This window comes from Vibrio astriarenae (assembly GCF_010587385.1).
Classification (GTDB): Bacteria; Pseudomonadota; Gammaproteobacteria; order Enterobacterales; family Vibrionaceae; genus Vibrio; species Vibrio astriarenae.
The window spans coordinates 57,672-288,357 of the sequence record NZ_CP047475.1 but is presented as its reverse complement, the minus strand read 5'-3'; the positions used below and the strand labels follow the sequence as shown (position 1 = coordinate 288,357).

Annotated in this window: 185 protein-coding genes, 14 tRNA genes, 18 rRNA genes, 4 pseudogenes and 2 riboswitches (2 of these 223 only partly in view); of the genes and pseudogenes, 96 read left to right on the top strand and 125 right to left on the bottom strand. The window is 47.2% G+C overall.

From position 1 onward, the window contains the following. Positions 1 to 222: the end of a protein-disulfide reductase DsbD gene (locus GT360_RS01390; RefSeq protein WP_164647174.1), read on the top strand. It extends 1,584 nt beyond the left edge of the window; 222 of the gene's 1,806 nt are visible here — the last part of the coding sequence; the start codon falls outside the window, past its left edge; the stop codon is at positions 220 to 222. Between the two features lie 154 nt (positions 223 to 376). Further along, on the top strand, positions 377 to 1,006 hold the full coding sequence (locus GT360_RS01385; RefSeq protein WP_164647173.1) for a response regulator transcription factor: 630 nt from the start codon (positions 377 to 379) through the stop codon (positions 1,004 to 1,006). Between the two features lie 83 nt (positions 1,007 to 1,089). Here GT360_RS01385 and GT360_RS01380 read toward each other — a convergent pair whose 3' ends face one another. Further along, positions 1,090 to 2,829 (bottom strand): potassium/proton antiporter, encoded by a 1,740-nt coding sequence (locus tag GT360_RS01380; RefSeq protein ID WP_204274539.1) that lies wholly within the window; start codon positions 2,827 to 2,829, stop codon positions 1,090 to 1,092. Between the two features lie 330 nt (positions 2,830 to 3,159). On the opposite strand from GT360_RS01380, the gene GT360_RS01375 reads away from it, so the two are divergent. From GT360_RS01375 to GT360_RS01365, 3 genes are all read left to right on the top strand, one after another. Beyond that, positions 3,160 to 3,423 (top strand): DUF4212 domain-containing protein, encoded by a 264-nt coding sequence (locus GT360_RS01375; RefSeq protein WP_164647171.1) that lies wholly within the window; start codon positions 3,160 to 3,162, stop codon positions 3,421 to 3,423. 12 nt (positions 3,424 to 3,435) lie between these two features. Further along, positions 3,436 to 5,163 carry a sodium:solute symporter family protein gene (locus GT360_RS01370; RefSeq protein WP_164647170.1) on the top strand — a complete coding sequence of 576 codons (1,728 nt, stop codon included), beginning with the start codon at positions 3,436 to 3,438 and terminating at the stop codon, positions 5,161 to 5,163. A 101-nt stretch (positions 5,164 to 5,264) separates the two neighbouring features. After that, positions 5,265 to 5,756 (top strand): hypothetical protein, encoded by a 492-nt coding sequence (locus GT360_RS01365; protein ID WP_164647169.1) that lies wholly within the window; start codon positions 5,265 to 5,267, stop codon positions 5,754 to 5,756. A 1-nt stretch (position 5,757) separates the two neighbouring features. Here GT360_RS01365 and GT360_RS01360 read toward each other — a convergent pair whose 3' ends face one another. Both GT360_RS01360 and GT360_RS01355 read right to left on the bottom strand, forming a co-directional pair. Continuing rightward, positions 5,758 to 9,198, bottom strand: coding sequence for a PAS domain-containing hybrid sensor histidine kinase/response regulator (locus tag GT360_RS01360; protein ID WP_164647168.1), 3,441 nt, complete (start codon positions 9,196 to 9,198; stop codon positions 5,758 to 5,760). A 113-nt stretch (positions 9,199 to 9,311) separates the two neighbouring features. Then, a complete protein-coding gene (locus tag GT360_RS01355; RefSeq protein WP_164649538.1) occupies positions 9,312 to 10,505 on the bottom strand; it encodes a 3-phenylpropionate MFS transporter in 1,194 nt (397 codons plus the stop codon). Between the two features lie 183 nt (positions 10,506 to 10,688). Here GT360_RS01355 and GT360_RS01350 point away from each other — a divergent pair, with 183 nt between their 5' ends. From GT360_RS01350 to acs, 3 genes are all read left to right on the top strand, one after another. Beyond that, the gene (locus GT360_RS01350) at positions 10,689 to 12,515 is read left to right on the top strand and encodes a DUF294 nucleotidyltransferase-like domain-containing protein (RefSeq protein ID WP_164647167.1); all 1,827 of its coding nucleotides are present in this window, start codon (positions 10,689 to 10,691) and stop codon (positions 12,513 to 12,515) included. Positions 12,516 to 12,519: 4 nt separating this feature from the next. Further along, complete coding sequence (locus tag GT360_RS01345) at positions 12,520 to 13,155, top strand: 3'-5' exonuclease (protein ID WP_164647166.1); 636 nt, start codon at positions 12,520 to 12,522, stop codon at positions 13,153 to 13,155. A gap of 195 nt (positions 13,156 to 13,350) precedes the next feature. Further along, complete coding sequence (gene acs / locus GT360_RS01340; RefSeq protein ID WP_164647165.1) at positions 13,351 to 15,300, top strand: acetate--CoA ligase; 1,950 nt, start codon at positions 13,351 to 13,353, stop codon at positions 15,298 to 15,300. 59 nt (positions 15,301 to 15,359) lie between these two features. Here the strand turns inward: acs and oxyR are convergent, their stop codons facing one another. Further along, entirely contained in the window at positions 15,360 to 16,247 is an 888-nt protein-coding gene (oxyR, locus tag GT360_RS01335) for a DNA-binding transcriptional regulator OxyR (RefSeq protein WP_164647164.1), read from the bottom strand. A gap of 147 nt (positions 16,248 to 16,394) precedes the next feature. Between oxyR and GT360_RS01330 the strand changes: the two genes are divergently transcribed. Together GT360_RS01330 and GT360_RS01325 are read left to right on the top strand one after the other, a co-directional pair. Continuing rightward, positions 16,395 to 17,144: a glutathione peroxidase gene (locus tag GT360_RS01330; protein WP_164647163.1), complete on the top strand. Its 750-nt coding sequence runs from the start codon at positions 16,395 to 16,397 to the stop codon at positions 17,142 to 17,144. Positions 17,145 to 17,464: 320 nt separating this feature from the next. Continuing rightward, positions 17,465 to 17,728, top strand: a pseudogene (locus GT360_RS01325) (DUF3624 domain-containing protein). A 157-nt stretch (positions 17,729 to 17,885) separates the two neighbouring features. Here GT360_RS01325 and argH read toward each other — a convergent pair. The 4 genes from argH to argC form a co-directional block, all read right to left on the bottom strand. Beyond that, positions 17,886 to 19,760, bottom strand: coding sequence for an argininosuccinate lyase (gene argH, locus GT360_RS01320; RefSeq protein WP_164647162.1), 1,875 nt, complete (start codon positions 19,758 to 19,760; stop codon positions 17,886 to 17,888). A gap of 280 nt (positions 19,761 to 20,040) precedes the next feature. Further along, entirely contained in the window at positions 20,041 to 21,261 is a 1,221-nt protein-coding gene (locus GT360_RS01315; RefSeq protein WP_164649537.1) for an argininosuccinate synthase, read from the bottom strand. 105 nt (positions 21,262 to 21,366) lie between these two features. Continuing rightward, complete coding sequence (argB, locus tag GT360_RS01310; RefSeq protein WP_164647161.1) at positions 21,367 to 22,146, bottom strand: acetylglutamate kinase; 780 nt, start codon at positions 22,144 to 22,146, stop codon at positions 21,367 to 21,369. A gap of 12 nt (positions 22,147 to 22,158) precedes the next feature. Next, entirely contained in the window at positions 22,159 to 23,169 is a 1,011-nt protein-coding gene (gene argC / locus GT360_RS01305) for an N-acetyl-gamma-glutamyl-phosphate reductase (RefSeq protein WP_164647160.1), read from the bottom strand. 152 nt (positions 23,170 to 23,321) lie between these two features. On the opposite strand from argC, the gene argE reads away from it, so the two are divergent. The 3 genes from argE (at position 23,322) to GT360_RS01290 (ending at position 28,201) form a co-directional block, all read left to right on the top strand. Then, positions 23,322 to 24,458 (top strand): acetylornithine deacetylase, encoded by a 1,137-nt coding sequence (gene argE / locus GT360_RS01300; RefSeq protein ID WP_164647159.1) that lies wholly within the window; start codon positions 23,322 to 23,324, stop codon positions 24,456 to 24,458. A gap of 207 nt (positions 24,459 to 24,665) precedes the next feature. Beyond that, the gene (ppc, locus tag GT360_RS01295; RefSeq protein ID WP_164647158.1) at positions 24,666 to 27,299 is read left to right on the top strand and encodes a phosphoenolpyruvate carboxylase; all 2,634 of its coding nucleotides are present in this window, start codon (positions 24,666 to 24,668) and stop codon (positions 27,297 to 27,299) included. Between the two features lie 365 nt (positions 27,300 to 27,664). Further along, a complete protein-coding gene (locus GT360_RS01290; protein ID WP_164647157.1) occupies positions 27,665 to 28,201 on the top strand; it encodes a PadR family transcriptional regulator in 537 nt (178 codons plus the stop codon). Positions 28,202 to 28,259: 58 nt separating this feature from the next. Here GT360_RS01290 and cysE read toward each other — a convergent pair whose 3' ends face one another. The 6 genes from cysE to murB all read right to left on the bottom strand — a co-directional run bounded on the left by cysE (position 28,260) and on the right by murB (position 33,563). Continuing rightward, positions 28,260 to 29,081, bottom strand: a complete 822-nt coding sequence (cysE, locus tag GT360_RS01285) for a serine O-acetyltransferase (RefSeq protein WP_164647156.1) — start codon at positions 29,079 to 29,081, stop codon at positions 28,260 to 28,262. A 30-nt stretch (positions 29,082 to 29,111) separates the two neighbouring features. Beyond that, complete coding sequence (gene gpsA, locus GT360_RS01280; RefSeq protein ID WP_164647155.1) at positions 29,112 to 30,146, bottom strand: NAD(P)H-dependent glycerol-3-phosphate dehydrogenase; 1,035 nt, start codon at positions 30,144 to 30,146, stop codon at positions 29,112 to 29,114. A gap of 183 nt (positions 30,147 to 30,329) precedes the next feature. Continuing rightward, on the bottom strand, positions 30,330 to 30,803 hold the full coding sequence (gene secB / locus GT360_RS01275; RefSeq protein ID WP_164647154.1) for a protein-export chaperone SecB: 474 nt from the start codon (positions 30,801 to 30,803) through the stop codon (positions 30,330 to 30,332). Between the two features lie 169 nt (positions 30,804 to 30,972). Beyond that, positions 30,973 to 31,407, bottom strand: a complete 435-nt coding sequence (locus GT360_RS01270) for a rhodanese-like domain-containing protein (RefSeq protein WP_164647153.1) — start codon at positions 31,405 to 31,407, stop codon at positions 30,973 to 30,975. A gap of 123 nt (positions 31,408 to 31,530) precedes the next feature. Continuing rightward, entirely contained in the window at positions 31,531 to 32,526 is a 996-nt protein-coding gene (gene birA, locus GT360_RS01265) for a bifunctional biotin--[acetyl-CoA-carboxylase] ligase/biotin operon repressor BirA (RefSeq protein ID WP_164647152.1), read from the bottom strand. Continuing rightward, on the bottom strand, positions 32,523 to 33,563 hold the full coding sequence (gene murB / locus GT360_RS01260) for a UDP-N-acetylmuramate dehydrogenase (RefSeq protein WP_164647151.1): 1,041 nt from the start codon (positions 33,561 to 33,563) through the stop codon (positions 32,523 to 32,525). The genes birA and murB overlap by 4 nt, the downstream gene beginning before the upstream one ends. A gap of 80 nt (positions 33,564 to 33,643) precedes the next feature. On the opposite strand from murB, the gene GT360_RS01255 reads away from it, so the two are divergent. The 9 genes from GT360_RS01255 to purD all read left to right on the top strand — a co-directional run bounded on the left by GT360_RS01255 (position 33,644) and on the right by purD (position 42,657). After that, entirely contained in the window at positions 33,644 to 34,078 is a 435-nt protein-coding gene (locus GT360_RS01255) for a GNAT family N-acetyltransferase (RefSeq protein WP_164647150.1), read from the top strand. Between the two features lie 308 nt (positions 34,079 to 34,386). Beyond that, positions 34,387 to 34,842 (top strand): type II 3-dehydroquinate dehydratase, encoded by a 456-nt coding sequence (gene aroQ / locus GT360_RS01250; RefSeq protein WP_164647149.1) that lies wholly within the window; start codon positions 34,387 to 34,389, stop codon positions 34,840 to 34,842. 55 nt (positions 34,843 to 34,897) lie between these two features. Then, on the top strand, positions 34,898 to 35,359 hold the full coding sequence (gene accB / locus GT360_RS01245) for an acetyl-CoA carboxylase biotin carboxyl carrier protein (RefSeq protein ID WP_164647148.1): 462 nt from the start codon (positions 34,898 to 34,900) through the stop codon (positions 35,357 to 35,359). A gap of 14 nt (positions 35,360 to 35,373) precedes the next feature. Further along, positions 35,374 to 36,714, top strand: coding sequence for an acetyl-CoA carboxylase biotin carboxylase subunit (gene accC / locus GT360_RS01240; protein WP_164647147.1), 1,341 nt, complete (start codon positions 35,374 to 35,376; stop codon positions 36,712 to 36,714). A 167-nt stretch (positions 36,715 to 36,881) separates the two neighbouring features. Beyond that, positions 36,882 to 37,769, top strand: a complete 888-nt coding sequence (gene prmA / locus GT360_RS01235; RefSeq protein WP_164647146.1) for a 50S ribosomal protein L11 methyltransferase — start codon at positions 36,882 to 36,884, stop codon at positions 37,767 to 37,769. A 139-nt stretch (positions 37,770 to 37,908) separates the two neighbouring features. Beyond that, positions 37,909 to 38,877: a tRNA dihydrouridine synthase DusB gene (gene dusB, locus GT360_RS01230; protein WP_164647145.1), complete on the top strand. Its 969-nt coding sequence runs from the start codon at positions 37,909 to 37,911 to the stop codon at positions 38,875 to 38,877. Positions 38,878 to 38,900: 23 nt separating this feature from the next. Next, a complete protein-coding gene (gene fis, locus GT360_RS01225) occupies positions 38,901 to 39,197 on the top strand; it encodes a DNA-binding transcriptional regulator Fis (RefSeq protein WP_000462885.1) in 297 nt (98 codons plus the stop codon). A gap of 481 nt (positions 39,198 to 39,678) precedes the next feature. Next, on the top strand, positions 39,679 to 41,271 hold the full coding sequence (purH, locus tag GT360_RS01220; protein WP_164647144.1) for a bifunctional phosphoribosylaminoimidazolecarboxamide formyltransferase/IMP cyclohydrolase: 1,593 nt from the start codon (positions 39,679 to 39,681) through the stop codon (positions 41,269 to 41,271). 99 nt (positions 41,272 to 41,370) lie between these two features. Further along, positions 41,371 to 42,657 carry a phosphoribosylamine--glycine ligase gene (gene purD / locus GT360_RS01215; RefSeq protein ID WP_164647143.1) on the top strand — a complete coding sequence of 429 codons (1,287 nt, stop codon included), beginning with the start codon at positions 41,371 to 41,373 and terminating at the stop codon, positions 42,655 to 42,657. A 67-nt stretch (positions 42,658 to 42,724) separates the two neighbouring features. On the opposite strand, the gene GT360_RS01210 is transcribed toward purD, so the two are convergent. Further along, positions 42,725 to 43,420, bottom strand: a complete 696-nt coding sequence (locus GT360_RS01210; protein WP_164647142.1) for a DUF1481 domain-containing protein — start codon at positions 43,418 to 43,420, stop codon at positions 42,725 to 42,727. A 77-nt stretch (positions 43,421 to 43,497) separates the two neighbouring features. Then, entirely contained in the window at positions 43,498 to 43,770 is a 273-nt protein-coding gene (hupA, locus tag GT360_RS01205; protein ID WP_117236022.1) for a nucleoid-associated protein HU-alpha, read from the bottom strand. 279 nt (positions 43,771 to 44,049) lie between these two features. Between hupA and GT360_RS01200 the strand changes: the two genes are divergently transcribed. Further along, the gene (locus GT360_RS01200; RefSeq protein ID WP_164647141.1) at positions 44,050 to 45,099 is read left to right on the top strand and encodes a CNNM domain-containing protein; all 1,050 of its coding nucleotides are present in this window, start codon (positions 44,050 to 44,052) and stop codon (positions 45,097 to 45,099) included. A gap of 77 nt (positions 45,100 to 45,176) precedes the next feature. On the opposite strand, the gene GT360_RS01195 is transcribed toward GT360_RS01200, so the two are convergent. Beyond that, the gene (locus tag GT360_RS01195) at positions 45,177 to 45,767 is read right to left on the bottom strand and encodes a YjaG family protein (RefSeq protein ID WP_164647140.1); all 591 of its coding nucleotides are present in this window, start codon (positions 45,765 to 45,767) and stop codon (positions 45,177 to 45,179) included. Positions 45,768 to 45,936: 169 nt separating this feature from the next. On the opposite strand from GT360_RS01195, the gene GT360_RS01190 reads away from it, so the two are divergent. The 11 genes from GT360_RS01190 to GT360_RS01140 all read left to right on the top strand — a co-directional run bounded on the left by GT360_RS01190 (position 45,937) and on the right by GT360_RS01140 (position 60,658). Further along, complete coding sequence (locus GT360_RS01190; RefSeq protein WP_239502571.1) at positions 45,937 to 46,872, top strand: D-2-hydroxyacid dehydrogenase; 936 nt, start codon at positions 45,937 to 45,939, stop codon at positions 46,870 to 46,872. Next, positions 46,872 to 47,456, top strand: coding sequence for a uracil-DNA glycosylase family protein (locus GT360_RS01185; protein ID WP_164647139.1), 585 nt, complete (start codon positions 46,872 to 46,874; stop codon positions 47,454 to 47,456). The genes GT360_RS01190 and GT360_RS01185 overlap by 1 nt, the downstream gene beginning before the upstream one ends. A gap of 420 nt (positions 47,457 to 47,876) precedes the next feature. Then, complete coding sequence (locus GT360_RS01180) at positions 47,877 to 49,169, top strand: carbohydrate porin (protein ID WP_164647138.1); 1,293 nt, start codon at positions 47,877 to 47,879, stop codon at positions 49,167 to 49,169. 160 nt (positions 49,170 to 49,329) lie between these two features. Further along, positions 49,330 to 51,354: a methyl-accepting chemotaxis protein gene (locus GT360_RS01175; RefSeq protein ID WP_164647137.1), complete on the top strand. Its 2,025-nt coding sequence runs from the start codon at positions 49,330 to 49,332 to the stop codon at positions 51,352 to 51,354. 191 nt (positions 51,355 to 51,545) lie between these two features. After that, positions 51,546 to 52,553: a LacI family DNA-binding transcriptional regulator gene (locus tag GT360_RS01170; protein WP_164647136.1), complete on the top strand. Its 1,008-nt coding sequence runs from the start codon at positions 51,546 to 51,548 to the stop codon at positions 52,551 to 52,553. Positions 52,554 to 52,569: 16 nt separating this feature from the next. Continuing rightward, positions 52,570 to 53,814, top strand: coding sequence for an extracellular solute-binding protein (locus tag GT360_RS01165; RefSeq protein WP_164647135.1), 1,245 nt, complete (start codon positions 52,570 to 52,572; stop codon positions 53,812 to 53,814). A gap of 61 nt (positions 53,815 to 53,875) precedes the next feature. Further along, positions 53,876 to 54,868 carry a carbohydrate ABC transporter permease gene (locus GT360_RS01160; RefSeq protein WP_164647134.1) on the top strand — a complete coding sequence of 331 codons (993 nt, stop codon included), beginning with the start codon at positions 53,876 to 53,878 and terminating at the stop codon, positions 54,866 to 54,868. Between the two features lies 1 nt (position 54,869). Then, positions 54,870 to 55,736, top strand: coding sequence for a carbohydrate ABC transporter permease (locus GT360_RS01155; protein WP_164647133.1), 867 nt, complete (start codon positions 54,870 to 54,872; stop codon positions 55,734 to 55,736). Between the two features lie 9 nt (positions 55,737 to 55,745). Then, positions 55,746 to 57,101 carry a GH1 family beta-glucosidase gene (locus GT360_RS01150; RefSeq protein WP_164647132.1) on the top strand — a complete coding sequence of 452 codons (1,356 nt, stop codon included), beginning with the start codon at positions 55,746 to 55,748 and terminating at the stop codon, positions 57,099 to 57,101. Next, positions 57,094 to 58,188, top strand: coding sequence for an ABC transporter ATP-binding protein (locus GT360_RS01145; RefSeq protein WP_164647131.1), 1,095 nt, complete (start codon positions 57,094 to 57,096; stop codon positions 58,186 to 58,188). The genes GT360_RS01150 and GT360_RS01145 overlap by 8 nt, the downstream gene beginning before the upstream one ends. 58 nt (positions 58,189 to 58,246) lie before the next feature. After that, positions 58,247 to 60,658 (top strand): glycoside hydrolase family 94 protein, encoded by a 2,412-nt coding sequence (locus tag GT360_RS01140; RefSeq protein ID WP_164647130.1) that lies wholly within the window; start codon positions 58,247 to 58,249, stop codon positions 60,656 to 60,658. Between the two features lie 39 nt (positions 60,659 to 60,697). Here GT360_RS01140 and GT360_RS01135 read toward each other — a convergent pair whose 3' ends face one another. Further along, positions 60,698 to 61,645, bottom strand: coding sequence for an aldose 1-epimerase (locus tag GT360_RS01135; protein WP_164647129.1), 948 nt, complete (start codon positions 61,643 to 61,645; stop codon positions 60,698 to 60,700). A gap of 65 nt (positions 61,646 to 61,710) precedes the next feature. Here GT360_RS01135 and GT360_RS01130 point away from each other — a divergent pair, with 65 nt between their 5' ends. Continuing rightward, on the top strand, positions 61,711 to 64,785 hold the full coding sequence (locus GT360_RS01130) for a GH116 family glycosyl hydrolase (RefSeq protein WP_164647128.1): 3,075 nt from the start codon (positions 61,711 to 61,713) through the stop codon (positions 64,783 to 64,785). A gap of 153 nt (positions 64,786 to 64,938) precedes the next feature. Continuing rightward, positions 64,939 to 65,991, top strand: a complete 1,053-nt coding sequence (locus tag GT360_RS01125) for a LacI family DNA-binding transcriptional regulator (protein ID WP_164647127.1) — start codon at positions 64,939 to 64,941, stop codon at positions 65,989 to 65,991. 86 nt (positions 65,992 to 66,077) lie between these two features. Here GT360_RS01125 and GT360_RS01120 read toward each other — a convergent pair whose 3' ends face one another. After that, on the bottom strand, positions 66,078 to 67,445 hold the full coding sequence (locus tag GT360_RS01120) for an NCS2 family permease (protein ID WP_164647126.1): 1,368 nt from the start codon (positions 67,443 to 67,445) through the stop codon (positions 66,078 to 66,080). 56 nt (positions 67,446 to 67,501) lie between these two features. Beyond that, positions 67,502 to 67,601, bottom strand: a riboswitch (purine riboswitch). 310 nt (positions 67,602 to 67,911) lie between these two features. Here GT360_RS01120 and gmk point away from each other — a divergent pair. The 4 genes from gmk to trmH all read left to right on the top strand — a co-directional run bounded on the left by gmk (position 67,912) and on the right by trmH (position 71,825). Next, positions 67,912 to 68,535, top strand: a complete 624-nt coding sequence (gene gmk, locus GT360_RS01115) for a guanylate kinase (protein ID WP_164647125.1) — start codon at positions 67,912 to 67,914, stop codon at positions 68,533 to 68,535. A gap of 85 nt (positions 68,536 to 68,620) precedes the next feature. After that, on the top strand, positions 68,621 to 68,893 hold the full coding sequence (rpoZ, locus tag GT360_RS01110; protein ID WP_164647124.1) for a DNA-directed RNA polymerase subunit omega: 273 nt from the start codon (positions 68,621 to 68,623) through the stop codon (positions 68,891 to 68,893). 53 nt (positions 68,894 to 68,946) lie between these two features. Beyond that, on the top strand, positions 68,947 to 71,067 hold the full coding sequence (gene spoT, locus GT360_RS01105; RefSeq protein ID WP_164647123.1) for a bifunctional GTP diphosphokinase/guanosine-3',5'-bis pyrophosphate 3'-pyrophosphohydrolase: 2,121 nt from the start codon (positions 68,947 to 68,949) through the stop codon (positions 71,065 to 71,067). 68 nt (positions 71,068 to 71,135) lie between these two features. Next, the gene (gene trmH / locus GT360_RS01100) at positions 71,136 to 71,825 is read left to right on the top strand and encodes a tRNA (guanosine(18)-2'-O)-methyltransferase TrmH (RefSeq protein ID WP_164647122.1); all 690 of its coding nucleotides are present in this window, start codon (positions 71,136 to 71,138) and stop codon (positions 71,823 to 71,825) included. A 4-nt stretch (positions 71,826 to 71,829) separates the two neighbouring features. Here trmH and radC read toward each other — a convergent pair whose 3' ends face one another. Beyond that, positions 71,830 to 72,474 (bottom strand): RadC family protein, encoded by a 645-nt coding sequence (gene radC / locus GT360_RS01095; protein ID WP_164649535.1) that lies wholly within the window; start codon positions 72,472 to 72,474, stop codon positions 71,830 to 71,832. A 253-nt stretch (positions 72,475 to 72,727) separates the two neighbouring features. Here radC and coaBC point away from each other — a divergent pair, with 253 nt between their 5' ends. The 3 genes from coaBC to lpxL are packed head-to-tail and all read left to right on the top strand — an operon-like array spanning position 72,728 to position 75,504. Beyond that, positions 72,728 to 73,927, top strand: a complete 1,200-nt coding sequence (coaBC, locus tag GT360_RS01090; protein ID WP_164647121.1) for a bifunctional phosphopantothenoylcysteine decarboxylase/phosphopantothenate--cysteine ligase CoaBC — start codon at positions 72,728 to 72,730, stop codon at positions 73,925 to 73,927. A 31-nt stretch (positions 73,928 to 73,958) separates the two neighbouring features. Then, the gene (slmA, locus tag GT360_RS01085; RefSeq protein ID WP_164647120.1) at positions 73,959 to 74,549 is read left to right on the top strand and encodes a nucleoid occlusion factor SlmA; all 591 of its coding nucleotides are present in this window, start codon (positions 73,959 to 73,961) and stop codon (positions 74,547 to 74,549) included. A 4-nt stretch (positions 74,550 to 74,553) separates the two neighbouring features. Next, positions 74,554 to 75,504 carry an LpxL/LpxP family Kdo(2)-lipid IV(A) lauroyl/palmitoleoyl acyltransferase gene (gene lpxL / locus GT360_RS01080; RefSeq protein ID WP_164647119.1) on the top strand — a complete coding sequence of 317 codons (951 nt, stop codon included), beginning with the start codon at positions 74,554 to 74,556 and terminating at the stop codon, positions 75,502 to 75,504. A 56-nt stretch (positions 75,505 to 75,560) separates the two neighbouring features. Here lpxL and pyrE read toward each other — a convergent pair whose 3' ends face one another. Next, the gene (pyrE, locus tag GT360_RS01075; RefSeq protein WP_164647118.1) at positions 75,561 to 76,202 is read right to left on the bottom strand and encodes an orotate phosphoribosyltransferase; all 642 of its coding nucleotides are present in this window, start codon (positions 76,200 to 76,202) and stop codon (positions 75,561 to 75,563) included. 122 nt (positions 76,203 to 76,324) lie between these two features. Continuing rightward, positions 76,325 to 77,041: a ribonuclease PH gene (gene rph, locus GT360_RS01070; protein WP_164647117.1), complete on the bottom strand. Its 717-nt coding sequence runs from the start codon at positions 77,039 to 77,041 to the stop codon at positions 76,325 to 76,327. A gap of 180 nt (positions 77,042 to 77,221) precedes the next feature. Here rph and GT360_RS01065 point away from each other — a divergent pair, with 180 nt between their 5' ends. Next, positions 77,222 to 78,088: a YicC/YloC family endoribonuclease gene (locus GT360_RS01065; protein ID WP_164647116.1), complete on the top strand. Its 867-nt coding sequence runs from the start codon at positions 77,222 to 77,224 to the stop codon at positions 78,086 to 78,088. A gap of 54 nt (positions 78,089 to 78,142) precedes the next feature. Here the strand turns inward: GT360_RS01065 and GT360_RS01060 are convergent, their stop codons facing one another. From GT360_RS01060 to GT360_RS00970, 19 genes are all read right to left on the bottom strand, one after another. Next, the gene (locus GT360_RS01060; RefSeq protein WP_164647115.1) at positions 78,143 to 78,337 is read right to left on the bottom strand and encodes a hypothetical protein; all 195 of its coding nucleotides are present in this window, start codon (positions 78,335 to 78,337) and stop codon (positions 78,143 to 78,145) included. A 264-nt stretch (positions 78,338 to 78,601) separates the two neighbouring features. After that, positions 78,602 to 78,678: transfer RNA gene (locus GT360_RS01055), tRNA-Asp, on the bottom strand. 56 nt (positions 78,679 to 78,734) lie between these two features. Beyond that, positions 78,735 to 78,851, bottom strand: a 5S ribosomal RNA gene (gene rrf / locus GT360_RS01050). Positions 78,852 to 78,941: 90 nt separating this feature from the next. Further along, a 23S ribosomal RNA gene (locus GT360_RS01045) occupies positions 78,942 to 81,829 on the bottom strand. A 359-nt stretch (positions 81,830 to 82,188) separates the two neighbouring features. Further along, positions 82,189 to 82,264, bottom strand: a tRNA-Val gene (locus GT360_RS01040). Positions 82,265 to 82,297: 33 nt separating this feature from the next. Further along, positions 82,298 to 82,373: transfer RNA gene (locus GT360_RS01035), tRNA-Lys, on the bottom strand. A gap of 2 nt (positions 82,374 to 82,375) precedes the next feature. Further along, positions 82,376 to 82,451 (bottom strand) — tRNA-Glu (locus GT360_RS01030). A gap of 91 nt (positions 82,452 to 82,542) precedes the next feature. Beyond that, positions 82,543 to 84,094 (bottom strand): 16S ribosomal RNA (locus GT360_RS01025). A gap of 362 nt (positions 84,095 to 84,456) precedes the next feature. After that, positions 84,457 to 84,573, bottom strand: a 5S ribosomal RNA gene (rrf, locus tag GT360_RS01020). A gap of 90 nt (positions 84,574 to 84,663) precedes the next feature. Then, positions 84,664 to 87,550 (bottom strand): 23S ribosomal RNA (locus GT360_RS01015). 359 nt (positions 87,551 to 87,909) lie between these two features. Beyond that, a tRNA-Val gene (locus tag GT360_RS01010) sits at positions 87,910 to 87,985 on the bottom strand. 33 nt (positions 87,986 to 88,018) lie between these two features. After that, a tRNA-Lys gene (locus GT360_RS01005) sits at positions 88,019 to 88,094 on the bottom strand. 2 nt (positions 88,095 to 88,096) lie between these two features. Beyond that, positions 88,097 to 88,172 (bottom strand) — tRNA-Glu (locus tag GT360_RS01000). Between the two features lie 91 nt (positions 88,173 to 88,263). Further along, positions 88,264 to 89,815: ribosomal RNA gene (locus tag GT360_RS00995) — 16S ribosomal RNA — on the bottom strand. A gap of 361 nt (positions 89,816 to 90,176) precedes the next feature. Continuing rightward, positions 90,177 to 90,293, bottom strand: a 5S ribosomal RNA gene (rrf, locus tag GT360_RS00990). 90 nt (positions 90,294 to 90,383) lie between these two features. Beyond that, positions 90,384 to 93,270: ribosomal RNA gene (locus GT360_RS00985) — 23S ribosomal RNA — on the bottom strand. A 301-nt stretch (positions 93,271 to 93,571) separates the two neighbouring features. After that, positions 93,572 to 93,647: transfer RNA gene (locus GT360_RS00980), tRNA-Ala, on the bottom strand. A 40-nt stretch (positions 93,648 to 93,687) separates the two neighbouring features. After that, positions 93,688 to 93,764, bottom strand: a tRNA-Ile gene (locus GT360_RS00975). A gap of 65 nt (positions 93,765 to 93,829) precedes the next feature. Next, positions 93,830 to 95,381 (bottom strand): 16S ribosomal RNA (locus tag GT360_RS00970). Together the 16S, 23S and 5S rRNA genes with 9 tRNA genes alongside form the textbook arrangement of a ribosomal RNA operon. A 599-nt stretch (positions 95,382 to 95,980) precedes the next feature. On the opposite strand from GT360_RS00970, the gene GT360_RS00965 reads away from it, so the two are divergent. Further along, positions 95,981 to 96,433, top strand: a complete 453-nt coding sequence (locus tag GT360_RS00965; RefSeq protein WP_164647114.1) for an RNA recognition motif domain-containing protein — start codon at positions 95,981 to 95,983, stop codon at positions 96,431 to 96,433. On the opposite strand, the gene murI is transcribed toward GT360_RS00965, so the two are convergent. Genes murI through btuB form a run of 3 tightly spaced genes read right to left on the bottom strand, consistent with a single transcriptional unit; the run spans position 96,405 to position 99,796 of the window. Beyond that, positions 96,405 to 97,202, bottom strand: coding sequence for a glutamate racemase (murI, locus tag GT360_RS00960; RefSeq protein WP_164647113.1), 798 nt, complete (start codon positions 97,200 to 97,202; stop codon positions 96,405 to 96,407). The two genes, GT360_RS00965 and murI, sit on opposite strands and share 29 nt — an antisense overlap. A gap of 50 nt (positions 97,203 to 97,252) precedes the next feature. Then, positions 97,253 to 97,912, bottom strand: coding sequence for a Dph6-related ATP pyrophosphatase (locus tag GT360_RS00955; RefSeq protein ID WP_164647112.1), 660 nt, complete (start codon positions 97,910 to 97,912; stop codon positions 97,253 to 97,255). A 42-nt stretch (positions 97,913 to 97,954) separates the two neighbouring features. Further along, positions 97,955 to 99,796: a TonB-dependent vitamin B12 receptor gene (btuB, locus tag GT360_RS00950; protein WP_164647111.1), complete on the bottom strand. Its 1,842-nt coding sequence runs from the start codon at positions 99,794 to 99,796 to the stop codon at positions 97,955 to 97,957. A gap of 35 nt (positions 99,797 to 99,831) precedes the next feature. Then, positions 99,832 to 100,032, bottom strand: a riboswitch (cobalamin riboswitch). A 182-nt stretch (positions 100,033 to 100,214) separates the two neighbouring features. Between btuB and trmA the strand changes: the two genes are divergently transcribed. After that, positions 100,215 to 101,321 (top strand): tRNA (uridine(54)-C5)-methyltransferase TrmA, encoded by a 1,107-nt coding sequence (trmA, locus tag GT360_RS00945; protein ID WP_164647110.1) that lies wholly within the window; start codon positions 100,215 to 100,217, stop codon positions 101,319 to 101,321. 63 nt (positions 101,322 to 101,384) lie between these two features. Here trmA and GT360_RS00940 read toward each other — a convergent pair whose 3' ends face one another. Together GT360_RS00940 and fabR are read right to left on the bottom strand one after the other, a co-directional pair. Further along, positions 101,385 to 101,774 (bottom strand): YijD family membrane protein, encoded by a 390-nt coding sequence (locus GT360_RS00940; RefSeq protein WP_164647109.1) that lies wholly within the window; start codon positions 101,772 to 101,774, stop codon positions 101,385 to 101,387. Then, positions 101,774 to 102,415, bottom strand: coding sequence for an HTH-type transcriptional repressor FabR (fabR, locus tag GT360_RS00935; RefSeq protein WP_164647108.1), 642 nt, complete (start codon positions 102,413 to 102,415; stop codon positions 101,774 to 101,776). The genes GT360_RS00940 and fabR overlap by 1 nt, the downstream gene beginning before the upstream one ends. Before the next feature lie 184 nt (positions 102,416 to 102,599). Between fabR and sthA the strand changes: the two genes are divergently transcribed. Continuing rightward, positions 102,600 to 104,000: a Si-specific NAD(P)(+) transhydrogenase gene (sthA, locus tag GT360_RS00930; protein WP_164647107.1), complete on the top strand. Its 1,401-nt coding sequence runs from the start codon at positions 102,600 to 102,602 to the stop codon at positions 103,998 to 104,000. A gap of 54 nt (positions 104,001 to 104,054) precedes the next feature. Here sthA and dinF read toward each other — a convergent pair whose 3' ends face one another. Then, a complete protein-coding gene (gene dinF / locus GT360_RS00925; RefSeq protein WP_239502570.1) occupies positions 104,055 to 105,398 on the bottom strand; it encodes an MATE family efflux transporter DinF in 1,344 nt (447 codons plus the stop codon). 75 nt (positions 105,399 to 105,473) lie between these two features. Beyond that, positions 105,474 to 106,091 carry a transcriptional repressor LexA gene (gene lexA, locus GT360_RS00920; RefSeq protein WP_164647106.1) on the bottom strand — a complete coding sequence of 206 codons (618 nt, stop codon included), beginning with the start codon at positions 106,089 to 106,091 and terminating at the stop codon, positions 105,474 to 105,476. Positions 106,092 to 106,484: 393 nt separating this feature from the next. On the opposite strand from lexA, the gene plsB reads away from it, so the two are divergent. After that, positions 106,485 to 108,914 carry a glycerol-3-phosphate 1-O-acyltransferase PlsB gene (gene plsB, locus GT360_RS00915; protein ID WP_164647105.1) on the top strand — a complete coding sequence of 810 codons (2,430 nt, stop codon included), beginning with the start codon at positions 106,485 to 106,487 and terminating at the stop codon, positions 108,912 to 108,914. A gap of 71 nt (positions 108,915 to 108,985) precedes the next feature. On the opposite strand, the gene ubiA is transcribed toward plsB, so the two are convergent. Together ubiA and GT360_RS00905 are read right to left on the bottom strand one after the other, a co-directional pair. Continuing rightward, positions 108,986 to 109,840 (bottom strand): 4-hydroxybenzoate octaprenyltransferase, encoded by an 855-nt coding sequence (gene ubiA, locus GT360_RS00910; protein WP_164647104.1) that lies wholly within the window; start codon positions 109,838 to 109,840, stop codon positions 108,986 to 108,988. After that, positions 109,840 to 110,379 (bottom strand): chorismate lyase, encoded by a 540-nt coding sequence (locus GT360_RS00905; RefSeq protein ID WP_164647103.1) that lies wholly within the window; start codon positions 110,377 to 110,379, stop codon positions 109,840 to 109,842. Before GT360_RS00905 ends, ubiA begins: the two co-directional genes overlap by 1 nt. A 175-nt stretch (positions 110,380 to 110,554) precedes the next feature. Between GT360_RS00905 and GT360_RS00900 the strand changes: the two genes are divergently transcribed. Then, a complete protein-coding gene (locus tag GT360_RS00900; RefSeq protein WP_164647102.1) occupies positions 110,555 to 110,962 on the top strand; it encodes a flagellar basal body-associated protein FliL in 408 nt (135 codons plus the stop codon). 25 nt (positions 110,963 to 110,987) lie between these two features. Here GT360_RS00900 and glpG read toward each other — a convergent pair whose 3' ends face one another. The 6 genes from glpG to ftsY all read right to left on the bottom strand — a co-directional run bounded on the left by glpG (position 110,988) and on the right by ftsY (position 116,579). After that, positions 110,988 to 111,824, bottom strand: a complete 837-nt coding sequence (gene glpG / locus GT360_RS00895; protein ID WP_164647101.1) for a rhomboid family intramembrane serine protease GlpG — start codon at positions 111,822 to 111,824, stop codon at positions 110,988 to 110,990. Position 111,825: 1 nt separating this feature from the next. Then, positions 111,826 to 112,149: a thiosulfate sulfurtransferase GlpE gene (gene glpE, locus GT360_RS00890; protein WP_164647100.1), complete on the bottom strand. Its 324-nt coding sequence runs from the start codon at positions 112,147 to 112,149 to the stop codon at positions 111,826 to 111,828. A 524-nt stretch (positions 112,150 to 112,673) separates the two neighbouring features. Next, entirely contained in the window at positions 112,674 to 113,531 is an 858-nt protein-coding gene (gene rpoH, locus GT360_RS00885; RefSeq protein ID WP_164647099.1) for an RNA polymerase sigma factor RpoH, read from the bottom strand. A 150-nt stretch (positions 113,532 to 113,681) separates the two neighbouring features. Beyond that, positions 113,682 to 114,650 (bottom strand): permease-like cell division protein FtsX, encoded by a 969-nt coding sequence (gene ftsX, locus GT360_RS00880; protein WP_239502608.1) that lies wholly within the window; start codon positions 114,648 to 114,650, stop codon positions 113,682 to 113,684. A 1-nt stretch (position 114,651) separates the two neighbouring features. Then, on the bottom strand, positions 114,652 to 115,326 hold the full coding sequence (gene ftsE, locus GT360_RS00875) for a cell division ATP-binding protein FtsE (RefSeq protein ID WP_164647097.1): 675 nt from the start codon (positions 115,324 to 115,326) through the stop codon (positions 114,652 to 114,654). Positions 115,327 to 115,361: 35 nt separating this feature from the next. Next, entirely contained in the window at positions 115,362 to 116,579 is a 1,218-nt protein-coding gene (gene ftsY, locus GT360_RS00870) for a signal recognition particle-docking protein FtsY (protein WP_164647096.1), read from the bottom strand. A 293-nt stretch (positions 116,580 to 116,872) separates the two neighbouring features. On the opposite strand from ftsY, the gene rsmD reads away from it, so the two are divergent. Both rsmD and GT360_RS00860 read left to right on the top strand, forming a co-directional pair. Continuing rightward, complete coding sequence (gene rsmD, locus GT360_RS00865) at positions 116,873 to 117,472, top strand: 16S rRNA (guanine(966)-N(2))-methyltransferase RsmD (RefSeq protein ID WP_164647095.1); 600 nt, start codon at positions 116,873 to 116,875, stop codon at positions 117,470 to 117,472. 1 nt (position 117,473) lies between these two features. Further along, positions 117,474 to 117,761, top strand: coding sequence for a DUF1145 domain-containing protein (locus tag GT360_RS00860; RefSeq protein ID WP_164647094.1), 288 nt, complete (start codon positions 117,474 to 117,476; stop codon positions 117,759 to 117,761). Positions 117,762 to 117,797: 36 nt separating this feature from the next. Here GT360_RS00860 and GT360_RS00855 read toward each other — a convergent pair whose 3' ends face one another. The 5 genes and pseudogenes from GT360_RS00855 to GT360_RS00835 all read right to left on the bottom strand — a co-directional run bounded on the left by GT360_RS00855 (position 117,798) and on the right by GT360_RS00835 (position 121,150). Next, positions 117,798 to 118,382 (bottom strand): YhgN family NAAT transporter, encoded by a 585-nt coding sequence (locus GT360_RS00855; RefSeq protein ID WP_164647093.1) that lies wholly within the window; start codon positions 118,380 to 118,382, stop codon positions 117,798 to 117,800. A 19-nt stretch (positions 118,383 to 118,401) separates the two neighbouring features. After that, positions 118,402 to 118,641 (bottom strand): YecH family metal-binding protein, encoded by a 240-nt coding sequence (locus GT360_RS00850; protein ID WP_164647092.1) that lies wholly within the window; start codon positions 118,639 to 118,641, stop codon positions 118,402 to 118,404. 66 nt (positions 118,642 to 118,707) lie between these two features. Next, complete coding sequence (locus tag GT360_RS00845) at positions 118,708 to 119,328, bottom strand: lysoplasmalogenase family protein (protein ID WP_164647091.1); 621 nt, start codon at positions 119,326 to 119,328, stop codon at positions 118,708 to 118,710. A gap of 844 nt (positions 119,329 to 120,172) precedes the next feature. Beyond that, positions 120,173 to 120,611, bottom strand: a pseudogene (gene tnpA, locus GT360_RS00840) (IS200/IS605 family transposase). Positions 120,612 to 120,784: 173 nt separating this feature from the next. After that, entirely contained in the window at positions 120,785 to 121,150 is a 366-nt protein-coding gene (locus GT360_RS00835; RefSeq protein ID WP_164647090.1) for a DUF4145 domain-containing protein, read from the bottom strand. Positions 121,151 to 121,377: 227 nt separating this feature from the next. Between GT360_RS00835 and GT360_RS00830 the strand changes: the two genes are divergently transcribed. Next, a complete protein-coding gene (locus GT360_RS00830) occupies positions 121,378 to 121,713 on the top strand; it encodes a DUF2500 domain-containing protein (protein ID WP_164647089.1) in 336 nt (111 codons plus the stop codon). On the opposite strand, the gene GT360_RS00825 is transcribed toward GT360_RS00830, so the two are convergent. The 6 genes from GT360_RS00825 to GT360_RS00800 form a co-directional block, all read right to left on the bottom strand. Continuing rightward, complete coding sequence (locus tag GT360_RS00825) at positions 121,710 to 122,723, bottom strand: acyltransferase (protein ID WP_164647088.1); 1,014 nt, start codon at positions 122,721 to 122,723, stop codon at positions 121,710 to 121,712. The genes GT360_RS00830 and GT360_RS00825 overlap by 4 nt on opposite strands. Positions 122,724 to 122,831: 108 nt before the next feature. Next, positions 122,832 to 124,052: an organoarsenical effux MFS transporter ArsJ gene (gene arsJ, locus GT360_RS00820; RefSeq protein WP_164647087.1), complete on the bottom strand. Its 1,221-nt coding sequence runs from the start codon at positions 124,050 to 124,052 to the stop codon at positions 122,832 to 122,834. A gap of 68 nt (positions 124,053 to 124,120) precedes the next feature. Further along, positions 124,121 to 124,609: a cyclin-dependent kinase inhibitor 3 family protein gene (locus tag GT360_RS00815; RefSeq protein ID WP_164647086.1), complete on the bottom strand. Its 489-nt coding sequence runs from the start codon at positions 124,607 to 124,609 to the stop codon at positions 124,121 to 124,123. 22 nt (positions 124,610 to 124,631) lie between these two features. Beyond that, positions 124,632 to 125,633, bottom strand: coding sequence for an ArsJ-associated glyceraldehyde-3-phosphate dehydrogenase (locus GT360_RS00810; protein ID WP_164647085.1), 1,002 nt, complete (start codon positions 125,631 to 125,633; stop codon positions 124,632 to 124,634). A 27-nt stretch (positions 125,634 to 125,660) separates the two neighbouring features. After that, a complete protein-coding gene (locus tag GT360_RS00805) occupies positions 125,661 to 125,999 on the bottom strand; it encodes a metalloregulator ArsR/SmtB family transcription factor (RefSeq protein ID WP_164647084.1) in 339 nt (112 codons plus the stop codon). A gap of 126 nt (positions 126,000 to 126,125) precedes the next feature. Beyond that, on the bottom strand, positions 126,126 to 127,352 hold the full coding sequence (locus GT360_RS00800) for an EAL and HDOD domain-containing protein (protein WP_164647083.1): 1,227 nt from the start codon (positions 127,350 to 127,352) through the stop codon (positions 126,126 to 126,128). A gap of 277 nt (positions 127,353 to 127,629) precedes the next feature. Here GT360_RS00800 and GT360_RS00795 point away from each other — a divergent pair, with 277 nt between their 5' ends. Then, a complete protein-coding gene (locus GT360_RS00795; RefSeq protein ID WP_164647082.1) occupies positions 127,630 to 128,619 on the top strand; it encodes an alpha/beta fold hydrolase in 990 nt (329 codons plus the stop codon). Positions 128,620 to 128,771: 152 nt separating this feature from the next. Beyond that, positions 128,772 to 129,593, top strand: coding sequence for a Cof-type HAD-IIB family hydrolase (locus GT360_RS00790; RefSeq protein ID WP_164647081.1), 822 nt, complete (start codon positions 128,772 to 128,774; stop codon positions 129,591 to 129,593). Positions 129,594 to 129,673: 80 nt separating this feature from the next. On the opposite strand, the gene GT360_RS00785 is transcribed toward GT360_RS00790, so the two are convergent. Then, positions 129,674 to 130,138: an EVE domain-containing protein gene (locus GT360_RS00785; RefSeq protein ID WP_164647080.1), complete on the bottom strand. Its 465-nt coding sequence runs from the start codon at positions 130,136 to 130,138 to the stop codon at positions 129,674 to 129,676. A gap of 38 nt (positions 130,139 to 130,176) precedes the next feature. On the opposite strand from GT360_RS00785, the gene GT360_RS00780 reads away from it, so the two are divergent. Both GT360_RS00780 and GT360_RS00775 read left to right on the top strand, forming a co-directional pair. Continuing rightward, positions 130,177 to 131,733 carry a COG3650 family protein gene (locus GT360_RS00780; RefSeq protein WP_164647079.1) on the top strand — a complete coding sequence of 519 codons (1,557 nt, stop codon included), beginning with the start codon at positions 130,177 to 130,179 and terminating at the stop codon, positions 131,731 to 131,733. After that, positions 131,733 to 132,320, top strand: a complete 588-nt coding sequence (locus GT360_RS00775; protein WP_164647078.1) for a tRNA-uridine aminocarboxypropyltransferase — start codon at positions 131,733 to 131,735, stop codon at positions 132,318 to 132,320. The genes GT360_RS00780 and GT360_RS00775 overlap by 1 nt, the downstream gene beginning before the upstream one ends. On the opposite strand, the gene yigB is transcribed toward GT360_RS00775, so the two are convergent. The 6 genes from yigB to lptM all read right to left on the bottom strand — a co-directional run bounded on the left by yigB (position 132,317) and on the right by lptM (position 137,003). Then, positions 132,317 to 133,030, bottom strand: coding sequence for a 5-amino-6-(5-phospho-D-ribitylamino)uracil phosphatase YigB (gene yigB / locus GT360_RS00770; RefSeq protein WP_164647077.1), 714 nt, complete (start codon positions 133,028 to 133,030; stop codon positions 132,317 to 132,319). The two genes, GT360_RS00775 and yigB, sit on opposite strands and share 4 nt — an antisense overlap. After that, positions 133,027 to 133,959 (bottom strand): tyrosine recombinase XerC, encoded by a 933-nt coding sequence (gene xerC, locus GT360_RS00765; RefSeq protein WP_164647076.1) that lies wholly within the window; start codon positions 133,957 to 133,959, stop codon positions 133,027 to 133,029. The genes yigB and xerC overlap by 4 nt, the downstream gene beginning before the upstream one ends. Continuing rightward, a complete protein-coding gene (locus GT360_RS00760) occupies positions 133,931 to 134,638 on the bottom strand; it encodes a DUF484 family protein (protein WP_164647075.1) in 708 nt (235 codons plus the stop codon). The genes xerC and GT360_RS00760 overlap by 29 nt, the downstream gene beginning before the upstream one ends. Before the next feature lie 50 nt (positions 134,639 to 134,688). Then, on the bottom strand, positions 134,689 to 135,519 hold the full coding sequence (gene dapF, locus GT360_RS00755; RefSeq protein WP_164647074.1) for a diaminopimelate epimerase: 831 nt from the start codon (positions 135,517 to 135,519) through the stop codon (positions 134,689 to 134,691). A 10-nt stretch (positions 135,520 to 135,529) separates the two neighbouring features. Next, complete coding sequence (gene lysA / locus GT360_RS00750) at positions 135,530 to 136,783, bottom strand: diaminopimelate decarboxylase (protein WP_164647073.1); 1,254 nt, start codon at positions 136,781 to 136,783, stop codon at positions 135,530 to 135,532. Between the two features lie 97 nt (positions 136,784 to 136,880). Continuing rightward, positions 136,881 to 137,003, bottom strand: a complete 123-nt coding sequence (gene lptM / locus GT360_RS00745) for an LPS translocon maturation chaperone LptM (protein ID WP_164647072.1) — start codon at positions 137,001 to 137,003, stop codon at positions 136,881 to 136,883. Between the two features lie 74 nt (positions 137,004 to 137,077). Between lptM and cyaY the strand changes: the two genes are divergently transcribed. Beyond that, a complete protein-coding gene (gene cyaY, locus GT360_RS00740) occupies positions 137,078 to 137,392 on the top strand; it encodes an iron donor protein CyaY (RefSeq protein WP_164647071.1) in 315 nt (104 codons plus the stop codon). A gap of 63 nt (positions 137,393 to 137,455) precedes the next feature. Here cyaY and GT360_RS00735 read toward each other — a convergent pair whose 3' ends face one another. Continuing rightward, complete coding sequence (locus tag GT360_RS00735) at positions 137,456 to 139,993, bottom strand: class I adenylate cyclase (protein WP_164647070.1); 2,538 nt, start codon at positions 139,991 to 139,993, stop codon at positions 137,456 to 137,458. A gap of 332 nt (positions 139,994 to 140,325) precedes the next feature. Between GT360_RS00735 and hemC the strand changes: the two genes are divergently transcribed. The 4 genes from hemC to GT360_RS00715 are packed head-to-tail and all read left to right on the top strand — an operon-like array spanning position 140,326 to position 144,396. Next, complete coding sequence (hemC, locus tag GT360_RS00730) at positions 140,326 to 141,261, top strand: hydroxymethylbilane synthase (RefSeq protein WP_164647069.1); 936 nt, start codon at positions 140,326 to 140,328, stop codon at positions 141,259 to 141,261. A 2-nt stretch (positions 141,262 to 141,263) separates the two neighbouring features. Next, on the top strand, positions 141,264 to 142,004 hold the full coding sequence (locus tag GT360_RS00725; protein ID WP_164647068.1) for a uroporphyrinogen-III synthase: 741 nt from the start codon (positions 141,264 to 141,266) through the stop codon (positions 142,002 to 142,004). After that, positions 142,001 to 143,221: a uroporphyrinogen-III C-methyltransferase gene (locus GT360_RS00720; protein ID WP_164647067.1), complete on the top strand. Its 1,221-nt coding sequence runs from the start codon at positions 142,001 to 142,003 to the stop codon at positions 143,219 to 143,221. The genes GT360_RS00725 and GT360_RS00720 overlap by 4 nt, the downstream gene beginning before the upstream one ends. Then, positions 143,221 to 144,396, top strand: coding sequence for a heme biosynthesis protein HemY (locus tag GT360_RS00715; RefSeq protein ID WP_164647066.1), 1,176 nt, complete (start codon positions 143,221 to 143,223; stop codon positions 144,394 to 144,396). Before GT360_RS00720 ends, GT360_RS00715 begins: the two co-directional genes overlap by 1 nt. A gap of 163 nt (positions 144,397 to 144,559) precedes the next feature. On the opposite strand, the gene GT360_RS21970 is transcribed toward GT360_RS00715, so the two are convergent. The 17 genes and pseudogenes from GT360_RS21970 to trxA all read right to left on the bottom strand — a co-directional run bounded on the left by GT360_RS21970 (position 144,560) and on the right by trxA (position 161,864). Beyond that, positions 144,560 to 144,685 (bottom strand): hypothetical protein, encoded by a 126-nt coding sequence (locus tag GT360_RS21970; protein WP_275426971.1) that lies wholly within the window; start codon positions 144,683 to 144,685, stop codon positions 144,560 to 144,562. 117 nt (positions 144,686 to 144,802) lie between these two features. Beyond that, positions 144,803 to 144,879 (bottom strand) — tRNA-Asp (locus GT360_RS00710). 56 nt (positions 144,880 to 144,935) lie between these two features. Next, a 5S ribosomal RNA gene (rrf, locus tag GT360_RS00705) occupies positions 144,936 to 145,052 on the bottom strand. A gap of 90 nt (positions 145,053 to 145,142) precedes the next feature. Next, positions 145,143 to 148,029, bottom strand: a 23S ribosomal RNA gene (locus GT360_RS00700). A 301-nt stretch (positions 148,030 to 148,330) separates the two neighbouring features. Next, a tRNA-Ala gene (locus tag GT360_RS00695) sits at positions 148,331 to 148,406 on the bottom strand. A 40-nt stretch (positions 148,407 to 148,446) separates the two neighbouring features. After that, a tRNA-Ile gene (locus GT360_RS00690) sits at positions 148,447 to 148,523 on the bottom strand. Positions 148,524 to 148,588: 65 nt separating this feature from the next. Further along, positions 148,589 to 150,140 (bottom strand): 16S ribosomal RNA (locus GT360_RS00685). 361 nt (positions 150,141 to 150,501) lie between these two features. Continuing rightward, positions 150,502 to 150,618: ribosomal RNA gene (gene rrf, locus GT360_RS00680) — 5S ribosomal RNA — on the bottom strand. Between the two features lie 89 nt (positions 150,619 to 150,707). Beyond that, positions 150,708 to 153,594: ribosomal RNA gene (locus GT360_RS00675) — 23S ribosomal RNA — on the bottom strand. A 354-nt stretch (positions 153,595 to 153,948) separates the two neighbouring features. Then, positions 153,949 to 155,500 (bottom strand): 16S ribosomal RNA (locus GT360_RS00670). Between the two features lie 542 nt (positions 155,501 to 156,042). Then, positions 156,043 to 156,756 carry an NAD(P)H-flavin reductase gene (fre, locus tag GT360_RS00665; protein ID WP_164647065.1) on the bottom strand — a complete coding sequence of 238 codons (714 nt, stop codon included), beginning with the start codon at positions 156,754 to 156,756 and terminating at the stop codon, positions 156,043 to 156,045. Between the two features lie 28 nt (positions 156,757 to 156,784). After that, positions 156,785 to 157,054, bottom strand: a complete 270-nt coding sequence (locus GT360_RS00660) for a 2Fe-2S iron-sulfur cluster-binding protein (RefSeq protein WP_164647064.1) — start codon at positions 157,052 to 157,054, stop codon at positions 156,785 to 156,787. Beyond that, positions 157,051 to 157,440 (bottom strand): UbiD family decarboxylase, encoded by a 390-nt coding sequence (locus tag GT360_RS22035; RefSeq protein ID WP_420825439.1) that lies wholly within the window; start codon positions 157,438 to 157,440, stop codon positions 157,051 to 157,053. The genes GT360_RS00660 and GT360_RS22035 overlap by 4 nt, the downstream gene beginning before the upstream one ends. Positions 157,441 to 157,518: 78 nt before the next feature. Then, positions 157,519 to 158,895: pseudogene (ubiD, locus tag GT360_RS00655) on the bottom strand (4-hydroxy-3-polyprenylbenzoate decarboxylase); the annotation flags it as partial. A 71-nt stretch (positions 158,896 to 158,966) separates the two neighbouring features. Next, positions 158,967 to 159,959, bottom strand: a complete 993-nt coding sequence (locus GT360_RS00650) for a hypothetical protein (RefSeq protein ID WP_164647062.1) — start codon at positions 159,957 to 159,959, stop codon at positions 158,967 to 158,969. 112 nt (positions 159,960 to 160,071) lie between these two features. Next, positions 160,072 to 161,334 (bottom strand): transcription termination factor Rho, encoded by a 1,263-nt coding sequence (gene rho, locus GT360_RS00645; RefSeq protein WP_164647061.1) that lies wholly within the window; start codon positions 161,332 to 161,334, stop codon positions 160,072 to 160,074. 203 nt (positions 161,335 to 161,537) lie between these two features. After that, positions 161,538 to 161,864: a thioredoxin TrxA gene (gene trxA, locus GT360_RS00640; RefSeq protein WP_164647060.1), complete on the bottom strand. Its 327-nt coding sequence runs from the start codon at positions 161,862 to 161,864 to the stop codon at positions 161,538 to 161,540. Positions 161,865 to 161,974: 110 nt separating this feature from the next. Here trxA and rhlB point away from each other — a divergent pair, with 110 nt between their 5' ends. Beyond that, positions 161,975 to 163,288, top strand: coding sequence for an ATP-dependent RNA helicase RhlB (gene rhlB / locus GT360_RS00635; protein WP_164647059.1), 1,314 nt, complete (start codon positions 161,975 to 161,977; stop codon positions 163,286 to 163,288). A 1-nt stretch (position 163,289) separates the two neighbouring features. Next, on the top strand, positions 163,290 to 164,786 hold the full coding sequence (gene gppA, locus GT360_RS00630) for a guanosine-5'-triphosphate,3'-diphosphate diphosphatase (RefSeq protein WP_164647058.1): 1,497 nt from the start codon (positions 163,290 to 163,292) through the stop codon (positions 164,784 to 164,786). A gap of 89 nt (positions 164,787 to 164,875) precedes the next feature. Here the strand turns inward: gppA and GT360_RS00625 are convergent, their stop codons facing one another. The 3 genes from GT360_RS00625 to recQ form a co-directional block, all read right to left on the bottom strand. Next, complete coding sequence (locus GT360_RS00625; RefSeq protein ID WP_164647057.1) at positions 164,876 to 165,550, bottom strand: 7-cyano-7-deazaguanine/7-aminomethyl-7-deazaguanine transporter; 675 nt, start codon at positions 165,548 to 165,550, stop codon at positions 164,876 to 164,878. A gap of 188 nt (positions 165,551 to 165,738) precedes the next feature. After that, a complete protein-coding gene (locus GT360_RS00620; RefSeq protein ID WP_164647056.1) occupies positions 165,739 to 166,053 on the bottom strand; it encodes a DUF3630 family protein in 315 nt (104 codons plus the stop codon). Further along, positions 166,046 to 167,881: an ATP-dependent DNA helicase RecQ gene (gene recQ, locus GT360_RS00615; protein WP_164647055.1), complete on the bottom strand. Its 1,836-nt coding sequence runs from the start codon at positions 167,879 to 167,881 to the stop codon at positions 166,046 to 166,048. Before recQ ends, GT360_RS00620 begins: the two co-directional genes overlap by 8 nt. A gap of 142 nt (positions 167,882 to 168,023) precedes the next feature. Between recQ and rarD the strand changes: the two genes are divergently transcribed. Together rarD and GT360_RS00605 are read left to right on the top strand one after the other, a co-directional pair. Beyond that, entirely contained in the window at positions 168,024 to 168,923 is a 900-nt protein-coding gene (gene rarD / locus GT360_RS00610; protein ID WP_164647054.1) for an EamA family transporter RarD, read from the top strand. Beyond that, positions 168,923 to 169,579: a LysE family translocator gene (locus GT360_RS00605; RefSeq protein ID WP_164647053.1), complete on the top strand. Its 657-nt coding sequence runs from the start codon at positions 168,923 to 168,925 to the stop codon at positions 169,577 to 169,579. Before rarD ends, GT360_RS00605 begins: the two co-directional genes overlap by 1 nt. Before the next feature lie 741 nt (positions 169,580 to 170,320). Here the strand turns inward: GT360_RS00605 and uvrD are convergent. After that, a complete protein-coding gene (gene uvrD, locus GT360_RS00600; RefSeq protein WP_204274555.1) occupies positions 170,321 to 172,495 on the bottom strand; it encodes a DNA helicase II in 2,175 nt (724 codons plus the stop codon). Between the two features lie 264 nt (positions 172,496 to 172,759). Here uvrD and GT360_RS00595 point away from each other — a divergent pair, with 264 nt between their 5' ends. The 4 genes from GT360_RS00595 to GT360_RS00580 all read left to right on the top strand — a co-directional run bounded on the left by GT360_RS00595 (position 172,760) and on the right by GT360_RS00580 (position 175,226). After that, entirely contained in the window at positions 172,760 to 173,020 is a 261-nt protein-coding gene (locus GT360_RS00595) for a BufA1 family periplasmic bufferin-type metallophore (RefSeq protein WP_164647051.1), read from the top strand. A gap of 84 nt (positions 173,021 to 173,104) precedes the next feature. Further along, entirely contained in the window at positions 173,105 to 173,986 is an 882-nt protein-coding gene (gene bufB / locus GT360_RS00590) for an MNIO family bufferin maturase (RefSeq protein WP_164647050.1), read from the top strand. 1 nt (position 173,987) lies between these two features. After that, on the top strand, positions 173,988 to 174,743 hold the full coding sequence (locus tag GT360_RS00585) for an HvfC/BufC N-terminal domain-containing protein (protein WP_164647049.1): 756 nt from the start codon (positions 173,988 to 173,990) through the stop codon (positions 174,741 to 174,743). Positions 174,744 to 174,767: 24 nt separating this feature from the next. Beyond that, complete coding sequence (locus GT360_RS00580; protein WP_164647048.1) at positions 174,768 to 175,226, top strand: DoxX family protein; 459 nt, start codon at positions 174,768 to 174,770, stop codon at positions 175,224 to 175,226. A 77-nt stretch (positions 175,227 to 175,303) separates the two neighbouring features. On the opposite strand, the gene prlC is transcribed toward GT360_RS00580, so the two are convergent. Beyond that, positions 175,304 to 177,346: an oligopeptidase A gene (prlC, locus tag GT360_RS00575; protein WP_164647047.1), complete on the bottom strand. Its 2,043-nt coding sequence runs from the start codon at positions 177,344 to 177,346 to the stop codon at positions 175,304 to 175,306. 192 nt (positions 177,347 to 177,538) lie between these two features. Here prlC and GT360_RS00570 point away from each other — a divergent pair, with 192 nt between their 5' ends. The 3 genes from GT360_RS00570 (at position 177,539) to GT360_RS00560 (ending at position 180,925) form a co-directional block, all read left to right on the top strand. Then, positions 177,539 to 178,378 (top strand): 23S rRNA (adenine(2030)-N(6))-methyltransferase RlmJ, encoded by an 840-nt coding sequence (locus GT360_RS00570; RefSeq protein WP_164647046.1) that lies wholly within the window; start codon positions 177,539 to 177,541, stop codon positions 178,376 to 178,378. Positions 178,379 to 178,659: 281 nt separating this feature from the next. Next, on the top strand, positions 178,660 to 180,015 hold the full coding sequence (gene gorA, locus GT360_RS00565; protein WP_164647045.1) for a glutathione-disulfide reductase: 1,356 nt from the start codon (positions 178,660 to 178,662) through the stop codon (positions 180,013 to 180,015). A 214-nt stretch (positions 180,016 to 180,229) separates the two neighbouring features. After that, entirely contained in the window at positions 180,230 to 180,925 is a 696-nt protein-coding gene (locus GT360_RS00560) for a VC0807 family protein (RefSeq protein WP_164647044.1), read from the top strand. Positions 180,926 to 181,009: 84 nt separating this feature from the next. On the opposite strand, the gene GT360_RS00555 is transcribed toward GT360_RS00560, so the two are convergent. Together GT360_RS00555 and GT360_RS00550 are read right to left on the bottom strand one after the other, a co-directional pair. Continuing rightward, positions 181,010 to 181,621: a bifunctional 4-hydroxy-2-oxoglutarate aldolase/2-dehydro-3-deoxy-phosphogluconate aldolase gene (locus GT360_RS00555; RefSeq protein ID WP_164647043.1), complete on the bottom strand. Its 612-nt coding sequence runs from the start codon at positions 181,619 to 181,621 to the stop codon at positions 181,010 to 181,012. 9 nt (positions 181,622 to 181,630) lie between these two features. Continuing rightward, positions 181,631 to 183,007 (bottom strand): GntP family permease, encoded by a 1,377-nt coding sequence (locus GT360_RS00550; RefSeq protein WP_164647042.1) that lies wholly within the window; start codon positions 183,005 to 183,007, stop codon positions 181,631 to 181,633. Between the two features lie 152 nt (positions 183,008 to 183,159). Here GT360_RS00550 and GT360_RS00545 point away from each other — a divergent pair, with 152 nt between their 5' ends. Further along, the gene (locus tag GT360_RS00545) at positions 183,160 to 183,678 is read left to right on the top strand and encodes a gluconokinase (protein WP_164647041.1); all 519 of its coding nucleotides are present in this window, start codon (positions 183,160 to 183,162) and stop codon (positions 183,676 to 183,678) included. Then, positions 183,678 to 185,474, top strand: coding sequence for a phosphogluconate dehydratase (gene edd / locus GT360_RS00540; protein ID WP_164647040.1), 1,797 nt, complete (start codon positions 183,678 to 183,680; stop codon positions 185,472 to 185,474). The genes GT360_RS00545 and edd overlap by 1 nt, the downstream gene beginning before the upstream one ends. Positions 185,475 to 185,538: 64 nt before the next feature. On the opposite strand, the gene GT360_RS00535 is transcribed toward edd, so the two are convergent. Together GT360_RS00535 and metJ are read right to left on the bottom strand one after the other, a co-directional pair. Next, a complete protein-coding gene (locus GT360_RS00535) occupies positions 185,539 to 186,546 on the bottom strand; it encodes a substrate-binding domain-containing protein (RefSeq protein ID WP_164647039.1) in 1,008 nt (335 codons plus the stop codon). 85 nt (positions 186,547 to 186,631) lie between these two features. Then, positions 186,632 to 186,952 (bottom strand): met regulon transcriptional regulator MetJ, encoded by a 321-nt coding sequence (gene metJ, locus GT360_RS00530; RefSeq protein WP_164647038.1) that lies wholly within the window; start codon positions 186,950 to 186,952, stop codon positions 186,632 to 186,634. A 210-nt stretch (positions 186,953 to 187,162) separates the two neighbouring features. On the opposite strand from metJ, the gene GT360_RS00525 reads away from it, so the two are divergent. From GT360_RS00525 to metF, 3 genes are all read left to right on the top strand, one after another. Then, positions 187,163 to 188,329 (top strand): O-succinylhomoserine (thiol)-lyase, encoded by a 1,167-nt coding sequence (locus tag GT360_RS00525; protein ID WP_164647037.1) that lies wholly within the window; start codon positions 187,163 to 187,165, stop codon positions 188,327 to 188,329. A gap of 1 nt (position 188,330) precedes the next feature. Next, positions 188,331 to 190,745, top strand: coding sequence for a bifunctional aspartate kinase/homoserine dehydrogenase II (locus GT360_RS00520; protein ID WP_164647036.1), 2,415 nt, complete (start codon positions 188,331 to 188,333; stop codon positions 190,743 to 190,745). Positions 190,746 to 190,938: 193 nt separating this feature from the next. Beyond that, a complete protein-coding gene (gene metF, locus GT360_RS00515) occupies positions 190,939 to 191,832 on the top strand; it encodes a methylenetetrahydrofolate reductase (protein ID WP_164647035.1) in 894 nt (297 codons plus the stop codon). A gap of 60 nt (positions 191,833 to 191,892) precedes the next feature. Here the strand turns inward: metF and zapB are convergent, their stop codons facing one another. Continuing rightward, a complete protein-coding gene (gene zapB / locus GT360_RS00510) occupies positions 191,893 to 192,135 on the bottom strand; it encodes a cell division protein ZapB (protein WP_164647034.1) in 243 nt (80 codons plus the stop codon). A gap of 254 nt (positions 192,136 to 192,389) precedes the next feature. Between zapB and glpX the strand changes: the two genes are divergently transcribed. Next, the gene (gene glpX, locus GT360_RS00505; protein WP_164647033.1) at positions 192,390 to 193,397 is read left to right on the top strand and encodes a class II fructose-bisphosphatase; all 1,008 of its coding nucleotides are present in this window, start codon (positions 192,390 to 192,392) and stop codon (positions 193,395 to 193,397) included. A gap of 135 nt (positions 193,398 to 193,532) precedes the next feature. After that, positions 193,533 to 194,291: a BUD32 family EKC/KEOPS complex subunit gene (locus GT360_RS00500; RefSeq protein WP_164647032.1), complete on the top strand. Its 759-nt coding sequence runs from the start codon at positions 193,533 to 193,535 to the stop codon at positions 194,289 to 194,291. 96 nt (positions 194,292 to 194,387) lie between these two features. Here GT360_RS00500 and groL read toward each other — a convergent pair whose 3' ends face one another. Both groL and GT360_RS00490 read right to left on the bottom strand, forming a co-directional pair. After that, a complete protein-coding gene (groL, locus tag GT360_RS00495; protein WP_164647031.1) occupies positions 194,388 to 196,034 on the bottom strand; it encodes a chaperonin GroEL in 1,647 nt (548 codons plus the stop codon). A 73-nt stretch (positions 196,035 to 196,107) separates the two neighbouring features. Continuing rightward, positions 196,108 to 196,398 carry a co-chaperone GroES gene (locus GT360_RS00490; protein WP_164647030.1) on the bottom strand — a complete coding sequence of 97 codons (291 nt, stop codon included), beginning with the start codon at positions 196,396 to 196,398 and terminating at the stop codon, positions 196,108 to 196,110. A 266-nt stretch (positions 196,399 to 196,664) separates the two neighbouring features. Here GT360_RS00490 and GT360_RS00485 point away from each other — a divergent pair, with 266 nt between their 5' ends. Then, positions 196,665 to 197,006: a DUF3135 domain-containing protein gene (locus GT360_RS00485; protein ID WP_164647029.1), complete on the top strand. Its 342-nt coding sequence runs from the start codon at positions 196,665 to 196,667 to the stop codon at positions 197,004 to 197,006. Between the two features lie 70 nt (positions 197,007 to 197,076). Here the strand turns inward: GT360_RS00485 and GT360_RS00480 are convergent. The 5 genes from GT360_RS00480 to GT360_RS00460 form a co-directional block, all read right to left on the bottom strand. Next, a tRNA-Ser gene (locus tag GT360_RS00480) sits at positions 197,077 to 197,167 on the bottom strand. Positions 197,168 to 197,224: 57 nt separating this feature from the next. After that, a 5S ribosomal RNA gene (gene rrf / locus GT360_RS00475) occupies positions 197,225 to 197,341 on the bottom strand. A 90-nt stretch (positions 197,342 to 197,431) separates the two neighbouring features. Then, positions 197,432 to 200,319: ribosomal RNA gene (locus tag GT360_RS00470) — 23S ribosomal RNA — on the bottom strand. A gap of 305 nt (positions 200,320 to 200,624) precedes the next feature. Further along, a tRNA-Glu gene (locus GT360_RS00465) sits at positions 200,625 to 200,700 on the bottom strand. 93 nt (positions 200,701 to 200,793) lie between these two features. After that, positions 200,794 to 202,345, bottom strand: a 16S ribosomal RNA gene (locus tag GT360_RS00460). A gap of 538 nt (positions 202,346 to 202,883) precedes the next feature. On the opposite strand from GT360_RS00460, the gene GT360_RS00455 reads away from it, so the two are divergent. Continuing rightward, entirely contained in the window at positions 202,884 to 203,429 is a 546-nt protein-coding gene (locus tag GT360_RS00455) for a gamma carbonic anhydrase family protein (protein WP_164647028.1), read from the top strand. A gap of 67 nt (positions 203,430 to 203,496) precedes the next feature. Here the strand turns inward: GT360_RS00455 and GT360_RS00450 are convergent, their stop codons facing one another. The 4 genes from GT360_RS00450 to tsaC are packed head-to-tail and all read right to left on the bottom strand — an operon-like array spanning position 203,497 to position 206,130. Next, entirely contained in the window at positions 203,497 to 203,757 is a 261-nt protein-coding gene (locus GT360_RS00450; protein ID WP_164647027.1) for a DUF1488 family protein, read from the bottom strand. Next, entirely contained in the window at positions 203,757 to 204,590 is an 834-nt protein-coding gene (gene aroE / locus GT360_RS00445) for a shikimate dehydrogenase (protein ID WP_164647026.1), read from the bottom strand. Before aroE ends, GT360_RS00450 begins: the two co-directional genes overlap by 1 nt. 14 nt (positions 204,591 to 204,604) lie before the next feature. Next, entirely contained in the window at positions 204,605 to 205,525 is a 921-nt protein-coding gene (gene hemF, locus GT360_RS00440) for an oxygen-dependent coproporphyrinogen oxidase (protein WP_239502569.1), read from the bottom strand. Between the two features lie 47 nt (positions 205,526 to 205,572). Further along, positions 205,573 to 206,130 carry an L-threonylcarbamoyladenylate synthase type 1 TsaC gene (gene tsaC / locus GT360_RS00435; protein ID WP_164647024.1) on the bottom strand — a complete coding sequence of 186 codons (558 nt, stop codon included), beginning with the start codon at positions 206,128 to 206,130 and terminating at the stop codon, positions 205,573 to 205,575. A gap of 182 nt (positions 206,131 to 206,312) precedes the next feature. On the opposite strand from tsaC, the gene purE reads away from it, so the two are divergent. Together purE and GT360_RS00425 are read left to right on the top strand one after the other, a co-directional pair. Beyond that, positions 206,313 to 206,798: a 5-(carboxyamino)imidazole ribonucleotide mutase gene (gene purE, locus GT360_RS00430; RefSeq protein ID WP_164647023.1), complete on the top strand. Its 486-nt coding sequence runs from the start codon at positions 206,313 to 206,315 to the stop codon at positions 206,796 to 206,798. A 3-nt stretch (positions 206,799 to 206,801) separates the two neighbouring features. Then, positions 206,802 to 207,929 carry a 5-(carboxyamino)imidazole ribonucleotide synthase gene (locus tag GT360_RS00425; protein ID WP_164647022.1) on the top strand — a complete coding sequence of 376 codons (1,128 nt, stop codon included), beginning with the start codon at positions 206,802 to 206,804 and terminating at the stop codon, positions 207,927 to 207,929. Between the two features lie 64 nt (positions 207,930 to 207,993). Here the strand turns inward: GT360_RS00425 and GT360_RS00420 are convergent, their stop codons facing one another. The 4 genes from GT360_RS00420 to GT360_RS00405 are packed head-to-tail and all read right to left on the bottom strand — an operon-like array spanning position 207,994 to position 211,225. Next, positions 207,994 to 208,569: a DNA topoisomerase family protein gene (locus GT360_RS00420; RefSeq protein WP_164647021.1), complete on the bottom strand. Its 576-nt coding sequence runs from the start codon at positions 208,567 to 208,569 to the stop codon at positions 207,994 to 207,996. A 9-nt stretch (positions 208,570 to 208,578) separates the two neighbouring features. Then, positions 208,579 to 209,055 (bottom strand): DUF494 family protein, encoded by a 477-nt coding sequence (locus GT360_RS00415; RefSeq protein ID WP_164647020.1) that lies wholly within the window; start codon positions 209,053 to 209,055, stop codon positions 208,579 to 208,581. Next, entirely contained in the window at positions 209,052 to 210,179 is a 1,128-nt protein-coding gene (gene dprA / locus GT360_RS00410; RefSeq protein ID WP_164647019.1) for a DNA-processing protein DprA, read from the bottom strand. Before dprA ends, GT360_RS00415 begins: the two co-directional genes overlap by 4 nt. After that, positions 210,179 to 211,225: a LysM peptidoglycan-binding domain-containing protein gene (locus GT360_RS00405; protein WP_164647018.1), complete on the bottom strand. Its 1,047-nt coding sequence runs from the start codon at positions 211,223 to 211,225 to the stop codon at positions 210,179 to 210,181. Before GT360_RS00405 ends, dprA begins: the two co-directional genes overlap by 1 nt. 128 nt (positions 211,226 to 211,353) lie before the next feature. Here GT360_RS00405 and def point away from each other — a divergent pair, with 128 nt between their 5' ends. From def to GT360_RS00375, 6 genes are all read left to right on the top strand, one after another. After that, entirely contained in the window at positions 211,354 to 211,875 is a 522-nt protein-coding gene (gene def, locus GT360_RS00400; protein ID WP_164647017.1) for a peptide deformylase, read from the top strand. Positions 211,876 to 211,894: 19 nt separating this feature from the next. Further along, a complete protein-coding gene (gene fmt / locus GT360_RS00395; protein WP_164647016.1) occupies positions 211,895 to 212,842 on the top strand; it encodes a methionyl-tRNA formyltransferase in 948 nt (315 codons plus the stop codon). An 80-nt stretch (positions 212,843 to 212,922) separates the two neighbouring features. Then, complete coding sequence (rsmB, locus tag GT360_RS00390; protein WP_164647015.1) at positions 212,923 to 214,203, top strand: 16S rRNA (cytosine(967)-C(5))-methyltransferase RsmB; 1,281 nt, start codon at positions 212,923 to 212,925, stop codon at positions 214,201 to 214,203. Between the two features lie 60 nt (positions 214,204 to 214,263). Then, the gene (gene trkA, locus GT360_RS00385) at positions 214,264 to 215,640 is read left to right on the top strand and encodes a Trk system potassium transporter TrkA (protein WP_164647014.1); all 1,377 of its coding nucleotides are present in this window, start codon (positions 214,264 to 214,266) and stop codon (positions 215,638 to 215,640) included. A 13-nt stretch (positions 215,641 to 215,653) separates the two neighbouring features. Continuing rightward, the gene (locus GT360_RS00380) at positions 215,654 to 217,099 is read left to right on the top strand and encodes a TrkH family potassium uptake protein (protein ID WP_164647013.1); all 1,446 of its coding nucleotides are present in this window, start codon (positions 215,654 to 215,656) and stop codon (positions 217,097 to 217,099) included. 47 nt (positions 217,100 to 217,146) lie between these two features. After that, complete coding sequence (locus GT360_RS00375) at positions 217,147 to 217,716, top strand: DUF3157 family protein (protein ID WP_164647012.1); 570 nt, start codon at positions 217,147 to 217,149, stop codon at positions 217,714 to 217,716. Between the two features lie 2 nt (positions 217,717 to 217,718). On the opposite strand, the gene trhA is transcribed toward GT360_RS00375, so the two are convergent. Both trhA and GT360_RS00365 read right to left on the bottom strand, forming a co-directional pair. Next, a complete protein-coding gene (gene trhA, locus GT360_RS00370; RefSeq protein ID WP_164647011.1) occupies positions 217,719 to 218,366 on the bottom strand; it encodes a PAQR family membrane homeostasis protein TrhA in 648 nt (215 codons plus the stop codon). Positions 218,367 to 218,444: 78 nt separating this feature from the next. After that, positions 218,445 to 219,242, bottom strand: coding sequence for a sporulation protein (locus GT360_RS00365; protein WP_164647010.1), 798 nt, complete (start codon positions 219,240 to 219,242; stop codon positions 218,445 to 218,447). A gap of 310 nt (positions 219,243 to 219,552) precedes the next feature. Between GT360_RS00365 and GT360_RS21795 the strand changes: the two genes are divergently transcribed. From GT360_RS21795 to GT360_RS00345, 5 genes are all read left to right on the top strand, one after another. Then, entirely contained in the window at positions 219,553 to 219,720 is a 168-nt protein-coding gene (locus GT360_RS21795; RefSeq protein WP_204274538.1) for a hypothetical protein, read from the top strand. Positions 219,721 to 219,855: 135 nt separating this feature from the next. Then, on the top strand, positions 219,856 to 220,122 hold the full coding sequence (locus GT360_RS00360; protein WP_164647009.1) for a YihD family protein: 267 nt from the start codon (positions 219,856 to 219,858) through the stop codon (positions 220,120 to 220,122). A gap of 199 nt (positions 220,123 to 220,321) precedes the next feature. Next, positions 220,322 to 221,740: a cytochrome c oxidase accessory protein CcoG gene (gene ccoG, locus GT360_RS00355; protein WP_164647008.1), complete on the top strand. Its 1,419-nt coding sequence runs from the start codon at positions 220,322 to 220,324 to the stop codon at positions 221,738 to 221,740. A gap of 45 nt (positions 221,741 to 221,785) precedes the next feature. Continuing rightward, the gene (locus GT360_RS00350; protein ID WP_164647007.1) at positions 221,786 to 222,772 is read left to right on the top strand and encodes a serine/threonine protein kinase; all 987 of its coding nucleotides are present in this window, start codon (positions 221,786 to 221,788) and stop codon (positions 222,770 to 222,772) included. Between the two features lie 17 nt (positions 222,773 to 222,789). Further along, on the top strand, positions 222,790 to 223,389 hold the full coding sequence (locus GT360_RS00345; RefSeq protein WP_164647006.1) for a thiol:disulfide interchange protein DsbA/DsbL: 600 nt from the start codon (positions 222,790 to 222,792) through the stop codon (positions 223,387 to 223,389). 50 nt (positions 223,390 to 223,439) lie between these two features. On the opposite strand, the gene GT360_RS00340 is transcribed toward GT360_RS00345, so the two are convergent. After that, complete coding sequence (locus GT360_RS00340) at positions 223,440 to 224,333, bottom strand: acyltransferase (protein ID WP_164647005.1); 894 nt, start codon at positions 224,331 to 224,333, stop codon at positions 223,440 to 223,442. A 104-nt stretch (positions 224,334 to 224,437) separates the two neighbouring features. After that, positions 224,438 to 225,328 (bottom strand): annotated as a pseudogene (locus tag GT360_RS00335) (YifB family Mg chelatase-like AAA ATPase); the annotation flags it as partial. Positions 225,329 to 225,416: 88 nt separating this feature from the next. On the opposite strand from GT360_RS00335, the gene GT360_RS00330 reads away from it, so the two are divergent. Together GT360_RS00330 and GT360_RS00325 are read left to right on the top strand one after the other, a co-directional pair. Continuing rightward, a complete protein-coding gene (locus GT360_RS00330) occupies positions 225,417 to 226,994 on the top strand; it encodes a recombinase family protein (protein ID WP_164647004.1) in 1,578 nt (525 codons plus the stop codon). 695 nt (positions 226,995 to 227,689) lie between these two features. After that, positions 227,690 to 228,106 (top strand): hypothetical protein, encoded by a 417-nt coding sequence (locus tag GT360_RS00325; protein ID WP_164647003.1) that lies wholly within the window; start codon positions 227,690 to 227,692, stop codon positions 228,104 to 228,106. Between the two features lie 74 nt (positions 228,107 to 228,180). On the opposite strand, the gene GT360_RS00320 is transcribed toward GT360_RS00325, so the two are convergent. From GT360_RS00320 to GT360_RS00305, 4 genes are all read right to left on the bottom strand, one after another. Next, positions 228,181 to 228,450 (bottom strand): hypothetical protein, encoded by a 270-nt coding sequence (locus GT360_RS00320; RefSeq protein ID WP_164647002.1) that lies wholly within the window; start codon positions 228,448 to 228,450, stop codon positions 228,181 to 228,183. Between the two features lie 46 nt (positions 228,451 to 228,496). Continuing rightward, positions 228,497 to 228,838, bottom strand: a complete 342-nt coding sequence (locus GT360_RS00315) for a hypothetical protein (protein WP_164647001.1) — start codon at positions 228,836 to 228,838, stop codon at positions 228,497 to 228,499. A 15-nt stretch (positions 228,839 to 228,853) separates the two neighbouring features. Then, entirely contained in the window at positions 228,854 to 230,260 is a 1,407-nt protein-coding gene (locus tag GT360_RS00310; protein ID WP_164647000.1) for a DUF5906 domain-containing protein, read from the bottom strand. Positions 230,261 to 230,382: 122 nt separating this feature from the next. Next, positions 230,383 to 230,686 carry the 3' portion of a hypothetical protein gene (locus GT360_RS00305; RefSeq protein ID WP_164646999.1) on the bottom strand. 23 nt of this gene lie beyond the right edge of the window, so the window shows 304 of its 327 coding nt (coding positions 24-327); the start codon falls outside the window, past its right edge; the stop codon is at positions 230,383 to 230,385.

Here is a 230,686-nt window from a genome sequence, read left to right as displayed (position 1 = left end):
CAAGAGCTTGGCCAATATATCCTGCTTCAAGCAGATGTCACTCGCAATCGAGCTCAAGACATTGCCTTGCTGCAACACCTGCAAGTGTTAGGCTTACCAACGATTGATTTTTGGAATAGCAACGGGGAAAGAGTCTCCAATGCAAGAGTCACTGGTTTTATGGCAGCAGAGCCTTTCCTGAGTCATTTGCAACGTGTTTCTCAAACGGGACAGACTCCATAACCGTTACCTGAACAGATTCCTGGACAGTTTCCTGGACAGATTCCTGAACAATAAAATTCGATAGAGCTCTGACTTTCAGTGGACAAGGATTGTCCGCTGCGCATTTCACGTCAATAATCTAAGTAGTTTCAATTGGTAAGCTAAGTGGAGTGTCATGGATTCGACGTACACCATCATCATAGCCGATGATCACCCCCTGTTTCGCAATGCCCTTTTCCAATCTATTCATATGGCGATTGGTGGTACGACTCTGCTTGAAGCAGACTCACTCAGCGCCCTACTTGCACTGCTAGAAAAAGAGCCTGAGCCCGATTTACTGCTACTCGATCTGAAAATGCCCGGAGCGAATGGCATGTCCGGTCTCATTCAGCTTCGAGCAGAATATCCAGAGCTGCCGATTGTGGTTGTCTCTGCTAGCGAAGAGCCTGCAGTCGTTACCCAAGTGAAAAGTCATGGCGCTTATGGGTTTATACCTAAGTCGAGTGATATGAAGACACTTGTCGCGGCCCTCAACCAAGTACTTGAGGGTGAACCCTACTTTCCGCAAGAGCTCATCTCTGATGACGCAGCATGCAATGATCTTGCAGAGCGCATTGCCACCCTAACACCACAGCAATATAAAGTGCTCGGAATGCTATCAGATGGCTTGCTGAACAAGCAGATAGCCTATGAACTCAACGTTTCTGAAGCGACAATTAAAGCCCATATGACTGCGATATTTCGCAAGCTCAACGTAAAAAATCGAACTCAAGCCGTCATATTACTGCAAGAGATGCAAAGCTAACCTCTCTCGCTATCCCCAAAACATAAAAAGCGCAGGTTCACTATGTCACCTGCGCTATTTTAAAGCTTATTTATCTAACTGCTCTAAACGGGCTCTGGTTCTGATTCCGGCAAGCCTAAGCCGAGTTTGGCCACTTGATGGTCGTCGTGCACTTCCGCCACTACCCAATGTAACCCTTGCCAGTCAAAGCTGTCACCAAGCACCGGATAAGCACTGAGTTCACTCTCTACTAACTCTTTGAGTGTCAATTGCCCTTCAAGCTCTGAGACCTCGATACCGTAGTAGCCAGTCACATCCCTGACTAGGCAATCGACGTCGAGGAAGAAATCACCGAAGAAACGCGGGGCGGACTCCTCCTCTGGCGCTTCAGTAAATAGTGCACTTAATGCATCGAGATCTTTATCTTGCCCCAACACACACAGAGTATCGTTCGCTTCAAGTACCGTACTGCCCGATGGGTGCAGTAGCTTTTCATCGCGAAACACCGCCGTAATGCGCGTTCCATCAGGCATCGCTAAACGCTTGAGAGGTTCGCCGACACACCATTTTTCTGGCTTGATTCGGTAAACAAACATCTCCCACTCACTCGCACGAAAAATCTCAATGCCAGTGCGAGAGATCGGTGTCGGCTTCGGAGGCAGAGTCACCTCGGCCATACGAGCGGCTTTCATCAAACTGCCTCCTTGCACTAGCAGAGAAACCATCACGACAAAGAAGGCAATATTGAAGTAAAGCTGAGCATTCTCAAGACCTGCCATCATTGGGAATACAGCCAAGATGATCGGTACTGCGCCGCGCAAACCAACCCACGAGATAAACTTACGCTCTTTGCTCGTAAAGCTCTTAAACGGTAGTAAACCGATATACACCGCAAGTGGCCTTGCAAATAAAATCATGCCAAAGGCTAACACTAACGCCGGCAGCATAATCTCAAGAAGCGTTGATGGCGTCACCAGCAGACCTAACACCAAGAACATGGCAATTTGACTCATCCATGTCATGCCATCAAGTACATTTAAAATGGAATGACGGAAGCTGGTTGGACGATTACCGATGAGCAGACCTATGAGATAGATTGACAAAATACCGCTGCCGCCAAGCTTGTTCGAAAGAGCAAACAGGGCAACGCCACCACCAATCACCAGCACTGAATATAAGCCCTCATGCAGCTCGACTCGATTGATAAGAGACCACAATAGCCAACCGCCACCAAGACCGATCAAAGCGCCCACACCAAACTGCATCACAAAGCTGGTGAGAAGGAATGATATGCCCATATCCGCTTCAGGGTTCGCGAGCATCGCTATCAAGGTAACGGTTAAAAATACCGCCATAGGATCATTGGTACCTGATTCAATTTCAAGCGTTGACCCTACACGTTCATTCAAGCTTTGCCCTTTAAGCATGGAAAAAACCGCCGCTGCGTCGGTGGAGCCTACAATCGCTCCAACCAATATTCCCTGCAGCAATGTAAGATCAAACAGCCATGCTGCCATTAAACCCGTGAGGGTTGATGTCAGTGCAACACCAATTGTCGCCAAGGACAGTGAGGGCCAAAATGCGACTCTAAAGCTCGAAACCTTGGTGCGCATTCCACCATCTAGCAAGATAATCGCCAGTGCAAGGTTGCTCACAAGATAGGTTAATGAGTGATCACTAAACGCGATCTGCCCAGGGCCATCTTCCCCTGCAAGCATTCCGACAATTAAGAAAATAAGCAGGATGGGGATCCCTAGCTTTGAAGATGCGCGACTCAGCAACACGCTGAGAACAATGAGAATCGCCCCGGTTAAAAAAAGGCTATCGATCATATTAGCGTCCAAAAAAACCTCCTGCTCGTTACATCAATCACGCCAAAATTATAACAAAATGCTTTTAATAACTCTTTGCTATATCAGAGGATGACACATCCCTTAACATTTCTTGTCGTTTGCCTGAAAACACTGTCAAAACCTAGCGTTAATCGCATTAGACTTTTGGCTAATTTAACACTCTAACGACCGCTTATGATGACCTATTTAGTACGAAAAATGGCGGTAATTCAATAAAAAACCCTATTTTTTGCCGACTAAAGTTGAACAGAGAACCGGAAATTACCTTGCTATGTTAGTTCTTGAAACATTTTTTTAACAACACATCGTAAGGAGACGGCAATGGCATTTGAAAGTCAGGAACGCGCCAAGGCCTACTGGGATAAGAACGTTAAGTTGATGATCAGTCTAATGGTGGTCTGGTTCGTCGTTTCGTTTGGGTGCGGCATTTTATTTGTTGATGCCCTTAACCAATTCCAGATCGGAGGCTATAAGCTTGGCTTCTGGTTCGCACAGCAAGGTTCTATCTACACCTTCCTTGTCATTATTTTCTATTATGCGTGGAAGATGCGTCAGCTCGACCGCGAATTTAACGTAGACGAGTAAGGAGCAGATCAAATGGACTTGAAAACAATTACCTATATCGTCGTAGGTGCAACCTTCCTCCTCTATATTGGCATCGCTATTTGGGCTCGTGCGGGGTCCACTAAAGAGTTTTACGTAGCGGGCGGCGGGGTAAATCCCATTGCCAATGGTATGGCAACCGCTGCAGACTGGATGTCAGCAGCTTCATTTATCTCAATGGCTGGCTTAATCGCCTTTATGGGGTACGGCGGCTCGGTATTCCTTATGGGGTGGACCGGGGGCTACGTTCTTCTTGCTCTACTTTTAGCCCCTTACCTACGTAAGTTTGGTAAGTTCACCGTGCCAGAGTTTGTTGGCGAACGCTTCTACTCAAACGCAGCTCGCATTGTGGCGGTAGTGTGTCTTATCATCGCCTCCGTTACCTATGTTATCGGTCAAATGAAAGGCGTTGGTGTGGCATTTGGTCGCTTCTTGGAGGTTGATTACGCAACGGGTCTTGCCATCGGTATGTGTATTGTCTTTATCTATGCCGTTATGGGTGGGATGAAAGGCATCACCTACACGCAGATTGCGCAATATTGTGTCCTCATTCTTGCTTACACTATCCCCGCAATATTTATCTCGCTGCAACTGACTGGCCACCCTCTGCCACAAATTGGACTTGGCAGCACGATGGCTGGGACCGATGTCTACCTCCTTGATAGGCTCGACCAAGTGGTGACGGAGCTCGGATTCACCGAATACACCACTGCCGTGCGGGGCGATACGCTCAACATGTTTGTGTACACCATGTCACTCATGATTGGTACTGCAGGTCTACCTCATGTCATCATCCGCTTCTTTACCGTACCAAAAGTGCGTGATGCACGTACTTCAGCAGGCTGGGCATTAGTATTCATCGCTATCTTGTACACCACGGCACCAGCAGTAGCAGCAATGGCTCGTCTAAACCTAATGGATACGGTTAACCCAGCACCGGGTCAGCACCTTGTCTATGACGAACGTCCAGATTGGTTCAAAAACTGGGAAACTACGGGCCTTCTTGGCTTTGATGATAAGAACGGTGACGGACAAATCCAATACACCTCTGATGCAGCAACTAACGAGCTTAAAGTTGACCGCGACATCATGGTGCTTGCTAATCCAGAGATTGCAAAACTGCCAAACTGGGTCATTGCGTTAGTCGCCGCTGGAGGTTTGGCTGCCGCCCTGTCAACGGCAGCGGGTCTACTGTTAGCGATATCTTCCGCGATATCACATGACTTAATAAAAGGGGTCATCAACCCCAATATCTCGGAGAAGAAAGAGCTACTTGCGAGTCGAATATCCATGGCTGTCGCAATCGGGGTAGCAGGTTATCTTGGCCTCAACCCGCCAGGCTTTGCCGCTGGTACCGTGGCCCTCGCCTTTGGGCTGGCCGCTTCATCAATATTCCCTGCGTTGATGATGGGTATCTTCAGTAAGAGCATCAACAAAGAGGGGGCGATTGCAGGCATGATCGCGGGTATTAGCGTGACGCTGTTCTACGTGTTCCAACACAAAGGGATTCTTTTCATCTCTGATTGGACTTACTTAGAGAGCTGGGGTAGCAACTGGTTCTTAGGAATTGAGCCAAATGCCTTCGGTGCGATTGGCGCGCTATTCAACTTCATCGTGGCCTTCGCGGTATCGAAAGTCACAGCAGAAACACCGCAAGAAGTCAAAGACTTGGTTGAGCACGTTCGCGTACCTGCAGGTGCTGGCGAAGCGACGGGTCACTAATAATCGCGCATCTAGTGCACAAAAGCCCCTTCGGGGGCTTTTCTTATCCCGTCATTTCGCTAACGTACTAAATATCATAGTGTTGCAGCAAGGAAGCCAGCATGTTCAAGAATAAACACTTCATCGTCGCCCTAATCGTAGCGCCAATTTTGGCCATCATCGCCTACTTTGGGATTGATATTGCCCTCAGTGAAAAGCCTCAAGCAGCAAAAAAAGGCGAAACCTATAAGCTGGTGAGTAAGTCTAACTGCCGCTACACCAGTGGACTGTGTGATATGGAAAATGGAGACTTTAAGATCCAGTTTCGCTCTGATGCTCTGACCACTGAGCAACTTGCGCTTAGCCTAAAGGCAGTCATTCCTCTCCAAGGCATTAAGGTCTCGTTGGTGGATCACGAGCAAGACCAGGGCTCACCGATAGCAATGACCGCTACTGACTCCAGTGCCCAACAGTGGCAGGTTGAACTGCCAGCTCCCCAATCACAAGAGAGCTGGTTACGTGTCGCTGTTCAAGCCAATGACAGCGTCTACTATGGCGATACACAAACCGTGTTTGTTGTTTATGAAACATTGCTTGATCAAGAAGATGAGTAACTTACTCTCTTGGTTTTGCTGTATTTAACACCGCGCGTAACTTGAGTGGTTTCACTGGTTTTGCAATAAACCCAAAGCCACTTGCCTTGATAGTCTGCATCATCTCATCAGTGCGGTCGGCACTGATGATCACTCCTTTGAAGCTGTCGCCGAGACGCAATCGGCACTGCTGTAATACTTCTAGGCCAGTTCGTCCATGATCTAAGCGATAGTCAGAAAGAATAACGTCGGGCTGCCAATGATCATCTATACCTTGCAAACTTTCTACAAGATCGCTGGCGAGTTTGACATCACAGCCCCAACGACTCAGTAAGTTGTCCATACCAACCAGAATATCCGGTTCATTGTCGACACAAAGCACCTTTAAGTGACTCATATCCGATGGAGATTGAGCAACCTGAACCTTGGGGATCTCAAGTTTGGGAACGGCTTGGTTGAGCGTAATTGAAAACACACTGCCCCTTTCCGGCCAGGAACGCATGGAAATTTGATGCCCTAACACATGGGCGATGCCTTTCGATATAGCAAGTCCCAAACCAAGACCTTGATCAGAGCGCACTTGATTACCACGATTAAACTCTTCAAAGATCTCTTGTTGCTTATCTTCATCAATCCCCTGCCCATTATCCCAAACCTCGATGCGTAGAGTGTGAGCCACACGCCTTACTCCCAGAACCACCTTACCTTTGGGGTTGTAGCGAAACGCATTGGTCAAAAAGTTTTGAATTACGCGGCGCAATAACTTAGGGTCGGATTTCGCCCACAATGAGCTCGGTATCATCACAAAATCGATCTGCTGCTCTTTGCTCAAAGCACTAAACTCTGCATTAAGATTATTTAGTACATCAGCGATGGCAAAACTGCGTACATGCACATCCAACTTGCCTGACTCTAGACGCGATATATCTAACAAGTCACCAATGAGCTCTTCTGCCGCACCAAGCGCGCTCTCTATATGCCCGGAGAGTCGCTGCGTTTCACTATCATTGGCCACCTCAGTTAATGAAGACGCAAACAGGCGCGCAGCATTTAGGGGCTGCATCAAGTCATGGCTCACTGCAGCGAGAAATCGACTCTTCGATTTTGACTCCATATCAGAGCGCTGTGTTGCGGTAACCAACTGCTTATTGAGCAGTTCAAGCTCGTGTGTGCGCTCTTGGACTCGCTCTTCCAGCCTCTCATTGGCATCTTTTAACGCCTGCTCAGCCTCACGGAACACCGTGATGTCAGTGAAGCTCATGACAAAGCCACCTCCGGGCATTGGATTACCTTGCACCTCAATCACACGACCATCAGGACGAATACGCGATGAGGTATGTCGTGTACCTTGCTCTAAGTGAAAAATCCGCCGCCTGACATGATCTTCAGGATCGCCAGGGCCACACAGCCCTTGCTGCGCATTGTGGCGAATCACATCAGCAATCGGTCTACCCACCTGAATTAAGCCCGTAGGAAAGACAAATAACTCTAAATAACGCTGATTCCACGCCACCAGTCGCAACTGCTTATCAACCACCGCAATTCCCTGCCCAATGTGCTCAATCGCTCCTTGTAGCAACCCTCGACTGAAGTCATACAGCTCAGAAGCCTCATCCACGATGGTGGCAACCTCCTCTAACTGCATATTGCGTCCTTGCAGCGCAGAGGTCAGAACCAACTTAGCGGAAGACGCACCAAACACTCCCGCCAACAACCTTTCGGTATGGCGAATCAGGCTAGAAGGTGCTTGCTGGTTGGGAAGCAATCGCTCTCGGTTGTGCTCATAAAAAGTCTCAAAGCCCTTTTTAACACGCCTGCGTCCAACGAAACGTGAAGCCACCATCTCCAACTCAGCCACGGTGACTCGGCTTTGATACAGACTCATGTTTTCATTTTCAGGTAGAGGCGTACCCACAAATGCCGCCGATTGAAGTCGCTCACTCAAAGAAGAACGTGTCACTAGAGAGATAACGATATAGCAGGTGGTGTTTGCGACTAGGCTCATTAACATTCCCCAGTCCGAAACCTGAATGCCTATTTGTGCAAAATAGTCCGGTGGCGTAATCACCCATAACAACAGGTTCGTTTCAGCGCTGCCTGCAAGAAGCCCTGTCTGGCTCATCAGTGTGACCAGCCATAAACCGAAGCCGACAGCTAGGCCGGTGTACACCCCTTTCTTGTTGCCTTCTCGCCAGTACATACCGCCAATTAGAGCAGGGGCAAATTGGGTTATCGCTGCAAAGGAGAGAAAGCCAATCGCTGAAAGAGATTGAATGCTATCTAAGGCTTGATAAAAGCCCCAAGCGCCGAGCAACAAGATCAAGATAAGAGCGCGACGAATAATAAGAAGCAACCCAGAAAAGTGGCGGAACGTTCTCTGGGTTAATCGCATACGACGCAGGATCAGCGGCATCACCAAGTCATTCGAGACCATGATCGCCAGCGCAATGGTAGAAACAATCACCATCCCACTCGCAGCGGAAGTTCCCCCCAGAAAAGCGAGTAAAGCGATAAAATCGGCACCTGCTGCCATCGGTACACTGATGACATAACTATCCGGTGGGCTTGCAGGGAGTAAGCTCTGTCCAACCCAAGCAATCGGCAGTACAAACAACCCCATAGCGATCAAATAAAGGGGAAACAGCCAACGCGCGGTGTGCAAGTCTTGAGCTCGTTCATTCTCCACCACTGTGGTGTGAAACTGGCGCGGCAAACACAGAATTGCCATCATGGTGAGACCGGTGTGAATGATTAACGTTGGTACATTTGGGGCTTGATAGGTGTGAATGGCCGTAGAAACTAACTCAATGTCACTACTACTCATCGCGAGATACACAATGAATAATCCCACCACCAAGAAAGCGAACAATTTAACGATAGATTCGAATGCGATTGCCAGCATCATACCGCGATGGTGCTCGGTATTATCAATATGTCGTGTGCCGAACAGCATGGTGAATATCGCCAGCATACCAACAACAAACCAAGAGACATGACCTTCTCCATAGCCCAGTTGCTCGGTCAATTGAGGGGCAACAACATCCAACCCCATGGTGATACCACGCAGTTGCAGTGCGATATAAGGCAAGATACCCGCCACCGATATTAAGGTGACAGCAACGGCAATTCCTTGAGATTTGCCATAGCGAGCAGCGATAAAATCCGCTATCGACGTGATGTGCTCTCGCTTGGCGACTAGAATCAATCGAGCTAACATCCGCCAACCAAAAACGAACACCAATATAGGAGCAAGATAGATAGGAAGGAACGACCAGGGGTTACTGCTGGCTTGACCGACCGTGCCGTAAAATGACCAAGAGGTGCAGTAAACCGCTATTGAGAGGCTGTATATCCATGGTCGCCAGCGCGCCACTTTGTGGGTTTGTCGGTCTCCATACCAAGCAATTAAGAACAAAATGCCCAAGTAGGTCAAAGAGACCGGAATCACGATCCATCCTTGCATTCGCTTTCCTTTATTAAGCCCTTCTAAACGAAAAAGCCTTCTCGTAGTGTCGTTTCGCAAACCGACAGAGAAGGCTTTTACTTTAACAAGGGTTAATTTTTAAACGCAATTACTCAGCACTCGTTCTGTGCATTGTGCTCCGCTTTCGTCTCAATTTCTTGCTGTTTCTTGCGCTTGGGTTCGACATGAATAAACAGTGCGAGCAGTCCCATTGAGGCCATGACCCAGAAAATATTACTTCCCCAATGCTCATAACCCCAGCCACTCAATGCAGTCATTAGGGCGATAAATGCACCCAGAGGGATCGCATTATACAGCGCTTGCAGTGCCACCATCTTATTCGTTGGTGAGTTCTGAATATATTGAATCGCAGCAATATGGGCCATGGCAAAGGTCACACCATGGAGCATCTGCACCACAAGCAGCACAGGCACTGCTGTGGTTGACGCAGTAAGCCCCCAGCGAAGCATGACACCGCAAGCTGCGACTACAAATAGTGTGCGTAAAGACCAACCTGCAAATAGACGTTTACTAAAGGCAAAAATGGCGACTTCAGCCACTACACCCAAGCTCCAAAGGTAACCAATAATGTCCTCTGAATGCCCTGCCTCTTTCCAGTGAATAGCACTAAAGCTGTAGTAAGCGGCATGACTTCCTTGAATCAGTGCAATCAGCACCAAGAACTTCACGACTGGCCACTCTCTCAATAGTGCTGAGATTTTAGGGCGAGTCGCGTCTTCTTCTTCGATAGTCACTGGCATTGGATTAGGGTTGCGCATAGATAGCAGTAGCGCAACAAATACACCCGCTAAAGCGGTATAGATAATCATATCAGTGCCGTACAGCGAGACCAGATAACCCACCACTGTTGAACCAGCAATAAAAGCGACTGAGCCCCACAAACGTGTGCGTCCATAATCTAATAGCTTTAAGCGCGAGTAGTAGTTCGCCATCGCATCAGACAATGGAATGACAGGGCCACACATCAGGTTAAATAGGATCGTAGCCAGGGCCATCAACCAAAAACTGCCTCCAGCAAGAAAGTGGAAGCCAATAAAGAGCAGTGCGAATAGGCTTAACCAGCGTAGTACAGGTAACAGGTGCTCTACTTTATGCACCCGTGGTGTGATCACTAGGTTCGCAACACAGCGAGTAGCCAGCCCCAAACCGACCAACATACCAATATCAGTAGCCGATACGCCTTGGTCTTCAAACCAGAGCGCCCAGAATGGCAAATACACACCATAGGCGAAAAAGAAGCCGAGAAAATACTGGGAGATCCAGCCATAAGGGGAAGGGTTTAACATCATGGGTTCCTACTGCTACATGATTAAGCGCACACATTATGCGGCTCAGTGCGCAATATAAAAAGGGAATAAAACAATAATTCTATTTCCCTATTAGACCAAAGTCGTCTGGAGAGGTGGCGAAAAATTGTCACACTTAAGTAGTACGCTCACAGTAGGTCAGTGCTCAAACCGGAGGGCTCTATGCCAGACAAGTTCAATATGCAGTCGCCACCATTCAATCGCTTGAATGAAAAGCAGCAGAACCAACTGCGTAGCTCCCTTGATGTGGCCTATTTTCGTGCGCGTGACAACCTGATTAAAGTGGGTCAGCCAGGTCAGTATCTTCATATTCTCATTAAAGGTGCGGTTGAAGAGCGCAGTGCGGATGGTAAAGAGGTCTTTGCCCATTATGCCCATGATGATCTTTTCGATGTACGGGCGCTGATTGAGGGACAGTCAAGACATCAATACGTCGCACTGGAAGACACTCTGTGTTATCAGCTGCCTAAAGAGGTATTCCTTGAGCTGTACAACAGCAATGGACAGTTCGCGGCCTACTTCGACAACAACCTTTCCACTCGTCAGGCACTCATCGAGGCCGCTCAACAGCAGCAAAATCTGGCCGAGTTTATTCTCACTAAAGTTGACAATGCTATCTTTCACCCACCAATGATCCTAAAGCCTGATCAGCCACTTAATGAGGTCACTTTAGAATTAAAAAACAGTGCTTTAGATTCCGCTCTCGTTGGTTTAAACAAAGATGACCCAAGACTAGCAGCACATCCTCACGCTCATCCATATGCCATTGTCACTCGAACTAACATGCTGCACGCCGTGATGCTAGAGGGGCACGCTTTAACGACCCCCGTCGGTGAGATCGCGACCTTTCCTGTCTTTCATGTTGATGTTGGAGACTTTCTGTTTAACGCCATGATCACCATGACACGCCACCGCATGAAACGATTAATGGTGTGTGATGGTCAAGAGGCCGTTGGCATGTTGGATATGACGCAAATACTCAGTGCCTTCTCTACTCACTCTCATGTTCTTAGTTTGAGTATTGCTCGTGCAAGTTGCATAGAAGAACTCGCGATTGCTTCTAACAGGCAGAGACAACTGGTAGACAGCCTTATCACTAACGGCATCCGTACACGCTTCATTATGGAGCTCATCTCAGCCGTGAATGAACAGATTATCGAAAAAGCCTTTGAGCTTGTTGTTCCCCCGGCGCTTCACAAACACTGTTGCCTGATCGTCTTAGGATCGGAGGGACGCGGCGAGCAGATACTAAAAACGGACCAAGACAACGCCCTGATCCTCAGTGATGATTTGGAGTGGCCGCAGTGTGCCAGCATCATGGACAACCTAACGCATACCCTGCAGCAGCTTGGCTACCCACTGTGCACCGGAAATGTGATGGTCAATAACCCTCAATGGGTTAAGTCACAGTCCCAATGGAAATCCACTATCAGTGACTGGACGCAGCGTGCGACCCCAGAGCGAGTGATGGATTTAGCGATCGTCGCGGATGCACACGCCGTTGCTGGAAACAAAGATCTACTCGAACCTATCGAACAACACCTGCAACAGAGCCTGCTCAATAAAATGTTATTGCTGCAAACCTTTGTCCGCCCCGCCCTCCAGTTCTCGCTGCCATTGACCCTATTTGGTAACGTCAAAGCGGATAAGGAAGGGGTAGACATCAAGCGTGGAGGCATTTTTCCCATCGTTCATGGCATACGCGCACTCGCTTTGGAGTACGGAATCTCGGAAAAAAACACCTTTGCACGAATTGAGGCATTAAAAGCACGCAATACACTGGAGCCGGAAACCGCAGACAACCTGAGTGAAGCTTTCAAACTCTTTATTAAACTGAGATTGAGCCAACAAATCACTCATCAGCACGCCCATAATAAAATCAACCTTAGCGAGATAGATAGAACCGAGCGTGACCTTCTGCGCCACAGTCTGCACGTGGTCAAAAAATTTAAACAGTACCTCGGGCATCACTATCTAATAAGGGATTAAAGTCATGCTTTTACCATGGTTTCAGCGTCAGTATTGGTATCACAAGCTCAAGGGCTCCCCCTATCAAGAGCTGTTTTCTACACCGACCACAGGAGAGTATGTCTCTCTTGATTGCGAGACCACCAGTTTGGATCCACAACGTGCTGAGCTGGTCACCATTGCGGCGACAAAAATCATCGACAACCGGATTATTACGAGTCAGCCTTTCGAGATGAGACTGCGAGCTCCACAATCTCTCGACGAAGGCTCGGTAAAAATTCATCACATCCGTCACAATGATCTGTTAGACGGCGTCACAGAGCTTCAAGCACTCAGAGCATTGCTGGCGTTCATTGGTAACCGTCCTATCGTTGGGTATCACATCCGCTACGACAAAACGATTTTAGATCTCGCCTGTCGCAGGCACCTCGGCTTTCCTCTACCCAACAAGGTTATTGAAGTCAGCCAGATCTATCACGACAAGCTTGAGCGTCACTTACCCAATGCCTATTTCGACCTCAGTCTGGATGCCATCTGTCGACACCTAGATATCCCTATTCAGAATAAGCATGATGCTCTACAAGATGCGATTGCAGCTGCACTGGTTTTTGTGCGCCTCACCTATGGGGACCTTCCTCGACTGTCATTTACTTATCACTAGCGTTTAAAACAATTAGCGTTTAAAGCACGAGTATTTATAGCGTTAGTCTTTGGCACGTTGCTCGCCCTCTCATCCTAAAGTCTAATTGTCGAATTTCCTTTCCTGACTGACAGTTATAACAAGCTATCGAACCAAGACTGCAAATGGAAACCAGACACAGCAACGCTGTGAACCTTAGGTGCAAGGAGAGAAACAATGAGTGAAGCCCATATTTATCCGGTAAAACAAAATATCAAAGCGACAACCCATGCGGATAATGAGACCTACCTATCGATGTATCAACAATCAATCTCAGACCCTGAAGGATTCTGGAGTGAACACGGTAAGATCGTCGACTGGATCAAACCCTTTACCCAAGTTAAAAGTACCTCGTTTGATACCGGCCATGTCGACATCCGCTGGTTTGAAGACGGCACACTCAATGTTTCAGCCAACTGTATTGATCGCCATCTTGCACAGCGTGGAGATGACGTAGCCATCATCTGGGAGGGCGACGATCCAAATGATGATAAAACCCTGACCTTTAAAGAGCTTCATCGCGAAGTCTGCCGTTTCTCAAATGCACTCAAAGAGCAAGGCGTACGCAAGGGTGATGTCGTTTGCCTATACATGCCAATGGTGCCAGAGGCCGCCATCGCGATGCTGGCTTGTACCCGTATTGGTGCCGTTCACACCGTTGTTTTTGGTGGATTTTCTCCTGAGGCTCTCGCGGGACGCATTATCGACTCGGACGCAAAAGCGGTGATCACCGCTGACGAAGGGGTGCGTGGTGGACGTGCCGTTCCTCTCAAGAAGAACGTCGATGAGGCGTTGACTAACCCTGAAGTCAAAACCATTAGCAAAGTTGTCGTCTTTAAGCGAACTGGCGGTGCAATCGACTGGCATGAGCATCGCGATGTTTGGTGGCATGAAGCGGTAGCGAATGTCTCAGATAATTGTCCTGCTGAAGAGATGAAAGCCGAAGACCCCTTGTTCATTCTCTACACTTCCGGCTCTACCGGTAAGCCCAAAGGGGTTATGCATACCACGGGAGGTTATTTGGTTTACGCGACCATGACCTTCAAGTATGTCTTCGATTACCAACCTGGAGAGACCTTCTGGTGTACTGCCGATGTCGGCTGGATTACTGGTCACAGCTATCTCATTTATGGCCCACTTGCTAACGGTGCGAAAACCATCCTATTTGAAGGGGTGCCAAACTACCCAACCACCAGCCGTATGAGTGAGGTCGTGGATAAGCATCAGGTGAATATTCTCTACACCGCACCAACCGCGATACGCGCTTTGATGGCCAAAGGTAATGAAGCCGTTGAAGGCACCTCTCGTGACAGTTTACGTATCATGGGCTCAGTCGGTGAACCGATTAACCCTGAAGCTTGGGAGTGGTACTACAAAACAATTGGTAATGAGAAATCACCCATCGTCGATACTTGGTGGCAAACAGAGACGGGTGGCATCTTGATTACGCCACTGCCTGGTGCAACCGAATTAAAACCGGGGTCAGCCACTCGACCATTCTTTGGCGTACAACCAGCACTAGTCGATAACATGGGGAACATCGTAGAGGGGGCTACCGAGGGCAACTTGGTGATCCTCGACTCTTGGCCTGGTCAAATGCGTACCGTTTATGGCGATCATGAGCGCTTCGAGCAAACCTACTTCTCGACATTCAAAGGCATGTACTTTACTGGTGATGGCGCTCGCCGTGATGAGGATGGCTACTACTGGATAACAGGTCGTGTTGATGATGTTCTCAACGTCTCTGGTCACCGCATGGGTACCGCTGAAATTGAATCGGCATTGGTTGCGCATGAAAAGATTGCAGAAGCTGCCATCGTCGGTATCCCACACGACATTAAAGGCCAAGCCATCTATGCCTACATCACCCTTAACGATGGCGAGTATCCAAGTGCCGAGTTACACAAAGAGGTGAAAGACTGGGTACGCAAAGAGATAGGGCCAATCGCAACTCCGGATGTATTGCATTGGACAGATGCACTGCCGAAAACTCGCTCGGGCAAAATCATGCGCCGCATCTTGCGCAAGATCGCCACAGGCGATACCGGTAACCTGGGCGATACTTCAACGCTAGCGGATCCAAGCGTGGTCGATAAGCTCATTGCAGAAAAAGCCGAGCTGGCATAACTGACATCATCATGCGCGTCAGTGAGATTGTTTAACCTTAACCGCCACACCTGTGGCGGTTATTTATTCAGGGTTTCCTGAATGGATTTCGCAAGTTGCTCAAATCGACCTCGCAACGGAGAACCTGGACGATACGCAAGCACAATTCGACGTGATGGCTGTGGATCCGTCGCTTTAACGTAGCACACACCATCTTTCTCTTTCTCTTTTGGCACTGAAAGCTCCGGTAGCAGTGTAATACCCGCGCCCGCCGCCACCATGTTGCGCAATGTTTCAAGGCTGGTTGCTTTAAAGCGGTCGTCATCCTTTGCCCCTGCGGCAAAACAGAAACCTAGCGCCTGATCCCGTAGACAGTGGCCGTCACCTAACATCAAGACCGTCTTGCCATTCAAATGTTCCATCTCGATGCTGTCTTGCTGTGACCACTCGTGATCACAAGGTACCGCTAGCGTCATCGGTTCATCATAAAGCACAATTTCTTTGAATTGCTCGGTTTCAGCCACTGCTGCCAGCACCAAACAATCCAGTTTGCCATCTTGTAGTTGACTCACCAATTGATGGGTTTGAGCCTCATGCAGGAAGAGCTCAAGCTCAGGAAATTGCTCTTTCAGCGACGGAATGATTTTTGGTAGGACATAGGGGCCTACAGTAGGGATAAAGCCGATGTGCATTGGCCCAATCATCTCACCATTTTGACCACTTGCCATTTCACGGAACAGCTTGATTTCAGACAAAATTCGCTTGGCCTGCTCTACGAGCTGCAAGCCGGCATCAGTAAACAAGACCTTGCGACTGTTACGCTCCAATAGCGCGGTACCAAGTTCGTCTTCTAACTTACGAATTTGACCACTTAGGGTTGGCTGACTGACAAAGCATGCCTCAGCCGCTTTGCGAAAGTGCTTATGTTCAGCAAGAGAGACCAAATACTCAAAATCGCGAATATTCATTAGTTTGCCTTTTAATAGAATTTACCTATTAAAACGATAACACCAAACGATTATCCCTATCAAAACATTTTGGCAATAATGAATCCATCAAAACAGAGAGCAACGCAACGCACTCAATATTCTTTCTTTTTTATTTAGGACTCGACAATGTTTAATGAACAACAAGTACTAGCAGCCAAAGTAGGTCAACCTGTACCACAAGTCACTTTCCCAACTCGCCAAGGCGATCAATGGGTAAATGTAACGACTGACGACCTATTCAAAGATAAAACCGTTATCGTATTTAGCTTACCAGGTGCGTTTACACCGACCTGCTCTTCTAGCCACCTACCACGCTACAACGAGTTATACCCAGTATTTAAGGATCATGGTGTCGATGAAATCCTGTGTGTTTCTGTTAACGACACGTTTGTGATGAACGCTTGGAAACAGGATCAGGAAGCAGACAACATCACCTTCATTCCAGACGGTAATGGTGAGTTCACAGATGGCATGGGAATGCTGGTCGATAAAGATGATTTGGGTTTTGGTAAGCGTTCATGGCGCTACAGCATGCTAGTGAAAAACGGCATCGTGGAGCAGATGTTTATCGAACCTAACGAGCCAGGCGACCCGTTCAAAGTCTCTGACGCTGATACTATGCTAGGCCATGTTGCACCAACTCATAAAGTTCAAGAGTCCATTACCGTATTCAGCAAGCCTGGTTGCCCATTCTGTGTGAAAGCCAAGCAAGCATTGATTGACCAAGGCCTTCAGTATGAAGAAATTGTTCTAGGTAAAGATGCAACCACAGTAAGCCTGCGTGCGATTACTGGTCGCTCAACCGTACCGCAAGTCTTCATCGGTGGTAAGCACATCGGTGGCAGTGAAGAGCTTGACGCTTACTTCGCTCAGTAATTGCCGCTTTCTCAATAATAACCATCACTTCGTAATAACTAGGCCCAGCTCTTTGAGGTTGGGCTTCTCCCTCACCATAGCGACGCTAAGGTAAGGGAAAACGATGCAAAAGCTTTGAAAGCACAACAACGGCTCATGGATGAGCGATCTTCAGAGTGATACTTTCCGAAACACTACTATAAACATAAGTCCAAGTCCTTTCCCCAGCTTCTCATTGTCAAAGCTGGGGATTTTTTTGCTTGCAGCCCCGCTAACTCAGGGTGTCGGTTCCCCTTATAGGGTATATACTCGCCACTATTATCCTTTACCTTGAGCACAACATGTCTTGTAACCGCTGCCAAGAACATTGATTTTGGAAAAAGTTAGGGCGCTGCCAGCGATGCATGGATCAACTGACCGTTCTTTCGGTTGTCTGCTGGGTAATATGGTGGTTTTTCTTTCGAGATGCGCCGAAGAGCATTTAATCTATTGCACTGATCATGGCAGGATTTGCTTTTAATGTGTTGCTGGCTTTACATCTGTTGATGAAGTTTATCGTGCTGCCCATGAATAAGACAAAAGTGAACAAGAGTAAAAAGAAGTAACACCAAAAAGAAAAAAGCCCCGATATCAATAGGATTTCGGGGCTCTCTTAGATTCTTCTAAGAAAAAGCAGTGGTACTTTAATAGACCCGCCCTTTCTCAAATGGTTCCCAACAAAATCGATCTTTTTGATCTTTTATTGGGCAAACTGCACCAACGCTATGCAACACTCTGTTTTACAATCATTTGTTCGGCAAAATTTATTTCAAGAGCGACCTCATCACACGCATGCTGACGCGGGCACTGATCGCAATCTTTTAACACCTTCTCCGGCAGTAAGCTCTTAGAGGTTGGTACAAAGTCATGGTTCATAAAGAACTCTGGCGTACGAGTCAAAACAAAGACTTTCTGAATCGCCATCTGTTTCGCTTTCTCTACCAAGTGCTGCACAATAGCCGTACCGTGCCCTTGACCATGCCAACCCGCTTCAACACCGAGAGAGCGAATTTCAGCAAGACCTGAATCGTAGACATACAAAGAAGCACAACCGGTGACTTCTCCATGGTGCTCGGACACCGCAAATGAACCAATATCTCTTACCAGCTCATTGCGAGAACGCGGTAGGTTTTCCCCCATATTCGCCCAGTAAGTGACCATGCCCTCGAGTGATTCAACATCCGTTAGGCGAGCTGAACGCACTTTCACTGCAGAGGTATCGCGGGCATCAAGACGCTTCTCTGCTTGCTCAACCGCGAATTTAACCTGAGTTGGAGAAACGCCACCAAGCGCACTGCGCTTCTCTAGACAAGACTCAATCGTCAAGATGTCGTAAACATCCGCCTCAATGACCTCTGAGAAAGTTTTCAGTTCGGCAATCGACAACTCTTCCAGCGCACAACCTTTCGCAATCGCGCCAACCACAGCCACGCCGACGATATGATGCGCCTCACGGAATGGAATACCCTTAGCGACTAGATAGTCTGCCAGCTCGGTAGCATTCGCATAACCTTGTTTCGCCGCTTCCAGTGTACGCTCACCGTTCACCTTGATGCCGTCAAAACACAGTGCCGCCATTTCCATGCAGTCATTCCATGTATCTAGCGCATCAAACAGCCCTTCTTTATCCTCTTGCATATCTTTGTTGTAGGCAAGAGGCAAAGCCTTAACCGTCATCATCATACCCGCGAGTGAGCCATAGACACGTCCGGTTTTACCACGGATAAGCTCAAGCGCATCGGGATTTTTCTTTTGTGGCATTAATGAAGAGCCTGAGGTCACGGTATCTGCCAGCTCAATAAAGTTCGACTCGCCTGAATTGTAGAAAATCATATCTTCTGCGAGGCGGGACAAGTGCAGCATGGAGATCGATGCAATCGACATCAGTTCCATCACGTGATCACGGTCTGAAACCGAATCAAGTGAGTTTCTCGTCGCACGTCTAAAACCGAGGTTATGTGCCAGTGTTTCACGATCCATTGGGTAGGCGGTACCCGCAAGCGCACCAGAGCCCAGTGGGCATGTATCTAGACGCTTAATCGCATCACTCAAGCGTGAGTAATCACGTTCGAACATTTCCACATAGGCCAAACACCAGTGAGCAAAAGTGACTGGCTGTGCTCGTTGCAGGTGAGTGTAGCCAGGAAGCACAGTACCTTGATGTTCTCTTGCTACCGAAACCATCTGTGATTGAAGGCGATCCAGCCCCAACAATAGCTGTTGCCCCTGTTGACGACACCATAATTTTAAATCGGTCGCCACTTGGTCATTACGCGAACGACCTGTATGGAGTTTTTTACCCAAATCACCGACTTTACCAATCAGTTGCTGCTCAACCCAAGAGTGAATATCTTCTGCATCGGATGCCAGGATCTGATGTGGGTCTTCCATCACCTCAAGTTTGAGCTCATTTAGAGCCAATTCAAGCTTCTGTTGTTCATCCTCTGTCAATACATCAACAGAGAGCAGTGCCTTAGACCATGCAATCGAGCCAACAATATCTTGCTCGGCTAAACGGTAATCAAAGCGAAGTGAATCGTTAAAGTCTTTGAATCTCGTATCTGCCGCTTGGGTAAATCTTCCGCCCCATAATGCCATTGTCACTCTCCTAATGCTCACTAATCACTGCTTAAGCGAAGCTCAGCCCTGATTTAAATCCGTGTCTTTGTTGGTATGGTTCAAAGTTACGGCAAAACGGAGATAAAATAAAGTATTAATTCACTAATTTCACATAAATATTCACGCGTGGTGCATTTGTAGTTAATCATGCAGAAGAAATAGAGTCTCGCCCGTCTTGTTTCTATCCCCCTGAAATAACAAAAGGCTGCGATAAAAAATCACAGCCTTTGAGTATTTAAACAACTTCTTGAGAGTAAGCTTACTTCTCTTTCTTCGCTTCGTTCAGCGCACGAATACGGCTCGATAGCGAGTAAAGACGGATAAAGCCACCCGCATGACTTTGATCGTAAACCTCATCCTCGCCAAATGTAGCAAACTCTTCTGAGTACAAGCTGTTATCTGAGCGTTTCTGTGTAACCGTCGCCTGGCCTTTGTAGAGTTTAACCACAACCTCACCATTCACATCTTGCGCTAGCTCTTCAGATGCCGCCAAGATTGACTTACACAGTGGCGTGAACCAACGGCCATCGTAAACAAGGTGAGAGGCTTTCACACCAAGCTCTTCACGGAACTCAAAAGAGGACTTATCGAGCACCAGTTGCTCAACCGCACGCAGAGCTTCCATCATGATGGTGCCCCCCGGAGTTTCATAGCAACCACGAGACTTCATACCAACGAGACGGTTTTCAACAATATCGATACGGCCAACACCGTGCTTCGCACCTTTCTCATTCAAGTAAACTAGTGCGTTGTATGGCGTCATCGCTTCACCATCGACACCAACAACTTCACCCTGCTCAACTTTCAGCGTCACGTATTCAGCTTCATTAGGAGCCTGCTCTGGATCGACCGTCCAAACCCAGCAATCTTCGTTAGGCGCATTCCAAGTATCCTCTAGCACACCGCCCTCTGTAGAGATATGCCACGCGTTCGCATCACGCGAGTAGATCTTGGTTAGTGAAGCAGAACAAGGGATATTGCGCTCGGCAAGGTAATCCAGACACTCTTCACGACTGACTAAATCCCACTCACGCCAAGGTGCAATCACGTGTAAATCTGGTGCTAGCGCAGCAAACGCACCTTCAAAACGCACTTGGTCGTTACCTTTACCCGTACAGCCATGGCACAGCGCGTCTGCACCGACTTTACGCGCCACTTCCACTTGCGCTTTCGCAATGATTGGACGCGCCATTGAAGTACCTAGCAGGTATTTACCTTCATAGTAAGCCCCTGTTTTTAGCGTTGGGTAGATGTAATCTGCAACCATCTCTTCTTTAAGGTCAGCAATGTAGCACTCAGAAGCACCCGATGCTTTTGCCTTTGCTTCAATACCTTCTAGCTCTTCTGCGCCCTGACCTACATCAGCGACAAACGCAACCACTTCACAATCGTAGTTCTCTTTCAGCCATGGGATAATCACCGACGTATCTAGACCGCCAGAATATGCGACAACCACTTTATTTACTTGAACTTTACTCATCATCATTCTCCATATTCCCTTACTCAGCTTGGCGGCCTGTAGGGAGTTTGTATTTAAATCCGTTACTTAAAACTGTTTCTTAAACTATTGTTTCTTGAATATTGTTTAGTGGGGTAAGAACTGGGTACCTATATTCTTGCCCGCAAATAATTCTTTCAATTGTTCTGGATAGCGCCAGCTCGCAACCTCAATAGAGCGACCAAGCTCTTGAGCGGCTTGCAGTGCCGCCTCTACCTTAACAATCATTCCATCTGTAATGACTTTGCCTTCAATAAGCGCATGAGCTTGCTGTTCATCAAGGGAGTGCAGAAGGTGACCTTTACCATCGAGCACGCCACTCACATCGGATAGCAACACCAAATCAGCATCAAGTGCGCCTGCGACCGCAACCGCTGCTTGATCGGCATTGACATTCATCAGCTGGCCTGAGTTGGTTAAGCCAATAGAGCTGATAATAGGCAGAGCTTGAGTATTCAAAATCGCCTGCAGTAATCCAGAGTCGCCAGGTGTCGCTTTACCCACCGCGCCCAGCTCAGGGTTCAACTCTTCCACTTGACATAAACCACCATCCGCTAGACTCAACCCCGCTGTTTTTAGACCCGCTGCAATAGCTTGGCCCTGCAACAATTTGTTAGCTGTACCCGCTAACGCACCCGCAATAATAGGAATTTGATCGTAAGGTGTGACGCGAAGCCCCTCTTTCTTGACTGTTTCAAGTTTGAGCTGACTCATTAAGTCATCGACCAAATAACCACCACCGTGCACGATGACAATCTGACGCTGCGCCTGCTGCTGATAGTCGGCAATCGCATTAAACAGTTGCTGCAGCGTATCGCCACATGAGAGTGCTGCGCCGCCCAGTTTAATCACTAATGGTGTCGTCATGATGGTTTCTCCCTATACTAACGCGGTCAATGGCTCAAAGCCGTAATGAATATTCAAACACTGCATAGCTTGGCTAGAGGCGCCTTTGAGCAAGTTATCAATCGCGGAAACGACGATGACGTGCTCCCCCTGAACTTGCCAGCCAATGTCACAAAATGGCGTGTACTGAACGTCTTGCAGGCGTGGAATTCCTTCTTTAATGCGTACTGCAGGCTTTCCTTGGTAAGCCTGGTTAAATGCCTGTGCTACCTGTTCACCTGACACGTCTGCTTTTAACTTCATCGTGATGGTGGCGAGAATGCCACGTTTGAAGTTGCCAAGGTGTGGAGTAAAAATCACATCACAACCCAAATGCGCAGCAATCTCTGGCTGATGGCGATGATTAAAGACACCGTAGGGCTGCAGACTCACTTCACAGAAGCTATTGGTCATTGTCGCCTTACGACCTGCCCCAGACACGCCGCTTGTGGCATTAATCACTGGCCACTGAGCAATATCTAACAAATCAGACGCCACTAAAGGTTTGATGGCTAATTGGGAAGCGGTTGGGTAACAGCCAGCAACCGCGACAAGTTGCGATTGCTTGATAGCCTCTTCATTCCACTCTGCCAAACCATAGGCAGCACTCTCAAGGTGTTGGTCAAACTGGTGCTCAAAACCATAGAATTCGCTATAGAAAGCTTGGCTTCTCACGCGGTATGCACCGGAAAGATCAAACACTTGGCAGCCGTGCTCTAGGAACACTGGTGCTAAATCATGGCTGACTTCGTGGGCAGTGGCGAGAAATACCACATCACAGCTTTGTGCGACCGCATCGACATCTTTTAGTGGCAGTACCGGCGCGTCAATGATGCCAGCCAGCTTGCCGTGCAACTGGGCAATGGGCTTATTGGCATCTAAGCTATTGGCGGACACATACAAACCTGATAGCGTGAGGTTTGGATGCTTTTGCACCATCAGGGCTAACTCTGCCCCTGTGTAACCACTTGCGCCTACAATGGCTGTTTTTAAAAGCTTTGACATCTTACCGGTTCCATCTGGTTTATTTCACTGCATTGTTAATGACTACAAATCTATAATATTCATTATATTTTGATTTTTTATTCATTAAAAATGATTTAATATCCGTTTTACCGTCTATTTCACACTCTGTCAACAGGGAAAGTAAAGAGAATATGCAATTACCTAGATTTATCGATGTTTATGAAGGTTTGATTTCGACACCTTCAATCAGCTCAACCGACCCGAGTTGGGATCAGGGCAACGCAAAAGTTATTGAAAAGATGGCAACCTGGTTTCAAGACCTAGGCTTCGAGGTTGAAACTGAGCAAGTGGAACCAGGCAAGTTTAATCTGACCGCGAAAATGGGCAGTGGAGAGGGCGGCCTTTTACTTGCGGGGCACAGCGACACTGTGCCATTTGATGAAGGGCGCTGGAGCTTCAACCCACATGCACTCACTGAAAAAGACGGCAAATTTTATGGCTTAGGCACCGCAGATATGAAAGGCTTTTTTGCCTTCATTATTGAAGCCGTAAAAAAGACAGATTGGAGTAAGCAGCAGAAGCCACTCTACGTCTTAGCCACTTGTGATGAAGAAACCACCATGCTTGGTGCTCGTCATTTCACAGAAAATGCCCCCTTTAAACCCGACTACTGCATCATAGGTGAACCAACAAGCCTAAAACCCATTCGTGGTCACAAAGGGCACGTAGCCAACGCCATTCGTGTTACAGGTAAGTCTGGGCATTCATCCGACCCAGCGCTTGGCGTTAACGCGATAGAGATAATGCATGAAGTGCTTTTCGCCATGATGCAGCTGCGCGATAAATTGATTAAAGAATTCCACCATCCGGGATTCGCCATTCCAAGCCCGACCCTAAACCTTGGCCATATCCATGGGGGCGATAGCGCCAACCGAATTTGTGGCTGTTGCGAGCTCCATTATGATGTGCGCCCCCTACCGGGTATCAGCCTTGATGGTTTGGACAACATGCTGCGTGACGCCCTCAAAGAGGTTGAAGCCAAATGGCCGGGACGCATTTCCATTACTGCCCTGCATGAGCCTATTCCTGGTTATGAGTGTCAACACGACCATCCGTTTATCGGCAGTATTGAGCGCATTACGCAGTGCAGCTCTGAAACCGTGAACTACTGTACGGAAGCGCCATTCCTGCAACAGCTTTGCCCAACATTGGTTATGGGTCCTGGCTCCATTGACCAGGCACACCAACCCGATGAGTTTTTGTCACTCGATTTTATCGACCCGACAATCAATGTGCTGAGTAAAGCCATTCGCGAATATTGCTTTTAACTGAATAGCTCCCTCTTTGAAAAGAGGGAGCTATAGTATCTCATCGACAAAAACAACCCCGAACGTAATAAAATTTCAAAATTACTTTCCACATCTCGACATCTTTGCATGATAAGTTCACATTATTTGACTAATGGCGATATTTTTCGCTAGATTGTCTCCTTAAAGATAAACATTGGATGTAATTTTTTTACAAGGCAGGACGTTATGAACGAGAAGTACGCTGCACTCACAAGCAATGTAAGCATGTTGGGTCGATTACTTGGTAACACTATTCGAGACGCACACGGTGATGTGATTCTTGAGAAGGTTGAAACCATTCGTAAACTTTCCAAATCTGCTCGTGCTGGCAATAAGGCAGACCGTGAAAAACTGATCGATGAGATCAAGAGTCTACCTAATGATCAGCTCACGCCTGTGGCCCGCGCCTTCAATCAGTTCTTGAATCTGACCAATATGGCAGAGCAATACCACACCATTTCGCGCCACTGTGATGCGCACGTGTGTGAGCCAGACACCATCAACACCCTTTTCTCAAAGCTTGCTCAGCAAGACATCAGCAAGCTAGACACAGCACAAGCAATCCGCGACCTCAACATCGAGCTGGTGCTCACCGCGCACCCAACAGAGATCACTCGTCGTACGATGATTAACAAGTTGGTTAAAATCAATGAGTGTCTCTCTGATCTTGAGCTTAACGATCTTTCCATTCGCGAGCGCCAAAAAACCGAGCGCCGCCTAGAGCAACTGATTGCTCAAAGCTGGCACTCAGATGTCATTCGCAAGCAGCGTCCAACACCACTTGACGAAGCGAAGTGGGGCTACGCCGTCGTTGAGAACTCGCTTTGGCAAGCGGTACCAGAATTTCTCCGTGAATTTGATGGTCGCCTAAAAGACTATCTTGGTGAAGGGCTTCCGCTCGATGCAAGTCCTGTACACTTCTCATCATGGATGGGCGGTGACCGTGACGGTAACCCGTTCGTCACTCACACCATTACTCGTGAAGTGATGCTGCTGTCTCGCTGGAAAGCGGCAGACCTATATCTTGCTGATATCAATGAGCTCATTACCGAGCTTTCAATGACCAAGTGTAATGACGAAGTTCGATCTTTAGCAGGCGAAGAGTCTCACGAACCGTACCGTTGCATCTTAAAAGGCTTGCGTTCACTGCTTGAAGAAACCAAAGAGATTTTGGATGCTAAGATCAACGGTCAGAAATTGGCGGTCAAAGCACCACTGCAAAATGCCGACCAACTTTGGAAACCGCTACTCGCGTGTTACCAATCGCTCCGTGAATGCGGTATGAGCATTATTGCGGAAGGTTCTCTGCTTGATACACTGCGCCGCGTGAAAGCCTTTGGCGTGCACCTCGTTCGTTTAGACATCCGTCAAGAGAGTACGCGTCATTCAGATGTGCTTTCGGAGCTAACTCGTTACCTTGGCCTTGGTGACTACGATCAATGGAGTGAGCAAGATAAAGTTGCGTTCTTAACTTCCGAGCTCAACTCAAAGCGTCCACTATTCCCTCGCGATTGGCAGCCTTCTGAGCCAGTACAGGAGGTGATTGATACCTGTAAGATTCTCGCCGCTCAACCACGTGAAGCCTTTGGTGCCTATGTTATCTCAATGGCGCGTACCGCTTCAGATGTCCTTGCTGTTCACCTCATTCTTCAAGAGTCTGGCTGTCCTTACCGCATGGATGTCTGCCCACTGTTTGAAACATTAGAAGACTTGAACAATGCGGAAGCAGTGATCAAGCAACTGATGGGTATCGACCTATACCGTGGCTTCATTCAGAACCACCAGATGGTGATGATCGGTTACTCAGACTCGGCAAAAGATGCTGGCGCAATGGCTGCTGGCTGGGCTCAATATCGTGCGATGGAAGCGCTGGTTAAAGTCGGTGAAGAAGAGGGTATCGATCTGACTCTATTCCACGGCCGTGGCGGTACCATTGGTCGTGGCGGTGCGCCGGCACACGCTGCACTTCTTTCTCAACCACCAAAGAGCTTGAAAGGCGGTCTTCGTGTAACAGAACAAGGCGAGATGATTCGCTTCAAGCTGGGCCTACCTGAAGTGGCTGTTAACAGCTTTAACATGTATGCCAGTGCGATTCTAGAAGCGAACCTACTTCCACCACCTGAGCCAAAACAAGACTGGCGCGAGCTGATGGATGTATTGTCGGAAGTATCATGCGAGTCGTACCGCAATGTAGTACGTGGTGAAGCCGACTTCGTGCCTTACTTCCGTCAAGCAACACCTGAGCTTGAGCTTGGTAAACTCCCACTCGGTTCTCGCCCTGCAAAACGTAACCCGAACGGCGGTGTTGAAAGCTTACGTGCAATTCCATGGATCTTCTCATGGAGTCAAAACCGTCTTGTTCTACCCGCTTGGTTAGGTGCAGGTGAGTCAATCCAGTACTCAATCGATAAAGGTCACTTAGGCCTGCTCGAAGAGATGTGTCGTGAGTGGCCGTTCTTCTCGACTCGCTTAGGCATGCTGGAGATGGTTTATTCGAAGTGTAATATTGAGATCTCTCGTTACTACGATGAGCGCTTGGTAGAGCCTGAACTCATGCGCCTTGGTGATCGTCTCCGTGAACAGCTTCAAACCGATATTAAGGCGGTACTGAACGTTGAGAACAACGAAAACCTCATGCAAAGTGACCCATGGGGCCAAGAATCGATTCGTTTACGCAACATCTACGTCGAGCCTTTGAACATGCTGCAAGCAGAACTGCTATACCGTACTCGTCAAACCGAGGAGGCGGATCCAGAGCTTGAAGAAGCCTTAATGGTGACCATTGCGGGTATCGCTGCAGGCATGCGTAATACTGGATAAATGCATATTGTGAGCTAGGTCTCAGTGCAATTTTGAGAATCCCTGTAAATAGTGTTAACAACACTGGTTGCAGGGATTTTTTATTTATCTGCAAAGTCAAAGACTTAATGATATAAGTGTCAATTATTAACAATTTTGCATATAAGCCACTCTACACCTACACTTCTGATTGGGTATACTATACGGCTAAAATGAAGTTGCTAAACAAAAAGCGACTCAAACTAGGTGAATACCGGCTTAAATTAAGGTGACATATCCCACTAACAAGGTGGGCATGAGCAAGAACTATCAAGATAAATGCCAATAGAGCAGACTTGGTTTTTGCTTAGTGTTTTTTGTTGTTTATTAGTATTTTGGATATAAACATGTCACTACCTCATGTAATACTTACAGTGTTGAGTACGCGCGATGCGACGGGCTACGACATTACAAAAGAGTTTTCATCAAGCATTGGATATTTTTGGAAAGCGAGTCATCAACAGGTGTATCGTGAACTGAATAAGATGGCACAGAGCGGCCAAGTATCTTGTGTATTGGAACCCCAGGAAGGCAAACCAGACCGCAAGGTTTACTCTATTACTGATGCCGGTAGAGCAGCCCTGGGTGTATGGTTTGAACAACCAACCGCTGAAACGACTGTGCGCGATGAGTTTTGCGCTAAATTGATGGTGTGCGCTGTTGAAGAGATTACACCATTCAAAGCACAGTTGAACATTCTAATTGAAGAAGCACACAAATTTGTTGCGCATTACCAAGAGATCGAACACGCCTACTACGGCGACCCAAAAGTGTTGGACAAGCAGCGCCGACTAGAGCGCCTGACTCTTCGCCGCAATACTATGCTTCGTCAAGCATGGATTGAATGGGCAGAAGAAGTGAAAGCCGAGCTAGACCAAATGTAAAAAAATGGCCTCATCCTAGGATGAGGCCATTTTTTTATTCGTAAGCTCGACTCAAAAGCTAAATACCATCACCACCGACAAAGTGCTGTGATTTGCCATTGAACTGCTGATCCATATCTAAAGAGGGTTTGTCGGTTTTTGGTCGACCAACGATCTTCGCAGGGACACCAGCCACTGTAGTATGTGCTGGCACTGCTTGAAGCACGACTGAGCAAGAGCCAATTTTAGCGCCCTCACCGACTTCAATGTTGCCCAGAATCTTAGCTCCTGCACCAATCATAACACCTTCACGAATCTTCGGGTGACGATCACCGCACTCTTTACCCGTACCGCCTAGCGTCACATCTTGCAAAATTGACACGTCGTTTTCGACCACTGCCGTTTCACCAATCACGATCCCCGTTGCATGATCGAGCATGATGCCTTTGCCAATCTTCGCCGCCGGATGAATATCCACCTGACAAGCCACCGATATTTGGTTTTGTAGATACGTCGCCAGCGCCACTCGCCCCTGCTTCCATAACCAGTTAGCGACACGATAGCCTTGCAGCGCGTGATAACCCTTTAGATAAAGAAGAGGCATAGAATACATCGCAACCGCAGGATCTCGGTTGACTGTTGCACAGATATCGCAAGCTGCTGATTCACTGATCGTCGGGTCTGCGGCGAGTGCCTCTTCGACGACTTCTCGCACAGCCATTGCAGGCATTGAGGCAGTTTTTAGCTTGTTTGCAAGAATGTAGCTCAGCGCTGCCGCTAAGCTTTCGTGCTTGATGATGGTTGCGTGGTAAAAGCTGGCTAGCATCGGCTCTTGCTCTGCTAACTCTCGTGCTTCCTTGACGATGCATTGCCACACTTTCTGTTTTTCACAGCATTTCATTGCCACTTCCTAATCTCTTTCTTTATTGCCTTACGCTTCGGCTTTCTTGTCTCGAGCCAACAAGTCTTGCGCCGCTTGACGTGCATCTTTTCCTTGATAGAGCACTTGATAAATCTGATCTACGATAGGCATCTCAACACCCATACGATTCGCTAACAGCCATACTTCCTTGGTGTTGCGATAACCTTCTACCACCTGGCCAATCTCGTGCTGGGCAACATCCACATCTTTGCCCTGACCAAGCGCCAAACCGAAGCGGCGGTTGCGAGATTGGTTATCAGTGCACGTGAGCACCAAATCCCCTAAGCCCGCCATACCCATGAAGGTTTCAGGTTGGGCACCTAGTGACGCCCCAAGGCGGCTCATTTCTGCCAAACCACGCGTGATCAGAGCAGTACGCGCATTTGCACCAAAGCCGATGCCGTCAGACATGCCTGCACCGATCGCGATGACGTTCTTAACCGCGCCTCCGAGTTGCATGCCGATAAAGTCGGAGTTGGCGTAAACACGGAATGTCTTACTGCAGTGAATCTTCTCTTGTAGATCTTCGACAAACTCAGCATCTGGTGAGGCCACTGAAATCGCGGTTGGCATCCCCATCGCTAACTCTTTAGCGAAGGTTGGGCCTGACAGCACCGCCAGAGAGTATTTATCACCTAACTTATCGTGAGCGACCTCTTTTAGAAGGCGACCCGTTTCAGGCTCCAGCCCTTTTGTTGCCCAGCAGATACGCGCATCATCACGCAAATGAGGCTTCATACTATCGAGCACAATACCGAAGACATGACTTGGAACCACCACCAGCACATCGCGACTTGCACTCAGTGCTCGCTCAAGGTCAGACTCCACAATCAGGCTTGGTGGAAAATCGATTCCTGGCAAAAACTCATGGTTAGCGCGATCGGCTTCAAGGCGGGCCATGTGCTCTTGTTCATGTCCCCAGATCACGACATTGTCGCCATTACGCGCCAAAGAAATCGCCAGAGAAGTACCATAAGAGCCTGCGCCAATCACCGTCATACTGATCGGTTTGCCGTAAGGGTGCGCGTTAGAAGCTTGAGTCATAGAATCAACCTTTGAATTTGTCTCCCACTAGTTTAGCGCAGACCGGCTAACACTGTACTAATGAGAAGAATGAAGTTAAGCGGCTATTATTAAATAAAAAACCCGCGAGTGTGAAACAAAAAATGCACAAGATCTGGCATCAGACCTTGTGCATTCTAAAAGAGTAAGCAATATCAGCTGCGATTATGCGTCAGCTTGCTGACCTTCTTGCTGTGCTTGCTGCTGTAGGTAGTTCATGAACAACGCGTCAAAGTTAACTGGCGCTAGGTTCAGTTGAGGGAACGTACCTTTAACCACTAGGCCTGAAATCGTTTCACGCGCGTATGGGAATAGGATATTCGGGCAGAATGCACCTAGACAGTGTGCTAGCTGACCCGCTTCCATTTTCGCAGCAGTGAAGATACCACCTTGCTGGATTTCACATAGGAATGCTGTCTCTTCAGCGTTCTTAACCGTTACCGTAATGCGTAGAACAACTTCGTATACGCCTTCACCTAGTTCACGGCTTTGAGTGTCTAGGTCCAGTTTTACATCTGGGTTCCACTCTTTTTGGAACATAGTTGGTGAGTTTGGTGCTTCAAAAGACAGGTCTTTTAGGAAGATACGTTGAATTGTGAAGTTCTGCTCTGGCGCTTGAGGTTGTGCTGCTTCAGCCATTTTTACTTTCCTTTAAATTTTGGTTACTACACTCGGTAGCTCGTTGTGTTGCTTCGAGACTAACCGAGCGCATTAAGAATAACTAGGTGTTGTTGCGATTTCGTGTCTACTCTCACAACTCTGGGGCATTTTCGGCTTTTATTTCACCAATAAAACACCAATCGAAGGATTACTTCTTACCACGTACCAGTGGTAGGTTCGCTTCGTTCCAAGAAATCAAACCGTTCTTTAGCAGGAATACCTTTTCGAAGCCCGCTTTTGCAAGCTCGTTCGCGCTTTCTGCTGCAGTTTGACCTGTCTTACATACAACGATGATTGGGTTAGTTTTCTTGTTTTCAAGGCTACCTAGGTTACCCGCCTTGATATCAGACGGTAAAATGTGAACTGAGTCGGTAATGTGGCCTTTTTTGTACTCGTCTTTAGAGCGAATATCGACAACCACACCCTCTTCTTTGTTCATCATTTGCGTCACTTGGCTTGCTGTCACTTCTTTATAGGCAGCTGTTGCCGACTTGTAGATGTTCGCAATCAATGCAATAAACAAACCCACCCATACCAACGACATAATCATGTTCTGTTGGAAAAAATCTAAATACTCTTGCATATCCGCTGCTCATTTCCTGAAAAAACTAAGCCCACCCCGCCATGGAGTCAGCCGAAAAAATTAAGTGGCAAGTATACCCACTCACTCACAGCCCGACTAGGGGCTTTTCATGCTTTGCTACAATCAAAGACCTCGAAGTGAGATCTCTCCACCAATATGCGCCTCAATCCCTTGTTCAGTCTCGATAAGTACAGCGCCTTGCTCATTAATTCCACGAGCAACGCCTAATATTTCTCGATTACCCATAATTAACTTAATCGGGCGATTCAAAAAATTGTCGATTCGGTTCCAACGCGCAACGAACTCATGCATGCCATATTGCTCGTAGTCTTGCAGTGCATTTTGCCAAGCCGTGATAAATGCAGCGCATAGCTGATTTCTATCGACATCACCACGCTCTAAACATAACGGATGATTCTGCTGCTCTTGTAGTAGTTCCGTCAGGCTCGCCCATGGCTGGTCTATGCCCGTCGTCTGCTGCGACATCGCGATGTTCATGCCCATTCCAATGACAAGGTGAGCGGCACCTCCTGCCTGACCAGAGAGCTCCACCAAAATGCCCGCTAGCTTCTTATCCTGATAGTAGAGATCATTAGGCCATTTCAGCTTAACACCCTCAACCCCCAATGACTCGAGAGCCTCAACGACGGCAACACCCACAACTAAGCTTAGTCCCACTGCTGCAGCCATACCCGCCTCTAGACGCCAGTACATAGACAAATATAGGTTAGCACCAAATGGTGATACCCATTGACGACCGCGACGGCCACGACCTTGCGATTGATACTCAGCAATGCAGGTAGCGCCTGATTCAAGCGCATCCACACGACTTAGAAGGTGCTGGTTGGTTGAGTCAATCACCGGATGCAACGTCACTTGGGTGCCACACTTTTTCTCGATAGTCGCCCCATCGAGCAAGGTCAGTGGCTGGGCGAGCTGGTAACCTTTTCCCGGAAGGGAGAACACCTCGACGCCCCACTCTTGAATACCCTTGATGTGTTTACTCACCGCCGCTCGGCTGATCCCTAACTGCTTACCAATCTCTTCACCAGAGTGAAAACCACCTTGTGCAAGTAAACTAAGGATATCGAGCTTAGCTTTAGGAACTCTGGGACTCATCGAAGCTCTCCTACAATCTGCTCCAAACGCGTTTCGCCCAATGCGCCCATAAAACGCACTTCATGCTCAAGCGAAATCTCGTACCGTTGCCAAACCGCATCGCGAACTCTCGCCGCAAGCTTCACCACATCACTCGCAGTGGCATTGTCTTTGTTAACAATCACCAGAGCTTGATTTGGGTGTACTTGCGCCCCCCCTTCGCACTCGCCTTTGAGGCCACATTGGTCAATCAGCCAACCTGCCGCCACTTTCATTCCATTATCTGCGGGATACGCCACCATGTTTGGGTAGCTCTCGATCAGCCTTTGGTGTTGCTCCAGCGAAATCACTGGGTTCTTGAAGAAGCTCCCTGCGTTTCCGGTTTGCTCCGGGTCTGGAAGCTTCTCCATACGGACTTGACACACTCGCTCGAAGATAGCCTTCGCGGTCGGATTCTCTATGTCTTTAAGAGGTCCATACTGAGTATTCGCCTGCCAAGATTTAGAGAGCTTCAAACCTATCGCAACAACAATGCCCTTCTCATATAAAGCATGTTTGAAAATAGAGTCTCGGTAACCAAACAAGCACTCCTCGTTTGAGAGCCTTTTAATTTCAAAGCTCTCCAAACAAAGAACATCCACATATTCACACACATCGGCCAACTCAACGCCGTATGCCCCGATATTCTGTATCGGAGCAGAACCTGCACAACCAGGAATGAGCGCTAGATTCTCTAAACCATCAAAGCCATTATCGACACACCAAGCCACCAGTTCAGGCCAGTCCTCACCACCAGCGATATGTAAGTGGTAAGCATCATCGGTTTGCGTAACTTGCTTACCCTGTAATTGGTTAATGATCACGAGCCCCTGATACGGCTCCGTAAAGAGCATGTTGCTCCCTTTACCGAGAAAGAGCTTAGGCACAGATTGCCATTTTGTTGATTGATACAGCGCCTTTAACTCATCAATTGAAGAGACAACCGCTAGGTGCTGACAAGGCTGCTCAATGCCGAACGTATGAAAAGGAGCGAGACTAGTGTGTGATGTGATTTGCATGAGTACTGTTTGAACCGGTGCATGAGGTCAATTAAACTGCCCACATCTTACACCAAAACCTACGCAACTTGTTTATCGCAATGTTAGATATTGAGCTTCTCGATCCAATAAAACTGCCTCTTGTTACTCGCCTGTATAAGCAGTACTACCCTTCGAAACCAAAGCGTGATGAGCTAATTTATGTTGGTTATCATCAAAAGCAGTTATGCGCAGTGGTGCGCTTTAGAACGATTGAGCGTTATCGATTTCTTACAGGCATGCTGGTGTCTCCACAGCACCAAGGAAAAGGTTTTGGACACCAACTACTCAAATACTGTGAACACAACATACTCACTCAAGCAGATTACTGCTTTGCTTATGAGCATTTGGAAGCCTTTTATCGCACTCATGGGTTTAAAACCGTAATAGCAGATGATCTACCTGGTGCTCTAAAAGGCCTCTATCTGCGTTACACCTCTAGCGGCAAAAAGCTGGTTGCGATGCAGTTCTCACCCTTGGACGTTCCAGTAGACTAATCCTGCATTTAAAAACATAGGCCGGCTTTATCAAAAGCCTACATCTGACTTGACTGCCAAAGACTATTTTCTTCTTTACGACCAATAAAAAATCTAGCTTTAACCGAAAAATGTTAACTTGATTACAAATTTAACCTCGCCATCTTGGGAGATTAGACCAGTAATTTGCTGCTAATTGTGGTGAATTAGCTATAATCTTGTTCAAATTACTAAAATCGGCACAATTTAGGTTATCAAGTTGTGTGTGATTCAGGATAGAATAAGACTAATCTAGACATAGTCTCACGATAAAGGAAGATAGGCTCACAATGTCAGCAAAGTCTCGCATTCTTGTTCTAAATGGACCAAATTTAAACCTATTAGGTCTAAGAGAGCCTGCGCACTACGGCTCAAATACTCTCGATCAGATCGTGGAGCGCCTACAAACATTGGCTCAAGAGGCCGATGTGGAGTTAGAGCACTTACAATCCAACCGTGAGTATGAGCTTATCGAAGCTATCCATGCTGCCTATAACCGAGTTGATTTCATCATCATCAACCCTGCAGCCTTCACTCATACCAGTGTCGCTTTGCGCGATGCACTGTTGGGTGTCGCGATCCCATTTATCGAGGTTCATCTATCCAACGTACATGCTCGAGAGCCTTTCCGTCATCACTCTTACCTGTCTGACAAGGCACAGGGAGTCATATGCGGCTTGGGTGCTCAAGGCTACGAATTTGCGTTGTCGTCAGCCATCAAACAACTGACGGCAAAAGCGCGTTAAATACTCTACAACTCAGCAATGGGTTGCGTAACTGATAAGTAGAAGAGAAAGAAACATGGATATCCGTAAAATCAAAAAACTAATCGAGTTAGTTGAAGAATCTGGCATCGCAGAGCTAGAGATCTCTGAAGGTGAAGAGTCAGTACGAATCAGCCGTAACGGTACTGCTGCTCCGGCACCTGTCCAATACGCAGCGGCTCCAGCTCCAGTCGCTGCACCAGCACCTGCTGCAGTAGAAGCACCTGCGGCAGCGGCTCCTGCAGAAGCGGCGGCACCGGTTTCTGGTCACCAAGTTCTTTCTCCAATGGTGGGTACTTTCTACCGTGCGCCAAGTCCTGACGCGAAACCATTCATTGAAGTCGGTCAATCTGTCACTGCTGGCGAAACTATCTGCATTGTTGAAGCAATGAAGATGATGAACCAAATCGAAGCAGATAAAACTGGTGTTATTACTGCAATCTTGGCTGAAGATGGTCAGGCTGTTGAGTTCGATCAACCTCTTGTTGTTATCGAATAATCGAGGCCACTTTTATGTTAGATAAAGTAGTAATTGCTAACCGAGGAGAGATTGCACTGCGTATTCTTCGCGCATGTAAAGAACTCGGTATCAAAACGGTAGCGGTACACTCAACCGCTGACCGTGACTTAAAACACGTACTACTCGCAGACGAAACCGTATGTATCGGCCCTGCTCGTGGTATCGACAGCTACCTAAACATCCCGCGCATTATCTCTGCGGCGGAAGTGACGGGTGCAGTGGCAATTCACCCAGGTTACGGCTTCTTGTCTGAAAATGCAGATTTTGCAGAGCAAGTAGAGCGCAGTGGCTTCATTTTCGTTGGTCCTAAAGCAGACACTATCCGTATGATGGGTGATAAAGTGTCAGCGATCAACGCGATGAAAAAAGCTGGTGTTCCTTGCGTTCCTGGCTCTGATGGCCCACTTAACGATGATGAGGCAGCAAACAAAGCCCACGCTAAGCGCATTGGTTACCCAGTCATCATCAAAGCTTCTGGCGGCGGCGGCGGTCGCGGTATGCGTGTGGTTCGCAGCGAAGCTGACTTGGTTGAATCTATCGCGATGACTCGCGCAGAAGCAAAAGCAGCCTTCAACAATGACATTGTTTACATGGAAAAATTCCTAGAAAACCCTCGTCACGTTGAAGTTCAAGTGATTGCCGATGGCCAAGGTGGCGCTATCCACTTGGGTGAGCGTGACTGTTCTATGCAGCGTCGTCACCAGAAAGTGGTTGAGGAAGCGCCAGCACCAGGTATTACTGCTGAAATGCGTAAATACATCGGTGAGCGCTGTACTCGTGCTTGTATCGAGATCGGCTACCGTGGTGCAGGTACATTTGAGTTCCTATACGAAAACGGTGAATTCTACTTTATCGAGATGAACACTCGTATTCAGGTAGAGCATCCAGTGACGGAAATGGTCACCGGTGTGGATCTGATTAAAGAGCAGCTGCGTGTTGCTGCTGGCCAGCCTCTGTCTTACACGCAAGATGATATCAAGATCAAAGGTCATGCTATCGAGTGTCGTATCAATGCTGAAGACCCTGTGCGCTTCCTGCCGTCTCCGGGCAAAATTGAGCGCTTCCATGCACCGGGTGGTATGGGCGTTCGTTGGGAGTCTCACATCTACACAGGCTACACAGTACCGCCTCACTACGATTCAATGGTTGGTAAGCTGATTACCTTTGGTGAGAACCGTGATGTGGCGATTGCACGCATGCGCAATGCCCTAAGCGAGATGATCATCGAAGGCATCAAAACCAATGTCCCTCTACAAGAGGACATCATGGCAGATGAAAACTTCCAGCATGGTGGCACGAACATCCACTACTTAGAGAAGAAGCTCGGCCTTTAATTGAACCGCCGTTTACTACTGATGAAATGCCCACTCATGTGGGCATTTTTTATGCCTGAGACCAATCTACACAACACGAAAAGTTGCGTGATATCACACCACCTTTGGTCTCACCCGCCATATCTGCTAAACTCTGCGCAAAATTCCTACTCATATGAGCGATGACCATGCCTTGGATTCAAATCAAACTCAACGCGACTAACACCAACGCGGAACAAATCGGCGACATGCTAATGGAAGAGACAGGTGCTCTTTCTGTGACTTTCTTAGATGCTCACGACACACCAGTGTTTGAGCCGCTACCTGGTGAAACGCGCCTTTGGGGTGATACTGATATTCTTGCTCTATATGATGCTGAAGCCGATACCGCGCTTATCCTTGAGCAAATCAAAAATAGCGGCTTGCTCACGGACAACTTTGCCCACAAAGTGGAACAGCTTGAAGACAAAGACTGGGAGCGCGAGTGGATGGATAACTTCCACCCGATGAAGTTTGGCGAGCGACTATGGATCTGCCCAAGCTGGCGTGATATTCCAGAGCCAGATGCGGTCAACGTAATGCTAGACCCTGGCCTTGCGTTTGGTACAGGTACCCACCCAACGACAGCACTCTGTCTAGAGTGGCTAGAAGGTCTTGATCTTGAGGGTAAGACCGTGATCGACTTTGGTTGTGGCTCAGGCATCCTTGCCATTGCAGCGATCAAACTCGGCGCTGAAAAAGTTATCGGTATCGACATTGATCCTCAAGCGCTACTCGCGTCGAAAGATAACGCTGCTCGCAATGGTGTAGCGGAGCAACTTGAAGTGTTCCTTCCACAAGATCAACCACAAGATCTGATTGCGGATGTGGTCGTAGCGAATATTCTTGCAGGCCCACTACGCGACCTTTCTTCCATCATCAAAGGGCTGGTTAAGCCACAAGGTGTACTCGCCATGTCCGGTGTACTCGACACGCAAGCAGAAGATGTCGCCAACTATTACCGCGACGAAATGACACTCGATGCGATTGTTGAGCAGAGTGAGTGGTGCAGAATCTCTGGCCAGAAAAACGCATAAATACTCAAAAGAAGACTAATTGTTTGAATTTCATACAATTTAACAAAACAAATTGTAAATGCTCAAATATTAGTCTTTTCACAGAGCGAAAAAAACCGTAAAATGCGCGCCCTTGCTGGTACAGAACTGTGATGTCGTTTTGAAAATCGGAAACCACCAACTTAAAAATAAACTTATCGTTGCCCCTATGGCAGGTGTAACAGATAGACCTTTTCGTGAGTTGTGTCTCCGATATGGTGCGGGAATGGCCGTCAGTGAAATGATGTCTTCAAACCCAAAACTATGGAAAACGGCAAAGTCACAGCAGCGTATGGTACATGAAGGCGAATCGGGCATTCGCTCTGTACAGATTGCTGGCTCGGATCCTCAGCTAATGGCTGACGCGGCTCAATTCAGTGTTGAAAACGGTGCACAAATCATCGACATCAACATGGGCTGTCCAGCTAAGAAAGTGAATAAGAAGTTAGCAGGCTCTGCACTGCTGCAGTACCCCGACATCATTGAGGATATCCTCAAAGCGGTGGTGAATGCAGTCGATGTGCCTGTGACTCTGAAAACTCGTACTGGCTGGGATCCAGAGAACAAAAACTGTGTCCACATCGCTAAGCTCGCACAAGATTGCGGCATACAAGCCCTCGCCCTTCACGGTCGAACTAAGGCGTGTATGTATAAAGGCGAAGCAGAATACGACAGCATCAGAGCGGTTAAGCAAGCGATCTCTATTCCTGTCATTGCTAATGGTGATATTGACAGCCCAGAGAAAGCAAAGCACGTACTGGATTACACCGGTGCAGATGCTCTGATGATTGGCCGACCTGCCCAAGGTCGTCCGTGGATTTTCCAAGAAATCCAACACTATTTGGAAAACGGCACCACGATGCCAACCCTTCCGACCGAGGAAGTAAAAAGCATCATGCTTGGTCACGTTCAAGCGCTCCATGAGTTTTATGGTGAGTATTTAGGTCCACGCATCGCGCGTAAGCACGTTGGTTGGTACCTAAAAGAACATGAGCAAGCGAGTGAGTTTCGCCGTACCTTCAATGCTATCGAAGCAGCACCGCTGCAGATCGAGGTGTTAGAGGGTTATTTTGATAACGTTGCATCATAATTAAGAGAAGAGCTAGACCGAATATGTTCGAACAAAATCTAACTTCAGAAGCTTTAACTGTTACTACAGTAACTTCACAAGATCAAATCACTCAGAAGCCACTACGCGACTCTGTTAAAGCATCTCTTAAAAACTACTTGGCACAATTAAACGGCCAAGAAGTTACAGAACTATACGAATTAGTTCTAGCTGAAGTTGAACAGCCACTACTAGACACCATCATGCAGTACACTCGCGGTAACCAAACTCGCGCAGCAACGATGATGGGTATCAACCGCGGTACTCTTCGTAAGAAGCTAAAGAAATACGGCATGAACTAATAGCTTCGCTATAAGTCATTCTTTAAGAACCTCACTGAACGATCAGTGAGGTTCTTTCGTTATAGGCTTGTTGTTTTCCTCTCAGTTAAAAGCCCTACCCTGCACCTCTATATCATTCAGCCTCCACCCCATCTTTTCTCTTTCGTTCGCCATTAAACACTCAAAAGTTAATGTATCTAAACACCCCGCTCACCGAACTTTCGGCCGAATAGCGCGATTTTTACAATTATTTTTGTGATGCCAAACGATTGCGCGAGCTTTTTTGTGATTAATTGGTTAGAATACGCGCCATCAAATTTACCCCGACTTCATTTTGAGGTGCGGTAAAGGTGTTTACCAAAACTGGCCAATTGTCTTGATGTTCGATGAGCAAAAAGAAACAAGTTCATTTTTGGCAAATATCTTTATATGTGCGCTTTTTGATGGCATCAGCCTCAAAGGGCAACAAGTTTAACTCCGTGAATTTGAGGAAGATGGAAGCATGACTAACGCTCGTCCTATTCGCCGCGCTCTAATCAGCGTATCAGACAAAACTGGTATCGTTGAGTTTGCACAAGCTCTTGCTAACCGTGGTGTCGATATCCTTTCTACAGGTGGTACTGCTCGCCTATTGGCTGAGAAAGGCATCTCTGTAACTGAAGTTTCTGATTACACTGGCTTCCCAGAAATGATGGATGGTCGTGTGAAGACACTACACCCTAAAGTTCATGGTGGTGTTCTAGGTCGTCGCGGCCAAGATGATGAAGTGATGAAAACTCACGGCATCAACCCAATCGATATGGTCGTTGTTAACCTATACCCATTTGCAGAAACGGTAGCGAAAGAAGGCTGTACGCTAGAAGACGCCGTTGAGAACATCGATATCGGTGGGCCAACAATGGTTCGCTCTGCGGCAAAAAACCACAAAGATGTGACTATCGTTGTTAACGCACACGACTACGACCGCGTTATCACTGAAATGGACGCAAACGAGAAGTCACTGACTTTAGAAACTCGTTTCGACCTAGCTATCGCAGCATTCGAACATACAGCTTCTTACGACGGTATGATCGCTAACTACTTCGGCACTATGGTTCCATCTTACGGTGAGAACAAAGAAGGTGACGAAGAGTCTAAGTTCCCTCGTACCTTCAACCAGCAGTTTGTTAAGAAGCAAGACATGCGTTACGGCGAAAACAGCCACCAAGATGCAGCGTTCTATGTTGAAGCAAACCCAGAAGAAGCTTCTGTTTCTACTGCGCGCCAAATCCAAGGTAAAGCACTGTCATACAACAATATCGCTGACACTGACGCAGCTCTTGAGTGTGTGAAAGAGTTTGACGCTCCAGCTTGTGTGATCGTTAAGCATGCGAACCCATGTGGCGTTGCACTCGGTGATGACATCCTTGAAGCGTACAACCGCGCATTCAAAACTGACCCTACGTCAGCGTTCGGTGGCATCATTGCATTCAACCGCGAACTCGATGCAGCAACCGCTCAAGCTATCGTTGAGCGTCAATTCGTTGAAGTGATCATCGCACCTTCTGTTTCTGCAGAAGCGATTGAAGTCGTTGCTGCGAAGAAGAACGTTCGCCTACTAGAGTGTGGTGAGTGGACAACCAAGACAACTGGTTTCGATGTTAAACGCGTTAACGGTGGCCTTCTAGTTCAAGACCGCGACCAAGGTATGGTTTCACTAGACGACCTTAAAGTGGTATCTAAGCGCCAGCCAAGCGAAGAAGAGCTAAAAGACGCTCTATTCTGCTGGAAAGTCGCTAAGTACGTTAAGTCTAACGCTATCGTATACGCGAAAGGCGATATGACTATCGGTGTGGGCGCAGGCCAAATGAGCCGTGTTTACTCAGCTAAGATCGCAGGTATCAAAGCCGCTGATGAAGGTCTAGAAGTCGCAGGCAGCGTAATGGCTTCTGATGCGTTCTTCCCATTCCGTGATGGTATCGACGCGGCTGCCGAAGCTGGCATCAAGTGCGTTATCCAGCCGGGCGGCTCTATGCGTGACCAAGAAGTTATCGATGCTGCTGACGAACACGGCATGGCGATGATCTTCACTGGTATGCGTCACTTTAACCACTAATATCTTCGGCTCACCTCGGTGGGCCGAAACCCTATACCGATTCCCGATAGCTAAGAATCTTGGCATCGGGAATGATGATTTTTAATTTAAGGATTAAGAATGAAAGTATTAGTTATCGGTGCTGGCGGTCGTGAGCACGCACTAGGCTGGAAAGCCGCACAAAACCCAAACGTTGAGACTGTATTCATCGCTCCTGGTAATGCAGGTACCGCTATCGAGCCTAAGCTTGAGAACGTAAACATCGGCGTTGAAGACATCGAAGCTCTAGTGGCTTTCGCTAAAGAGAACAACATCGAACTGACTATCGTAGGCCCAGAAGCGCCTCTAGTTATCGGTGTGGTTGATGCATTCCGCGCTGCGGGCCTTCCAATCTTTGGCCCAACTGAAGCCGCAGCTCAGCTTGAAGGCTCTAAGGCATTCACTAAGGACTTCCTAGCTCGTCACGCTATCCCAACGGGCGCATACGCTAACTTCACTGAAATCGAGCCTGCACTCGCCTACGTTCGCGAACAAGGTGCACCTATCGTTGTTAAGGCTGACGGTCTTGCGGCAGGTAAAGGCGTTATCGTTGCGATGACACTGGAAGAAGCGGAAGATGCAATCAAAGACATGCTTGCAGGCAACGCATTCGGAGAAGCAGGCAGCCGCGTGGTTATCGAAGAATTCCTAGACGGTGAAGAAGCAAGCTTTATCGTTATGGTTGACGGCGAGAACGTACTACCAATGGCGACAAGCCAAGACCACAAACGTGTAGGCGATAAAGATACAGGTCCTAACACTGGTGGTATGGGTGCTTACTCTCCAGCCCCAGTAGTAACGCCTGAGATCCACAACCGCATTATGGATGAGGTCATTTACCCAACTGTACGTGGTATGGCAGCAGAAGGTCACCCATACACTGGTTTCCTATATGCAGGTCTGATGATTGATAGCGATGGCACGCCAAAAGTGATCGAATACAACTGCCGCTTTGGCGACCCAGAAACGCAGCCTATTATGATGCGTATGGAGTCTGATCTTGTTGAGCTTTGCCTTGCAGCGATTGACCAAAAGCTAGACCAAGCAGAATCTAAGTGGGACCCTCGTGCGTCTATCGGTATCGTACTTGCAGCAGGCGGTTACCCAGCAGCTTACAACAAAGGCGATATCATCTCTGGTCTACCAACGACTGAAATTGAAGGTGAGAAAGTCTTCCACGCAGGTACTGCTGAAAAAGACGGTAATGTAACGACTAACGGCGGTCGTGTTCTTTGTGCAACAGCACTAGGTAACACGGTATCTGAAGCACAAACTCGTGCTTACGAGCTCGCTAAGCAAATTAGCTGGGACGGTATGTTCCACCGCAATGATATCGGCTACCGTGCGATTGCACGCGAACAAAAGTAATCATCGACGACTGACGCTAAGATATCCAGAAATACAAAGGGAGCTCATTGAGCTCCCTTATTCAATTCTAGTCTTCGATAAGTTCTGGTCGAGGTACACAGTCGCGGCTATCATCAGCAAGAATCAGCAAGTCCTCGACTTCTATACGTTGTGAGCGAGCCGTCCCCACCAACGCAACATAACTGTCCACCGTCGCTAAGCGATTCATTAAGACTTGTGGCATCTGCTGATTGAATTGAACCTCAGGAAACGTCAAGCCTGAACACGTTGAAAACTCCTGACCATCCCAATAGCCTTGAAACAGATCTAATCCGTTACTATCTTGCGCTTTTGAAACTTCAATCGCCCTGTTGGCATCTTGTTTAAGTTGAACCAACTGCGCCGAGTTCACCGGCAGCACATCGCCATCCACTCGATAACGCTGATAGACGGCATCTCCCTCTTTATTGAAGCGAATGTGCAGACGGAAGGGTAATAACTCATTGTTACGTAACTCACTCCCCTCTCGCACTAACTCTCTTACCACACCTTCATCCCAACGGTATTCGGTTTGATACTCACCATAGTCACCCATCATCACGTAATCTGAAGCAGAAACAGGCTGGCCCGTTACACGCTCCGTTGACCAATATAAACTTGTCGCATCACCCAGAATCTGACCACCAGAAAAGTCGCGCACCTGCTCCAGAGCAGGGTTAGAAGCCGTAGAAGAGCAGCCCAAAAGAGCAAGGGGAAGAAATAGAGAGAGTAGTTTACGTGTCATAACCATAAAGAAAAACAGGGTTGTATAGCTAGTATACAACCCTGTTTGAAAGATTACTTGATCTGGAATGTAAGTAATTACTTAACAGAATCTTTTAGTGCTTTACCAGCAACGAATGCAGGAACGTTAGCCGCTGCGATTTGGATTTCGTCGCCAGTCTTAGGGTTACGGCCAGTACGAGCTGCGCGGTGGTTTACTTTGAATGTACCAAAACCAATTAGTTGAACTTGGTCGCCTTCTTTAAGAGCGTCAGTTACACCACCCAGAGTTGCTTCTAGTGCCGCTTTCGCTTGTGCTTTTGAAAGGTCAGCTTTCTCTGCGATGAAGTCGATTAATTGGGTCTTGTTCATTAGGTTTCCCTTCTTTATAGGTTTGTTGATTTAGAGTCACTCTAAATCATTCAGCCCCCATCTGGCAAAGGTTTGTCGCGCTTAAACCACCCTTATGACGGGATTTTAAGCACAATATGAGTATTAACTCACAGTTTGCTTAAATCGTTAACACTCCATTGATTGAAAAATATCCGTCACAGATGAAATTATTTGTATCCTCAATGGTTCAACTAAGATTATTATTGCGACGCAATTGTATATTGCTTTGTTAATTCCATTACATTTATTAGGAGCATCATGTTTCTCTTGGCTATCTACATCTCTGTTGCGATAGGGGTGTCTTTTATCTGTTCGGTTTTGGAAGCGGTACTGCTGAGTATCACTCCAAGCTATATTGCGCAGCTGCGCAAAGATGAACACCCAGCAGCGGAGAGATTGGCAGTCTTGAAGTCGGACATCGACCGTCCACTCGCTTCGATACTTACTTTAAACACCATTGCCCATACCATTGGTGCCGCGAGTGCAGGTGCACAAGCTGCGGTCGTCTTCGGCAGTCAGTGGCTCGGCGTGTTCTCTGCCGTGCTCACACTGGCTATTCTGTTATTGTCAGAAATTGTACCCAAAACCATCGGTGCAACTTATTGGCGTCAACTCGCTCCAGGTTCAACGACCTTGTTGCGCTGGATGGTTTGGGCATTGACACCCTTTGTTTGGTTCTCTGAACAGATCACGAAACGTTTATCACGCGGCCACGAAGCGCCAAAAATGCGTGATGAGCTCTCTGCGATGGCTATCTTGGCGAAAGAGAGCGGTGAGTTTAACGAGGGGGAGTCAAAACTACTGAATAATCTTTTAGACATTCAGTCTATTCCGGTCACACAGGTAATGACACCTCGCCCAGTTCTGTTTCGTGTCGACGCTGAGATGACCGTTAATCAGTTCCTGACAGAACACATGGATACGCCGTTTTCGCGCCCATTAGTGTTTAGCCAAACGAAAGACAACATCATCGGCTTTGTACACCGCTTAGAATTATTCAAGCTGCAACAACACGATATGGGGCATAAACAGCTTGGTGCAGTGATGCGACCAATCCACGTTATCTTGAATAACTTACCACTACCAAAGGCATTTGAGCAGTTGATTGCCCAACGCTTGCAATTGGCCATTGTTGTCGATGAGTATGGTTCAGTTCAGGGATTGTTAACCCTAGAGGATGTCTTTGAGCACTTGCTTGGTGAAGAGATTGTCGACGAAGCAGACAAAACCACTGACATGCAAGCGCTCGCATTTGAGCGCTGGGAGAAATGGAAAAAAGACCATGGTGTGATTGAAAGTAACGATTAACGCATTTTTATAGCGATACAGACAACAAAGGCGTGCTCATCAGCACGCCTTTGTTATATCTAAATGGAAATGAACGCTTAGTTAAGAGCCGCACCAATATTGCTCACACCCTCTTCTTTCAATTCATCTCGAAGATCACGAATCAATTCTGCATCATGCTGAAACGCATCTTTCAACGGACGGAAGATAGCCCACTGCACGTCCCATTCAGCGCAGACGGCTTCGTTTTCTTTCTGGTTCTCATTGCTGATTTCAATATCGAGCTGCACTTCTTCAAGCTGTGCGACCGTCTTCACCGATTGTTGGCTAACCTCTAGGGTATTTTCTAAGAGATCATCGCGATCTAAAAGGGCATGCAATAGTGTTGACAGGCTGACACACGCATCAATGGCCGGAAGTACACCATAAAAGTCGAATTCATCCGATGATGGGATGATCTCTTCTAGCTTTTCTAGCTGACGCTCAAAGTTGACTTTCGCGGTTTTGACGGTCAAGGTTTCCCATACACTGTCCAGAATATCGCGGTAAATACGCGGCTCTGCAAACTCCGTCGCTTGGCAGAAAAGGGCGTAGTTCGGATACATACGCTCACACAAGCAAGCCATAAAAGTAATCTGCTTCCAAGGCTCGAGTTTCTCCAAGCGAAGCTGTAGTGGATTTTGTAACATAGTATTCTAAACAATAGATAGAAGGGTTGAGAAAAGTTTAATGCTATCCCTCTCTAACCACAAGTAACGCTTGCATTTATCTACGGATAATGACTTGCCAATAATAACAACGCCCCTGAGCCATAACGTAGCAATAGAGCATTAATGACATAAATATAAGGAAATAGTCATGCGCATTGACCCACCCATGAGCAACAAGCTCTACATTTTGACCGAGCACGACGACGTCTATCGAACTCTGATCCAAGAAAAGTCACTTCCACAGCTCGATATTGTCGATGATCCTACCCAGGCTAACATCGTTCTGGGGTCACCACCCATGGCTCAAGCACAGTTCGAGCAATTTAAGCAACTTGAATGGCTACAAGCAATCTATGCAGGGGTTGATGCTCTGTGCATTAAACCACTGCCCGAGCGTCAATACACGTTGACGAATGTCAAAGATATCTTCGGCCCACAGATTGCTGAGTATGTATTAGGTTACTGCATCGAGCATTTTCGTCATTTTACTCTCTACCATGCCCAGCAACAGTCTAAGTTATGGCAACCTCACCTCTATCAGGGGTTAGCGAATAAGCGAATGGTCATTCTAGGCTGTGGATCTATTGCCAGCCACCTCGCCCGCACAGCCAAAGCGTTTCAACTGCACACTATTGGCATCAACAGTACAGGTATTCCTCCAAAAGACTCTCCTTTTAATGACGTATTTCATATTAGCGAACTCCACTCGGCACTCAATCAAGCAGATATCGTCGTTAACACGTTACCAAGTACACCTGAAACGGTTGAGATACTGAATCGAAATAGTCTCAGTCAGTGCCAAAAAGCGCTGCTATTTAATGTAGGGCGAGGCAGTGCCATCAACGAATCCGATCTTGTGTGGGCGATTGAAAACCAATATATCACTCACGCCTATCTCGATGTATTTAAGCAAGAGCCATTGGACGATGATATTTTATGGTTCCATCCCAAAATAACCGTGACACCGCATATCGCTGCACTGAGCTTTCCTTACCAAGTTGTCGAAATATTTGTGGAAAACTACCAGCTTTGGCTCGATGGCTACTCGCTGAAGTTTGAAGTTGATTTAGAAAAAGGCTACTGATGACACAGCGCTCTCTCGACCAATTACTCGAAGACATACGACAATGTCAGGTGTGCGCCCAAAGCCTAGACTGTGGCGCTCGTCCTGTGATTCAAGCAAGTCGTGAGGCAAAGCTGTTAATCATTGGGCAAGCCCCGGGCTTAAAAGTCCATCAAACGGGAATCCCTTGGAATGATCAGAGCGGAGAGCGACTTCGCAGTTGGTTGCAGATGGATAAACGCCGGTTCTACGATCCAAAACAAGTCGCCATCGTGCCTATGGGACTGTGCTACCCGGGCAAGGGGCGCAGTGGCGATTTGCCCCCAAGAAAAGAGTGTGCCCCACTTTGGCACCAAGAGGTACTTGCACGCTTGCCCAACGTTAAACTCACCCTGCTTATTGGCCAATATGCACAAAACTACTACTTAGATGAGAAACCTAAAACCCTCACTGACACCGTCAAACAATTTGCGCGATGGCAACATCAGGCACTTTTCCCACTGCCTCACCCATCGCCGCGCAACCAAATCTGGCTGAAGAAAAATGCTTGGTTTGACGATCTTGTATTGCCAGAGTTACAAAAAAAGATAAATAAGATTAAATAAGTGAAAAATGAAGGGAACTAATACTCACGTTTGCTGCCTATATAGGTGTCTATGCCATCCTCTATTTTTAAGTTACTCCCTTTCAATTTCTTGAAACTTTTCATAATCATGAAAATCATGAAAGCCAATTAAGATTTTTTGCACTTAGAATGCCATTTTTGCGTGACCTGCGCGATCAAACACCATGAAAGGAAACCGCTTTCAAGCACATTAGCCATACAAGAACCAAACACAAAGCACTGATAATAAAGGCTTTATGAATTTGGCAGTGCTATTGCGTTATTTCATAACATGTGAAGCCCTGCCCAGTTGTGAGCAAACAACCTATTTTCAAACGTTTCATTCTTTAATATTTCCCTTAACGAGATGAAGTACCCCGTCTCGAAAACAAAAATTACACATCTACAGGGAAACAATAAGATGAAAAACTTCAAGGTGTTACCATTAACTATTGCAGTGGCTTCTTCGCTTGCCGCCATGTCTACTTTCGCTGCTACTGATGCTGATGTAGCTGCTCTGGAAGCTCGTATTGCTGAGTTGGAAACTCGCACAGAAACAATCGCAATTAACGTTCAAGAACAGAATGTTCTTCCTGCTGATTTCGAAGCACCATTGGGCATTATTTTCTCAGGTTACGCTCGCTACGGTGCGCACTACAAAGCAGGTGATGAGCGCTACGTTCAAGTAGGTTCAACAGGTGCAGCTGTAGGTCGTCTAGGTAACGAAGCAAATGGTGGTGAGGTTCAGTTAGCGAAAATCTTCGAGCAAGACAACGGCGCTAAATGGAACGTTGTGTTCATGGTTGATGATTGGAACAATGACCACTGGGGTTCTCCAGGTGGTATCAACTTGAAAAAAATGTATGCAGGTGTAACTAACTTTGTAGAAAGCCAGCCTGATCTATACGTTTGGGGTGGTCGTGACTTCCATCAACGTCCACAACAAGGTCTAAATGACTACTTCTGGATGTCACACGATGGTCAAGGTGCAGGTTTCAATAACCTAAACCTAGGCGGTGTTATGCTAGATATGGGCTTTGTTGGTCAAGTTGACAGTGGCGATGGTGGTGCACTAGGTAATGACACCGGTCGTTATGCAATTACCTCTAAATTACATGGTATGGATCTAGGTATTGGTGGTCTAGAAATCTACGCTAACTACGGTTTTGCTTCGGACGATGCAAACTTTGAAGATGACGGTGGCGCACTAGTTAAAGTTGAAGATGAAAGCGCATGGCAAATTGGTGCAACACTTGGCCTTGGTTCAAGCAACCGCCTAGTAGCAAAATATGCAGACGGTGCTGACAACTCAGTATTCGACCTAGCAGGTGACAAGCAGGTGGTTTACGTGAGCTTGGAAGGTGGCTACACAGCAACCGATAACTTTATCATCGACTACTTAGCATCCTACAAAGACATCTCTGGAGATGACGTAGCTAAAGATGTTAGTGAGTACTCATTCATTGCTCGCCCTCAGTACCAATGGAACGAAATCCACTCTACTTGGTTAGAAGCTGGTTACGCAATGGAAGACTTTGACGATGGCGATAAAGATGGTTGGAAGGTAACTCTTTCTCAGAACATCTCTATGGGTGGTCTACCATGGAGTCGTCCGATGGTTCGTCTATACGCAACAGTGGGTGAAGTTACAGACGAAAACAACACAACTCGTGATACAACTAGCATCGGCGCAATGTTTGAAGCTTGGTGGTAATCACCCAGACCGCATAACGGTCTAAATTTTAACTGTCCATATTGTCGCTCTGTCTGGCAGAGTCAGAGCGACTTCTTTCTTTTTCCATTATTAACTCTGTTTAGGGCACTCAGTTTTGTTTCGGTGCTCTTTTTTTTCATTGCAACATGGAGTGTGTCGCATGGTTTCCTCCATTTCTTCAAGAGTCTACCTCGGCTTTGGTTTACTCATTCTCATCATGCTCGGTTCAAGCTGGTATTCCATCTCAAGCAACACACAAGTGACCGAACGCATGGAGTCGATTGCCAATCACTCAACACCGCTCATCACCAACTCCGCGCAGCTTACAATTGATTTTCTTAATATCAACCGTAGTCTTTCGCCTTATCTCAACGCGCGCTATGTGGATGAACTCGAACCATTCAAAGCCAATATTGATAGCAATATTGAGCGATATCAGAATCAACTCAGCTTATTCCAAGTGCCGGCAAGTAACGATACCGACATCGCCCAGCACCTAGCCGTTATCGAGGAACATAGCCAACAAGTGCTGAACTCGGTGAGCGCCTTACTCGACACCTATAGTCAGTATATTGATATCACTGACTACAGTTTGTTTGAACAAAGCTCATTCCAAGCAATGACATCACAACTTAGCACCAACTTTACCCGCGCACTCAGTAGCAATGACCAACTGGGTAGTTCAGGTGCAATCAACGCCGCAATGTCGCAAGTCAACCTCGCCGCAGATGAAGCGCGAGAGGCTTTCACACTCTTTGATTCTGGCGAACTTCGTGGCATTCAGCGCCGACTAGAAGCTCGTCAAGAACGCATGCAAGAAGCGCTAATAGAACTTGAACGCGCAGCGCCTAGAGTACATAGCCAAAGCTCGGTTGCGCTCAACCAATTGTTAGCACACATCTATGGCGATGAAGGTGCCCTCAAGCTGCATATCGAATCTGTTCGCCTGCGTGAATTACAACAAGAACAGCGCGCGGAGCTTGAATTACTCATCGATCAACAGCTCACCGCGATTGAAGATTTGTCTCAATACGCCAGTACTGCGTCCACTAGCCTATATCAAGCCTCACACCAGCAATCGAAAACAACACTGACAACCCTGTTAGTTGTCTCTGGACTATCGGTATTGATTGCTGCTTTCATCGGCACCGTAATAGCTCGTACGATCCACAGAGCGAGCCGCTTGGTGAATGAAGCATTAGATAACGTAGCGGCAAAAGACTTATCAAATCGTATTGACTACCCTCGCCAAGATGAGTTTGGCATGGTGGCGCGAAAGGTGAATCTCGTGACGGATCATTTATCGCAGGTGATAGAGCAACTTGGTCAATCTTCTTCAATGCTAGACAAGGCCTCTTTGGATAACCAAAACACCAGTGAAGCTTTAAGTACTGCCATTGGTGAACAAGCCTCTCAAACCACACTGGTCGCGACAGCTATGGAGCAAATCGAGTGCTCAGTGGCTGAAATTGCTCAGTCAGCAAACGATACCCTCACTACGGTAACTACGGCCGTGAATCAATCCGACTCTGGTCAAAACATGATGCACGAAAACGCTGACTTACTGAAAAAACTCGCCAACGACTTAGAGCAAGCCACCAGCACAATCCATTTAGTTGAGAAAGAAAGCAGTAGTATTGAATCAATCCTGGATGTCATCTCTGGGATCTCTGATCAAACCAATCTTCTTGCACTCAATGCCGCTATAGAGGCCGCTCGTGCAGGAGAGCAAGGCCGTGGGTTCTCCGTGGTTGCTGATGAGGTGCGCGTTCTCGCGGCGAAAACAACGGATTCGACCAAAGAGATTCAAGGCAAAATTGAGCAACTTCAAGCCAGTGCTCACACCGCTGTCACACAGATTCACTACTGTGCCAATCAGATGACTCATTGTGTTGACCAAACCGATGGCATGGCAGAACTGCTCAACCAACTGCATGGATTGCTGGGGCAAATTGAGGGGCGCAGTCATCAGATTGCGTCAGCAACATCCGAGCACCAATCTGTGGCTTCGCAAGTGACGGAAAACGTCAGCCAGATTCACCAGCTTGCCGATCAAAACGCCCAGCGTTCACAGACACTGGCAGAGAACAGCAAGCAATTGGAATTAATGGCTGAAACGCAGTTGGCGCTGACATCAGAGTTCAAACTAGAGAGCAAACAGCTCGCTACAACTATTGCAAACTGATAACAAAAAGGGTGATCGTGAAAGCCCTTTCATGAAACAGTTTCATGGCTAATTAAGAAACTGGTTTTTAATTCAAGGTTTGAATAATTGGCAAAAAAGCGAGGAATTCGATGTGATTTCTCTCACGTCTAAACCGAGAGAATTAGCAGATACTACCTCTTGAAAGCGGTTTCGTGGAATGAGGTTAGACAGTGGCAACAATCAAAGACGTCTCAGAACAGGCAGGTGTTTCGCAAGCAACAGTCTCGCGAGTTATCAATGGCACGAGCCGTGTGAGCCACGACAAGAAGTTAAAAGTTGAAAAGGCAATCAAAGATTTAGGTTACCGCCCTAACTCTATCGCCCAAGCCCTAGCATCGAGCCGCAGTGGCAGCATTGGTGTGATTGTTCCCGAGCTTGGTGGCCCTTTCTACTCAAGTATTTTGCACTGCATTGAAGAGAAACTGCGCCAGTTTGGCTATCACGTCATTGTTACGGCTGGCGGCAACACTGAAAAAGGACAAAGAGAATCGGTTGAGTTTTTATTAAGTCGTCGTGTTGATGCCCTCATCATGCACTGCCAACAGCTGACAGATGACTACCTAATCAACCTAGAGGATCAAGGCATCATCTCGGTTTTAGTCAATCGATTTGTGCCAGAGCTAAAAAACAGCTGTATCAATATCGATAACGAGCACGGTGCTGAGTTAGTGACCGACTATCTAATCGAAATGGGTCACAAGAAGATTGCGTGTATTACCGGCCCACTTGATAAGTCTGATGCTCGCGGCCGACTACAAGGCTACCGCAATGCCCTTGAAAACGCCGGTATCGATTATGACGAATCATTAGTAATTGAATCAGGATTTACAGAAGAAACAGGGATCAGCGCAACCCATAAGCTTTTGCGCCGAGGGTGTGAGTTTTCTGCCCTGTTTGCTTGTAATGACCATATGGCAGCTGCGGCTGCTGAGGTGTTAACCGATGCGGGCTTCCGAGTTCCGCAAGATATATCCCTAGTGGGATTTGACGATGTGTTGTTTGCGCGTTACCTGACGCCTTCCCTCACCACCGTCAATTTTCCAATTGAACAGATGAGTGTGGAAGCAGTTCAGCTCACTATTCAAAAGTTACATAAGAATAAGCAGGACGTGAATTTCCGACTTTCTCCGAAATTGGTGATTCGAGATTCCGTAAACCTCTTACCAACGACTCTATAACAATTAAGGATTGATCATGAAACTAAAGACTTTATCGCTGTCTGTCGCACTGGGCCTTGGACTGGCTACTACGGCCGCTGTCGCTGACAACCATATCCGTTTTGACGGCTTTCCTGACTTCGATAGCAGCTTGAAAGTTCTACTACCAGAGTTTGAAAAAGAGAGTGGCATCAAGGTTGACTACCTAATGAACAACCACGGTGACCACCACACTAAACTGACGACTAACCTAGCAACAGGCTCTGGTGCTGGTGACGTCATCGTAGTAGACGTTGAAAAGATCGGTCCTTTCGTTGCTTCAGGCGGTCTAGTAAACCTTTCTGAAACTTACGGCGCAGACAAATTTGCTGAAAGCTTTGCACCTTACGCATGGGCACAAGGTAAAGGCGGTGACGGCGACGTTTACGGTATCCCTGTCGATCTAGGTCCAGGTGTTATGTACTACCGTACTGACGTATTTGAAAAAGCGGGCATCGATATCAACGACGCAATCAAGGATTGGGATTCTTACATCGCAGCCGGTGAAAAACTGAAAGAGAAGAACGTTCAGCTTATCGCATCAGCGGCTGACGTAGCGCAAGCAATCATCTTTACAACTGTACCTGAAGGCGAAGGTCTGTACTTCGACATGGATGGTAACCCTGTTGTGACTTCTGACCGTTTTGTTCACGCATTCGAAGTTGCTAAGCAAATTCGTGAAAAGGGTCTAGATGGTCGCATCCTAGCTTGGTCTAACGAGTGGTACGAAGGCTTCCGTAACGGCACATTCGCAACTCAGCTATCTGGTGCATGGCTACTTGGCCACCTAAACAACTGGATTGCTCCTGATACTGCGGGCAACTGGGGCGTTGAGCACCTTCCTGATGGCATCTACGGTAGCTGGGGTGGTTCATTCCTATCAATCCCAACACAATCAGCTAACCCAGATGAAGCTTGGAAGCTTATCGAATACATGACAACAAAACGTGATGTACAGCTTAAGCACTTTGAAACTATCGCTGCCTTCCCTGCAAACGTGACAACTTACGATGACCCAATGTTCGAAGAAGAGATCGAATTCCTAGGTGGTCAAAAGGCTCGTCTACTGTTTGCTGATGTTGCGAAAAACATCAAGCCAGTGGCTCCTGCAAAAGGCGACCACGTAGCGCGCTCAATCATTCTTGAGAACGCGCTAATGGAAGTTCTAGATGAAGGTAAAGATATCAAGACAGCACTTGCTGATGCAGAGCGTCTAATCAAGCGCCGCACACGTAATCTATAAGCTGTTTAATTTTGGGAAGCGCAGGCAACTGCGCTTCCACTTTGGGTAAGAGGTCGAAACAATGAATCAAGCTGCAAGCAAGGTTTTAGACTCTAATGATGGGCGCACAAGCCTTTTTTCTTGGCTAAATTTGAAAGCGCTTACACCATACGGGTTCCTATTGCCGTTTTTGGTCATTTTTTCAGTATTTGGAATCTTTCCACTACTGTTTTCCGTTTTTCTATCATTCCATGAATGGAACCCAGTCGAGGGGCTCGGTGCAATGGAGTATGTTGGGTTCGAGAACTACCATCTCGCACTGACAGACCCATGGCTATGGCGCTCACTGAAGAACACATTCTGGCTAGCAATTACATCAGGTGTCGCACAGCACTTAGTGGCACTGCCGGTGGCATACATCCTAGTTTCGCTTGGTGACCGTCTTCGTCACTGGCTAACATCGGCATACTTCCTACCGTTCATCACATCAACGGTAGCGGCATCACTGATCTTCTTTAACATGTACTCGCCAAACTCAGGCATCATCAACCAATCATTGATGGCGCTGGCTGATAGCTCTCTATTCGGCTGGGCATTTAGCTGGGTTAACGATTACCAGCCAATCCGTTGGCTAGAAGACTCCACCATGATCAAGCCATCAATCGCTTTCATGGTTTTCTGGAAATACACCGGTTTCAACATCGTTCTTTACACCACAGGTCTAATGACGATTCCTAAAGAGATTCTAGAAGCCGCTCGCATGGACGGCGCAAACGCAGTTCGTCGCTTCTTCAGCATCTCACTACCAATGATTCGCCCGTTCGTCTTCTTTGCAATCACCATGACTATCATCGGTAACTTGCAGCTATTCGAAGAACCGTTCGTACTGACTCGCGGTACTGGTGGTACGGGTCAAGCAGGTCTAACTATCTCTATGTACCTCTACAAAGTGGGTTGGGAATGGCTAGAAATGGGTACAGCATCAGCAATTTCATGGCTACTGTTCGCTCTAATTGCAGCTTGTACTTCAATCCAATTCTTCTTCTTTGGTAAGAAAGGTCTAGGGGAGCAATAAGATGTCAATTCAAGCACTAAAACCGAGCGATCGTACGATTGAGATCGCAACCAAGATTCTTCTGATTGCATTGGCTGCTGTCTTAATTGTTTCAGCAATCATCACGGTATTCCCGTTCTTCTGGTCAGCACTACTTTCAACGCGCGACCGTAGTGAGATCTTTGGTACCGGTATCAGTCTAGCGATGGGTGATAGCCTGTCTTACAACTACCAGCGTCTATTGGAAATCATGCCATTTTGGCAAGCAATGTTTAACTCTATCTACGTTGCATTCCTAGGCACAACCATCTCACTACTGTTCTGTAGTATGGGTGGTTACGCGTTTGCTGTGTACAAGTTCAAAGGCAAGAGCATCCTATTTGGCATGCTTGTGGGCTCCATGATGATTCCACCAGTACTTAGCCTTATCCCTTACTTCATGATTGTGAAGTTCTTGGGACTACTGGATAACCACCTTGCGGTATGGCTGCCGTTCACGACGACACCATTTGGTATCTTCCTGATGCGCCAACACGTCGTCGCTTCAATTCCTAAAGAGCTTCTAGAAGCGGCAAAACTCGATGGCGCTGGTGAGTTCCGTACCTACTGGAGTGTTGTACTGCCGCTCATGAAACCGGCACTCGCAACCCTTGCGATCGTTCAGTTTGTCTTCTTCTGGAACATGTTCATGCAACCACTCGTTGTACTAACAACACCAGAGAACTACGTCATCACTCAGGCACTACGAAGTGTACAAGGGATTCCGAACACACCTTGGGGTGCGGTAATGCTGGGTACAACGATTTCGATTCTACCTCTGGTCACCGCTTATCTGTTCGCATCTCGCCAGATGATCAGTGGTCTAACATCCGGTGCGGTTAAGGGTTAATTAGCAGTCATGAACAAGTATCAATTACCACAAGATTCAAAACTACGTTCACCTGAATTCGTGTTCGGTGTTGCGACCTCTTCCTATCAGATCGAAGGGGGAGTGATGGAAGGGGGTCGCACTCCATCGATTTGGGATACGTTCTGCAAAAAACCTGGTGCTGTTGACAACGGTGACAGTGGTGACGTCGCTTGCGATCACTACCACCTTTGGAAGCAAGACATTGAAATGATTCAAGGTCTGGGCGTTGACGCTTACCGTCTTTCTATCGCGTGGCCTCGTATTCTGCCACGCGATGGCGAGGTTAACCCTGAAGGCTTGGCATTCTATGAGCAGATCATTGATGAGTGTCATGCGCGCGGTTTAAAAGTCTTTGTCACTCTTTATCACTGGGATCTACCACAATATCTCGAAGATAAAGGTGGCTGGCTAAACCGTGAGACGGCATACAAATTTGCTGAGTATGCCGACGTTGTAAGTCGTCACTTTGGCAACAAAGTTGACGTTTACACCACGTTAAACGAACCGTTTGTATCTGCTTTCCTCGGATATCGTTGGGGCGAACACGCACCGGGTATCAAGGGGGAAAAAGAAGGCTTCCTAGCGTCGCACCACCTGATGCTAGGTCATGGCTTGGCGATGCCAGTACTGCGCAAAAACGCACCAAAATCTAAACATGGTGTGGTATTCAATGCCTCACCGGGCTATGCGCTAACGCCTGCTGACCAAGGTGCAGCAGATTATGCAGATGCAGAGAACTATCAATGGTTTATTGACCCTGTACTCAAAGGTGAATACCCACAGCTGGTTCTTGATAAGCGCGCAGACGTCGTGCCCATGATCCTTGAGGGCGACCTCGACATCATCAGCGCGCCTGTCGACTACATTGGTATCAACTACTACTCACGCAATCTGGTTCACTTTGATGAGCAAGGCGATGTGAAGAAAGTGATTCCAGAAGGGGCAGAGTGCACTTACATCGGCTGGGAAATTTACCCGCAAGGTCTGCGCGACCTAATGATTCGTCTTAATGAACGTTATGACAACCTGCCACCAATTTACATCACGGAAAATGGGGCTGCAGGTAATGACGAAATCACACAGAACAAAGTCAATGATGAGCAGCGTGTACGCTATTTCCAAAGTCACCTAGAAGCCCTAGATGAAGCACTGAAAGCTGGCGTTCGCATCGATGGTTACTTCGCATGGAGTTTAATGGATAACTTCGAGTGGGCCTTCGGTTACTGCCAACGCTTTGGCATCGTACACGTTGATTACAACACGCAACAAAGAACACTAAAACAGAGCGCTATCGCTTACCGCAATATGCTTATAGAGCGCGCTGAGGAGCACAATAATGGCTAAAGTAGAATTCCGTAATATCAAAAAATCATTCGGCGACGTAGAAGTTGTAAAAGAGTTCGACTTCACCGTTCAAGACGGCGAGTTTGTTGTATTCCTTGGCCCATCAGGCTGTGGTAAGTCGACAACACTACGCATGCTAGCAGGCCTTGAGAGCATCACCGCAGGTGAAATCTACGTTGGCGAAAAGCTAATGAATAAGGTTGATGCGAAAGACCGTGACCTAGCAATGGTATTCCAGAGCTACGCGCTGTACCCACACATGACGGTATACGAGAACATCGCATTTGCTCTGAAACTAAAAGGCATGCCTAAAGCAGAGATCGATGAAGAAGTACGCAAAGCAGCGAAAATGCTTGAGCTTGATGCACTGCTAGATCGTAAGCCAAAAGAGCTTTCTGGTGGTCAGCGTCAGCGTGTAGCAATGGGTCGCGCAATGGTTCGTACGCCAAAAGTATTCTTGTTCGATGAGCCGCTATCTAACCTTGATGCGAAACTGCGTGGTGTGATGCGTGAAGAGATCAAACAGCTTCACCGTGAACTAAAAACCACCACTATCTATGTAACGCACGACCAGATTGAAGCAATGACGCTGGCGGATCGCATCGTTATCTTGAAAGATGGCTATGTGGCTCAGGTGGGTACCCCAACAGAAGTATTCCAACGCCCGGCGAACAAATTTGTTGCTCAGTTTATCGGTAACCCATCGATGAACATGCTAGACGCACACCTGACTGAAAAAGAAGGGGAATGGGTCGTTGAGCTTGGTGACATCAACATTCCACTTCCTGAGCGCTTCAAAGCGTTGGCATCGAAAAACGTTGCACTACATTTTGGTGTACGTCCGACCGATATTCACCTGCGTGCAGAGCACGTTGACCACGACCGCGTACTGCCTATTCCAGTCAAGATCAAAGACAAAGAGCTATTAGGCGCAAGCATCCTGCTTAAAACAGAAATCGCGGGTCAACAACTGATGATCGAAACACAAGCGGCTGAAGTGGACACTGCTGAAGTGACCCTTTACCTCGACCTCGATGCGATTCATCTGTTCGACTCATTGAGTGAAAAGTCTCTAGCAACGTTCTAACCACCAGCGATAAAAACTATTTATTAGGCTCCTCCTCATGGAGGGGCCGAGGATTGTGATGATGAAATTTGGATATTTCGACGATAACAACAAAGAATATGTAGCAACAACACCATGTACTCCCATCAAATGGTGTAACTACGTCGGCACACTAAACTTCGGTGGTATTGTCGACAGCAACGGCGGTGTTCTTCTTTGTAAAGGCGACCCTGCACTAAACCGTATTACTAAGTATGTGGCACAACTACCGAACTCCGACTTCAAAGGTTCAACCGTTTACCTAAAGGTCAAAGACAGCTCGGGCAAAGAAGAGATCTTCTCTCCTTTCTTTACTCCAACACTTAAGCCACTTGATAAGTTCGAGAACCACACGGGCCTGTCTTACACGACGATCGTTTCAGAAGCCTTTGGCGTTCGCTGTGAAGTGACTTTCTTTGTACCAAGTGATGATGAAGTGCTGATTGAAGACATTAAGATCACAAACATCTCTGATGGTGAACTGCACGTCGATGTTGTTCCTGTGTTTGAGTTCACTCACTTCGATGCATTGAAGCAGCTATTGAATGCAGACTGGGTACCGCAAACGATGACGCTAAAAGCCCACCAGCACGGTGAGCACACGGTTCTTGAACAATACGCATTCATGAAGCGTGACTACGCAGTAAACCTAGTAACAGCAGATCGTCCAGCCACCTCATTTGAAGGCGACCGCGCTAAATTCCTTGGCGAATTCGGCTACGGCAGCTGGGCTGCGCCACAAGCGCTAAATAATGAAGAGTTAGGCAATAGCGAGTGTTTGCGTGGCGACAATATTGCGGCATTAAACCTACGCTTAGGTTGGCTATCTCCACAGCAAACAGAGCGTACGGTTGTGCAGCTAACCCAGCAAGACAGCGTTGAAGCAGCAAAACCTTTGCTTGAGAAATATCGCAGCCACGACGCGGTTGACCAAGCGTTTGCCAACCTAAATTCATTCTGGGACAACTACCTAGCGACCGTTCAGGTAGAGACACCAGACCCTGCAATGAACTCAATGCTGAATGTTCATAACCCGCGCCAGTGTCATACTACTAAGAACTGGTCTCGCTACTTATCGCTCTACCAACTTGGCTTTGGCGCACGTGGTATCGGTTTCCGTGACTCTTCACAAGACACACTCGGTGTAATTACCCACATGCCTGAAGAAGCGCGTGAGTTTATTGAACGTCTCCTGTCCGTGCAAAACACCAACGGCTCTGCAATGCACCAGTTCTTCCCTTCAACGATGGAAGCGAACGCGGGCGACTCGCGCGAAGAAGAAGATCGTCCTGACTACTACGGTGATGACCACTTGTGGATTATCTACGCTGTGACTCAATACGTGAAAGAGACGGGCAACGCGGACTTCCTGAACAAGGTAATTCCTTACTACCAGAAAGATAAGCAAGGTAAGCCTGTGGAAGAGGGAACGGTATGGGATCACCTATGTCGCTCTATCGATTTCACACAAAACAACAAGGGTGCACATGGACTGCCTCTTCTTGGCTTTGCTGACTGGAATGACACGGTAAACCTACCAACGGGCGCAGAGTCTATGATGGTGGCAAGCATGTTTGGTAAAGCGCTAAACGATATGCTGGATCTGTGTAAACTGCGTGAAGATGAAGCGCTAGCAGAGCAGTTCCGCGGTTACTACGCTGAAATGCAGCAAACCATGAACGAGTGTGGCTGGGATGGCGAATGGTACGTTCGCTACTTTGATGAGAAAGGCGCACCGATTGGCTCACACACCAACGAGCAAGGTCAAATCTACACCAATGGTCAAAGCTGGCCTGTGATCTCCGGTTTTGCAACGCCAGAGCGTGCAAATCAAGCACTAGATTCTGTCTACAACAAGCTCAATACCGCAAACGGCATCAAGCTATCAACACCTGGCTACAACGGCTTCGATCCAAAGCTTGGCGGCGTATCGACCTACCCACCAGGCGCAAAAGAAAATGGCGGTATCTTCCTGCACTCAAACCCTTGGGTAATGATTGCAGAATCGATCATGGGTAATGGTGACCGTGCTTACGAGTACTACCGCCAAATCAACCCAGCGTCTAAGAACGACTCCCTTGATACGTTTGAGTCAGAGCCTTACTGCTACCCACAAAACATCTTAGGTGATGAGCATGAGCAATTTGGTCTGGGTCGTAACGCGTGGTTGTCTGGCACATCATCTTGGACTTACGTAGCGGGTACACAGTGGATTTTGGGTGTTCGCCCTGACATTGATGGCCTGATCGTTGACCCTTGTATTCCTACTGAGTGGCCAGAGTTTAAGGTTCGTCGTCAGTTCCGTGGCGCGACTTATCATATCCATGTCAGTAACCCAAATAAGGTGAGCAAAGGCGTGGTTGAAATGCGCGTTAATGGTGACCGAATTGAAGGTAACAAAGCCCCTGTATTTAACAGTGGCGAGCACACGATTGAAGTAACGCTAGGCTAAAACGACTGCCCTCCCCTTCGATGGGGAGGGCATTATGTTCTACCCTGTGTAAATCGCTTGGCACTGCCATTGGAATGTTGAAGATTGACCGGGTTCCAAAACCAACAACCCAATTTCATTGTTGAACGCATTCGCAGGACAAGTCATTGGCTCTACCGCAATACTCGCTTCTGAGTTTGGAGTGTAAAGCTGAACAAATGGATAACTCGATTGCTGAGCGTAGAGAAGCTGCGCTTTGCCATCAAGACGCTTAAGTTCAATTAGGCCACTTTCAAGGTCATCGAACTCAAAGCAGTGATTGAACTCCACCCCTTCAAGAGTGCTAGGGGAGACAAACTGAGAGAAGGTCTGCTTCTCACCACTTGGCAAGTCATCATCGTGCAGCCACTCATGGCATGGTGACATTGAAAGTGTGAACTGAGAACGATCAACACCCAAATTAAAATACGGGTGCCAGGCATCACCAAACGGCAATGCGCTCTCACCAGTATTAACAATGTGCGTCTCACACTGCAGTAAACCTGTCGTGTTGAGAACAAAGATGACCTCTAAGCAGAAAGGAAACGGATAGCCCGGCGCATCCAAATGCTTAGAGTCGAACTGCAGAGTAACGCGAGCATGGTTCTCATCAACTTGCGTCTCTTTGATTAAAAAAGCTTGGTTGTAGAGCAGGCCATGAACGGCGTGATCAGACCAAGGAAAGTTCGCTGGCAACTGATAAGACTCACCAGCAAATGTGTATTGACCATGAGCGAGGCGATTTGGAAAAGGAAACAATTTAGCGCTGCGAGAGAAAAATGGGTGATTATCAACGAGATCTTTATGATCCGCATACCCCGTAATAAATGAGAATGGACTGTCATTAACAACAAAGCGATTAATGACGGCACCAAAGCTCGCAATAATTTCCAGTTCAATTCCTAACTGGCGGTTCGTTATATTTATAATTTCCAAACCACTCGGGTTATCAATATTAATGTTGAACATGCTGTTACTCCTTTTTTTTAAGATAGTAACAACAAAGAAAAGAATTAATCAATCTGGATAGTGATATGAAAAATACCATTCCCTACACAAGCTATTTAGGTGATGCAAAGCGACTCACCTCAAAAGGCGATGCGGTTGAGTTCATCCAGCCTTGGTACACTCCAATCTCTACAACCCCTGAGAATACTGGCATGGCATTTGGTGGTATTGGTAGCACCTTCACCCTAACACCTAATGGGGATACGCCGAACTTCAGTTTTATCCCAGGAATCTTTATTGATATCTCTGATCAAGATATTCACTTTAATGATTTTTATACTTCTGTTGCTCAACCAATTAGCATTGAAAATATTAAAATAAAATCTGATGGTGAGGCGAGAAGCTATTTAAATTACTACCCTGCTTTATTTTCTGGAAAAGAAATACACCAAGATGAATCATCAAGCCTATTAGAAGAACTAAAATCCAGCTTGCTGAAAGGTATTTTTTACCAAGAGAACCAAGAGCGTTTTTCTCGTTGGAATATCGAATTTACTCGCCGCACGCAACAGGCGATCAACCAAGATCCGACCGCACTGCACACTCAAGTATTAGTGGCGGTGGACTTCTTCAATGGTCTATTGATCAACAGCACATCACAATCAAAACAGTTGACAGCAAAGGGGACAAGCTCTGTTGAGTCAGTACGAGGCGATGAGATTGACTACCGCGCCCTCTACCCTATCGCTGAATTTGATTATCGTAGCTTCGAGACCGTATCAATAAAACGTAAGGCGGTGTCACCGGTCGTAAAAGACGATGCCGAGCTGTGCAGCCTGCCAAGTCATTGGAACCACTTTGAGTTAGTGAACAATACGGATCAACCGCAAAGTGTCACCATTGTTCAGCCACTTCTCAACTTGATTGGTTCCACTTACCGTAAAGGTCGTGACGGTATCCAAGACTCTTTCTGCACCCTAACGCAGAATCCAATCAAACAGCAGCACCAAGCACTGAGCCTAGACACTGATGATCATCTGTTTAGCGGTGTATTGATGGCGAGTGATTCCCGCTATGGCGCTGATATTGAAGGTGAGGTGAACTTTGGTATCGTCACGACAAAAGAGCTCGTGGAACAAGCCAAAGTTTGCGTGACCGTGAAACCTGCGATGTATTCAGCTCATACTCAGCGTGAAGTGCAAAATGCGTTAAATACAGGTCGTACAAACCAACACTTTGACAAAGGGATCTACTCAGGTCGAGAAGCGCTTGCTGGTTTAGCCGTTATTAATGTCGAGCTTGCTGCTCACGAAGCCATCGATCTTCGTTTTATTCAAACGATGGAGCACGGTAAGATCGCGCTGGGTGATTGGGAAACGGAAAAAGCCTACGCTCAATACCTCACAGGATCACAACGATCCACGCAGATCACACAACGCCTCATCGGCGAGTTTGAGTCAATTGAAGCGCGCATTGTTCAACAACAGACAGATTTCTTGAATAAAGCAAACAAGCAGTTCAATGATAGTGATAAAGCTCTGCGCTTTGCCACTATGGCCATGAACACACTCTCGTTTATGGCTGAGTCAACGGTATGGGACAAAGAGAACAAGTTCCTGGTGAAAGAGTGTGTAGATTACCCATTCTTCAACTCACTTGATGTGTATTTCTACGGCTCATTTGCCCTACTCTACCTATTGCCTGAACTTGATGGCTTTGTGATGGAAGAGTTTGCTCGCGCTATTCTTGCAGAGGACGACACCAAACGACGCTACTGGGAATATGAAGATAAACCTTTCGCCGAGCTAGTGGATAGTAAGTACGAAGGCACTCGCGCAGTCCGTGGCGCAGTGATTCACGATCTAGGCAGCCCGTTTGACATTCAGCCAGATGCTTACAGCTGGCACAACGTCAAAGAGTGGAAGGATCTTGCGCCGAAGTTCATTCTGATGGTGTATCGTCACTTCAAGAAAACAGGCAATCGCGCAGTGGTTGAAGCTTGTTGGAGTGCGGTTAAAGAGAGTGTTGTCTACCTTGAAAACCTTGTCGCTGAAGGCGATACCTTGCCACTGACACGCGGCACCGATGACACCTTCGACAACCTATCCTCGCATGGCATATCCATCTATTGTGCAAGCCTATGGTCAGCGGGGCTGCGCGCTGGATCTGCACTTGCTGAACTCATGAATGAGCCAGAGCTAAGCATCGATTATGCAGAGAAAGCACAGGCTGCCCTCGAAGAGCTGGAAGAGAGTCTTTGGGATGAAGAGCAAGGCTACTACCACTTCTTTGTCACCCCTGTTCAAACCAAACACCTCACTGGTGAAGGTCTGCAAGAGCTGCGTGAAATGGGTATTGAAGCCAGTGGCGATAAGATCCTTGATAAGAACCTTATCAACCAATACCTCAACCGACGCGATAATCCAGCTCTAAGTAAGCTAGAAGAGCGCCGCACTAAAAAGCGCTCACTCAAGCAGGTCGCACCAAACGCATTTACCGCAGAGTATGACGCCATCGTTGAGCTCGACTCAGACAACAGCTTTGGTGATGCGCTATTGGCAGACAGCTACCTGCAATTGCTCGGTGATAACGGCTTATTCCCACAAGAACGTGTCGCTCGCGCACTGGACTTTGTCTGTAAAACCAATTTCAAGGCCAACAGCCCGAAAGTGGGCGTAGCGAACATGACACTGGCGGATGGCATGCCGCACCATGCGTTCCAAGCACAAGATGTTTGGATTGGTGTTCAGTTTAGTGTCGCGACTGCGCTGCAGCTTGCTGATAAACGCGATGAGGCCGAGCAGTTAATGGACACCACTTATCGAGCGCTTTACCAGTATGCTCGTATCCCTTTTGCTGCCCCTGAAGGCTTCAATGCCTCGGTTCAAGTTGAACCTAGCTTGCTGGTATCAGAGCTAGGACTCACTCTTGAACAGGCTCAGCTGTGGATTGATGCACTCAAAGAAGACAAATGTCTGCTTCCTGACGGACGAGTAAGCCCGAGTATGTGCCAAGATCTCGGTGACTTCCAAGTTCAGATGGGACCAACGGTTGAAAAAGCACTGACCGAGCAACTATTCAACCTGTTGAAAGCAACCGGCCTGAAGTACACTGCGGGACGTTATTTCCGTCCAGGGATGATATTTGCCTACAACTACTAGCTATTTAGTCGCTAAATGTATCGAACTGGAAATATTTATTCAGTGAGATCTCATTTTCCCTCCCCCAAGCTTGCCTTGGGGGGTATGCGTACTCCACCCTCTATGTGAAGCCTCCCCAAAATAAGAAAAGGCTACCACTCAGGAGTGAACATAATGAAAAAGAAAAAAGCTCCGACGGTCTATGATGTTGCAAAGCTTGCTGGCGTATCACCTAGTACCGTCTCGCGCTTCTTAAACCGGACGACTTATGTCTCCGATGAAAAGAGTGAAAAACTCGAACAAGCGATCAAAGAATTGGGTTACAAGCCGAACCAACATTCGACAACACACTCAAATCGACGCTCTATGACTATCGGGGTGCTCATCCAACACCCAGACAGTCCGTTTACTTGTCGTATTCTGAACGACATGGAAAAGACGTTGATCGCCAAGGGTTATTCACTGGTCATTGCTACTGGGCATTGGCAAAAAAATCTTGAACAGCATGCGCTGGATTACCTCGCAAAAAGTAACGTTGATGGTGTCATAATTGTCACTGGTGACATTAAAGAAGAGACCATCATCAAGTTCGCGAACAACATCCCCGTTGTGGCCGTGGGTTATCAAATTGAGGCAGAGAATGTTCGCAGCATCAACCTTGATAACACGCTGGGTGGTTACATCGCGACACTGCATTTATTGCAGCAAGGTCATGTGAATATTGCACACATCAAGGGGCACAGCTCACAGCCAGACGCAACGTGCCGCTTTGAGGGCTATAAAAAAGCCCTAGAAGAGTCAGGTATCAAAGTGATGTCTAAACTGGTCAAGCAAGGAGACTTTAGCTCTGAACTTGGGTATGAAAAAACCATCGAACTGATTGAATCTAAAGTGCACTTTTCTGCGATTTTTGCTGCCAATGACCAAACCGGTTATGGCGCTATAAAAGCACTGACTGACCGTGGATATCGGGTACCTGAAGACGTTTCCGTTGTCGGCTTTGATGATCTCCCGACATCTCAGTACTTTACGCCAGCGTTGACAACCTTACGCCAGCCTATTGAAGAGGTGGGCGTGGTATGCGCCCACTCGCTTCTCAATCTGCTAAACGGTGAAACACACGAAGCTCGTCTTCCCCCTATTGAGCTCATTGTCCGTCAGAGTACTCAATCTCTTTACCGGAGCAATCCCCGGCAGCAACCACTAGAGAAATTCGCACTCTCTTAGCATTTCTCGAAGTATTAAAATACTAAGATCAAATAAAGGGTCAAAACGTGAGTTTTGACCCTTTTCACTATCGAACTGATATCAATCTATAGCAGCACAAGATAAAGCATAAATAGACCACATAGCGCATAGATAATAGGGTGTACCTGCTTGCCTTTACCAGCCACGAACATTGAGAACGCGTAGCTAATAAAGCCCATAGCCATGCCGTTTGCTGGCGAGAAGCTCAATACCGTAAACATAATGGTAAAGAAAGCCGCAATGCGTGACTCTTTCTGCTCCCAGCTGATCTGACCTAGACGACCTATCATGTAGATACCCACAACCACCATCGCGGGTGCAACCATCGCCGCAGAGAAAATCGAGAAGATTGGGTAGAAGAATAGCGACAAGAAGAATAGACCCGCCACTGTTACCGCCGCCAAACCTGTTTTCGCACCCTGGGCAGAAGCAATACCGGATTCAGAGAATGCGGTAATCGATGTTGTACCAAGTACTGAACCAATCACCGTACCACCAGCGTCTGCCACGAGTGCAGAACGAGCGTTTGGCACTTTACCGTCTTTATCGATGATACCCGCATCACGGCCAACACCAACAATGGTGCTCAACCCGTCAAAGAAGTCGACAATCAAAAAGATAATCACAATAAATAGCAGATCGAACAGCTTTTCTGCCGTTAAGCCAGAGAAGTTAAAGATCGCGCCAAAGCTGCCCTCGATGCTCGGCGGAGCAGTCACAATTGCCTCTGGGATAGGCGCGTTAGACGTGCCCATAAACGCATCCGCGATCACTGTCAGCAAAATCGCAGAAATGAATGAAATGAACGTGGCGAGTTTAATATCGCGGATCATGCACCCTAGAGCAATAAAGATACTGATATAAGCAATAATGACTTGAGGGTTAGAGATATCCCCCATGCTCACCAAGATAATTGGGTTTGAAACAATAATGCCCGCATTTTTTAACCCAAGGAACGCGATAAACAGACCAAGCGATACGGTAATCGCCAGCTTCAAATCCTCAGGGATGGATTCAATCATCGCCTTGCGAATCTTGGTCATTGACAGAATTAGGTAGATCACACCCGACAAAAAGATACCAAATAGCGCTTCATGCCAAACCAACGCGACCGAGCCACTAAGCAACATGCCTTTGAAAAAACCATTCATACTCATGCCTGGGGCAAGCATCACTGGGTAGTTACCAAACAAACCCATGATCAATGTCGCTAGACCCGCAGCCAACGCCGTTGCAGTGAAAATCGCACCACGATCCATTCCTGGAATATCCCCCAAAATCGCAGGGTTAACTGCCAAGATATAGCTCATCGCTAGGAAGGTAATAAAACCTGCATAGATCTCTGTACCAATGGTTGTCTTACGTTCAGATAGTTTGAATCGAGCTTCTAAAAAAGAAGGAGAGGTGGGCTTTGCAGCAGCTTCGTGACTCACGAGGAAACCTATTATGTTTAAAGTGTAGGTACATCGCGCTGCATGCAGTAGATGCGGGCATCAAGACAATGTGTTGTAGTCACCAAGATAGGCTCGGTGGTAGAAACGTCAGATCCCATTCATCCAACATATACAACGCGACAGAATTTAGGCGCGAATTTTAGCGATATAGAGTAAAAATTCAACAGATTTCGCACAAAAACCATAATAAAGAAACGACTTTAAAAACAAACCCTTGAAAAACAAGCAAACGTTTGCCATCGCGGTACCACATAAACTGAATCTTTCTCTCTACCCTAGATCCTAGACAGGATCTTTTCTTGAGCTTAGACAAGGGTTTGTGCTACCCTTCGCGTCCATTTTTTAGCCTACTGTCGCGATGATTCACCCAGTAGATATGCTATCTTTAACCCAGTGACTATTAGGTCACCACACACCTTGACTTAACCAGAGTGAGAAGACTTCCATGGCAAAAGGTACTCTATACATTGTTTCGGCACCGAGTGGCGCAGGCAAATCTAGCCTTATTTCAGCAATGCTGGAAACAAACCCAACTTATGCCATGAAAGTATCCGTTTCTCATACAACTCGCGGTATGCGTCCTGGTGAACAAGATGGTGTTCACTACCACTTCGTGCAGAAAGAGAGCTTTGAAGAATTGATCGAGCAAGGCGCTTTCCTTGAGTACGCAGAAGTATTTGGTAACTACTACGGCACCTCACGCCCATGGATTGAAGAGAACCTAGATAAAGGTATCGACGTTTTTCTAGATATCGACTGGCAAGGCGCACGTCAGATCCGCGAGCAGATGCCTCTAGCAAAAAGCATCTTCATCCTACCGCCATCAAACGGTGAACTTGAGCGTCGCCTAAATGCGCGCGGTCAAGACAGTGAAGCGGTTATCGCTAAGCGTATGGCTGAGGCAAAATCAGAAATCTCACACTACAATGAATACGACTATGTCATTGTTAATGATGATTTTGATACGGCACTAATGGATTTTAAAGCAATCATTCGCGCAGAGCGTTTGAAGCATGATAAGCAAGCAGCAAAATATAAAGGCATGTTAGACGCTCTATTATCAGAGTAAGTCTATATTTCCTCTAGCAAGATCCTTGTGATGCTTGTATAATTTCTCGTCACACTAAATTTTAGTTAACTATTTTGGAGTTCTCATGGCACGCGTAACTGTTCAAGACGCTGTTGAAAAAGTTGGTAACCGTTTCGACTTAGTTCTTATTGCGGCTCGCCGCGCTCGTCAAATGCAAACTGGTGGTAAAGATGCATTAGTGCCAGAAGAGAATGATAAGACAACGGTTATCGCTCTACGCGAAATCGAAGAAGGTCTTATCACGAAAGAAGTTCTAGATGCACGCGAGCGTCAAGAGCAACAAGAACAAGAAGCAGCAGAACTAGCAGCAGTAAGCAGCATTGCTCACAGCCGCTAATTCAACTCACTGAACAACTATATTCAGTAAGCACAACCAGTCGGGCCCATAGTTTGTATCTATTTGATAGCCTCAAAGACGTTGCCCAAGAATACCTAACAGAGCCTCAAATTGAGGCTCTGCGTCAATCTTATGTGGTAGCGCGCGACGCCCATGAAGGGCAAACCCGCTCAAGCGGCGAACCGTACATCATTCACCCTGTTGCTGTAGCTCGAATCTTGGCGGAAATGCGTCTGGATATTGAAACCCTGCAAGCAGCACTTCTTCATGATGTCATTGAAGACTGTGATGTCACCAAGGAAGAACTTGAGGCACAATTTGGCAACGCCGTTGCTGAGTTGGTAGATGGTGTCTCTAAGCTCGACAAGCTCAAATTCCGCGATAGAAAAGAAGCCCAAGCAGAGAACTTTCGTAAGATGGTTCTGGCAATGGTGCAAGACATTCGTGTCATTCTTATCAAACTCGCAGACCGCACGCACAACATGCGTACACTGGGAGCACTACGCCCAGACAAGAAACGTCGTATTGCACGTGAAACCCTCGAAATCTATTCTCCACTGGCACACCGCTTAGGTATCCATAACATCAAAACCGAGCTTGAAGAGTTAGGCTTTGAAGCGTTATATCCAAATCGCTATCGCGTACTCAAAGAGGTAGTGAAAACTGCGCGTGGTAACCGTAAAGAGATGATTCAGCGCATCCACAGTGAAATTGAAGGTCGCTTGGGTGAGTTTGGGGTTTCTGCCCGTGTCTTTGGTCGTGAGAAGAATCTATTCTCCATCTACAACAAGATGAAAACCAAAGAGCAGCGCTTTCACACCATCATGGATATCTATGCCTTCCGCGTTGTCGTAGATAGCCCTGACGATTGTTACCGAGTGCTTGGTCAAGTCCATAGCTTATACAAGCCACGCCCAGGTCGCATGAAAGACTATATCGCGGTACCAAAAGCCAATGGCTACCAATCACTTCACACCTCAATGGTCGGCCCTCATGGCGTACCCGTTGAAGTTCAGATCCGTACAGAAGATATGGATCAAATGGCCGATAAAGGTGTCGCCGCGCACTGGTCTTATAAAGACAAAGGTGAACGCTCTGGCACGACTGCTCAAGTCAAAGCCCAGCGTTGGATGCAAAGCCTGCTTGAGTTACAACAAAGTGCGGGTAACTCGTTTGAGTTTATTGAAAACGTTAAGTCGGATCTGTTCCCAGATGAGATTTACGTCTTCACGCCAAAAGGTCGCATTGTGGAACTGCCTCTCGGCGCCACTGCTGTCGATTTTGCCTATGCTGTGCACACAGATGTGGGTAACTCCTGTGTTGGTGCTCGAGTCGACCGTCATCCATACCCTCTAAGTAAAGCTCTTAAGAACGGTCAAACTGTCGAGATCATTAGTGCACCAGGCGCGCGTCCAAATGCCGCATGGCTTAACTACGTGGTCACTTCACGTGCTCGTACCAAGATCCGTCAGGTTCTGAAAACCATGCGCCGCGAAGAGTCTGTTACGCTTGGCCGTCGCCTACTCAACCACGCACTTGGTCGTCACTCCATTGACTCTATCTACCCTGATAACATTCAAGAAGTACTGACAGACCTGCGCCTTGAGAGCGTCGATGACCTACTTGCAGCGATTGGTCTGGGTGAGTTGATGAGTATCGTTATCGCTCGTCGCCTACTCGGAGATACCGATGAACTGACAACCACCAGCTCCATTCCATCGGATTCGAATAAGAAACTTCCTATCCGTGGTGCTGAAGGTATTCTGCTGACGTTTGCCAACTGTTGTCACCCGATCCCAGATGATCACATTATTGCTCACGTCTCTCCGGGTCGTGGACTTGTGGTTCACCGTGAAACTTGCCCTAACGTACGTGGCTACCAAAAAGAGCCTGATAAGTACATGGCGGTTGATTGGTCAGAAGACTACGAGCAAGAGTTTATCTCAGAGCTCCAAGTTGATATGCAGAACCGACAAGGTGCACTGGCAGAACTGACTAACGTGATCTCGAAGACGGGCTCTAACATCCACGGTCTCTCAACAGAAGAGCGTGATGGTCGCTTGTACACAGTGACTGTTCTGCTGACAACGAAAGATCGCGTTCATTTAGCGGGCATCATGAAGCGTATTCGCGTTATGCCTGATGCGCTCAGAGTTCGCCGTCGCAAGCACTAACCCAACAAGAGCAGCTCAAGCACGAGCTGCTCTTTTCTTATATTCCTCGAAATACAATTTCAAGTACCATGAATCTAGAACGCTATAACAAAATCCAGCAAGTCTTCAAATCACGCCAAACTGACCTCACGGTTTGCCTTGAAGAGGTCCACAAACCCAACAATGTTTCAGCGGTAATCCGAACTGCTGATGCGACTGGGCTGCATAAAATCCATGCTGTTTGGCCTGATCCGAAAATGCGCACTCTGAGCCACACCTCTGCTGGTGCGAGAAACTGGGTTGAAGTGGATACACACGAAAGTACAGCAGAAGCGATCCAATGTTTGAAAGATCAAGGTATGCAGGTACTGGTGACGAACCTATCGGATACTGCCGTAGATTTTCGTGAGATTGATTATACCAAGCCAACCGCAATTATCCTGGGTGGTGAAAAGTATGGGGCTTCAGAGGAGGCCAAGCGCCTGGCTGACCAAGACATCATTATTCCTATGATAGGTATGGTGCAATCTCTTAATGTCTCTGTGGCAAGTGCGGTTATTTTGTATGAAGCTCAGCGTCAGCGCCAAGCTGCCGGCATGTACGACAAAGAAGAGAGCTCGGTGCCCGCAGAAGATATCCACCGCACCCTATTTGAGCGAGGCCACCCAGTATTAGCGAAAGTGGCGAAGCGTAAAGGACTCGCCTACCCTTCTCTTGATGAACAAGGTCAAATCATCGCTGACGAGGCATGGTGGAAAGAGATGCAAAAAGGTAAGTAAAAACTTACATCCATCCTCGTTCAACAAAAGAGACAACCTCTCCATCACCCACCACAAAATGGTCAAGAATACGGATATCCACCAGAGATAACGCGTCAACCAAACGGCGCGTTATTCGTCTGTCCGCCTGACTAGGTTCTGCTATTCCTGACGGGTGATTGTGCGCAAGAATTAATGCCGCGGCATTGTGTTGCAAAGAGCGTTTCACCACTTCCCTCGGGTAAACGGATGCAGCATCGATCGTGCCCTCAAACATGATTTCGTCGCAAATAACGCGATGCTGATTATCCAAAAACAGTACAAAGAAGGCTTCTCGACAGCGGTCACGCAGTAAACTAGAGAGATAGAGCTTGGTTTGTGTTGGGCTCGATAGCGCCTCTCCTCGTTCAAGCGTTTCAGCGAGATAACGCTGGGTCATTTCAAGCACCGCTTGCAGTTGCACATATTTCGCTTGCCCCAAACCACGATGAGTGCAAAATGTCTTTTGGTCCGAAGCAAACAGCGCTCGTAGTGAACCAAATTCTTTCAATAACTTATCTGCCAAAGTCAGGACATTCATTCCCTGTGTCCCAGTTCGTAGGAAAATGGCCAATAGCTCTGCATCCGTAAGTGAAGTGGGACCATGAGACAACAACTTTTCCCGAGGCATAGATTCTTTTGGTAGTGGTGACAACGCTGGCTTCTCCTAAGTTCAAGCATGCAACAGGCTAACGTTTACCCAAGCACTAAGCAGAGAATCTGCATAAGAAATAAGGTTAGAGACACGACAATATGTAACGCCTTTGCCTTGGTGGTAGTGGTTATTTCGACGAATCTCTCTTTACGAACTGTTGACTGAAACTAGGCACTTTGCTGACAAAAATGCTATCTTAGCGCGCAGAAAATCAAAGGAATTACTCAATATGTCGACTCTAGCTGGTAAAAATATTCTACTTGGCATCAGCGGCGGTATCGCAGCTTATAAGTGTGCAGAGCTTACCCGACGCCTTAGCGAACGCGGAGCTCAGGTGCGTGTTGTTATGACCAACGCGGCCAAAGAATTCATCACGCCATTAACGATGCAGGCCGTTTCTGGCCACCCGGTATCCGATAGCTTGTTTGACCCCGCAGCAGAAGCTTCTATGGGGCATATTGAGCTTGCCAAATGGGCAGACCTTGTCCTATTAGCTCCAGCCACTGCCGACCTCATCGCACGATTATCTGCTGGCATGGGCAACGATTTGCTTACGACACTGGTATTAGCGACAGAAGCACCAGTCGCGATTGCGCCAGCTATGAACCAGCAGATGTACAGCAATGTTGCTACACAAGAAAATCTAGCCACTTTGACACGTAGGGGCGTCAATATCTGGGGTCCGGCGGCGGGTGAACAAGCATGCGGTGATGTTGGCCCTGGGCGAATGCTTGAACCAATGCAGTTGGTCGAACACAGTGAGGCCTTCTTTGCCCCAAAGTCGCTAAGCGGTAAGACGGTAACGATTACTGCTGGACCAACTCGAGAAGCGATTGACCCCGTCCGCTACATCTCTAACCATAGCTCTGGGAAAATGGGCTTTGCATTAGCCGAAGCAGCGAAATCATTGGGTGCTGAGGTAAACCTGATAGCAGGCCCAGTATCACTCAATACACCTAAAGGTGTTAATTGCATTAATGTTGAATCTGCCCAACAAATGTTTGAGGCATCTGCACAACAGGCTATCACCTCTGACATCTTTATTGGTTGCGCAGCCGTTGCTGACTACCGCCCTGAAACAATTGCCGACAATAAGCTTAAGAAAGTGGACGGTCAGGACGATATGAATATTAAGATGGTGAAAAACCCTGACATCATTGCTCATGTTGCCGGTCTGAGTCATCACCGACCATTTACTGTTGGCTTTGCTGCAGAAACACAAGATGTTGAAGCCTACGCAAAGAGTAAACTGGAGCGAAAAAATCTCGATATGATATGTGCCAATGATGTCTCGATTGCCGGGCAAGGGTTTAACAGTGACAACAATGCCATCACAGCGTTCTGGTCTGATGGTAAGCAGTCACTATCACTAGAATCTAAGCAAAATATCGCACGACAGATCTTAACTCTGATCGCGGAAAAACTATAACCCTCATCAAGCAGTAAAAAGGAACGTTTGCATGGCTGGGACCAAGAAAAGCAATCGCAAAGAAGAAATACTACAAGCCCTCGCAGAAATGCTCGAGTCGACCGATGGCGCGTCACGGATAACAACAGCAAAACTTGCTAAGCAAGTTGGCGTATCTGAGGCCGCTCTTTATCGTCACTTCCCGAGCAAAGCTCGTATGTTTGAAGGATTAATCGAGTTTATTGAAGAGTCATTGATGTCACGCATCAACCGAATCTTAGATGAAGAGAAAGACACACTCGTGCGTATTCGCATGGTGATGCAATTGATACTGGCATTTGCAGAACGTAACCCTGGCCTGACTCGCATTCTCTCGGGCCATGCTCTAATGTTTGAAAATGAGCGCCTACGTGAGCGCATCAATCAACTGTTTGAACGTATAGAAACCTCTCTGCGCCAGATACTGCGTGAACGTAAGCTGCGTGAAGGTAAGTCCTTTCCTGTTGATGAAAAAATACTGGCTGCACAATTGCTGGGACAAGTTGAAGGAAGCCTAAACCGTTTTGTACGCTCTGACTTCAAATACCTTCCAACCGCCAATTTCGATGAATACTGGTCATTACTCAGTGCACAAATAAAGTAGAGCTATGGATAAAAGTAAGTACGCCGCACCTCAATTCTCATTGTCACTATTGCACCCAAAAAACTGGGGAGTATGGCTAGGGTTTGGCTCTCTTGCCATCATAGTCAATTTACTCCCTTACGCCCTGCTGCTAAAACTTGGCAAAAGCTTAGGGCGTTTAGGTATGCGCTATGGAAAAAAACGCGTCAGCGTTGCAAAGCGCAATCTCGAACTTGCCTTCCCTGATATGGATGAACAGGAGCGCGAAGTACTCGTTATAGAAAACTTTGAGAACACCGGTCTAGCGCTCATTGAAACTGGCATCACTTGGTTTTGGCCAACTTGGCGCTTCAAACAACTGCTGATTGAAAAAGATATTTCAGCGGTCCGACAGCATGCTAAGAGCGGTAAAGGCGTCCTTCTATGCTGCGTGCATGCACTCAACCTAGAGATCACGGCAAGAGCATTTGCTGTGCTCGGTGTGCCTGGTTATGGCGCATTTCGCCCGCACAATAACCCCGCCTACAACTTCATTCAGTACTGGGGACGTACGCACAATGGTAATAAGCTGATCGACCGTAAAGACGTTAAGTACATGATCAAGATTTTGCGCCAAGGCGAACGCCTATTCTATCTGCCGGATCACGACTACGGTCGCAACAAATCAGAGTTCGTTCCATTCTTCGCGGTAGAGGATGCATGTACCACAACAGGGACGAGTATTCTTGCGTATACCAGCCACTGTGCCATTGTGCCAGGATCTGGTTTCCGTAACGACAATGGGAAATACGAAATAATGGCTGAGCAGTCAATTGAGGCAGACTACCCGCAAAAGGACATGAAGGCGGCAGCTGCGTACATGAACAAGTACGTTGAGATGATTATCCTACGCGCGCCATCCCAGTGGATGTGGCTACATAAGCGCTTCAAGACAATGGAAGATGAATCCGCCGAAAAAGGCAGTCGTTACAATTAGCAGCTACAAAAAAGGTATCCCAATGGATACCTTTTTGCTTTCAACATCAGCGAAATCTAGATGCCGTATTGCGCGCGATAAGCTTTAACTGCATCTAGGTGTTCTGTATTGTCACCTTTCTCTTCCAAGAAAGTGATGAGGTCTGTCAGGCTGACAATCGAAATAACAGCACACCCAAAATCACGTTCAACTTCTTGAATCGCGGATAGCTCACCCTTGCCCTTTTCTTGACGATCGATGGCAACAAGCACACCCGCTAGATCAGCACCGTTCGCTTTGATGATCTCCATAGACTCACGAATGGCAGTGCCCGCTGTGATGACATCATCAACCAGCATGATACGGCCTTCTAATGCACTGCCCACAAGGTTGCCACCTTCACCGTGGTCTTTTGCCTCCTTACGGTTAAAACAGTATGGAGTATCCACATCATGGTGATCCGCAAGAGCGACTGCGGTTGTGGTCGCAATTGGGATGCCTTTGTACGCAGGGCCAAATAGAACATCATAATCAATACCCGAATCCGCTAATGCAGCAGCGTAAAAGCGACCAAGACGAGCTAGGTCACGACCAGTGTTAAACAAGCCAGCGTTAAAGAAATATGGGCTTTTACGACCTGATTTCAGGGTAAATTCGCCAAACTTCAAAACTTCTTTCTCTAGTGCAAATTCAATAAACTCACGCTGGTATGCTTTCATTGGTGTCTCTCTATATAAAAGTGTTAGTAGGAGGAAGACTAACAGGTTTACTCAAATACTGTGTCGTTGCCGAAACCACAACACAGACAAAAAAATAGCCCCCATAGTGGGAGCTATAAAAACTAGTCTGCTAGTGCAGCTTTCTGCACAGCAACAATTTCTGTAATGCCTTTCTTCGCCGAATCTAAAAGGTCAAGCAGCTCTTCATGGCTAAACGGTTCGCCCTCTGCTGTACCTTGGATTTCAATCATCTTGCCTTCTTCAGTCATCACGACATTCATATCAGTGTCGGCAGCAGAATCTTCAACGTACTCCAAATCACATAGTACATCTTCACCCAGAATACCCACAGAAACTGCGGCTACGTGGCCTCTCATCGGATTTGCTTTTAGCTTGCCATTATCGACGAGGTATTGGAATGCATCAGCCATAGCGACACTTGCGCCAGAGATAGAGGCAGTACGCGTACCACCATCGGCTTGAATAACATCACAATCGACAGTCACCATGATTTCACCCATGGCTTGCAAGTCAACGACGGCACGTAAGCTACGAGCAATCAAACGCTGAATTTCCATCGTACGGCCGCCTTGTTTACCACTTGCCGCTTCACGGCGAGTGCGCGAGTGCGTCGCGCGAGGCAACATACCGTATTCTGCCGTTACCCAACCTTTACCTTGCCCTTTCAGCCAACGAGGAACGTTCTCTTCCACAGTCGCATTACAAAGAACCTTCGTATTACCAAATTCTACTAATACTGAACCTTCAGCATAGGCGGTGTAGTTACGAGTAATCTTAATAGGACGAACTTGGTCTTTAGCACGATCGTTTGGACGCATAGACAATAACCTTATCAAGTGAGGTGTGGGCTTTAATTGGGGCAAGATTATAGCGGAAACAAGGGGGTTTCGCTAACAGATTAAAGAATATGCATAGGTTTCGCGACATCTCAGCAATAGATTACAAGGATGTGCTACTATTGCGCTGTAAATTTTCAAAATATTAAATAGGAAAATTCGATGATTTTCAGTATGACGGCCTATGCTCGTAAAGAAGTAAAAGGCGATTGGGGTACCGCAATTTGGGAAATTCGTAGTGTTAACCAACGCTACCTTGAAACTTACTTTCGTATGCCAGAGCAGTTCCGTGGTTTAGAGCCTGTGCTTCGTGAGCGTTTCCGCAAGCGCCTTGCCCGAGGTAAAGTTGAGTGTGCACTGCGCTTTGAAGCAAACCCTGCGGCAAAAGGGGAGCTGACCATCAACGAAACTCTTGCAAAGCAGGTCGTTGATGCAGCAAACCAAATCATGGCGATTACAGGTGAAAGTAGCCGTCTGAATCCTTTTCAAGTAATGCAGTGGACAGGTGTTATGGAAACACCTGAGCAAGACATGGATGCCATCAACATAACTCTGCTTAAAGCATTTGATGATGCTCTAGGTGAGTTTATCGAAGCTCGTGGCCGAGAAGGCGAGAACATGAAGGCACTTATCAATCAGCGACTTGAAGCGATTACTTCTGAAGTCACTAAGGTACGCGCACGCATGCCTGAGATCCTAGAATGGCAACGCGAGCGCCTACTTGGTAAATTTGAAGATGCTAAAGTTGACCTAGACCCAACTCGAGTGGAGCAAGAGCTCATTCTTCTTGCACAAAAATCGGATGTAGCAGAAGAGCTCGACCGTTTAGACTCACATGTAAAAGAAGCGACGAATATACTGAAAAAAGGTGGGGCAGTTGGCCGCCGTCTTGACTTTATGATGCAAGAGTTCAATCGTGAGTCAAATACATTAGCTTCAAAATCAATCAGTACGGATATCACGGCTTCTGGGGTCGAACTGAAAGTTCTTATCGAACAAATGCGCGAGCAGATCCAGAATATTGAATAAGTAGTTTAGCTATTTAATACAAAGCCCCGAATTTTTATCGGGGCTTTTTTGTATCTAGTTATCTACAGACAGCCCAACCGCACTCAAACGATCTTTAAAGTCATCCAAGCTATCGCCCTTATATGTAGGGTTACCATTAAAGTAACGCGGCTTTTCAGGCAGCATAGCATTCTTCAGCTCTTTCTCCTGATCAGGGTTATCATGATAGACAGTTACACGATGTGGTATCTCTTGTTTGATCGTAGCCATCTTGTTGTTCTCCTTTTCAATCATGCTTTGGTAAATACTTCAGAATGGAATTGGAAGAATTAAAAATAGCACTAAAAGAAAAACCAGAACCGTTTATGGTCACATTTCGTACATCGATACACATTCAACGCTGTTTTCTTACAAAATTTGAGATCAAAAACTGGTTAAAGAGGGAAAACTTGGCCAAATATAGGAAAAGAAGCGTAAAGAACGAATGTTCAAACGTAAAAAAGCCCTAGTCTTTCGACTAGGGCTTAGTATAAGTGGCGGAGTGGACGGGACTCGAACCCGCGACCCCCGGCGTGACAGGCCGGTATTCTAACCAACTGAACTACCACTCCGCAGTGGTCTATTTAAAGTCTTATCTAAATCGTGCTTCAAATAGATAATGTTCAAAGCCTGGCGATGTCCTACTCTCACATGGGGAAGCCCCACACTACCATCGGCGCTATTGCGTTTCACTTCTGAGTTCGGCATGGAAATCAGGTGGGTCCACAATGCTATGGTCGCCAAGCAAATTCTTAATTCGGAAAGCTATTTAAAAGTTAATGTGCACACATTCAATATTCTTGCTTTGAGTCCATCAAAACCCCTTGGGTGTTGTATGGTTAAGCCTCACGGGCAATTAGTACAGGTTAGCTCAACGCCTCACAACGCTTACACACCCTGCCTATCAACGTTCTAGTCTTGAACAACCCTTTAGGACACTTAAAGTGCCAGGGAAGACTCATCTCAGGGCTCGCTTCCCGCTTAGATGCTTTCAGCGGTTATCGATTCCGAACTTAGCTACCGGGCAATGCGTCTGGCGACACAACCCGAACACCAGAGGTTCGTCCACTCCGGTCCTCTCGTACTAGGAGCAGCCCCCTTCAATCTTCCAACGCCCACGGCAGATAGGGACCGAACTGTCTCACGACGTTCTAAACCCAGCTCGCGTACCACTTTAAATGGCGAACAGCCATACCCTTGGGACCGACTTCAGCCCCAGGATGTGATGAGCCGACATCGAGGTGCCAAACACCGCCGTCGATATGAACTCTTGGGCGGTATCAGCCTGTTATCCCCGGAGTACCTTTTATCCGTTGAGCGATGGCCCTTCCATACAGAACCACCGGATCACTATGACCTGCTTTCGCACCTGCTCGAATTGTCATTCTCGCAGTCAAGCGGGCTTATGCCATTGCACTAACCTCACGATGTCCAACCGTGATTAGCCCACCTTCGTGCTCCTCCGTTACTCTTTGGGAGGAGACCGCCCCAGTCAAACTACCCACCAGGCACTGTCCTCACCCCAGATAATGGGGCTAAGTTAGAACATCAAACATACAAGGGTGGTATTTCAAGGATGGCTCCACGAATACTGGCGTACTCGCTTCAAAGCCTCCCACCTATCCTACACATGTAGGCTCAATGTTCAGTGCCAAGCTGTAGTAAAGGTTCACGGGGTCTTTCCGTCTAGCCGCGGGTACACTGCATCTTCACAGCGATTTCAATTTCACTGAGTCTCGGGTGGAGACAGCGTGGCCATCATTACGCCATTCGTGCAGGTCGGAACTTACCCGACAAGGAATTTCGCTACCTTAGGACCGTTATAGTTACGGCCGCCGTTTACCGGGGCTTCGATCAAGAGCTTCGACCTAAGTCTAACCCCATCAATTAACCTTCCGGCACCGGGCAGGCGTCACACCGTATACGTCATCTTACGATTTTGCACAGTGCTGTGTTTTTAATAAACAGTTGCAGCCACCTGGTATCTGCGACTCCCCATAGCTCCATCCGCAAGGGACTTCACCGCGAGGAGCGTACCTTCTCCCGAAGTTACGGTACCATTTTGCCTAGTTCCTTCACCCGAGTTCTCTCAAGCGCCTTGGTATTCTCTACCCGACCACCTGTGTCGGTTTGGGGTACGATTCCTTACAATCTGAAGCTTAGAGGCTTTTCCTGGAAGCATGGCATCAATGACTTCACTACCGTAGTAGCTCGACATCGTGTCTCAGCCTTAAAGAGAGCCGGATTTACCTAACTCTCAAGCCTACGCACTTGAACCTGGACAACCGTCGCCAGGCCCACCTAGCCTTCTCCGTCCCCCCATCGCAATTGTAAGAAGTACGGGAATATTAACCCGTTTCCCATCGACTACGCCTTTCGGCCTCGCCTTAGGGGTCGACTTACCCTGCCCCGATTAACGTTGGACAGGAACCCTTGGTCTTCCGGCGAGGAGGTTTTTCACCCCCTTTATCGTTACTCATGTCAGCATTCGCACTTCTGATACCTCCAGCAGACCTTACAGTCCACCTTCAACGGCTTACAGAACGCTCCCCTACCCAATGACTAAAAGTCATTGCCGCAGCTTCGGTGTATAGCTTAGCCCCGTTACATCTTCCGCGCAGGCCGACTCGACTAGTGAGCTATTACGCTTTCTTTAAATGATGGCTGCTTCTAAGCCAACATCCTAGCTGTCTAAGCCTTCCCACATCGTTTCCCACTTAGCTATACTTTGGGACCTTAGCTGGCGGTCTGGGTTGTTTCCCTCTCCACGACGGACGTTAGCACCCGCCGTGTGTCTCCCGGATAGTACTCACTGGTATTCGGAGTTTGCAAAGGGTTGGTAAGTCGGGATGACCCCCTAGCCTTAACAGTGCTCTACCCCCAGTGGTATTCGTCCGAGGCTCTACCTAAATAGATTTCGGGGAGAACCAGCTATCTCCAGGTTTGATTGGCCTTTCACCCCTAGCCACAAGTCATCCGCTAATTTTTCAACATTAGTCGGTTCGGTCCTCCAGTTGATGTTACTCAACCTTCAACCTGCCCATGGCTAGATCACCTGGTTTCGGGTCTATATCCAGCAACTCGACGCCCAGTTAAGACTCGATTTCTCTACGGCTCCCCTAGATGGTTAACCTTGCTACTGAATATAAGTCGCTGACCCATTATACAAAAGGTACGCAGTCACACCACGAAGGTGCTCCTACTGCTTGTACGTACACGGTTTCAGGTTCTATTTCACTCCCCTCACAGGGGTTCTTTTCGCCTTTCCCTCACGGTACTGGTTCACTATCGGTCAGTCAGTAGTATTTAGCCTTGGAGGATGGTCCCCCCATATTCAGACAGGATATCACGTGTCCCGCCCTACTCGATTTCACTGATGATGAGATGTCGGTTACGGGGCTATCACCCTGTATCGCGCCACTTTCCAGAGGCTTCACCTGTCTCATTAAAAGCTTAAGGGCTAATCCAATTTCGCTCGCCGCTACTTTCGGAATCTCGGTTGATTTCTTTTCCTCGGGGTACTTAGATGTTTCAGTTCCCCCGGTTCGCCTCACTAACCTATGTATTCAGTTAGTGATAGCACCTTATGGTGCTGGGTTTCCCCATTCAGGAATCCTAGACTCAAAGATTTTTACTATCTAATCTAGGCTTATCGCAAGTTAATACGCCTTTCATCGCCTCTGACTGCCAAGGCATCCACCGTGTACGCTTAGTCACTTAACCATACAACCCGAAGGAGTTTCGAGTTGTTGTTTAAACAACCAAAGTTGTCTGCAATTTTTATACATGATGCAGACTCGATTTTGCCGGACTCAAATATAAGTATCCTTCGATACTTTCCAAGAACACTTGAATGTGTGTTGGTACCTAAAACCGTAGTTTTAGGATTTGAGAACTTTTAATTGAATAACAACGCATCTCAAAGAGATGGGGATTGTTGTTATTCGTCAGCTTTCCAAATTGTTAAAGAGCATATTTCTACTTAAAGAAACATTTTCTAAAGACTCTCAGAGTCGAAAAATCCAACCACATACAAGTTACCGAAGTGGTTTGGAAATCCTAATCCAAAAATATTTAGAGAATGGTGGGCGATACCGGGCTCGAACCAGTGACCCCCTGCTTGTAAGGCAGGTGCTCTCCCAACTGAGCTAATCGCCCACGATAAGTTTTAATTCCTTCGCGGAGAAAGAATGGTGGGTCGTGCAGGATTCGAACCTGCGACCAATTGATTAAAAGTCAACTGCTCTACCAACTGAGCTAACGACCCAATGGTATCCCGTAGGGGAGTCGAACCCCTGTTACCGCCGTGAAAGGGCGGTGTCCTAGGCCTCTAGACGAACGGGACACTAAGTGCTTGAACATCTTGGGGGATGTTCATATCTCTTTACTTTATAAACCATCAATCTGTGTGAACACTCATCGCAATAATCATCGTATAAGGAGGTGATCCAGCCCCAGGTTCCCCTAGGGCTACCTTGTTACGACTTCACCCCAGTCATGAACCACAAAGTGGTGAGCGTCCTCCCGAAGGTTAAACTACCCACTTCTTTTGCAGCCCACTCCCATGGTGTGACGGGCGGTGTGTACAAGGCCCGGGAACGTATTCACCGTGGCATTCTGATCCACGATTACTAGCGATTCCGACTTCATGGAGTCGAGTTGCAGACTCCAATCCGGACTACGACGCACTTTTTGGGATTCGCTCACTCTCGCAAGTTGGCTGCCCTCTGTATGCGCCATTGTAGCACGTGTGTAGCCCTACTCGTAAGGGCCATGATGACTTGACGTCGTCCCCACCTTCCTCCGGTTTATCACCGGCAGTCTCCCTGGAGTTCCCACCCGAAGTGCTGGCAAACAAGGATAAGGGTTGCGCTCGTTGCGGGACTTAACCCAACATTTCACAACACGAGCTGACGACAGCCATGCAGCACCTGTCTCAGAGTTCCCGAAGGCACCAATCCATCTCTGGAAAGTTCTCTGGATGTCAAGAGTAGGTAAGGTTCTTCGCGTTGCATCGAATTAAACCACATGCTCCACCGCTTGTGCGGGCCCCCGTCAATTCATTTGAGTTTTAATCTTGCGACCGTACTCCCCAGGCGGTCTACTTAACGCGTTAGCTCCGAAAGCCACGGCTCAAGGCCACAACCTCCAAGTAGACATCGTTTACGGCGTGGACTACCAGGGTATCTAATCCTGTTTGCTCCCCACGCTTTCGCATCTGAGTGTCAGTATCTGTCCAGGGGGCCGCCTTCGCCACCGGTATTCCTTCAGATCTCTACGCATTTCACCGCTACACCTGAAATTCTACCCCCCTCTACAGTACTCTAGTCTGCCAGTTTCAAATGCTGTTCCGAGGTTGAGCCCCGGGCTTTCACATCTGACTTAACAAACCACCTGCATGCGCTTTACGCCCAGTAATTCCGATTAACGCTCGCACCCTCCGTATTACCGCGGCTGCTGGCACGGAGTTAGCCGGTGCTTCTTCTGCAGCTAACGTCAAACGAGCACGCTATTAACGTACCCGCCTTCCTCACTGCTGAAAGTGCTTTACAACCCGAAGGCCTTCTTCACACACGCGGCATGGCTGCATCAGGCTTGCGCCCATTGTGCAATATTCCCCACTGCTGCCTCCCGTAGGAGTCTGGACCGTGTCTCAGTTCCAGTGTGGCTGATCATCCTCTCAGACCAGCTAGGGATCGTCGCCTTGGTGAGCCTTTACCTCACCAACTAGCTAATCCCACCTGGGCTAATCTTGACGCGAGAGGCCCGAAGGTCCCCCTCTTTGGCCCGAAGGCATTATGCGGTATTAGCTATCGTTTCCAATAGTTATCCCCCACATCAAGGCATATTCCCAGGCATTACTCACCCGTCCGCCGCTCGCCGCCCATGATTTCCACCGAAGCTTCTATCATGTCGCTGCCGCTCGACTTGCATGTGTTAGGCCTGCCGCCAGCGTTCAATCTGAGCCATGATCAAACTCTTCAATTTAAGATTTTGATGTCCCGAAGGACTGACTCAATGAATACTGACTTCAAAACTACTAATGTAATTTTAAAGCTATTATCGTTCCAACAGAACGATAATGAATTGACTGTGCCGATACTAATGTATCGATTGGTCACTCAGTTCATTGAAATCTAAGTTGATACCGAAGTATCTAATTGGATTATCATCAACGAGTGCCCACACAGATTGATAGGTTTATATTGTTAAAGAGCTTTGCTATCAAGGCCTTAACCTCGAAGCGGATGCGTATAATACGCGATTGACTCTGTAAGTCAACATAAAACTTTAAGATATTTCTTAAAACTTTATGGTGACTCGTCTCATCGAGACAAGTCGAAATTAAAGCCTGGCGATGTCCTACTCTCACATGGGGAAGCCCCACACTACCATCGGCGCTATTGCGTTTCACTTCTGAGTTCGGCATGGAAATCAGGTGGGTCCACAATGCTATGGTCGCCAAGCAAATTCTTAATTCGGAAAGCTATTTAAAAGTTAATGTGCACACATTCAATATTCTTGCTTTGAGTCCATCAAAACCCCTTGGGTGTTGTATGGTTAAGCCTCACGGGCAATTAGTACAGGTTAGCTCAACGCCTCACAACGCTTACACACCCTGCCTATCAACGTTCTAGTCTCGAACAACCCTTTAGGACACTTAAAGTGCCAGGGAAGACTCATCTCAGGGCTCGCTTCCCGCTTAGATGCTTTCAGCGGTTATCGATTCCGAACTTAGCTACCGGGCAATGCGTCTGGCGACACAACCCGAACACCAGAGGTTCGTCCACTCCGGTCCTCTCGTACTAGGAGCAGCCCCCTTCAATCTTCCAACGCCCACGGCAGATAGGGACCGAACTGTCTCACGACGTTCTAAACCCAGCTCGCGTACCACTTTAAATGGCGAACAGCCATACCCTTGGGACCGACTTCAGCCCCAGGATGTGATGAGCCGACATCGAGGTGCCAAACACCGCCGTCGATATGAACTCTTGGGCGGTATCAGCCTGTTATCCCCGGAGTACCTTTTATCCGTTGAGCGATGGCCCTTCCATACAGAACCACCGGATCACTATGACCTGCTTTCGCACCTGCTCGAATTGTCATTCTCGCAGTCAAGCGGGCTTATGCCATTGCACTAACCTCACGATGTCCAACCGTGATTAGCCCACCTTCGTGCTCCTCCGTTACTCTTTGGGAGGAGACCGCCCCAGTCAAACTACCCACCAGGCACTGTCCTCACCCCAGATAATGGGGCTAAGTTAGAACATCAAACATACAAGGGTGGTATTTCAAGGATGGCTCCACGAATACTGGCGTACTCGCTTCAAAGCCTCCCACCTATCCTACACATGTAGGCTCAATGTTCAGTGCCAAGCTGTAGTAAAGGTTCACGGGGTCTTTCCGTCTAGCCGCGGGTACACTGCATCTTCACAGCGATTTCAATTTCACTGAGTCTCGGGTGGAGACAGCGTGGCCATCATTACGCCATTCGTGCAGGTCGGAACTTACCCGACAAGGAATTTCGCTACCTTAGGACCGTTATAGTTACGGCCGCCGTTTACCGGGGCTTCGATCAAGAGCTTCGACCTAAGTCTAACCCCATCAATTAACCTTCCGGCACCGGGCAGGCGTCACACCGTATACGTCATCTTACGATTTTGCACAGTGCTGTGTTTTTAATAAACAGTTGCAGCCACCTGGTATCTGCGACTCCCCATAGCTCCATCCGCAAGGGACTTCACCGCGAGGAGCGTACCTTCTCCCGAAGTTACGGTACCATTTTGCCTAGTTCCTTCACCCGAGTTCTCTCAAGCGCCTTGGTATTCTCTACCCGACCACCTGTGTCGGTTTGGGGTACGATTCCTTACAATCTGAAGCTTAGAGGCTTTTCCTGGAAGCATGGCATCAATGACTTCACTACCGTAGTAGCTCGACGTCGTGTCTCAGCCTTAAAAAGAGCCGGATTTACCTAACTCTTAAGCCTACGCACTTGAACCTGGACAACCGTCGCCAGGCCCACCTAGCCTTCTCCGTCCCCCCATCGCAATTGTAAGAAGTACGGGAATATTAACCCGTTTCCCATCGACTACGCCTTTCGGCCTCGCCTTAGGGGTCGACTTACCCTGCCCCGATTAACGTTGGACAGGAACCCTTGGTCTTCCGGCGAGGAGGTTTTTCACCCCCTTTATCGTTACTCATGTCAGCATTCGCACTTCTGATACCTCCAGCAGACCTTACAGTCCACCTTCAACGGCTTACAGAACGCTCCCCTACCCAATGACCTAAGTCATTGCCGCAGCTTCGGTGTATAGCTTAGCCCCGTTACATCTTCCGCGCAGGCCGACTCGACTAGTGAGCTATTACGCTTTCTTTAAATGATGGCTGCTTCTAAGCCAACATCCTAGCTGTCTAAGCCTTCCCACATCGTTTCCCACTTAGCTATACTTTGGGACCTTAGCTGGCGGTCTGGGTTGTTTCCCTCTCCACGACGGACGTTAGCACCCGCCGTGTGTCTCCCGGATAGTACTCACTGGTATTCGGAGTTTGCAAAGGGTTGGTAAGTCGGGATGACCCCCTAGCCTTAACAGTGCTCTACCCCCAGTGGTATTCGTCCGAGGCTCTACCTAAATAGATTTCGGGGAGAACCAGCTATCTCCAGGTTTGATTGGCCTTTCACCCCTAGCCACAAGTCATCCGCTAATTTTTCAACATTAGTCGGTTCGGTCCTCCAGTTGATGTTACTCAACCTTCAACCTGCCCATGGCTAGATCACCTGGTTTCGGGTCTATATCCAGCAACTCGACGCCCAGTTAAGACTCGATTTCTCTACGGCTCCCCTAGATGGTTAACCTTGCTACTGAATATAAGTCGCTGACCCATTATACAAAAGGTACGCAGTCACACCACGAAGGTGCTCCTACTGCTTGTACGTACACGGTTTCAGGTTCTATTTCACTCCCCTCACAGGGGTTCTTTTCGCCTTTCCCTCACGGTACTGGTTCACTATCGGTCAGTCAGTAGTATTTAGCCTTGGAGGATGGTCCCCCCATATTCAGACAGGATATCACGTGTCCCGCCCTACTCGATTTCACTGATGATGAGATGTCGGTTACGGGGCTATCACCCTGTATCGCGCCACTTTCCAGAGGCTTCACCTGTCTCACTAAAAGCTTAAGGGCTAATCCAATTTCGCTCGCCGCTACTTTCGGAATCTCGGTTGATTTCTTTTCCTCGGGGTACTTAGATGTTTCAGTTCCCCCGGTTCGCCTCACTAACCTATGTATTCAGTTAGTGATAGCACCTTATGGTGCTGGGTTTCCCCATTCAGGAATCCTAGACTCAAAGATTTTTACTATCTAATCTAGGCTTATCGCAAGTTAATACGCCTTTCATCGCCTCTGACTGCCAAGGCATCCACCGTGTACGCTTAGTCACTTAACCATACAACCCGAAGGAGTTTCGAGTTGTTGTTTAAACAACCAAAGTTGTCTGCAATTTTTATACATGATGCAGACTCGATTTTGCCGGACTCAAATATAAGTATCCTTCGATACTTTCCAAGAACACTTGAATGTGTGTTGGTACCTAAAACCGTAGTTTTAGGATTTGAGAACTTTTAATTGAATAACAACGCATCTCAAAGAGATGGGGATTGTTGTTATTCGTCAGCTTTCCAAATTGTTAAAGAGCATATTTCTACTTAAAGAAACATTTTCTAAAGACTCTCAGAGTCGAAAAATCCAACCACATACAAGTTACCGAAGTGGTTTGGAAATCCTAATCCAAAAATATTTAGAGAATGGTGGGCGATACCGGGCTCGAACCAGTGACCCCCTGCTTGTAAGGCAGGTGCTCTCCCAACTGAGCTAATCGCCCACGATAAGTTTTAATTCCTTCGCGGAGAAAGAATGGTGGGTCGTGCAGGATTCGAACCTGCGACCAATTGATTAAAAGTCAACTGCTCTACCAACTGAGCTAACGACCCAATGGTATCCCGTAGGGGAGTCGAACCCCTGTTACCGCCGTGAAAGGGCGGTGTCCTAGGCCTCTAGACGAACGGGACACTAAGTGCTTGAACATCTTGGGGGATGTTCATATCTCTTTACTTTATAAACCATCAATCTGTGTGAACACTCATCGCAATAATCATCGTATAAGGAGGTGATCCAGCCCCAGGTTCCCCTAGGGCTACCTTGTTACGACTTCACCCCAGTCATGAACCACAAAGTGGTGAGCGTCCTCCCGAAGGTTAAACTACCCACTTCTTTTGCAGCCCACTCCCATGGTGTGACGGGCGGTGTGTACAAGGCCCGGGAACGTATTCACCGTGGCATTCTGATCCACGATTACTAGCGATTCCGACTTCATGGAGTCGAGTTGCAGACTCCAATCCGGACTACGACGCACTTTTTGGGATTCGCTCACTCTCGCAAGTTGGCTGCCCTCTGTATGCGCCATTGTAGCACGTGTGTAGCCCTACTCGTAAGGGCCATGATGACTTGACGTCGTCCCCACCTTCCTCCGGTTTATCACCGGCAGTCTCCCTGGAGTTCCCACCCGAAGTGCTGGCAAACAAGGATAAGGGTTGCGCTCGTTGCGGGACTTAACCCAACATTTCACAACACGAGCTGACGACAGCCATGCAGCACCTGTCTCAGAGTTCCCGAAGGCACCAATCCATCTCTGGAAAGTTCTCTGGATGTCAAGAGTAGGTAAGGTTCTTCGCGTTGCATCGAATTAAACCACATGCTCCACCGCTTGTGCGGGCCCCCGTCAATTCATTTGAGTTTTAATCTTGCGACCGTACTCCCCAGGCGGTCTACTTAACGCGTTAGCTCCGAAAGCCACGGCTCAAGGCCACAACCTCCAAGTAGACATCGTTTACGGCGTGGACTACCAGGGTATCTAATCCTGTTTGCTCCCCACGCTTTCGCATCTGAGTGTCAGTATCTGTCCAGGGGGCCGCCTTCGCCACCGGTATTCCTTCAGATCTCTACGCATTTCACCGCTACACCTGAAATTCTACCCCCCTCTACAGTACTCTAGTCTGCCAGTTTCAAATGCTGTTCCGAGGTTGAGCCCCGGGCTTTCACATCTGACTTAACAAACCACCTGCATGCGCTTTACGCCCAGTAATTCCGATTAACGCTCGCACCCTCCGTATTACCGCGGCTGCTGGCACGGAGTTAGCCGGTGCTTCTTCTGCAGCTAACGTCAAACGAGCACGCTATTAACGTACCCGCCTTCCTCACTGCTGAAAGTGCTTTACAACCCGAAGGCCTTCTTCACACACGCGGCATGGCTGCATCAGGCTTGCGCCCATTGTGCAATATTCCCCACTGCTGCCTCCCGTAGGAGTCTGGACCGTGTCTCAGTTCCAGTGTGGCTGATCATCCTCTCAGACCAGCTAGGGATCGTCGCCTTGGTGAGCCTTTACCTCACCAACTAGCTAATCCCACCTGGGCTAATCTTGACGCGAGAGGCCCGAAGGTCCCCCTCTTTGGCCCGAAGGCATTATGCGGTATTAGCTATCGTTTCCAATAGTTATCCCCCACATCAAGGCATATTCCCAGGCATTACTCACCCGTCCGCCGCTCGCCGCCCATGATTTCCACCGAAGCTTCTATCATGTCGCTGCCGCTCGACTTGCATGTGTTAGGCCTGCCGCCAGCGTTCAATCTGAGCCATGATCAAACTCTTCAATTTAAGATTTTGATGTTCCGAAGAACTGACTCAATGAATACTGACTTCAAAACTACTAATGTAATTTTAAAGCTATTATCGTTCCAACAGAACGATAATGAATTGACTGTGCCGATACTAAGTATCGATTGGTCACTCAGTTCATTGAAATCTAAGTTGAAGCCTAAGCTTCATTTTGGATTATCATCAACGAGTGCCCACACAGATTGATAGGTTTATATTGTTAAAGAGCTTTGCTATCAAGGCCTTAACCTCGAAGCGGATGCGTATAATACGCGATTGACTCTGTAAGTCAACATAAAACTTTAAGATATTTCTTAAAACTTTATGGTGACTCGTCTCATCGAGACAAGTCGAAATTAAAGCCTGGCGATGTCCTACTCTCACATGGGGAAGCCCCACACTACCATCGGCGCTATTGCGTTTCACTTCTGAGTTCGGCATGGAAATCAGGTGGGTCCACAATGCTATGGTCGCCAAGCAAATTCTTAATTCGGAAAGCTATTTAAAAGTTAATGTGCACACATTCAATATTCTTGCTTTGAGTCCATCAAAACCCCTTGGGTGTTGTATGGTTAAGCCTCACGGGCAATTAGTACAGGTTAGCTCAACGCCTCACAACGCTTACACACCCTGCCTATCAACGTTCTAGTCTCGAACAACCCTTTAGGACACTTAAAGTGCCAGGGAAGACTCATCTCAGGGCTCGCTTCCCGCTTAGATGCTTTCAGCGGTTATCGATTCCGAACTTAGCTACCGGGCAATGCGTCTGGCGACACAACCCGAACACCAGAGGTTCGTCCACTCCGGTCCTCTCGTACTAGGAGCAGCCCCCTTCAATCTTCCAACGCCCACGGCAGATAGGGACCGAACTGTCTCACGACGTTCTAAACCCAGCTCGCGTACCACTTTAAATGGCGAACAGCCATACCCTTGGGACCGACTTCAGCCCCAGGATGTGATGAGCCGACATCGAGGTGCCAAACACCGCCGTCGATATGAACTCTTGGGCGGTATCAGCCTGTTATCCCCGGAGTACCTTTTATCCGTTGAGCGATGGCCCTTCCATACAGAACCACCGGATCACTATGACCTGCTTTCGCACCTGCTCGAATTGTCATTCTCGCAGTCAAGCGGGCTTATGCCATTGCACTAACCTCACGATGTCCAACCGTGATTAGCCCACCTTCGTGCTCCTCCGTTACTCTTTGGGAGGAGACCGCCCCAGTCAAACTACCCACCAGGCACTGTCCTCACCCCAGATAATGGGGCTAAGTTAGAACATCAAACATACAAGGGTGGTATTTCAAGGATGGCTCCACGAATACTGGCGTACTCGCTTCAAAGCCTCCCACCTATCCTACACATGTAGGCTCAATGTTCAGTGCCAAGCTGTAGTAAAGGTTCACGGGGTCTTTCCGTCTAGCCGCGGGTACACTGCATCTTCACAGCGATTTCAATTTCACTGAGTCTCGGGTGGAGACAGCGTGGCCATCATTACGCCATTCGTGCAGGTCGGAACTTACCCGACAAGGAATTTCGCTACCTTAGGACCGTTATAGTTACGGCCGCCGTTTACCGGGGCTTCGATCAAGAGCTTCGACCTAAGTCTAACCCCATCAATTAACCTTCCGGCACCGGGCAGGCGTCACACCGTATACGTCATCTTACGATTTTGCACAGTGCTGTGTTTTTAATAAACAGTTGCAGCCACCTGGTATCTGCGACTCCCCATAGCTCCATCCGCAAGGGACTTCACCGCGAGGAGCGTACCTTCTCCCGAAGTTACGGTACCATTTTGCCTAGTTCCTTCACCCGAGTTCTCTCAAGCGCCTTGGTATTCTCTACCCGACCACCTGTGTCGGTTTGGGGTACGATTCCTTACAATCTGAAGCTTAGAGGCTTTTCCTGGAAGCATGGCATCAATGACTTCACTACCGTAGTAGCTCGACGTCGTGTCTCAGCCTTAAAAAGAGCCGGATTTACCTAACTCTTAAGCCTACGCACTTGAACCTGGACAACCGTCGCCAGGCCCACCTAGCCTTCTCCGTCCCCCCATCGCAATTGTAAGAAGTACGGGAATATTAACCCGTTTCCCATCGACTACGCCTTTCGGCCTCGCCTTAGGGGTCGACTTACCCTGCCCCGATTAACGTTGGACAGGAACCCTTGGTCTTCCGGCGAGGAGGTTTTTCACCCCCTTTATCGTTACTCATGTCAGCATTCGCACTTCTGATACCTCCAGCAGACCTTACAGTCCACCTTCAACGGCTTACAGAACGCTCCCCTACCCAATGACCTAAGTCATTGCCGCAGCTTCGGTGTATAGCTTAGCCCCGTTACATCTTCCGCGCAGGCCGACTCGACTAGTGAGCTATTACGCTTTCTTTAAATGATGGCTGCTTCTAAGCCAACATCCTAGCTGTCTAAGCCTTCCCACATCGTTTCCCACTTAGCTATACTTTGGGACCTTAGCTGGCGGTCTGGGTTGTTTCCCTCTCCACGACGGACGTTAGCACCCGCCGTGTGTCTCCCGGATAGTACTCACTGGTATTCGGAGTTTGCAAAGGGTTGGTAAGTCGGGATGACCCCCTAGCCTTAACAGTGCTCTACCCCCAGTGGTATTCGTCCGAGGCTCTACCTAAATAGATTTCGGGGAGAACCAGCTATCTCCAGGTTTGATTGGCCTTTCACCCCTAGCCACAAGTCATCCGCTAATTTTTCAACATTAGTCGGTTCGGTCCTCCAGTTGATGTTACTCAACCTTCAACCTGCCCATGGCTAGATCACCTGGTTTCGGGTCTATATCCAGCAACTCGACGCCCAGTTAAGACTCGATTTCTCTACGGCTCCCCTAGATGGTTAACCTTGCTACTGAATATAAGTCGCTGACCCATTATACAAAAGGTACGCAGTCACACCACGAAGGTGCTCCTACTGCTTGTACGTACACGGTTTCAGGTTCTATTTCACTCCCCTCACAGGGGTTCTTTTCGCCTTTCCCTCACGGTACTGGTTCACTATCGGTCAGTCAGTAGTATTTAGCCTTGGAGGATGGTCCCCCCATATTCAGACAGGATATCACGTGTCCCGCCCTACTCGATTTCACTGATGATGAGATGTCGGTTACGGGGCTATCACCCTGTATCGCGCCACTTTCCAGAGGCTTCACCTGTCTCACTAAAAGCTTAAGGGCTAATCCAATTTCGCTCGCCGCTACTTTCGGAATCTCGGTTGATTTCTTTTCCTCGGGGTACTTAGATGTTTCAGTTCCCCCGGTTCGCCTCACTAACCTATGTATTCAGTTAGTGATAACACCTTATGGTGCTGGGTTTCCCCATTCAGGAATCTCAGACTCACAGGTTTTTACTACCTAATCTGAGCTTATCGCAAGTTAATACGCCTTTCATCGCCTCTGACTGCCAAGGCATCCACCGTGTACGCTTAGTCACTTAACCATACAACCCGAAGGAGTTTCGAGTTGTTGTTTAAACAACCAAAGTTGTCTGCAATTTTTATACATGATGCAGACTCGATTTTGCCGGACTCAAATATTAAGTATCTTTCGATACTTCCAAGAACACTTGAATGTGTGTTGGTACCTAAAACCGTAGTTTTAGGATTTGAGAACTTTTAATTGAATAACAACGCATCTCAAAGAGATGGGGATTGTTGTTATTCGTCAGCTTTCCAAATTGTTAAAGAGCAAGATTTCTTTCGAAACCATTTTTAAAAGCACTCATCGAATGCGCTTAAAGATGGTGGAGCTAAGCAGGATCGAACTGCTGACCTCCTGCGTGCAAGGCAGGCGCTCTCCCAGCTGAGCTATAGCCCCATCAATAGGTGATGTCGTCGCCAATCTCTTGGGAGGAAATTGGTGGGTCTGAGTGGACTTGAACCACCGACCTCTCGCTTATCAGGCGAACGCTCTAACCACCTGAGCTACAGACCCGACATCATCTCTTTAATTCTATAAACCATCAATCTGTGTGAACACTCATCGCAATAATCATCGTATAAGGAGGTGATCCAGCCCCAGGTTCCCCTAGGGCTACCTTGTTACGACTTCACCCCAGTCATGAACCACAAAGTGGTGAGCGTCCTCCCGAAGGTTAAACTACCCACTTCTTTTGCAGCCCACTCCCATGGTGTGACGGGCGGTGTGTACAAGGCCCGGGAACGTATTCACCGTGGCATTCTGATCCACGATTACTAGCGATTCCGACTTCATGGAGTCGAGTTGCAGACTCCAATCCGGACTACGACGCACTTTTTGGGATTCGCTCACTCTCGCAAGTTGGCTGCCCTCTGTATGCGCCATTGTAGCACGTGTGTAGCCCTACTCGTAAGGGCCATGATGACTTGACGTCGTCCCCACCTTCCTCCGGTTTATCACCGGCAGTCTCCCTGGAGTTCCCACCCGAAGTGCTGGCAAACAAGGATAAGGGTTGCGCTCGTTGCGGGACTTAACCCAACATTTCACAACACGAGCTGACGACAGCCATGCAGCACCTGTCTCAGAGTTCCCGAAGGCACCAATCCATCTCTGGAAAGTTCTCTGGATGTCAAGAGTAGGTAAGGTTCTTCGCGTTGCATCGAATTAAACCACATGCTCCACCGCTTGTGCGGGCCCCCGTCAATTCATTTGAGTTTTAATCTTGCGACCGTACTCCCCAGGCGGTCTACTTAACGCGTTAGCTCCGAAAGCCACGGCTCAAGGCCACAACCTCCAAGTAGACATCGTTTACGGCGTGGACTACCAGGGTATCTAATCCTGTTTGCTCCCCACGCTTTCGCATCTGAGTGTCAGTATCTGTCCAGGGGGCCGCCTTCGCCACCGGTATTCCTTCAGATCTCTACGCATTTCACCGCTACACCTGAAATTCTACCCCCCTCTACAGTACTCTAGTCTGCCAGTTTCAAATGCTGTTCCGAGGTTGAGCCCCGGGCTTTCACATCTGACTTAACAAACCACCTGCATGCGCTTTACGCCCAGTAATTCCGATTAACGCTCGCACCCTCCGTATTACCGCGGCTGCTGGCACGGAGTTAGCCGGTGCTTCTTCTGCAGCTAACGTCAAACGAGCACGCTATTAACGTACCCGCCTTCCTCACTGCTGAAAGTGCTTTACAACCCGAAGGCCTTCTTCACACACGCGGCATGGCTGCATCAGGCTTGCGCCCATTGTGCAATATTCCCCACTGCTGCCTCCCGTAGGAGTCTGGACCGTGTCTCAGTTCCAGTGTGGCTGATCATCCTCTCAGACCAGCTAGGGATCGTCGCCTTGGTGAGCCTTTACCTCACCAACTAGCTAATCCCACCTGGGCTAATCTTGACGCGAGAGGCCCGAAGGTCCCCCTCTTTGGCCCGAAGGCATTATGCGGTATTAGCTATCGTTTCCAATAGTTATCCCCCACATCAAGGCATATTCCCAGGCATTACTCACCCGTCCGCCGCTCGCCGCCCATGATTTCCACCGAAGCTTCTATCATGTCGCTGCCGCTCGACTTGCATGTGTTAGGCCTGCCGCCAGCGTTCAATCTGAGCCATGATCAAACTCTTCAATTTAAGATTTTGATGTTCCGAAGAACTGACTCAATGAATACTGACTTCAAAACTACTAATGTAATTTTAAAGCTATTATCGTTCCAACAGAACGATAATGAATTGACTGTGCCGATACTAAGTATCGATTGGTCACTCAGTTCATTGAAATCTAAGTTGAAGCCTAAGCTTCATTTTGGATTATCATCAACGAGTGCCCACACAGATTGATAGGTTTATATTTTTAAAGAGCTTTCCTAACTGACTTGTCGCTTAGCGCCTCGTCGTCAGGGGTGCGTATAATACGCTTTGGTTTTTGTGAGTCAAGAAGTTTTTCAACTTTCTTTTCTCACCTCCTTCACTGTGTGTGACTTGCGTCGCACTCCGTGTCGGTGAGGCGGCATTATAGGGAGACCTGAGACAATGACAACCCTTTTTTTGAAGTTTTTCTGTTTTTTATTGTCGAGCGTTCATTTATCCATCAAAAACGCTGTTTTTGAATAAAATTTCAACATTTGAGTCAAGTCACACCAATAGATTGGAAAAGCACGTCGTGAAAAAGTAATATCAAAATGTTTAATTTCTGTTTTAATTGTTTGTTTTATTAACGAAGTAGATCAATTATGAATTCAAATAAGTTTTATTTTTCGCTGATCGCTGTCGCTGTCGTCGGTGGAATCGCTACTAGCCTGATTCCAATCACCCCTAGTCTTGCCTTTCTTCTTGGTGTTTTTCTGACTGCGCTGCTAATTAACTTAGTTGGCCCATCTACTAACTCAGTAGACGGTACTTCTGAAGAGGAAGTCGATACTACGACTCTTTATGTAGGTAACCTACCTTACAAAGCAAATGAAGGGCACGTGCGTGATTTGTTTGCTGACTACGGAACAGTCGTCAACGTACGTTTAATGAAAGATAAACGTACTCGCAAACGTCGTGGATTTGGTTTTGTTGTTGTCGACTCTGCCGACGCTGATTCGATGATTGAAGAACTCAACGAGCACGTTTATATGGAAAGGACCTTAAAAGTACGTGTGGCGAATGAACCTAAGTCTCAAGCGGAGAGCTCTGAATAGTCGCAAATCCCCATTTTGATATCGTTTTCTCTAGTGCACGCTGGCTAAAAGGAGTGGCACTAGAGAATATCTCTCTTTTACCCTTTACTTCACTGTCAGCCACCAGCGCTAAAATCTCTTTAACACGTCTGGCGATTGCGTTTCCTGAGTCAACCAACAACACAGCCTCTCCCAACACCTGTTGGATTTCTTCTTTTAAGAGCGGGAAGTGGGTACAGCCCAATACTGCAACATCTACCTTATCCTTCAAAGGGAACAAGATCTGCTCTAATTCAATAAGGTCAATAGTTTCGGAGCGAAGTTTATGCTCTGCCATTTCAACCAATCTAGTTGAGCCTAGCAGTTCGACAGGCTTATCTTGCGCAAAGTCTTTAATGAGCTCATGAGTGTATGGTCGAGTCACCGTTGCCGGTGTCGCAATTAAGCCAATTCCTATGGTTGCAACTGTCGATGCAGGCTTGATTGCAGGAACAACCCCAACCACCGGAACGGATAAAAACTCTCTAAGTGCAGGGAGTGCCACTGTGCTGGCAGTGTTACACGCAATCACAACTAAATCGATCGTATGCTTACGCATAAACTGCTCGATCAGTTTTGTCGTGCGCTCGACTAACGTTTCATGAGCTAATTCACCATAGGGATATGCTTCATTATCGAATAGGTAATAGTAGTTAACTTGTGGAAGAAGATCTTGAATCTCATCAAACACAGACAAGCCACCGACACCAGAGTCGAATATCAATATGGATGGGGTTGTTGAAGCGACCACTAGAAACTACCTAATTACTGAAACATCGCGATAATAGCGACTGACAAAAATTAAGCAATATACTTGTATCTTTGATAGAAGAAGCGACCATCATTTTCTTGCACCGTCATCTCCACATTAATTGATTTGCGAAAGCAAGGTGCGTTGGTTACTAAGGTATGAAACTCACCATCTTCACCACAAGGGTCTACCCCCTTAGGTAATGCCTCAATTAATTTAGAATCGTAAACTGCGCCACAAAATGAGCTATCTAGCTGTGAACTGTCGACCGTCATAAGCCGTGTCTCAATCCCTCTTTGAATAACCTCTTTCGCTAACGCTGAAGTATCCGCACCAAGAAGGGGGAGAGTGCATTCCCAGCCTTGGGGCTCTATGTAACTTCTTCTGTAGTCAGCTATGCCATTACAATACATATCACCAAAGGCAACGGCATCAATAGCAAGGCCGCTGTTTTTTAAAGCTCCAACAATCGTTGACTGATAGAGATCATTTGCAGGGAAGATCTCTGGTAAGGGAATTCGGATTAGGGGTAACCCAATGGCATCGGCTTGAGCTTGTACAACGGTTAAAGGCGTGGCTTGAAAAGGCACAGTATCATCCACGTAAGTTGTGAATAGTCCGACTACATTATAGTTATTGTCCTCTAATAACCGCTCAAGGGTTAGAGTGGAGTCTTTGCCTGATGACCAGCTAATGATTACGTTTTTCATTGTTACCTCGTAAAAAAACCGCCCGAAGGCGGCTCTGGGAAGTTAGAAACGGTACATAACGTTCAGATAGTATGCTCTTTCAGCAGCAGGATAACCCAATGCTGTCTCGTAAGACTCATCCGTTAAATTGTCTATTCGAGCACTGACTGTTAAGTTTTCATTAGCGTAGTAACTTAGTGCAGTATCAACTAAAGAATATGATGAAAGATACACATCTGAGTATGGCCAAGTTCCATAATCAACATCTGGTCGCTTTCCTACGAACTGGTAGCTGATAGACCAATCGAACTGTCCAAAAGGCACTAAAGCATTCCACTTATAAAGTTCTTTCGCTCTGCGCTGAAGTTGCTTGCCATCTTTATCCTCAGAATTCTTATAATCAGCACTTAACTGATGTTGGACGATTCCAGTGTTAAACTCCGCCGTTAATTCGATACCCTGGATATGAGTTTCACCATCTACATTGATGTATTTGTATGTATCTGGATGATAATCAATTAGGTTCGTTATCTTGTAATCGTATCCAGTAAGAGACCAGTACACTGCTTTGATAACACCATTAAAACCAACCTCAATCGCCTCAGACTCTTCGGGTTTCAATTCTGGCGTGCCATAACTAGGATCATATTGTTGGTATAAGTTCGGCGCTTTAAATGCGGTTCCAAAGGAAGCTCGAAAACCTAACTCTGGTATCAGCGAATACCCCAGTCCTAAGTTGTATGTAGCTTGTGAACCAAACTCCTCGTTATCATCAAGCCTTGCACTCGCTTCTAATGTAGTGGAGTCATACGTTATCGCAGCCAATCCGAAAATCGCAGTATTAGAACGTGAAAACTTTCTGTTCGCTGATTTATCAACATAAGATTCGTCCCTCCAATCTATGCCGCCATTAAGTTGAACAATATCGTTGAGTAAAAAACTGTTGACCCACTGGATATTCTGTTGCTCCAGTTCATCCTGGCGCCCGGTACTTTTGTTCGTTTCATGCTCATAGTCCCAGGAGTCTTGCTTTTGTGCCGAAGCTTGAAGCTCTGAACGAAGACGATCTGTCTGATAAGTTCCACCCAACGTGAGTGATAGATCCTCTTTTTCTGCCTCCATATACTGACGCCCAGAAAAAGAAGAAGAGCTGTCATACTGATAAGTATTTTCGTAAGCCCTGACATTGCCGAATAAAGATAGTTTGCTGTTAACTTTATGCGTATAGCCAATTAATCCATTTAAGGTTTCAAAGCCATGTCGGTCTCCATCATTTAAACCAGGCTGTGGCTTAACGTTGTAGCCCTTGTCGCTCTCATAACCTAGCGCAAAATTGAGCTGCCCATTTTCTGAGGTTTGAACACCAGAGGCGAGGCTCAACTCTTGATAATCCAAACTACCTAGCCCCGCACTTAGCGTAGTCGACTCCTCTGTTGCCCTAGCAATGGTTATGATGTTAATCACTCCACCAATTGCCTCAGAGCCATACAGTGAAGCCCTTGCTCCTCTCACATATTCTATTCTTTGAACGTAACTTAAAGGGATTTGATTGAAATCCACAGCACCTTTTGCTGCACGAGCAAAACGGACACCATCGACTAACACCAGAACTTGATCTGAGCTGGTACCACGTACAAAGATAGAGGCGACTTGACCTCTTCCACCATTTTGCGTGACCTGTATACCCGTTAACCTTCTTAATACATCAGGAATTGTTTTGGCTTGTGTGCGTTGGAAGTCCTCTCGAGTAACGACTTCAACTTCAGCTAAAGCAGACTTTGACGACTGCTCAAATCGATTCGCCGTCACCACCATCGTTTCGTCAGCAGTCACTTCTTGGGCATGTATAGAATGGGCGTGAGAAAGTAGCGATGCCACTGCAACCGCTAAAATAGACTTGTTCATTATTTTATCCTAAATCGCGAAAATCCTACTAAACATCGTTTGCTTAGCCGCTGGCAGGTATTCGGACTCAAGAGCTAAAGCCTACTGCCCCGACTTCCCACTTTATTCCTCAAAGCAGTGTCTATTGGGGGGTCGTTCTCTTATACCGCTGCGCGTCAGTTCTGGGTTCTCACCAGATTCCCTTTTCAGGCTTCCGTACTATAAGTAAAGAAGCCACCAGCTTGCTGGGCATGGTATTGCGCAACTAATGGAATGTCTAGATAAGATAGAAATAATCTGTAGCTGACTTGAGCTAAACTTCTGTGAGATACGTGATGTTCGACGGCTTCAGTGAATATTTTGCTGATAGGCTGGACATCATAGTGGGATTGAATAAAATCTGCGCTCTCTTTGAAAAATGCACCGATAAGGTAATGCTATGGCTTCTCTTGATGTAAACCCACAAACCTACCAGCAGCAATTGGCTGACAAAGTCATTCGTCTCACTGATATGTTCAGTGACTTTAATGCGCCAGAGCTGGAAGTGTTTGAATCTCCTGAGCAGCACTACCGTATGCGTGCTGAGTTTCGCGTTTGGCATGAAGGTGAAGATATTTACTACATCATGTTTAACCAAGAGACGCGCGAAAAATACCGCGTTGACCAATTTCCAACAGCAAGCCGTCTTATCAACGATCTGATGCCGCTGCTTATGGAAGCAATGAAAGATAATGATACGCTGCGCCGCAAACTGTTTCAGGTTGACTTCCTATCTACGCTCAGCGGTGAAATCTTGGTTTCTTTGCTTTACCACCGTCAGCTTGATGAGGCTTGGATTGAAGAAGCCAAAGCACTAAAACAACGCTTGAATGATGAAGGCTTTAATCTGAACCTTATTGGTCGTGCGCGCAAAATGAAGATCGTGCTAGACCAAGATTACGTCGTTGAAAAACTAAGCGTAAACGGTGATACCTATATCTACCAACAAGTCGAGAACAGCTTTACTCAACCTAATGGCAAAGTGGCTGAAAAGATGCTGGAGTGGGCGGTAGATTGCACACAGAACAGCCAAGGCGATTTACTTGAGCTCTACTGTGGTAACGGCAACTTCTCTTTGGCGCTTGCGCAAAACTTTGAACGTGTGCTTGCGACTGAATTGGCTAAGCCCTCAGTCGTGTCTGCACAGTACAATATCGCAGCCAACAAGATTGATAATGTGCAAATCATCCGCATGTCTGCAGAAGAGTTTACTGAGGCAATGGAAGGTAAACGCGAGTTCCGCCGCCTAAAAGATGCGGGTGTCGACCTTAAGAGCTACAACTGTAATACCATTTTTGTCGATCCTCCACGTGCAGGCATGGACGACGACACATGCCGCATGGTGCAAGGCTATGACCGTATCTTATATATCTCTTGTAATCCTGAAACTCTAAAGCAAAACCTAGAGATTCTGGGAGAGACCCACAAAATTACGCGCTTTGCCCTGTTCGATCAGTTCCCATACACGCACCATATGGAAGCGGGTGTGATGCTAGAGCGCAAATAGATCATTGTGTTCCTAAAGCTCTAAAACAATAAACCCTCGCAATGCGAGGGTTTATTTTATTCTCTACAAATCGCCAGACTCGGCTTTTTTGATCGCGCCGATATAACCTAACTTACGCCCTAACCAGAACAAGAGGCCCATCAGAATAATGATGGAGAAAAAGTTCGACCCCGCCTCTGGGTACTGTGCTTTAACAAAGGCAGAGTGACCAAAGCCACCGACTAAGAAACAAGCTAACCCGACAAGCGGCATATCCTCTGATACTGGGTTAACCAAGTAATCTTGATAGAGTGCCTGCACAGCCAGGACCATCGCTATCCATGGAAAGATTGAAAACGGCACTGACGTTATCGTCATCCAAGACAAAATGGCATCACCACACATGCCTGCAATCAGTGCTAGGATAAGTGGCTTTTTCTCCGATCGTTGTTGAGCTGGTGTTGTATTTTCCATTATTTGTAATCACCTTTATTTCTATTTCTTTCACGTTCTTTGCGATACCAATGAGCCCCTTTCGCGATCATTCTGAGTTGCAAAATTAACCGCTCTGCTTGCTCGTCTCGCTCAGTTCTATTCAAGTCTAGCGCCTCAGCACCTGAACTAAAAACCAGTGTTACAGAAGCCTCTGCCTGCACAAACGCTTCTTCCCTCGTCATACCTGAGCCTATAAGGAATTCCGTCAACTCTGCCACAAAATGTTGAATTTCTCGCGCGACAGCCGCACGAAACTCGAAAGAAGTACCAGAGCGCTCACGCAGCAAAAGGCGAAACACGTTAGGGCTTGATTCAATGAATTCCATGAAGGTTTCCACTGAAGTGCGAATCACACTCCCCTCTTTGACGATCCTTTGACGGGCCTGGCGCATTAGTTGGCGAAGTAACAAGCCGCCCTCATCAACCATAGTAAGACCAAGCTCGTCCATATCTTTAAAGTGACGGTAAAATGAAGTGGGTGCAATGCCAGCCTCTCGAGCTACTTCACGTAAACTCAAGTTGGAAAAGCTACGCTCGGTACTTAACTGACTGAATGCTGCATCGATTAATGAACGGCGCGTTTTTTCTTTTTGCTGGGCACGAATCCCGTTAGGTTTCATAACTCTATATACCTTATTATCACTCTCGAACACACTATACATGGTTCTCGGGCTTTGCTTAAGTCTCCGGCCTGCTGTTTCTGCGTGATCACCTCCACTCTATCAGAGCTGAACTCTGTACCCTGCACGCATTTCCGTTAATATTGCGCTATCAAAATGTTAAGCAGGCTAGCAAGGAAAGAGTATGGCACAGAGTAACCACTTTGATGTAATCGTTATAGGTAGTGGCCCGGGCGGCGAAGGGGCTGCAATGGGACTGACCAAGGCCGGTCTTAACGTTGCTGTCATCGAGAAGGAAAGTAGCGTTGGTGGTGGTTGCACACACTGGGGAACGATTCCTTCAAAAGCACTGCGCCATGCGGTTAGCCGTATTATCGAGTTCAACAGCAATCCCCTTTTTTGCCACAATAACACCAGCCTGCACAGCACCTTTTCAAACATTCTTAGTCACGCGAAATCTGTGGTCGACAAGCAGACTCGACTGCGCCAAGGCTTTTATGACCGCAATCACTGTACGCTGATCTTCGGGACCGCTAAGTTTAATGGTACTCATACTGTCGAGGTCACTAAACAGGATGGCAGCATTGAAGAGTACAGTGCTGACCGTTTTGTGATTGCAACAGGTTCTCGTCCATACCAACCGAGCGATGTCGATTTCAATCACCCACGTGTATATGACAGTGACTCTATTTTGCGTCTAAAGCATGACCCTCGACATATTATTATTTACGGTGCGGGGGTTATTGGGTGTGAATATGCCTCTATTTTTCGAGGTCTTGGGGTAAAAACCGACTTAATCAACACGCGCGATCGCTTACTCGCCTTCCTCGATAATGAAACTTCAGATGCACTCTCTTACCACTTTTGGAACAGCGGTGTCATTATCCGTAATGATGAAACCTATGAAAAAATTGAAGGTACAGAAGATGGCGTGATCGTCCATCTTAAGTCCGGTAAGAAAATGAAGGCCGATTGTATTTTGTATGCCAATGGTCGCACTGGTAACACCGATAAACTGAACTTACAAATGGTTGGATTAGAACCTGATTCTCGTGGTCAAGTGTCCGTTAATGGCAACTATCAGACTGAAGTTGGTCACGTCTATGCGGTTGGCGATGTTATTGGATACCCTAGCCTTGCTAGCGCTGCTTATGATCAAGGCCGATTTGTTGCACAAGCGATCACAACAGGAGAAGCACAAGGCTTTTTGATCGAGGATATTCCAACGGGGATCTACACCATTCCGGAAATCAGCTCTGTTGGAAAAACCGAGCAAGAGTTGACGGCAGCGAAAGTGCCTTATGAAGTGGGTCGCTCTTCATTCAAACACCTTGCGCGCGCACAAATTGCGGGTAAAGACATCGGTAGTTTAAAAATCCTTTTTCACCGTGAAACTAAAGAGATTCTGGGTATTCACTGCTTTGGAGAGCGTGCTGCAGAGATCATCCACATCGGTCAGGCTATTATGGAGCAAAAAGGGGAAGCCAATACCATTGAGTATTTCGTTAATACCACCTTTAACTACCCAACAATGGCGGAAGCGTATCGTGTTGCAGCCCTCAATGGGCTTAATCGCTTGTTCTGAGAGTAATGAGATCATGGGGAGCCAAATGGTCCCCACCCTATCACTACCGACTCGCTAATGAACTAAAAATTGACCTCGACCCCATTGACGAACAAAGATGACGGCCAATCCGATGCCACGCATCCCCATAAATAGACTCATTGCCAGCCACAGCGCGTGATTGCCGAAACCAGATGCCATTGAAAAAGCGATAAAGAAGAAACATGTCGCTATAAACATGCTGTTTCGCATCTCTCTTCCTTTGGTCGCGCCAATAAATAGACCATCAAATAAGAACGCCCATAGTGATACTAACGGCATCGCCACGAGCCACGGCAGGTAAGCATAAGCGACTGCCTGAACCTCCTTGATGCTGGTAATCATCCCCACTAGAGCTCGACCAAAGATAAGAAAGATCAAGCTTAACCCAAAGCAAATGACCGTACCCCACAAAAAAGTTCCGGCTATCGACTCTTTAAGCTCATCTCTTCGCTTAGCCCCTACAGCCTTACCAACCATCGCCTCCATCGCGTAGGCAAAGCCATCCATGCCATAAGAAATGATCATAAGAAAGCTCATGAGCACGGCATTAGCGGCCACGATGTTGTCACCATAGCTCGCTCCCTGAAACGTCATAAAGCTAAGAGTCATCTGTAAACACAAAGAGCGGAAGAAGATATCACGGTTGAGCCGGACAAAACGCCCGATATTGTTGGTGATATCGCCGACTAACAACATAGGGCTGGGTAAATTCTGTCTTTGCCAGCTGCGTACAACACACCACAATCCAAAGCTCATGCCTGAATAGTCTGCCATCACCGAGGCCAGTGCTGCGCCTTCCACTTTCCAACCTAAACCCAAAACAAATACAACATCCAATATGATGTTCATCAGATTCGTAATGATCACCATCCACATTGGGGCTTTAGCGTCTTGTGTTCCCAGCAACCAGCCTAGCAATACAAAATTCATCAAAGCAGCCGGAGCGCTCCAGACTCTGATAGAAAAGTACTGCTCACCATAATGCTTTACCTCTGCACTGGCATCACTAAGCGCAAAGACATAATGAGCGACTGCACCATGAAGAATCAAAAAGACCATGGCAAACACAAGCGCCATGATGCTACCTTGAACAAAGGTCAACCCGAGTGCACATTTATCATTGCCACCAGCGGCTTGGGCAGTCAGACCCGTTGTGGACATCCTCAAGAAGCCAAGCAGCCAAAACGTCACACTGATCATTGTGCTGCCAAGTGCAACACCACCTAAATACCAAGCATGCTCAAGGTGACCAATAACAGCCGCATCAACCAGACCAAGCAGAGGCACGGTAATGTTTGATAACACCATTGGTAAGGCTAAAGCGAGAATTCGCTGGTGAAGAGATTTATCGAAGAGGTAGGAGGGAATCACAGTCACACTCTGTCCAGTCAAAAACTAGAGTGTAACTGCTTGAACTAGAATGCCAATAGGCTTCTGATAAAGGAGGCCTGACTACATCCAATCTGTGTTGCGGATGATACCGACGGCAAGACCTTCAATTTCAAGGCTCTGATAGGTTGGGTCAACCACAATCGGGGCGAACTCTTCATTCTCAGCATGAAGCAGAACGCGATCGCCTTGATTTTCTAGGCGCTTAACCGTTACGTCCTCATCGACACGCGCGACAACAACCTGGCCATTACGCACATCTGTCGTTTTATGAACTGCCAGTAAGTCACCGTCCATAATACCGATGTCCTTCATACTCTCACCTTGAACACGGAGTAGAAAGTCAGCCTGTGGCTTAAACATACCCGGATCGACTTGGTAGTGAGTTTCTACATGCTCTTGCGCCAGTATAGGCTCACCGGCAGCGACCTGGCCAATGAGAGGCAAACCTTCTTCTTCGTTTGCGGCTTCTAGTAGAATACGAATACCACGAGACGCGCCCGGAATAATCTCGATGGCTTCTTTGCGAGCAAGCGCTTTTAGGTGTTCTTCTGCTGCATTAGCGGAGCGGAAACCAAGTTCTCGTGCGATTTCAGCTCGAGTCGGTGGCATTCCTGTTTCGTCGATTTTACTTCTTATCAAGTCAAAAACTTGTTGTTGGCGCGGCGTCAAAGGCTTCATGTTAGCTACCTGTCTTTTTATACAGTTAACTGTCAGTATATCCAGTAAAAAATCAAATGAAAAGGTGTGTTTAGAAAATAATCACTGCCTTATTGGTACAGGAATCAAATTAATGACAACAAATTGCAACAAAATGACCAAAAATTAATCATGCTTAATGATTTACCATTCAAAGGTTAGACCAGTTTCTGATATTCTTGCTGACCATGAATTCGGCTAACGTATTTCAAAAATTTGTCCATACTTACTGGCAGTAAGCCCAAACCATTCTCAGGTGTTTTGCCTTGGAAAAAGACAGGCAATCACACTGGTTTAGCGACTGAGAGCAAACACTCAAGAGCAAACGCTCAAAAGAAGTACGTCGATAACAATCAATTGAGGCGATAGCACGATATGTCTTCAGGACAATCTTTATTCCAAGCAGCGTTGAAGCTGCCACTTTCGGCTTTGGTAAAAGGGACGACCATTCCATCCAATCCAATCGAAGATTTAGAGATAGATCTCTCCAAACCGATTGTCTATGCCCTGCCATTCCGCTCTGATGTTGACCTTATTACGCTGCGCTCACAAGCTCTGCACTGGGGACTACCTGACCCTTTTGAACCAGTCGATATTAATGGCCAGCAGTTTTCTCGTTATGTCTTCACCTCCACGCGCCCGACGGTAATGGCGAATGACTATGATGCTCCAGCGGAGTCTAAGGTGCTCTTCTCGCAACTCCTCGCTTTGCATGGTGAGGATAGCGAGCTTGATGTACAGCTGATCCCAGTGTCAGTCATGTGGGGACGTAAACCTGGCAAAGAAGATGCGGTAAGGCCACACCTTGAAGCCCTTAATGGCCCACAAAAGTCGCTTGCTGTTCTTTTCTCTGGTCGCGACTGCATGGTGCGAATGAGTCCTGTCGTTTCACTGCGCTACATGGCAGACAAGCATGGCACTGAACCTGCTATAGCCCAAAAGCTTTCGCGTGTTGCTCGCATTCACTTTTCTCGTCAAAAACTGGCTGCTTCCGGCCCAAAACTGCCGAACCGCCAAGTATTAGTTGACCGCTTAGTCCAATCGCCTACGATTCAAAGAGCGATTGAAGAGGAGATGACATCAAAAGGCATCACCAAAGAAAAGGCACAGAAAGAGGCCGAGAAGATCATCGATGAGATCGCTGCTGACTTCTCTTATGGACTGATTAAAAATGGTGAACGAGTATTAGGTTGGTTATGGAACCGACTATACCAAGGACTGAACATCAACAATGCCTCCACTGTGCGCAAGCTAGCGCAAGATGGTCACGAAATTGTTTATGTGCCTTGTCACCGCAGTCACATGGACTACTTACTGCTTTCTTACGTGCTTTATAAAGAAGGTATGGTGCCACCACACATTGCCGCGGGTATCAACTTGAACTTCTTCCCTGCGGGACAGATTTTCCGTCGCGGAGGTGCTTTCTTCATTCGCCGCAGTTTTAAAGGTAATAAGCTGTACTCAACGATCTTCCGTGAGTACCTCTCTGAGCTATTTGCTAAGGGTTACTCGGTTGAGTACTTCAGCGAGGGCGGACGTTCGCGCACAGGTCGCCTACTGCAAGCAAAAACAGGTATGTTAGCGATGACAGTTCAAGCAATGTTGCGTGGCTTAAATCGTCCAGTAACACTGGTGCCAGTCTACATTGGCTACGAGCATGTTATGGAAGTGGCGACTTATGCTAAAGAACTTCGTGGCAAACGTAAGGAGAAAGAGAACGCAGGTCTGGTTCTGAAAACCCTACGTAAACTGCGTAACTTTGGTAAGGGTTATGTAAACTTCGGTGAGCCAATTCCATTAAATGGCTTCTTAAACGAGCACGCTCCAGAGTGGCGACAAGATATCGACCCAATGGGCGGTGCGAAGCCACAATGGATGAATCCAGTCATTAATCAGCTTGCCAACAAGATGATGACCAACATTAACGATGCTGCTGCAACGAACGCACTTACGCTCTGTGCAACGGCACTTCTTGCCTCTCGCCAACGCGCTTTGTCCCGTGACAATTTAGTTCGCCAAATTGATTGCTACTTGCAATTGTTGCGCAATGTGGGTTATTCATCGACGTTTACGGTGCCAAAAGACAGCGCAGAAGAGCTGGTTACTCACGCGGAGTCTCTTGAAAAGTTTGTTATTGAAGAGGATTCAATGGGGGCGATTGTCTCTCTTGATCGTCAGCAATCAATCCTAATGACCTACTACCGTAACAACATTATTCACCTGTTCGCATTACCATCTTTGATTGCTCAAACATTAATTCGCCATCAAAACTGCACTAAGCAACAGATTGTTGAGACGGTTCAATCTATCTATCCATTCTTGAAGCAAGAGCTATTCTTAGGTTCTGATGCGCAGGAGCTACCAGAGTTGGTCGGTCAGTATTTGGATGAACTACATCGTCAATCAGTGATCGCCATCAATGATGATATTGTGGCAATTAACCAAGCCAATACACAAATTCTTCTGCTTCTTGGCAGCACTATTTCAGAGACACTTCAGCGCTACGCCATTGCGATGAACCTATTGGTTAACGACCCAGAACTCGGTAAATCTGACCTCGAGAAACGCAGTCAAGATATTGCACAGCGCCTAGGTCGCCTCAACGGTGTTAATGCACCTGAGTTTTTTGATAAAGGGGTATTTGCATCAATGTTTAGTACGCTCAAGCAAGAGCAATACTTAAACCTAGAGGGTGATTGTGACATCGAGAAAACTCAGCTACTGATGAATAAACTTAATGGCCTTGTGCACCCAGAAGTAAAACTGACGATCGAGGAAAGCATCGCTCGATCCAATGAAGAGTAAGAACCTCGACGGTATCAGATAAAAAATAGCCCCCACTTCACTGTGGGGGCTATTTTTTTATTTCAATCATCTCAAAGGAGAGCGGCTAATATTCCGGCTGTAATCGCCATTCCGACATAGTTATTGTTGAGGAAAGCTTGAAAGCAGGCCTCACGTTCTCTGTGCCGTATCAGCCACTGCTGATAAACAAATAGGCCACCCACCACCAATAAACACCAATTAAAAGCGCTCGATAACTGATTCAAATAGCCTAAGAGCATCAACAATAACAGAGTCGCTAGTTGCAGCGCACCGATAATCATTTTGTCTCTGCGACCAAATAGAATCGCCGTCGACTTCACACCAATCTTTAGATCATCATCTCTGTCTACCATGGCATATTGAGTATCATAAGCAATGGTCCACAAAGCGTTAATCAAAAACACTAACCAAACCATACTTGGGACACTGTCTGCTTGCGCTGCCCATGCCATTGGGATCGACCAACTAAACGCTAACCCAAGAAAAAGCTGTGGCAAGTGAGTAAAACGCTTCATAAAGGGATAAATAAAAGCGAGTGCGATACCAACAAAAGAGAGCTGAATGGTGAGTGAGTTCATCGTCATTACAAGAGCAAGCGCAACCAGAGCCAGCACCAGAAACAGACCGATTGCCTCCGCTGCGGAAACTCTTCCAGAAGGGATCGGCCTGCCTTGGGTGCGCTTGACGTGCCCGTCGACTTTGCGGTCAGCAAAATCATTGATGACACAACCCGCGGAACGCATCACCAGTACCCCAATCACAAAAACAAGGAGTACTTTTAAGTCAGGGATACCTTGCGCCGCTAAAAGAAGGGCCCACAACGTTGGCCATAGTAACAATAGCGAACCTATCGGTCGGTCCATACGCATCAATTGCCAATATCCCTGTAGTTTTGCCTGCATCATTATTGATTCCCTTGGGCGTAGATAGGGGCGTTCGGTAAGAACAGCTCTGCCACTAGTATTGGGCTGCCTGCTACCCACAAACGTGAACGTCTCGCCAGCAATGTATGACCGGCAATGCTCACTCGGCCAATCTGAAGTGAGTCCCTACTTACATCACCGCGTTTAAATACCGTAAAACCAAGCGGGATTTCACCTTGGTTCGCTAAGTCATGAGTCTCTCCAGTGAGTGAAGAGTTGGGGATGAGTGTGCGACCCAATACCCAAGCTTGTCCGTCGCCTTTGAGTATCACTTTACGCAATAGGTAATCCTCAAAAGGTAAGTGCTCACTCTCACTGAGTGCGAGTTCTGTTGGTTTTCTCATGTCACTTTGTAGCAACTCAACCGACAGATTATTACAATACTTCTCTAACAACAAAGACAGTGAACCTTGTTCAGTCAACCACTCGCGCGATAAAGAGTCTTCGAAAACAAACACTTCCGGAGATTGCCAATGCATCTCTCGCAATGCTTGGAGATATTCTGTTACTGATAGTTCCATACTTATATTTAACAAAGGCTACGAACATCGTACAATAAAAGCTCGTTTATTTTTGCAAGAATGCATCTGAGAATGCATCTGCAACAGCGTGCTCGTATGCGGCTGATAGACATCGCATTGTAACAAGCTTAACCTTGCAAGGTCACCTGACCGATAAGAAATAACAGAGATAAATATGTATAAACGTTACGTGACCCAAACCTTAATTGGCTTATGCGTGATTTTGGCTATACCTGCATTTGCGGAGCAAGAAGCAAAACCTCAACTGGCTTACTTTACCTTGAGCCCAGATCTCACCACGAACTTTCATACTTCTGGTAAAAAGCTCGGCTATATTCAGGTGCGTATTGATGTCATGGTGGCAAATCAATCTGACTTACCGGTGATTGAATTACATCAACCATTGATTAGAGACGCCGTCATTGAAATGTTAGGTCGCCAGTCAGAAGACACCATCAAATCTCTGGCAGGAAGAGAAGAGCTGCGCCGATCGCTTGTTGATCAGATCAACGATACCCTTCTTCCCGAGACAGGAAGAAAAGTGGTTGCCGATCTACTGTTCACCAAATATTTATACCAGTAACGCTCTAACTAAAAGAAAGGAGCCATCAGGCTCCTTTCTTGTATCGGTTCAAATCCACCACCGCAACAGCAAATCCTGACAATAGTCCGGCTAAGTGCGCCGCATTAGCAATAGCGAGGAAGGGCTGAACATAGCCGAGTACCAACCACACCAACATAAAAGCAAAAATAGGTTTAGGCATATGTAACCCTAGTTGTGGCGCTTTATTAGATAGTACCCAAAGATATCCAACCAAGGCGTAAACCACACCAGAGAGACCACCAAAATTGGCTCCTTGCACCCAATACTGAGCAGCCCCTGAAAGCGCTGCACTGATCAGAAACAATTTCCCAAGCGGCTTCCAACCTAGCTTAAGCTCAATATCTCCGCCAAGCTGCCACCACCAAAGAGCATTGAAAGCGACATGCATGACCGAGAAATGCAGAAAAGCATGGGTAAACCAACGCCAAAGTTGCCACTGTTGTTGCTCAAACGCAGGAAAATGGAACAGCGAAAATACCGCTTGTCCCCAACCTAGCTGTTGAAGAATGAATACCACACCACACACAAGTATAATGAGCAGAGTCAATGGACCGGCTTTAGACTTGAGCATACTCATCATGCTCGGGGTCAAATAACTAAAGTTAGATTTCCGAGTTTCTGCCACTTCCCAAGACGCCGCTTGATAGCGTTGATGATTCGGTTCTGACAAAAACTGCTGTAGCTCTTCTTCAACCCACATTTTCTGGGAGTCGTCACGTAACCACAGGGCAAAGAGACCTTCACCTTCTGGCATCATGGCAACCTCTACTTTTTTCGTCGCCATATAGTCTATGAACGCCTGGGCTAACCTAGGATTAGGTAATGTGATCAATCGGATCATATCAACTCATTCTCTCTATCGGTAACGAGGCCCTTTGCCATGCTTCAAAACCACCATCGACACTGTAAACCTCTTCAAAGCCCTGATTTACTAAGTATTGAGCAGCACCCTGACTGCTGATTCCGTGATAGCACATCACTAGAATCGGAGTCTCAAACTCTACATCGTTCATGAAAGATACAATCGAGTCATTGGTCAAATGATAGGCACCAACCGCATGTGCGACCGCAAAAGATTGAGGATCACGTATATCAACTAAGTGCGCACCCTGTTGCTCTATTAGGGCTGAAGCTGATGTCACGTCTATATGTAGAAACTGGTCCATGTTGAGGCTTTCTATGTAATAAATCTTGGCGACAGTTTAACACTATCCCAAGGCAAGCACAGACTTTAGTCGATCTATCTTATCCACCACTGTTGAAATTATGAGCTTTTGTGGATAAATCTGTGGATTGCGTTGATAAAGTGTTTTTGTCAAAGAAGATCCACTATATGTAGTAATGATCATGATCTTTCTGTGTTTAAGACTACCGTTATCCCCAAACCAAGAATGGGTCATCAGCCCAGATATAACCGAGTTTTTTACAATGATCAAATAATTAACCCACAAAGTTATACACAGCATATCGTCGAAGCCAACTCGTCATCGTCGATCGTGTGAATAACATGCTGTGATCACTATGATTACTTATCCACCATGATAAGACGCTCGGGTTTCAGGTTAGAGGAAGTAATGAGTAGAGGTAAAAACCTATCGGAGATAAGTATCACAATGGCAGACAAACAAAAACGCCTGGGTGTTAAGCCCAGGCGTTTCATAAAATCGGTGCGAAGCTCGAGAGATGCCGTTTAGAACTCACCAACCGCGAGTTTGAGTTTCTTCATCGCATTCTTTTCAAGCTGGCGAATACGCTCTGCCGACACACCGTAGTTGTCCGCTAGATCTTGCAGCGTCGCCTTTTGGTCATCCAACCAACGAGAGCGCACAATATGCTGACTACGCTCATCTAGACTAGAAAGTGCCAACGATAAACGATTGTTGGTGTGTGATTCCCAGTTTTCAGCCTCAACATTTTCCGCTAGATCGGAAGACTTGTCCTCTAAATACAGAACTGGGGCTGTTGATACTGAAGATGAATCATCATCATCTACCGTCAATTCAAACGCCGCATCTTGTGCTGCAAGACGAGATTCCATCTCGCGTACTTCTGACGGCTCTACACCTAGCTCTTTCGCTACCGTTTCAACCTCTCCGTTGTTAAACCAGCCTAAACGCTTTTTAGACTTACGCAGGTTGAAGAACAGCTTACGCTGAGCTTTGGTTGTCGCAATCTTGACGATACGCCAGTTACGCAACACGTATTCATGAATTTCGGCTTTGATCCAGTGTACAGCGAACGACACCAAGCGCACGCCAACCTCAGGGTTGAAACGTTTTACCGCCTTCATCAAGCCGATGTTACCTTCTTGCACTAAGTCAGCCATTGGAAGACCGTAGCCCGAGTAACCTCGTGCCACGTGAACAACGAATCGTAGGTGCGACAAGATCAGGCCTTTCGCCGCATCGATCTCACCTTTATAGTGCAATCGCTCAGCGAATTCACGCTCCTCATCAGCAGTCAACATTGGGTAGCTGTTTACTGATTGGATATAGCTGTCTAGGCTATCTTGCGTTACGACCGCCATTGGATATGCTGATTTGGTCATTCATTTCCTCATTAATATGTTAACTATGAAGATCTCACCTTCAATGAAAGTGCTTAAAACTTACGCTCATCGAAAGCGATAGATCATTATGCATAAACTATCGCCTAATTCAAGCGGTGCTGTTTTATCCGTTACTGAGACCACATAAGCTTACACTGGTTCAATTTCTTTAAGATGACGCTGTGCTGATAATTTAGCGGCAAGGCAACCAATAAAGGTTCCTAGCATCAATAGCAGTAAAGATTCATCCCAATTTAAACCTAACAGTCTGTATTGACTATCATAAAGTGTTGCTAGGTTTTCGACCGCGCTATTGAAAATAACGGTCAAAAGAGCGGTAAAAATCCACGCAGTCACCGCACCCAGCAGGCCAAACCACATTCCAGAGTAAAGATAAGGACGCAAAATATATGGATCCGTTGCTCCGATCAATTTCATGGTTTGGATCTCTTCTTTGTTCGCGAGCACATTAAATCTGAGCGTGTTGCCGACGATGAGAAAGACCGAGCTTAGCATCAACACCGACAGAACAATGATGACGCTGTTCATTAAAGCGCGAATTGCATTCACGCGACTCAGCCAATCTTCATCAATTCTCACATCAGAAATACCGTCAAGAGAATTGAGCTGGGTTGCAATGCTCTTAATAGTCACATCGTCTTCAACACTCGGCGTGACGATAAATACGCCTGGCAACGCATAACCGTCCAGTAGTTCTATCGCACTCTCAAATCCCGTGTGACCACTCAGGTCTGCTAAGCCTTGTTGGGACGAAATATAGTCAACATGTTCCACCAGCGGCCAGCTCTCGATATCATCCTTCATTACCATCGCTCGAGCTTCTGGTAACTGCTCGGTCAGAAACACACTGACCTGCGATGTCGTCGCGACTTGATTGGTCACATAAGCGATGTTTTTGCCCATCAGATAGAGACAAGCAGGCAATGCCAACGCCATTGAAATGACCGCCAAGGTTAAGATGTTACCTAGCGGTCGGTGCCATAAAGCACCCAAGGAGCTTTTTGCCTGTTTGAAGTGGACCTTGAAGAAACCATCGGTCTTTGGTCGAGCCACTTTTTGGCGCTTAGAGCGGCTATTCACAGCGCTTTTCTTACGCATCTTAAGAGCCATGATCATGCACCTCGCTCAAGAATCCTTGATTCAATTCTAAATGGCGGTATTGAGGTCGAGAGTTCACTAAGTTGATATCATGAGTGGCAATTAATATCGTGACACCTGCACGATTAAACTCTTCAAAAAGTTTGAGTACGCGACTGGACAGTTCAGGGTCTAAGTTACCCGTTGGTTCATCCGCAAGTAGCAGGGTCGGTCGGTTCACAACGGCACGAGCGATTCCAACACGCTGCTGTTCACCACCTGACAACTGGCTTGGCAAACAACGAGCTTTATCAAGCAAGCCTATCTTGTCCAACGCTGCCGATACTCGTCGCTTGATCTCCTCTTCCGAATAGGATTCGATTCTCATAGGCAAAGCCACATTATCGAACACGCTTCTATCCATCAGCAGGCGATGCTCTTGGAAAACAATACCGATGTTGCGACGCAAGAAAGGAATGTCACGCGCTGGAATTTGAGAAATGTCATGCCCATTGAACCATACCTTGCCATCAGAAGGGCGCTCAATCGCACAAATCAACTTAAGGAGTGTACTTTTACCTGCTCCAGAGTGGCCCCCTAGAAACGCCATCTCACCTCGGTGAAGGTGGAAATCCACCTTCTGTAGTGCTTGACGACCACCACGATAAGCTTTGCTTACTTGCTGGAATTTAATCACCGACTATCCCTCAATCCTTGTTGGCAATACAACGATTACTCGTCGCGGCTAAACAAAGCGTCAATAAACTCTTGTGTTTCAAATGGACGTAAATCATCTATCCCTTCACCCACACCAATGTATCGAATTGGGATCTGGAACTGATCAGCTAACGCAAAAATAACGCCACCTTTTGCTGTACCGTCAAGCTTGGTCAGGGTAATACCCGTCAGTGGTGCCACCTCCGAGAATAGCTTCGCCTGACTAATGGCGTTTTGACCCGTCGCCGCATCAAGCGTCAGCATAATTTCGTGTGGCGCACTGCCATCAATTTTCTGCATCACACGCACAATCTTGCGCAGCTCTTCCATCAGATTACTCTTGTTTTGCAGACGGCCTGCTGTGTCGGCAATGACAACGTCAACACCGCGCGCTTTTGCCGCTTCGATAGCATCGTAAATAACGGAAGCGCTGTCGGCCCCCGTATGCTGAGCGATAACGGGAACATCATTGCGCTGACCCCAAACTTGCAACTGTTCAACAGCAGCAGCACGGAAGGTGTCACCCGCCGCAAGCATCACTTTCTTGCCTTGCGCTTGGAATTGCTTAGCCAGCTTACCAATCGTTGTTGTTTTACCAACACCGTTAACACCTACCATCAAGATGACGTATGGCGTTTTTGTGGTGTCAATTTCTAGCGGCTTCTCTACGTGAGATAGGATTTCCGCCATCTCTTCTTTGAGCAAACCATACAGTGCTTCACCATCTTTTAAGTCCTGGCGAGAGGCTTTTTCTGTTAGGTTATCGATAATTTTTAGCGTGGTGTCCATGCCGACATCTGCGATCAACAACTGCTCTTCGAGCTCTTCAAACAGATCATCGTCAATCTCTTTACCTTTAAACAGGCCAAAGAAACCGGCACCAATATTCGCCTTAGTTCGGGCTAAACTGCGTTTCAAGCGAGTAAAGAAACTCTCGGTTGGCTTTTGCTGAACCTCTTCCTGAGCCACAACCTTTGGCTCTTCTGTTTCTGTTTCTGCTTCTGCTTCTGCTTCTGCTTCTGCTTCTGCTTCTGCTTCTGCTTCTGCTTCTGCTTCTGCTTTTTCAGGGTCCGCTTGCTCTATCGTCTCTGCAACATTCTCTTCAGTTGGCTCACTGCTCTCTGCTGTAATTTCTTCCGCTGTTGTTTCTTCGGCTGGCGCCTCTGGTTTTACTTGCTCTTCATCACCAAAGCCCAACCAAGAAAGTAATCCACGCTTTTTCTTTTCTGCCATTTTAAGGAATATCCTAGAGTTAAATCTTAATCTTTATCGACCACAACGGATAAATCTGGATAACTTGGTTATCATTTACCCTGAATGCTTTATGAATCGAAACTAACATTGGATCCGACGGCCACTCCCCTATCAATGCTTATACACTGAGGTTCACAGGCATACCGTGGGCAGTCGTATCACTAAAAACTATTTACAGGTACACTTTAGTGTACAAATCTCAATATGCGCTCAAGATGAACAAAGCTTGAGCGACTGAATATAGTAACACTTAATTAGCGGTCAAAAAATCTATGGTAAGACGACGCCAGCAAAATTCATCACAAAAACAAGCTTCTCTTGGCTCAATTCGCATTATTAGTGGTTTGTGGCGCGGTAGAAAGCTGCCAGTACACGACGCTGAAGGTCTACGACCAACCACCGACAGAGTAAAAGAGACCGTTTTCAACTGGCTTGCCCAAGATGTTCCACGCGCTCTATGTTTAGATGTCTTTGCAGGCTCTGGTGGACTCGGTTTTGAAGCGGCCTCCCGCCAGGCAGAAAAAGTGACCATGCTTGAACTCAACAGCAAAGCATTTAATCAGCTAAAAACCAATATTGCGACGCTCAAAGCTGATAATATCCTAGCAGTGCAGACAGATGCACTTGCTTACCTAAAACAGCCGGGTACTGCCCATGATGTTGTATTTATCGATCCGCCTTTTCATCAAGGCTTAGTGGATGAGTGCATCACACTTTTAGAGCAAAATGGCTGGTTAAGCGACAACGCGATGATTTATCTTGAAACGGAAAAAGAGCTCGATGTCAGCAATGTTCCATCAACGTGGTCACTGCATCGCGAAAAACAAGCGGGACAAGTGGCCTTTCGACTCTATGAGAGAGAGGTGAAGTAAAATGAAGTGGCTCATTCTGTTAGCAAAAGGACTATTTCTTGCGGTTTGGGGTGTTTTATTGAGTAACTTTTTCATTTCATACCCCAAGGGAGTCAACATCGTGTTGTTCGTCATCCTTGGATTTATGATATTGATGCATGCCATGCAGGCAGCGATTTTCATTACGGCAATACGACAACGGGTTGCTCTAACCTTTGGGGATAAGTTGTCATTGGTGGTATTTGGTGTCGTCGGCCTATTGGGTATCAAATACAAGTACGCCGACCAAATGAGCGATACCTCATCTTGATCGGCGTAGTCTGAGTGTAAAAGGGCGGTTAGGTCGTTAACCGAGGTACCCTTTTACACCGTCTAGGAACATTTGTGTTGAGATCATCACAAGCAATAAGCCCATCAACCTTTCAATGGCCTTCAACCCTCGCTCACCAAGCAGTTTATGGAATAAACCATAGAACATCAAAATGAAGAAGGTGGCCCCCCATGCAAGTAATACCGCAATGGAAAGCTCTGTTAGCTTATCTGGATGCTGACTTGATAACAGCAGCAGAGCCGCGATTACAGACGGACCTGCAATCATAGGGATGGCAAGCGGCACGATAAATGGCTCCTCACCAGCGGCTAACCCCGTAATGCTTCCAGCACTTGGAAATATCATTTTGATAGCGATAATGAAGAGAATAATACCACCCGAAATACTGAGCGTTTCGGGTTGAACTTGCAGAAAGTTCATGATGCCTTTACCCGCAAACAGGAACAACATCAGTATCGCCAGCGCGAAAAGCAGTTCTCTAACCAGCACCATCCGCTGACGCTTCTTATCGATATGCTTCAAAATAGACAGTACGATCGGTAAGTTACCTAGCGGATCCATGATCAGAAACAACATGGTTGCAGCGGCCAGTATATCCATAAGGCGTTATCCTCTGTATTTAGTGGTGGCTACACACGTTCTCTTCATTGATATGCAGACGTCCGTCTGCCTCAATCACTTTCTCTCTTGCAAAGAAAAACTCAAGTAAGTCATTGAGTGAAAATCCATTGAGCTTACAAGTGCGAAATGACGCATGCTGACCAAACTCTTGGTCAACTTTAAGTTGCAGTGCTTCACGAGACATCGGCTGCTCACGAAGAAGATTAAGAATTTTATGTGCGTGGATTTCTTGAGACATGGCGTCCTCCTATTTTGGCGCACATCTTACCCTAAAGGCCAAACAGAGCCCACACTGTGATTATTTCTAGATTAGAACAGATGCCACTATCAGAGCATTCGCCAATAAGAACAAGAAAGATGAGAGTCGGCGATCTTGCCAAAGCACCGCTTGGTCGACTCTTAGAGAGACCAAGATGACCGAGATTGGCATAAGTAAGCACCCTAGAAAGCCTAACAAGTTCGATAGGTTTGGCGAACTCAGCCAAACCTCACCTGCAGCACAAGCCAGTTCTACAGCAATGAAGCCTGTTATTGCCGTGGGCACTAATGTGCTATCAATCCTTGGGAGCAATAATAAAAATAGCACGATAGCAACAGCAAAGAGTAGTGCAGGTAACCACAGGAACACTGGCCCTTCGAGCTGTTGCCAAAATGCCCAACTAAAACAGAGCTGTGACGAGATAAAGGCTAGGTAGCTTAGACGTCGTCGCTGTTTAACAAAAAACAGAATATCAGCTCCAGCACTGCTGACCAAACCCGTTGAAATGGCAAGCAGCAAACTAAAACTGAGCTCTGCTTTAAAGACACCCAACAATAAGCAAGCAAATGAGAGCAGTTTAAACAGTATTGCTTTGGTTGAGTTACGACCTAATGCCGCTTCACTGCCCAACAACCCTGACAATGCAACCGTAAACCAAAACCACATATAAACCACCTAGAATGAACTGAGATGGCCAGTGTATGGCGTAGTGATGTGAAGTCTAGTCAGCAAGCTCAAAACTTGGATCTAGATGAGCTAACCAAGTAAAACTCTCACTTTACCTCTTTTAGCCTTAGTTTTTCACTAGCATCGCAATAAGTATACCTACACCTTTGATTTTGATACTTAAAATCGAAAAAACCATGGTGAAGACAATAGAAAACCAAAACAAAATAACACTTTAAATCAGTGATTTATAATTAATATTTTAAAGGCAAACGTTTGCCTGAGCCGTGATGGCCATTTGTCTTCTGAATCATCATTGATAGTCAGCTTAAGTAACGCTCTTTAAGAGAGTGGTATGACAAGTAGATATACTGGCTAGTTAAATGGCGAAAACCAACCCTATTTGAGGAATAACACCTAGCTTAACTACCAAGGCCCTATAATCGTATGATTAAAATTAAACCACATAAAAACCAAAGATAAAATAATTTAAAATCAGCACTTTAATCCACAACTACATTTCCATTAACATTATAAACACCTAAAATAACCATGACAAATACCTAACAAAAGCACCTTATCGACTCGATAAAGTTAATTTTTTGTCGCCTTTAAGATCTAATTTGCACTTAACACTAAAAAGTATTATTATCTTCACATCACAAGAATTTAGGAGCAGTGGCAAGATGACTTCATCTCAAAAGCAAGGATTGGTAATGATTGCAGTGGTATTCGGTCTGATGACACTGCCAATGATGTACTAATCTCATCAAAAAAGTAAACTGACCGCCTTCTGAGAAGGCGGTTTTGCTTTGAGCCCCCTATAAGGGGGCAAACGAGATGGTTAGTCCATCTTCATCTCCAACTGAGCCTCGTGCTCCAACTCTTTCTTCTCCTGGTGACGTACATACCTTCGTATAATTTGCTCGTTAACACCAATCGTGTCCACAAAGTAACCTTTTGCCCAGAAATGATTTCCCCACAATCGTTTTCTTATATGTGGAAATTTGTTGAACAATCGGATTGCAGCCCTTCCCTTTAGTACCCCCATTAGAGTCGATATCGAGACTTTAGGCGGCACTATTATTACCAGATGAACGTGATCTTCTTGGATACTCAGCTCTAGGACTTCGCAATCTTTCATATTGCACAAAAATGTAGATTGACCGGTAGAGCTCTTTGGCTACATTACCTTTCAAAATCCTGAACCTATACTTTGGCGTCCATACAATATGGTATTTGCAACGCCAATATACATGTGATGAACTTCTATAGTCGCTCATGTTATTTGTTTCCTCTTACTTGTGGTGAATAAGAGATTAACTTTTAACATGGGCACTCCTTCGGGCAAGAGCCCAAAGGGACAATCACCACCGCCCTAGGCGGTGGTTTAGGGCCTATAACAAAAAGGGGGACGCACAGCGTCCCCCTTTTTAGTACCACTTTTTCAATTCAACTACAGAAAACGCTCTAGCGTATCCCAGTGAATGTAATAAAAAACAATGGCCATCGTAGTTATCAATACCATCAACCACATTGCCGCTCGCCAAATGAAACGACTGCTCCTTGGTGTTAGATCTTCCTCACACAAATCACATGCCGCGAAAAAATCATCCACTTCTTTGAACGCAAAGTCTTCTTCGTGAACCACTTTGTTTCTTATGGTCGCAACAAAACGCAGTCGACTAATCACATCATGAGGCAAGCGCTCTTCACAGCTAGAGATCAGCTGATGTAAACCTCGCCCCTCGGCATGGTACTGTGCTCTCAATAACTTCTCTAATCGTCGAGTACGGACAACCACTTTTTCGATATCAGACATAGTGACCTCCCTACCTACGTATGTCCTTTTCACTAATTCTTTATCAGCTCATTAGATAATTCGAGTCTTTTTGTTCATAACTGTGTACTACACCAAGTAACGAAGGTGAAATCACCTCGACAAATCTGATATTTCAATAAGATATGCGTCACGAAATGTATGGCTTATTGTGATTTTTGGAGAAACCGCAGAGTAATATTGTTACAGCTCAATAAAGGAGATAGAGGATGCTTTCACCACTTTTTGTCACAATAGGGTTATTAGCGATATTAGCAGGCTGGTTGTGTTGGAAGAACTTCACCCAGCACAATCAAGGCCTCAATGCTCCCGAGCAAACCGTCAACGTGACAATACTCGACAAGCAAAGTATTGATATTGACTTGCAACGACAACAAATCGGTCAAGATACACAGGAGTATTGGATTTATGTACAAAAAGGCCACTTTGGACCTAAACGTGAGTTCCAAGTGACCCCGCACTATTATCAAGCCCTAACACCGGGGGATAAAGGCGCTTTAACCTATCGCGGCGATCAATTTATCCACTTTGCCTTACAACGCTAAGGGAGCATCCAGCGAGTCCATTTTGATTGTGCAAAACACCAGCTCAACCCAAGAGCGCCGGCACCACTGATCACGATCCATACCGGAATAACCCAAACAGGGTGCCCCTGATGCCAGCCATACTCTTTCATCGGCCAAAGGAAGATAGGGTGAAGAATATAAATACCTAAGCTGTATTGGCTAACCAGGCTCACCACCCTCTGCTTTCCTTGAGATAAGCCTTCGCCGAAATATCGGCACAGCATAAAGACCATTGAAGCGGCCAGAATGACATTCAGTGTTTTGTATGAAAACCAGCGTCCCACTGAATACTCACCATTGGCCACACTGAGCTGCACGACCATGGTGACCGTTAATACTAACGCAGCGATGCCTAACAAAACTGAAATTGCGACGGGCTTACGCTGCAAGGGTACCTTTTTGAACAACAGGTAACCCAAAGGTAAATAACCACTGAATAACCATAATTCATTGCTCCAAAAGCCATCGATCCGTAGTAGGAACAGTAAGCTAGTGACTAACCAGACACCCACATAGGCATACAAAGCTGGCTCACCATATTGGCGTAGAGCCCACTGAAAAAGTGGGATCACGAAATAGAGTGGGATAAAGTAATAGAAGAAGCCGAGGTGGTAGTAAGTGGCATGGTGTAGACTTTCTCCTAATACCGTTTGACTCACCTGTGCATCAAAGCCTTGAGCAGTCCAGCCAGAGAAATAAGCATAAAACAGCGACCAGAGAATAAAGGGGATCAACACCTTCCCAAGCCTTCGTTTGACATAGTACTTGCCATCAAACGGGCGTGTGTCTGACAACATCAGCGCACCTGAAATCAGAATAAAAACTGGAACCGCCCAACGGCTAATACCATTCACCGTGATCGCCGTCAGCCATTGGTCAAAAGGTATCGAGTTAAGTTCATGTCGATAAGGGGCCAATACATGTATTGCAATAACCGCAACAGCGGCAACACATCGCATCATATCAAAACACAGAACCCGTTCTCTCATCACTATCCCTTAGCCATTAATCGTTCGTATGTCTTTGACTATAGCAATAAAAAAGCTGACCAAGCTATGCTTTGGTCAGCTTTATGTACAGAGTCAGTGAAGTTTGCACTACGCCGTTGCGACTGGACGCACCTTTGGCAGCTTAATTGATATTAGCGCTGTGAGAATCAGAAATGCGAACGATACCCACAAGCAAGCGGCTAGCCCTGCAACTTGGAACACCCATCCAGAGAGAACCGTACCAATCAAACGGCCCATCGCATTTGCCATGTAATAGAAGCCCACATCAAGAGAAACTCCATCACCCTTTGCATAGCTCACTATCAGGTACGAGTGCAGTGATGAGTTGACGGCAAAAATCGCCCCGAACAACAAAAGACCAAACACGATGACAAATTGAGGGTGCCACTCATACTGCACACCAAGCGCGATAAGCCCGGTCACCATCGCAAGCAAAACGGCCCAAATAAGCGCGGCTCCACCATTAGGAACACGGCCATCGGCTTTACCCGTAATACGAGGAGCAATACCTTGTACAAAACCATACGCGATAACCCAAAGGGCTAGAAAACCACCTACCCAAAGATGATCCCAACCGAACACGCTTCCAAGATAAATCGGTAGCGCGACCACAAACCACACATCACGCGCACCGAACAAGAACATGCGAGCTGCGGAGAGGATGTTGATGGATTCCGACTTAGAGAAAATTTGGCTAAATTTCGGCTTTGACTTGGCTTTACCTAAATCACTCTCAAGGAAGATCAGGCTACCTATCAATACCACCAGCAGCACTGCAGCCATAATTGCGACGGCCACTTGGAAACCAAATGCCATTAAAAGAGCACCACCTAAGAAAAAGCCTGCCCCTTTCAACGCGTTTTTTGAACCCGTTAGAATAGCAACCCATTTATAAAGAGCCCCTTGCTGTTCGTCAGGAACCAAGGTCTTTATCGAGCTTTTCGCACTCATCTTATTCAAATCTTTGGCGATGCCCGATAGTGCTTGAGCAGCCATCACCCATGGAATCGTCAGCCATGTGCTTGGTACTGCAAGCATAGCAAGGGCAAATATTTGCATTCCTAAGCCAATATTCATGGTCTTATTCAGACCCAGTCGTGCACCAAGCCATCCTCCGATAAGGTTGGTCACCACACCAAAAAATTCATAGAAAAGGAACAGGGACGCTATCGCTAAAGAGCTATACCCTAAGTCGTGAAAGTACAGTACCACCAGCATACGCAAGGCACCGTCAGTAAGGGTAAAGTTCCAGTAGTTAAACGTAACAAGGATGTATTGACGAATACTTTTGTCGAGTTGAGCAATCATAATCAATGACCGAATGGGGAAAGAAGAGCTTTTGGATCATGGCAACCCAAAAGCTCATAGAGGGGTAATTACTGCGCGACCGACTGGATGTAGTCGATCTGTACTGGCTTAGTAAAAGCGCCAGGACGCAGAGCTTTAACCTGCTCAAAGATAGTCTCTAGTGACCACTCTTTTTCTAACAGAAGGTGTGCAGCCAAAAGACCTGTACGACCCGAACCGCCCATGCAGTGCATCGCTACCTTACCGCCATTATCAACAACAGCATGCAATGCAGGGCTAGCCGCTTGCCACTTAGCGGCAAATTCAGCACCCGGTGCACAGTCGTCTTCAATTTCGATTTGGAACCATTGCATACCAAGCGCTTGTGTTTTCTCACCCAGTGCTGCAACGTCTTTGCTTGCAAGTTCTGCATCATCAAGTGCGGTTACAATCGCTTCAACGCCCTGCTCTTTTAGCTGAGCTAGAGAAGCATCAAGGTCTGTTTCTTTTGTGCCTGGGCATGGCGTTAGGATGAGTGCACCTTTTTCTAAGTCTAGTTGCCATGTTGGATGTGTCATTGTTATCTCCTAATTCTCTAACTTACGCCAAGCCTACTTTACGCACTAACTCAGCAGTACGTGTTGCATAACCCATTTCATTGTCGTACCAAGCGTAGATCTTCACCATACGCTTGCCCACTAGCATGGTTGATAGTGCATCAACGATGGTTGAGCGTTGGTCACCCTTATAATCGATAGAGACTAGCGGGCGCTCTTCATAGCCAAGAATGCCTTTTAGCTCGTTCTCTGAAGCTTCTTTGAGCAGCGCGTTAACTTCCTCTGCTGTCGTGTCTTGCTTCACCTCAAAGATAATATCGGTTAGAGAGGCATTCGCTAGCGGTACACGCACAGCGTGACCGTTAATACGGTTCTCTAGCTCAGGGAAGATTTCAACGATAGCCTTTGCAGAGCCGGTTGTTGTCGGGATCAAACTCATACCGCATGCACGAGCACGACGCAGATCCTTGTGCGGTGCATCTAGAATGGTTTGCGTGTTCGTCAGATCATGAATCGTGGTGAATGACGCGTTCTCAATCCCCAATTTCTCGTTAATAACCTTAACCACCGGTGCAATACAGTTGGTGGTACAAGACGCAGCAGTAACAATTTTGTGCACTGCAGGTTCGAAAATCTCATCATTCACACCTACGACGATGTTCGCGATGCCGTCTTCTTTTACAGGTGCAGAAACCACAACGCGCTTAACGCCTTGAGCGAGGTATTTATTCAGGAACTCCGACTTGCGATGAACGCCTGTTGCTTCAATAACAACATCGCAGCCAGACCAATCAATCGCGTCGATATCGCGCTCTTGAGTCGTTTTGACACGCTGACCGTCAATGATCATCTCACTACCTTCAGCTGTCACTTCGTGATGCCAGCGACCTTGAACAGAATCAAACTCTAAAAGGTGGGCAAGGGTCGCAGTATCACCCGCAACATCATTGATGAGTACAAACTCTAGCTCTTCCCAGTCAAACGCTGCACGCAGTGCAAGACGACCAATACGACCAAAACCATTAATTCCGACTTTAATTGTCATAACTCTTATTCTCTCTATCGAGTCAAATTAATCACAGCAAGAGGCACGATTCATGCCCTGCAATCGATTCAAATCTTGTTGATACTCTGCTTTCAAGCATTGTGATGCAGCAATATCTTCAATCACTTTCTTTGCCCACCCAGGCAGATTCTCTGCCAGATGGTAATAAACCCACTGTCCACGACGCTCATCACGAACGAGACCCTGCGCTCTCAGTTGAGCTAAGTGACGGGATACTTTAGGCTGGCTCTCTTGAATGGCTTCAGTGAGTTCACCAACACATATGCCGCTTTCTCGAGCAATCAGAAGTAAACAGCGTACTCGCGTCTCATCTGACAGTAGTTTGAAAAACTGATGTGGTAGCATAATTTAAATTCACATATACGGATAGGCAGATATAAACATATCTTAGTTTACAAGGCAAGCTTGTGCCGTTCACAGTCATAAAAGTTTAACAATAAGGATAGCGGTAAAAACTAGAAGGTGGGGAAGCTATGAAATTTGAGAGATTTCGTGGCTCCATTGTTGAGCCTGCATACATTCATTTACTAGTTGGTCGTAATCAAAGTCTAACTGCTGGCAAATCTGTTTAACCACAGACCACTCACCGCGCTCAAAACTTTCTTCTGCTTGAAGCAACAAGCCATAAGGACCGGTTCGAGAGATCAACGCGTCCTTGATCGACTCATCAACAGGAAGATCGCCAACGATCGCTTCTATCGATACATCGAGTAGTGAGTCTAACATCGAGAATAAACCGATCATAAACGCCCGTTCACGATGCTCGGTAAAAGGGTTTTTCGCGGACATCTGCTGACAAAACTGTGCTCTTTGCAGAGAAAGTGTGTAGACCTCACGTGGTTTTTTGCCACTAACATAAGAAGCTAATGCGAGAGAGAGAAACATTTTTAGCTTCTCTTGCCCAAGGTACACTAACGCCTGACGAAATGAGGAAATTTGTACCGACACCCTATCAGACATAGTGTTGACAAACTTGAGCAACTTAAAGGACAAAGTGACATCTTGAGTAACAATTGACTCAAGCTTAGCAAAATCGACTTCTTTGCGACAAATCTCCTGGAAGAGCTGCATCGCGATGAGATATTCAGGGCTCACGTATCGCTGCTTTAACACCTCTGGCTTACTGAAAAAGTACCCCTGAAAAAAACTAAACCCAGCTTCTTTTGTTCGGTGAAACTCCTCGATAGATTCCACTTTTTCTGCCAGAAAGAGTTTACGAGTACCCTTTTGCTTCATCTCTTCCACCATTTGACAGGCACCTTCAATCCCCATCTGCACCAAGTCGACTTTAATGATACGCACAAAGGGTAAAAAGCGTGACCATTCTGGCGTATACACAAAATCATCTAGAGCGATGAGATAACCCGCTCGATGAAGTTCTTTTAGTGCGAGCAATAACTCTTCTGTTGGAGGACACGATTCTAATACTTCGACCACTATTTTATCTTTCGGGAGGGTGAGTGGTAGCTTCCTAATTAAGGATTCATAAGGAAAATTAATAAAGCAGCGTGATTGATTTACCGATGGATTTGTTCCAAAAGATAGGAAATTTTCAGCGATTAAACGATAGGTCGCACGATTGGACTCTATATGCGCGGGAAATGCATTACTCTCACCATCGCGAAACAATAGCTCATACCCTAGCGTATGACGCTTGGCATTAAAAATAGGCTGACGTGCGATATAAGTACTTGGCATAACTGATAAAATCCACTTTATCTTCCAATAGAAATTCCAAACCCTGGATAGGTAGAGCAAAGTAACAAATGCGAATAACGATGAAAAGTAATTTACTCAAAAAGTACGACTATTTCGCTATTATGCGCAGTATATTCATGATAAATATGTAAAAAACAATTAATACACTAAACAAATAACCATTTTGAAATTAATTTTTCATTTTTAATCAGGCACAATATTCGAGATATACTTTGTCTTAATCATTTTTATTTATCTGTGCTCATCAAGGACTTTTATGCCCCAACTCTCTCCTTATTCGCTTTCCCAAGAGTCTGAATTTGAACAGTCTATTTGTGGGAATATCTTTAAAGTATGGCAACAGCGCCAAGAGGGAGAATTTTCGACCACCGATGGCAAACGCATTGCTTGGTGTAAGCTGACGAACAGCCAACACACTAAAGCGATTGTCGTGGTCAATGGACGTGTCGAATCCTATTGGAAGTACCAAGAGCTGTTTTTCGACCTGTATAACCAGGGCTTTGATGTTTATTCCTTTGATCATCGTGGCCAAGGTCTATCAGAGCGCTTAACCTCTAACAAAGACATCGGCTATGTTGATAAGTTTGATGATTACGTGCATGACCTTGCATGTCTCATCGACCACTTTTCACTCGAGGACTATCAGTCGCGATACCTCCTGGCTCATTCAATGGGAGGGGCGATTACCACTCGCTATCTTCAAGAGTATCAACCCCAGCAATTTAAAGCGGTGGCCCTCACTGCTCCTATGATGGGGATAGAGATGCCAAGCTACCTTGCTCCAATCGCAAAGCCGCTGATTTATTTGATGAGCAAGCTAGCGAGGGAGCCACAGTATGCCCCGGGCCATAAAGCCTATTACGCGAAACCATTTGCAGATAACCCCCTCACGCAAAGTGCCGGCCGTTATCACTGGTTCAGAGATCTCTACGAAGAGATGCCACAACTTAAACTCGGCGGCCCAAGCACCCACTGGGTGTGGCAAAGTCTCGATGCGATCCAAGATATCTATGCGGATGCAGAAGATATTTCATTGCCTCTTTTGATGCTTCAAGCAAGTGAAGATAAAATCGTGTCTAACTCGGCACAGATTCGATTTATGCGCAGACTGGCGCGAACCCGAAAAGACTGTGCACTAAAAATTGTTTACAGAGCGCGACATGAGCTGCTATTTGAGCAAGACAGCTACCGACAAGAGACCTTAGACACCATCTTTACTTTCTTCGAGAACCACTCGACATCGTAATCAACTATTAAAGGGGGAAATCATCTTGTGAATGTTTACCCTCTTTCTTTTCCTCTTTTTCATCTAGAATAAAATCAATTGTTAAGGTTTGGCAGAGCACTCCGCTACCTTGATTGAGCACTCGCTCTTTTTTCTACATGATTGAGAGAATTATGAACGCAAAGACACCTTATTCTATTGTTGCCTCTGACCTCGATGGTACTTTGCTGGCACCCAACCACCAGCTCAGTGATTTCACCAAGCAGACACTAAACACTCTATCAGAACAAGGGTTCACCTTTATTTTTGCCACCGGCCGACACCACGTTGACGTTGCTGGTATTCGCAAGACGGCGGGAATCCCTGCCTACATGATTACCTCAAATGGCGCTCGCGTTCATGATCAAAATGACAAACTCATGTACAGCAATAACGTGCCAAGTGAGATCGTGCAGAACATCGTTGATCTTGCCAAGGACGATAGAAACCTGTTTATCCACCTCTATCGTAATGAAGAGTGGATGCTAGACAGGCACGATCCAACCCTCGCAAACTTCCATGAAGAGAGCGGATTTAATTACCAACTCTTCGATGCCCATGCAGCGCCAACTGAGGGGATTGCGAAAATTTTCTTTACTCATCCAGAGAAAGATCATGACTATCTGGTTGTGCTAGAAGACAAACTGAACCAACACTTTGGCGACCAAGTGAATGTGGCTTTTTCAACGCCTTGGTGTCTTGAAGTCATGGCTGCGGGTGTGTCTAAAGGTGAAGCATTAAAAGCCGTTGCAGAGTCGCTTGGCAAGTCGCTACAAGACTGTATCGCGTTTGGTGATGGTATGAATGATGTGGAGATGCTGACTATGGCTGGCAAAGGACTGGTTATGGCAGATTCTCATGCGAAAGTGTTTAACGCACTCCCGAAGAATGAAGTCATTGGCAGCAATGCTGATGATGCTGTTGCCGTTTACCTTAAAGAGCAGCTCCTGATGTAAGTGCTCCCCCCAGTACTTGCACTTGCTCGAACACTAGGCAGTCTCTCGACTGCCTTTTTATTTTTTCGGCTTAATGTCAATCATTTGGCTAGAGTCTCTTTGGTTAATATCGCTTGCCACTCGATTTCTGAAACTGGCATCACCGACAGACGATTTCCTCGCTTAACCAAAGGAAGTTCACTGAGTTCCGGCATTGATTTCAGTAGCGCTAAAGGGATCAGGCGCTCGGTTTTACGCACAAACTCAATGTCCACCATCATCCACCTTGGATTACTCGGATCGGACTTAGCATCGCAATAGTCACTTTGCGGATCAAAAGCAAAATGATCCGGATATGACTCTTTGACAACGCGTGCGATGCCAGCAATTCCAACCTGTTTACAGGACGAGTGATAGATGAAAACCAAATCACCTTGTTTTACGTCATCACGCAACATGTTTCGCGCCTGATAATTACGAACCCCTTCCCAACATGAGTTTTTTTGCGCCCTCAGGGTATCAATAGAAAATGTGTCTGGTTCGGTTTTAAACAGCCAATATGCCATAATCAGATCCATCTATTTGAACATCAGGAAGATATATCATGAAGGCGTTGAGAAACCCAGCAGCAATCAGCATGCTTATGATGCTGCAAGCCTGCTCCAGTCCCTCTAACACATCAACCGATACTAGTGAGGCACCCGCAAACCTTGCAAGCTTAGATGCACCAGAGAGTATTCAGCCACAACCGTTCATCATTCGTGGAGAGGTTGTGGTTGGCCACGAGGTTAGAACGATTATGCCTTGTGGCAGCCAGCAGCAATATTGGCTCAATATGCCGAGTGATGTGGTGGAGCAAGCACTATTTCTTACCAGCCGTCCCTACCAGCCGATGTATGGAGAGTTTATCGGCTACCTGAAACCATCTAGTCATCACGGCTTTGATTCTGATTTCAACGCTGTCTTTCAGGTTGAGTCAATAAACCTACTAACAGCAGAAAACCCTCAGCGATGTGACATGCCACCTAGGCCAACTCGAGCATTTGGTAATGAACCTTTCTGGTCTACCAACTTTGAAGAGAAAGGCCTAGCGTTCAATATTCTTGGTGAAGAGCAAGTCCACTATCAAATTGAAGGTTCAACCATTTCAGGAGAAACGGACGCACAGCAGCGACGTTATCGTTTAAGCGATAATGCTCAGCTAAACATGATTCAAGACACCTGTAATGATGGCATGAGCGACTCTATCTATGGTTGGCAAGCCTCATTTGACAGTCAACAGCGTGAATATACAGGTTGTGCCACCTTATCAAACCAGGATCATAGTGAATCATGGGTGGGCTATTATCATGCTGAATCCACTGATAACCCACTGTTTACTGTGCACCTGGAACTTAATGCGGACCACAGTGCAGTGACCACTTACGAGTATTTAAACGATCAGCCCTCTACCGTTGAGCGTGGGTTTTGGCAACAACTCAATCCAACTCAAGTCCAAGTCACGATGACTCGCCACCAGCAGCAATATCTGGTATCGGAGCGGATTTTCACTCGAGATGGGCATCAGTTAACCGCCAAAAAAGAGAAGGTGAGTGAGATTGTCTACCCGATCGCCGACGGAGGTTTAACTTTATTCAAAGTGCAACAAGCTCAGGTTGAGAACGCATCTAGCAAAGCCCAGGGGCTTGGTACACAAAACATCAACGGCTCTGCACAGTTTGATAGCAAGGTGGATGTGACTCTGCGTGAATATTTCTCGCTGCACAAAACCGACCCTGCTAATACTAAATATCGTTGGCTAGAGCATGATCTCAATGGTGATGGAAACCCTGAGTTGCTCGTGCTTCTTGATTGGTGTGGCAGCGGCGGTTGTACCTTGCTTATCTTCGAAGACCATCAACAACAATGGCGCTTCAATAGTCGTATCACCCTCGTCAACACACCGATTCGTTTGGCAACAACCCAATCGAATGGTTGGCAAGATCTGGTGTTTGATGTTTACGGTGGTGGAGCACAAGCTGCGCAGCATCGCCTTAGTTATGGTGAGGCAAGCTATCCGCTAAACCCAAGTGTTGCTCCCGTGGTTGAATCGAATGAGGTCAGTGGCGTGTTGTTATTTGCAGACGGCGTTTACCCGACCCAAAAAGGTGTGGTGATGTAATGGCTCAATGCGCTAACTGCGGCCTCGCCTACCAGTGTATTTGTGATCAAATCCCAAAGCTAGAGAGCCAAGCCCACATCGCTCTACTCACGCATGAGAATGAGTTATCACGTGACACTAATACCGGCCAATGGGCAGGGAAAATGCTTTCACACTGCCAGGTTCATATTTGGCACAGAAAGTCGCCGCCTGAAACGTTCATTGAACAATTAAAAAGCGGTCACTTTGAGCCAGTACTTCTCTATCCAAGCTCGGACAGTCACCTTTTGAGCAATGAGACCGTGGAAAGTATGAACAAACCGCCTCTATTTATCGTGCTGGACGCAACATGGCAAGAAGCAAAGAAAATGCTCAATAGGAGCGATTGGTTGAAAACCATTCCTAAAGTGCACTTAGATATTGAGGGGGCATCACGCTATCAGCTCAGACGTAATCAATCACAAGGGCATCTTTGTACACTTGAGGTCGTCGCTGAGCTGCTAGAACTGAATGGTGATGCAAAGGATGGTCAAAAAATCGCACCATTTCTGGACCACTACACTCAGGTATTTAAGGCAGATAAGAGCGGACACGCACTCAAAAGTTAAAGCTCAAGCAGTGAAGCCAAGCGCGTAATTTCAACATCCGGTAGCGTTGTCGCGTGCTTGGCTTTCATCAAACAACTAGACTGATCGTTAATCCAACAGCTTTTAAGCCCCGCTAAATTAGCGCCACGAACATCTGAGCGTAAGTGGTCACCGACATGCAGTACTTTATCTGCTGGTAGGTTTAGTAAGTCCACAGCTTGTACAAATAGATCCGCATTCGGCTTGCTCAGACCATCAGGACCTGCTTTGTAAACGCGCTGAAAGTATTGCCCTAAGCCAATTCTTTCTACATCAACGTTACCATTGGTTATCGCTATCAATGGCATTCTTTTAGATAACTCACTCATAACGCGATGAGTTTCCTGCGGCACACTAAAGTCACTTCGCAAGCGCAACACCTCATCAATCGCTTCACCCGCGGCCTTCATCGCCTGCGCAGAACTATAGCCGAGAGCATTTAGACCTGACTCTATTTGGCGATAGCGCCAACGAGTCACGTCATGCTTTAGTTCTGGCTGTTCAGCTAACACCTGCAATTTTGTGTTGTGCCACCAGCTCAGAGAGCGCGTCTTGGAAATGGGGTGCTGCTCATGCAGCCACAACACCATCTGCTGCTCAACGCGACGGATGATGGGGCGATTGTCGTAGAGGGTATCATCGAGATCGAACGTCATCGCCTCAATGGTTGAAAATGGTCGATAGAAAATCATCCGTTATTGCCCTTTTTCTTCGCTCGTGGGTGCGCTTGATCATACGCCTGTGCAAGGTGCTGGAAGTCTAAGTGCGTGTAGATTTGGGTGGTGGAGATATTCTCATGCCCCAGTAGCTCTTGAACTGCTCGTAGGTTGTTGCTTGACTCTAAAACGTGCGTTGCAAAAGAGTGGCGCAACTTGTGTGGGCTAATATGACTGGCGACACCTTGTTTTTGTCCCCATTCCGCCATGCGTTTCTGAATATTACGGTGCGAGATACGCTGTCCAAGCTTGGAGATAAACAAGGCTGGATCATCCCCTTTGAGTAAACTCGGTCTCACTTTCAACCAGCGCTCAACCCACTCCTTTGCTTGACCAGAAAACGGAACTTTACGCTCTTTATCCCCTTTACCTATAACGCGGATCTCACCACTCCGCAGATGCACATCGCGGACATCAATACTCACCAACTCCGCGAGACGCAGTCCGGCCCCATACATCAGTTCCATGATCGCGCGGTCACGAATCGCAAGTGGATCGTCGTCATCCACTTCCAGTAATTGACCGACTTCATCAACATCGAGGTTTTTTGGTAAAGGGCGCTGTTTGCGAGGTGCTGAAACACCTTTTGCAGGGTTGGCAGAGAGCTCTCCACGCAGGACTAAAAAATCAAAAAAGCTACGCAGCGACGAAAGACGTGTCGATAAACTACTCGCCTTCATTCCTTCGCGCATGCCTTTACTCGCCAACTGTCTAACCCAAGCGGCATCTACCTGGGTCCAGTCCTTTAACCCCATCTGGGCGAGGTGTTGAGCCATCGTCTCTAGCTGCTGCTTGTAGTTGCGTTGAGTATGAAGACTCAGTCCTTTTTCACTGCGCAAGTATTCGTAAAAGCGCAGCAAGGATTTTTCTAACCCTTTAGGCAGTGGTGCTACAGATTCGCTCATCCGCTACTACCGCTTTCCAAGGTTGAGTATTAATCACATGGGTAAGCACCATCGCAAGGTGGCGCAAAAACAGAGTATCCATCTGAGGTTGGAAGTGCCCACCATCTTCACTAGAAAAAGCGAGAAGACCAAAAGGCTGTTTGAATCCTAGAGGGAGGACGACGTATGAACCCAGTTCGGGTGCCTGTTCTTCATCGGAAAACAGGCTTTGACGATCAGTTTGTCGCAGACGCCCCAAATAAGCAGGTTTACCATTCAGATGGTTCGTCACGAAACGCTTGAAGACATCACCCGCTAATTGATATTGCGCTGATGGGCTATCCAGCAGCTTAATGTAAGCAACCAGGTTCAAATCTTGTGCAAGCTGTTCGACTGAGTCTATTGCATCGACAACAGAATCACTTTTGAGCACCTGCTCCTGCAAGCTCATAAAATCATGGAAAGTCTGGTCATTTTGTCTTGCAAGAGACATCAGAGCCGTAATTTCCTCTTCCAGCTCTTCAATTCGCTGACGTTGACGCTGCAATTGGACATGAACGAGAGAAACGGCACCTTGGTCTTGGTGCGGCAGAGCTAAACGCTCAACAAGCTCTGGACGAGACAAAAAGAAATCAGGGTGGTCACGTAAATATTCCGTCACCACCTCTGCAGTTAGCGCATTGGCTTCCACTTGAGACAAAATCAATCCCTGAGAGTATTAACAACTGTGCCTATTGTAGCGCACTCTTGCTAACAAGACAGCTGCCCATCAAAGACGTGTGTTGCAGGACCTGTCATATACAGTGGTTTGCCAGGCCCCTTCCATTGAATGTTCAGCTCACCGCCCGGCAAGGTAACCTTAACTTGTTCATCAAGCAGGCCTTGAACAATACCTACTGCAACCGCGCCACAAGCACCACTACCACAAGCTTGAGTTTCTCCTGCACCACGCTCATACACACGCAGGTTCACCGCATTGCGATTCAGTACTTGCATAAACCCTGCATTGACTCGCTCAGGGAAACGCTCATGAGATTCAAGTAGAGGGCCAAGCGTCTCTACGTCAGCCGTCAGTACATCATCGACAACGGTAACAACATGAGGGTTACCCATGCTCACTGCGCCACAGAACAAAGTCTTATCTTCAGCACGCAGAATATAGGTCTTCTCTTGTTGCTTTGCCTTAAATGGGATTTTACTTGGTTCGAACTCAGGCACTCCCATATTAACGGTCACCTGGTCATCTTCTTCAATATTGAGCACCATCTTGCCTTTCTTGGTGCTGACGCTAATGCTGAACTTGTTCGTTAGCCCTTTCATCCGCACAAAACGCGCAAAACAACGAGCGCCATTGCCACACTGCTCTACTTCACTGCCATCGGCATTAAAGATGCGATAGTGGAAATCAGTTTCAGGATCATAAGGAGCCTCGACCACTAGAAGTTGATCAAAGCCTACCCCCGTATGACGATCCGCTAAGCGACGGATCAGATCCGGTGAAAAGAAGATATTTTGGGTGATACAATCAACGACCATAAAGTCGTTACCCAAACCATGCATTTTAGAAAAATGGAAGTGCATGAGACGCTCGTTACTCCGGTAAAATCTGCTCTAGGGCCCAAAGGCTGGATAGTTCTTCTCTTTGACGAACCAAGTGAGCTTGATTGCCATCAACCATCACCTCAGCTGCGCGTGTTCGAGTATTGTAGTTTGATGCCATAACAAACCCATATGCCCCCGCTGAGCGCACTGCAAGAAGGTCACCTTGCTCAAGAACAAGCGCACGGTCTTTACCTAGGAAGTCGCCTGTCTCACAGATAGGCCCAACCAAATCGTAAGTGACTGCCTCTCCCTGACGCGGTGAAACAGGAACGATATCCTGCCACGCTTGATAGAGTGCTGGGCGCATCAAATCGTTCATTGCGGCATCAATAATGGCAAAGTTCTTGTGCTCAGTGTGCTTTAAGAATTCAACCTTAGTCAGTAGTACGCCCGCATTCGCGGCGATAGCACGACCCGGTTCAAAAATCAGCTCAAGCTCTTTGTGATTCACCAAGCGCTCCATCAAGGCACGTGCGTAATCGGATGGTTGTGGCGGTAGTTCATCACGATAAACCACACCCAGACCACCACCGACATCGAGGTGCTTAATGCTGACACCTTGGTCTTTAAGTTGATCGATCAAAGCAAGCAAACGATCCGTCGCATCAATAAACGGTTCAAGATCTGTCAACTGAGAGCCAATATGGCAATCGATGCCATGAATCTCTAGGTTCGTCAGGCTTTGAGCAAACTTATACACATCAGGAGCACGGTCAAAGGCGATACCAAACTTGTTTTCGCGCAGGCCTGTTGAGATATAAGGGTGAGTATTCGCATCCACATCCGGGTTGATACGCAACGAAATCGGTGCCTTAACCCCTAGCTTAGCGGCAACACTATTCAGGCGCTCCAGCTCAGGCTCTGACTCAACATTGAAACACTTAATACCAAGCTCTAGCGCACGCTGCATCTCTTGTTCTGTTTTACCAACCCCTGAGAATACGACCTTCTTCGGGTCACCACCCGCAGCGACCACACGCTCTAGCTCACCGCCAGATACGATATCAAAGCCCGAGCCTAGGCGGGCCAGCGTATTCAATACACCTAAGTTTGAATTTGCTTTCACGGCATAACAAACGAGATGAGGATGGTCACCCACTGACTTATCGAAGGCGTTCCAATGACGCTCTAAAGTCGCACGCGAGTATACGTAAAGCGGCGTTCCATATTGCTCTGCAAGAGAAGATAGTGTGACACCTTCAGCCCAAAGCTGCCCATCTTCCTGATAATTGAAGTAATCCAAGTTGTTTCCCTTAATCTGACCGAGTTTTCTTAATGAAGAACAAAGGACAATCCCCTTGTCACTGCTAAGAAAAAGCACTCACCGGTTTAACGATGAGTTATTGCTGTTGTGTTTGTTCACTTTGAGTATCGTCTTGTGGCAAGTAGAGAGCACCTGACTGACCACAACCCGCAATCGCGAGTGTCGATACAATAAACATGACTACTAGTGATTTTTTCATCGCGCTTGTCGTGATTATTTATTCGATGCCCCCTATAATCGCACCACAATCAAGAAAAGCAATAGGATGTACTGATGAACGATACTGAATTTCATCAACTCGTCGATTCTCAAATGGAAACCATTGAAGAAATGATCGACGAATCGGGGGCGGATGTCGACTACGAGACCTCTGGTAACGTAATGACACTTGAGTTTGAAGACCGCAGCCAAATCATCATCAACCGCCAAGAGCCAAAGCACGAGATTTGGCTTGCGTCAAAGTCGGGCGGATTTCACTTCCAATGGAAGGATGGGCAATGGGTTTGTTCTAAGACCGACAAAGAGCTTATCGACATGGTGAAAGAAGAGTGTGAGAAGCACGCCGGCGAAGAGATAGAGTGGCCCTAGTCTGTACCCACAGATTATAAAAATTAGGTGAGCATTATGCTCACCTAACTGTATCAACTAAAGTTACGCACTGGCCACGCGCTGTGAGCGTTTATAGCCAGAGTCATTACGATAAGGGACAATATAGCTGTCCGCACCATTCTCGGGATGGATCACGTCATAATACTGCGGCAGATTAAAGTTAATCAGCTTAGAGGAGATAGAGCGCTCATCTTTGACCGATGTGTAGAAACTATTCACACTCGCAATCAGCTCATCTTTCTCACCCACCAGTTTTTGATAAACCTCAACCTGATTTGCTTCATCCAAAACATAGATATTGAAGCCGTTTGGCGCAGTATCTTCGAAGAAGAACTGCACTAGGCCTTCGCTCGCGAAACTATCAATGATATTAGGCAGTTGGTAATCCTGCTCTTTATCCAGTTTGAGCAGTGGTGAGCCCTTCAACTTGTTGGTAGAGATACTACGATAGAAATCGACTGAGTTCTCAAGCTTCTTAACGGAGACACCGCGGCGCTCGAAGAACAAGCCATACATCTGATCCGATATACGTAGGCCTTTGAAGCTACGTTTCTTCTCTTGTTCAACTGGCTTAAGGCGCATATCAATGCACTCAGCAAGCAACTGATACACCGAATTACGAATCACACCACGCAGATGCTTACTGTAACAGAACACATCTACAGACTTAGGACGAATCGCATCATGGTGCATCTTACCCAACATCGTTTTCAACGCATCAAGCATCGCCATATTGCCTTTGAAGTGCAAAGTACGAACTTCATGCCAAGAGTTACGATAGACAAGATCGACACTCCCCACTAAGCATTCGTGCTGCTGACCAAAACTAAACACGTTCATGTTTTTAAAGTCATTACGGAAAGTTCGGTTGCCTAAAGACGCCGTAGGGTCCTGTTCAAAGTTAATGAACATGGCCAGTTGATTAATTTCACAGGGGCTTGCCAATGCATCCATCGAAGGGCGATTCGCGTTCAAAGAGAACGTATTTCTCAGATCGCCAACCATTTGATAGAACTTATCAATATCAATATCCGCATCGCGAACAACTGCGTTCAGGCGAGTTGACTCAGTAATCAAGCCATTAAAAAATGACCAAGCCACCAATTTACTGAGATACTGGTTGTGCTCTAACTTAGGCTGACCTATCAAACGATGCGCAATCAAAGGCTGCTTGTAGAGATACCAACCCTCAGGGTTAGTCTGCCCAGGCTTCACCTCAACAAAGGTTAAATCAGACTCATGCAGATCAGGGGAAATTTGCGGGTTGAGCAGTGTCACTTTACCCGGCAACACCTCAAAAGCAGCATAAAGCTTACGAGCCAGAATACTAATGTCTTGTGGGCTGATCGCGGATGTAATGTTGTTGCGACGTGCAAATTGGATAAGATTACGGTAGCTCTGCATCAAAGCATCAAGTAAAGAGTGATGAACCACTTTGACTTGTTCTACTTTCCAATTACGACGGTCATCAAGCTCTTCTATCTTGTCTTGATCCCATTGCCACTGCGCCACCATGTCGGCAAGCGCTTCACGTCGCCAAGGTACAGAGACCGAGCCAACGCCAGGCTCTCGCGATAGCTTTTCATGGGTCTTAAGATAGAAACAGCGACGAACCAACTCTAGACGCTCGTGATCACCAATACGCTCTAGGTAACGTGTAACCTTTTCAAGCATGAGGTAATAGGAATCCATCCCATAAAGATCAGGCTCTTGTGCGAAGAAACGACGTTTGCTGTCGAGGCTCAGAAGCTGGGTATTCGGGTACTCCCACGAATACGCTTCCAGCAGAATCGCTTTAAGAACCGATTTGTATGGAGAATCAATACTCTTATACAGTTGCCATAGATTCGCGCCAAAATACTCTTCAGCAGGAATACCATTAAGCTGGCCGAAATCAATCCACTCGTTACAATCAATGTAGTGCTGCTGACACAGTTGACTTACATATTGGTCGTAACACTCTTCCATTTCAGGGGGCACGATTTGCCACAATAATCGTTTACCCGCGAGACGAACTGCAGAGCGATAAAACTCGTCTAACAGCAGCATGTGCTGTGAGGAGCCACAGTTATCACCCGTCATCTCTTCAGAGTGGTTATGGCGAAAGCGCTGCTCGTCCATCAAGAAGAAGTTTGCTTCAACCCCTTGCCCTTTTGCCCACTCGGTAATCAATAAACACTTGTTGGTCAGCGCTTCCCTATCCATTGAAGGCATATCAGAAGAGACACAAACCCAAATATCGAGATCACTGGACGTGCTTTGGCCAATCGATGAAGTACTACCCATGGTATAAAGCGCGTGAATCGCCGGTTGCTCTGCTTGATGCAGCGTATGGCCGACCGTTAACTCGGTATTGGTAATGTACTTCTTCTGATGGTCATTAAACTCCATACCGAACACGCCATATGGGGTAAGTTCAGAGTAATAGCCAGGCAAAATAGGGTGATTGAAGTGAAGGAGAGTTGGGATCTGATGAAATACTTGCTGGCATGGTACATTCATTAGGGCCAGCGCACGCTCTACGCGTTGCTGGTTGAGAATATCCAGTCTGTCGGTCAGCTTGGTTGTATATGCCTGCAAGAGACGATCCTTGGTTAGTAAGTCAAATTCTCACTTTGTCGGTCTTTTGTACAAAAGGACCAATAAAACGTGATCAATTTAACACTTTTATCCGTTCGGGTAAAGAATGAAGCCAAGAAAGCTGATCTTTGGCTGAGCTCAAAGTGTTGCTCATGCTGTCATTTACCTGCCTTGTTGCCAATCTTTTTTGTCCAAATCCACGTGATACAAGTCACGTTCTTTAATTCATCCAACCTGTTAATAACATTTAACCTATTTCGATGACAATCAAGCAAGTTACTTTTCAGTGAATAATGGTACGATTGGCTTCATCTAAGCTAGTGAGAATACACATGAACACCAACACACCAATTCGCATCGCGACGCGTAAAAGCCCACTTGCTCTTTGGCAAGCACACTATGTTAAAGATGCTCTCCAAGCCGCGCATCCTGGATTGGAAGTGGAACTGGTAACAATGGTCACCAAAGGTGACATTATTTTAGACACCCCTTTGGCGAAAGTTGGCGGAAAAGGTCTGTTTGTAAAAGAGTTGGAAGTCGCCATGCTTGAAGGCAGAGCCGATCTCGCGGTTCATTCAATGAAAGATGTTCCTGTCGAATTTCCTGAAGGGCTTGGGCTCGTCACTATCTGTGAGCGTGAAGACCCTCGAGATGCATTTGTGTCCAACACCTATCAAAGCATTGATGAGCTGCCACAAGGTGCCGTGGTCGGCACATGTAGCCTACGTCGCCAATGCCAAATTAAAGAAGCTCGCCCAGACCTCATCATCAAAGAGCTACGAGGTAATGTCGGCACGCGCTTGGGTAAGTTAGATGCAGGAGAATATGATGCGATTATCCTAGCAGCCGCTGGCCTAAAGCGTCTCGAGCTGGAAGCGCGTATTCGCAGTTTCATCGAGCCAGAACAGTCGCTTCCTGCTGTGGGTCAAGGCGCTGTCGGTATTGAGTGCCGTCTGGATGATGAGCGTTTAATTGAGCTGCTCAAGCCACTTAATCACAAAGACACGCAAGATCGCGTTCTCGCCGAACGTGCAATGAATCTTACTCTTGAAGGGGGCTGCCAAGTGCCAATCGGCAGTTACGCGCTATTAGATGGTGATAACTTATGGCTGAGAGCGCTTGTTGGTGAGCCCGATGGCTCATGCATTGTTCGAGGCGAAATTTCAGGTCACCGCCAAGAAGCAGAGAAACTCGGTGTCGAGTTGGCCAATCAACTACTTGATGACGGCGCAAAAGAGATTTTGACTCGCCTTTACCAAGAGGACTAACCATGTCTGTGCTCATCACTCGGCCTGATGAGCCGGGCAAGCAATTAACACAGCAACTCTTAGAGGTGGGCATATCAGCCCACCATTTTCCCCTTATTTCAATCTGCGCCTCTACAGCAATCGATCACCTTCAACTCGATATTAATTGCAGCGATATTATTATTGCCGTTAGCCAATATGCGGTGATTTATGCCGACAAAGCCATCTCATCTTGGCCGAAGCACTCCACCTACCTCGCCATCGGCAGCAAAACAGCCCAACAGCTGGAACAAGTGACACAGTCAAAGGTCTACACACCAGAGATCCATGAAAGTGAGTCTTTTCTGACTCTTCCTCAACTTCAGCCATCCACGGTCAAAGGAAAAAAGGTCACGATATTGAGGGGCAACGGTGGACGAGAGCTGATTAAAGAGCGTCTGTCTTTAAGAGGGGCCGATGTTGAATATCGAGAGGTTTATCAGCGAAAAAATCTCTATTTTGATTCAAAATTAACCGTTAAAGAGTGGAAAGATAAACAAATAAAACATGTTGTTATCACAAGCAACGAGCAACTAAACCATCTATTATCTATGTGCAAGAGTGACAAACAGTGGTTAATAGAGCGCACGCTTTACGTTCCCAGTGAACGCATCGCGACACAAGCAAAAGCGCTGGGATTCTCAAAAGTAATTTGTACCCATGGCGCGTCAAACCCTGTCATTAGCTGTGCTCTCCAAGCTCACATTAAGGAAAATAACCAATGACAAAAAAAGTTAATGAGCAACCAGAATCAAATAAAAAAGCTCAAGAAGATGAGTCCACGTTGAAAGATCAAAACACGAGTAAAGAGGAACAGGCCTCTTCAAGTGCACCTCAGGAAAAACCAACTCAAGATAGCAATAAGTCGACGACTAAACCGGCTACCCCCCGTAATCCTCAAGAAAACAACAAAGAGAAAAAGCCAAGCAGTAAGCTTGCCATTATCGCTATTCTTATTGCCCTTGGTATTGGCGCTGCAGGTTTTTATAAGCTTCAAGAGCAAGACAAAATCTACCAAGCAGAAATTGCCGCTTTGAAAACGCAAATAGAGATGAAACAAAATGAGATGGTCTCAAGCCTTGAGGATACTCAAGCTCAAACAATACAGAAGGCGACAGAGCTAACTCACCGTGCCGAGGTAGCCATTGAGCAACAACAAAACAGCATTGAGAGCCTCCAACTGGCGATTTCAGACGTGCAAGGACGTCGACCAAATGATTGGCTGCTGGCTGAAGCGGACCATTTAGTTAAATTGGCGGGTCGTAAGTTATTTTTAGAGAAAGACGCGGTGACGGCGACAAGACTAATGGAAACCGCCGACCAGCGGATTGCGACCTTAAATGACCCTAGTTTGGTTCCACTGCGTCAGCAAATGGCAAAAGACATTACAACCCTCAAAGGTATACCACTGGTTGACAGAGAAGGCTTAGTACTTCGTCTAACCGCACTGCAACAGCAAGTGAGCGGCTTACCTCTCGCTAATGCGATATTACCAGAGGCACAACCACAAGAAGAGATCACCGTCTCCAATGACATCAATGATTGGCAAGATAACCTAAAAAATTCACTTAAGTCATTCAGTGAGAACTTTATTACCTTCCGTAGCCGTGATGGTAACGTCATCCCGCTACTTTCACCTCAGCAACATTTTTATCTCAGTGAGAACATTAAAGGTAAGCTAGAAACCGCCATTAAGTCGGTTTATCTAGAGCAAGGGGAGATCTATCAAACCTCATTAGCGAATGCGGTTGAGTGGAGTGAGACGTTCTTTGACCAAGACGAGCACCAAGTAAAACAGTTTAACAGCGCACTGAAAGAGCTCCAACAACAGGATATTGATGTTACTTATCCGCAGGCACTGGTCTCACAGCAACCATTAGAAGATGTAATCAGCGATCGTCTACGACGTAATGTGACTAGCATTGTAGAGGAGTCTGAATAATGTTTAGAACCATCTTTCTCTTTGTTGTTCTTGGCTTAGGACTCTTCGTTGGCTCTCAATACTCTGGCCAACAAGGCTATGTACTCATATCCTTTGCGGATAAAACCATTGAAATGAGTGTCACTACACTCGTCATCTTCATCATTGCTGCATTAGCCGCATTGTTCTTTCTTGAATTCATTCTCAAACGTGCCGCGTCAATGAGTTACAACACGTGGAACTGGTTTAGCGTCCGTAAGCTAAGACGCTCACGACGCTATACCAATGAAGGAATCATCAAGCTTCTTGAAGGTGATTTTAAACACGCAGAGAAGAAAGTAATGCGTTGGGCAAACCACCATGACAAACCTCTACTGTGTTATCTGATTGCTGCTGAGGCTGCGTTTAGTCAAGGAGATGAAAACAAACGCCAACAATATCTTGAAAAGGCAAGTGAGCAAGACGATTCAACACTGGCTGTCGGTCTGACAAAGGCCAAACAAGATATACGAGCAAAGAACTGCGAGCTCGCTTTTGACACACTCACCACGTTGAGTGGGCAATTCCCCAATAACACCTTGATTCTGGATCTGTTGAAAGGTGTCTACATAGAGCTCAAACTCTGGCAACCACTTATCGACATCATACCAAAACTGGCCAGAGATAAAGTGTTAACGAAACAGGAAGCCGATAGCTACTTGATCAGAGCACACTCAGGCCTTCTTGAAGATGTCGCGCAACAGCAAGGCAGCGAAGGGTTAGTTGCCCACTGGGATCGATTAACCAAAAAGCTCAAGAGTGACCCTACTCTCATCACCGCTTTTGCAAAACAACTCATCGCAAGAAAAGCAGATTATGAAGCACTTGGCGTTATTAAAAGTGTCTTAAAGAAGAATCATATCGAAGAGCTGTATGCTCTACTGCCTGAAATGAACCTTTCTGATCGACATCCGGTGAGTCAATTCTTGCTATCTGCAGTTAAGAAAGATCCCAACAATGCTGCCGCACACAGTGCATTAGGGCAACTGTATATACGTGACCAAAACTGGACTGAAGCCCAAAAGCACTTAGAGCAAGCCCTAGAAAAACGTTCTAATGTCTCTGACTACGCTTACTTGGCAGACGCACTTGAGCATCAAAATCTCAATCAAGCAGCACGAGACGTCTCACGTAAGGCTTTAACTCTTGTTAAATAGTCATGGTGCGGTTATTTGAAACTAAGCAATAAATACCAAGAAGCAGCCGCAAGGCTGCTTTTTTTATATTCTCACTCTGGGGGTGTTTGCTATCGTTCTATCAGTGGCATGACAACCATCGTCTAACGCTCTCTTTACACATGCCGTTCTTGTAGACTGCTATTTACGGTTCATTAATAGTTCCAGGAATAGCGTAACCAGTGAGTAAAATCAGGCGACGATGAATAGCAAACTGGCCACCAGTTTGATTGCCGCTAGTGAGAGTACCTTTTGGATATAGAACGTCCATACCTTAGTTTCCTCAAAGATTAGAGGAGACTGACCACTATGGTGAGTCTTAAGGAGTGAATACTCGAATGTTCAAACGTAAAAAAGCCCTAGTCTTTCGACTAGGGCTTAGGATAAGTGGCGGAGTGGACGGGACTCGAACCCGCGACCCCCGGCGTGACAGGCCGGTATTCTAACCAACTGAACTACCACTCCGCAGTGGTCTATTTAAAGTCTTATCTAAATCGTGCTTCAAATAGATAATGTTCAAAGCCTGGCAATGTCCTACTCTCACATGGGGAAGCCCCACACTACCATCGGCGCTATTGCGTTTCACTTCTGAGTTCGGCATGGAAATCAGGTGGGTCCACAATGCTATGGTCGCCAAGCAAATTCTTAATTCGGAAAGCTTTTAAAAGTTAATGTGCACACATTCAATATTCTTGGCTTTGAGTCCATCAAAACCCCTTGGGTGTTGTATGGTTAAGCCTCACGGGCAATTAGTACAGGTTAGCTCAACGCCTCACAACGCTTACACACCCTGCCTATCAACGTTCTAGTCTCGAACAACCCTTTAGGACACTTAAAGTGCCAGGGAAGACTCATCTCAGGGCTCGCTTCCCGCTTAGATGCTTTCAGCGGTTATCGATTCCGAACTTAGCTACCGGGCAATGCGTCTGGCGACACAACCCGAACACCAGAGGTTCGTCCACTCCGGTCCTCTCGTACTAGGAGCAGCCCCCTTCAATCTTCCAACGCCCACGGCAGATAGGGACCGAACTGTCTCACGACGTTCTAAACCCAGCTCGCGTACCACTTTAAATGGCGAACAGCCATACCCTTGGGACCGACTTCAGCCCCAGGATGTGATGAGCCGACATCGAGGTGCCAAACACCGCCGTCGATATGAACTCTTGGGCGGTATCAGCCTGTTATCCCCGGAGTACCTTTTATCCGTTGAGCGATGGCCCTTCCATACAGAACCACCGGATCACTATGACCTGCTTTCGCACCTGCTCGAATTGTCATTCTCGCAGTCAAGCGGGCTTATGCCATTGCACTAACCTCACGATGTCCAACCGTGATTAGCCCACCTTCGTGCTCCTCCGTTACTCTTTGGGAGGAGACCGCCCCAGTCAAACTACCCACCAGGCACTGTCCTCACCCCAGATAATGGGGCTAAGTTAGAACATCAAACATACAAGGGTGGTATTTCAAGGATGGCTCCACAGATACTGGCGTACCTGCTTCAAAGCCTCCCACCTATCCTACACATGTAGGCTCAATGTTCAGTGCCAAGCTGTAGTAAAGGTTCACGGGGTCTTTCCGTCTAGCCGCGGGTACACTGCATCTTCACAGCGATTTCAATTTCACTGAGTCTCGGGTGGAGACAGCGTGGCCATCATTACGCCATTCGTGCAGGTCGGAACTTACCCGACAAGGAATTTCGCTACCTTAGGACCGTTATAGTTACGGCCGCCGTTTACCGGGGCTTCGATCAAGAGCTTCGACCTAAGTCTAACCCCATCAATTAACCTTCCGGCACCGGGCAGGCGTCACACCGTATACGTCATCTTACGATTTTGCACAGTGCTGTGTTTTTAATAAACAGTTGCAGCCACCTGGTATCTGCGACTCCCCATAGCTCCATCCGCAAGGGACTTCACCGCGAGGAGCGTACCTTCTCCCGAAGTTACGGTACCATTTTGCCTAGTTCCTTCACCCGAGTTCTCTCAAGCGCCTTGGTATTCTCTACCCGACCACCTGTGTCGGTTTGGGGTACGATTCCTTACAATCTGAAGCTTAGAGGCTTTTCCTGGAAGCATGGCATCAATGACTTCACTACCGTAGTAGCTCGACATCGTGTCTCAGCCTTAAAGAGAGCCGGATTTACCTAACTCTCAAGCCTACGCACTTGAACCTGGACAACCGTCGCCAGGCCCACCTAGCCTTCTCCGTCCCCCCATCGCAATTGTAAGAAGTACGGGAATATTAACCCGTTTCCCATCGACTACGCCTTTCGGCCTCGCCTTAGGGGTCGACTTACCCTGCCCCGATTAACGTTGGACAGGAACCCTTGGTCTTCCGGCGAGGAGGTTTTTCACCCCCTTTATCGTTACTCATGTCAGCATTCGCACTTCTGATACCTCCAGCAGACCTTACAGTCCACCTTCAACGGCTTACAGAACGCTCCCCTACCCAATGACCTAAGTCATTGCCGCAGCTTCGGTGTATAGCTTAGCCCCGTTACATCTTCCGCGCAGGCCGACTCGACTAGTGAGCTATTACGCTTTCTTTAAATGATGGCTGCTTCTAAGCCAACATCCTAGCTGTCTAAGCCTTCCCACATCGTTTCCCACTTAGCTATACTTTGGGACCTTAGCTGGCGGTCTGGGTTGTTTCCCTCTCCACGACGGACGTTAGCACCCGCCGTGTGTCTCCCGGATAGTACTCACTGGTATTCGGAGTTTGCAAAGGGTTGGTAAGTCGGGATGACCCCCTAGCCTTAACAGTGCTCTACCCCCAGTGGTATTCGTCCGAGGCTCTACCTAAATAGATTTCGGGGAGAACCAGCTATCTCCAGGTTTGATTGGCCTTTCACCCCTAGCCACAAGTCATCCGCTAATTTTTCAACATTAGTCGGTTCGGTCCTCCAGTTGATGTTACTCAACCTTCAACCTGCCCATGGCTAGATCACCTGGTTTCGGGTCTATATCCAGCAACTCGACGCCCAGTTAAGACTCGATTTCTCTACGGCTCCCCTAGATGGTTAACCTTGCTACTGAATATAAGTCGCTGACCCATTATACAAAAGGTACGCAGTCACACCACGAAGGTGCTCCTACTGCTTGTACGTACACGGTTTCAGGTTCTATTTCACTCCCCTCACAGGGGTTCTTTTCGCCTTTCCCTCACGGTACTGGTTCACTATCGGTCAGTCAGTAGTATTTAGCCTTGGAGGATGGTCCCCCCATATTCAGACAGGATATCACGTGTCCCGCCCTACTCGATTTCACTGATGATGAGATGTCGGTTACGGGGCTATCACCCTGTATCGCGCCACTTTCCAGAGGCTTCACCTGTCTCACTAAAAGCTTAAGGGCTAATCCAATTTCGCTCGCCGCTACTTTCGGAATCTCGGTTGATTTCTTTTCCTCGGGGTACTTAGATGTTTCAGTTCCCCCGGTTCGCCTCACTAACCTATGTATTCAGTTAGTGATAACACCTTATGGTGCTGGGTTTCCCCATTCAGGAATCTCAGACTCACAGGTTTTTACTACCTAATCTGAGCTTATCGCAAGTTAATACGCCTTTCATCGCCTCTGACTGCCAAGGCATCCACCGTGTACGCTTAGTCACTTAACCATACAACCCGAAGGAGTTTCGAGTTGTTGTTTAAACAACCAAAGTTGTCTGCAATTTTTATACATGATGCAGACTCGATTTTGCCGGACTCAAATATTAAGTATCTTTCGATACTTCCAAGAACACTTGAATGTGTGTTGGTACCTAAAACCGTAGTTTTAGGATTTGAGAACTTTTAATTGAATAACAACGCATCTCAAAGAGATGGGGATTGTTGTTATTCGTCAGCTTTCCAAATTGTTAAAGAGCAAGATTTCTTTCGAAACCATTTTTAAAAGCACTCATCGAATGCGCTTAAAGATGGTGGAGCTAAGCAGGATCGAACTGCTGACCTCCTGCGTGCAAGGCAGGCGCTCTCCCAGCTGAGCTATAGCCCCATCAATAGGTGATGTCGTCGCCAATCTCTTGGGAGGAAATTGGTGGGTCTGAGTGGACTTGAACCACCGACCTCTCGCTTATCAGGCGAACGCTCTAACCACCTGAGCTACAGACCCGACATCATCTCTTTAATTCTATAAACCATCAATCTGTGTGAACACTCATCGCAATAATCATCGTATAAGGAGGTGATCCAGCCCCAGGTTCCCCTAGGGCTACCTTGTTACGACTTCACCCCAGTCATGAACCACAAAGTGGTGAGCGTCCTCCCGAAGGTTAAACTACCCACTTCTTTTGCAGCCCACTCCCATGGTGTGACGGGCGGTGTGTACAAGGCCCGGGAACGTATTCACCGTGGCATTCTGATCCACGATTACTAGCGATTCCGACTTCATGGAGTCGAGTTGCAGACTCCAATCCGGACTACGACGCACTTTTTGGGATTCGCTCACTCTCGCAAGTTGGCTGCCCTCTGTATGCGCCATTGTAGCACGTGTGTAGCCCTACTCGTAAGGGCCATGATGACTTGACGTCGTCCCCACCTTCCTCCGGTTTATCACCGGCAGTCTCCCTGGAGTTCCCACCCGAAGTGCTGGCAAACAAGGATAAGGGTTGCGCTCGTTGCGGGACTTAACCCAACATTTCACAACACGAGCTGACGACAGCCATGCAGCACCTGTCTCAGAGTTCCCGAAGGCACCAATCCATCTCTGGAAAGTTCTCTGGATGTCAAGAGTAGGTAAGGTTCTTCGCGTTGCATCGAATTAAACCACATGCTCCACCGCTTGTGCGGGCCCCCGTCAATTCATTTGAGTTTTAATCTTGCGACCGTACTCCCCAGGCGGTCTACTTAACGCGTTAGCTCCGAAAGCCACGGCTCAAGGCCACAACCTCCAAGTAGACATCGTTTACGGCGTGGACTACCAGGGTATCTAATCCTGTTTGCTCCCCACGCTTTCGCATCTGAGTGTCAGTATCTGTCCAGGGGGCCGCCTTCGCCACCGGTATTCCTTCAGATCTCTACGCATTTCACCGCTACACCTGAAATTCTACCCCCCTCTACAGTACTCTAGTCTGCCAGTTTCAAATGCTGTTCCGAGGTTGAGCCCCGGGCTTTCACATCTGACTTAACAAACCACCTGCATGCGCTTTACGCCCAGTAATTCCGATTAACGCTCGCACCCTCCGTATTACCGCGGCTGCTGGCACGGAGTTAGCCGGTGCTTCTTCTGCAGCTAACGTCAAACGAGCACGCTATTAACGTACCCGCCTTCCTCACTGCTGAAAGTGCTTTACAACCCGAAGGCCTTCTTCACACACGCGGCATGGCTGCATCAGGCTTGCGCCCATTGTGCAATATTCCCCACTGCTGCCTCCCGTAGGAGTCTGGACCGTGTCTCAGTTCCAGTGTGGCTGATCATCCTCTCAGACCAGCTAGGGATCGTCGCCTTGGTGAGCCTTTACCTCACCAACTAGCTAATCCCACCTGGGCTAATCTTGACGCGAGAGGCCCGAAGGTCCCCCTCTTTGGCCCGAAGGCATTATGCGGTATTAGCTATCGTTTCCAATAGTTATCCCCCACATCAAGGCATATTCCCAGGCATTACTCACCCGTCCGCCGCTCGCCGCCCATGATTTCCACCGAAGCTTCTATCATGTCGCTGCCGCTCGACTTGCATGTGTTAGGCCTGCCGCCAGCGTTCAATCTGAGCCATGATCAAACTCTTCAATTTAAGATTTTGATGCCCCTAAGGACTGACTCAATGAATACTGACTTCAAAACTACTAATGTAATTTTAAAGCTATTATCGTTCCAACAGAACGATAATGAATTGACTGTGCCGATACTAAGTATCGATTGGTCACTCAGTTCATTGAAATCTAAGTTGAAGCCTAAGCTTCATTTTGGATTATCATCAACGAGTGCCCACACAGATTGATAGGTTTATATTGTTAAAGAGCTTTGCTATCAAGGCCTTAACCTCGAAGCGGATGCGTATAATACGCGATTGACTCTGTAAGTCAACATAAAACTTTAAGATATTTCTTAAAACTTTATGGTGACTCGTCTCATCGAGACAAGTCGAAATTAAAGCCTGGCGATGTCCTACTCTCACATGGGGAAGCCCCACACTACCATCGGCGCTATTGCGTTTCACTTCTGAGTTCGGCATGGAAATCAGGTGGGTCCACAATGCTATGGTCGCCAAGCAAATTCTTAATTCGGAAAGCTTTTAAAAGTTAATGTGCACACATTCAATATTCTTGCTTTGAGTCCATCAAAACCCCTTGGGTGTTGTATGGTTAAGCCTCACGGGCAATTAGTACAGGTTAGCTCAACGCCTCACAACGCTTACACACCCTGCCTATCAACGTTCTAGTCTTGAACAACCCTTTAGGACACTTAAAGTGCCAGGGAAGACTCATCTCAGGGCTCGCTTCCCGCTTAGATGCTTTCAGCGGTTATCGATTCCGAACTTAGCTACCGGGCAATGCGTCTGGCGACACAACCCGAACACCAGAGGTTCGTCCACTCCGGTCCTCTCGTACTAGGAGCAGCCCCCTTCAATCTTCCAACGCCCACGGCAGATAGGGACCGAACTGTCTCACGACGTTCTAAACCCAGCTCGCGTACCACTTTAAATGGCGAACAGCCATACCCTTGGGACCGACTTCAGCCCCAGGATGTGATGAGCCGACATCGAGGTGCCAAACACCGCCGTCGATATGAACTCTTGGGCGGTATCAGCCTGTTATCCCCGGAGTACCTTTTATCCGTTGAGCGATGGCCCTTCCATACAGAACCACCGGATCACTATGACCTGCTTTCGCACCTGCTCGAATTGTCATTCTCGCAGTCAAGCGGGCTTATGCCATTGCACTAACCTCACGATGTCCAACCGTGATTAGCCCACCTTCGTGCTCCTCCGTTACTCTTTGGGAGGAGACCGCCCCAGTCAAACTACCCACCAGGCACTGTCCTCACCCCAGATAATGGGGCTAAGTTAGAACATCAAACATACAAGGGTGGTATTTCAAGGATGGCTCCACAGATACTGGCGTACCTGCTTCAAAGCCTCCCACCTATCCTACACATGTAGGCTCAATGTTCAGTGCCAAGCTGTAGTAAAGGTTCACGGGGTCTTTCCGTCTAGCCGCGGGTACACTGCATCTTCACAGCGATTTCAATTTCACTGAGTCTCGGGTGGAGACAGCGTGGCCATCATTACGCCATTCGTGCAGGTCGGAACTTACCCGACAAGGAATTTCGCTACCTTAGGACCGTTATAGTTACGGCCGCCGTTTACCGGGGCTTCGATCAAGAGCTTCGACCTAAGTCTAACCCCATCAATTAACCTTCCGGCACCGGGCAGGCGTCACACCGTATACGTCATCTTACGATTTTGCACAGTGCTGTGTTTTTAATAAACAGTTGCAGCCACCTGGTATCTGCGACTCCCCATAGCTCCATCCGCAAGGGACTTCACCGCGAGGAGCGTACCTTCTCCCGAAGTTACGGTACCATTTTGCCTAGTTCCTTCACCCGAGTTCTCTCAAGCGCCTTGGTATTCTCTACCCGACCACCTGTGTCGGTTTGGGGTACGATTCCTTACAATCTGAAGCTTAGAGGCTTTTCCTGGAAGCATGGCATCAATGACTTCACTACCGTAGTAGCTCGACATCGTGTCTCAGCCTTAAAGAGAGCCGGATTTACCTAACTCTCAAGCCTACGCACTTGAACCTGGACAACCGTCGCCAGGCCCACCTAGCCTTCTCCGTCCCCCCATCGCAATTGTAAGAAGTACGGGAATATTAACCCGTTTCCCATCGACTACGCCTTTCGGCCTCGCCTTAGGGGTCGACTTACCCTGCCCCGATTAACGTTGGACAGGAACCCTTGGTCTTCCGGCGAGGAGGTTTTTCACCCCCTTTATCGTTACTCATGTCAGCATTCGCACTTCTGATACCTCCAGCAGACCTTACAGTCCACCTTCAACGGCTTACAGAACGCTCCCCTACCCAATGACCTAAGTCATTGCCGCAGCTTCGGTGTATAGCTTAGCCCCGTTACATCTTCCGCGCAGGCCGACTCGACTAGTGAGCTATTACGCTTTCTTTAAATGATGGCTGCTTCTAAGCCAACATCCTAGCTGTCTAAGCCTTCCCACATCGTTTCCCACTTAGCTATACTTTGGGACCTTAGCTGGCGGTCTGGGTTGTTTCCCTCTCCACGACGGACGTTAGCACCCGCCGTGTGTCTCCCGGATAGTACTCACTGGTATTCGGAGTTTGCAAAGGGTTGGTAAGTCGGGATGACCCCCTAGCCTTAACAGTGCTCTACCCCCAGTGGTATTCGTCCGAGGCTCTACCTAAATAGATTTCGGGGAGAACCAGCTATCTCCAGGTTTGATTGGCCTTTCACCCCTAGCCACAAGTCATCCGCTAATTTTTCAACATTAGTCGGTTCGGTCCTCCAGTTGATGTTACTCAACCTTCAACCTGCCCATGGCTAGATCACCTGGTTTCGGGTCTATATCCAGCAACTCGACGCCCAGTTAAGACTCGATTTCTCTACGGCTCCCCTAGATGGTTAACCTTGCTACTGAATATAAGTCGCTGACCCATTATACAAAAGGTACGCAGTCACACCACGAAGGTGCTCCTACTGCTTGTACGTACACGGTTTCAGGTTCTATTTCACTCCCCTCACAGGGGTTCTTTTCGCCTTTCCCTCACGGTACTGGTTCACTATCGGTCAGTCAGTAGTATTTAGCCTTGGAGGATGGTCCCCCCATATTCAGACAGGATATCACGTGTCCCGCCCTACTCGATTTCACTGATGATGAGATGTCGGTTACGGGGCTATCACCCTGTATCGCGCCACTTTCCAGAGGCTTCACCTGTCTCACTAAAAGCTTAAGGGCTAATCCAATTTCGCTCGCCGCTACTTTCGGAATCTCGGTTGATTTCTTTTCCTCGGGGTACTTAGATGTTTCAGTTCCCCCGGTTCGCCTCACTAACCTATGTATTCAGTTAGTGATAACACCTTATGGTGCTGGGTTTCCCCATTCAGGAATCTCAGACTCACAGGTTTTTACTACCTAATCTGAGCTTATCGCAAGTTAATACGCCTTTCATCGCCTCTGACTGCCAAGGCATCCACCGTGTACGCTTAGTCACTTAACCATACAACCCGAAGGAGTTTCGAGTTGTTGTTTAAACAACCAAAGTTGTCTGCAATTTTTATACATGATGCAGACTCGATTTTGCCGGACTCAAATATTAAGTATCTTTCGATACTTCCAAGAACACTTGAATGTGTGTTGGTACCTAAAACCGTAGTTTTAGGATTTGAGAACTTTTAATTGAATAACAACGCATCTCAAAGAGATGGGGATTGTTGTTATTCGTCAGCTTTCCAAATTGTTAAAGAGCAAAATAGCTCGAGGCTAAAGCCTCAAAACCATCAATCTGTGTGAACACTCATCGCGACTTATTTGTCTTCACTTTAAAAAGTGAAAGCAAACTATCCGTTTCGTATAAGGAGGTGATCCAGCCCCAGGTTCCCCTAGGGCTACCTTGTTACGACTTCACCCCAGTCATGAACCACAAAGTGGTGAGCGTCCTCCCGAAGGTTAAACTACCCACTTCTTTTGCAGCCCACTCCCATGGTGTGACGGGCGGTGTGTACAAGGCCCGGGAACGTATTCACCGTGGCATTCTGATCCACGATTACTAGCGATTCCGACTTCATGGAGTCGAGTTGCAGACTCCAATCCGGACTACGACGCACTTTTTGGGATTCGCTCACTCTCGCAAGTTGGCTGCCCTCTGTATGCGCCATTGTAGCACGTGTGTAGCCCTACTCGTAAGGGCCATGATGACTTGACGTCGTCCCCACCTTCCTCCGGTTTATCACCGGCAGTCTCCCTGGAGTTCCCACCCGAAGTGCTGGCAAACAAGGATAAGGGTTGCGCTCGTTGCGGGACTTAACCCAACATTTCACAACACGAGCTGACGACAGCCATGCAGCACCTGTCTCAGAGTTCCCGAAGGCACCAATCCATCTCTGGAAAGTTCTCTGGATGTCAAGAGTAGGTAAGGTTCTTCGCGTTGCATCGAATTAAACCACATGCTCCACCGCTTGTGCGGGCCCCCGTCAATTCATTTGAGTTTTAATCTTGCGACCGTACTCCCCAGGCGGTCTACTTAACGCGTTAGCTCCGAAAGCCACGGCTCAAGGCCACAACCTCCAAGTAGACATCGTTTACGGCGTGGACTACCAGGGTATCTAATCCTGTTTGCTCCCCACGCTTTCGCATCTGAGTGTCAGTATCTGTCCAGGGGGCCGCCTTCGCCACCGGTATTCCTTCAGATCTCTACGCATTTCACCGCTACACCTGAAATTCTACCCCCCTCTACAGTACTCTAGTCTGCCAGTTTCAAATGCTGTTCCGAGGTTGAGCCCCGGGCTTTCACATCTGACTTAACAAACCACCTGCATGCGCTTTACGCCCAGTAATTCCGATTAACGCTCGCACCCTCCGTATTACCGCGGCTGCTGGCACGGAGTTAGCCGGTGCTTCTTCTGCAGCTAACGTCAAACGAGCACGCTATTAACGTACCCGCCTTCCTCACTGCTGAAAGTGCTTTACAACCCGAAGGCCTTCTTCACACACGCGGCATGGCTGCATCAGGCTTGCGCCCATTGTGCAATATTCCCCACTGCTGCCTCCCGTAGGAGTCTGGACCGTGTCTCAGTTCCAGTGTGGCTGATCATCCTCTCAGACCAGCTAGGGATCGTCGCCTTGGTGAGCCTTTACCTCACCAACTAGCTAATCCCACCTGGGCTAATCTTGACGCGAGAGGCCCGAAGGTCCCCCTCTTTGGCCCGAAGGCATTATGCGGTATTAGCTATCGTTTCCAATAGTTATCCCCCACATCAAGGCATATTCCCAGGCATTACTCACCCGTCCGCCGCTCGCCGCCCATGATTTCCACCGAAGCTTCTATCATGTCGCTGCCGCTCGACTTGCATGTGTTAGGCCTGCCGCCAGCGTTCAATCTGAGCCATGATCAAACTCTTCAATTTAAGATTTTGATGCCCCTAAGGACTGACTCAATGAATACTGACTTCAAAACTACTAATGTAATTTTAAAGCTATTATCGTTCCAACAGAACGATAATGAATTGACTGTGCCGATACTAAGTATCGATTGGTCACTCAGTTCATTGAAATCTAAGTTGAAGCCTAAGCTTCATTTTGGATTATCATCAACGAGTGCCCACACAGATTGATAGGTTTTAATTTTTAAAGAGCTTCTCTTCTTTGTGACTTAAATCACTTCGGAAGAGGCGGCCATTCTAGAGATTTAATTCAAAGTGTCAAACACTTTTTTGAATTTTTATTTCAACCAATGATAGGAGAAATAAATCTAGTTGCCTGACTGACAATTCTCGTTGAAGCCTTGTGGGCTCTGCCGTGTCAGTGGAGGCGCATTATAGGGGGATTATTCTGTGGCACAAGTGTTTTTTTGAAAAAAATGCATTTTTCTCATCAACTGACGAATAAACCATCAAAACACTAAAAAAGGAGGCTAATTGCCTCCCTTTTCACCCCAAATTACGCACTTTTATATGAAAGAAAACGCATCAGAGAACATATGTTCGGTTAGAGCTGACTTATGTTGAGTAAACTGCTCTCTCGCTGCACCCGCCATTTCAAAACGTCCAGCGATATAGATATCGAACTCTTCTAATGAGGTAAAGTCTTCCGCTACAGCTTGAAGGACATTACCCTTCTTTCCTTGCCACTGTTCCTCACTTTGCTCAACGACCGGAGTAAAATGTACGTTCTGATGAGCCTTCGCAATTTGTTCGATTTCATCATGCGCATATAACTGACGAGCATCTTTTGCTCCCCAGTATAAGTAGATCGGTGATTCAATCGACTGTGCAACACAATGATCGAGAATCGAACGCACATAGCTAAAGCCGGTTCCACCTGCTATTAGAAGTAATGGACGTTTATTTTGCTCTCGCACCCACGCATCTCCAAATGGCGCTTCTATTTCTATATCGCTACCAAGCTCTAGGGCTTGCTGCATCGCTTCGACAACTTCAATTGCATAGGCATTATGTTCGGCAGCGCCAATGTGCAATTCTAGCTCACCCTCATGTCGACATGGGCTGCTTGCTATTGAGAACGGACGTTTGTCTTTTTCACCCATCACTACCGTTAGGTATTGACCTGCTTTAAACAACACAGGTGTGTCAGGGTGAAGCAATATTTGATACGTATTACACGCCAAAGGCTCAATCGACTTTACTTTACATTTAATCGTCATTTCTGTTTCTAATCCTAATAAGGCATCTTTATTCTGACAGTGAGATCTTTAAATCACTTTCTACTACGGCCTGACAAGCAAACACCCACCCCTGCGCCTTTTCGGCTTCTGTCAGCATCGGCTCAAGGTGATATTTCACCCTTCCTGTTAAAAGCCGACAAAGACACGCAGCACAAGCACCAACCTGACATCGATTTGGAAAGCGTATATTGTTGTTGAGCGCAGCTTCCAAAATCGTCTGTCCATTCTCTACATCAAAAGCGATGTTTTCTGGGGTGATAGTCACTGTATAGGTCATAGTATATTTAACTCATCCCAAATACTGTCGACTTTTGCCACTAAATGTGGCGATTTCTTAATGGGCACTCCCCATTCTCGGGTAATTTCAGCACCAGACTTGTTGGTCGCATCCATTCCTAGCACTCTCACTTTTTGGTTTTCGACAGTGATAAACTGGGAGTCACGCGACGGATCCATACGGGTGGTGATCGCCCAGATAATATCATTCCAATCGTTAACTTTAACGTCATCATCACAGACAATGATGAACTTTGCAGTGGTGTACTGGCTAATCAAGGGAGCGGCAATTCGCAGCACTTCTTGCCCTTCCCCCGGCTGAGACTTATTGATATCCAAAACGACAATGCCACCTCGCGCAGCATCTGGTACAAAACATTGCTTCAAGTTCGGTAAACTTTCACGCAGTTTATTTTCGAGTTGCTTGATATCACAAGATAATGGGGAGTCATCACTTTCATCACGCTCAACCGACCACTTAGTTGTCGCATCCAACCCCATTTTTGACCCAAGGCCAACAACAGGCGACGCAAAATCCAAAGAGTCTATTGGCGTATTATCGATAAAGAGGCAGTCTCTTTCTGGTGACATGTTCTCATTTATCGCTTTAGCGACACTGTCCCAGTTTCTCGCATCAACACTTTCATCACACACAATCACATACTTGGTGTACATAAATTGGCGCAAGAAAGACCAAACTCCCATCATCACGCGCTTAGCGTGCCCTGGATATTGCTTCTTGAGTGTCACTACCGCCATGCGATAAGAGCACCTTTCAGGGGGTAAGTAGAAATCAGCAATTTCAGGAAACTGCTTTTGCAAGATTGGCACAAACACTTCATTAAGAGCAACACCTAGCACGGCCGGCTCGTCTGGTGGGCGACCTGTGTAAGTGCTGTGATAGATCGGATTATTACGCATCGTAACATGAGTTATAGTGAAAACGTGGTGCTGCTCTTTTTCGTTGTAGTACCCCGTGTGATCGCCATAGGGTCCCTCATCTGCATACTCTTTAGGATCTATGTAACCTTCCATCACAATTTCAGCGCTGGCTGGTACGTCTAAATCATTACTCAACGAGCGAACCACTTCCGTCTTTTTGCCTCGAAGCAACCCCGCAAAAGCATATTCAGATAAAGTATCAGGTACCGGGGTTACGGCACCAAGGATGGTTGCTGGGTCTGCACCAAAAGCGACGGAAACAGGGAAAGGTTTGCCTGGGTTTGTCTCCATCCAGTCACGCAAGTCTAGAGCACCGCCACGATGAGCTAACCATCTCATGATGATTTTGTTCTTTGCTATTTTTTGCTGTCGGTAGATGCCTAAGTTTTGACGCTTTTTATTTGGCCCTTTGGTAATGGTAAGACCCCATGTTAATAGCGGTGCCACATCCTCTGGCCAGCAACTCATCACCGGGATTTTATCAAGATCGACCTCATCACCCTGCCATACTACTTGCTGACAAGGCGCATTGCGCAAACGCTTTACAGGCATATTTAATACCTGACGAAAAACCGGTAGTTTCTCAAGCGCATCTTTAAAGCCTTTAGGTGGCTCGGGCTCTTTTAAATAGGCCAGTAGCTTACCAACTTCGCGGAGTTCTTTGACATTGTCACGCCCCATACCGATAGCGACACGCTCCGGCGTACCAAAAAGGTTGGTCAACACGGGATAATCCGACCCGATAGGGTTTTCAAACAACAAAGCGGGCCCACCTTGACGTAAAGTGCGGTCACTGATCTCTGTCATTTCATAGGCAGGGTCAACAGGGTGAGTAATACGTTTAAGTAGACCTTTATGCTCCAAATGGTCAATGAAGTAGCGTAAATCCTTAAAGCTCATGGGCCTTCTACTGGCAAGTAATCGTTGTCAGTAGTATACCAAATGCTCGTGGGGGCAGCACGTCAGAGGGGTTATTTTGCTAACACACCATTAATCGCATTCGCTCGAACTCGACCATTCGTTGCCATTAACTCTTCCAACCACTGGCTGTAGCCCTGATCTACTAACTCGCGAGCAACAATAGGTGCATCTTCCTCAATAGTCATGCGCATGACCAGAAAAGAGCGCACATCCTCAGGCATCGGTTTAACTCGTGCTAGTTGCTGGAGTGCTTGACTTTTCAGACTGGGATTATTGGTTGCGGCCATCACTTGTTGATAAGCAAAAGAACTCGACTCTTGAGACAATCGCTCCAGTTCACGCTGGCTATGAGTATCAGCCTTCATCAACCAAAGGAGTCGATATAGCTCATCACTGCGGGACTGTCTCGCCAAGTTCACCATCACTCTAGAGCGCGGCAACCACGCGTTAATATTGGCGACCGTGATCTGCTCTACTAACACTTCAATTGCTTGCTCAGACAAACTGCTTAACTCTTGAATAAGCAGATCCTCGCGTGTTTTAAGCTGAACTTCATCACCGGAGAGATAATCTCTGAGGACAAGTTCACCGCGCTCTGCCTGCAGAACAACATCAAGCGTTTTTTGGTCTATCTTCCAACGATTAATAAGGCGAGTGGCTGTCGCTGGGTAATTAAATGCGGGGGCAGAGAACTCATAACCATCTCCTTGTTCAATCACTTGATAGGTGGGCCTGAGAGTGCGTTGGGCATCAACAAACAGCGCCATCTTGGTTGATAGTGCAACTTGTGACTGTTCCATGTCTGTCAGTAGTAAGTACTTCACGACCTCTTGCTGAGGCATCGCTAAGCGCTCTATCGCAAATTTAACGCTATCAACTTTATTGTCTTGTAGCTGTTGTAGTAACTCTGATGCTTTATTCTGGGAGCGTTCATCACTCATCCAGCTATATGCGGTTTGCTGAGTGATTTCAATAGTGCCCGCATTGACTGGAGACAACCATAGTAAGCTCACCACGAGAGCTATCAACCATCCATGTCGCATAGAAATCTCCTGATTAGTCCTACCAATCATTTTGGAAGTGCGTTAATGATAAAGCAATAAAAAAGCGCCACCAAAACTGGTAGCGCTCTCACGAACTGGTATAAAAACCCGATTATTTCTGACGACGCATCGCGTCAAAGAACTCGTCGTTGGTTTTCGTCATCGCTAGCTTGTCGATGAGGAACTCCATTGCATCGATCTCGCCCATTGGGTGAACAATCTTGCGCAGAATCCACATCTTCTGCAGCTCATCATTTTTAGTCAGAAGCTCTTCGCGACGAGTGCCACTGCGGTTAAAGTCAATCGCAGGGAAAACACGTTTTTCAGCGATCTTACGGTTCAAGTGCAGTTCCATGTTACCTGTACCCTTGAACTCTTCGTAGATAACTTCGTCCATCTTAGAGCCAGTATCAACCAGAGCAGTTGCGATGATTGTTAAGCTACCACCCTCTTCTACATTACGTGCCGCACCAAAGAAACGCTTTGGACGGTGCAGTGCGTTCGCATCAACACCACCAGTCAGTACCTTACCTGATGATGGCACTACGGTGTTGTATGCGCGAGCTAGACGAGTGATCGAGTCTAGAAGGATCACCACGTCTTTTTTGTGTTCAACTAGACGCTTGGCTTTTTCGATAACCATCTCTGCCACTTGTACGTGACGTGACGCTGGTTCATCGAATGTCGATGCAACGACTTCACCTTTAACAAGGCGTTGCATCTCAGTTACTTCCTCTGGACGTTCGTCGATAAGAAGCACCATTAGCTCACATTCTGGGTGGTTGTGGGCAATGCTCTGTGCAATGTTTTGCAGCAGCATTGTTTTACCCGCTTTTGGTGGAGCAACGATTAGACCACGTTGACCCTTACCGATAGGTGACGCTAAATCTAGGATACGAGCTGTAATATCTTCTGTCGCACCGTTACCGCGCTCCATAACCATACGCTCATTAGCGTGCAGTGGCGTCAGGTTTTCAAACAGAATCTTATTTCGAGCATTGTCAGGTTTGTCATGGTTAACCGTGTTAACTTTCAACAATGCGAAGTAACGTTCACCGTCTTTTGGCGGGCGAATCTTACCGGCAATCGAGTCACCTGTTCTCAGGTTGAAACGACGAATTTGGCTTGGAGAGACATAGATGTCATCTGGGCCAGCAAGGTAAGAGCTGTCTGCGCTGCGAAGGAAACCAAAACCGTCTTGAAGAATCTCTAGAACCCCATCGCCAAAAATGTCTTCACCACTTTTTGCGTGTGCTTTTAGGATGGAGAAGATAATGTCTTGTTTTCTCAAGCGAGCAAGGTTTTCTAACCCTAAGCTTTCGCCCAGCTTAACAAGCTCAGACACAGGTCTGTTCTTCAGTTCTGTAAGATTCATTGTGGTGGATGCTTTTTTAGTCAAAATAGGATCTGTTTGTTAGTTGAGATAGATTTTGGTCACAGGATCGACCAAGAAATGAACGTTTGTATAATTAACGTGCGATAAATTAGCACTAAATATGAGACTAGTCTAGATCTAGTTGAGATACAAAACAAAACCGCGCTTTCTATTCAGCGCGGTTTGATGGGACTTGTGAAAGATTATAGGTTCGCGTCTAGGAACTCTTTCAGCTGAGTCTTAGAAAGTGCACCCACTTTCGTCGCTGCAACCGCACCATCTTTAAACAAAAGTAGTGTTGGAATACCGCGAATACCGAATTTTGGTGGTGTGCCAGCGTTTTGGTCGATATTTAATTTACCAACCGTCAGCTTGCCTTCGTACTCGTCTGCGATTTCATCAAGAATCGGTGCAATCATTTTACATGGACCACACCATTCAGCCCAAAAGTCCACTAGGACTGGGCCTGCAGCGTTGATTACATCGTTCTCAAAACCGTCATCGGTTAGCTGCAAAATCTTGTCGCTCATTATTCACTCCAATATTTTTTTCAAACTGGTGAGGTAATAACCAGTAAATTAGTTCTCTATTGGAATGTATTTACTTCCGTATTGCAAGCCTAAGCTGATATTCTATAGGAATGAAAAAGACGCATATCACAGAGCAGAAGTTCGCCGATTTGGATTTACACTCCAAAGTTGTTGAAGGTTTGGATAAAAAAGGGTTTGAATTTTGTACCCCAATCCAAGCTAAGGCGTTGCCGGTATTGCTCACCGGCCGTGACATTGCAGGCCAGGCCCAAACGGGTACTGGTAAGACGCTTGCGTTCCTAACTGCTACTTTTAACCATCTACTAAATACACCTGAGCATGAAGGTCGTAAGCCAAGCCACCCTCGCGCTATCATTATGGCACCGACTCGTGAGCTGGCGATCCAGATTTATAACGATGCTGCGCCATTGATTGAATCTACTGGTATCAAAGCTGCACTTGCTTACGGTGGTGAGAGCTACGACAAGCAGCTTGGGAAACTAGAGCAAGGCGTGGATGTACTGATTGGCACAACGGGTCGTATCATCGACTTCTACAAGCAACGTGTGTTTAATCTAAACCACATCCAAGCTGTGGTACTTGATGAAGCTGACCGTATGTTTGATCTTGGCTTTATTAAAGACATCCGATTCTTGTTCCGCCGTATGCCTGAACCAAAAGATCGCTTGAACATGCTGTTCTCTGCAACACTGTCTTACCGTGTTCAAGAGCTTGCGTTTGAGCACATGCACAACCCAGAGCACGTTGTCGTCGAGCCAGAGCAAAAAACCGGTCACCGTATTCAAGAAGAGCTGTTCTACCCATCTAACGAACACAAGATGGCGCTACTACAAACTCTTATTGAAGAAGAGTGGCCCGATCGTGCGATCATTTTTGCGAATACGAAACACAAATGTGAATCAATTTGGGGTCACCTAGCGGCGGATGGTCATCGAGTAGGTCTTCTAACTGGTGATGTACCACAGAAGAAGCGTGAGAAAATCCTTGAGCAGTTCACCAAAGGTGAAGTAGATATCCTGGTTGCCACCGATGTGGCTGCTCGCGGTCTACATATTCCTCAGGTAACGCACGTATTCAACTTTGACCTTCCTGACGACTGTGAAGACTACGTTCACCGTATTGGTCGTACTGGCCGTGCTGGTGCAAGTGGTCACTCAATCAGTTTCGCTTGTGAAGACTATGCTATCAACCTTCCTTCAATCGAAGAGTATATTGAACACAGCATCCCTGTTTCAGACTATGATGCTGCAGCGCTGATCGAGGATCTGCCAGCGCCATTGCGTATGCGTACTCACTCTCGCTCGCAAAACTCTCAACAACGCCGTACGAATACCGGCGGCTCACGCAATAACGGTCGCAAACCGCAGCGTCGCCCTCGTCAACGTCAACAAAGGGATTCTTAAGTTGTCTACAAGCCAAGTAACGTCATCACCCCTCTATGCTGCTATCGACCTCGGGTCGAACAGTTTTCATATGCTCGTTGTGCGTCATATCGATGGTAGCGTACAAACCATGGCAAAGATTAAGCGTAAAGTTCGTCTCGCCGCAGGCTTAGATGAAAACAACATGCTTAGCCATGAAGCCATGCAACGTGGGTGGGACTGCTTGAGCTTGTTTGCGGAACGACTACAAGACATTCCTGCGGAAAACATCCGTATTGTCGGCACCGCAACGCTGCGGACTGCTGGCAATGTGGATATTTTCTTGGCAAAAGCCAATGAGATTCTCGGTCATCAAATTGAAGTTATCTCTGGGGAAGAGGAAGCCGCTACGATATATCGTGGGGTAGCTCATACCTCTGGAGGCAGTGGTCGACGCCTAGTGGTAGACATTGGCGGTGCGAGTACTGAACTTATCATCGGAGAAGGGTTTGAGGCGAAAGCCCTAACCAGTCTAAAAATGGGTTGTGTTACTTGGTTAGAAAAACACTTCAAAGACCGCTTGCTCAATAGCACCAACTTTGACAACGCGATAGAAGCCGCGAAGCAGACATTACTGCCTATCTTGGAACAATACAAAGACCTTGGTTGGGATGTTTGTGTGGGCGCTTCAGGTACCGTGCAGGCTTTACAAGAGATAATGCTGACACAGGGTATGGATGAGGTCATCACCCATGCCAAGCTCAAGCGCTTACAAAAGCAGGCAATGACCTCCAATCACCTTGAAGAACTTGAGATTGAAGGGCTAACCCTAGAGCGCGCCTTAGTGTTCCCTAGTGGGCTCTCTATTCTTATTGCTATCTTTGAGCTGCTTGAGATTGAATCCATGACACTGGCAGGTGGTGCCTTGCGTGAAGGTATGGCCTACGAAATGGTTGCCGAGTTGCGTCAAGATGACATTCGCGCTCGAACAATTGCTAGTGTGCAAACTCGCTATCAAATTGACATCGAGTATGGAGAACAAGTGGCTTCAATGGCAACCAAGTTGCTAGCGCAAGTCGGCGGTGATGCGTGGATAACGGAACCTCAAGGTGCAATGCTCCTCGATACAGTTGCCAAGCTTCATGAGATTGGTCTCGCGATTGACTTCAAAAAGGGTGGTGAGCACTCAGCTTACTTACTGAGTAATCTTGATTTACCCGGGTACACCCGAGCTCAGAAGTTCTTTCTAGCGGAAACAGCCCGTCGTTATCGAGAGGGGTTAACCTCACTTCCAGAGCAGCACGCACTCTCTGGCTCGAGTGGCAAGCGTGTATTGCGACTGCTGCGCCTCGCCGTACTACTGACTCATCGTAGAAGCCCTGCGCTTGAGCCTGAGTTTATGATCAAGTCTGATGGTGAAGCCCTAACGCTAAATATCAACCACGCTTGGCTTGAGGCAAACCCGCTGACGGCGGCTGAACTAGAGATCGAAGCCAACCGTCAAACCGATATCGGCTGGCCTTTAACGATTGCAGGCTAAAACAACGAAAAAACGCGACCCATTAAAAATAGCGTCGCGTTTTTTCTATCTGCTTTTTCTAGCCAAGCTTCTCGCTCTCTTAAGGTTTGCTATGACTGAACTGTCGAACCTTGAACCTCACTCTCATTCACCGAGGTCAGTTTATTCGTAAGATAATTCAGTAGCACACCGTACATTGGTACAAATAGACCCAAGCTGATAACAATCTTAAACACGTAATCCACCAGCGCGATTTCAACCCAATGTTCAGCCATAAATGCATCTGGGCTCTGGTAGAAAGCAATCGCAAAGAACGCCAGTGTATCTAAAGCATTGCCAAACAACGTTGAACATGTCGGTGCAACCCACCACTGCTTAAGTTGACGTAGACGATTGAAGACATGGACATCCAAAATCTGACCGAGCAAATAAGCCATAAAGCTAGCGACAGCAATTCGAGCGACGAATAGATTAAACTCTGTCAGGTGTCCAAAGCCTTGAAACTGTCCTTCAAAGAACAAAACCGAGAGACCGTAAGACACCGCTAAAGCCGGTAGCATCACCAAGAAGATGATTCGGCGTGCAAGCTGCGCACCAAAAATGCGAACTGTCAGGTCTGTTGCTAAGAAGATAAAGGGAAAAGTGAACGCCCCCCATGTGGTATGGAACCCCATGACCGTAAAGGGTAGCTGAACGAGATAATTGCTTGATGCAATGATGCCTAAATGAAATAGGACAAGATAGATAAGGGCGTTGCGCTGCTGCGCAGGGGTAAAGTTACTCATGCGATACCTTTTTAGTTTGGTTTGGGGGTGAGGGAACCCAAATTGAATCACCACAATGGATGACTCTGACCAACAATGTAAATAACCCTATGTCAAAACAGTTAACATAGGCAGAGGGCGGCGATTATACATTAACCAACTTACCCTGCAAGCAGTTGATAGCTGGCATCGGAAAAGCAAACGTTTGGTTAAAAACCGCGCTCAAATAATCCTGCAAGAAAGTCAGACTCTTCCCTTGCTTGCTTCGGGGTCAAAGCCTCCAACCAAACACTTTCACTATAGTGTTCTGCTTTAAGAAAGAACTGACAACCTTCAAAATCGATTAACCATGAGTGAATATCAGCATCTTGCTGTTTCTCAATAACCGTCGCTGAAAGCAACGTGACCAGTTGCTCACCTATACTCGGGAAACTGTCAAAATCAAAGCGAGGAAATTTCAGGATAAGTCGTCCCTGCTCTGCTTGGTATTGTTCAAGTCCAAAACCATGTGCGCTATTAACCATGATGAGTAATGTGCTCCTGAATCAGATCAAGGAATGGATCGGCATATTTATCCAGCTTGCGCTCACCGACACCATTAACAGCCAGCATCTCACCATAAGATGTCGGTAAAATTTCGGCCATATCGATCAAGGTCGCATCACTAAATACCACATACGGCGGTAAGCCATCTTCATCTGCAATCGACTTACGTAGCTTGCGCAGCTTGGCAAACAGCTTCTTATCATAATGCTTGTTAGAGAGTTTTTCTGACTTTGCCGCTCGAGCAGAAATATCTAACCGAGGTACGGCCAGCTCTAGTGCCTGCTCTCCACGTAAGATAGGACGCGCCTCTTCAGTCAACTGCAGGGTCGAATTACGGGTGATATTCTGGAACAACAATCCTTTATGAATCAACTGGCGGAAAATACTCACCCAGTAGTCATGGCTATTCTCTCGACCTAAGCCATAGGTTGATAGCTTATCGTGCCCCTGCTCTCGAATACGCACATTTTGCATTCCACGCAGCACTTCCACCACATAACCGATACCGAAACTCTGATTGACGCGATAGACACAGGACAGGGCTTTCTGAGCTTGCTCTGTTGCATCAAAATGCTGCGGAGGATCAAGGCAGATATCGCAGTTACCACAGGGCTTTTCGCGATACTCGCCAAAGTAGTTAAGTAGTACCTGACGACGACAAGTCTGCGCTTCAGCAAAGGCACTCATGGCATTTAACTTGTGCGACTCAACCTGCTTTTGTGGCCCGTCTTCTTTTTCATCCACCATACGGCGCAACCAGCTCATATCTGCTGGGTCATACAGCATCATTGCTTCAGCAGGTAAGCCATCACGACCAGCGCGTCCCGTCTCCTGGTAGTAGGACTCAATATTACGTGGAATATCAAAGTGCACCACAAAGCGTACATTCGGTTTATTAATACCCATACCAAACGCAACGGTGGCCACTACAATCTGAATATCGTCTTTTTGGAAGGCGTCTTGAACATAAGCGCGTTCATCCGCATCCATCCCTGCATGATAGCCTGCAGCGCGAATATGGTTATTGCACAACTTCTCCGTTAGCATCTCCACTTTCTTACGGCTACCGCAGTAGATAATACCGCACTGCCCTTTTTGTTGACCAAGAAAGCGAACCACCTGAGACACTGGTTTGTGCTTTTCGACTAGGGTATAGCGGATGTTTGGGCGATCGAAACTACCGAGGTAGACCTCTGGCTCTATCAAACCTAATCGCTGAGTAATATCATTTCTCGTTGCATCATCGGCCGTCGCGGTCAGCGCCATGACCGGTACGTGTGGGAAATACTGCTTAAGTTGACCAAGCGCGGCGTACTCTGGACGGAAGTCATGACCCCACTGAGAGATACAGTGCGCTTCATCGACCGCAATCATCGACAGATTAAGCGCCTCAAGACGCTCTATAAAGTCGCGCATCAATACTCTCTCTGGAGAGACATACACCATCTTGAGTTGGCCCGAGTTCATACGCTGATATACCGACATCAACGCCTCGCGTGACATGGTTGAATTGACACACTCGGCAGCAACGCCATTGGCTTTCAATTGGTCGACTTGGTCTTTCATCAAAGAAATCAGAGGGGAGATCACCAAAGTTAGCCCATCTTTGACTAGAGCGGGGATTTGGTAGCACAGAGACTTACCGCCACCTGTCGGCATAATGACCAGACTGTCTTTGGCCTCGAGTGCGGCTTCAATGACCGTCAGCTGCCCATCACGAAATGCTTGATAGCCAAAAACTTGCTCCAATACTTGTTGAGCACTATCAGCATATGTTGGCTGCTGCGCCTGTAGAGTTGCGGTCATTTACCTTCTCAGTTTACCTTTGCGATCGAGCGCCACATTGTAGAGGGGTTTGTTGTTGAATAAAACCGCAAAGTGTTAGGTGATTTCTCAAGCGGCTTTTATAATTTCGCCTTTCCTGCCAACCAACGAGAAAATCTGCCACATGTCATCAGACGAACAGCAGCGCACGCGTCAAGGTATACTGCTTGCCATCGCCGCTTACTCCATGTGGGGCATCGCCCCGATTTACTTTAAGTCTATCAGTGACGTATCACCTTTAGAGATCCTCAGCCACCGAGTTATTTGGTCGGTGCTGCTGCTTGCAGGGCTTCTTCATCTGGGTCGCCGATGGCGCGCAGTTCGTGATGCAGTGCGTACAAAAAAGACCATGCTATACCTGTGCAGCACGGCACTGCTTGTGGGAGTTAACTGGCTACTCTTCATCTGGGCTGTTAATTCAAATCGGATGTTAGATGCCAGCCTTGGCTATTACATCAACCCGCTGCTTAATGTGCTGCTCGGTATGTTCTTCTTAGGCGAGCGCCTACGCAAATTACAGTGGTTTGCCGTAGCCCTTGCAACCCTTGGTGTCATCATTCAGCTTATCGCGTTTGGCTCTGTACCTATCGTCGCCCTTGCCCTTGCGAGTACCTTTGGGGTTTATGGCTTACTGCGCAAGAAGGTCGCACTCGATGCACAAGTTGGTTTGTTCATCGAAACGGTAATTATGATGCCTTTAGCAGCTCTCTACCTGTTTGCTTTTGCTAACTCACCCACCTCATCATTGCTGGCGAATGACTGGTCACTGAACCTACTACTCATCTCGGCAGGTATTGTCACGACACTACCACTGCTGTGTTTTACCGGTGCGGCGACTCGTCTCAAGCTATCGACGCTCGGCTTCTTCCAATATATCGGTCCGAGCCTAATGTTCTTGCTGGCAGTCTCTATTTATGGCGAAGATTTTTCTGCCGATAAGGTGCTTACTTTCACCTTTATTTGGAGCGCTCTAGTGGTCTTCACCTTCGATGGTATCCGCAACTCAAAGAGAGGTAAGGCGTAATGAATGAGCTGTTCATTCTATTTACTTTGGCAACAGTGCACCTCATTGGCTTAATGAGCCCAGGCCCTGACTTTGCTCTAGTGGTGCAAAACGCAACTCGCTATGGTCGTGAAACTGGCGTGTATATCGCTTTAGGCTTGTCCGTCGGAATTTTGCTTCACTCTATTCTGAGCCTGACCGGTGTCAGTTACCTTATCCACCAGCAACCTCTACTGTATACCCTTATCCAGCTTGCTGGCGGCAGTTATCTGCTCTATCTCGGATTCGGGGCACTGATCGCTACTTGGAAAAATGCACAAACTGATCAGCCTGAATCTGGCCTAACGCGTTCAACCCTTGAGATCTCGGATAACAAACAAGCCTTCAAACGCGGCTTTATCACCAACATTTTAAATCCAAAAGCCTTGGTGTTTTTTGTCAGCCTGATGTCTAGCTTAGTACCCGCTAGTATGTCGCTGATGGGTAAGGCGACAGCGCTGTTAATCCTCTGGAGTGTGTCATTTATCTGGTTTGGCGCTCTGGCTTGGCTGCTTTCTACTCAGCGTTTGCAGCGCAAACTTCTCTCTGCAACCCCCTATATTGATAGTTTGTGTGGTGTCGTGTTCTCTGGGATTGGCTTAACCATCATTTATCACTGTTTAAGTGTGTGGTGGTGATAGCTAAAGTGGAACACCTCTTGTGAGAGATCTCTTACAAAGAGCTACGGAGATCTCCTCTAAAGGCATAATAAATTCACCACTACAAAAATTAAGTTGTTGTTTTTATTGAATTACACATTAATTGGCGTAAATCGCACGTTAGATTTTTTCTTCTCGCTCATTGTTCCGAAAGTCGATTCACGTAATATTGAACCTGTCGGAAGGATACCGACACGGAACAGGAAACAGCCAAGGATTTGGTACTCTTCAGGATGAAGATTCGGTTATTCAGGATGAATAGTCGGCATGGATAGCAAATTGGACATTGAACGGACGCAATAGTTACTAGGATGGTAGCTACTAAGGATGGGAAATGGACACCTCTGGACGAGGCAAGGAACGATCATCAGGACGATGAAAGGGACACCGCTCAGGGAGCAAGTGAAGTGAGCTAACGAGGATTGTTAGCGGACCAGGATAGGGTCAACGGACACCGCTAGGATGGCGATGAAAGGATTAAGCTGACGGATTTCAGCCTACTATCAAGGAATAGATGCAGGGAGCACCTATTAGTAGCCGGATTGCTGCGAGTAAGACTATAACCCCGATGGGCGCAAGCCCTCGGGGTTTTTCTTTGTCTATTGGTCAGTCATTGCAGCCCAACTCTACTTAAGCTCGACTCGTTGTCTCATTAAAGGCAATAAAAAAGAGCTGACAATGCAGCTCTTTCATTTACCAACCACTGGTTATCGTCAATGGCTATAATTTCTCCAGCTTAGCGTAAGCCGTCACCAACCACTTAATGCCCTCACCATTGAAAGCAACCTGAACCCGGCTTTGTGGGCCGCTACCCTCAAAGTTAATAATGGTGCCTTCACCAAACTTGGGATGCATCACTCGAGAACCAAGCGTGAAGCCTGTTTCATTGAAGTTCTCTTTAACGGCCGTTTGACTGAAGCGACCACTACTCGCAGGGCGACTCACTTGCGCCTTCATTCGAACCTCATCAAGACACTTCTCTGGTAACTCACGGATGAAGCGTGATGGCTTATGGTACTTATCTTGGCCGTATAAGCGGCGCATCTCAGCGTAAGTAATGTAAAGCTTCTGCATTGCGCGGGTCATCCCCACATAACAAAGTCGACGCTCCTCTTCCAAGCGACCCGCTTCTTCCGCTGACATTTGACTTGGGAACATCCCCTCTTCGACACCCACCATAAATACAAGTGGGAACTCCAGACCTTTCGCACTGTGCAGTGTCATCAACTGAACCGCATCTTCAAACTCATCTGCCTGACCTTCACCGGCCTCAAGTGCAGCGTGGGTTAAGAAAGCGGTCAGAAGCGTCATCTCATCCGCTTCTTCCGGCTTTTCAAATTGTCGAGTTGCTGTTACCAGCTCTTCCAAGTTTTCAATTCGCGCCTTCGATTTCTCACCCTTCTCTTGCTCATACATAGCAAACAGGCCTGAGTACTTAATGACATGGTCAGTCTGTGAGTGTAGAGACATCTCATCAGTGTCATCTTCCAGAGCATTGATCAGTTCGACAAAACGGCCCAATGCACCCGCAGCTCTCCCAGGTAGCACTTGCTCGTCAAGCAAGGCCTTACTCGCATCCCACATGGTGCAGCCACGCTCACGAGCAGCAAGCCGAATGGTCTCCAGGGTTTTATCACCAAGACCACGCGTCGGTGTGTTCACCACACGCTCAAATGCCGCATCATCGTTACGGTTAGCCATCAGACGCATGTAGCTCAAAGCATCTTTGATCTCTTGACGTTCGAAGAATCGCATACCACCGTAGATACGGTATGGTAGACCCGCCTGAATAAGCGCTTCTTCAAGTACACGAGACTGTGCATTGTTACGATACAGCATAGCCGCATCATTGAGCACACCACCTTTATCTTGCCACTCTTTGATCTTATTCACTGCAAAGCGTGCTTCATCCAGCTCATTGTAAGCCGCATATACAGAGATAGGTTCACCTTCATTGCCATCAGTCCACAGCTCTTTGCCCATGCGCTCGGTGTTATTGGCAATCAGGGTATTAGAGGCCTCTAGGATGGTTTTAGTTGAACGGTAGTTTTGCTCGAGGCGAATGGTATTCACGCTCGGGAACTCGAGGGTAAACTTCTCAATGTTCTCAATTTTCGCACCACGCCAACCATAGATGGACTGGTCATCGTCACCAACGATCATCACATGGCTATCTGGACCTGCCATCATACGCAGCCATGCATACTGAATGTTGTTGGTATCTTGAAACTCATCCACCAAGATGTGCTTAAAGCGCGCTTGATAGTGCTCGCGAATATGCTTTTTATCTCGCAGTAGCTCATGTGCACGTAGCAGTATTTCAGCGAAATCGACAAGACCTGCACGATCACATGCTTCTTGATAAGCCGAGTACAACTGCAGGTAAGTTTGAGTAATTGGATCATGGTAGGCATCAATATGACTAGGGCGCAAACCCTCGTCCTTCTTACCATTAATCCACCACGATACCTGACGCGCCGGCCACTGTTTTTCATCAAGGTTCTGCGCCTTGACGAGTCGCTTGATGAGTCGCTGCTGATCGTCACTATCAATGATTTGGAAGTCTTCAGGTAACTTGGCATCAAGATAATGTGCTCTAAGAATACGATGACAAATACCGTGGAAGGTACCATTCCACATACCAGAAGCACTGCCCATCATGAGCTCTTCGATACGACCACGCATCTCGGCAGCGGCCTTATTCGTGAAGGTCACTGACATGATTGAGAAGGGTGAGGCTTGCTCTACCGACATCAACCAAGCGATTCGGTGCACGAGAACACGAGTTTTACCACTCCCCGCACCCGCGAGAATGAGCAGATTTTCTAGAGGTGCTGCAACAGCTTCACGCTGTTTGTCGTTGAGACCATCGAGCAATAAGGAAGGATCCATGATGTCTACTTACTGGTTATTTATACATAAAAGTAGATTATAACGTAATCACGATAGATATTTGAGGCACTAATTGCAGATTTTTTTGATCCTTTTTACATCAGTTAATTCAGGTGTTTAACTTAAAAAACCAATCAAAATGTAAACTTTTTGTTAACTCAGACGAAATTTTTCTCCGCTTGTTCCTATCTTTTTGATTAAGCAGCTTGGGTAATCATTAACCATTCTGCCAATACAAAGTAAAGGAAACTATCAGAGGAAATGATGATGAAAAAGTCTAATCTAGCCGTTACAGCCGCAGTTACAGGTCTTCTTGCTCTTGGTGGCACTATGCTTACCGCCGCTCCCGCCGTCGCAATGGACAAAGAGAAATGCTATGGCGTTTCAAAAGCCGGTAAAAATGACTGTGCAACCAAATCAAGCTCATGTGCAGGCACATCAAAAGAAGACAATCAGTCAGATGCGTTTGTAGTGGTACCAAAAGGTCTTTGTGACAAACTCACTGGTGGTAGTACTCAATCATCATAACTCAGACTTTAGGGGTGGGTGATGCTCAACAACCACCCCTTCCACCCGCTCGCCGAACCGCAACATAAGCCTCAAGGATGCCTCATGCAAACCCACGCTCACTCATCATTTGACCCAAGCAAATTAGTTGGTGTTGGTCTTCGTCACCCACACATGAACTACTTCTCGCAAATGAAAACAGAGACAGGTTGGCTTGAGATACACAGTGAAAATTACTTCCACCCCCACTCTGTCGCTCGCCAGCAGCTTCGGGATATTGCTCGGCATTATCCGATTAGCTGCCACGGTATCGGCTTATCATTGGGTAGTGTGGAGCGAGTGAATCCTGAGCACCTACTTCATCTAAAAAATCTCATTGCAGACATTAACCCTATATTGATCTCTGACCATCTAAGCTGGAGTCAAACAGGCGGTCACTATTTTAATGACCTTTTGCCTTTGCCCTATACCGAAGAAGCACTCAATGTTTTCTGTCGTAACGTGCTTGAAGTACAAGACACCCTAGGACAAGCCATATTGATTGAGAATCCGTCTAGTTATCTTGCCTTCAATCATTCCACCATCAATGAGTGGGATTTTTTAGCGGAAGTACATCGACGCACCGAATGCCGCCTATTGCTCGATTTAAACAACATTCATGTGTCGGCTTTTAACCACAATTTTGACAGTCAACACTACATCGACGCTATTCCGCATCACGCGGTCGATGAAATCCACCTTGCTGGTTTTACGGTGAAAACACTGGAACAGGGTGAACTGTGGATCGATACCCACAGCCGCCCAGTCAGTGAGGAGGTTTGGGCCCTGTATCAATATTGGTTGGAGCAGGCAGGGGCGAGACATACCCTTATTGAATGGGATCTCGACATACCAGAGCCTGAGGTACTGCTTGATGAAGCAAGCAAAGCACGTAACCGATTGATGAGTACCGTAGCGCCAAATACGGTGAATGTGGTAGGAGGCTAAAATGGAACTGACTCTACTCCAGCAGCAATTTGGCTTAGCTCTGCAATATCAATCGGATGGCGCAGACTGCGACATTACCAGCAACCATTTTGATGCAGACTCTCGTCTCCAAGTCTATCGAAATAACTTTGTTATTAGTCTCAGTGAAGTGCTGTCTGCCACTTACCCTATGGTAGAGCTGCTGTTAGGTGATGAGTGTTTTAGCCAAATCGCCCGCCATCATGTTCTCAACACGCCACTCCATAAAGGGGATGTGAGTGACTATGGAGAAAGCTTTGACGACACACTCACTCAATTTCCGAATGTCATTGATGCCGCGCCCTATATTGAGGATGTTGCATCATTTGAATGGTCGATGGATATCGCCTTTCATAAAGCAGGCGTACCTGTTGATGAAGAGGTCCTTCAAGTGCAAGCTCTGGCAGAGATCCCAGCGGAGCAGCAAGGGCAAGTCGTCTTCCACCTGTTCCCATCGGTCCAACTCATCAAAAGCAACTACGCGCTCTTTGAGCTATTTGATGCGGTGCAAAGCAACTGCTTTGATGCACTCGACATTCATCGCGCTCAGCAGGGTGTCATACAAGCTCTGCCCAATGGGCATCGAACACCAATTGCTCTTGAGCCCGAGATATTTCAACTGGTTGAGTCTATCCACCAGCAACAGCCACTATCAGACATTCCACCCGAGCTGCTTCCTCATCTCAATACCCTCATGGAAAAAGCCCTGATTGCTGGGTTTACGCTCGCTAAACACTAGCCAGAACTTAGAGAGGACACCATTATGACAACGAGTCTAAAAAGCCACATACAAAATTACGACAACCTGATTGATAAAACACAAGCGCTGTTTGTGCCACTGCTACTCCTGTTTTGTCGTTTATGGGTCGGATGGGTGTTCTTTAATTCAGGCTTAGTTAAGATTGCCTCTTGGGATAGCACGCTCTTCCTGTTCGAGTACGAATACCAAGTACCCATTTTACCGTGGGAGCTTGCCGCCTACATGGGAACCGGCGCGGAGCTGATCCTGCCCGTCTTTCTTGCCATCGGCTTTTTTACTCGCCCAATGGCAGCGATTCTTTTTGTCTTTAACATTATTGCTGTTATCTCTTACCCCCTTCTATGGGAAAAAGGCTTCTATGACCACCAACTTTGGGGATTGATGATACTGATTGTCATCGTTTGGGGCGCAGGGCCACTGTCTGCTGACGGGCAAGTTCGCCGAGTAATGAACAACAAATAGAACTTTCTTAAAATTGATAGCACGAAAAAGGGCTCTTCAAGTGAAGAGCCCTTCTCATATACAATCTTATCAACTATTTACGCTGAAATGCCTGAGTGACGCAGCAAAGCATCAATCTGTGGCTCTCGACCACGGAAGCGCTTAAAGAGCTCCATCGGCTCTTCACTGCCCCCCATCTCCAGGATGTTATTTAGGAAGCTTGCTCCTGTCTCTTTGTTGAAAATACCCTCTTCTTCAAAGCGCGAGAAGGCATCCGAAGACAACACCTCAGCCCACAGGTAACTGTAGTAACCAGCACTGTAGCCACCGGCAAAGATATGGCTAAAGCTGTGCGAGAAACGATTCCATTCTAAGCTAGGCAGTACCGCAACTTTCGACTTCACTTGAGCCAGTGTCTCAAGCACGCGTGGACCCACCTCTGGGTCAAACTCGGTGTGCAGCGTAAAATCAAACAGGCCGAACTCTAACTGACGCAGAATAAACATCGCAGACTGGAAGTTCTTCGCGGCCAGCATTTTATCTAGCATCGCCTTAGGCAAAGGTTCACCTGACTCATAGTGACCGGAAATAAACGCCAGCGCTTCTTCTTCCCAACACCAGTTCTCTAGGAACTGACTCGGTAGCTCAACAGCATCCCATGGTACCCCATTGATGCCAGAAACCGCTCCTGTTTCCACTTGAGTCAGCATATGGTGAATACCGTGTCCAAACTCATGGAACAAGGTCACCACCTCATCGTGAGTAAACAGGGCTGGTTTATCCCCGACTGGACGGTTGAAGTTACATGTTAAGTAAGCCACTGGTGATTGCAACTCGCCCTCTAGCGTCACGCGACGACCACGACAATCATCCATCCATGCCCCACCACGTTTATGCTCGCGCGCATAGAGGTCTAGGTAGAAGCTACCACGCAATGTTTGCTTGTCATCAAAGATATCAAAGAAGCGTACAGACTCATGCCAAGTATCGACGCCTTCACGCTCAGTCACCGTCATACCAAAGACGCGATTGAGTACTTCAAACAAACCACTCACAACCTTGCTCTCTGGGAAGTATGGGCGCAGCTCTTCATCAGAAATCTGGAACAAGTGCTGTTTTTGCTTTTCACTGTAATAGGCTATATCCCACAGCTCTAAGCTCTCTACCCCAAACTCTTTGCTGGCAAAACTGCGCAGGTCTTCTACTTCTCGCTCACCTTGTGTTTTGGCCTTGCTCGCCAAATCATTGAGGAAGCCTAGCACTTGATCTGGCGTCTCAGCCATTTTAGTCGCTAGTGACTTCTCACTGAACGTGTTAAAGCCAAGCATACGTGCTATCTCATGACGCAGCTTAAGCTGCTCATTGATGATCTCACTATTATCCCACTTACCGGCATTTGGCCCACGATCAGAGGCGCGAGTGACATACGCTTCATACAGCTCTTTACGCAGAGCCTGGTTGTCACAGTAGGTCATCACTGGTAGGTAGGAAGGAATATCGAGCGTCAAAAGATACCCTTCAAGCTCTTTTGATTCAGCCGCCGCTTGCGCTGCTGCTAGTGCCGATTCCGGCATGCCGGCAAGTTCGGCTTCATCTGTCACATGCTTGGTCCAGCCCATGGTGGCGTCCAGAACATTGTTAGAAAACTGAGAGCCCAGCTCAGACATTCGTTTACTGATCTCACCATAACGATGCTGCTCATTCGCAGGTAACCCGATACCGGAGAGCTCAAAGTCACGCAAAGCGTCTGTGATGGTTTTCTTTTGTGCTTGAGTTAACTGAGCAAACTCATCGCTGGCTTTGATTGCCTTATAAGCCTCAAACAAGCCTTTATGTTGACCAACCCACGTACCGTACTCAGACAGTAGCGGTAGGCAACTTTCATACGCTTCACGCAGCTCTTCACTGTTCACGACTGAATTCATATGGCTCACAGGTGACCAAATGCGGCTGAGACGATCATCTACCTGTTCAATTGGCGCCACAAGGTTTTGCCAAGTTGGGGTATCGTTACCTTCTAGCAGTGCATCAATCTTAGCGCGACACTCAGTGATCGCTTGCTCGACAGCGGGTTTTACGTGGTCAGGCTTAATTTGAGAAAATGGAGGTAAGTCCGAAAAGGTCAACAGTGGATTAGACATAATCATTCCTTGTGTTGCAAAGCTGGTTTTCTGCCGTTGACTGAGCCTAGCTAAGTCATCAATTCGACAGTCTTTTTTTAATCATTACTTAAGTAAATATAGGTAGGTTCAGCAATTTTCAATAGTGGCGTATAATCTACCCACTATCTTTATTTACAAGACACGCTCTGCGTAGCGTTTTGAGAGTCTACCTTGCTAAGTTATCGTCACAGTTTTCACGCGGGCAATCACGCCGATGTGGTTAAGCACATTGTACAAAGTCTCATCCTAGATGCACTCAAGCAAAAAGATAAGCCCTTTGTTTACCACGATACGCACTCTGGTGTAGGTCGCTATGACCTAACGCACGAATGGTCGGAGAAAACCAGCGAGTACAAACAAGGTATCGCGCGAGTTTGGCAGCAAGAGAATATTCCACAGGAAATCGCAAGCTACCTCGACTCCATCAAGGTACTGAATAATGGTGATACCCTGAGGTACTACCCAGGCTCTCCTCGCGTTGCTCGCGCACAAATTCGTGAACAAGACCGTATGGTATTGACTGAGTTACACCCAAGTGACTACCCACTACTCGAGCAGGAGTTTCACCGCGATCGTCAGGTAAAAATCTTCAAAGAAGATGGCTTCAAACGCCTAAAAGCGAGCCTGCCACCAAAAGAACGTCGCGGTTTGGTGTTGATTGATCCACCGTACGAGTTGGCTAAAGAGTACCGCGATGTCGTCACTGCCATTGCTCAAAGCTACAAACGCTGGGCGACCGGTGTTTACGCGATCTGGTACCCTGTGGTAAACCGTCATGATATTGACGACATGCTTGAGGGGCTCGAAAGCCTTGGGATCAAAAAGATCTTGCAGATCGAGCTCGGTGTCGCACCGGATACTAACGAACGTGGCATGACCGCATCGGGCATGATTGTCATCAACCCGCCGTGGAAGCTGGAAAGTCAGATGAAAGAGATTTTGCCATTTTTGCAGCAAGCAATTGCGCCAGCAACCGGCCACCATAAGGTTGAGTGGGTCGTTCCTGAATAGCCTTCCATGTAAAACCTCATCATCAGGCACCCACGTGTGCCTGATATCATCCCCATCATCGTCTATTCTCACCATCATACGTCTTTAAGTGATGAGTCACTGATGCGAATTAATCGTTATTAGTCATAATCAATCTCGCTTTTTCCCATTAGATTAACTTGCTAGACTCATCGTACTATTAAGGCTATCGATTCCTGACAGTTACTATTGATCTGAGCAAAAACACCCCAATGTATCTGTAATAGGCAATCCAAAAAATCAATAAGCTCCTGGAGAAAGTAATGGCTACACATTTTGACTATATCTGTATTGGCGGCGGTAGTGGCGGTATCGCATCAGCTAACCGTGCGGCAATGTACGGCGCAAAAGTGGCACTGATTGAAGCACAAGACCTTGGCGGTACGTGTGTAAACGTAGGCTGTGTGCCAAAGAAAGTCATGTGGCACGGTGCACAAGTTGCTGAAGCAATGAACCTATACGCTCCAGATTATGGCTTTGATGTCGATGTCAAAGGCTTCAACTGGGGCAAACTGGTTGAAAGTCGCCAGGCTTACATTGGCCGTATCCACCAGTCTTACGATCGCGTTCTTGGCAACAACAAAGTCAACGTCATCAAAGGCTTTGCTAAGTTTGTTGATGAGAACACCGTTGAAGTGAATGGTGAGCAATACACGGCTGATCATATTCTTATCGCCGTGGGTGGCCGCCCTACAATTCCAAACATTCCAGGTGCTGAGTACGGCATCGACTCAAATGGTTTCTTTGACCTAGCAGAGCAACCAAAACGTGTTGCTGTCATTGGCGCTGGGTACATTGCGGTTGAAATTGCAGGCGTACTGCACGCTCTAGGTACCGAAACACACCTATTCTGTCGCAAAGAGACCCCGATTCGCAGCTTCGACCCGATGATCATTGAGACACTGGTTGAAGTGATGGAAGCGGAAGGACCAACGCTGCACAACAACTCGGTACCAAAAGAGATCGTGAAAGAAGACGATGGCAGCCTGACGCTACACCTAGAAAATGGTAACAGCCAAAACGTTGACCACGTTATCTGGGCTATCGGCCGTCATCCAGCAACCGATGCAATCAATCTTGAGTCAACCGGCGTTGCAACCAATGAGCGCGGCTACATCAAAGTAGATGAGTACCAAGAGACCAACGTCAAAGGCATCTACTGTGTCGGTGATATCATGGAAGGCGGTATTGAGTTGACTCCTGTGGCGGTAAAAGCAGGTCGCCAGCTATCTGAACGTTTGTTTAACAACAAACCAGAAGCAAAAATGGACTACGACCTTGTCCCAACCGTGGTATTTAGCCACCCACCTATTGGCACGATCGGTCTAACGACTCAAGAAGCTGAAGAGCAGTACGGTAAAGATAGCGTGAAGGTTTACACTTCAGGCTTTACGGCGATGTACACAGCCGTCACCAAGCACCGTCAGCCATGCAAGATGAAACTGGTTTGTGCGGGTGAAGACGAAAAAGTGGTTGGTCTTCACGGTATCGGCTTCACCGTTGATGAGATGATTCAAGGCTTCGCTGTCGCAATGAAGATGGGTGCAACTAAAGCAGACTTTGACTCAGTTGTTGCCATTCACCCGACCGGCAGCGAGGAGTTCGTGACGATGAGATAGGGCTTTCGCCACTATGCCATCAAGCGAGTTCTGACTAATAAAACCACCGCGTAAATCGTTACTCGGTGGTTTTTTCAATTTGGGTAAATGCTGGGTAATCAGCTCATTTGGAGACATGAAACATCCTGTCACCGTATTGGCATTTGCGTTTCATGACAACTTGGATACTATTTTCGACCAATAAAACGGTTTGTCACTTTAACTCTGGATTACTATGAGTCAAAACAACAGCAAGAAATCGAACCCATTGTTCGAGGTTATCTTTAACGTTCTTATCCCTTCCTTCATTTTGATGAAGTTCAGTGGAGATGAACACCTTGGTGCCGTCATGGCTTTAGTCATTGGCTTAGCTTTCCCAGTTGTCTACGGTGGCTATGAGCTCATCCGCAACAAGAAGTTTAACTTCATCGCAGCTTTAGGTTTTATCAGTGTGTTACTCACTGGTGGCATCGGTCTACTCGAACTAGATACTCGCTGGCTAGCCTTTAAAGAAGCCCTGATCCCTGGATTAATCGGTACTGCAATTTATGTCTCTACCTTCACTCGCTACCCAGTGGTAAAAAAGGTGTTGTTCAATGACACCGTGTTGAACCTTGCCCTGATTAAAGAGCGATTGCAGCAGTCTGGCAACGAAGAAGCCTTTGAAAAGTGCCTAACCCGCTCCAATTACCTGTTCGCGACCACCTTCTTCTTTTCGTCGGCAATGAACTACTTCTTAACCACATGGATTGTCACGAGCCCCGCGGGTACTGCGGCATTCAATGAAGAGGTGGGTAAGTTAGCTCTGTATAGCTACCCTGCTATCGCTATTCCAAGCATGATCATGATGATGGCAATTTTCTACTATGTTTGGAAAAAGATCAGCAGCATGACATCGCTCAGTGCCGAAGAAGTCTTCCATACCAGTTAATCTATGACTTCTCGACATGAGATACTAAAAAGGTCATCAACAAACGTTGATGACCTTTTTCTATTTAGACTCTAGATAAGCAGATTACTTAAGTGCGCGAACCAACTCCGCGATGCCATCCCAATCCCCTTGATCCATCATTTGAGTCGGTACCATCCAGGTACCTCCGCACGCAACCACAGACCCTAGAGATAAGTATTCATCCACATTAGAAGGACTTACCCCTCCCGTTGGCATGAAACGCACAGGGTAAACAGCAGATAGAGCCTTAAGCATTGGCACACCACCTGATGGCTCAGCAGGGAAGAACTTCAGTGTTTTGAGCCCCATTTCCATTGCCTGCTCAACAAGGCTCGGGTTATTTACACCAGGGACAATAGCAATATTGCGTTGTTGGCAGTACTTAACCGTCGTTGGATTCAAACCAGGACTCACTATGAAATCCACACCAACCTCAATCGCCGTATCAACTTGCTGTGAGTTCAAAACAGTGCCTGCACCAATCAGAAGCTCTGGATATGCCTCACGCATAAGACGAATCGATTCTGCTGCTGCGTCTGTGCGGAACGTCACCTCTGCGCAAGGCAGACCGTTTTCAACCAGTACTTTGGCCAGCGGCACAGCGTGAGCAACGTCGTTAATCGCAATCACAGGAACGATTTTAATCTCTTGTAAGCGCTGTTCTAGAGTTTTCATATATAACCTTTAAAGAATGAAGCTAAGAATTGCTACGATCAGGAACGCGATAGTACCCAATAGAGTTTCCATCACAGTCCAAGTTTTTAGTGTCGTTTTCTCGTCCATCTCAAGCAAGCGAGAAACCAACCAGAAACCCGAGTCATTGAAGTGGGAAAGCACAGTTGCACCACCAGCAATCGCAATAACAATGAAACATAGGTCTAGTTCAGATAAACCTGTCGAAGCCGTTACGACTGGAGCAATCAATGCAGCCGTCGTCGTCAGAGCCACGGTTGCTGAGCCTTGTGCAACACGCAGACACGTAGAGATAACGAACGCAGCAACCACGATTGGCATACCTGTGTCTGTCAAAACACCTGCGAGTGCATCACCGATACCACTTGCACGTAGTACGCCGCCAAACATACCACCCGCCCCCGTTACTAGGATCACACCACAGATTGGCGCTAGTGAGTCACCACACAGTTTTTCAAGCTTTGCCATGCCGTAGTCTTTAGCAAATACCGCCAGACATACAATCAAAGTAATCAAAAGAGCAACCGGGGTTTTACCTAGCATACGTAGGAATTCTACCGTTGGTGTCGAACCATCAATCACACCAGCAACCGCAAGTGTATTCAGGCCCGTATCCAAACAGATAAGAAGAACGGGCAGAACTAGAATGGTCATGACCGTACCAAACTTAGGTAGGTTGCTCTCATCTACGATGGTGTCACTGTTAAAGAAGGCTTTTGACAATGGAATATCAAATTTCTTACCGGCGTACAGGCCAAACAGGTAAGCACCTAGATACCAAGTAGGGATAGCAACTAAGATACCCACAACCAGTAGCAGACCAATATTCGCGCCAAGGAACTCCGCCGCGGCTACTGGACCTGGGTGAGGAGGAACGAACGCATGCATTACCGCAAATGCACCCGCAGACGGTAATGCGTATTTGATTGGTGAGCCACCAAAGCGCGCTGCAACGCTAAAGATGATAGGCATCATAACGACAAGGCCAGCATCAAAGAAGATTGGGAAGCCAAATAGCAGTGAAGCAATACCCAGCGCAAGCGGCGCTCGGTCTTCACCAAATCGGCCAATCAACGTATCCGCTAGCACTTTCGCGCCACCCGTTACTTCAAGAATCTTACCGATCATGGCACCAAGACCAACCAGAAGAGCGACAGAGGCTAGTGTGCCACCAAAGCCTCCCATCATCGTAGGTACAACTTGGTCAGAAGAGACGCCCGTCGCGATTGCCGTGCCTAAACTTACAATAGTAAGAGAGGCAAACGCGTGGACTTTTAGTTTAATAATCAATAACAAAAGAGCAGCAATTGCCAATGCTGCGATTGTTAGTAGGTAGGTTGGGTCAGAGGCTTGGGCTAGCTGCTCCATGTTTTCACCTTTTGAATGATTGTTTGTGATGTAGTTCACTTTTATTTCAGTTACGGGTAACATGTTACCCATAACATGAATAAGATAAACCCATATTTTTAAGTGAATGCCAAAAGTGGGATCACGCGCAAAATTTGTTATGAGGAATAATTATGGCTGGTAGTAGTGTCATTGTGATGGGTGTTTGTGCCTGTGGTAAAAGCACCATTGGTGAACACCTGGCAAAGAAGCTAGGTCGCAAGTTTATTGATGGTGATGACCTTCACCCACGAGCGAACATTCAAAAAATGTCATCAGGCGAACCACTGAATGACGATGATCGCAGTCCATGGCTTGAACGCATTCGCGACGCTGCTTACAGCCTAGAAAACAAGAATGAGCATGGCATCATCGTCTGTTCTGCATTGAAAAAGAAATACCGTGACCAAATCCGTGAAGGCAACGAGAATGTGACTTTTGTCTTCCTCGATGGCGACATGGACCTCATCATGGAGCGTATGCGTATGCGCAGAGGCCACTTCATGAAAGAGAACATGGTAAAAAGCCAATTTGAAGCGCTCGAGCGTCCCGATGGCGAACCGCAAACACTCGTGATCAGCATCGATGGCACAATCGAAGATGTCGTTGAACGCGCGGCACAAGAATTGACTGCATCTCAAGAGGTTGCGTAATGACTCATTCCGTAATCTTAGACGTTACTCATCGCCTACTAGAGCGCAGTAAAAACTCACGCGCAGCATTTCTGGCTCGTACTCAAGAGCAATTGGATCATGGCAAGACTCGCGCTGCTTTGACTTGTGGCAACCTAGCTCATGCTGTCGCGGCATCTTGCTCTACCGAAAAAAAGCAAATCCTTGATTTTACAAGAACCAATGTCGCTCTTGTCACCTCATACAACGATATGCTTAGCGCGCATCAGCCTTATCAGACTTATCCAAACCAAATCAAGCAGGCTCTATCAGAGCTCGGCCACACTGCGCAAGTCGCAGGCGGTGTCCCTGCCATGTGTGATGGCGTGACTCAAGGCCAAGCCGGTATGGATATGTCTCTGTTTTCTCGTGACTTGATTGCTCAATCAACGGCACTGTCCCTAAGCCACAATGTCTTTGATGCAACCTTGCTTCTGGGTATTTGTGACAAAATTGCTCCAGGACAATTGATGGGGGCACTTTCTTACGCTCATCTGCCTACCGCTTTTGTACCCGCGGGCCTCATGGCAACGGGCATCAGTAACGAAGAAAAGGTCGATGTACGTCAAAAGTATGCCGCTGGTGAGGTAGGTAAAGATGCTCTACTCGACATGGAGTGCCGCGCTTATCATGCCCCGGGCACATGTACATTCTATGGCACTGCCAATACCAATCAATTGGTGTTTGAAGCCATGGGTTTGATGCTTCCTGGTTCGGCATTTGTTCACCCCCACTCAGAGCTCCGTGAGGCGCTTACCGATTATGCGGCAGTAAAGATCGCTTCAATGAGCGCTGGCTCGCCGACTTTCCGCCCATTATCTGAAGTTGTCACAGAGAAAAGCCTAGTCAACGGTATCGTCGCTCTGCTTGCTTCCGGTGGTAGTACTAACCACACCATCCACATGATTGCAGTGGCAAGAGCTGCGGGTCTGTTGCTGACATGGCAAGACATTAGCGATCTATCTGAAGTCGTACCATTACTCGCTCGCGTTTATCCAAATGGCCCGGCAGACATGAATGCCTTCCAACAAGCTGGAGGGGTTCCTGCACTATTGAGTCGCCTTGATGAGTCGCAGCTTCTGCACCGAGATGTCAAACCTGTGTTTGGTGATTTTGAAAGTCAGATGACAATACCAAGCTTAAATAACGGTGAGCTTCGCTGGTCCTCATGTGCTCAAAGCGATGACCCAAGTGTCATTGCAAGCTCAGGAGAGTCTTTCCAAGCTACGGGCGGGACTCGCGTTCTGGATGGTAACCTAGGTAAAGCCGTCGTGAAGGTATCTGCGGTCAAAGAAGAGCAGCGCATCATCGAAGCACCGGCTGTTGTCTTCCAATGCCAACATGAAGTGGAAGCCGCTTACCAGCGCGGTGAACTCAACAAAGACTGTATCGTTGTCGTTACTCACAATGGTCCTGCCGCGAATGGGATGCCAGAACTGCACAAGCTGATGCCGATCTTGGGCAATATCCAAAAAGCAGGTTTTAGTGTCGCTCTGGTTACTGATGGTCGCCTATCTGGCGCGTCAGGCAAAATCCCATCGGCGATTCACGTATCGCCAGAAGCTCTGCGTGGCGGCGCGATTGGTCTGGTTCGCGATGGTGATATTCTGAGTTTGAACTGTCAGACTGGCGAGCTGAACAATCTAGCCGACACGACTGGACGCGAGCCTCTGTCCATCGACACGGAAGCGGTTCAACAAACTTGGGGACGTAACTTATTTAGCGTCTTACGCCAAAGTGTTTCAAGCGCAGAAGACGGCGCGAGCTTTATCGTTTAGGCTCGTTTCAGATACCAAAAAAGGAGCCACTTTGGCTCCTTTTTAATTGATTCAGCTAGAAGAGCTAAATACTCTCGCCTTTAGTGATGTGATAGCCCATATCTACTCTATCACTCTCGATCTCTTCACCTTTGAGGCGTGCAATCAGTAGCTCCGCACTCTTTACCCCAATCTCAAACCTTGGTGTATCGACACTCGTCAAACGCGGCGTCACCATAGTGCCAATATCTAACGCATTGTAGCCGACGACAGACAACTGCTCGGGCACTTTAATCCCACGTCTTTGCGCACTCATCAACACACCGATCGCGATATCATCATTGGTACAAAATACCGCATCCAGCTCTGGCTTATCAGCGAGCGCTCTATCTAAAAGATCATCCGCCATCGAGAAGCTAGAGTGCTCTTCAGTGAGGACGTGAAACGGGGTTATACCCGCCTCAGTCACCGCTCTATCATAGCCTTCCATACGCAAACGAGTTCGCGTGTCGAGACGTGCGCCAAAGTAGGCTATGGTGCGCTTGCCTGCCGCCATTATCTGCTTCGTAACCTGGTAAGAGGCCTCGCGATGATCAAGCCCAACCGCCATGTCGATCGGTTGTTCCGGTAGCTCCATCGTTTCGACAACCGGAACATCTGCCGCTTTGATCATTTGCAGTGTGCGGTTGGTGTGATGGCTTTCCGTTAAAATTAAGCCATCAACTTGGTAAGCGAGCAGAGAGGCTATTTTACTCTCTTCTTCAAGCTCATCGTAGCTAAAGTGGGCGATCAAGGTTTCATAGCCGTTGGCTTTAGTGACGGTTTCAATGCCCTGCACAAACGAAGCAAAAATTTGGTTGGAAAGAGAGGGTAAGAGTATACCTATGGCACGACTCGATGACTTGGAGAGCATCGCTGGCGCGCGATTCTCTATGTATCCTATCTCTTCGATAACTGCTGCTATTTTTTCTCGCGTTTTTTCTGCTACAGAATTGGGATCACGCATATAGCGAGATACTGTCATCTTGGTGATACCCACTTGATCAGCGATATCCTGTAGCGTAGTACGTCTTTTTTTACTGTTTTGAGCCATATGTTCCTTGGGCTTTGATTCGTTGTTCACTCTAAACGAAAGCTCGATCGCAACGAACGATCCCTACTCACCAAGCGACTTGATCTTACTCTTCATCAAACGTTTCAAACTCGATGCCCATCTCTGTCATTAACGCTTTCGCTTCTGCAGGAATTTCGTCAGGACGGTCTTTTCTCAAGTCTTCATCTGTTGGGAGAGGCTGCCCCGTGTAAGCATGTAGAAAAGCTTCACACAGCAGCTCACTGTTGGTCGCATGACGCAGATTGTTAATTTGGCGGCGAGTACGCTCATCGGTTAGTACTTTCAATACCTTAAGTGGGATTGATACCGTGATTTTCTTTACTTGTTCACTCTTTTTACCGTGTTCAGCATATGGGCTAATGTATTCGCCATTCCAGTCTGCCATGAGACACCTTTCAGTCATGTTTAATCTAAATGGATAAGGGGGAGATTTTAGCCGGATTTAAGGCTAAGAGCAAAGACATATAGACGTCTAGAAGTGTTGACGTCTCACATTATGAAAAGTAAAGTGTTGGATAACGGATTAAACAACGTTTATAGCAGATAAAGATAAACGTTTTGTGAAGCACTATCACTCTTTGGGAAGGACACTCTTATGAGCGCACGCAAGCCTGCGACAATTGCCGTTCGCACCGGCATCGAATCAGACACTCAATACCATGCGGTTGTTCCACCCATCTACCTCTCTACCAACTATGGCTTTCCAGCCTTTGGTGAAGTACCAAACTATGACTATACCCGTTCTGGTAACCCAAATCGAGGTTTGCTAGAGCAGGCTCTTTTTGAGTTAGAATCAGGAAAAGGGGCCGTCGTTACCAACTGTGGCACCTCCGCACTCAATCTTTGGGTTTCCGCATTTTTAGGTCCAGATGATCTTATTGTTGCTCCGCATGATTGTTATGGCGGTACTTATCGCCTGTTCAATACACGCGCGCGAAAAGGCGATTTTAAGGTCCAGTTTGTTGACCAAACAGATGAACAAGCCCTCAATGCCGCGCTAGCGAAAAAACCAAAACTGATTCTATTGGAGACACCATCGAACCCATTGGTTCGCGTGGTAGATATCAACGCGATTTGTACCAAAGCGAAAGAAGTGGGTGCACTAGTAGCGGTAGACAATACCTTTTTGACACCTGTGTACCAAAAGCCCTTAGAGCTCGGCGCAGACTTTGTGATTCATTCAACCACTAAGTACATTAATGGCCACTCCGATGTGATTGGCGGCGTGGTGATCACGAAAACAGAAGAACATGCCGAAGAGCTTGCTTGGTGGGGTAACTGTATTGGAGCAACTGGAACGCCGTTTGACAGCTACATGACGCTGCGCGGCATTCGTACACTCGGCGCTCGCATGCGTGTGCATGAAGAGAGCTCACAACAGATATTGAACTTCTTGGTTGAAGAGCCTCTAGTCAGTAAAGTTTACCACCCTAGCCTGCTAAGCCATCCAGGTCATGAGATAGCCAAAAAACAGCAATCGGGCTTTGGGTCTATGCTGAGTTTTGAGTTTGCTGGATCATTTGAACAACTCAAATTCTTTGTTGGCAAGCTCGAGCTGTTCTCGCTTGCTGAATCACTTGGTGGCGTTGAGAGCTTAATCTGTCACCCTGCATCCATGACCCATCGCGCGATGGGAGAGGAAGCACTCGCAGAAGCGGGGGTGACTCAGCACCTTTTGCGTCTTTCTGTCGGGTTAGAAGATAGTCAAGACCTTATCGAAGACCTTCAGCAAGCTTTCGCTCAAGCCAAGGAGGCATTTTAAGATGACTCACCCACGTCAACTGCACAAATTTGGGGGCAGCAGCTTAGCGAACCCTGAGTGCTACCGCCGAGTAGTGAACATTCTCAAAGACTACTCCAACAGCAACGACCTGATTGTTGTTTCTGCTGCAGGTAAAACCACCAACCGCCTAATCGAGTTCCTTGATAACCTCGAACGTGATGGGCGTCTTGCACATGAAACCTTGCAAGAGCTGCGTCAATTTCAAATTGAATTGGTCGAGAGCCTGATCAACCAACCAGAAACCAAGGCTCGTCTGCTGGATAATCTCATCACGGAATTCAGTGCTTTGGGAGAGATTGCATACCCGGTGAGTGGTCAAACGCGTGCTATGGTACTCGGTCACGGTGAAATGTGGTCAGCAAGGCTGTTAGCGAATCTGCTCAATGAGAAAGGACTTAATGCGATTGAACAGGATTCCAGACAGTTCCTGCGTGCAGAGCTCGGCACACAACCAGAAGTCGATAGAGGCGCTTCCTATCCGCTTCTTAAAGAGCTGCTTGCACAACACAGCCAATACCGAATCGTCTTTACTGGTTTTATGGCACAAAACCAACAAGGTGAAACTGTTTTACTTGGGCGCAATGGCTCTGACTACTCAGCAACCATCATTGGCGCACTCGCGGAAGTCTCGCGTGTGACCATCTGGAGTGATGTTGCTGGTGTGTATAGCGCAGACCCTCGCATCGTCGCTGACGCATGTTTATTGCCTCTGCTGCGCCTAGATGAAGCAAGCGAACTTGCTCGCCTGGCGGCACCGGTATTACACAGCCGCACTCTTCAACCTGTCGCGCAAAGCGCCATGGATTTGCATCTGCGCTGTAGCTACGAGCCAGAAACCGGCTCAACGCGTATCGAACGAGTTTTGGCGTCTGGTCGCGGAGCAAAGATCATCACCTCTCTTGATGACGTGTTACTGATCCAACTTGGTTTCTCCCATCGCCATGACTACTTACGAGCGCAGCAAGAGGTACTGAAAAAGCTTAAGCAAGCTCAGCTAGAGCCGCTTGCCTATGATGCCCAACCAGACCAACACGTACTCAGACTGGCTTACACTCAAGAGATCGCCAATGGCGCACTCGCCTTCTTGCAAGATGCCGCCATTGAAGCAGAGATCAAGCTCAAAGAGGGCTATTCACTGCTCGCAGCCGTCGGCGCAGGCGTTAGCAAGAACCCAAATCACTGCTTTGGTTTCTACCAGCAGCTAAAAAGCTCAGCGATTGAGTTTATTACCGAATCAGAATCTGGACTAAGTTTGGTCGCTGTCACGCGCAAACTCGACGTTGAGCCGCTCGTGAGCCAGCTGCACTCACAACTGTTCCAAGCACAAAAACGCGTTGCCATCGCACTGTGTGGTAAAGGCAACATTGGTTCAAGCTGGCTAAGCCTCTTTGCAACCCAAAAAGAGGAGCTCGAAAAGCGTCACAACATGAATTTTGAGCTGGTGGCGGTCATCGATAGTCAAACTTATTGGTTTAACCCGCAAGGTATCGATCCTACGACCATTGAATCTTGCTTTGATGATGAGTCTGTTTCGCATGACGGTAAAAGTTGGATTGAGCAGCTCGGTGCTCTACAAGACTATGATGATCTCGTCGTGCTCGATGTCACCGCCAGCGCACAGTTAGCTGAACAATATCTGGATATTGCTCAGCAAGGCATGCACCTGATATCGGCAAACAAAGTCGCGGGCTCTGCATCGAGCGAGTATTACCATCAAGTCCAAGACGCCTTCGCGAAGATTAACCGTCACTGGCTATATAACGCCACTGTAGGTGCTGGGTTGCCGATCAATCATACCGTTCGAGACTTGCGTGAAAGTGGGGATGAGATTGTCGCGCTGTCAGGAATTTTCTCAGGCACGCTATCTTGGTTGTTCCAACAATATGACGGCTCCATTCCATTTAGTGAGCTCGTCGATCTTGCATGGCAGCAAGGGCTAACAGAGCCAGACCCTAGAGCCGATCTTGATGGTTCGGACGTCATGCGTAAGCTGGTCATTTTGGCTCGAGAATCAGGTTTGTTCATCGAGCCGGAAAAGGTCAAAGTTGAGTCTCTGGTGCCAGAGGCACTGCGTGAGATGACACTCGACGGTTTCTTCGACAACGGCATCGTTCTCAGTGAAGCACTTGCAGAGCGATTAGAGAAAGCACAGCGAGAGGACAAGGTGCTGCGCTATGTTGCACGACTAGAGAAAAATGGAAAAGCCACCGTTGGAGTCGAGGCCTTGAATAAAGAGCACGCGCTAGCGAACCTATTGCCATGCGACAACATCTTTGCGATTGAGAGCAAATGGTACAAGGATAACCCATTGGTGATCCGTGGCCCTGGGGCTGGTCGTGAAGTCACCGCTGGGGCACTGCAGTCGGACCTTAACCTGCTGGCAGGACGACTGTAAAACGAATCAGGCTAACGATTGAGTTAGCCTTTTTTCTAACTTCAATCTACCTCATTCTGTACATGAAGAAATTTCATAATCGATAGCATTGACATTAATCTGCTTTCATTACATCCTGTGGACATATAGACGTCTAAACGTCAGTTTCAGGATTGGAATTTTTGGTGAACCTCATCACCACAGGGAGAATGACATGGGTTACACACACGCAAGCCATATTGATGCGCTAAACCAAAATATCGCTGAGTTATCAGAAGATAACATCAATGTTTCTTTTGAGTTTTTTCCACCAAGCAGCGAAAAAATGGAAGAGACCCTGTGGAATTCCGTGCATCGTCTAAAAACGCTTAAGCCTAAGTTTGTTTCAGTCACCTACGGAGCCAATTCTGGAGAGCGTGACCGCACCCACTCCATCATCAAAGAGATTAAATCAGAAACAGGGATTATCGCGGCCCCTCACCTAACCTGTATTGATGCATCACGCGAAGAGCTTATCCAGATTGCTGATGACTATTGGCACAATGGTATCGAAAGCATCGTGGCTCTTCGTGGTGATATTCCCCCAGGTGGTGGAAAACCTGACATGTATGCATCCGATCTTGTCGAGCTACTAAAAAACCGTCACGACTTCGATATCTCGGTTGCTGCGTTCCCTGAAGTGCATCCAGAAGCGAAAAGTGCCCAAGCAGACCTACTCAACCTAAAACGTAAGGTTGATGCGGGTGCTAACCGTGCTATTACCCAGTTTTTCTTTGACGTTGAAAGTTACCTGCGCTTTCGTGATCGCTGCGTGGCTGCTGGCATCGATGTGGAGATTGTGCCGGGTATTCTTCCAGTATCGAACTTTAAACAAGCTTCACGCTTTGCTGCGCAAAACAACGTTAAGGTTCCTGGCTGGATGGCAAAGCAGTTTGAAGGGTTAGAGGATGATGCAACGACTCGTCAACTTGTGGGAGCCAGTCAAGCCATCGATATGGTGCGCATCTTGAGTCGAGAAGGCGTCAAAGACTTCCACTTCTACACACTGAACCGCGCAGAGATGACCTACGCTCTTTGCCACACACTCGGTGTTCGTCCGCAGCCATAACCGCATACCCAGATAGCAAAAGAGCTGACCATGGTCAGCTCTTTCTATATTCGGTGTGGATTACTCTACTTCATCCATTTTGCCTAGCAGACCACGAATGCGCTCTTGCCACGCTTGATGCTCTTGTTGCATCTGTTGAACTTTACCCTCTAGCTCTTCACGACCAGAGCGCAGTTCTGTCGCTTCTGACTCTAGCTGTGATTTTTCACCTTTCAGCTCTTCTACTTCCATCTGAAGAAGAGTAATAGTGTCAACTGCAGTTTGGATTTTTGCTTCCAATTGCTCTAATACTTCAAAAGACATTGTCGCCTACCTTTAATTATCCGTTTTGAATGAAGTGATCTTCACTGTATAGCCCATTCTACCTAGCCCTGTAGACAGAAACACCTGCTATCTTGAGAAAATGTGTCATTTGCACAGAAAATAGCCACCCTTGACTTAATGCTGTCATTTACAGCACTTTTGATCTCGATTAAGCAAAAAAGCAAACGTTTAACCATGACTGTGTTAGAATCTGCGCGTCCAAATTCTTTCCCCTTTTTACTCTTGGAGTCATCATGAAACGCGATTTAGCAATGGCCTTTTCACGTGTTACTGAAGGTGCAGCACTGGCTGGTTACAAATGGTTAGGGCGTGGCGATAAGAACGCTGCTGACGGCGCAGCTGTAGAAGTCATGCGCACGCTGCTTAACAAAACCGATATCAGCGGTGAGATTGTTATCGGTGAAGGTGAAATTGATGACGCACCAATGCTATACATTGGTGAGCAAGTCGGTGTGGGTGGCGACGCAGTTGATATCGCAGTTGACCCAATTGAAGGCACACGTATGACGGCGATGGGCCAGTCAAATGCCTTAGCTGTATTGGCGGCTGGTGAAAAGGGTAGCTTCCTAAAAGCACCAGATATGTACATGGAAAAACTGGTCGTTGGGCCAGGTGCGAAAGGCTGCATTGACCTGCACAAACCACTGAAAGAAAACATCGAAAACGTAGCAAAAGCACTAGGTAAGTCAGTAGATACATTGGTTGTCGTGACACTGGCTAAGCCTCGCCATGATGAAGTCATTGCAGAGATGCAAGCCATGGGCGTTCGTGTATTTGCGGTGCCAGATGGTGACGTAGCAGCTTCTATTCTAACTTGTATGCCAGATAGTGAAGTAGACATGATGTACTGCATCGGCGGCGCACCTGAAGGTGTTGTTTCTGCTGCGGTAATTCGCGCACTAGACGGTGACATGCACGGTCGCCTACTGCCTCGTCACGATGTAAAAGGCGACAGTGAAGAGAACCGCATCTACGGCGCAGCTGAGCTACGTCGTTGTGAAGAGATGGGGGTAGAAGCGCACAAAGTTCTTAAGATGGAAGACATGGCTCGCAGTGATAATGTGGTATTTGCCGCAACGGGTATCACCAAAGGTGACCTATTAGAAGGCATTACTCGCCAAGGCAATATTGCGACAACAGAAACACTATTGATTCGTGGTCGCTGCCGCACAATTCGTCGCATCAAGTCTACCCACTACCTAGAACGTAAAGACCCAGAAGTACGCGATATCATTCTGTAATTAAACCAGATGTATTCACTAACGAGGCGATATGCCTCGTTTTTTTATGCTTATTTAGTACATATTGAAACAATTGTGCATCACACAACTCAATGAAATTGATATAATTACGGTTTAGTTGCGAAAAACTGGGTAATGACTTTGCTTGAACTGGCTGCACAAAATATTGCGAAAGAGAGCACCGCTGGAGTGTACAAGCTCACGCATGAAGAGAATACTTACTGGGTCAAGGTGTGCGGTGAAGACAAGTCTAACTTGGTTCGCGCAATCTCAACTAAACTCGCAAAATTTGAGTCGTTGTCGTATTTTCGTAGCAATGCGGCTTTAGATACCAAAGTGCGCTTTAATCACGAAAAAACGACGATTCAATACCTTTATCAAGAAGGCCTCAACGTCCCGCACATTCTAGTCGATAGTGATGACTTTTTTGTGACACCCAATGCTGGCGTATCACTCGATCGAGCCCCTAAAGAGTATTTCAAAGGCGAGTTGCTCAACACGCTATTTACTCAGTTTGGCGAGATGCACAATCGTGACATCGTGCACGGCCGACCAGCCATGCGCGATATTTTGGTCGATGAAGAGCAAAATATTACCTTAGTCGATTTTGAAGAATCGGTGTTAAGCGCCAACTCCCAACTCAAAGCTCGTGATATCTTTCTGTTACTGATGGATCTATGTCGTATAGAGCACCTTACCAACAAGCAAAAGATTAAAGCTGTGACGCTATGGAAAGAGATTGTCAGCGAAGCCGACTGGCAGGCCCTGCAGAAAATGTGTCGCACTTTGAGCCATTTTCAATTCTTGGCTCATGTCGTTCTCAAGTTTAAGCCGCGCAATCGCACGAGCAACCAAATACTGGCCACACTGTCTCTACTGCGTGAAATGGCATAACACACTTAAAAGCACTTAATCCAAAATTTTCGATACCACAGATACAGAAAAGGCTCCCATCACGAGAGCCTTTTTTCTATTTGATGTTTGGTCGGATTACATCATGCCTGGCATACCGCCCATGCCACCCATACCGCCCATATCAGGCATTGCAGGAGCATCTTTAGCTGGCATATCAGTGACCATAGCTTCTGTTGTGATCATTAGACCAGCAACTGATGCTGCAAATTGTAGAGCGCTACGAGTTACTTTAGTTGGGTCTAGGATACCCATCTCTAGCATATCGCCGTACTCACCTGTCGCAGCGTTGTAACCGTAGCTACCTTCGCCTTGTTTAACTTGGTTAGCCACCACTGACTCTTCGTCACCCGCGTTGCGTGTGATTTGACGAATCGGTGCTTCCATCGCACGTAGAGCAACGCGAATACCTACGTTCTGCTCTTCGTTATCACCTTCTAGTTCTGTGATTTTCGAAGCTGCACGGATTAGAGCAACACCACCGCCAGCAACAACGCCCTCTTCAACAGCAGCGCGAGTCGCGTGAAGGGCATCTTCAACACGATCTTTCTTCTCTTTCATCTCAACTTCAGTAGCAGCACCAACCTTGATAACTGCCACACCGCCAGCTAGCTTAGCTACGCGCTCTTGAAGCTTCTCTTTGTCGTAGTCTGAGGTTGCCTCTTCAATTTGACCACGAATTTGAGCAACGCGACCTTGAATCATCGCTTCTTCACCCGCACCATCGATGATGGTTGAGTTTTCTTTTGTGATTGAAACGCGCTTCGCTTGACCTAGGTCTTCAAGTACGACTTTCTCAAGCTCTAGACCAATCTCTTCAGAGATTACTGTACCACCTGTTAGGATAGCGATGTCTTGAAGCATCGCTTTACGACGATCACCAAAACCAGGTGCTTTAACTGCTGCAACTTTAACGATGCCACGCATGTTGTTCACAACCAGTGTTGCTAGTGCTTCGCCTTCAACATCTTCTGCAATGATTAGAAGAGGACGTGATGCTTTCGCAACAGCTTCTAGCGTCGGAAGAAGTTCACGGATGTTTGAAACTTTCTTATCGATTAGAAGAATGAATGGGTTTTCTAGATCAACAGAACCGGCTTCTTGGTTGTTGATGAAGTAAGGAGACAGGTAACCACGATCGAACTGCATACCTTCGACCACGTCTAGCTCGTCTTGTAGTGCTTGACCTTCTTCAACAGTGATAACACCGTCGCGACCAACTTTTTCCATTGCTTCAGCAATGATGTTACCTACGCTAGCGTCAGAGTTAGCAGAGATAGTACCCACCTGCGCGATAGCTTTAGTATCTGCACATGGAACAGAAAGCGCTTTTAGCTCTTCAACGGCAGCAACGACGGCTTTGTCGATACCACGCTTAAGATCCATTGGGTTCATACCAGCAGCAACGGCTTTTAGGCCTTCGTTAACGATAGATTGAGCAAGTACAGTTGCTGTTGTTGTACCGTCACCCGCAGCGTCGTTTGCTTGAGACGCTACTTCTTTAACCATTTGCGCGCCCATGTTTTGGAACTTGTCTTCAAGTTCGATTTCGCGCGCTACAGATACACCATCTTTAGTGATAGTTGGTGCACCGAAAGATTTATCTAGAACTACGTTACGGCCTTTAGGGCCTAGTGTTACTTTTACTGCGTCAGCTAGAACGTTTACACCTTCAAGCATTTTTACGCGAGCGTCGTTACCAAATTTAACGTCTTTAGCAGCCATCTTTTATTCCTTTCTAAATTCTGTTTTTTGAGTTGTTTTCGAATCGAGCAAAAAATTACTCAACGATTGCTTATTAATCAACAATTGCCATGATGTCGTTTTCAGACATGATCAGCACTTCTTTACCGTCAATTTTTTCAGTCTTGGTGCCGTAGCCTTCAGCAAAGATCACTGTGTCACCAACTTTTACGTCCAATGGCTGAACTGAACCGTTCTCTAGGATACGGCCTTTACCAACAGCTAGTACAACACCGCGAGTTGATTTCTCTGCTGCAGAACCAGTTAAAACGATGCCGCCAGCCGACTTTGATTCAACTTCTTTGCGTTCAACGATAACTCGGTCGTGTAATGGACGAATGTTCATTGGTCGTCTCTCCTGATAATTTCCATGTTTAATGAGGTAATTGCCCATAACGTATTTGGGCTTTGCTTACCTCATATATGAGGTATGAAAGGCTTAATCCCAAGGGGGAGACGTAAAAAAAGTGTGATTTAGCCTGCAAAAAGAGAGAGCTAGAGGTCAGCTCCACTTAAGCTTATTTTCTTATCAATGAGACTTAATAGAGATGAACTGGGGATTAACTCATAGTTGCATATAATTTATACAAGGTCGCTTTAAGGAGTGAAGCTATGACAACCGAGTCCGCCCACTACCAACAACTTCCATCTTTTGATGAATTGGTGCTACTTGCCAAAGATAACCCAGAGGCTTTCGATGAACTGAAAGCTAACATGTGTAATGCCTGCATAGAGTCAGCGTCACCAGACATGCAGCCGCGTTTAAGAGCGCAGCAAAGCCACATCGATCTCGTGATCAGTCAAAGTAAAAACCCAATTCATGCCAATGTTTTATTGCGAAAAGAGCTATTGTGTCAGTTTCAGAAGTTTCGTGAAGCGCTTTGCGGAGAGTATGAAGAAGTAAAAGAGGCGGAAGTTGTGCAATTCCGACCCAAAAATGAAGAGTGGAGATAGTCGCTTTTCACTTCAGTACGAAACCGAAAATAGTAAAAAGCCCGCTAATTACTTAGCGAGCTTTTTAATGTGGCGGAGAGATAGGGATTTGAACCCTAGATACGCTATTAACGTATGCCGGTTTTCAAGACCGGTGCTTTCAACCACTCAGCCATCTCTCCACAATATGTAATCTCACTAAAGTCTTACTCGACTGCTTTAGTTCGATGTTGTTCAAAGCCTGGCGATGTCCTACTCTCACATGGGGAAACCCCACACTACCATCGGCGCTATTGCGTTTCACTTCTGAGTTCGGCATGGAAATCAGGTGGGTCCACAATGCTATGGTCGCCAAGCAAATTCTTAATTCGGAAAGCTTTTAAAAGTTAATGTGCACACATTCAATATTCTTGGCTTTGAGTCCATCAAAACCCCTTGGGTGTTGTATGGTTAAGCCTCACGGGCAATTAGTACAGGTTAGCTCAACGCCTCACAACGCTTACACACCCTGCCTATCAACGTTCTAGTCTCGAACAACCCTTTAGGACACTTAAAGTGCCAGGGAAGACTCATCTCAGGGCTCGCTTCCCGCTTAGATGCTTTCAGCGGTTATCGATTCCGAACTTAGCTACCGGGCAATGCGTCTGGCGACACAACCCGAACACCAGAGGTTCGTCCACTCCGGTCCTCTCGTACTAGGAGCAGCCCCCTTCAATCTTCCAACGCCCACGGCAGATAGGGACCGAACTGTCTCACGACGTTCTAAACCCAGCTCGCGTACCACTTTAAATGGCGAACAGCCATACCCTTGGGACCGACTTCAGCCCCAGGATGTGATGAGCCGACATCGAGGTGCCAAACACCGCCGTCGATATGAACTCTTGGGCGGTATCAGCCTGTTATCCCCGGAGTACCTTTTATCCGTTGAGCGATGGCCCTTCCATACAGAACCACCGGATCACTATGACCTGCTTTCGCACCTGCTCGAATTGTCATTCTCGCAGTCAAGCGGGCTTATGCCATTGCACTAACCTCACGATGTCCAACCGTGATTAGCCCACCTTCGTGCTCCTCCGTTACTCTTTGGGAGGAGACCGCCCCAGTCAAACTACCCACCAGGCACTGTCCTCACCCCAGATAATGGGGCTAAGTTAGAACATCAAACATACAAGGGTGGTATTTCAAGGATGGCTCCACAGATACTGGCGTACCTGCTTCAAAGCCTCCCACCTATCCTACACATGTAGGCTCAATGTTCAGTGCCAAGCTGTAGTAAAGGTTCACGGGGTCTTTCCGTCTAGCCGCGGGTACACTGCATCTTCACAGCGATTTCAATTTCACTGAGTCTCGGGTGGAGACAGCGTGGCCATCATTACGCCATTCGTGCAGGTCGGAACTTACCCGACAAGGAATTTCGCTACCTTAGGACCGTTATAGTTACGGCCGCCGTTTACCGGGGCTTCGATCAAGAGCTTCGACCTAAGTCTAACCCCATCAATTAACCTTCCGGCACCGGGCAGGCGTCACACCGTATACGTCATCTTACGATTTTGCACAGTGCTGTGTTTTTAATAAACAGTTGCAGCCACCTGGTATCTGCGACTCCCCATAGCTCCATCCGCAAGGGACTTCACCGCGAGGAGCGTACCTTCTCCCGAAGTTACGGTACCATTTTGCCTAGTTCCTTCACCCGAGTTCTCTCAAGCGCCTTGGTATTCTCTACCCGACCACCTGTGTCGGTTTGGGGTACGATTCCTTACAATCTGAAGCTTAGAGGCTTTTCCTGGAAGCATGGCATCAATGACTTCACTACCGTAGTAGCTCGACATCGTGTCTCAGCCTTAAAGAGAGCCGGATTTACCTAACTCTCAAGCCTACGCACTTGAACCTGGACAACCGTCGCCAGGCCCACCTAGCCTTCTCCGTCCCCCCATCGCAATTGTAAGAAGTACGGGAATATTAACCCGTTTCCCATCGACTACGCCTTTCGGCCTCGCCTTAGGGGTCGACTTACCCTGCCCCGATTAACGTTGGACAGGAACCCTTGGTCTTCCGGCGAGGAGGTTTTTCACCCCCTTTATCGTTACTCATGTCAGCATTCGCACTTCTGATACCTCCAGCAGACCTTACAGTCCACCTTCAACGGCTTACAGAACGCTCCCCTACCCAATGACTAAAAGTCATTGCCGCAGCTTCGGTGTATAGCTTAGCCCCGTTACATCTTCCGCGCAGGCCGACTCGACTAGTGAGCTATTACGCTTTCTTTAAATGATGGCTGCTTCTAAGCCAACATCCTAGCTGTCTAAGCCTTCCCACATCGTTTCCCACTTAGCTATACTTTGGGACCTTAGCTGGCGGTCTGGGTTGTTTCCCTCTCCACGACGGACGTTAGCACCCGCCGTGTGTCTCCCGGATAGTACTCACTGGTATTCGGAGTTTGCAAAGGGTTGGTAAGTCGGGATGACCCCCTAGCCTTAACAGTGCTCTACCCCCAGTGGTATTCGTCCGAGGCTCTACCTAAATAGATTTCGGGGAGAACCAGCTATCTCCAGGTTTGATTGGCCTTTCACCCCTAGCCACAAGTCATCCGCTAATTTTTCAACATTAGTCGGTTCGGTCCTCCAGTTGATGTTACTCAACCTTCAACCTGCCCATGGCTAGATCACCTGGTTTCGGGTCTATATCCAGCAACTCGACGCCCAGTTAAGACTCGATTTCTCTACGGCTCCCCTAGATGGTTAACCTTGCTACTGAATATAAGTCGCTGACCCATTATACAAAAGGTACGCAGTCACACCACGAAGGTGCTCCTACTGCTTGTACGTACACGGTTTCAGGTTCTATTTCACTCCCCTCACAGGGGTTCTTTTCGCCTTTCCCTCACGGTACTGGTTCACTATCGGTCAGTCAGTAGTATTTAGCCTTGGAGGATGGTCCCCCCATATTCAGACAGGATATCACGTGTCCCGCCCTACTCGATTTCACTGATGATGAGATGTCGGTTACGGGGCTATCACCCTGTATCGCGCCACTTTCCAGAGGCTTCACCTGTCTCACTAAAAGCTTAAGGGCTAATCCAATTTCGCTCGCCGCTACTTTCGGAATCTCGGTTGATTTCTTTTCCTCGGGGTACTTAGATGTTTCAGTTCCCCCGGTTCGCCTCACTAACCTATGTATTCAGTTAGTGATAACACCTTATGGTGCTGGGTTTCCCCATTCAGGAATCTCAGACTCACAGGTTTTTACTACCTAATCTGAGCTTATCGCAAGTTAATACGCCTTTCATCGCCTCTGACTGCCAAGGCATCCACCGTGTACGCTTAGTCACTTAACCATACAACCCGAAGGAGTTTCGAGTTGTTGTTTAAACAACCAAAGTTGTCTGCAATTTTTATACATGATGCAGACTCGATTTTGCCGGACTCAAATATAAGTATCTTTCGATACTTCCAAGAACACTTGAATGTGTGTTGGTACCTAAAACCGTAGTTTTAGGATTTGAGAACTTTTAATTGAATAACAACGCATCTCAAAGAGATGGGGATTGTTGTTATTCGTCAGCTTTCCAAATTGTTAAAGAGCTAATCACTTCAAAAGAAGTAACCATTTTTAAAAGCACTCATCGAATGCGCTTAAAGATGGCATCCCGTAGGGGAGTCGAACCCCTGTTACCGCCGTGAAAGGGCGGTGTCCTAGGCCTCTAGACGAACGGGACACGGTTTGTTTATTTCTGCTTAAAAGCAGAAGCAAACTGAGCTCAAATTAAACCAATCAATCTGTGTGAACACTCATCGCAATAATCATCGTATAAGGAGGTGATCCAGCCCCAGGTTCCCCTAGGGCTACCTTGTTACGACTTCACCCCAGTCATGAACCACAAAGTGGTGAGCGTCCTCCCGAAGGTTAAACTACCCACTTCTTTTGCAGCCCACTCCCATGGTGTGACGGGCGGTGTGTACAAGGCCCGGGAACGTATTCACCGTGGCATTCTGATCCACGATTACTAGCGATTCCGACTTCATGGAGTCGAGTTGCAGACTCCAATCCGGACTACGACGCACTTTTTGGGATTCGCTCACTCTCGCAAGTTGGCTGCCCTCTGTATGCGCCATTGTAGCACGTGTGTAGCCCTACTCGTAAGGGCCATGATGACTTGACGTCGTCCCCACCTTCCTCCGGTTTATCACCGGCAGTCTCCCTGGAGTTCCCACCCGAAGTGCTGGCAAACAAGGATAAGGGTTGCGCTCGTTGCGGGACTTAACCCAACATTTCACAACACGAGCTGACGACAGCCATGCAGCACCTGTCTCAGAGTTCCCGAAGGCACCAATTCATCTCTGAAAAGTTCTCTGGATGTCAAGAGTAGGTAAGGTTCTTCGCGTTGCATCGAATTAAACCACATGCTCCACCGCTTGTGCGGGCCCCCGTCAATTCATTTGAGTTTTAATCTTGCGACCGTACTCCCCAGGCGGTCTACTTAACGCGTTAGCTCCGAAAGCCACGGCTCAAGGCCACAACCTCCAAGTAGACATCGTTTACGGCGTGGACTACCAGGGTATCTAATCCTGTTTGCTCCCCACGCTTTCGCATCTGAGTGTCAGTATCTGTCCAGGGGGCCGCCTTCGCCACCGGTATTCCTTCAGATCTCTACGCATTTCACCGCTACACCTGAAATTCTACCCCCCTCTACAGTACTCTAGTCTGCCAGTTTCAAATGCTGTTCCGAGGTTGAGCCCCGGGCTTTCACATCTGACTTAACAAACCACCTGCATGCGCTTTACGCCCAGTAATTCCGATTAACGCTCGCACCCTCCGTATTACCGCGGCTGCTGGCACGGAGTTAGCCGGTGCTTCTTCTGCAGCTAACGTCAAACGAGCACGCTATTAACGTACCCGCCTTCCTCACTGCTGAAAGTGCTTTACAACCCGAAGGCCTTCTTCACACACGCGGCATGGCTGCATCAGGCTTGCGCCCATTGTGCAATATTCCCCACTGCTGCCTCCCGTAGGAGTCTGGACCGTGTCTCAGTTCCAGTGTGGCTGATCATCCTCTCAGACCAGCTAGGGATCGTCGCCTTGGTGAGCCTTTACCTCACCAACTAGCTAATCCCACCTGGGCTAATCTTGACGCGAGAGGCCCGAAGGTCCCCCTCTTTGGCCCGAAGGCATTATGCGGTATTAGCTATCGTTTCCAATAGTTATCCCCCACATCAAGGCATATTCCCAGGCATTACTCACCCGTCCGCCGCTCGCCGCCCATGATTTCCACCGAAGCTTCTATCATGTCGCTGCCGCTCGACTTGCATGTGTTAGGCCTGCCGCCAGCGTTCAATCTGAGCCATGATCAAACTCTTCAATTTAAGATTTTGATGTTCCGAAGAACTGACTCAATGAATACTGACTTCAAAACTACTAATGTAATTTTAAAGCTATTATCGTTCCAACAGAACGATAATGAATTGACTGTGCCGATACTAATGTATCGATTGGTCACTCAGTTCATTGAAATCTAAGTTGAAGCCTAAGCTTCATTTTGGATTATCATCAACGAGTGCCCACACAGATTGATAGGTTTATATTGTTAAAGAGCGTTGCTTTCAGGCTTTCCCTCAAAGCGGACGTGCATTTTAGCGATTTAAGTTTTCGTGTCAACCACTTTTTTAAATCTTTTTTCAAGCGATTCGCTTGAAACGTTTTGCACTTACTGACTTCGTTTGATTCCTTTCGGCCTCTCCCGTGTCAGCGAGGTGGCATTATAGAGATTGCCGATCAGTTGGCAAGCCCTTTTTTGGGTTTTTTTATATTTTCTTGCCGTTAGCTGTTTTTTTGCTCAAAACAGGCTATTTTTACTATTCTTCTCTATTATTTCCCCCTATTTATTAGCAAAAGAGTAGTTTTATGGCGTCTTTACGTAGTTACAAAGGATTAAGCCCAAAAGTTGGCGAACGCGTCTATATAGACGAAACATCCGTTTTAGTTGGCGATATTGTGTTAGGAGATGATGCGAGTATCTGGCCATTTGTGGCCGCTCGTGGCGATGTAAACCATATCCACATTGGAAACCGCACAAACATCCAAGATGGCTCAGTGTTGCACGTGACTCATAAGAATCAAGATAACCCGAACGGTTACCCGCTTATCATTGGCAACGATGTAACTGTGGGTCACAAGGTGATGCTCCACGGCTGTGAGATAAAAGATCGAGTTTTAGTTGGTATGGGGGCAATTCTCTTGGATGGCGCCATTATCGAATCCGACGTAATGATCGGTGCTGGAGCCTTGGTGCCTCCAGGAAAGGTTCTAGAATCTGGCTTTCTGTACGTTGGTAGCCCTGTAAAGCAAGCTCGAAGGCTGACTGAAAAAGAATCGGCTTTTTTGCAACGTTCTGCTGATAACTATGTGCAGAACAAAAATGACTATTTAGAGCATGTCATTAATCTATAGGCGTGTGGTGACGACTGACATCACCACACATTTATTACGTCTATATATAGAAGAGAGCGAACAACCACTATAATGCGACTCTCCCCTGTGGGTCGAAGTTCTCTTCCTCTATCTCTTCCTCTACTAACTCTTCAATGTCGAACCGAAACTGACAAAAAAGTGCTAATGCTTGCTTCTCTGTTTCGCAAGTCTGTTGAGAAAGCATCTCTAATCTAGCTTTAGAGATTGCACATTCAATCAGTGCCCCCCCCTGCTGTGCGGGAAACAAAACACATTGCTTCTCTTCATCCCACGTTTGAATGTCAGGAAATAGGATTGATTGATTCACTATAAGCCCTCTAAGTTCTTTCTTAATTCTCTGAGTACTTGCTTGGTTCCTGGCATTAACCCGCGCCATACCATAAAGCTTTCCGCAGCCTGACCTACCAACATGCCAAGCCCATCCAGCGTTTTGCTCGCACCATGCTCTTTTGCCCACTGGTTGAAGCTGGTAACGTGCGACTTATATGCCATGTCATACGCTGTCGTACTGGAGGTGAAAATAGTACTAGGAACACCTGGTAGGTCACCACTCATACTCGACGCTGTTGAGTTGATCACCACATCAAAGCCACCCTCCAATTCGTTAGCGGGTATTGCGATGATCTTACCGTACTCAGTGAATATCTGAGCAAGCTCTTGAGCCTTTGCAAAAGTACGGTTGGTTATGATGAGTTCCGACGGTTTTTGGTCCAGTAAAGGTTTTAATACCCCACGGCATGCACCACCAGCCCCAATCACCAAAATACGAGCGCCTTCCAATACCACTTGTGCATTAAGTAGGTCTTGAACTAACCCAGCACCATCTGTGTTGTCACCGATCACTTGGCCATCATCGAGACGTTTAAGCGTGTTTACCGCGCCTGCAAGCGTAGCTCTTTCCGTGAGTGTACTCGCGTATTGAAACGCATCCAGCTTAAAAGGCATGGTTACGTTGCATCCTTTCCCTCCCTCAGCAAAGAAGGCGTCGACAGCTTGCTGAAAACCATCGACCTCAGGTTCAGCCATCGTGTACTCCATTGACTGATTGGTTTGACGCGCGAACAGAGTATGGATAAATGGTGACTTGCTCTGCTTTATTGGGTTACCGAACACAAGGTAGCGATCTACTAACGGTGTCATCTCTAGTCCTTAATTTATTGTGCTAGCCACTCTTGGGCTTTCAAATATTGGGTTGTTAAGCGCTCTTCCGCTGATCCAGGCTGTGGCTGATACGCGTACTCCCAACGAGCAAGCGGAGGCATCGACATCAAAATAGATTCAGTTCGCCCCCCACTTTGCAGGCCAAACAGCGTCCCCCTATCATAAACGAGATTAAACTCTACATATCGACCACGACGATAAAGCTGGAATTCTCGTTGCTGCTCTGAATAAGGAACCGATTTACGGCGCTCAACAATAGGTAAGTAGGCTTGGCAGTATCCATTTCCGACGGCTTGCATATAAGCAAAGCTTTTATCAAAACCCCATTGATTTAAGTCATCAAAGAACAAGCCCCCCACACCACGAGTCTCTTCTCTATGTGGTAAATAGAAGTACTCATCACACCATCGCTTGTGATCGGCATACACCTTGTCGCCAAAAGGATCACACAAAGACTTAGCGGTCTGATGCCAATGGGTGCAATCATCATCAAAAGGGTAAAAAGGAGTAAGGTCAAAACCACCGCCAAACCACCAGATTGGAGCTTCTCCCTCTTTCTCTGCAATAAAGAAGCGCACATTTGCGTGGGAAGTAGGAACAAATGGATTATGCGGATGCATCACTAAAGACACCCCCATGGCCTCAAACTTACGTCCAGCAAGCTCAGGGCGATGCGCTGTCGCTGAGGCAGGCATCTCACCACCGGTGACATGTGAGAAATTGACGCCACCTTGCTCAAACACAGCCCCGCTTTTCATCACACGGCTGCGTCCCCCACCGCCTAAGCGATGGTCTTGCTCTCGTGTCCATGCATCTTCAACAAACTGCCCAGCACCATCCGCTTGCTCAAGCTGGCGACATATCTCGTCTTGCAATGACAACAAGAACTTCTTTACCGCTTCTTTATCTACCACCAATCTTTCCTTACTTGGGTTGATCTCTTTTACTTTACTGTTGAACCTTATCCTTGACGGAAAACCTGCCCGGTCTTGACGTCGCGAATCTCACTTGGGTTATCTCGACCTCCAGTTTCACCTTTTACCAAAGTCACACCGGTATCTCCCAACTGTTCTTTAACTTGATCATAGGTCTTACAAGCAGGCTGCCCTGTCAAATTGGCACTCGTCGAGGTGATCGGTTTGCCAAATGCGAGACAAAGCTCTTGCACCAACGGATGATCAGTAACACGCACAGCAACAGAGTCAAATTGTCCAGATACCCAGTCTGTTACTTTATTACTTGCAGGCACAACCCAGGTAACTGGTCCAGGCCAACTCGCTTTCATCGCATCTAGCTGCTGATCGGTAAGCTGTGACAGTTCGATATAGTCCTGCAATTGCGAAAACTCAGCCGCAATCAGTATTAAGCCCTTCTCTACTGGGCGCTGCTTTACATTAAGTAGTTTTTGAATCGCTTCTGCATTATCTGGATCACAACCAACACCAAACACTCCCTCGGTTGGATAAGCGATGACCTCTCCCTGCTGCAAGGCTTCGATCGCCAATGTTAAATTATCCACGTCGTGACTCCCTTTTTCGATATTGCACACTAGAATAGAGACTTTGCAATGACTGACAAAAGAGTGCAAATACTATTCTTGCCAAACGCCCCACGCAAACGTTTGCTTGAGGCGTAAATACTCGTATAATGCGCTCAAATTCTACTTTACCACCTCACTTTGTGATTATTTAGGAGCAAGAGATGAAAGTCGGCATCATCATGGGTTCAAAATCAGACTGGCCAACAATGAAATTAGCAGCAGAGATGCTGGATCAGTTTGGCGTACCTTACGAAACCAAAGTGGTTTCAGCTCACCGTACTCCTCAACTACTGGCTGACTACGCGAACAGTGCTAAGGAGCGTGGTATCAAAGTTATCATCGCTGGTGCTGGCGGTGCGGCGCACCTTCCAGGTATGGCAGCAGCATTTACTAGCGTTCCTGTGCTAGGTGTTCCTGTTCAGTCTCGTGCTCTTAAAGGCATGGACTCTCTACTGTCTATCGTGCAAATGCCAAAAGGTATCGCTGTTGGTACTTTGGCGATTGGTGAAGCAGGCGCGGCAAATGCCGGCATTCTTGCGGCTCAAATCATCGGTACGCATGACGAAGAAGTGATGGCAAAAGTGGAAGCATTCCGCACTGAGCAGACTGAAACTGTTCTGGCAAACCCAAACCCTGCTGAGGATTAATCAATGCAAGTGCTTGTACTCGGAGCTGGCCAACTTGCACGCATGATGTCGCTTGCAGGTGCGCCACTCAATATCAATATCAGTGCATTCGATGTCGGTAGTGAAAACATCGTTCACCCTCTAACTCAAGCTGTACTAGGCCATGGCTTAGAAAATGCGATTGAGCAAGCGGATGTGATCACTGCAGAGTTTGAGCATATTCCACATCATATTCTTGATGTCTGCGAACAGAGTGGCAAGTTCCTACCGACCACCGATGCAATTAAAGCAGGCGGTGATCGCCGCATAGAGAAAGCACTGTTAGATAACGCCGGCGTAAAAAATGCCAAATACGCGGTCATTAGCAGTCGCGAAGACTTCACCAAAGCGATTGAACACGTTGGCATGCCAATGGTACTGAAAAGTGCGCTTGGTGGTTACGATGGTAAAGGTCAATGGCGTTTGAAATCTGCAGACCAAGTAGAAGCAATCTGGGCAGAGATGGAAGCGTGCATTGCTGCGACCAGCACTCAAGCAATCGTCGCTGAAGAGTTTGTTCCCTTCAACCGTGAAGTCTCTCTTGTTGGCGCTCGCGGCAAAGATGGACAAGTGGAGGTCTACCCACTGGCTGAAAACGTCCACACCGATGGTGTTCTCTCTCTGTCGACAGCAATCGAAGATGCCGGACTACAAGAGCAGGCAAAAGCGATGTTCACTGCCGTTGCGAATAGTCTAGATTACGTTGGTGTTCTGGCACTCGAGTTTTTTGATGTCGATGGACAACTGCTGGTGAATGAGATCGCACCACGTGTACACAACTCAGGTCACTGGACTCAACAAGGTGCTGTAACTTGCCAATTTGAAAATCATCTTCGCGCAGTGTGCGGCCTGCCACTTGGCAGCACCAAACTGATTCGCAAAACGTCGATGATTAACATCCTTGGTGAAGACTCCCTACCAACCTCTCTATTTGCAATGGAAGGCTGTCATATTCACTGGTACGGCAAAGACAAGCGCCCTGGCCGCAAAATGGGTCATATTAATGTTTGTGCCGACAGCAATGAAGAGCTCGTGACTAAGTTAGTCGCACTGGCGAGAGAGCTGGATAAAGAGGCTTACCCTGCAGTGCATGCGTTTGCCGCTCAGCACTAATAGCAGTATCGAGAAAACACAAAAAGGAGCCAATGGCTCCTTTTTTTAGCAACTAAATCTGCACTTATTGCTGATGCTGACACTTTTTATCAGCGCACAACAGAACGTTGCCAGCTGCACGTTTCTTTTCCACCAGCAAACTAAAACCACACTTTTCACAACGACCTGCCACCGGCGTAAAATTCACAGCAAAGCGACATTTCGGGTAGGCATCACAAGCATGAAAAGATTTACCATGGCGGGTCTTACGCTCAACTAAATGCCCTTTGTGGCATTCAGGGCAAGCAATCTGCTCTGGCTCTTGCTCATCCTGCGGCGCTGTGAGGGATTCTATATGGTGGCAGTTAGGAAAATCACTACAACCAATAAACATCCCGTAACGGCCTTGACGCAGCACCAACTCATGTTCGCATTTAGGGCATGCCACCCCTAAATGTTTCACTATATGCCCATCATTTTGGTGTAGCGGGCGAATATAGTCACATTGAGGATACTGATTGCAGCCCAAGAACGCACCGTGCTTACCATTACGCAGCTCAAGCTCACCTGAGCGACCGCTCTCTTGGCATTTGGGGCACGCCTCATGCTCTAGTGCATGTTCGTGGGCGGAGAATAATTGGCTGTCGATTTTACTGCTCATAACAAATGACTAGTGGAGAATACCCTGCTCTTTTGAATACAAAAGCTCTTCCATTAGCGTATAAGCGTTCTCATTCCCTGGAACATTAAACAGAACCATCAAGACAATCCACTTCAAGTCTTCCAGTTCAAACTCATTGGTTTCTAGACCCATAACGCGATCGATCACCATCTCGCGTATGTCTGGTTTCATGACACCAACTTGCTCTAGAAACAGTAAAAAGCCTCGACACTCTAGGTTCAAGCGATCGGCTTCTTTATTGGTATAAATGCGAGTCGAACGTATATCACCTGAGGCAATAGCCGCGTGTTCATCCGTTTGTTGCAGCAAGGCGAGTTCTTCTAACCATTGCAGCGCTTTATAGATGTCTTTATCTTGAAAACCCGCTCTGAGTAGCTCATCTTCCAGTTCGTCCTGGTCGACTTGCAACTCTGCATCACTATGGACATAGGTTTCGAACAAGTACATCAAAATGTCCATCATCATCGTTTGCCTCCCCCTAAACGAACGTAACCACCGGGGACGGAAGTCACCACACCAAGCAGCTCGAGCTCAAGAAGTTGATTCATTAATTCTTGTATTGGTATATGGGTCCGACTCACCAAAATATCAATAGGCGTCGGTTCTAATCCTACGTTAGCGAACAGTTCAGGAAATGGCAATTCTTGTTGTGTATCTGCGGGCAAGTTTTCATGTGGATCAAGCAACGATGGCGCCACCGCTTGCTGAGTCCAACGCACTAGAGTGTCAATTTCACACAAAATGTCATCCACCGTTTGCACCAAGCAGGCACCGTTTTTTATCAGTTGGTTGTTACCCCTATAGGTAGGAAGATGAATAGAGCCAGGTATGGCGAAGACATCTCTACCTTGCTCTGCCGCATATCGAGCAGTGATCAAAGAGCCACTTTTTTCCGCCGCTTCAACCACTAATACTCCGGTAGATAGGCCACTAATAATACGGTTGCGACGAGGAAAGTTCTCTCTTTTTGGAGGCGTGTCGGGGGGAAATTCTGAGACGAGTGCACCCGTTGAGACAATTTGCTCTGCGAGCGCACGATGTTTCGCTGGATAGAGGCAATCCAACCCAGACCCAAGAGCGGCAACAGTGCAGCCTCCAGCATCAAGCGCGCCTTGATGGGCATAGCCGTCGATACCTAATGCTAAACCACTGGTAATGGTCAATTGGTTCTCTGCCAACTGCTTGGCGAATTGCCTCGCCAGATTCAACCCATCAATCGTTGCGTGTCGACTGCCTACCATGGCAATCTGTGTTGTCGACAAAGCGGACAGACGGCCACTAACAAACAATACTCTCGGTGGATTTGAAACCTGTTTGAGTAGTGGCGGATAGGCCTCATCTTGCTGCGTCACAATATTGTGATGGTCATTCGACGCTTTCCACTGCAGCAAAGCGTTTACTTTCGCTTCGCTGTGGTGTTTTAAATAATCTATCTGCGCCGCAGTAAAGCCCACGGACTGCAACTCAGAAACTGACCTTGATAGCCACTGTTTTGGCGCATCAAGACTGACTATCTTTTCAAACGTTTTTGCCCGCAACCTTGGGGTCAATGAAAGGGCTAGCCAAGCCGCTAGTTCTTGCTCTTTCATTAGTGGGTACCTTCCGGGTTAGGGGCCATCAATTCAGTATCGATACCAATTGGCGCCGTTGCTTGTGTCACTAACGCCAAGCTGTAGTCACGATATGGGCGAATGACCATCAAATATCCAACAGCAACGCTGGGGAGTTGATACTGTTTATCTTGGTGCTGCTCAAGCTTACTCGACACACCTTTTTGATACAGTTGAAACATACTGCCCTGTTCAAAGCCCTGGTCGCGACCGCCAGAAACCACCACTACATCATTAGAACCAGAGTATTGACTGCCCTCTAAAGAGCCTAATATTTTACTCACTGAACCTGAGGGGCCAGGCTGCGGATAAAAGGTAGGGTTGAGTAAAGCTTCCTCTGTACCGATATCACTCAAAACAATATCCCCTGCCATGATCTCTTGATACTGAATCGATACCGATAACGCTGATAGCTCTTCATCCGAAGTCACCACTTCTCCTTCTGCTATCTTCTTTAAAGCCGTTACCTCTCGTCCATCAACATCAAAGGTGCGCATCTCTCGATAGATACCCCAACGAGAGGGAGGCTGTTGACCGGAGATATAGATCAGATTGGCATCCGTCAGATAACGGCGACCATCACTGGCACCAACCACTCGCTCAGCAGAATGCAGCTGTTGAGTATCAAGCAATCGGTGAGATTTAAGATAGGGTAAGAACAACTCTTCACGAACCGCCTTGATCGGCGGCTTAGCCTGCTTTCTCGCTTTAGGACTCAGTTTAACCATGGGTTTCAAGGTCAACATGGGCTGCCCATTGCGCCACTCCAGACTCAGTTTGTCGCCTGGGTAAATCAGGTGAGGGTTTTCTATCTCTGGATTCATTTGCCATAAACGAGGCCAAAGCCACGGACTATCAAGATACAAACTGGAGATCTCCCACAAAGTATCTCCTTTGATGACGGTGTAAGTCTTGGGCGCATCTTGCTTAATGGACAATACATTCGCTTCAACTCCCAAAGACAGAGAGAGGGTAAGCAAACATGCGAAAGTGGTCGCCACAAATTGGCGTAAGTATCGCTTCATGAGCTAATTCCCTTGGTCCTAGATTCCGAATTAACGCTGTTGGATGCTGTCATTTAGGTCATAAAATGTCTAGAATTGACCCAACAAGCGTCGTGCTGTTTCGGCACAGTTCAATATTTCGAGTGTTTATGGCTGTTTTAAATGTATTAAGTATCCCGGATGATCGTCTTCGCACAGTGGCAAAACCTGTCGAGGCAGTGACTCCTGAAATCCAGAAAATCGTAGATGATATGCTGGAGACCATGTACGCAGAAGAAGGTATCGGCTTAGCGGCGACGCAGGTTGATATCCACCAGCGTATTGTTGTTATCGATATCTCTGAGACTCGTGATGAGCCGATGGTGCTTATCAACCCTGAGATCACAGATAAGCGTGGCGAAGATGGCATTGAAGAAGGCTGTCTGTCGGTACCTGGTGCCCGTGCCCTAGTGCCTCGCGCAGCTGAAGTGAGTGTGAAAGCACTGGATCGTGATGGCAAAGCGTTCGCTTTTGAAGCTGACGACCTACTGGCTATCTGTGTTCAACACGAGCTTGACCATTTAGAGGGCAAACTGTTTGTTGATTACCTTTCACCACTGAAGCGCAAGCGTATCCAAGATAAACTTGCGAAGATCAAGCGCTTTAACGAAAAGCAATCAAGCAGAGCCTAACAAACAAAGGAGCATTACCTTGAGCAAGCCATTAAAAATTGTCTTTGCTGGTACTCCCGATTTCGCCGCCCGTCATTTGGCGGCGTTGTTGTCTTCAGAGCATGAAGTCATCGCGGTTTACACCCAACCAGACCGTCCAGCTGGACGCGGTAAGAAGCTAACGGCAAGCCCGGTAAAAACGATCGCGCTAGAAAATGATATCGCCGTTTACCAACCTGAGAACTTTAAATCAGATGAAGCGAAGCAAGCTCTTGCCGATCTCAACGCTGATATCATGGTTGTCGTCGCGTATGGCTTATTACTGCCACAAGCCGTACTCGACACGCCAAAACTTGGCTGTATCAACGTACATGGCTCTATCTTGCCGCGCTGGCGTGGCGCTGCGCCTATCCAACGCTCTATTTGGGCCGGTGATAAAGAGACTGGTGTGACCATTATGCAGATGGATATTGGTCTTGATACTGGCGACATGCTGAAAATTGCCACCCTGCCTATTGAAGCGACAGACACCAGCGCTTCAATGTATGAAAAGCTCGCTGAGCTCGGTCCTGATGCACTGATCGACTGTTTAGCTGATATTGCAAATGGGTCAGCAGTGGCTGAAAAGCAAGACGATGCGCTAGCGAACTATGCGAAGAAACTCAGCAAAGAAGAAGCTCGTATTCATTGGGGTGACGAAGCAACGCACATCGAGCGATGTGTTCGTGCCTTTAACCCATGGCCAATGAGCCACTTCACTGCAGCAGACAATAGTATCAAAGTCTGGCAAAGCCGCGTTGCCGAACAAGCAACGGACAAGCCTGCAGGTACGATCATCCAAGCAGACAAAACAGGTATCTATGTGGCCACTGGTAATGGTGTGCTCGTGCTAGAGCAGTTACAAGTGCCTGGAAAGAAAGCGATGTCGGTTCAAGACATCCTAAACTCAAGAGCAAGCTGGTTCGAAGTTGGTTCTCAACTCAGCTAACGCTACTCATTCACTGTCATGCAGTGAATAACGTACATTTTGAGGGCAGAGATGCCCTCCCTTAATTTAAGGTACTCACTATGAATGTTCGCGCAGCTGCCGCAAACGTAATTTTTCAAGTGGTCGACAAAGGCCAATCCCTTTCACACGCACTACCTGCGGCACAAAAGACCATCAGACCTCGTGATCATGCCCTACTGCAAGAAATTTGCTACGGCGCATTACGTTACCTTCCGCGCTTAGAGTCGATTGCCAATGAACTGATGGATAACCCCCTAAAAGGGAAAAAGCGTGTGTTCCATCACCTGATCTTGGTGGGTATCTACCAATTGAGCTTCATGCGCATCCCATCTCATGCAGCGGTTGCTGAAACCGTTGAAGCGACCAAAACCCTGCGTGGTCCAAACCTACGTGGATTAATCAATGCTGTATTGCGTAACTACCTGCGTAATCAAGAAGCGCTTGATGAGATGGCCACAAGTCATAATGCGGGTAAGTACGGTCACCCGAACTGGTTGCTCAAATTGCTTCAAGAACACTATCCACAGCAGTGGGAGGAAATTGTTGAAGCTAACAACAACAAAGCGCCTATGTGGCTGCGCGTCAACCGTCAACACCACACCCGTGAGCAATACATTGAGTACCTCAATGATGAAAACATTGAATTCACTCTCCACCCGCAAGCAGCGGACGCGATAAAATTAGCGAAACCTTGTGATGTCACTCTACTTCCTGGTTTTGACCGTGGTTGGGTGTCAGTTCAAGATGCTGCCGCTCAGTTATCCGTTGATTACTTGCAGCCGCAAGAAGGTGAGCTAATTCTTGATTGTTGTGCCGCTCCCGGTGGCAAAACAGCCCACATCCTAGAGCACACTAATGACACTGAAGTCGTGGCTATTGATGCAGACCCAGCTCGCCTAGATCGCGTGTATGACAATCTAGACCGTCTGCACCTTAAAGCTGACGTGATCTGTGGTGATGCTCGTTACCCACAAGAGTGGTGGCAGGGTGATAAGTTCGATCGTATTCTGCTTGATGCGCCTTGTTCAGCAACCGGTGTGATTCGACGCCACCCAGACATCAAGTGGCTGCGTCGCGCCGATGACATTGAGGCTCTAGCTAAGCTACAGAGCGAAATCATCGATGCTATGTGGCAACAGCTAAAACCAGGCGGAACTCTAGTGTATGCGACGTGCTCAATCACGCCACAAGAGAACGTTGAGCAAGTGAAGGCCTTCCTTGAGCGTACCGATGGTGTCGAGCTGATTGGGAGTGACGCGTCACATCCTGGGCGACAAATTCTGCCAGGAGAAGACGACATGGATGGCTTCTACTATGCTGTACTTAAAAAGAGTGCATAATTAACAAGGATTTATAGCCACCCTATCGGGTGGCTTTGTTTACGTTCAAGAGAGCAATAGATGAAAATCATTATTCTTGGTGCAGGTCAGGTTGGCGGTACTCTGGCTGAAAACCTCGTGGGTGAAAACAACGATATCACCATCGTTGATAAAAACAGTGAGCGCCTGCGTGAGCTGCAGGATAAGTACGACTTGCGCGTTGTCAATGGTCACGCTAGTCACCCCGATGTACTGCGAGAGGCGGGGGCACAAGATGCCGATATGTTGGTTGCGGTAACCAATATGGACGAGACCAATATGGCGGCCTGTCAGGTTGCATTCACCCTGTTCAATACACCTAATCGCATCGCTCGAATTCGCTCTCCTGAATACCTCAACGAAAAAGAAGCCCTATTTCAATCAGGCGCCGTGCCCGTCGATCATTTGATTGCGCCTGAAGAGCTTGTGACCAGCTATATTGAGCGTCTGATTCAATATCCGGGTGCTCTGCAAGTGGTGAGTTTTGCTGAAGAGAAGGTCAGCCTAGTGGCGGTGAAAGCCTATTATGGCGGCCCTTTGGTGGGTAATGCACTATCCGCACTACGTGAACACATGCCTCATATTGATACGCGTGTGGCAGCCATTTTCCGTCAAGGCCGACCGATTCGCCCACAAGGCACAACCATCATTGAAGCCGATGACGAGGTATTCTTCGTTGCCGCAAGTAATCACATACGCTCCATCATGAGTGAGCTACAGAGGCTAGAAAAACCTTATCGACGCATCATGATTGTTGGTGGGGGTAACATCGGTTCAAGCTTGGCCAAACGTCTAGAACAGAACTACAGCGTTAAGTTAATTGAGCGTAACTATCAGCGAGCGGAAAGGCTTTCTGAAGAGCTTGAAGGCACCATCGTTTTTTGTGGCGACGCGGCTGATCAAGAGCTCCTCAATGAAGAGAACATCGACCAAGTTGATGTGTTCATCGCTCTCACTAATGAAGATGAAACGAACATCATGTCCGCTATGTTAGCAAAGCGCATGGGTGCGAAAAAAGCCATGGTGTTAATTCAGCGCAGTGCCTATGTTGACCTTGTACAAGGGGGAGTCATTGATGTCGCGATCTCTCCACAGCAAGCGACCATTTCAGAGCTGCTTACTCACGTTCGCCGAGCTGACATTGTGAACGTATCCTCACTGCGTCGTGGAGCGGCAGAAGCCATTGAGGCGATCGCTCACGGTGATGAAACCACCTCCAAAGTCGTTGGTCGCGCGATTGGCGATATCAAACTGCCACCGGGAACGACTATCGGTGCGATTGTTCGTGGTGAAGAGGTATTAATCGCTCATGACCGTACTGTGATTGAACAAGACGACCACGTTGTGATGTTCCTGGTCGATAAGAAATACGTGACTGACGTAGAGGCCTTGTTCCAACCGAGTCCGTTCTTCCTATAAGTGAGGCTAGGTGATGGTCAACTTTCGTCCGGTACTTTTTGTAATAGGGCTTGTGCTGTCAAAACTTGCCCTATTTATGTACATCCCCACCTTGGTCGCCTTTTTTTCGGGTACCGGTGGTTTCCTTGAGTTTGGTCAGTCTCTTTTAATCACACACGCTGTGGCTTTTTTGTGCCTATCCATTGGGCGTACGAAGAAATTTCACCTCAGCGTGCGTGATATGTTTCTCATCACAAGCCTTGTCTGGACAATAGCAAGCGCGTTTGCCGCACTGCCCTTCGTGTTCATCAACCACATTAGTTTCACCGATGCGTACTTTGAAACCATGTCCGGCATTACCACCACTGGCTCGACGGTATTAAGTGGGCTTGATGATATGGCGCCAAGTATTTTGCTATGGCGCTCGACGCTGCAATGGCTCGGTGGGATCGGCTTTATCGTTATGGCCGTCGCCGTACTGCCGATGCTAAACGTTGGCGGTATGCGCCTATTCCAAACCGAATCATCGGACTGGTCAGATAAAAGCAGCCCGAGAGCCAAAACGGTAGCCAAAAACATCGTGCTGGTTTATCTCTCCCTTACCTTGGCTTGTTTAGTTGCTTATCTATTCACTGGAATGAGTATTTTTGAGGCGATTAACCATGCCTTCACGACATTGTCCACTGGGGGGTACTCTACCTCTGATGGCTCAATGAATCATTTCTCCAACGGCGCACACTGGGTTGCAACCCTATTTATGTTTTTGGGCGGATTGCCTTTCCTACTATTCATTGCCGCGATGAAGAAAAAGACCCTAAAGCCATTATCGAAAGATGAACAAGTTCGAGGATTTACTTACCTGTTTCTTATCTCGAGTATCATCATTAGTGCTTGGCTGGTGATCCGCGATGGCTACGGTGTGATGGATGCCTTGCGGGTAGCCATGTTCAATATCGTTTCCGTGGTAACAACCACCGGTTTTGGCTTAGAAGATTTCACCGCTTGGGGTGCACTCCCTACCACGCTATTTGCTTTTTTAATGATGGCTGGAGCGTGCTCTGGCTCCACTTCTGGTGGTATTAAAGTCTTTCGTTTCCAAATCGCCAGAACGCTTCTCAATAAACAGATGATGAAGCTTGTACACCCTTCTGGCGTCTTTGTTCAGAGATACAACCAACGTCCAGTCAATGATGACATTGTTCGTTCAGTGGTTGCTTTCGGTCTGATGTTCTTTATCACTATCATTATGATTGCTGGTATTTTAAGTGGAATGGGACTCGACCCAATCACGAGTATCTCTGGTGCGATCACCGCAGTGGCGAACGTTGGACCCGGGATGGGAAATGTCATAGGGCCAACTGGAAACTTTGCCCCACTACCCGATGCCGCGAAGTGGGTGTTGAGCATCGGTATGTTAATGGGCAGGTTAGAGATCTTGACCCTAATGGTACTCTTCTTCCCTGCGTTTTGGCGTCGATAGCAGCAAACTAAATCAACAGCACATCATTGGTGCTCATAGGTGACAGCATGAAATCATCCATTATTCCACTCCTATCATTACTTTTAAGCACGAGTGTTTTTGCGGCCCAAACCGTCACACTCGAGGATGGACGCCAAGCACAACTGAATGATGACTTCACTTGGCAATATGTTGTTGCCGCTACAGAAGCCAAAGCACTTGAGGAAAAAAGTGCTGACGTCGTTGTACCACTTGTGCCTGCTCTAAACCAACCAAACGCCACCACTTTTACCATCGGGGATAGCAAGCCCACGCTCCAATTATCCGACTCTGGTATCGACCTAATACTGGGAACAGCCAACTACGCTAATGGCACGGTCACCTTCCCAACAGCAATCACCAACCAAAGCTCGCAAGCCGTCATATTGGTTACCGTTGAAATTGTTCTCTACGACATGAATGGAAATGAGCTGGGTAAACAGTCTGCTGATGCTTGGCTTGCTATCAAGCGCCTAGCAGATACCTACCTAAAACCCAAGCAAGCAACCCAAGGAAGAGATCTCTCTATTAAGGTACCCGAGTTAGAGCAGTATCAAATACAAGCCAAAATCACAGAAGTAAAAACACGGAGTTGGTAAGCCTAGATAGGGTCAACATACCAATAGACCGCCAAAAAGTGACAGGCGCAGCCCGCAAGTACAAAGCCATGCCAAATAGCGTGATTGTATGGGATGCGCTTAGCAACATAGAAAATCACCCCAAGAGAGTAGATAACACCGCCCGCAGCCAGCAGAGTTAGTCCACCAACATCCAGTTTCAACGCCAGTTGATATATGACAAGCAAAGACAGCCAGCCCATCGCAAGGTAAGTCATCAAAGAGAGCTTTTTAAAGCGGTAGATGAACGCCACTTTGAGGATAATACCGATGAGTGCTATCGACCAAATCACCGCCATCAAGCCCATCGCCATCGGTGTCCTTAAGCTAACCAACATAAATGGGGTATAGCTACCAGCGATCAATAGATAGATAGCGCAGTGATCAAACGTCTTTAACGCACGCTTCGCGCGCTCATGGGGGATGGCGTGATAGAGCGTTGACGCAAGAAACAAGAGAATAATACTGCCACCATACACACTCATGCTGACAATAGTCAGAGTATCAGCATCATGGCTTAGCGCTTTAAACAGCAACAGCACTAAACCAACAATACCCAGCAAAATTCCTACACCGTGAGTCAGTGCATTGAGAAACTCTTCTCTTGCACCATAAGCCTGTTTTCTTTCCATCGCCAAGCATCCGCCATACTGCTATTCAGTGATTGAATTGCTAGCATGGCAGATTAAGCGTACAAGTGTAAGCTCAAATTAGCAGTGGGTTTCTAAATACTCTAGAACTTGCTGCCCCGCTTGCTCAGACGTCAATTGACTGGATAGCAGCATGTGACGTTTGAGTTTTCCTCCACCAAGCAAGCTTGCCATCATTCCTTTCATACCTGACTTGTTACGGTCTACTTCAAGCCAGAGCTCTAGCTCCTCACTGGTGCGATTGGCGACGATTTCAAGCTCACGCCAGCGCCCATGATACGGCCCCGTCGTTGGGACAAACTCAAACTCCTGCACGAAAGGCAGTGAAAAACCTTTGGTCTCTTCACACTCAACCTGACGTATACGCAAGCCCTGCGCCTCTAGAGCAGAAAACACGCCCTCTGTCAGGGGATCAGGCCGAACGGTTAGCATATCTTTATCAGTTGGGTCGATGGCATGAGAGATATCGAGACCCGTTTCTAACCAAACTTTCGATTCCCCAACGGTGACCGGGGTATTCCATGGCACTTCGATACTGACATCAAACTCTCGAGTCTCACCAGGATGAATAGTAAAGGCATAAGGTAGCTGCCAGTGACCAAGAACATAAGGGCGTTTTACACGACGAGTTCGCATTGAATCGCCACCATGACTGCCTCGCTCCACCGCCTCTTCTGCCACATACTGGCAGCACAGATCAACATCAATATTGTCGATATCCTGCTCAGTGCCACCACCATAGACAAATATCTTGAGCTCAACAGGTTGTCCTGGAAAGAGGACATTCTGCTGCAGTACGGTATCAACTTTTGCAGATCCAATACCAAAACTGGCTAGGGTTTTCTTCAGAAAAGACATAGCGACCTCCTTGCGCGTACCTGCAATGCTTAGTGCTTATTTAAGCACCACTCTATTTATCCTTTATACACCATTTGCCTTGCAACTAAAGTGCTGATTCGGCGTTTTTTTACATATGAGAGTGTTTATTTATCGACCAACTTTATTAACAGTGTTACCCTTTAAGTGACGGTAAATCCGTTACTACCCCTTACTGGTGGATTGGATAGGCGAGAAGCCATAGAGCAACACTTTGCGTAAGCAAAACATAACTCAAGATCAGTAAGGCCATTACTTCGGCAATGGATATGCCTGACAGTTAGGTATCTAAATGCGACCAGCAACAGTCAGGTTTTCGCACACCAACCGCAGTGCGACCCGTCGTCGCAGTGGATTTGTTTCCGCTCCGATGGCAAAAAAAGCAGCTCCAAAAATGACGTTAGTGGAGCAGAAAGCTCTACAAACTCCTGCTTCTTCTAATGTTGTAAGAGCAGCCTAATGAAAAGCGCAGTCTTTACTGCGCTTTTTCTTTTTCTCCCGCTGACAAACACCCAAGCTTCTTGAGGTTACTTATCGATCTCTGGTACTTTATCGCTATAACTACCTATAAAATGAAAGTACAGCGGAGAAAGTGATGCAATGTCATCGTATTGAGGAGCTACTAGAGCTTCTACAACCTGAGTGGATTAAAGATCAAGAGCTCAACCTAATGCAGTTTATCGTTAAACTTGCACAAGAAGCAGGTTACGAGGGAAAACTGGAAGATTTGACAGATGATGTTCTTATCTATCACCTAAAGATGCGCAATAGTGATAAAGAAGAGATGATCCCAGGTCTGAAAAAGGACCAAGAAGATGATTTCAAAACCGCTATTTTAAAAGCTCGCGGCATTATTGAATAAGCAAAACTAAGCGACTCGACAGAGTCGCTTTTTTATTTCCCCTCCCCTACGTGATTTTCCTTGCCTCCTTCCAGATACTAACCAAGTAAACCGATCGTTATAAAAGTGATATAGCTAGCTAAAATATTGTGATGAGAAAGATATAATTCGAAGCACAATAACAAAGGGGCACTGCAGGTGACCCAAGTAAGGAAGCCCAATGAGTCAGGACAAAATAGACGTCAAAGACGTGACGCCTAAAACCTTCAACCCAAAAACCCACAAAGGAGCAAAGGATCGCTTTAACCCTAGCAACCGCATCTATGTTCGCGAGAGCAAAGGGACTTTTCAAAAGCTCCGTCGCTATGGTGGATGGTTCCTACTCGTGTTGTTTGCTGCAATCCCTTGGGTACCCTTTGGTGAACGTCAGGCGGTGCTGCTCGATATTGGCCATCAACAGTTCAACTTCTTCGGCACAACCCTATACCCGCAAGACCTCACACTACTCGCACTGCTGTTTGTGATTGCCGCCTTTGGCTTGTTTTTTATCACCACGTTTCTTGGGCGTGTTTGGTGTGGCTACTTATGCCCACAAACCGTGTGGACCTTCATGTATATCTGGTTTGAAGAGAAGCTTGAAGGCAGCGCCAACAAGCGCCGCAAGCAAGATTCAGGGAAACTGACTGCTAACCTCGCACTGCGCAAAGGGGTTAAACACCTTGCTTGGCTTATCATCGCCCTACTAACCGGATTTACCTTTGTTGGCTACTTTGTTCCTATCCGTGAATTGGTTATCGACTTCTTTACCCTTGATGTCGCCTTCTGGCCAGCATTCTGGGTGATCTTCTTTATGCTCTGCACCTACGGCAACGCAGGTTGGATGCGTTCTATCATGTGTCTACATATGTGCCCTTACGCCCGCTTTCAGTCTGCGATGTTTGATAAAGACACCTTTATTGTCGGTTATGACGCCCAGCGCGGTGAAGCTCGCGGCCCCCGCTCACGCAAAGCTGACCCTAAACAGATGGGATTAGGTGACTGTATTGACTGTAATCTCTGCGTTCAAGTTTGCCCTACGGGCATTGATATCCGCGACGGGCTGCAATACGAGTGTATCAACTGTGGCGCTTGTATCGATGCGTGTGATCACACGATGGAGAGAATGGGTTATCAAAAAGGCCTGATCAGTTACACCACCGAACATCGACTCGCGGGCGATGACACTAAGATCATGAGACCAAAATTGCTGGGCTATGGTGCAATTTTACTGGTGATGATGGGTCTGTTCTTCACCCAAGTTGTCAATGTTGACCCAGCCGGACTGAGTGTCCTTCGTGATAGAACCCAACTGTTTCGTGTCAACAACTCAGGGGAAATAGAGAACACCTACACGCTCAAGATCATCAACAAAACCCAACAAACCCAAACCTATCAATTGGATGTTGAGGGCTTATCTGACGTGACTTGGTATGGCCGTCAAACCATACAGGTAAACCCAGGAGAGGTGCTTAGTTTGCCGATGAGCTTAGGTGTCGACCCGGAGACATTATCCTCACCCGTCTCTACAATTCAGTTTATACTCAGCGACAGTGGAAGTTTTACCGTTCAAGTAGAGAGTCGTTTCATTAAGAAGCTCTAGTTGAAATAACAAGGAAAAAGGCTCAGCAATGAGCCTTTTCTCATTATGTCTGAACAGTCTTTTAATTTTGATGCGCTAACCCCTGATCTAATGTGGTATGCGCTAGAGAGCGTAGGTATTCGTGCAGAGTCGGGGCTTCTCGCCCTCAATAGCTATGAAAACCGTGTCTATCAATTCACTGACGAAGAGCGTCAACGCTATGTCGTCAAATTTTATCGTCCTCAACGCTGGACAACGCAGCAGATCCAAGAAGAGCATGACTTTACCCTTGAGCTCGTTGAGGCAGAGGTCCCGGTAGCCGCACCGTTAAAAATCAATGGCGAGACTCTGCACCACTATCAGGGCTATGTTTTTGCCGTCTTTCCAAGCGTGGGTGGTCGTCAGTTCGAAGTCGATAATTACGATCAACTAGAAGCCGTTGGACGCTACCTTGGACGTATCCATAAAGTGGGCAGCCGAACTCATTTCCAACACCGGCCAACCATCGGCATAGATGAGTACATGCTTCAACCGAGAAAGCTCTTACAAGAGAGTCAATTTATCCCACTTCATCTTGAAAACGCCTTTTTCAATGACTTAGACATGCTCATTCAAGCCGTTAACCAGCAATGGAAGGGGGTTGACACGTCTTTGCGTCTGCATGGGGATTGCCACCCAGGCAATATATTATGGCGTGACGGGCCGATGTTTGTTGATCTCGATGACTGTCGTAATGGCCCCGCTGTCCAAGACATTTGGATGCTACTTAATGGTGAGCGTGCTGACAAGCTAGCGCAATTGGACACTATATTGGAGTCATACCAAGAGTTTAGCGACTTTAATCAATCTGAGCTGAAACTTATTGAGCCACTACGCGGTCTACGTATGGTGCATTACATGGCTTGGCTGGCAAAAAGATGGCACGACCCTGCATTTCCTGTTGCGTTTCCGTGGTTTAATGATCCAAAGTATTGGGAAGGTCAAGTCTTAGCATTCAAAGAACAACTTGCGGCGTTAGAAGAGCCACCGCTCTCGCTGATGCCACAGTGGTAGTAAAAATGGAGTATATAATGAAAAAACTAATGGCACTGTTTGCCACAATTCTAGTCAGCATTTCGGCACATGCCGCTAACTTTAAAGAAGGGACACACTACACAGTATTGGATCTAGAACCAGCGAAAAAACCTGTCGTGACAGAGTTCTTCTCGTTCTACTGCCCACACTGCCACTCATTTGAGCCAATCATTGCACAATTGAAAGCTCAACTACCTGAAGGCGTGAAGCTCAACAAAAACCACGTGTCATTCATGGGTGGCTCAATGGGCCCATCAATGAGTAAGGCTTACGCCACGATGCTGGCTTTGAAGATTGATGACCAAATGGCGCCAATCATGTTCAACCGCATCCATAACATGAACAAAGCTCCACGTAATGACGAAGAGCTGCGTCAAATTTTCCTAGATGAAGGTGTAGATGCGAAGAAGTTTGACGCAACTTTCAATGGCTTTGCCGTCGACTCGATGATTCGTCGCTTCGATAAGCAGTTCCAAGACAGTGGTCTAAGAGGCGTTCCAGCCGTTATCGTCAACAACCGCTACCTAGTTGAAGCTGGCTCTATTTCATCTGTCGATGAGTACTTTGAACTGGTGAACTACCTACTCGAGCAATAACTTGCTCTTTTAGCGACACAACAAGGGGAGCAGCAGCTTCCCTTCGTATTTTAGTGTCCAGTGGATTGACGATGAATATCATCTAACCGCTTATCCTTCTTCTCCCAACGCTCTGCTAACCAACGCTGGAAATCTCGCTTAAAAGGCTTGTCGTTGAAGTAATCACCAGTGACCTTCTCGTCAACAGGCAAGACATCCACTCGAACGACAATCTTACTCATCTTGCCCATCAACATCTCTTTAAAGGGCTGATTGGGGTTATTCGGGTAAGCGAGGGTCACATCAATAATATTGTCGAACTGCTCTCCCATTGCGGCCAGTGTGTATGCAATGCCGCCAGATTTTGGCTGCAGCAAATATTGATAGCCAGCGCGACTCTTGGCTTGTTTTTCACTGGTGAATCGCGTGCCCTCAACATAGTTCACAACCGTAGTCGGAGTATGCTGAAACTTGGCACAAGAACGGCGCGTAGTCGCAAGGTCTTGACCACGTTTGTGTGGGTTGCGCAGTAGGTACTCTCGAGAGTAGCGGCGCATAAATGGCATATCGAGCGCCCAGCAGGCCATACCAATAAATGGAACGTAAAGAAGTTGCTGCTTGAGGAAAAACTTTGGCATCGGGATTCGGTCTTTAAACACACAGCAAAGAACGACTATATCGGTCCAGCTTAGGTGGTTACTGATCATCAGGTACCAGCCATTTTTTTCAAGACCTTCGATCTCCTCGATATCCCACTCAACATCGTTTGATACCTCAAGAATAGCGGCATTCACTGTCGCCCAAAGCCACATCATCTTATTCGCAGCGGCTGTCCCTTTTGCTTTTAGCTGTGCCGTTGGAAGCAATAGCTTAACAATGGCAATCAAGCAGATCAGCACAGAGCACATCGCTGAATTGAGAATAACCAACGTAGCATTGAGCACCATGAGTATTTTGCTAAGCATGAAAAAAGGCGACCTTACAAACTGAAATATTAAAACGGTGGACAATTATACTAATCCCGCCGCTGGATGTAAGCCCTTGTATTAATGGTCTGATTACTCTCGATTCACACCGCTTGTGCTGTTAGTTGCTTGAGCAAACGATCCATGGCGCGATACCCTAGTGCCTCCGCGATATGTGCTCGAGCAATACTTGATTGGCCCTCAAGATCGGCGATGGTACGCGCCACCTTAATAATTCGATGGTAAGCGCGAATCGATAAACCCAGTCGGTGTAGCGCATTTTCTAGAAATTCGGCATCCGATTTTTCTAATCTGCAATAGCGTTCTATCTCTTGCGAGCCAAGGAGTGCGTTGACTTTCCCTGCTCGTTCAACCATAGCACCTCGTGCCTGCTCAACCCTAAGCTTAACCACTTGTGTTGTTTCTCCGCGATCACCACCTTGTGCCAACGTGCCCTTGGGCAGTGAGGGGATCTCCAGTGACATATCAAACCTGTCCAGCAAGGGGCCAGAAAGGCGATTGAGGTAGCGTAGGATAACTTGAGGGTTCACTCTTGCTTGGTTGCCTTCATAGTACCCAGTAGGACTTGGATTCAATGCGCCTACCAATTGAAAGCGAGCGGGAAAGCGCGTTTTACCTTGAGCCCGAGAGATGATGATTTCGCCCGACTCTAGTGGCTCACGAAGTGAATCGAGAACTTTGCGTTCAAACTCGGGCATCTCATCGAGGAAGAGCAATCCATTATGTGCTAGGGAAATCTCACCCGGCCGAGGAATACTGCCTCCACCGACCAGCGCTGCCATTGAGCTAGAATGGTGTGGCGATCTAAAGGGGCGCTGACGCCAATTGTGCTCATTGATATCTTGTTGCGTTAACGAGGCGACAGAAGCCGTATCCATCGCCTCTTCGTCGCTCATCTCAGGTAATAGGTCACAAAGGCGTGAAGCTAGCATGGTTTTCCCCGTTCCGGGAGGGCCAAGAAAAAGCAGACTATGTACCATTTACCTTTTTTAGAATATTCGTTATTCCATATCGACTTTTGAAATGGTTTAGCATCTCCAAGATAATATTTGATTAGAGATAATGATGACGATTGCTTACTCCTACATCCGCTTTTCCAGTGCTATTCAGTCAAAAGGCGATAGCCTACGTAGACAAACACAACTGGCTCAAGACTACTGCATAAAGCACTCTTTAACCCTCTCTGAACAATCCTTTACAGACCTTGGTGTTTCTGCCTTTCGATCAGCAAATACACACGAGGACAACGGTTTAGGGCAATTCCTTAAAGCTTTGGAACAAGGTGTAATCCCTCGTGGTTCATTCTTGCTGGTGGAGTCACTAGACCGTCTATCACGAGCAAAGGTACAAACTGCACTCCGTCAACTTCTCAACATCATAGACCACGACATCACAGTAGTGACTTTAATTGATGACCGCACATACGACAGCGAATCAAACACCACTGATCTCATCATTTCTCTGACAGTGATGGAACGTGCTCACAATGAATCAAAAACCAAATCAGAACGTCTCAAGGCGGTATGGGCTAACAAGCGAGCAAACCCACACACAACAACCAGACACAGCAACACACCTTTCTGGTTATCTCTCAACGAGGACAAACGCACCTACTCAATCATCGAATCAAAGGCTGATATTGTTAGGCGCATCTTCCAAATGTCGATAGATGGTCATGGAGCAGTAAGCACCTGTCGCATTCTCAACGAAGAAGGTCTAAAAGCACCAAAGGGCGGAACATGGGCAACCACCAGCATCAAGAAGATCTTAGGCTCTAAAGCTGCTATTGGTCATCACACCCATATCATCAACAACAAAGTCCAATCCTCTACCGTTCCTGATTTCTATCCATCGATAATCAGTGAGGACACCTATTACCTTTCTCAAGCAAAACAAAAGGAACGCCATAAACCACAAGCTGCGGGACGAAAGAGCACATTCCCCAATGTACTATCCCAAATTGCAGTCTGTGGTGATTGTGGTGCTTCTATGGTTTATGACCAAAAATCTCCCCAATGGATTTACTTATCATGTCGTGAGTTCAAAAAGAAAGCATGCACTAACAAACCTGTCCGAATCGAGTTAATCCATCGCTTCATCACAGAGCAATTCCTTCATCCTCAGCACTTTGAGCAACACTCAAAGCTGGTGGCAAAGCAAAGTACAACGATCAATGATTTGTCAGTGCTTGAGAGTAAACTGGAATCCGCTAGAGAGGCTTACAGGCAACTACTAGCCCTATCATCAAAGTTCACTGACTCTATCTTCCTAGAAGAACTAACGGCTCGTTCAGAGACAGTTAAAAAACATGAACAAGAATTAGAGGATGCCAAAGCTCAATCAGTAGAATCAGATTCCACAGTTCATATGGATTTCAGGGAGTCTTGCCAACTTGTAGCCGATGCCTTGCAAGTTGAGGTCTATAAAAAAACACCCCGTGAACTCTCAAGTGAAGAGCTATTCAAGGTACGAGTTAAGTTAAACCGCACACTGAAAACGACCTTCTCAGAGGTTAAGGTCTATCATGATCCAGAAACTAAAAAAGCCAGTCTCACAGCAAATGACTTTGTGTACATCGCACACAAGGACGCTATGAAAACTGGCTTTTACGATCATACATGGTTCGTCGCACAGCAATAATGTGACAAAGATCACAATATTGTTTAATTGTATATTTCTCGCTCTAATCGTCCCATATGAGCCTTTCTTATGTACTTGGTACCACGGAATGAACAATTACAGTTTAGCTCGTTAGAATCGCTTATGGGCTGTTTAACGCCATAAATAAATCAGGTTGCATGTAAAATTTACTTGCACAAAAGTCTAGTTTGAGTATCATGCGCTCCGAATAAAAAACACTTGACCGCAAGGTCAGTGAGTAATAATTTGATTTCTAATCTAGTGCTGTAAAGGGTTTCGAAGCCTACAAGTATTAGGTTTGAGAAAGAATAAATTTAAAAACTAACTTCATTTCGAGACTTTTGTTCTAGAATTAAAGTTAGCAGTATTGAGCTAGCCCCTCGATATTTTTTGGTTAGTTACTCAGATTAGCCCTTTGAGTAACAAAAATAACCAGTCGAATGATTACGACATATCGACTAAAAATAAGCTTAGCCTGCCGTTCCTCAACTCGGCGGGCTTTTTGCGTTTCAAATTTGACACTCTCATTTGATTTATGATACCATGCCATTAAGAGTCGAGTTTCATACTTGTTTGTCATGTGTTTGGGCTGAATACATGGGGCTGCAAATCAAGTGTATCTATAGCTCCCTCTTAAAACTGTAAGTGGCTCTTGCAGTCTACAAATTATTCGTAAAACAGTTGAGGTAAATTCTATGACATACGTAGATAGCGGTTCTGTGACGCCCAAAAAGTCACACATCATCTTGTTGCCAATCGAGTATGGCTACACTCCCAAGTTTCTGACCATTGAAGAAAAGACATTCCTTCTTTCAGAACTCTCAAACCCCAAGTTCAAAACTCTTGTGTCCGCTGTTCACGATGAACCTGGGATCCAATCTGATGCACTGACGGATTTGACTGGTGTAACGAACATCGCTCAATACCGCGTGCGCTTGAATAAACAGCTACAAAAATTTGGGCTAGAATTAAAACCTTTCAAAGCTCTTGGTATCTCGCGAAGTGCGGATTTCTTCCACTGGTATTTTGTCGAATACACCCCTCTACCAAACCAGACCATCCAACAGTTGAAATTTGATGGAGAAGCTGCAAACGACGATACGTTGCAGTAAGAGCGTTAAACACTCTTAAAACCTAGCCCTTTAAGAAAAGTATCACAGCTAGCCACTGTGGTGCTTTCACTTGTCTAGAGCACTGCTTTTACGTTACCCCACTTGCCAAATCGATCTTTACACTTCACGTAACCTTTACTGTCAGCTTTAAGGACTCGCCTTGTTCGTGCATTGCGAATCGCTTTTGTACGTTGGTTTTGTTGATAGTTCGGATAGTGTTCTAACTGAACCCACTCAGCACTAGTTGCAATGTTCAGCTCTGCCAACAAATCTACATCTGAACTCAAACCTAAAATTAATCGTAACTGTTCCAAGGCCGCTACTACCTGTGTACTCGTAATCATATTTTTACTCCTGCCTCACGGCGTTAGTTGTCGTTAAAGGAAAGGGCTATTCCAAAGCCCTATCACTATTGTTTTCGCCCCGTGTTCCCCAGTGTAAGTGCTGAGGATTGAAGCATTTTTCATTGTCGCATTTATGCCTAGCAACTCGATGTTCACCAACAGAAATACTTTCACGATGAGCAGCTAGACACGCCCACCTATAAAGTGGCATCCGAATCCCTTTATAACTCCAATCAGGCCTAGGTAAGCTACTCCAAGTAACACAACCAAGCACAGGGCATTGTGCTAACTCTGCCCCATGTTGTGCTTCAAATTCGGCTAAGGCTTCACGAGCGGTTGCCGGAGTTGCCACCGTTGCCATACTTGCCACCTCTTGTGGCTCACTCACTTTCACCTCCATTAGCTACATCCTCGCCGTTGGCGTGTGGAAAGGTGAGCATCCATCCATCTGATGTGCTTCCAACAACGACATTAACTCTTTGCCGTTCATCTTCGGACACATACCAGCTTCGAGACCTTTAGGAGTTATTACCCAGTCACGAGCTTGAATACCATTGAGCGAAACCCTTCCATCTACGGCTTTAAAGCCCGATTCCTCTAACCACTGTTTCTGTCTCGCAACAGCTACATTATGACCTTTAAAAATCTCAACACGCTGAACCACAAGCGCATCACCATAATCATAACTGTGCTTAAAGTTATCCTCAGCAATGCTTACAGAGCCGTTAATCAGCGACCGTTTAGCATCTGTCATTGGAGCTTTGCTAACATCCCAATCATCCAACACAATCCCCATCAAGAAGTACCTAATAACCGCATCGGCTCTATCACTGGTCTCTAGCCAATGTCGGAATCTAGCAACGATCTTGCTCTGTTCAATGTTGTCTGAATGGTCTTTGTTTTCATTGGGATTCGCCCACTCAACACGAACGCACATCCATCGTCTATCGCTATCATCTAGCCATAATGGCTGTATGCTGTTGCTACTTGCCATCACGTTTAAGTGGTTACGCATTGTCTTTAATGGCTTACCTTTCGCCTCTACATCGAGCATTGGCTCAGTGATGAACGGCTTCATCTTGTTAGACACCGCATAACCGTCGTAATACAGCTCATCCAGTATCAACAAGCGTTTACCATCTACATCGCTCTTAAACCGACTCAACGCCCATTCAGAACTATCAGCAGGTTTCAACGAGTTCCAGTAGCCAATTTGCCTAGTCAATAGCTCTTGCAGCGTGCCCTTGCCTGTACCGTTACTCTCACCGTACAACAGCAATGCAAACTCATTACGCTGCTCAGGTTTAAGCACTGCTTGAGCTATCCACTGTTGTACTTGATAACGTTCATCTTCATCAGGTACAACGAACTCAAAGAAGGCATCAATCATGGCCATTTCTTCAGCAGTTGCCATCTCAGAACCGATAACCATAGGCTTAAAAGTGTTCAACCACTTACGCCCCGATTTATCAACCCACATAGCATTGGCTTCATCTGGTCGATATTCATGCCCCCAAATCTGCACAAGCCCTTGGGACGGAGTGCTCAACACTTTGTAAATGCTGTCATCCGTACCACTGCTATCCTCAAAGATTCCACAACTAGCCATCAATGCAATCGCATCCATACCCTTTTGCAGTTCATAATCTTCGCTATGGGTGTCTAGCCACTTACGTTCTGGTATCACATACGCCCATCGATCTTTGGCGTATTTTACAACTGCCATCGTTGGCGTTTCACCGTGCTTCATAATCTGCTCTCGCAGTTCATTATCGTGTTGCTGGCTCTGCGCCAATAGTGCTCCTAGCATCGTTATAACCTCCATGTTGGGTTTCTTCGGTATCTAGTTGTTTAATCAACTTATTAATAAGAGAAGTAGGGCTAATGCCCCACTTGTTGCAGCAATCCATCAGCTGCTTTTCGTTCTCTGGTCTAACTAATACTCGCATCAGTTGAACCTCCATTTACTTCCGTGTATTGCGCCAACCAGCAGCTACGAACTGCCTCGGCTCTTTCATATTCCGCACTATCAATCAGTTCGAAATACCATTCAGCAAAGTCCCTCAAACTCCTATGTTCGCTTTGAAGACTTCGCTCTATTTCAGTTTCGATAGCTTGCCAATCGGTTTTAACCGCATTGCCATAACTACCTGTCGTATAGGTTTGGTTGTGAACAACTTCACCCTCTTGCAGCAACTCCTTATCAACGCGCGCTTTTTCTTGCCTCGCGTATCGG

Bases quoted from the DNA above. Each gene is read 5' to 3' on its own strand.
- GT360_RS01385 (WP_164647173.1), top strand. From the start codon at position 377: ATGGATTCGACGTACACCATCATCATAGCCGATGATCACCCCCTGTTT.
- GT360_RS01375 (WP_164647171.1), top strand. From the start codon at position 3,160: ATGGCATTTGAAAGTCAGGAACGCGCCAAGGCCTACTGGGATAAGAAC.
- GT360_RS01370 (WP_164647170.1), top strand. From the start codon at position 3,436: ATGGACTTGAAAACAATTACCTATATCGTCGTAGGTGCAACCTTCCTC.
- GT360_RS01365 (WP_164647169.1), top strand. From the start codon at position 5,265: ATGTTCAAGAATAAACACTTCATCGTCGCCCTAATCGTAGCGCCAATT.
- GT360_RS01360 (WP_164647168.1), bottom strand. From the start codon at position 9,198: ATGCAAGGATGGATCGTGATTCCGGTCTCTTTGACCTACTTGGGCATT.
- GT360_RS01355 (WP_164649538.1), bottom strand. From the start codon at position 10,505: ATGTTAAACCCTTCCCCTTATGGCTGGATCTCCCAGTATTTTCTCGGC.
- GT360_RS01350 (WP_164647167.1), top strand. From the start codon at position 10,689: ATGCCAGACAAGTTCAATATGCAGTCGCCACCATTCAATCGCTTGAAT.
- GT360_RS01345 (WP_164647166.1), top strand. From the start codon at position 12,520: ATGCTTTTACCATGGTTTCAGCGTCAGTATTGGTATCACAAGCTCAAG.
- acs (WP_164647165.1), top strand. From the start codon at position 13,351: ATGAGTGAAGCCCATATTTATCCGGTAAAACAAAATATCAAAGCGACA.
- oxyR (WP_164647164.1), bottom strand. From the start codon at position 16,247: ATGAATATTCGCGATTTTGAGTATTTGGTCTCTCTTGCTGAACATAAG.
- GT360_RS01330 (WP_164647163.1), top strand. From the start codon at position 16,395: ATGTTTAATGAACAACAAGTACTAGCAGCCAAAGTAGGTCAACCTGTA.
- argH (WP_164647162.1), bottom strand. From the start codon at position 19,760: ATGGCATTATGGGGCGGAAGATTTACCCAAGCGGCAGATACGAGATTC.
- GT360_RS01315 (WP_164649537.1), bottom strand. From the start codon at position 21,261: ATGAGTAAAGTTCAAGTAAATAAAGTGGTTGTCGCATATTCTGGCGGT.
- argB (WP_164647161.1), bottom strand. From the start codon at position 22,146: ATGACGACACCATTAGTGATTAAACTGGGCGGCGCAGCACTCTCATGT.
- argC (WP_164647160.1), bottom strand. From the start codon at position 23,169: ATGTCAAAGCTTTTAAAAACAGCCATTGTAGGCGCAAGTGGTTACACA.
- argE (WP_164647159.1), top strand. From the start codon at position 23,322: ATGCAATTACCTAGATTTATCGATGTTTATGAAGGTTTGATTTCGACA.
- ppc (WP_164647158.1), top strand. From the start codon at position 24,666: ATGAACGAGAAGTACGCTGCACTCACAAGCAATGTAAGCATGTTGGGT.
- GT360_RS01290 (WP_164647157.1), top strand. From the start codon at position 27,665: ATGTCACTACCTCATGTAATACTTACAGTGTTGAGTACGCGCGATGCG.
- cysE (WP_164647156.1), bottom strand. From the start codon at position 29,081: ATGAAATGCTGTGAAAAACAGAAAGTGTGGCAATGCATCGTCAAGGAA.
- gpsA (WP_164647155.1), bottom strand. From the start codon at position 30,146: ATGACTCAAGCTTCTAACGCGCACCCTTACGGCAAACCGATCAGTATG.
- secB (WP_164647154.1), bottom strand. From the start codon at position 30,803: ATGGCTGAAGCAGCACAACCTCAAGCGCCAGAGCAGAACTTCACAATT.
- GT360_RS01270 (WP_164647153.1), bottom strand. From the start codon at position 31,407: ATGCAAGAGTATTTAGATTTTTTCCAACAGAACATGATTATGTCGTTG.
- birA (WP_164647152.1), bottom strand. From the start codon at position 32,526: ATGAGTCCCAGAGTTCCTAAAGCTAAGCTCGATATCCTTAGTTTACTT.
- murB (WP_164647151.1), bottom strand. From the start codon at position 33,563: ATGCAAATCACATCACACACTAGTCTCGCTCCTTTTCATACGTTCGGC.
- GT360_RS01255 (WP_164647150.1), top strand. From the start codon at position 33,644: ATGTTAGATATTGAGCTTCTCGATCCAATAAAACTGCCTCTTGTTACT.
- aroQ (WP_164647149.1), top strand. From the start codon at position 34,387: ATGTCAGCAAAGTCTCGCATTCTTGTTCTAAATGGACCAAATTTAAAC.
- accB (WP_164647148.1), top strand. From the start codon at position 34,898: ATGGATATCCGTAAAATCAAAAAACTAATCGAGTTAGTTGAAGAATCT.
- accC (WP_164647147.1), top strand. From the start codon at position 35,374: ATGTTAGATAAAGTAGTAATTGCTAACCGAGGAGAGATTGCACTGCGT.
- prmA (WP_164647146.1), top strand. From the start codon at position 36,882: ATGCCTTGGATTCAAATCAAACTCAACGCGACTAACACCAACGCGGAA.
- fis (WP_000462885.1), top strand. From the start codon at position 38,901: ATGTTCGAACAAAATCTAACTTCAGAAGCTTTAACTGTTACTACAGTA.
- purH (WP_164647144.1), top strand. From the start codon at position 39,679: ATGACTAACGCTCGTCCTATTCGCCGCGCTCTAATCAGCGTATCAGAC.
- purD (WP_164647143.1), top strand. From the start codon at position 41,371: ATGAAAGTATTAGTTATCGGTGCTGGCGGTCGTGAGCACGCACTAGGC.
- GT360_RS01210 (WP_164647142.1), bottom strand. From the start codon at position 43,420: ATGACACGTAAACTACTCTCTCTATTTCTTCCCCTTGCTCTTTTGGGC.
- hupA (WP_117236022.1), bottom strand. From the start codon at position 43,770: ATGAACAAGACCCAATTAATCGACTTCATCGCAGAGAAAGCTGACCTT.
- GT360_RS01200 (WP_164647141.1), top strand. From the start codon at position 44,050: ATGTTTCTCTTGGCTATCTACATCTCTGTTGCGATAGGGGTGTCTTTT.
- GT360_RS01195 (WP_164647140.1), bottom strand. From the start codon at position 45,767: ATGTTACAAAATCCACTACAGCTTCGCTTGGAGAAACTCGAGCCTTGG.
- GT360_RS01190 (WP_239502571.1), top strand. From the start codon at position 45,937: ATGCGCATTGACCCACCCATGAGCAACAAGCTCTACATTTTGACCGAG.
- GT360_RS01185 (WP_164647139.1), top strand. From the start codon at position 46,872: ATGACACAGCGCTCTCTCGACCAATTACTCGAAGACATACGACAATGT.
- GT360_RS01180 (WP_164647138.1), top strand. From the start codon at position 47,877: ATGAAAAACTTCAAGGTGTTACCATTAACTATTGCAGTGGCTTCTTCG.
- GT360_RS01175 (WP_164647137.1), top strand. From the start codon at position 49,330: ATGGTTTCCTCCATTTCTTCAAGAGTCTACCTCGGCTTTGGTTTACTC.
- GT360_RS01165 (WP_164647135.1), top strand. From the start codon at position 52,570: ATGAAACTAAAGACTTTATCGCTGTCTGTCGCACTGGGCCTTGGACTG.
- GT360_RS01160 (WP_164647134.1), top strand. From the start codon at position 53,876: ATGAATCAAGCTGCAAGCAAGGTTTTAGACTCTAATGATGGGCGCACA.
- GT360_RS01155 (WP_164647133.1), top strand. From the start codon at position 54,870: ATGTCAATTCAAGCACTAAAACCGAGCGATCGTACGATTGAGATCGCA.
- GT360_RS01150 (WP_164647132.1), top strand. From the start codon at position 55,746: ATGAACAAGTATCAATTACCACAAGATTCAAAACTACGTTCACCTGAA.
- GT360_RS01145 (WP_164647131.1), top strand. From the start codon at position 57,094: ATGGCTAAAGTAGAATTCCGTAATATCAAAAAATCATTCGGCGACGTA.
- GT360_RS01140 (WP_164647130.1), top strand. From the start codon at position 58,247: ATGATGAAATTTGGATATTTCGACGATAACAACAAAGAATATGTAGCA.
- GT360_RS01135 (WP_164647129.1), bottom strand. From the start codon at position 61,645: ATGTTCAACATTAATATTGATAACCCGAGTGGTTTGGAAATTATAAAT.
- GT360_RS01130 (WP_164647128.1), top strand. From the start codon at position 61,711: ATGAAAAATACCATTCCCTACACAAGCTATTTAGGTGATGCAAAGCGA.
- GT360_RS01125 (WP_164647127.1), top strand. From the start codon at position 64,939: ATGAAAAAGAAAAAAGCTCCGACGGTCTATGATGTTGCAAAGCTTGCT.
- gmk (WP_164647125.1), top strand. From the start codon at position 67,912: ATGGCAAAAGGTACTCTATACATTGTTTCGGCACCGAGTGGCGCAGGC.
- rpoZ (WP_164647124.1), top strand. From the start codon at position 68,621: ATGGCACGCGTAACTGTTCAAGACGCTGTTGAAAAAGTTGGTAACCGT.
- trmH (WP_164647122.1), top strand. From the start codon at position 71,136: ATGAATCTAGAACGCTATAACAAAATCCAGCAAGTCTTCAAATCACGC.
- radC (WP_164649535.1), bottom strand. From the start codon at position 72,474: ATGCCTCGGGAAAAGTTGTTGTCTCATGGTCCCACTTCACTTACGGAT.
- coaBC (WP_164647121.1), top strand. From the start codon at position 72,728: ATGTCGACTCTAGCTGGTAAAAATATTCTACTTGGCATCAGCGGCGGT.
- slmA (WP_164647120.1), top strand. From the start codon at position 73,959: ATGGCTGGGACCAAGAAAAGCAATCGCAAAGAAGAAATACTACAAGCC.
- lpxL (WP_164647119.1), top strand. From the start codon at position 74,554: ATGGATAAAAGTAAGTACGCCGCACCTCAATTCTCATTGTCACTATTG.
- pyrE (WP_164647118.1), bottom strand. From the start codon at position 76,202: ATGAAAGCATACCAGCGTGAGTTTATTGAATTTGCACTAGAGAAAGAA.
- rph (WP_164647117.1), bottom strand. From the start codon at position 77,041: ATGCGTCCAAACGATCGTGCTAAAGACCAAGTTCGTCCTATTAAGATT.
- GT360_RS01065 (WP_164647116.1), top strand. From the start codon at position 77,222: ATGATTTTCAGTATGACGGCCTATGCTCGTAAAGAAGTAAAAGGCGAT.
- GT360_RS01060 (WP_164647115.1), bottom strand. From the start codon at position 78,337: ATGGCTACGATCAAACAAGAGATACCACATCGTGTAACTGTCTATCAT.
- GT360_RS00965 (WP_164647114.1), top strand. From the start codon at position 95,981: ATGAATTCAAATAAGTTTTATTTTTCGCTGATCGCTGTCGCTGTCGTC.
- GT360_RS00955 (WP_164647112.1), bottom strand. From the start codon at position 97,912: ATGAAAAACGTAATCATTAGCTGGTCATCAGGCAAAGACTCCACTCTA.
- btuB (WP_164647111.1), bottom strand. From the start codon at position 99,796: ATGAACAAGTCTATTTTAGCGGTTGCAGTGGCATCGCTACTTTCTCAC.
- trmA (WP_164647110.1), top strand. From the start codon at position 100,215: ATGGCTTCTCTTGATGTAAACCCACAAACCTACCAGCAGCAATTGGCT.
- GT360_RS00940 (WP_164647109.1), bottom strand. From the start codon at position 101,774: ATGGAAAATACAACACCAGCTCAACAACGATCGGAGAAAAAGCCACTT.
- fabR (WP_164647108.1), bottom strand. From the start codon at position 102,415: ATGAAACCTAACGGGATTCGTGCCCAGCAAAAAGAAAAAACGCGCCGT.
- sthA (WP_164647107.1), top strand. From the start codon at position 102,600: ATGGCACAGAGTAACCACTTTGATGTAATCGTTATAGGTAGTGGCCCG.
- lexA (WP_164647106.1), bottom strand. From the start codon at position 106,091: ATGAAGCCTTTGACGCCGCGCCAACAACAAGTTTTTGACTTGATAAGA.
- plsB (WP_164647105.1), top strand. From the start codon at position 106,485: ATGTCTTCAGGACAATCTTTATTCCAAGCAGCGTTGAAGCTGCCACTT.
- ubiA (WP_164647104.1), bottom strand. From the start codon at position 109,840: ATGATGCAGGCAAAACTACAGGGATATTGGCAATTGATGCGTATGGAC.
- GT360_RS00905 (WP_164647103.1), bottom strand. From the start codon at position 110,379: ATGGAACTATCAGTAACAGAATATCTCCAAGCATTGCGAGAGATGCAT.
- GT360_RS00900 (WP_164647102.1), top strand. From the start codon at position 110,555: ATGTATAAACGTTACGTGACCCAAACCTTAATTGGCTTATGCGTGATT.
- glpG (WP_164647101.1), bottom strand. From the start codon at position 111,824: ATGATCCGATTGATCACATTACCTAATCCTAGGTTAGCCCAGGCGTTC.
- glpE (WP_164647100.1), bottom strand. From the start codon at position 112,149: ATGGACCAGTTTCTACATATAGACGTGACATCAGCTTCAGCCCTAATA.
- rpoH (WP_164647099.1), bottom strand. From the start codon at position 113,531: ATGACCAAATCAGCATATCCAATGGCGGTCGTAACGCAAGATAGCCTA.
- ftsX (WP_239502608.1), bottom strand. From the start codon at position 114,650: ATGCGTAAGAAAAGCGCTGTGAATAGCCGCTCTAAGCGCCAAAAAGTG.
- ftsY (WP_164647096.1), bottom strand. From the start codon at position 116,579: ATGGCAGAAAAGAAAAAGCGTGGATTACTTTCTTGGTTGGGCTTTGGT.
- rsmD (WP_164647095.1), top strand. From the start codon at position 116,873: ATGGTAAGACGACGCCAGCAAAATTCATCACAAAAACAAGCTTCTCTT.
- GT360_RS00860 (WP_164647094.1), top strand. From the start codon at position 117,474: ATGAAGTGGCTCATTCTGTTAGCAAAAGGACTATTTCTTGCGGTTTGG.
- GT360_RS00855 (WP_164647093.1), bottom strand. From the start codon at position 118,382: ATGGATATACTGGCCGCTGCAACCATGTTGTTTCTGATCATGGATCCG.
- GT360_RS00850 (WP_164647092.1), bottom strand. From the start codon at position 118,641: ATGTCTCAAGAAATCCACGCACATAAAATTCTTAATCTTCTTCGTGAG.
- GT360_RS00845 (WP_164647091.1), bottom strand. From the start codon at position 119,328: ATGTGGTTTTGGTTTACGGTTGCATTGTCAGGGTTGTTGGGCAGTGAA.
- GT360_RS00835 (WP_164647090.1), bottom strand. From the start codon at position 121,150: ATGTCTGATATCGAAAAAGTGGTTGTCCGTACTCGACGATTAGAGAAG.
- GT360_RS00830 (WP_164647089.1), top strand. From the start codon at position 121,378: ATGCTTTCACCACTTTTTGTCACAATAGGGTTATTAGCGATATTAGCA.
- GT360_RS00825 (WP_164647088.1), bottom strand. From the start codon at position 122,723: ATGAGAGAACGGGTTCTGTGTTTTGATATGATGCGATGTGTTGCCGCT.
- arsJ (WP_164647087.1), bottom strand. From the start codon at position 124,052: ATGATTGCTCAACTCGACAAAAGTATTCGTCAATACATCCTTGTTACG.
- GT360_RS00815 (WP_164647086.1), bottom strand. From the start codon at position 124,609: ATGACACATCCAACATGGCAACTAGACTTAGAAAAAGGTGCACTCATC.
- GT360_RS00810 (WP_164647085.1), bottom strand. From the start codon at position 125,633: ATGACAATTAAAGTCGGAATTAATGGTTTTGGTCGTATTGGTCGTCTT.
- GT360_RS00805 (WP_164647084.1), bottom strand. From the start codon at position 125,999: ATGCTACCACATCAGTTTTTCAAACTACTGTCAGATGAGACGCGAGTA.
- GT360_RS00800 (WP_164647083.1), bottom strand. From the start codon at position 127,352: ATGCCAAGTACTTATATCGCACGTCAGCCTATTTTTAATGCCAAGCGT.
- GT360_RS00795 (WP_164647082.1), top strand. From the start codon at position 127,630: ATGCCCCAACTCTCTCCTTATTCGCTTTCCCAAGAGTCTGAATTTGAA.
- GT360_RS00790 (WP_164647081.1), top strand. From the start codon at position 128,772: ATGAACGCAAAGACACCTTATTCTATTGTTGCCTCTGACCTCGATGGT.
- GT360_RS00785 (WP_164647080.1), bottom strand. From the start codon at position 130,138: ATGGCATATTGGCTGTTTAAAACCGAACCAGACACATTTTCTATTGAT.
- GT360_RS00780 (WP_164647079.1), top strand. From the start codon at position 130,177: ATGAAGGCGTTGAGAAACCCAGCAGCAATCAGCATGCTTATGATGCTG.
- GT360_RS00775 (WP_164647078.1), top strand. From the start codon at position 131,733: ATGGCTCAATGCGCTAACTGCGGCCTCGCCTACCAGTGTATTTGTGAT.
- yigB (WP_164647077.1), bottom strand. From the start codon at position 133,030: ATGATTTTCTATCGACCATTTTCAACCATTGAGGCGATGACGTTCGAT.
- xerC (WP_164647076.1), bottom strand. From the start codon at position 133,959: ATGAGCGAATCTGTAGCACCACTGCCTAAAGGGTTAGAAAAATCCTTG.
- dapF (WP_164647074.1), bottom strand. From the start codon at position 135,519: ATGCACTTCCATTTTTCTAAAATGCATGGTTTGGGTAACGACTTTATG.
- lptM (WP_164647072.1), bottom strand. From the start codon at position 137,003: ATGAAAAAATCACTAGTAGTCATGTTTATTGTATCGACACTCGCGATT.
- cyaY (WP_164647071.1), top strand. From the start codon at position 137,078: ATGAACGATACTGAATTTCATCAACTCGTCGATTCTCAAATGGAAACC.
- hemC (WP_164647069.1), top strand. From the start codon at position 140,326: ATGAACACCAACACACCAATTCGCATCGCGACGCGTAAAAGCCCACTT.
- GT360_RS00725 (WP_164647068.1), top strand. From the start codon at position 141,264: ATGTCTGTGCTCATCACTCGGCCTGATGAGCCGGGCAAGCAATTAACA.
- GT360_RS00720 (WP_164647067.1), top strand. From the start codon at position 142,001: ATGACAAAAAAAGTTAATGAGCAACCAGAATCAAATAAAAAAGCTCAA.
- GT360_RS00715 (WP_164647066.1), top strand. From the start codon at position 143,221: ATGTTTAGAACCATCTTTCTCTTTGTTGTTCTTGGCTTAGGACTCTTC.
- GT360_RS21970 (WP_275426971.1), bottom strand. From the start codon at position 144,685: ATGGACGTTCTATATCCAAAAGGTACTCTCACTAGCGGCAATCAAACT.
- fre (WP_164647065.1), bottom strand. From the start codon at position 156,756: ATGACGATTAAATGTAAAGTAAAGTCGATTGAGCCTTTGGCGTGTAAT.
- GT360_RS00660 (WP_164647064.1), bottom strand. From the start codon at position 157,054: ATGACCTATACAGTGACTATCACCCCAGAAAACATCGCTTTTGATGTA.
- GT360_RS00650 (WP_164647062.1), bottom strand. From the start codon at position 159,959: ATGCGACATGGATGGTTGATAGCTCTCGTGGTGAGCTTACTATGGTTG.
- rho (WP_164647061.1), bottom strand. From the start codon at position 161,334: ATGAATCTTACAGAACTGAAGAACAGACCTGTGTCTGAGCTTGTTAAG.
- trxA (WP_164647060.1), bottom strand. From the start codon at position 161,864: ATGAGCGACAAGATTTTGCAGCTAACCGATGACGGTTTTGAGAACGAT.
- rhlB (WP_164647059.1), top strand. From the start codon at position 161,975: ATGAAAAAGACGCATATCACAGAGCAGAAGTTCGCCGATTTGGATTTA.
- GT360_RS00625 (WP_164647057.1), bottom strand. From the start codon at position 165,550: ATGAGTAACTTTACCCCTGCGCAGCAGCGCAACGCCCTTATCTATCTT.
- GT360_RS00620 (WP_164647056.1), bottom strand. From the start codon at position 166,053: ATGGTTAATAGCGCACATGGTTTTGGACTTGAACAATACCAAGCAGAG.
- recQ (WP_164647055.1), bottom strand. From the start codon at position 167,881: ATGACCGCAACTCTACAGGCGCAGCAGCCAACATATGCTGATAGTGCT.
- rarD (WP_164647054.1), top strand. From the start codon at position 168,024: ATGTCATCAGACGAACAGCAGCGCACGCGTCAAGGTATACTGCTTGCC.
- GT360_RS00605 (WP_164647053.1), top strand. From the start codon at position 168,923: ATGAATGAGCTGTTCATTCTATTTACTTTGGCAACAGTGCACCTCATT.
- GT360_RS00595 (WP_164647051.1), top strand. From the start codon at position 172,760: ATGAAAAAGTCTAATCTAGCCGTTACAGCCGCAGTTACAGGTCTTCTT.
- bufB (WP_164647050.1), top strand. From the start codon at position 173,105: ATGCAAACCCACGCTCACTCATCATTTGACCCAAGCAAATTAGTTGGT.
- GT360_RS00585 (WP_164647049.1), top strand. From the start codon at position 173,988: ATGGAACTGACTCTACTCCAGCAGCAATTTGGCTTAGCTCTGCAATAT.
- GT360_RS00580 (WP_164647048.1), top strand. From the start codon at position 174,768: ATGACAACGAGTCTAAAAAGCCACATACAAAATTACGACAACCTGATT.
- prlC (WP_164647047.1), bottom strand. From the start codon at position 177,346: ATGTCTAATCCACTGTTGACCTTTTCGGACTTACCTCCATTTTCTCAA.
- gorA (WP_164647045.1), top strand. From the start codon at position 178,660: ATGGCTACACATTTTGACTATATCTGTATTGGCGGCGGTAGTGGCGGT.
- GT360_RS00560 (WP_164647044.1), top strand. From the start codon at position 180,230: ATGAGTCAAAACAACAGCAAGAAATCGAACCCATTGTTCGAGGTTATC.
- GT360_RS00555 (WP_164647043.1), bottom strand. From the start codon at position 181,621: ATGAAAACTCTAGAACAGCGCTTACAAGAGATTAAAATCGTTCCTGTG.
- GT360_RS00550 (WP_164647042.1), bottom strand. From the start codon at position 183,007: ATGGAGCAGCTAGCCCAAGCCTCTGACCCAACCTACCTACTAACAATC.
- GT360_RS00545 (WP_164647041.1), top strand. From the start codon at position 183,160: ATGGCTGGTAGTAGTGTCATTGTGATGGGTGTTTGTGCCTGTGGTAAA.
- edd (WP_164647040.1), top strand. From the start codon at position 183,678: ATGACTCATTCCGTAATCTTAGACGTTACTCATCGCCTACTAGAGCGC.
- GT360_RS00535 (WP_164647039.1), bottom strand. From the start codon at position 186,546: ATGGCTCAAAACAGTAAAAAAAGACGTACTACGCTACAGGATATCGCT.
- metJ (WP_164647038.1), bottom strand. From the start codon at position 186,952: ATGGCAGACTGGAATGGCGAATACATTAGCCCATATGCTGAACACGGT.
- GT360_RS00525 (WP_164647037.1), top strand. From the start codon at position 187,163: ATGAGCGCACGCAAGCCTGCGACAATTGCCGTTCGCACCGGCATCGAA.
- GT360_RS00520 (WP_164647036.1), top strand. From the start codon at position 188,331: ATGACTCACCCACGTCAACTGCACAAATTTGGGGGCAGCAGCTTAGCG.
- metF (WP_164647035.1), top strand. From the start codon at position 190,939: ATGGGTTACACACACGCAAGCCATATTGATGCGCTAAACCAAAATATC.
- zapB (WP_164647034.1), bottom strand. From the start codon at position 192,135: ATGTCTTTTGAAGTATTAGAGCAATTGGAAGCAAAAATCCAAACTGCA.
- glpX (WP_164647033.1), top strand. From the start codon at position 192,390: ATGAAACGCGATTTAGCAATGGCCTTTTCACGTGTTACTGAAGGTGCA.
- GT360_RS00500 (WP_164647032.1), top strand. From the start codon at position 193,533: ATGACTTTGCTTGAACTGGCTGCACAAAATATTGCGAAAGAGAGCACC.
- groL (WP_164647031.1), bottom strand. From the start codon at position 196,034: ATGGCTGCTAAAGACGTTAAATTTGGTAACGACGCTCGCGTAAAAATG.
- GT360_RS00490 (WP_164647030.1), bottom strand. From the start codon at position 196,398: ATGAACATTCGTCCATTACACGACCGAGTTATCGTTGAACGCAAAGAA.
- GT360_RS00485 (WP_164647029.1), top strand. From the start codon at position 196,665: ATGACAACCGAGTCCGCCCACTACCAACAACTTCCATCTTTTGATGAA.
- GT360_RS00455 (WP_164647028.1), top strand. From the start codon at position 202,884: ATGGCGTCTTTACGTAGTTACAAAGGATTAAGCCCAAAAGTTGGCGAA.
- aroE (WP_164647026.1), bottom strand. From the start codon at position 204,590: ATGACACCGTTAGTAGATCGCTACCTTGTGTTCGGTAACCCAATAAAG.
- purE (WP_164647023.1), top strand. From the start codon at position 206,313: ATGAAAGTCGGCATCATCATGGGTTCAAAATCAGACTGGCCAACAATG.
- GT360_RS00425 (WP_164647022.1), top strand. From the start codon at position 206,802: ATGCAAGTGCTTGTACTCGGAGCTGGCCAACTTGCACGCATGATGTCG.
- GT360_RS00420 (WP_164647021.1), bottom strand. From the start codon at position 208,569: ATGAGCAGTAAAATCGACAGCCAATTATTCTCCGCCCACGAACATGCA.
- GT360_RS00415 (WP_164647020.1), bottom strand. From the start codon at position 209,055: ATGATGATGGACATTTTGATGTACTTGTTCGAAACCTATGTCCATAGT.
- dprA (WP_164647019.1), bottom strand. From the start codon at position 210,179: ATGAAAGAGCAAGAACTAGCGGCTTGGCTAGCCCTTTCATTGACCCCA.
- GT360_RS00405 (WP_164647018.1), bottom strand. From the start codon at position 211,225: ATGAAGCGATACTTACGCCAATTTGTGGCGACCACTTTCGCATGTTTG.
- def (WP_164647017.1), top strand. From the start codon at position 211,354: ATGGCTGTTTTAAATGTATTAAGTATCCCGGATGATCGTCTTCGCACA.
- rsmB (WP_164647015.1), top strand. From the start codon at position 212,923: ATGAATGTTCGCGCAGCTGCCGCAAACGTAATTTTTCAAGTGGTCGAC.
- trkA (WP_164647014.1), top strand. From the start codon at position 214,264: ATGAAAATCATTATTCTTGGTGCAGGTCAGGTTGGCGGTACTCTGGCT.
- GT360_RS00380 (WP_164647013.1), top strand. From the start codon at position 215,654: ATGGTCAACTTTCGTCCGGTACTTTTTGTAATAGGGCTTGTGCTGTCA.
- GT360_RS00375 (WP_164647012.1), top strand. From the start codon at position 217,147: ATGAAATCATCCATTATTCCACTCCTATCATTACTTTTAAGCACGAGT.
- trhA (WP_164647011.1), bottom strand. From the start codon at position 218,366: ATGGAAAGAAAACAGGCTTATGGTGCAAGAGAAGAGTTTCTCAATGCA.
- GT360_RS00365 (WP_164647010.1), bottom strand. From the start codon at position 219,242: ATGTCTTTTCTGAAGAAAACCCTAGCCAGTTTTGGTATTGGATCTGCA.
- GT360_RS21795 (WP_204274538.1), top strand. From the start codon at position 219,553: ATGCGACCAGCAACAGTCAGGTTTTCGCACACCAACCGCAGTGCGACC.
- GT360_RS00360 (WP_164647009.1), top strand. From the start codon at position 219,856: ATGCAATGTCATCGTATTGAGGAGCTACTAGAGCTTCTACAACCTGAG.
- ccoG (WP_164647008.1), top strand. From the start codon at position 220,322: ATGAGTCAGGACAAAATAGACGTCAAAGACGTGACGCCTAAAACCTTC.
- GT360_RS00350 (WP_164647007.1), top strand. From the start codon at position 221,786: ATGTCTGAACAGTCTTTTAATTTTGATGCGCTAACCCCTGATCTAATG.
- GT360_RS00345 (WP_164647006.1), top strand. From the start codon at position 222,790: ATGAAAAAACTAATGGCACTGTTTGCCACAATTCTAGTCAGCATTTCG.
- GT360_RS00340 (WP_164647005.1), bottom strand. From the start codon at position 224,333: ATGCTTAGCAAAATACTCATGGTGCTCAATGCTACGTTGGTTATTCTC.
- GT360_RS00330 (WP_164647004.1), top strand. From the start codon at position 225,417: ATGATGACGATTGCTTACTCCTACATCCGCTTTTCCAGTGCTATTCAG.
- GT360_RS00325 (WP_164647003.1), top strand. From the start codon at position 227,690: ATGACATACGTAGATAGCGGTTCTGTGACGCCCAAAAAGTCACACATC.
- GT360_RS00320 (WP_164647002.1), bottom strand. From the start codon at position 228,450: ATGATTACGAGTACACAGGTAGTAGCGGCCTTGGAACAGTTACGATTA.
- GT360_RS00310 (WP_164647000.1), bottom strand. From the start codon at position 230,260: ATGCTAGGAGCACTATTGGCGCAGAGCCAGCAACACGATAATGAACTG.